Origin of the sequence: Klebsiella sp. RHBSTW-00215, from assembly GCF_014103785.1 — a bacterium.
GTDB lineage: Bacteria > Pseudomonadota > Gammaproteobacteria > Enterobacterales > Enterobacteriaceae > Klebsiella.
In genome coordinates this window covers 1-218,228 of record NZ_JABXQS010000002.1, presented here as the reverse complement: position 1 = coordinate 218,228, position 218,228 = coordinate 1, and the positions used below count along the sequence as shown (strand labels likewise).

Annotated in this window: 203 protein-coding genes and 37 pseudogenes; 145 read left to right on the top strand and 95 right to left on the bottom strand. The window is 51.7% G+C overall.

The annotated features are described in order from the left end of the window. Positions 1-751: 751 nt before the first annotated feature. From sopA to HV127_RS30475, 3 genes and pseudogenes are all read left to right on the top strand, one after another. Positions 752-1,918, top strand: coding sequence for a plasmid-partitioning protein SopA (sopA, locus tag HV127_RS30485; protein ID WP_004182032.1), 1,167 nt, complete (start codon positions 752-754; stop codon positions 1,916-1,918). Further along, entirely contained in the window at positions 1,918-2,889 is a 972-nt protein-coding gene (locus HV127_RS30480) for a ParB/RepB/Spo0J family plasmid partition protein (protein WP_004182039.1), read from the top strand. The genes sopA and HV127_RS30480 overlap by 1 nt, the downstream gene beginning before the upstream one ends. A gap of 1,042 nt (positions 2,890-3,931) precedes the next feature. After that, positions 3,932-5,051 (top strand): annotated as a pseudogene (locus HV127_RS30475) (IS3 family transposase). 774 nt (positions 5,052-5,825) lie between these two features. On the opposite strand, the pseudogene HV127_RS32075 reads toward HV127_RS30475, so the two are convergent. Both HV127_RS32075 and HV127_RS32070 read right to left on the bottom strand, forming a co-directional pair. Further along, positions 5,826-6,201, bottom strand: a pseudogene (locus tag HV127_RS32075) (IS1 family transposase). Positions 6,202-6,245: 44 nt separating this feature from the next. Beyond that, entirely contained in the window at positions 6,246-6,521 is a 276-nt protein-coding gene (locus HV127_RS32070; RefSeq protein WP_000179213.1) for an IS1-like element transposase, read from the bottom strand. Between the two features lie 967 nt (positions 6,522-7,488). Here HV127_RS32070 and HV127_RS30465 point away from each other — a divergent pair. Beyond that, on the top strand, positions 7,489-8,769 hold the full coding sequence (locus tag HV127_RS30465; protein ID WP_004182042.1) for a DUF262 domain-containing protein: 1,281 nt from the start codon (positions 7,489-7,491) through the stop codon (positions 8,767-8,769). Further along, on the top strand, positions 8,766-10,718 hold the full coding sequence (locus HV127_RS30460) for a DUF262 domain-containing protein (RefSeq protein WP_000037308.1): 1,953 nt from the start codon (positions 8,766-8,768) through the stop codon (positions 10,716-10,718). Before HV127_RS30465 ends, HV127_RS30460 begins: the two co-directional genes overlap by 4 nt. 244 nt (positions 10,719-10,962) lie before the next feature. On the opposite strand, the gene HV127_RS30455 is transcribed toward HV127_RS30460, so the two are convergent. Both HV127_RS30455 and umuC read right to left on the bottom strand, forming a co-directional pair. Next, positions 10,963-11,214 (bottom strand): hypothetical protein, encoded by a 252-nt coding sequence (locus tag HV127_RS30455; protein ID WP_004182043.1) that lies wholly within the window; start codon positions 11,212-11,214, stop codon positions 10,963-10,965. Positions 11,215-11,292: 78 nt separating this feature from the next. Next, positions 11,293-12,426 (bottom strand): annotated as a pseudogene (gene umuC, locus HV127_RS30450) (translesion error-prone DNA polymerase V subunit UmuC); the annotation flags it as partial. A gap of 70 nt (positions 12,427-12,496) precedes the next feature. On the opposite strand from umuC, the gene HV127_RS30445 reads away from it, so the two are divergent. Together HV127_RS30445 and HV127_RS31930 are read left to right on the top strand one after the other, a co-directional pair. Beyond that, a complete protein-coding gene (locus tag HV127_RS30445) occupies positions 12,497-13,504 on the top strand; it encodes a site-specific integrase (protein ID WP_008325196.1) in 1,008 nt (335 codons plus the stop codon). Beyond that, positions 13,488-15,698, top strand: a complete 2,211-nt coding sequence (locus HV127_RS31930; RefSeq protein WP_016243537.1) for a tyrosine-type recombinase/integrase — start codon at positions 13,488-13,490, stop codon at positions 15,696-15,698. Before HV127_RS30445 ends, HV127_RS31930 begins: the two co-directional genes overlap by 17 nt. 38 nt (positions 15,699-15,736) lie before the next feature. Here the strand turns inward: HV127_RS31930 and HV127_RS30435 are convergent, their stop codons facing one another. Next, the gene (locus HV127_RS30435; protein WP_008324215.1) at positions 15,737-16,255 is read right to left on the bottom strand and encodes a hypothetical protein; all 519 of its coding nucleotides are present in this window, start codon (positions 16,253-16,255) and stop codon (positions 15,737-15,739) included. 7 nt (positions 16,256-16,262) lie between these two features. Then, positions 16,263-17,123: a WYL domain-containing protein gene (locus tag HV127_RS30430; protein ID WP_008324213.1), complete on the bottom strand. Its 861-nt coding sequence runs from the start codon at positions 17,121-17,123 to the stop codon at positions 16,263-16,265. Positions 17,124-17,259: 136 nt separating this feature from the next. Here HV127_RS30430 and HV127_RS30425 point away from each other — a divergent pair, with 136 nt between their 5' ends. Further along, a complete protein-coding gene (locus tag HV127_RS30425) occupies positions 17,260-18,441 on the top strand; it encodes a hypothetical protein (RefSeq protein WP_008324210.1) in 1,182 nt (393 codons plus the stop codon). Beyond that, a complete protein-coding gene (locus HV127_RS30420; protein WP_023063206.1) occupies positions 18,438-20,666 on the top strand; it encodes a Mov34/MPN/PAD-1 family protein in 2,229 nt (742 codons plus the stop codon). Before HV127_RS30425 ends, HV127_RS30420 begins: the two co-directional genes overlap by 4 nt. 44 nt (positions 20,667-20,710) lie before the next feature. On the opposite strand, the pseudogene HV127_RS30415 reads toward HV127_RS30420, so the two are convergent. Further along, positions 20,711-20,839 (bottom strand): annotated as a pseudogene (locus HV127_RS30415) (DNA polymerase V subunit UmuC); the annotation flags it as partial. Then, positions 20,839-21,264: a translesion error-prone DNA polymerase V autoproteolytic subunit gene (gene umuD / locus HV127_RS30410; RefSeq protein ID WP_004182047.1), complete on the bottom strand. Its 426-nt coding sequence runs from the start codon at positions 21,262-21,264 to the stop codon at positions 20,839-20,841. The gene umuD and the pseudogene HV127_RS30415, both read right to left, overlap by 1 nt. 401 nt (positions 21,265-21,665) lie before the next feature. On the opposite strand from umuD, the gene ltrA reads away from it, so the two are divergent. The 28 genes from ltrA to HV127_RS30275 all read left to right on the top strand — a co-directional run bounded on the left by ltrA (position 21,666) and on the right by HV127_RS30275 (position 40,432). Next, positions 21,666-23,153, top strand: coding sequence for a group II intron reverse transcriptase/maturase (ltrA, locus tag HV127_RS30405; RefSeq protein WP_162934517.1), 1,488 nt, complete (start codon positions 21,666-21,668; stop codon positions 23,151-23,153). A gap of 233 nt (positions 23,154-23,386) precedes the next feature. Continuing rightward, the gene (locus HV127_RS30400) at positions 23,387-23,617 is read left to right on the top strand and encodes a hypothetical protein (RefSeq protein ID WP_004118481.1); all 231 of its coding nucleotides are present in this window, start codon (positions 23,387-23,389) and stop codon (positions 23,615-23,617) included. Positions 23,618-24,136: 519 nt separating this feature from the next. Further along, on the top strand, positions 24,137-24,562 hold the full coding sequence (locus HV127_RS30395; protein ID WP_004118478.1) for an antirestriction protein: 426 nt from the start codon (positions 24,137-24,139) through the stop codon (positions 24,560-24,562). A 236-nt stretch (positions 24,563-24,798) separates the two neighbouring features. After that, a complete protein-coding gene (locus HV127_RS30390) occupies positions 24,799-25,053 on the top strand; it encodes a DNA polymerase III subunit theta (protein WP_023157779.1) in 255 nt (84 codons plus the stop codon). 34 nt (positions 25,054-25,087) lie between these two features. After that, a complete protein-coding gene (locus HV127_RS30385) occupies positions 25,088-25,405 on the top strand; it encodes a hypothetical protein (RefSeq protein WP_004118473.1) in 318 nt (105 codons plus the stop codon). 726 nt (positions 25,406-26,131) lie between these two features. Continuing rightward, positions 26,132-26,359, top strand: coding sequence for a hypothetical protein (locus HV127_RS30380; protein ID WP_004182050.1), 228 nt, complete (start codon positions 26,132-26,134; stop codon positions 26,357-26,359). 91 nt (positions 26,360-26,450) lie between these two features. Next, on the top strand, positions 26,451-26,681 hold the full coding sequence (locus tag HV127_RS30375) for a hypothetical protein (RefSeq protein WP_001568051.1): 231 nt from the start codon (positions 26,451-26,453) through the stop codon (positions 26,679-26,681). A gap of 51 nt (positions 26,682-26,732) precedes the next feature. Further along, the gene (locus HV127_RS30370; protein ID WP_004182052.1) at positions 26,733-28,088 is read left to right on the top strand and encodes a DUF3560 domain-containing protein; all 1,356 of its coding nucleotides are present in this window, start codon (positions 26,733-26,735) and stop codon (positions 28,086-28,088) included. A gap of 47 nt (positions 28,089-28,135) precedes the next feature. Further along, complete coding sequence (locus HV127_RS30365) at positions 28,136-28,699, top strand: methyltransferase (protein ID WP_004182054.1); 564 nt, start codon at positions 28,136-28,138, stop codon at positions 28,697-28,699. A gap of 834 nt (positions 28,700-29,533) precedes the next feature. Next, entirely contained in the window at positions 29,534-30,076 is a 543-nt protein-coding gene (locus HV127_RS30360; protein WP_004182056.1) for a single-stranded DNA-binding protein, read from the top strand. Between the two features lie 48 nt (positions 30,077-30,124). Next, entirely contained in the window at positions 30,125-30,373 is a 249-nt protein-coding gene (locus HV127_RS30355; protein WP_004182058.1) for a DUF905 domain-containing protein, read from the top strand. A 69-nt stretch (positions 30,374-30,442) separates the two neighbouring features. Then, positions 30,443-32,500 (top strand): ParB/RepB/Spo0J family partition protein, encoded by a 2,058-nt coding sequence (locus tag HV127_RS30350; RefSeq protein ID WP_040224738.1) that lies wholly within the window; start codon positions 30,443-30,445, stop codon positions 32,498-32,500. Between the two features lie 44 nt (positions 32,501-32,544). Beyond that, positions 32,545-32,976 carry a conjugation system SOS inhibitor PsiB gene (gene psiB, locus HV127_RS30345; protein WP_013023806.1) on the top strand — a complete coding sequence of 144 codons (432 nt, stop codon included), beginning with the start codon at positions 32,545-32,547 and terminating at the stop codon, positions 32,974-32,976. Next, positions 32,973-33,701, top strand: coding sequence for a plasmid SOS inhibition protein A (locus HV127_RS30340; RefSeq protein ID WP_020323772.1), 729 nt, complete (start codon positions 32,973-32,975; stop codon positions 33,699-33,701). Before psiB ends, HV127_RS30340 begins: the two co-directional genes overlap by 4 nt. After that, positions 33,698-34,024 (top strand): hypothetical protein, encoded by a 327-nt coding sequence (locus tag HV127_RS30335; protein WP_004194231.1) that lies wholly within the window; start codon positions 33,698-33,700, stop codon positions 34,022-34,024. The genes HV127_RS30340 and HV127_RS30335 overlap by 4 nt, the downstream gene beginning before the upstream one ends. 55 nt (positions 34,025-34,079) lie before the next feature. After that, the gene (locus tag HV127_RS30330) at positions 34,080-34,454 is read left to right on the top strand and encodes a hypothetical protein (protein ID WP_004182064.1); all 375 of its coding nucleotides are present in this window, start codon (positions 34,080-34,082) and stop codon (positions 34,452-34,454) included. Between the two features lie 169 nt (positions 34,455-34,623). Then, positions 34,624-34,776 carry a DUF5431 family protein gene (locus tag HV127_RS31925; protein WP_223362239.1) on the top strand — a complete coding sequence of 51 codons (153 nt, stop codon included), beginning with the start codon at positions 34,624-34,626 and terminating at the stop codon, positions 34,774-34,776. Further along, entirely contained in the window at positions 34,721-34,843 is a 123-nt protein-coding gene (locus HV127_RS30325; RefSeq protein WP_085842394.1) for a Hok/Gef family protein, read from the top strand. The genes HV127_RS31925 and HV127_RS30325 overlap by 56 nt, the downstream gene beginning before the upstream one ends. A gap of 370 nt (positions 34,844-35,213) precedes the next feature. After that, positions 35,214-35,486, top strand: coding sequence for a hypothetical protein (locus HV127_RS30320; RefSeq protein ID WP_023317525.1), 273 nt, complete (start codon positions 35,214-35,216; stop codon positions 35,484-35,486). Beyond that, entirely contained in the window at positions 35,483-35,833 is a 351-nt protein-coding gene (locus HV127_RS30315; protein WP_004182068.1) for a hypothetical protein, read from the top strand. Before HV127_RS30320 ends, HV127_RS30315 begins: the two co-directional genes overlap by 4 nt. 635 nt (positions 35,834-36,468) lie before the next feature. After that, on the top strand, positions 36,469-36,825 hold the full coding sequence (locus HV127_RS30310; RefSeq protein ID WP_004152717.1) for a hypothetical protein: 357 nt from the start codon (positions 36,469-36,471) through the stop codon (positions 36,823-36,825). 60 nt (positions 36,826-36,885) lie between these two features. After that, complete coding sequence (locus HV127_RS30305; protein WP_004182070.1) at positions 36,886-37,098, top strand: hypothetical protein; 213 nt, start codon at positions 36,886-36,888, stop codon at positions 37,096-37,098. A 10-nt stretch (positions 37,099-37,108) separates the two neighbouring features. Then, entirely contained in the window at positions 37,109-37,333 is a 225-nt protein-coding gene (locus HV127_RS30300; protein WP_020325128.1) for a hypothetical protein, read from the top strand. An 80-nt stretch (positions 37,334-37,413) separates the two neighbouring features. After that, entirely contained in the window at positions 37,414-37,734 is a 321-nt protein-coding gene (locus HV127_RS30295; protein WP_004152720.1) for a type II toxin-antitoxin system RelE/ParE family toxin, read from the top strand. Further along, the gene (locus tag HV127_RS30290) at positions 37,724-38,002 is read left to right on the top strand and encodes a helix-turn-helix transcriptional regulator (RefSeq protein ID WP_004152721.1); all 279 of its coding nucleotides are present in this window, start codon (positions 37,724-37,726) and stop codon (positions 38,000-38,002) included. Before HV127_RS30295 ends, HV127_RS30290 begins: the two co-directional genes overlap by 11 nt. Beyond that, on the top strand, positions 38,003-38,416 hold the full coding sequence (locus tag HV127_RS30285; RefSeq protein WP_004182074.1) for a helix-turn-helix domain-containing protein: 414 nt from the start codon (positions 38,003-38,005) through the stop codon (positions 38,414-38,416). It abuts the gene before it with no gap. A gap of 832 nt (positions 38,417-39,248) precedes the next feature. Further along, entirely contained in the window at positions 39,249-40,070 is an 822-nt protein-coding gene (locus HV127_RS30280) for a DUF932 domain-containing protein (protein ID WP_004182076.1), read from the top strand. 32 nt (positions 40,071-40,102) lie between these two features. Further along, a complete protein-coding gene (locus tag HV127_RS30275; protein ID WP_011977736.1) occupies positions 40,103-40,432 on the top strand; it encodes a DUF5983 family protein in 330 nt (109 codons plus the stop codon). 32 nt (positions 40,433-40,464) lie between these two features. On the opposite strand, the gene HV127_RS30270 is transcribed toward HV127_RS30275, so the two are convergent. Then, positions 40,465-40,950, bottom strand: coding sequence for a transglycosylase SLT domain-containing protein (locus HV127_RS30270; protein WP_004178063.1), 486 nt, complete (start codon positions 40,948-40,950; stop codon positions 40,465-40,467). Positions 40,951-41,340: 390 nt separating this feature from the next. On the opposite strand from HV127_RS30270, the gene traM reads away from it, so the two are divergent. The 44 genes and pseudogenes from traM to HV127_RS30060 all read left to right on the top strand — a co-directional run bounded on the left by traM (position 41,341) and on the right by HV127_RS30060 (position 78,017). Continuing rightward, the gene (gene traM, locus HV127_RS30265) at positions 41,341-41,757 is read left to right on the top strand and encodes a conjugal transfer relaxosome DNA-binding protein TraM (protein WP_072145360.1); all 417 of its coding nucleotides are present in this window, start codon (positions 41,341-41,343) and stop codon (positions 41,755-41,757) included. Positions 41,758-41,956: 199 nt separating this feature from the next. Further along, complete coding sequence (locus tag HV127_RS30260) at positions 41,957-42,676, top strand: conjugal transfer protein TrbJ (protein ID WP_016831034.1); 720 nt, start codon at positions 41,957-41,959, stop codon at positions 42,674-42,676. Positions 42,677-42,808: 132 nt separating this feature from the next. Continuing rightward, positions 42,809-43,015 carry a TraY domain-containing protein gene (locus tag HV127_RS30255; RefSeq protein WP_171773970.1) on the top strand — a complete coding sequence of 69 codons (207 nt, stop codon included), beginning with the start codon at positions 42,809-42,811 and terminating at the stop codon, positions 43,013-43,015. 61 nt (positions 43,016-43,076) lie between these two features. Further along, positions 43,077-43,445, top strand: a complete 369-nt coding sequence (traA, locus tag HV127_RS30250; protein WP_004194426.1) for a type IV conjugative transfer system pilin TraA — start codon at positions 43,077-43,079, stop codon at positions 43,443-43,445. A gap of 13 nt (positions 43,446-43,458) precedes the next feature. Continuing rightward, the gene (gene traL / locus HV127_RS30245) at positions 43,459-43,764 is read left to right on the top strand and encodes a type IV conjugative transfer system protein TraL (RefSeq protein ID WP_004144424.1); all 306 of its coding nucleotides are present in this window, start codon (positions 43,459-43,461) and stop codon (positions 43,762-43,764) included. Between the two features lie 19 nt (positions 43,765-43,783). Further along, on the top strand, positions 43,784-44,350 hold the full coding sequence (traE, locus tag HV127_RS30240; RefSeq protein WP_016831035.1) for a type IV conjugative transfer system protein TraE: 567 nt from the start codon (positions 43,784-43,786) through the stop codon (positions 44,348-44,350). After that, positions 44,337-45,077, top strand: coding sequence for a type-F conjugative transfer system secretin TraK (gene traK, locus HV127_RS30235; RefSeq protein WP_014386193.1), 741 nt, complete (start codon positions 44,337-44,339; stop codon positions 45,075-45,077). The genes traE and traK overlap by 14 nt, the downstream gene beginning before the upstream one ends. After that, positions 45,077-46,501: an F-type conjugal transfer pilus assembly protein TraB gene (gene traB, locus HV127_RS30230; RefSeq protein ID WP_023158013.1), complete on the top strand. Its 1,425-nt coding sequence runs from the start codon at positions 45,077-45,079 to the stop codon at positions 46,499-46,501. Before traK ends, traB begins: the two co-directional genes overlap by 1 nt. Continuing rightward, a pseudogene (gene traP / locus HV127_RS30225) lies at positions 46,494-47,090 on the top strand (conjugal transfer pilus-stabilizing protein TraP). The gene traB and the pseudogene traP overlap by 8 nt, the downstream one beginning before the upstream one ends. Before the next feature lie 22 nt (positions 47,091-47,112). Next, on the top strand, positions 47,113-47,697 hold the full coding sequence (traV, locus tag HV127_RS30220) for a type IV conjugative transfer system lipoprotein TraV (protein WP_014386196.1): 585 nt from the start codon (positions 47,113-47,115) through the stop codon (positions 47,695-47,697). A 131-nt stretch (positions 47,698-47,828) separates the two neighbouring features. Beyond that, complete coding sequence (locus tag HV127_RS30215) at positions 47,829-48,239, top strand: hypothetical protein (protein WP_016831039.1); 411 nt, start codon at positions 47,829-47,831, stop codon at positions 48,237-48,239. 4 nt (positions 48,240-48,243) lie between these two features. Then, a pseudogene (locus tag HV127_RS30210) lies at positions 48,244-48,533 on the top strand (hypothetical protein). 23 nt (positions 48,534-48,556) lie between these two features. After that, entirely contained in the window at positions 48,557-48,775 is a 219-nt protein-coding gene (locus HV127_RS30205) for a hypothetical protein (protein WP_014386199.1), read from the top strand. After that, positions 48,776-49,087 carry a hypothetical protein gene (locus HV127_RS30200; protein ID WP_016831041.1) on the top strand — a complete coding sequence of 104 codons (312 nt, stop codon included), beginning with the start codon at positions 48,776-48,778 and terminating at the stop codon, positions 49,085-49,087. It abuts the gene before it with no gap. A gap of 66 nt (positions 49,088-49,153) precedes the next feature. After that, complete coding sequence (locus HV127_RS30195) at positions 49,154-49,558, top strand: hypothetical protein (protein ID WP_016831042.1); 405 nt, start codon at positions 49,154-49,156, stop codon at positions 49,556-49,558. 42 nt (positions 49,559-49,600) lie between these two features. Next, on the top strand, positions 49,601-49,990 hold the full coding sequence (locus HV127_RS30190; protein ID WP_023158009.1) for a hypothetical protein: 390 nt from the start codon (positions 49,601-49,603) through the stop codon (positions 49,988-49,990). Between the two features lie 7 nt (positions 49,991-49,997). Further along, positions 49,998-50,396 carry a hypothetical protein gene (locus HV127_RS30185; protein ID WP_023158008.1) on the top strand — a complete coding sequence of 133 codons (399 nt, stop codon included), beginning with the start codon at positions 49,998-50,000 and terminating at the stop codon, positions 50,394-50,396. 71 nt (positions 50,397-50,467) lie between these two features. Further along, complete coding sequence (traC, locus tag HV127_RS30180; RefSeq protein WP_023158007.1) at positions 50,468-53,107, top strand: type IV secretion system protein TraC; 2,640 nt, start codon at positions 50,468-50,470, stop codon at positions 53,105-53,107. Further along, on the top strand, positions 53,107-53,496 hold the full coding sequence (trbI, locus tag HV127_RS30175) for a type-F conjugative transfer system protein TrbI (RefSeq protein ID WP_004167468.1): 390 nt from the start codon (positions 53,107-53,109) through the stop codon (positions 53,494-53,496). Before traC ends, trbI begins: the two co-directional genes overlap by 1 nt. Continuing rightward, the gene (gene traW / locus HV127_RS30170) at positions 53,496-54,131 is read left to right on the top strand and encodes a type-F conjugative transfer system protein TraW (RefSeq protein WP_020325113.1); all 636 of its coding nucleotides are present in this window, start codon (positions 53,496-53,498) and stop codon (positions 54,129-54,131) included. Before trbI ends, traW begins: the two co-directional genes overlap by 1 nt. A 34-nt stretch (positions 54,132-54,165) precedes the next feature. Then, a complete protein-coding gene (locus HV127_RS30165; RefSeq protein ID WP_023158005.1) occupies positions 54,166-54,567 on the top strand; it encodes a hypothetical protein in 402 nt (133 codons plus the stop codon). Next, a complete protein-coding gene (gene traU, locus HV127_RS30160) occupies positions 54,564-55,553 on the top strand; it encodes a conjugal transfer pilus assembly protein TraU (protein ID WP_015632509.1) in 990 nt (329 codons plus the stop codon). Before HV127_RS30165 ends, traU begins: the two co-directional genes overlap by 4 nt. Before the next feature lie 20 nt (positions 55,554-55,573). Further along, a complete protein-coding gene (locus HV127_RS30155) occupies positions 55,574-55,750 on the top strand; it encodes a hypothetical protein (protein WP_162866177.1) in 177 nt (58 codons plus the stop codon). A gap of 78 nt (positions 55,751-55,828) precedes the next feature. Beyond that, positions 55,829-56,476, top strand: coding sequence for a type-F conjugative transfer system pilin assembly protein TrbC (trbC, locus tag HV127_RS30150; RefSeq protein WP_015632510.1), 648 nt, complete (start codon positions 55,829-55,831; stop codon positions 56,474-56,476). 58 nt (positions 56,477-56,534) lie between these two features. Beyond that, positions 56,535-58,490, top strand: coding sequence for a type-F conjugative transfer system mating-pair stabilization protein TraN (gene traN, locus HV127_RS30145; protein ID WP_015065533.1), 1,956 nt, complete (start codon positions 56,535-56,537; stop codon positions 58,488-58,490). A 31-nt stretch (positions 58,491-58,521) separates the two neighbouring features. Continuing rightward, positions 58,522-58,776, top strand: a complete 255-nt coding sequence (locus HV127_RS30140; RefSeq protein WP_015065558.1) for a conjugal transfer protein TrbE — start codon at positions 58,522-58,524, stop codon at positions 58,774-58,776. Further along, a complete protein-coding gene (locus tag HV127_RS30135; RefSeq protein ID WP_004152675.1) occupies positions 58,754-59,002 on the top strand; it encodes a hypothetical protein in 249 nt (82 codons plus the stop codon). Before HV127_RS30140 ends, HV127_RS30135 begins: the two co-directional genes overlap by 23 nt. Before the next feature lie 12 nt (positions 59,003-59,014). Then, positions 59,015-59,341 (top strand): hypothetical protein, encoded by a 327-nt coding sequence (locus tag HV127_RS30130; RefSeq protein WP_015065534.1) that lies wholly within the window; start codon positions 59,015-59,017, stop codon positions 59,339-59,341. Between the two features lie 20 nt (positions 59,342-59,361). Beyond that, positions 59,362-60,114 (top strand): type-F conjugative transfer system pilin assembly protein TraF, encoded by a 753-nt coding sequence (traF, locus tag HV127_RS30125; protein WP_015065535.1) that lies wholly within the window; start codon positions 59,362-59,364, stop codon positions 60,112-60,114. Between the two features lie 10 nt (positions 60,115-60,124). Next, positions 60,125-60,364, top strand: a complete 240-nt coding sequence (gene traQ / locus HV127_RS30120; RefSeq protein ID WP_023158003.1) for a type-F conjugative transfer system pilin chaperone TraQ — start codon at positions 60,125-60,127, stop codon at positions 60,362-60,364. Continuing rightward, positions 60,336-60,893, top strand: coding sequence for a type-F conjugative transfer system pilin assembly thiol-disulfide isomerase TrbB (gene trbB / locus HV127_RS30115; RefSeq protein ID WP_023158002.1), 558 nt, complete (start codon positions 60,336-60,338; stop codon positions 60,891-60,893). The genes traQ and trbB overlap by 29 nt, the downstream gene beginning before the upstream one ends. Before the next feature lie 45 nt (positions 60,894-60,938). Then, on the top strand, positions 60,939-61,382 hold the full coding sequence (trbF, locus tag HV127_RS30110; RefSeq protein ID WP_023158001.1) for an F-type conjugal transfer protein TrbF: 444 nt from the start codon (positions 60,939-60,941) through the stop codon (positions 61,380-61,382). Then, a complete protein-coding gene (gene traH / locus HV127_RS30105; RefSeq protein ID WP_023158000.1) occupies positions 61,360-62,739 on the top strand; it encodes a conjugal transfer pilus assembly protein TraH in 1,380 nt (459 codons plus the stop codon). The genes trbF and traH overlap by 23 nt, the downstream gene beginning before the upstream one ends. After that, on the top strand, positions 62,739-65,588 hold the full coding sequence (traG, locus tag HV127_RS30100; protein WP_023329044.1) for a conjugal transfer mating-pair stabilization protein TraG: 2,850 nt from the start codon (positions 62,739-62,741) through the stop codon (positions 65,586-65,588). Before traH ends, traG begins: the two co-directional genes overlap by 1 nt. A 5-nt stretch (positions 65,589-65,593) precedes the next feature. Next, a pseudogene (locus tag HV127_RS31920) lies at positions 65,594-65,824 on the top strand (conjugal transfer protein TraS); the annotation flags it as partial. 66 nt (positions 65,825-65,890) lie between these two features. Continuing rightward, positions 65,891-66,871, top strand: coding sequence for an IS5-like element ISKpn26 family transposase (locus tag HV127_RS30095; RefSeq protein ID WP_016156491.1), 981 nt, complete (start codon positions 65,891-65,893; stop codon positions 66,869-66,871). Continuing rightward, the gene (locus HV127_RS32125) at positions 66,853-67,062 is read left to right on the top strand and encodes a hypothetical protein (RefSeq protein WP_345944685.1); all 210 of its coding nucleotides are present in this window, start codon (positions 66,853-66,855) and stop codon (positions 67,060-67,062) included. Before HV127_RS30095 ends, HV127_RS32125 begins: the two co-directional genes overlap by 19 nt. Beyond that, positions 66,965-67,321, top strand: a complete 357-nt coding sequence (locus HV127_RS30090; protein ID WP_228727545.1) for a hypothetical protein — start codon at positions 66,965-66,967, stop codon at positions 67,319-67,321. The genes HV127_RS32125 and HV127_RS30090 overlap by 98 nt, the downstream gene beginning before the upstream one ends. Before the next feature lie 189 nt (positions 67,322-67,510). Next, a complete protein-coding gene (traT, locus tag HV127_RS30085) occupies positions 67,511-68,242 on the top strand; it encodes a conjugal transfer complement resistance protein TraT (protein ID WP_004152629.1) in 732 nt (243 codons plus the stop codon). Positions 68,243-68,599: 357 nt separating this feature from the next. Beyond that, positions 68,600-70,909, top strand: a complete 2,310-nt coding sequence (gene traD, locus HV127_RS30080; protein WP_023329042.1) for a type IV conjugative transfer system coupling protein TraD — start codon at positions 68,600-68,602, stop codon at positions 70,907-70,909. Beyond that, on the top strand, positions 70,909-76,167 hold the full coding sequence (traI, locus tag HV127_RS30075) for a conjugative transfer relaxase/helicase TraI (RefSeq protein WP_040224080.1): 5,259 nt from the start codon (positions 70,909-70,911) through the stop codon (positions 76,165-76,167). Before traD ends, traI begins: the two co-directional genes overlap by 1 nt. A gap of 89 nt (positions 76,168-76,256) precedes the next feature. Further along, the gene (gene traX, locus HV127_RS30070; protein ID WP_023317520.1) at positions 76,257-76,982 is read left to right on the top strand and encodes a type-F conjugative transfer system pilin acetylase TraX; all 726 of its coding nucleotides are present in this window, start codon (positions 76,257-76,259) and stop codon (positions 76,980-76,982) included. Positions 76,983-77,053: 71 nt separating this feature from the next. After that, a complete protein-coding gene (locus tag HV127_RS30065; RefSeq protein WP_023317519.1) occupies positions 77,054-77,650 on the top strand; it encodes a fertility inhibition protein FinO in 597 nt (198 codons plus the stop codon). 19 nt (positions 77,651-77,669) lie between these two features. Continuing rightward, positions 77,670-78,017 (top strand): DUF6404 family protein, encoded by a 348-nt coding sequence (locus HV127_RS30060; protein WP_023317518.1) that lies wholly within the window; start codon positions 77,670-77,672, stop codon positions 78,015-78,017. A 227-nt stretch (positions 78,018-78,244) separates the two neighbouring features. Here HV127_RS30060 and HV127_RS30055 read toward each other — a convergent pair whose 3' ends face one another. Continuing rightward, complete coding sequence (locus HV127_RS30055; RefSeq protein ID WP_023317517.1) at positions 78,245-78,790, bottom strand: hypothetical protein; 546 nt, start codon at positions 78,788-78,790, stop codon at positions 78,245-78,247. A gap of 114 nt (positions 78,791-78,904) precedes the next feature. On the opposite strand from HV127_RS30055, the pseudogene HV127_RS30050 reads away from it, so the two are divergent. From HV127_RS30050 to HV127_RS29985, 14 genes and pseudogenes are all read left to right on the top strand, one after another. Beyond that, positions 78,905-80,803: pseudogene (locus HV127_RS30050) on the top strand (S-type pyocin domain-containing protein). A gap of 1 nt (position 80,804) precedes the next feature. Beyond that, positions 80,805-80,915 (top strand): annotated as a pseudogene (locus HV127_RS30045) (bacteriocin immunity protein); the annotation flags it as partial. 63 nt (positions 80,916-80,978) lie between these two features. Then, a complete protein-coding gene (locus HV127_RS30040; protein ID WP_001067855.1) occupies positions 80,979-81,683 on the top strand; it encodes an IS6-like element IS26 family transposase in 705 nt (234 codons plus the stop codon). 125 nt (positions 81,684-81,808) lie between these two features. Beyond that, a complete protein-coding gene (locus tag HV127_RS30035) occupies positions 81,809-82,099 on the top strand; it encodes a nucleotidyltransferase (RefSeq protein WP_001247892.1) in 291 nt (96 codons plus the stop codon). Further along, the gene (locus HV127_RS30030; protein ID WP_001293886.1) at positions 82,096-82,497 is read left to right on the top strand and encodes a DUF86 domain-containing protein; all 402 of its coding nucleotides are present in this window, start codon (positions 82,096-82,098) and stop codon (positions 82,495-82,497) included. Before HV127_RS30035 ends, HV127_RS30030 begins: the two co-directional genes overlap by 4 nt. Continuing rightward, positions 82,487-82,843, top strand: coding sequence for a cupin domain-containing protein (locus tag HV127_RS30025; RefSeq protein WP_000215515.1), 357 nt, complete (start codon positions 82,487-82,489; stop codon positions 82,841-82,843). Before HV127_RS30030 ends, HV127_RS30025 begins: the two co-directional genes overlap by 11 nt. A 254-nt stretch (positions 82,844-83,097) precedes the next feature. Then, positions 83,098-83,424, top strand: a complete 327-nt coding sequence (locus tag HV127_RS30020) for a hypothetical protein (protein WP_003100858.1) — start codon at positions 83,098-83,100, stop codon at positions 83,422-83,424. Continuing rightward, positions 83,421-83,921 carry a hypothetical protein gene (locus HV127_RS30015; RefSeq protein ID WP_003100856.1) on the top strand — a complete coding sequence of 167 codons (501 nt, stop codon included), beginning with the start codon at positions 83,421-83,423 and terminating at the stop codon, positions 83,919-83,921. Before HV127_RS30020 ends, HV127_RS30015 begins: the two co-directional genes overlap by 4 nt. Continuing rightward, the gene (locus tag HV127_RS30010; protein ID WP_003100853.1) at positions 83,918-84,289 is read left to right on the top strand and encodes a hypothetical protein; all 372 of its coding nucleotides are present in this window, start codon (positions 83,918-83,920) and stop codon (positions 84,287-84,289) included. Before HV127_RS30015 ends, HV127_RS30010 begins: the two co-directional genes overlap by 4 nt. Continuing rightward, positions 84,283-84,840 (top strand): recombinase family protein, encoded by a 558-nt coding sequence (locus HV127_RS30005; protein ID WP_003100847.1) that lies wholly within the window; start codon positions 84,283-84,285, stop codon positions 84,838-84,840. The genes HV127_RS30010 and HV127_RS30005 overlap by 7 nt, the downstream gene beginning before the upstream one ends. A 36-nt stretch (positions 84,841-84,876) precedes the next feature. Then, on the top strand, positions 84,877-85,845 hold the full coding sequence (locus HV127_RS30000; RefSeq protein ID WP_032640602.1) for a magnesium and cobalt transport protein CorA: 969 nt from the start codon (positions 84,877-84,879) through the stop codon (positions 85,843-85,845). A gap of 91 nt (positions 85,846-85,936) precedes the next feature. Beyond that, the gene (locus tag HV127_RS29995) at positions 85,937-86,509 is read left to right on the top strand and encodes a hypothetical protein (RefSeq protein ID WP_004099040.1); all 573 of its coding nucleotides are present in this window, start codon (positions 85,937-85,939) and stop codon (positions 86,507-86,509) included. A gap of 87 nt (positions 86,510-86,596) precedes the next feature. Next, entirely contained in the window at positions 86,597-87,046 is a 450-nt protein-coding gene (locus tag HV127_RS29990) for a hypothetical protein (RefSeq protein ID WP_004099042.1), read from the top strand. A 106-nt stretch (positions 87,047-87,152) separates the two neighbouring features. Further along, complete coding sequence (locus HV127_RS29985; protein WP_004099044.1) at positions 87,153-87,554, top strand: RidA family protein; 402 nt, start codon at positions 87,153-87,155, stop codon at positions 87,552-87,554. Positions 87,555-87,584: 30 nt separating this feature from the next. Here HV127_RS29985 and HV127_RS29980 read toward each other — a convergent pair whose 3' ends face one another. The 9 genes from HV127_RS29980 to HV127_RS29940 form a co-directional block, all read right to left on the bottom strand. Further along, positions 87,585-88,856, bottom strand: coding sequence for an MFS transporter (locus HV127_RS29980; protein WP_004357638.1), 1,272 nt, complete (start codon positions 88,854-88,856; stop codon positions 87,585-87,587). After that, positions 88,844-89,356: a DM13 domain-containing protein gene (locus HV127_RS29975; protein ID WP_004357637.1), complete on the bottom strand. Its 513-nt coding sequence runs from the start codon at positions 89,354-89,356 to the stop codon at positions 88,844-88,846. Before HV127_RS29975 ends, HV127_RS29980 begins: the two co-directional genes overlap by 13 nt. A 3-nt stretch (positions 89,357-89,359) precedes the next feature. Then, positions 89,360-89,830 carry a hypothetical protein gene (locus HV127_RS29970; RefSeq protein ID WP_011191345.1) on the bottom strand — a complete coding sequence of 157 codons (471 nt, stop codon included), beginning with the start codon at positions 89,828-89,830 and terminating at the stop codon, positions 89,360-89,362. Positions 89,831-89,981: 151 nt separating this feature from the next. Next, complete coding sequence (locus HV127_RS29965; RefSeq protein ID WP_011191344.1) at positions 89,982-90,272, bottom strand: DUF1330 domain-containing protein; 291 nt, start codon at positions 90,270-90,272, stop codon at positions 89,982-89,984. Positions 90,273-90,334: 62 nt separating this feature from the next. Then, the gene (locus HV127_RS29960; protein WP_004357630.1) at positions 90,335-90,766 is read right to left on the bottom strand and encodes a heme-binding protein; all 432 of its coding nucleotides are present in this window, start codon (positions 90,764-90,766) and stop codon (positions 90,335-90,337) included. Between the two features lie 73 nt (positions 90,767-90,839). Continuing rightward, the gene (locus HV127_RS29955; protein WP_011191343.1) at positions 90,840-91,850 is read right to left on the bottom strand and encodes a zinc-binding alcohol dehydrogenase family protein; all 1,011 of its coding nucleotides are present in this window, start codon (positions 91,848-91,850) and stop codon (positions 90,840-90,842) included. A gap of 758 nt (positions 91,851-92,608) precedes the next feature. Continuing rightward, positions 92,609-93,613, bottom strand: a complete 1,005-nt coding sequence (locus HV127_RS29950) for an IS110-like element IS4321 family transposase (protein WP_000427620.1) — start codon at positions 93,611-93,613, stop codon at positions 92,609-92,611. A gap of 334 nt (positions 93,614-93,947) precedes the next feature. Beyond that, positions 93,948-94,970, bottom strand: coding sequence for an IS110 family transposase (locus HV127_RS29945; protein WP_182240922.1), 1,023 nt, complete (start codon positions 94,968-94,970; stop codon positions 93,948-93,950). Positions 94,971-95,149: 179 nt separating this feature from the next. Further along, on the bottom strand, positions 95,150-95,749 hold the full coding sequence (locus HV127_RS29940; protein WP_032736817.1) for a GNAT family N-acetyltransferase: 600 nt from the start codon (positions 95,747-95,749) through the stop codon (positions 95,150-95,152). Between the two features lie 265 nt (positions 95,750-96,014). Between HV127_RS29940 and HV127_RS29935 the strand changes: the two genes are divergently transcribed. The 8 genes and pseudogenes from HV127_RS29935 to HV127_RS29900 all read left to right on the top strand — a co-directional run bounded on the left by HV127_RS29935 (position 96,015) and on the right by HV127_RS29900 (position 103,714). Then, positions 96,015-97,019, top strand: coding sequence for an IS110-like element IS4321 family transposase (locus HV127_RS29935; RefSeq protein ID WP_000427620.1), 1,005 nt, complete (start codon positions 96,015-96,017; stop codon positions 97,017-97,019). Positions 97,020-97,675: 656 nt separating this feature from the next. Beyond that, on the top strand, positions 97,676-97,882 hold the full coding sequence (locus tag HV127_RS29930) for a hypothetical protein (protein WP_032736819.1): 207 nt from the start codon (positions 97,676-97,678) through the stop codon (positions 97,880-97,882). A 14-nt stretch (positions 97,883-97,896) separates the two neighbouring features. Then, the gene (locus HV127_RS29925) at positions 97,897-98,592 is read left to right on the top strand and encodes a nucleotidyl transferase AbiEii/AbiGii toxin family protein (protein ID WP_032736820.1); all 696 of its coding nucleotides are present in this window, start codon (positions 97,897-97,899) and stop codon (positions 98,590-98,592) included. Positions 98,593-99,021: 429 nt separating this feature from the next. After that, positions 99,022-99,267: pseudogene (locus HV127_RS29920) on the top strand (transposase); the annotation flags it as partial. 67 nt (positions 99,268-99,334) lie between these two features. Further along, positions 99,335-100,486 (top strand): IS30 family transposase, encoded by a 1,152-nt coding sequence (locus tag HV127_RS29915; protein WP_064562008.1) that lies wholly within the window; start codon positions 99,335-99,337, stop codon positions 100,484-100,486. Between the two features lie 9 nt (positions 100,487-100,495). After that, positions 100,496-101,053 (top strand): annotated as a pseudogene (locus HV127_RS29910) (IS3 family transposase); the annotation flags it as partial. A 289-nt stretch (positions 101,054-101,342) separates the two neighbouring features. Continuing rightward, complete coding sequence (locus HV127_RS29905) at positions 101,343-102,365, top strand: IS110 family transposase (protein WP_001572362.1); 1,023 nt, start codon at positions 101,343-101,345, stop codon at positions 102,363-102,365. A 371-nt stretch (positions 102,366-102,736) separates the two neighbouring features. After that, complete coding sequence (locus HV127_RS29900) at positions 102,737-103,714, top strand: Rpn family recombination-promoting nuclease/putative transposase (protein WP_004098871.1); 978 nt, start codon at positions 102,737-102,739, stop codon at positions 103,712-103,714. A 261-nt stretch (positions 103,715-103,975) separates the two neighbouring features. Here the strand turns inward: HV127_RS29900 and HV127_RS29895 are convergent, their stop codons facing one another. Together HV127_RS29895 and HV127_RS29890 are read right to left on the bottom strand one after the other, a co-directional pair. Further along, positions 103,976-104,254 carry a hypothetical protein gene (locus HV127_RS29895; RefSeq protein WP_004098869.1) on the bottom strand — a complete coding sequence of 93 codons (279 nt, stop codon included), beginning with the start codon at positions 104,252-104,254 and terminating at the stop codon, positions 103,976-103,978. 47 nt (positions 104,255-104,301) lie between these two features. Next, positions 104,302-105,033 carry an HNH endonuclease gene (locus tag HV127_RS29890; RefSeq protein ID WP_004098867.1) on the bottom strand — a complete coding sequence of 244 codons (732 nt, stop codon included), beginning with the start codon at positions 105,031-105,033 and terminating at the stop codon, positions 104,302-104,304. Positions 105,034-105,503: 470 nt separating this feature from the next. On the opposite strand from HV127_RS29890, the gene HV127_RS31915 reads away from it, so the two are divergent. After that, a complete protein-coding gene (locus HV127_RS31915) occupies positions 105,504-105,851 on the top strand; it encodes a hypothetical protein (RefSeq protein WP_228727540.1) in 348 nt (115 codons plus the stop codon). Positions 105,852-106,156: 305 nt separating this feature from the next. On the opposite strand, the pseudogene repA reads toward HV127_RS31915, so the two are convergent. Both repA and HV127_RS29870 read right to left on the bottom strand, forming a co-directional pair. Continuing rightward, positions 106,157-106,801, bottom strand: a pseudogene (gene repA, locus HV127_RS29875) (plasmid replication initiator RepA); the annotation flags it as partial. A 33-nt stretch (positions 106,802-106,834) separates the two neighbouring features. Then, positions 106,835-107,440: a recombinase family protein gene (locus HV127_RS29870; RefSeq protein WP_000509966.1), complete on the bottom strand. Its 606-nt coding sequence runs from the start codon at positions 107,438-107,440 to the stop codon at positions 106,835-106,837. Positions 107,441-107,534: 94 nt separating this feature from the next. Between HV127_RS29870 and HV127_RS29865 the strand changes: the two genes are divergently transcribed. The 8 genes from HV127_RS29865 (at position 107,535) to HV127_RS29830 (ending at position 114,508) form a co-directional block, all read left to right on the top strand. Then, on the top strand, positions 107,535-110,432 hold the full coding sequence (locus HV127_RS29865) for a Tn3-like element Tn5403 family transposase (protein ID WP_001553819.1): 2,898 nt from the start codon (positions 107,535-107,537) through the stop codon (positions 110,430-110,432). Between the two features lie 85 nt (positions 110,433-110,517). Next, positions 110,518-111,093: a hypothetical protein gene (locus HV127_RS29860; protein ID WP_004152103.1), complete on the top strand. Its 576-nt coding sequence runs from the start codon at positions 110,518-110,520 to the stop codon at positions 111,091-111,093. A 30-nt stretch (positions 111,094-111,123) separates the two neighbouring features. Further along, on the top strand, positions 111,124-111,618 hold the full coding sequence (locus HV127_RS29855) for a DNA-binding protein (RefSeq protein ID WP_004152104.1): 495 nt from the start codon (positions 111,124-111,126) through the stop codon (positions 111,616-111,618). Between the two features lie 43 nt (positions 111,619-111,661). After that, positions 111,662-112,030 carry a hypothetical protein gene (locus HV127_RS29850; protein WP_004152105.1) on the top strand — a complete coding sequence of 123 codons (369 nt, stop codon included), beginning with the start codon at positions 111,662-111,664 and terminating at the stop codon, positions 112,028-112,030. A gap of 33 nt (positions 112,031-112,063) precedes the next feature. Next, a complete protein-coding gene (locus HV127_RS29845; RefSeq protein WP_004152106.1) occupies positions 112,064-112,267 on the top strand; it encodes an HHA domain-containing protein in 204 nt (67 codons plus the stop codon). Between the two features lie 48 nt (positions 112,268-112,315). Continuing rightward, entirely contained in the window at positions 112,316-112,573 is a 258-nt protein-coding gene (locus HV127_RS29840) for a hypothetical protein (protein ID WP_004152107.1), read from the top strand. 75 nt (positions 112,574-112,648) lie between these two features. Beyond that, entirely contained in the window at positions 112,649-112,903 is a 255-nt protein-coding gene (locus tag HV127_RS29835; protein ID WP_004152108.1) for a hypothetical protein, read from the top strand. A 201-nt stretch (positions 112,904-113,104) separates the two neighbouring features. Next, positions 113,105-114,508 (top strand): ISNCY-like element ISKpn21 family transposase, encoded by a 1,404-nt coding sequence (locus HV127_RS29830; RefSeq protein ID WP_001567368.1) that lies wholly within the window; start codon positions 113,105-113,107, stop codon positions 114,506-114,508. A 28-nt stretch (positions 114,509-114,536) separates the two neighbouring features. On the opposite strand, the gene HV127_RS29825 is transcribed toward HV127_RS29830, so the two are convergent. Continuing rightward, positions 114,537-115,169: a hypothetical protein gene (locus HV127_RS29825; RefSeq protein ID WP_001567369.1), complete on the bottom strand. Its 633-nt coding sequence runs from the start codon at positions 115,167-115,169 to the stop codon at positions 114,537-114,539. A 217-nt stretch (positions 115,170-115,386) separates the two neighbouring features. On the opposite strand from HV127_RS29825, the gene HV127_RS29820 reads away from it, so the two are divergent. Both HV127_RS29820 and HV127_RS29815 read left to right on the top strand, forming a co-directional pair. Beyond that, positions 115,387-116,784 (top strand): ISNCY family transposase, encoded by a 1,398-nt coding sequence (locus HV127_RS29820; RefSeq protein WP_009653207.1) that lies wholly within the window; start codon positions 115,387-115,389, stop codon positions 116,782-116,784. A gap of 20 nt (positions 116,785-116,804) precedes the next feature. Next, a pseudogene (locus HV127_RS29815) lies at positions 116,805-116,996 on the top strand (hypothetical protein); the annotation flags it as partial. Positions 116,997-117,023: 27 nt separating this feature from the next. Here the strand turns inward: HV127_RS29815 and HV127_RS29810 are convergent. The 7 genes and pseudogenes from HV127_RS29810 to glgB all read right to left on the bottom strand — a co-directional run bounded on the left by HV127_RS29810 (position 117,024) and on the right by glgB (position 125,362). Further along, positions 117,024-117,302: a hypothetical protein gene (locus HV127_RS29810; RefSeq protein WP_004197671.1), complete on the bottom strand. Its 279-nt coding sequence runs from the start codon at positions 117,300-117,302 to the stop codon at positions 117,024-117,026. Positions 117,303-117,636: 334 nt separating this feature from the next. Then, entirely contained in the window at positions 117,637-118,203 is a 567-nt protein-coding gene (locus HV127_RS29805) for a LuxR C-terminal-related transcriptional regulator (protein ID WP_009653205.1), read from the bottom strand. A 124-nt stretch (positions 118,204-118,327) separates the two neighbouring features. Next, positions 118,328-118,780: pseudogene (locus HV127_RS29800) on the bottom strand (phosphoglucomutase, alpha-D-glucose phosphate-specific); the annotation flags it as partial. Next, a pseudogene (gene glgP / locus HV127_RS29795) lies at positions 118,741-120,216 on the bottom strand (glycogen/starch/alpha-glucan family phosphorylase); the annotation flags it as partial. The pseudogenes glgP and HV127_RS29800, both read right to left, overlap by 40 nt. A gap of 18 nt (positions 120,217-120,234) precedes the next feature. Beyond that, positions 120,235-121,668, bottom strand: a pseudogene (gene glgA, locus HV127_RS29790) (glycogen synthase GlgA). An 88-nt stretch (positions 121,669-121,756) separates the two neighbouring features. After that, positions 121,757-123,040: a glucose-1-phosphate adenylyltransferase gene (gene glgC / locus HV127_RS29785; RefSeq protein ID WP_004099051.1), complete on the bottom strand. Its 1,284-nt coding sequence runs from the start codon at positions 123,038-123,040 to the stop codon at positions 121,757-121,759. A gap of 129 nt (positions 123,041-123,169) precedes the next feature. Next, positions 123,170-125,362 (bottom strand): 1,4-alpha-glucan branching enzyme, encoded by a 2,193-nt coding sequence (gene glgB / locus HV127_RS29780; protein ID WP_004099052.1) that lies wholly within the window; start codon positions 125,360-125,362, stop codon positions 123,170-123,172. 464 nt (positions 125,363-125,826) lie between these two features. Between glgB and HV127_RS29775 the strand changes: the two genes are divergently transcribed. After that, the gene (locus HV127_RS29775; protein WP_001101446.1) at positions 125,827-126,852 is read left to right on the top strand and encodes an IS110 family transposase; all 1,026 of its coding nucleotides are present in this window, start codon (positions 125,827-125,829) and stop codon (positions 126,850-126,852) included. A gap of 318 nt (positions 126,853-127,170) precedes the next feature. Here HV127_RS29775 and HV127_RS29770 read toward each other — a convergent pair whose 3' ends face one another. Continuing rightward, entirely contained in the window at positions 127,171-128,139 is a 969-nt protein-coding gene (locus HV127_RS29770; protein ID WP_077266288.1) for an IS5 family transposase, read from the bottom strand. Positions 128,140-128,199: 60 nt separating this feature from the next. Between HV127_RS29770 and tolA the strand changes: the two genes are divergently transcribed. The 4 genes from tolA (at position 128,200) to HV127_RS29750 (ending at position 131,212) form a co-directional block, all read left to right on the top strand. Next, positions 128,200-128,634, top strand: coding sequence for a cell envelope integrity protein TolA (gene tolA / locus HV127_RS29765; RefSeq protein WP_042928448.1), 435 nt, complete (start codon positions 128,200-128,202; stop codon positions 128,632-128,634). Between the two features lie 238 nt (positions 128,635-128,872). After that, a complete protein-coding gene (locus tag HV127_RS29760) occupies positions 128,873-129,139 on the top strand; it encodes a DUF1778 domain-containing protein (RefSeq protein ID WP_003026799.1) in 267 nt (88 codons plus the stop codon). Next, positions 129,127-129,609 (top strand): GNAT family N-acetyltransferase, encoded by a 483-nt coding sequence (locus HV127_RS29755; RefSeq protein WP_009654334.1) that lies wholly within the window; start codon positions 129,127-129,129, stop codon positions 129,607-129,609. Before HV127_RS29760 ends, HV127_RS29755 begins: the two co-directional genes overlap by 13 nt. A gap of 199 nt (positions 129,610-129,808) precedes the next feature. After that, positions 129,809-131,212: an ISNCY-like element ISKpn21 family transposase gene (locus HV127_RS29750; RefSeq protein WP_001567368.1), complete on the top strand. Its 1,404-nt coding sequence runs from the start codon at positions 129,809-129,811 to the stop codon at positions 131,210-131,212. A gap of 28 nt (positions 131,213-131,240) precedes the next feature. Here HV127_RS29750 and HV127_RS29745 read toward each other — a convergent pair whose 3' ends face one another. The 3 genes and pseudogenes from HV127_RS29745 to HV127_RS29735 all read right to left on the bottom strand — a co-directional run. Further along, on the bottom strand, positions 131,241-131,873 hold the full coding sequence (locus HV127_RS29745) for a hypothetical protein (RefSeq protein WP_001567369.1): 633 nt from the start codon (positions 131,871-131,873) through the stop codon (positions 131,241-131,243). A gap of 778 nt (positions 131,874-132,651) precedes the next feature. Then, positions 132,652-133,656 carry an IS110-like element IS4321 family transposase gene (locus HV127_RS29740; protein ID WP_000427620.1) on the bottom strand — a complete coding sequence of 335 codons (1,005 nt, stop codon included), beginning with the start codon at positions 133,654-133,656 and terminating at the stop codon, positions 132,652-132,654. A gap of 78 nt (positions 133,657-133,734) precedes the next feature. Continuing rightward, positions 133,735-135,576 (bottom strand): annotated as a pseudogene (locus HV127_RS29735) (Tn3-like element ISPa38 family transposase); the annotation flags it as partial. A gap of 64 nt (positions 135,577-135,640) precedes the next feature. Here HV127_RS29735 and HV127_RS29730 point away from each other — a divergent pair. Then, a complete protein-coding gene (locus HV127_RS29730) occupies positions 135,641-136,345 on the top strand; it encodes an IS6-like element IS26 family transposase (RefSeq protein WP_001067855.1) in 705 nt (234 codons plus the stop codon). Positions 136,346-136,397: 52 nt separating this feature from the next. Here the strand turns inward: HV127_RS29730 and HV127_RS31910 are convergent. Further along, positions 136,398-136,502: pseudogene (locus HV127_RS31910) on the bottom strand (recombinase family protein); the annotation flags it as partial. Positions 136,503-136,661: 159 nt separating this feature from the next. Between HV127_RS31910 and HV127_RS29725 the strand changes: the two are divergent. After that, a pseudogene (locus tag HV127_RS29725) lies at positions 136,662-138,191 on the top strand (DUF4158 domain-containing protein); the annotation flags it as partial. 18 nt (positions 138,192-138,209) lie between these two features. Here the strand turns inward: HV127_RS29725 and HV127_RS29720 are convergent. Next, a protein-coding gene (locus tag HV127_RS29720; protein ID WP_087770335.1) for an IS3 family transposase occupies positions 138,210-139,357 on the bottom strand; the annotation gives its coding sequence in 2 pieces (ribosomal slippage) (positions 138,210-139,120 and positions 139,120-139,357; 1,149 coding nt in all). Positions 139,358-139,720: 363 nt separating this feature from the next. Beyond that, positions 139,721-140,701, bottom strand: a complete 981-nt coding sequence (locus tag HV127_RS29715) for an IS5-like element IS5 family transposase (RefSeq protein ID WP_042934497.1) — start codon at positions 140,699-140,701, stop codon at positions 139,721-139,723. Between the two features lie 68 nt (positions 140,702-140,769). Between HV127_RS29715 and HV127_RS29710 the strand changes: the two are divergent. From HV127_RS29710 to HV127_RS29700, 3 genes and pseudogenes are all read left to right on the top strand, one after another. Next, positions 140,770-142,107, top strand: a pseudogene (locus HV127_RS29710) (Tn3 family transposase); the annotation flags it as partial. Positions 142,108-142,332: 225 nt separating this feature from the next. Beyond that, positions 142,333-142,704 (top strand): hypothetical protein, encoded by a 372-nt coding sequence (locus HV127_RS29705; protein ID WP_004099020.1) that lies wholly within the window; start codon positions 142,333-142,335, stop codon positions 142,702-142,704. 317 nt (positions 142,705-143,021) lie between these two features. After that, positions 143,022-144,290 carry an IS4-like element ISApu1 family transposase gene (locus HV127_RS29700; protein WP_011191342.1) on the top strand — a complete coding sequence of 423 codons (1,269 nt, stop codon included), beginning with the start codon at positions 143,022-143,024 and terminating at the stop codon, positions 144,288-144,290. A 166-nt stretch (positions 144,291-144,456) separates the two neighbouring features. Here the strand turns inward: HV127_RS29700 and HV127_RS29695 are convergent. Further along, positions 144,457-145,224: pseudogene (locus HV127_RS29695) on the bottom strand (Tn3 family transposase); the annotation flags it as partial. A 391-nt stretch (positions 145,225-145,615) separates the two neighbouring features. Here HV127_RS29695 and HV127_RS29690 point away from each other — a divergent pair. After that, positions 145,616-146,176, top strand: a complete 561-nt coding sequence (locus HV127_RS29690) for a recombinase family protein (RefSeq protein WP_001161490.1) — start codon at positions 145,616-145,618, stop codon at positions 146,174-146,176. A 3-nt stretch (positions 146,177-146,179) separates the two neighbouring features. Beyond that, on the top strand, positions 146,180-149,146 hold the full coding sequence (locus HV127_RS29685; RefSeq protein ID WP_182240926.1) for a Tn3-like element TnAs1 family transposase: 2,967 nt from the start codon (positions 146,180-146,182) through the stop codon (positions 149,144-149,146). 32 nt (positions 149,147-149,178) lie between these two features. Here the strand turns inward: HV127_RS29685 and HV127_RS29680 are convergent. The 19 genes and pseudogenes from HV127_RS29680 to msrB (HV127_RS29580) form a co-directional block, all read right to left on the bottom strand. After that, a pseudogene (locus HV127_RS29680) lies at positions 149,179-149,478 on the bottom strand (ferritin-like domain-containing protein); the annotation flags it as partial. Between the two features lie 198 nt (positions 149,479-149,676). Next, entirely contained in the window at positions 149,677-149,943 is a 267-nt protein-coding gene (locus HV127_RS29675; RefSeq protein ID WP_018429638.1) for a hypothetical protein, read from the bottom strand. Positions 149,944-150,113: 170 nt separating this feature from the next. Continuing rightward, the gene (locus tag HV127_RS29670) at positions 150,114-150,395 is read right to left on the bottom strand and encodes a DUF427 domain-containing protein (RefSeq protein WP_046092728.1); all 282 of its coding nucleotides are present in this window, start codon (positions 150,393-150,395) and stop codon (positions 150,114-150,116) included. 69 nt (positions 150,396-150,464) lie between these two features. Then, the gene (locus HV127_RS29665) at positions 150,465-150,677 is read right to left on the bottom strand and encodes a glutaredoxin domain-containing protein (RefSeq protein ID WP_044059344.1); all 213 of its coding nucleotides are present in this window, start codon (positions 150,675-150,677) and stop codon (positions 150,465-150,467) included. 467 nt (positions 150,678-151,144) lie between these two features. Further along, a pseudogene (locus HV127_RS29655) lies at positions 151,145-151,621 on the bottom strand (transposase); the annotation flags it as partial. A 233-nt stretch (positions 151,622-151,854) separates the two neighbouring features. Beyond that, entirely contained in the window at positions 151,855-152,517 is a 663-nt protein-coding gene (locus HV127_RS29650; protein ID WP_001281573.1) for a peptide-methionine (S)-S-oxide reductase, read from the bottom strand. Positions 152,518-152,526: 9 nt separating this feature from the next. After that, positions 152,527-153,726 (bottom strand): annotated as a pseudogene (locus HV127_RS29645) (acetyl-CoA C-acetyltransferase); the annotation flags it as partial. Positions 153,727-153,749: 23 nt separating this feature from the next. Further along, a protein-coding gene (locus HV127_RS29640; RefSeq protein WP_088821966.1) for an IS3-like element ISAs22 family transposase occupies positions 153,750-154,837 on the bottom strand; the annotation gives its coding sequence in 2 pieces (ribosomal slippage) (positions 153,750-154,585 and positions 154,585-154,837; 1,089 coding nt in all). 162 nt (positions 154,838-154,999) lie between these two features. After that, entirely contained in the window at positions 155,000-155,308 is a 309-nt protein-coding gene (locus tag HV127_RS29635; RefSeq protein WP_002122973.1) for an antibiotic biosynthesis monooxygenase, read from the bottom strand. 50 nt (positions 155,309-155,358) lie between these two features. Beyond that, positions 155,359-155,604, bottom strand: a complete 246-nt coding sequence (locus HV127_RS29630; RefSeq protein WP_025467194.1) for a glutaredoxin family protein — start codon at positions 155,602-155,604, stop codon at positions 155,359-155,361. Between the two features lie 21 nt (positions 155,605-155,625). After that, positions 155,626-156,066 carry a peptide-methionine (R)-S-oxide reductase MsrB gene (gene msrB / locus HV127_RS29625; protein WP_000483554.1) on the bottom strand — a complete coding sequence of 147 codons (441 nt, stop codon included), beginning with the start codon at positions 156,064-156,066 and terminating at the stop codon, positions 155,626-155,628. Positions 156,067-156,418: 352 nt separating this feature from the next. Further along, a complete protein-coding gene (locus tag HV127_RS29615; protein WP_015344975.1) occupies positions 156,419-157,912 on the bottom strand; it encodes an IS91-like element ISVsa3 family transposase in 1,494 nt (497 codons plus the stop codon). Positions 157,913-158,023: 111 nt separating this feature from the next. After that, positions 158,024-158,965: pseudogene (gene guaA / locus HV127_RS29610) on the bottom strand (glutamine-hydrolyzing GMP synthase); the annotation flags it as partial. Between the two features lie 115 nt (positions 158,966-159,080). Then, complete coding sequence (locus tag HV127_RS29605; RefSeq protein ID WP_004099042.1) at positions 159,081-159,530, bottom strand: hypothetical protein; 450 nt, start codon at positions 159,528-159,530, stop codon at positions 159,081-159,083. Between the two features lie 87 nt (positions 159,531-159,617). Further along, positions 159,618-160,190 carry a hypothetical protein gene (locus tag HV127_RS29600; RefSeq protein ID WP_004099040.1) on the bottom strand — a complete coding sequence of 191 codons (573 nt, stop codon included), beginning with the start codon at positions 160,188-160,190 and terminating at the stop codon, positions 159,618-159,620. A gap of 91 nt (positions 160,191-160,281) precedes the next feature. Further along, positions 160,282-161,250, bottom strand: coding sequence for a magnesium and cobalt transport protein CorA (locus tag HV127_RS29595; RefSeq protein ID WP_018716208.1), 969 nt, complete (start codon positions 161,248-161,250; stop codon positions 160,282-160,284). Then, positions 161,247-161,952: pseudogene (locus HV127_RS29590) on the bottom strand (glutathione S-transferase N-terminal domain-containing protein). Before HV127_RS29590 ends, HV127_RS29595 begins: the two are co-directional and overlap by 4 nt. A gap of 132 nt (positions 161,953-162,084) precedes the next feature. Next, positions 162,085-162,624 carry a peptide-methionine (S)-S-oxide reductase MsrA gene (msrA, locus tag HV127_RS29585; RefSeq protein ID WP_004099036.1) on the bottom strand — a complete coding sequence of 180 codons (540 nt, stop codon included), beginning with the start codon at positions 162,622-162,624 and terminating at the stop codon, positions 162,085-162,087. Between the two features lies 1 nt (position 162,625). Continuing rightward, positions 162,626-163,069 carry a peptide-methionine (R)-S-oxide reductase MsrB gene (msrB, locus tag HV127_RS29580; protein ID WP_004099035.1) on the bottom strand — a complete coding sequence of 148 codons (444 nt, stop codon included), beginning with the start codon at positions 163,067-163,069 and terminating at the stop codon, positions 162,626-162,628. A 124-nt stretch (positions 163,070-163,193) separates the two neighbouring features. Between msrB (HV127_RS29580) and HV127_RS29575 the strand changes: the two are divergent. After that, a pseudogene (locus HV127_RS29575) lies at positions 163,194-164,202 on the top strand (IS630 family transposase). A gap of 36 nt (positions 164,203-164,238) precedes the next feature. Beyond that, positions 164,239-164,943 (top strand): IS6-like element IS26 family transposase, encoded by a 705-nt coding sequence (locus tag HV127_RS29570; RefSeq protein ID WP_104868948.1) that lies wholly within the window; start codon positions 164,239-164,241, stop codon positions 164,941-164,943. On the opposite strand, the pseudogene HV127_RS29565 reads toward HV127_RS29570, so the two are convergent. Beyond that, positions 164,889-165,371: pseudogene (locus tag HV127_RS29565) on the bottom strand (hypothetical protein); the annotation flags it as partial. The gene HV127_RS29570 and the pseudogene HV127_RS29565 sit on opposite strands and share 55 nt — an antisense overlap. Positions 165,372-165,422: 51 nt before the next feature. Between HV127_RS29565 and HV127_RS29560 the strand changes: the two are divergent. Further along, positions 165,423-166,543 (top strand): IS3 family transposase gene (locus HV127_RS29560; protein WP_112150724.1). Its coding sequence is split into 2 segments (ribosomal slippage): positions 165,423-165,681 and positions 165,681-166,543, totalling 1,122 coding nucleotides; the frame shifts between segments, so codons are not numbered across the junction. Positions 166,544-166,572: 29 nt separating this feature from the next. On the opposite strand, the pseudogene HV127_RS29555 reads toward HV127_RS29560, so the two are convergent. The 3 genes and pseudogenes from HV127_RS29555 to HV127_RS29545 form a co-directional block, all read right to left on the bottom strand. Then, a pseudogene (locus HV127_RS29555) lies at positions 166,573-167,118 on the bottom strand (site-specific integrase); the annotation flags it as partial. Positions 167,119-167,257: 139 nt separating this feature from the next. Continuing rightward, positions 167,258-168,131 (bottom strand): annotated as a pseudogene (locus HV127_RS29550) (IS5 family transposase). Positions 168,132-168,279: 148 nt separating this feature from the next. Then, positions 168,280-168,558 (bottom strand): hypothetical protein, encoded by a 279-nt coding sequence (locus HV127_RS29545; RefSeq protein ID WP_228727542.1) that lies wholly within the window; start codon positions 168,556-168,558, stop codon positions 168,280-168,282. Between the two features lie 1,014 nt (positions 168,559-169,572). Between HV127_RS29545 and HV127_RS29540 the strand changes: the two genes are divergently transcribed. Together HV127_RS29540 and HV127_RS29535 are read left to right on the top strand one after the other, a co-directional pair. Continuing rightward, positions 169,573-170,055, top strand: a complete 483-nt coding sequence (locus HV127_RS29540; protein WP_063942099.1) for an MgtC/SapB family protein — start codon at positions 169,573-169,575, stop codon at positions 170,053-170,055. A gap of 369 nt (positions 170,056-170,424) precedes the next feature. Then, positions 170,425-171,661, top strand: a pseudogene (locus HV127_RS29535) (IS110 family transposase). 112 nt (positions 171,662-171,773) lie between these two features. Here the strand turns inward: HV127_RS29535 and HV127_RS29530 are convergent. Beyond that, entirely contained in the window at positions 171,774-173,027 is a 1,254-nt protein-coding gene (locus HV127_RS29530) for a hypothetical protein (protein ID WP_181421922.1), read from the bottom strand. 370 nt (positions 173,028-173,397) lie between these two features. After that, positions 173,398-173,838 (bottom strand): annotated as a pseudogene (locus HV127_RS29525) (transposase); the annotation flags it as partial. An 815-nt stretch (positions 173,839-174,653) separates the two neighbouring features. On the opposite strand from HV127_RS29525, the gene HV127_RS29520 reads away from it, so the two are divergent. Continuing rightward, a complete protein-coding gene (locus tag HV127_RS29520; protein ID WP_162778893.1) occupies positions 174,654-174,824 on the top strand; it encodes a hypothetical protein in 171 nt (56 codons plus the stop codon). Here the strand turns inward: HV127_RS29520 and HV127_RS29515 are convergent. From HV127_RS29515 to HV127_RS29460, 11 genes and pseudogenes are all read right to left on the bottom strand, one after another. Continuing rightward, the gene (locus HV127_RS29515; protein WP_064172192.1) at positions 174,818-175,393 is read right to left on the bottom strand and encodes a hypothetical protein; all 576 of its coding nucleotides are present in this window, start codon (positions 175,391-175,393) and stop codon (positions 174,818-174,820) included. The genes HV127_RS29520 and HV127_RS29515 overlap by 7 nt on opposite strands. Positions 175,394-176,163: 770 nt before the next feature. After that, positions 176,164-176,535 carry a hypothetical protein gene (locus HV127_RS29505; RefSeq protein WP_064172193.1) on the bottom strand — a complete coding sequence of 124 codons (372 nt, stop codon included), beginning with the start codon at positions 176,533-176,535 and terminating at the stop codon, positions 176,164-176,166. Between the two features lie 42 nt (positions 176,536-176,577). Continuing rightward, complete coding sequence (locus tag HV127_RS29500) at positions 176,578-177,045, bottom strand: hypothetical protein (protein ID WP_064172194.1); 468 nt, start codon at positions 177,043-177,045, stop codon at positions 176,578-176,580. Continuing rightward, the gene (locus HV127_RS31905; RefSeq protein WP_228727541.1) at positions 177,045-177,197 is read right to left on the bottom strand and encodes a hypothetical protein; all 153 of its coding nucleotides are present in this window, start codon (positions 177,195-177,197) and stop codon (positions 177,045-177,047) included. Before HV127_RS31905 ends, HV127_RS29500 begins: the two co-directional genes overlap by 1 nt. 124 nt (positions 177,198-177,321) lie before the next feature. After that, complete coding sequence (locus HV127_RS29490; RefSeq protein WP_003100847.1) at positions 177,322-177,879, bottom strand: recombinase family protein; 558 nt, start codon at positions 177,877-177,879, stop codon at positions 177,322-177,324. Then, positions 177,873-178,244, bottom strand: a complete 372-nt coding sequence (locus tag HV127_RS29485) for a hypothetical protein (RefSeq protein WP_003100853.1) — start codon at positions 178,242-178,244, stop codon at positions 177,873-177,875. Before HV127_RS29485 ends, HV127_RS29490 begins: the two co-directional genes overlap by 7 nt. After that, positions 178,241-178,741 (bottom strand): hypothetical protein, encoded by a 501-nt coding sequence (locus HV127_RS29480; RefSeq protein WP_003100856.1) that lies wholly within the window; start codon positions 178,739-178,741, stop codon positions 178,241-178,243. The genes HV127_RS29485 and HV127_RS29480 overlap by 4 nt, the downstream gene beginning before the upstream one ends. Continuing rightward, complete coding sequence (locus HV127_RS29475) at positions 178,738-179,064, bottom strand: hypothetical protein (RefSeq protein ID WP_003100858.1); 327 nt, start codon at positions 179,062-179,064, stop codon at positions 178,738-178,740. Before HV127_RS29475 ends, HV127_RS29480 begins: the two co-directional genes overlap by 4 nt. A 254-nt stretch (positions 179,065-179,318) precedes the next feature. Then, on the bottom strand, positions 179,319-179,675 hold the full coding sequence (locus tag HV127_RS29470; protein WP_000215515.1) for a cupin domain-containing protein: 357 nt from the start codon (positions 179,673-179,675) through the stop codon (positions 179,319-179,321). Beyond that, positions 179,665-180,066: a DUF86 domain-containing protein gene (locus HV127_RS29465; protein ID WP_001293886.1), complete on the bottom strand. Its 402-nt coding sequence runs from the start codon at positions 180,064-180,066 to the stop codon at positions 179,665-179,667. The genes HV127_RS29470 and HV127_RS29465 overlap by 11 nt, the downstream gene beginning before the upstream one ends. Continuing rightward, a pseudogene (locus HV127_RS29460) lies at positions 180,063-180,209 on the bottom strand (nucleotidyltransferase); the annotation flags it as partial. The pseudogene HV127_RS29460 and the gene HV127_RS29465, both read right to left, overlap by 4 nt. Positions 180,210-180,302: 93 nt before the next feature. On the opposite strand from HV127_RS29460, the gene HV127_RS29455 reads away from it, so the two are divergent. Beyond that, entirely contained in the window at positions 180,303-181,007 is a 705-nt protein-coding gene (locus tag HV127_RS29455; RefSeq protein WP_001067855.1) for an IS6-like element IS26 family transposase, read from the top strand. A gap of 52 nt (positions 181,008-181,059) precedes the next feature. Here HV127_RS29455 and pcoS read toward each other — a convergent pair. From pcoS to pcoA, 6 genes and pseudogenes are all read right to left on the bottom strand, one after another. Continuing rightward, positions 181,060-182,130 (bottom strand): annotated as a pseudogene (pcoS, locus tag HV127_RS29450) (copper resistance membrane spanning protein PcoS); the annotation flags it as partial. Continuing rightward, positions 182,127-182,807 (bottom strand): copper response regulator transcription factor PcoR, encoded by a 681-nt coding sequence (gene pcoR, locus HV127_RS29445; protein ID WP_001188930.1) that lies wholly within the window; start codon positions 182,805-182,807, stop codon positions 182,127-182,129. The gene pcoR and the pseudogene pcoS, both read right to left, overlap by 4 nt. A 54-nt stretch (positions 182,808-182,861) precedes the next feature. Continuing rightward, on the bottom strand, positions 182,862-183,740 hold the full coding sequence (gene pcoD, locus HV127_RS29440; protein ID WP_080821469.1) for a copper resistance inner membrane protein PcoD: 879 nt from the start codon (positions 183,738-183,740) through the stop codon (positions 182,862-182,864). Between the two features lie 55 nt (positions 183,741-183,795). Further along, on the bottom strand, positions 183,796-184,176 hold the full coding sequence (gene pcoC, locus HV127_RS29435) for a copper resistance system metallochaperone PcoC (protein ID WP_000025662.1): 381 nt from the start codon (positions 184,174-184,176) through the stop codon (positions 183,796-183,798). 39 nt (positions 184,177-184,215) lie between these two features. Continuing rightward, positions 184,216-185,106, bottom strand: coding sequence for a copper resistance outer membrane transporter PcoB (pcoB, locus tag HV127_RS29430; RefSeq protein WP_001378118.1), 891 nt, complete (start codon positions 185,104-185,106; stop codon positions 184,216-184,218). A 5-nt stretch (positions 185,107-185,111) separates the two neighbouring features. Then, positions 185,112-186,929, bottom strand: a complete 1,818-nt coding sequence (gene pcoA / locus HV127_RS29425) for a multicopper oxidase PcoA (RefSeq protein ID WP_000925242.1) — start codon at positions 186,927-186,929, stop codon at positions 185,112-185,114. Positions 186,930-187,162: 233 nt separating this feature from the next. Here pcoA and HV127_RS29420 point away from each other — a divergent pair, with 233 nt between their 5' ends. Continuing rightward, on the top strand, positions 187,163-187,612 hold the full coding sequence (locus HV127_RS29420; RefSeq protein WP_001023257.1) for a copper resistance protein: 450 nt from the start codon (positions 187,163-187,165) through the stop codon (positions 187,610-187,612). A 288-nt stretch (positions 187,613-187,900) separates the two neighbouring features. After that, entirely contained in the window at positions 187,901-188,638 is a 738-nt protein-coding gene (locus tag HV127_RS29415) for a peptidoglycan DD-metalloendopeptidase family protein (protein ID WP_004182013.1), read from the top strand. 33 nt (positions 188,639-188,671) lie between these two features. Here HV127_RS29415 and HV127_RS29410 read toward each other — a convergent pair whose 3' ends face one another. From HV127_RS29410 to silC, 7 genes are all read right to left on the bottom strand, one after another. After that, positions 188,672-188,869: a DUF2933 domain-containing protein gene (locus HV127_RS29410; protein ID WP_000843497.1), complete on the bottom strand. Its 198-nt coding sequence runs from the start codon at positions 188,867-188,869 to the stop codon at positions 188,672-188,674. A 40-nt stretch (positions 188,870-188,909) separates the two neighbouring features. After that, positions 188,910-191,357, bottom strand: a complete 2,448-nt coding sequence (gene silP / locus HV127_RS29405) for an Ag(+)-translocating P-type ATPase SilP (protein ID WP_004098955.1) — start codon at positions 191,355-191,357, stop codon at positions 188,910-188,912. 126 nt (positions 191,358-191,483) lie between these two features. Then, on the bottom strand, positions 191,484-191,924 hold the full coding sequence (locus HV127_RS29400) for a DUF411 domain-containing protein (protein ID WP_000758228.1): 441 nt from the start codon (positions 191,922-191,924) through the stop codon (positions 191,484-191,486). 86 nt (positions 191,925-192,010) lie between these two features. Beyond that, a complete protein-coding gene (silA, locus tag HV127_RS29395; protein ID WP_004098958.1) occupies positions 192,011-195,157 on the bottom strand; it encodes a Cu(+)/Ag(+) efflux RND transporter permease subunit SilA in 3,147 nt (1,048 codons plus the stop codon). A gap of 10 nt (positions 195,158-195,167) precedes the next feature. Beyond that, a complete protein-coding gene (gene silB / locus HV127_RS29390; protein WP_004098959.1) occupies positions 195,168-196,460 on the bottom strand; it encodes a Cu(+)/Ag(+) efflux RND transporter periplasmic adaptor subunit SilB in 1,293 nt (430 codons plus the stop codon). Positions 196,461-196,573: 113 nt separating this feature from the next. Then, positions 196,574-196,927: a cation efflux system protein CusF gene (gene cusF / locus HV127_RS29385; RefSeq protein ID WP_001246153.1), complete on the bottom strand. Its 354-nt coding sequence runs from the start codon at positions 196,925-196,927 to the stop codon at positions 196,574-196,576. Positions 196,928-196,955: 28 nt separating this feature from the next. Continuing rightward, entirely contained in the window at positions 196,956-198,341 is a 1,386-nt protein-coding gene (gene silC, locus HV127_RS29380) for a Cu(+)/Ag(+) efflux RND transporter outer membrane channel SilC (protein ID WP_000475512.1), read from the bottom strand. Positions 198,342-198,530: 189 nt separating this feature from the next. Here silC and silR point away from each other — a divergent pair, with 189 nt between their 5' ends. The 3 genes from silR (at position 198,531) to silE (ending at position 201,361) form a co-directional block, all read left to right on the top strand. Continuing rightward, positions 198,531-199,211 (top strand): copper/silver response regulator transcription factor SilR, encoded by a 681-nt coding sequence (gene silR / locus HV127_RS29375; protein WP_001572351.1) that lies wholly within the window; start codon positions 198,531-198,533, stop codon positions 199,209-199,211. Beyond that, positions 199,204-200,679, top strand: a complete 1,476-nt coding sequence (gene silS / locus HV127_RS29370) for a copper/silver sensor histidine kinase SilS (protein WP_003032875.1) — start codon at positions 199,204-199,206, stop codon at positions 200,677-200,679. Before silR ends, silS begins: the two co-directional genes overlap by 8 nt. A gap of 250 nt (positions 200,680-200,929) precedes the next feature. Beyond that, the gene (silE, locus tag HV127_RS29365) at positions 200,930-201,361 is read left to right on the top strand and encodes a silver-binding protein SilE (RefSeq protein WP_004178091.1); all 432 of its coding nucleotides are present in this window, start codon (positions 200,930-200,932) and stop codon (positions 201,359-201,361) included. Between the two features lie 295 nt (positions 201,362-201,656). Here silE and HV127_RS29360 read toward each other — a convergent pair. Continuing rightward, positions 201,657-202,199: pseudogene (locus tag HV127_RS29360) on the bottom strand (ISL3-like element ISKpn25 family transposase); the annotation flags it as partial. 15 nt (positions 202,200-202,214) lie between these two features. Further along, positions 202,215-202,699, bottom strand: a pseudogene (locus HV127_RS29355) (IS1-like element IS1X2 family transposase); the annotation flags it as partial. 90 nt (positions 202,700-202,789) lie between these two features. Between HV127_RS29355 and HV127_RS29350 the strand changes: the two are divergent. The 4 genes from HV127_RS29350 to HV127_RS29335 all read left to right on the top strand — a co-directional run bounded on the left by HV127_RS29350 (position 202,790) and on the right by HV127_RS29335 (position 208,374). Then, positions 202,790-203,997, top strand: a protein-coding gene (locus tag HV127_RS29350) for an IS3 family transposase (RefSeq protein ID WP_085955172.1) whose coding sequence is annotated in 2 segments (ribosomal slippage) — positions 202,790-203,111 and positions 203,111-203,997 — 1,209 coding nt in all. Because the reading frame shifts where the segments join, the coding sequence is not laid out codon by codon here. A 190-nt stretch (positions 203,998-204,187) separates the two neighbouring features. After that, positions 204,188-204,885, top strand: a protein-coding gene (locus tag HV127_RS29345; RefSeq protein WP_223174975.1) for an IS1 family transposase whose coding sequence is annotated in 2 segments (ribosomal slippage) — positions 204,188-204,437 and positions 204,437-204,885 — 699 coding nt in all. Because the reading frame shifts where the segments join, the coding sequence is not laid out codon by codon here. Positions 204,886-205,036: 151 nt separating this feature from the next. Beyond that, positions 205,037-207,034: a choline BCCT transporter BetT gene (betT, locus tag HV127_RS29340; RefSeq protein WP_182240924.1), complete on the top strand. Its 1,998-nt coding sequence runs from the start codon at positions 205,037-205,039 to the stop codon at positions 207,032-207,034. A 62-nt stretch (positions 207,035-207,096) separates the two neighbouring features. Then, positions 207,097-208,374, top strand: coding sequence for a DUF2254 domain-containing protein (locus HV127_RS29335; RefSeq protein ID WP_004152070.1), 1,278 nt, complete (start codon positions 207,097-207,099; stop codon positions 208,372-208,374). Positions 208,375-209,356: 982 nt separating this feature from the next. Here HV127_RS29335 and HV127_RS31900 read toward each other — a convergent pair. Together HV127_RS31900 and HV127_RS31895 are read right to left on the bottom strand one after the other, a co-directional pair. Then, a complete protein-coding gene (locus HV127_RS31900; RefSeq protein WP_228727544.1) occupies positions 209,357-210,193 on the bottom strand; it encodes an EAL domain-containing protein in 837 nt (278 codons plus the stop codon). Between the two features lie 63 nt (positions 210,194-210,256). Next, positions 210,257-210,772 (bottom strand): annotated as a pseudogene (locus HV127_RS31895) (CSS-motif domain-containing protein); the annotation flags it as partial. Between the two features lie 640 nt (positions 210,773-211,412). Here HV127_RS31895 and HV127_RS29325 point away from each other — a divergent pair. Next, entirely contained in the window at positions 211,413-211,670 is a 258-nt protein-coding gene (locus HV127_RS29325) for a hypothetical protein (protein ID WP_004197688.1), read from the top strand. 672 nt (positions 211,671-212,342) lie between these two features. On the opposite strand, the gene HV127_RS29320 is transcribed toward HV127_RS29325, so the two are convergent. After that, positions 212,343-213,311 carry an IS5-like element IS903B family transposase gene (locus HV127_RS29320; RefSeq protein ID WP_068814619.1) on the bottom strand — a complete coding sequence of 323 codons (969 nt, stop codon included), beginning with the start codon at positions 213,309-213,311 and terminating at the stop codon, positions 212,343-212,345. A gap of 19 nt (positions 213,312-213,330) precedes the next feature. Here HV127_RS29320 and HV127_RS29315 point away from each other — a divergent pair, with 19 nt between their 5' ends. Then, positions 213,331-213,642 (top strand): EAL domain-containing protein, encoded by a 312-nt coding sequence (locus tag HV127_RS29315; protein ID WP_071527918.1) that lies wholly within the window; start codon positions 213,331-213,333, stop codon positions 213,640-213,642. A 26-nt stretch (positions 213,643-213,668) separates the two neighbouring features. On the opposite strand, the gene HV127_RS29310 is transcribed toward HV127_RS29315, so the two are convergent. Then, the gene (locus HV127_RS29310) at positions 213,669-214,616 is read right to left on the bottom strand and encodes a sensor domain-containing diguanylate cyclase (RefSeq protein ID WP_004182028.1); all 948 of its coding nucleotides are present in this window, start codon (positions 214,614-214,616) and stop codon (positions 213,669-213,671) included. 1,143 nt (positions 214,617-215,759) lie between these two features. Here HV127_RS29310 and HV127_RS29305 point away from each other — a divergent pair. Next, positions 215,760-216,500 carry a tyrosine-type recombinase/integrase gene (locus HV127_RS29305; protein WP_001515717.1) on the top strand — a complete coding sequence of 247 codons (741 nt, stop codon included), beginning with the start codon at positions 215,760-215,762 and terminating at the stop codon, positions 216,498-216,500. 717 nt (positions 216,501-217,217) lie between these two features. Here HV127_RS29305 and HV127_RS29300 read toward each other — a convergent pair. After that, positions 217,218-218,228 carry a RepB family plasmid replication initiator protein gene (locus tag HV127_RS29300; RefSeq protein ID WP_004182030.1) on the bottom strand — a complete coding sequence of 337 codons (1,011 nt, stop codon included), beginning with the start codon at positions 218,226-218,228 and terminating at the stop codon, positions 217,218-217,220.

The window sequence follows — 218,228 nt, the reverse complement described above, 5'->3', positions numbered from 1 at the left end:
CTTGATCCTCAACGGTTATCCACAAAAGGATGTAGTAATACGTATCGCAGTCAACGGATATACATACCTCTGTAAATACCGTTGCATATCACAGTATTAGATTATGCATATAACAGTCAACATTTTACATTCCGCAGTCGATCCAGACAGACGTTAAAGCCAGTTACAGCGCATGCTGGAGCGATCCGGGGATCTCTTTTGGATCTCACTATGATCTCCTTGGGATCAATTATTGGATCGAGACCATGAATAACCCAGATACAAGGCCGGAAGCGCCATACCAGATATCCAGAACCCTGGCCTGATTTTCCTGAATACGCTCTGGAAGATTGAGATCTACAGGTACAACAATGAAACATTGACTGCGGTATGCTGAGTCGTCTTTCCTCTTTCTCGACACAGATGCGGTAAGCATCATACCATAGTCAATATATTACATACCGCAGTCAATTTCATTATAACTGGCTTATCCAGAGCCATCTTTAGCAACCCGACGTACGTGCAATCTGTGAATTCTGTGATTTTCCGCTTCCTCGCCGCTTTCTCACTCCGTGAGATCGCTTACTGCGGCGAGCGGCAGTGATTAATATTGACTGCGGTATGTACTCTTTTGTAATCCCCTGCGTTCTTTGCATCACCCAATGCGGTTCACTTTGCACTTTTTCGTGCACTTTGCGTTTTTATTGTTGCTTTGCAATAAATTCCAAGATTTAATAAAATAATGCAAAGTGAAGATTAAAGGATGTTCAGTATGGGACTCATGGATACACTCAACCAGTGCATAAGTGCTGGTCATGAAATGACGAAAGCAATCGCCATTGCGCAGTTTAATGATGACAGTCCGGAAGCCCGGAAAATAACCCGGCGCTGGAGGATTGGTGAAGCAGCTGATTTAGTTGGCGTGTCATCTCAGGCTATCAGGGATGCCGAGAAAGCTGGCCGGCTGCCGCACCCTGATATGGAAACCCGTGGGAGAGTTGAGCAACGCGTTGGTTATACCATCGAGCAAATCAATCACATGCGGGATGTATTTGGTACACGACTGCGCCGTGCTGAAGATGCGTTTCCGCCGGTGATTGGTGTTGCTGCTCACAAAGGTGGTGTTTACAAAACCTCAGTATCCGTTCACCTGGCTCAGGATCTTGCTCTGAAAGGACTCCGTGTTCTGCTTGTTGAAGGCAATGACCCACAGGGAACTGCTTCTATGTATCACGGATGGGTGCCCGATCTTCATATTCATGCTGAGGACACTCTCCTGCCCTTTTATCTTGGGGAAAAGGATGACGCCAGCTACGCTATAAAGCCCACCTGCTGGCCTGGCCTTGATATCATCCCGTCCTGTCTGGCACTGCACCGCATTGAAACCGAGCTGATGGGGAAATTTGACGAAGGCAAATTACCTGCTGACCCGCACCTGATGCTCCGTCTGGCCATTGAAACTATCGCTCATGATTATGACGTGATAGTTATCGACAGTGCACCCAACCTTGGTATCGGTACGATAAATGTTGTATGCGCTGCTGATGTACTGATTGTCCCTACTCCGGCAGAGCTTTTCGACTACACCTCCGCACTGCAGTTTTTCGATATGCTGCGTGACCTGCTTAAGAACGTGGATCTTAAAGGCTTTGAGCCAGATGTCCGTATTCTGCTTACTAAATACAGTAATAATAACGGCTCGCAGTCCCCGTGGATGGAAGAACAAATTCGGGATGCCTGGGGAAGCATGGTCCTTAAAAATGTTGTGCGCGAAACGGATGAAGTCGGTAAAGGTCAGATCCGTATGAGAACCGTTTTTGAACAGGCTATTGATCAACGTTCTTCAACTGGCGCCTGGCGTAATGCCCTCTCTATATGGGAACCTGTTTGCAATGAGATTTTTGATCGTCTGATTAAACCACGCTGGGAGATTAGATAATGAAGCGTGCTCCTGTCATTCCAAGACATACCACACATACTCAATCGACTGAAGATACTTCATCACCGGCGCCAGCCGCACCTATGGTGGATTCATTAATTGCGCGCGTGGGTGCTATGGCCCGAGGTAATGCTATCTCTCTTCCGGTATGTGGACGGGAAGTAAAATTTACCCTTGAGGTGCTCCGGGGAGACTCTGTTGAGAGCGCTTCACGCGTATGGTCAGGCAATGAGCGCGATCAGGAACTACTTACCGAAGATGCTCTGGATGATCTCATTCCTTCATTTTTACTGACCGGTCAGCAGACTCCAGCTTTCGGCCGCCGGGTTTCTGATGTCATAGAAATTGCAGACGGCAGCCGTCGCCGTAAAGCCGCAATCCTGACGGAAAGTGATTATCGCGTTCTGGTTGGTGAACTGGACGATGAGCAGATGGCTGCATTGTCCCGACTGGGTAACGATTATCGGCCGACGAGTGCTTATGAACGTGGCCTGCGTTATACAAGCCGGCTGCAGAATGAGTTTGCAGGAAATATTTCTGCGCTTGCCGATGCGGAAAACATCTCTCGTAAGATCATTACCCGCTGTATTAATACGGCCAAACTGCCTAAATCCGTTGTTGCCCTGTTTGCACATCCTGGAGAACTGTCTGCCCGGTCAGGTGAAGCCCTTCAGAAGGCTTTTGCAGATAAAGAAGAATTACTGAAGCAGCAGGCTGAGACTCTCCACGATCAGAAGAAAGCGGGACTAATCTTTGAAGCTGAAGAGGTCATTAGTCTTTTAACATCCGTACTGAAACAATCTCCCTCTCCAAGGGTTAATCTGAGCTCACGTCATCAGTTTGCTCCAGGGGCAACAGCATTGTATAAGGGCGATAAAATGGTGCTTAATCTGGATAGGTCCCGCATTCCTGTGGAGTGTATAGAGAAAATAGAAGCCATTCTTAAGGAGCTTGAGAAACCAGGAGTCTGATGCGGACACGCTTTAGTCTACGGTTATCTCCCTTTACTTCATTTCCTTTCTCACAGGCCAGAAAACATAACTGGCCTAAATATTCTCTCTGAGACCACGGTCCCACCTGCATCGTCGGTCAGGTTATCTTTCTGGGACCACGGTCCCACCTGCGTCGTCGGTCAGCTTAGCTGCCTGGGACCACGGTCCCACCTGCGTCGTCGGTCAGGTTATCTTTCTGGGACCACGGTCCCACCTGCATCGTCGGTCAGGTTATCTTTCTGGGACCACGGTCCCACCTGCATCGTCGGTCAGCTTAGCTGCCTGGGACCACGGTCCCACCTGCATCGTCGGTCAGGTTATCTTTCTGGGACCACGGTCCCACCTGCGTCGTCGGTCAGCTTAGCTGCCTGGGACCACGGTCCCACCTGCATCATTGTTTAGGTTTCCAGCCTGGTACCACGGTCCCACCTGCATCGTTGGTCAGGTTATCAGCCTGGGACCATGGTTGCATTGATGTCAATGACGAACTGATTTTTGACATGATTGCATCACGAAGAGCGGAATAATCTTGCAGCAGAACTGAAATATCTGGCGATTGAATAGTAATGGATCGGGATTAGAGCCGAGTATACTGAGTACAATTTGTCAAATTTCGCAGTGTATTCGGTTTAATCTCCTCCAGTTTTTAAAGGTCAATTGCTGCCGCTACGCGCTGTTCAGACCTTCGTCCGGCAAGTAACCAATCCAGGCTATTTTCACAACCCAGGGTGAATAACATCATTCCGTCATCAGCATAGCCACATCATGCATTTCGTCACACTGTATGATCTGGGGATTTCAGAGACATTACTTATCACAGGTTATGCAGATGAATAAGACTCAATAGATTGTTTATCCACAGTGACGGGGATATACATGTGGGTAGCTTCTTGAAAGACTTATGATGTAAATCCAGCCTCTTGACTCTCACATTGCCAATATATAGCTCGTGACCTGCTCCCCGTTGATTAGTACACCCCGATGTTAGTAATGTCTTCATAAGCCACATGAGGACATCCCCATGAAGAAGCGTTTTTCCGACGAACAGATCATCAGTATTCTCCGCGAAGCCGAAGCTGGGGTACCCGCCCGTGAACTCTGCCGCAAGCATGCCATTTCCGATGCCACGTTTTACACCTGGCGTAAGAAGTATGGCGGTATGGAGGTGCCTGAAGTTAAGCGCCTGAAGTCGCTTGAGGAAGAGAACGCCAGACTCAAGAAGCTGCTTGCCGAAGCCATGCTGGATAAAGAGGCGCTTCAGGTGGCTCTTGGGCGAAAGTACTGACGACAGACCAGAAGCGGGAAGCCGTGATGCTGATGTGTGATGCGACCGGTATGTCGCAACGTCGTGCCTGCAGGCTTACAGGTTTATCCCTGTCGACCTGCCGCTATGAGGCTCACCGTCCGGCTGCTGATGCGCATTTATCAGGGCGCATCACTGAGCTGGCACTGGAGCGCAGGCGTTTTGGCTACCGTCGTATTTGGCAGTTGCTGCGCCGTGAAGGGCTTCATGTTAATCATAAGCGCGTGTACCGGCTTTATCACCTCAGTGGCCTGGGCGTAAAACGCAGAAGACGTCGTAAAGTGCTGGCAACAGAACGTCTGCCGCTGCTCCGTCCGGCGGCGCCCAATCTGACCTGGTCGATGGATTTCGTCATGGACGCACTTTCCACCGGTCGCAGGATCAAGTGTCTTACCTGCGTCGATGATTTCACAAAGGAATGCCTGACGGTCACTGTTGCCTTTGGGATTTCAGGCGTTCAGGTCTCGCGTATTCTGGACAGCATTGCACTGTTTCGAGGCTATCCGGCGACGATAAGAACTGACCAGGGGCCGGAGTTCACTTGCCGTGCACTGGATCAATGGGCCTTTGAGCATGGTGTTGAGTTGCGCTTAATCCAGCCGGGAAGCCAACGCAGAACGGATTTATTGAGAGCTTTAACGGACGATTTCGCGATGAATGCCTGAATGAGCACTGGTTCAGCGATATCGTTCACGCAAGGAAAATCATTAATGACTGGCGGCAGGATTATAACGAGTGTCGTCCACATTCAGCACTGAATTATCAGACGCCATCAGAGTTTGCAGCACGGTGGCGAAATGGAAAATGTGAAGGTAAACAAACCGACCTTACTAACTGACGGTTGTATCTAATCCTGGGGGCAGGTCACTCGACTAACTTCATAATGGCGCGCCAAAAATTAGTAAAAAATTACCATATGGCTGTCATTGAATTTGTGAAGGTGAGTACCATGCCGACATCGGCAAAGGTACAAAAGAGTAGTATTGTTCCAATGTTAGAGCTAAAGCATGTCTAAAGTAGCAATTGCTGGGATAATGCTAAGGCAGCATCGTTTCTTGTTTACTCATATAAGTGCGTGTAAGGAAGTGAATATATCAAGCCCGGGCCATGGCCCGGCAGGATATATTTGATTACATTGAAGTGCCCTGCAATCATATCTGACGCCACAACTTCCTCTATGGATTAAGCCCGAAGACTTTCTAATAGGCCTCTCTGCGAGGATGAAATTTGTCTACGGATGAGGGGACAGTACAACAAGCAAACAGGACCTCATATTACTGGCTGGAAGCCAAGCTTTCTTTTACCGGGTATTGAATTTTGTTTTACAGTATATGCAAGCGCTTTAACGGGATATCGTCCGCTTTGTGAAAAAAGCGGAAGTAGCTAATCACAGTTTGAGTGGAGCAACTGAATGAAGGTCCTGTTTGTTCTGCGTACCAGACACAATCACTCAGACAGTGGCTTATTTAAAATATGTTAATGAAACCTAAGCAAGAGAACTGAAATGGACAAATTGTTAAATATGCTGCGTTATAAGAGTGAGGGGTCTGATATTGACTTCAAATCTACCCAGTACCGCTTTAACAATGGTTCTGAGGGTAATGACTCCAACTTATTGATAGTGTTTTATGTTCAGATAATGCCCGATGACTTTGTCATGCAGCTCCACCGATTTTGAGAACGACAGCGACTTCCGTCCCAGCCGTGCCAGGTGCTGCCTCAGATTCAGGTTATGCCGCTCAATTCGCTGCGTATATCGCTTGCTGATTACGTGCAGCTTTCCCTTCAGGCGGGATTCATACAGCGGCCAGCCATCCGTCATCCATATCACCACGTCAAAGGGTGACAGCAGGCTCATAAAACGCCCCAGCGTCGGCATAGTGCGTTCACCGAATACGTGCGCAAACCGTCTTCCGGAGCCTGTCATACGCGTAAAACAGCCAGCGCTGGCGCGATTTAGCCCCGACATAGCCCCACTGTTCGTCCATTTCCGCGCAGACGATGACGTCACTGCCCGGCTGTATGCGCGAGGTTACCGACTGCGGCCTGAGTTTTTTAAGTGACGTAAAATCGTGTTGAGGCCAACGCCCATAATGCGGGCGGTTGCCCGGCATCCAACACCATTCATGGCCATATCAATGATTTTCTGGTGCGTACCGGGTTGAGAAGCGGTGTAAGTGAACTGCAGTTGCCATGTTTTACGGCAGTGAGAGCAGAGATAGCGCTGATGTCCGGCGGTGCTTTTGCCGTTACGCACCACCCCGTCAGTAGCTGAACAGGAGGGACAGCTGATAGAAACAGAAGCCACTGGAGCACCTCAAAAACACCATCATACACTAAATCAGTAAGTTGGCAGCATCACCGAAGATCGCGGGCGGAAACATCCAGATCACCGTCACCTCAGTTCGCAATGGAAACGTGAAATTCCAGCACGTTCAGGTGCATTATGAGCCGAACACGATCTATGGCCATGCAGACTTTACTGCGAACCTCTCTAAAGCCCAGCAAACGACGCTGCGGCAGCTCTATGACGGCTGCAACCCGCGCCCGAGGCGCGACCTACTGCGTGGTGGAGCCGATCGCCTGCAAGTCGGGGCGATGGAGTTTCAGTGCTCCCCTGAAGAGCTATTGTCGGGATTGATTGAAACGATCTACGCTATGCGAAACGCCCTACTACACGGCGAAGTAGACCCCGACCCGAGGGTACTGTCTTGCTATGAGCCAGCTTATCGGATCGTAATGCTGTTTCTAGGCTGCGTGAGATAAGCAGGAGATGTACCCTGTGTTCATATTTTTTAGATATGGCATTAGTCATGGCATTGATATTTTATTTGATATTTAATCTAAGTAAATTAATATGATATATAGGCAGTTGATAATAGAGTGGGAGTGAGGCTATTATTTAGCCTATTGTTTTATTTGATTTAGTGAGTGCCATTGATGATATGACTGCATTATCAATGGCATTTTTTATGGTTTAAGGCCGACGCTGAATCGAAGATATAGCAAATACCATGTGACCGTATCAGCAAATGCCATGGTATCGACAACCGGGTGCATTGCAGCGCTGTGCTGATGCCATCGATGCTCGCTTTGATCAGAACCGCTCTCTCGACCCTTGCCCCAGATCGTTAAATATGCGCCAGAGGAGCACCTCGTGATAGAAATTGTGAACAAGACAGCCGCCACTCGGAATCGAAGTATCCATATAGGTGAATAAAGTTTGCGGAAAATACGCTGAGAAAATAGAAAAGCGTCAATGAAGGGACATAGGAATGGCGATTAACGGAGAGAACGGTGTTAGTGCAGTCACCGTGGATGAACTACTCAAGCAAGGCCTTCGGATACCGAACTATCAACGCCCATACAGTTGGGATGTATCGACTGCTCTACAACTGGTGGATGATATCAGCGAAGCTCTTCGAGATACCGAACGAAAAGATATTCCCTATGTTTTGGGTGCAATCATTCTTCACGATGATGGTGAGTATCTCAATGTAGTCGACGGGCAGCAGCGCCTGCTGACTTTGCGAATGATTCTTGCGGCCTTAGATCCGATAAATCATCAAATTTCGATGTCTGGTAACAGCGACACTCCTGTCTCCCTAGTTTGGATAGAGCTTCAAAGGCGCCTGTCGCAGTTGGAAGATAAAAAAGAGTTTTTGGATTTTATCTGTCACAAATGTCAGTTGGTGCGTATTGTGACGGACGATATTGATGAGGCATTTCGTGTCTTTGATTCCCAGAACTATCGCGGCAAACCGCTTGCCCCTCACGACTTGCTCAAAGCACACCACCTGCGCGAAATGCACGATGAGTCCGCTGCTATGAAAGTGGCTGTCGTTGAGGCTTGGGAAGCCGTAAACGATGAGGATCTGGACAGGCTTTTTTCTACTTTTTTATACCGGATATCCAAGTGGTCACGAGGCGAAAGCTCGCTCGAATTTACTATTCGGGACATCGGCATGTTCAAGGGCATTTCATCACGATCCCACAGGTCATTTTCGCCAAATCTGCGATATCACCTTGCAGCACAAGCCGCTATGCCACTTCTAAGTGCATGGTCGGTATCCTCTACACATGATGCACGAAACGCCGGGCGCAGCCGCTTTCAGCTTGATGCCCCGATAATCGCAGGACGCTCATTTTTCGAGATGGTGACATTCATGCTTGACGAATTGAAGATACTGGAACAAGAGGTTATTGACAGAGGTTTCAAAAACTTTGGCCCATCTCAAAGTCGCTACCGCTACGTGTACGAATTGTTCATTGCCGCGCTGCTTTGCTATACAAACAAGTTTGGCGATGAAGATGTAGATGAAGTGCGAAATAGGTTATTCGCATGGGCATATGCCTTGCGGGTCGAGTTACTTCGTGTGCAATTTGTATCTGCTGACAACCGAGCGCGAGGTAAAAACGATGCAAATAAATCGCCTTTTGTTTTGCTACGTAATGCGATGACTGGAAGTGTTGTCCGCAAACTTCCAATAACAAGTAAGCCATACAGCGATAACCACGAAAAGGAACTCGTTGCTTTTATCAAGGGGCTGCAATGAGCAAGAAGGAGTTGAAACCTGAACTGTTAACAGTAGGCAAGTTATTCACTGACAATTATCTGATTCCTATTTATCAACGGAACTATGCTTGGCGGGCCGAACAGATTGAGCAACTTATTAGCGATATTCAAGACTCGGTGGTAGGGGGCCAGGACAACTATTTTCTTGGGAACCTTGTTGTAATCAAGCGGGGTAGAGAGGATGAGTTCGAGGTCATAGATGGACAACAACGACTTACAACCCTCTATCTGCTTCTTACCTTCCTGGAGCAAGACGGTGAGGGTGAGAAGCCGTCGGTTGGCCATGCAGGCCACTTGCAATATGAGTCGCGCGCACGGGCAACTGAGGCCCTGCTGCGAGTAGCACAGGAGGCGGCTAAGGAGCACGTTCGACCGCAGGGCTCCACGAGTAATGCAGATGCTGGCATTCATGAAGGCTACAGCATCATCAATCAGTTCTTCAAACAAAATGAAAACCTTAATCGCTCACGCGAAAAATTCTCCGATTTCTTGCTAACGAAGGTGACTGTCGTCCGTGCCTCGCTGCCACCCAATACCGACCTCAATCGCTACTTCGAGATCATGAACACTCGTGGGCAGCAACTCAAGCAGGTTGATATTGTTAAGGCTCGCCTGATGAGCAAACTGCCCAATCAATATGAACGCGAATGCTTTGCGTGGGTTTGGGATTCCTGTGCTGACATGGATTCTTATGTCCAGATGTCTCTGACCCGTGGTGACACAAGTTTGCGAAACAAAGTATTTGGTGATGAATGGTCCTGGCTGGAGGTGACCAGCTTCTCTTCGCTAATGGAAAGTCGTCCGCAATCCGGCATCAATTCATCAAGGCAATCCTCCGAAGGGGTATCGTTGTCCTTGGATGAGGCGTTGTCAAAATACGCTAAAGAGCTCGAGTCAAATTCCACTGAAGACGAGGGCAACGAGCGGTTTCGTTCGACTATTGAGTTTCCGGCCTTTCTGCTACACGTTCTAAGAATTATGAAAGGCGATGAGGTCGAAGACGAAGGCCTGCTTGACGACAAGCGCCTCATCAAGTCATTTGACGACGCCGTAAATAATGTACCCGATGCTAAAGCCGATTGGGTGCGTAGTTTTGCATTTATGCTTCTCAAGTGCCGCAACCTCTTCGATGGCTTCATCTTGAAGCGTCAATTCACGGCAAACATCGGTGACGATGGCGATTGGTCTCTCCAGCGACTGAAAAAAGGAGGCGGGGACAAGAAGCCAACCCCGACGTACATCCATGTTTTCTCGGCCAGCAATGGAAGCTTAGAGGAGGACGGGAGTGCTGACCCACATACCCGAGATGTATTGCTGCTTCAGTCCATGCTTCGGATTACCTACACTTCTCCGCGAACGATGCACTGGATTACCAAAGTTCTTCGCTGGCTCTCCGTTAAAGCCCCTCGAGACGTGAAACATGCGGATCTTGCCGATTTGTTGAAGGGATATGCCCGCAGCAAGGTTAAAGAGACATTCTCCTTTGAGAAAGATCAGCAACCACAAGGGTTTGGTATCAGCCGTATCGTCTTTTCGTATCTCGACTATCTTCTGTTGAGTGACTCCTCAAAACGAGATTTCAAATTTCAGTTCAGAACTTCCATTGAGCACTTCTATCCACAGCATCCTGACAAAGAACAGTCGGGCGCGGTTGTTTCAGGTTCTAGCCTTAACCTGCTTGGCAACCTCGCGCTCGTAAGCGTCAGCGCGAACTCAAAATTCAGCAATAGCCTCCCCAGAGCAAAGGCCGAAAACTTCAAGGATACAATTGAACTTCAAAGTCCCAAGCTCAAGAGAATGGCGGAAATCACCCGAAATACAAACTGGGACGATCAGCAGATAACAGCACATCATGAAGCGATGGTGACATTGCTTCGTGATGATGTAAGTCTGGTGGAGGCAAGCGGAAGATCCAACCCAGGGCGTTGACTTCTTTGAATAACTGCTTTTGGATGAATATCCTTTGTGGTGTGCAAGTTGTCAGTCTAAAAGCGTTTTGCGTCGGGCGACACGATCAGTACAGTCTCCAAGTTTTCTTACCATGGTATTTTGTATGGTATCGACATGCAGATATAATTCTATTTTATTGATTTTATAGTGTTTTAAGACAGCATTGATCATCGAGTGGGTAACATAGGCTTAATACATTCCTTGCTCCTCGCACCGGAGCACATCACAGATACTGATTGAGATCCACTTCACGCAGCGGCTGGTTTTGACGTTCTGTTATCATTTGCACTAGGTCTTTTTCGTCCAGCTCATCGAGCATTTGTTCATACAGAGCCGCGGGCACACAATAAAAAACAGGGCGGTTGCGGTCAATAATCGCGACCGGGTAGCCGCCGCCGGCACTGGCGGTGGCCACCGGATCGTTTTTAAGTTCGCTGATGCTGGCAGTCACATCACACAGAATGATATTTGTCATGGTCCCCCCCTGAGACAAGTCATCTGTATGATCGGTAAAGTAAGCTCTTGCGGCAAGTCCCGTCTGTCATTTCGACGGTCAGAAACGGGCAACCGGCAGCTCCTTCCAGCGGGTGGTATATGCCGGTGACAGCATCTCCCGTTTCATCTGCCAGTCCGGCGCAATACCCCGTCCGGCAAACCAGACTTTCCCGAGTCCGGAATGATTAATGCCGTCGAGTACCTTCATCAGCGCATCGCTGTGCGGCCGTGGCTGCACGTCATCGAACAGATTCAGCTGCGCGACGCCGTTCGGACTGAAATCATTGAGCATTATCCCCGCTTTTGCGTAGCGGTGGCCATCGAGCCAGATCCTGTCCAGAGACCTGACCGCAGCCGCGATAATGTCCCGGGTGTCACGGGTAGGGGTGTGCAGTTTTTCCGTGGCCACGTTACCGTAATACGGCTCATTAACCGCAAAAGGGGATGTCTTGATGAAGGTGCTGATATGCCGGCAGTACTGTCGCTCACCGCGCAACTTTTCCGCCGCGCGCTCGGCATACTGGCAGACGGCCTGGCGCATTTCTTCGTAGGTGGTGATCCGCTGCCCGAAGCTGCGACTGCAGACAATCTGCTGTTTCGGCGGCGGCGCTTCCTCCAGTGAAATGCAACTCTCGCCGTTCAGCTCACGTACCGTGCGCTCCAGCACTACGTTGAAGTTTTTCCGGATAAATGTAGGGTTCGTCAGCGACAGCTGTAGGGCGGTGGTGATCCCCATAACGTGCAGCTTTTTCGCTATCCGGTTCCCCACGCCCCAGATTTCTTCCACCGGCTGCAGGCTGAGTAATTTTGCCGTTCTGCGTGGATTATCGGGCGACAGCGCCAGCACCCCCCTGAATTGTGGCCATTCCTTTGACGCCCACTGCGCCGATTTGGCCAGTGTTTTTGTGGCGCCGAAGCCGACACCGATCGTCAGTCCGGTTCCACTGAGAACATGCCCACGCAGCTGCCTGCCAAAATCCTCCAGATCCATACAGTGGCCAATTCCCCGGGCATCCAGGAAACATTCGTCAATTGAGTATTGTTCGACGCGGGGCGACAGCTCTTCCAGCAGGGCGACCACACGGTTACTCAGGCTCGCGTAGAGCTCGTAGTTGCTGGAAAAAACGTACAATTTTTCAGGAAACTGCGCCTCTTTGAGCTGGAACCAGGGGGTTCCCATCTTTATACCCAGCAGTTTGGCTTATATGTTATTTGGAATTGACTATCCTTAGGTTGTGCTTTCTGACTCGGAAGGAAAGTGTATGCGTGCATCGTTGCTGGCATCTTTACCTTACATGATGGCTGAGCCTACAGCTTTTCGCTGGTTATGCTTACAGGAAAGTTTGCTGAAGGCGCCAAATACGGTTGAAGCTTATGCCCGTGGGATCGATGATTGGCTGCGTTTTTGTCGCCAGAATGATGTGAGCCCTACAGAAGCCAGCCGGGAGATCCTGGCTTTGTATGTTCGGCATCTTAATATCTCCCGCAATCTGGCGGCTGCCAGCCTTCGTCATCGACTCACTATCGTTCGATTATATTGTGACTACCTGCGAGAAGAAGGATTAATAGTACTGAACCCCGTTATGAGAGGCAGCTGGCATCCTGGCGGAGGTGGGCGCAGGGGGCTCATTCAGGCACAGCGACGCCTGCCATGGATACCGAGTGACCGTGACTGGGAAAACTTACTTATCGCAGCCCGCCAGACCACAATACGTAATCGTTTTATGCTATCTCTTGCGTACGACTGTGCCCTGCGCCGGGAAGAGTTGTGCTCCGTTGCTACCGGCGATATTGACCCTTCTCGTCGCTTGCTAACAGTTCGGGCTGAAACGACAAAAACTAAGCGAGGTCGGGTTGTGCCCTATTCTGTCGTAACCGGAGAGTTATATTTCCTCTGGTTAGCAGAACGGCGACAATTAAATACTTCCCGTGGCCCACTGTTTCTTTCTTATTCCTGTCGCAACAGAACTGCGCCAATAACCCGGTGGACCTGGTCCAAGATCGTAAGGTCGTTGGCAATGCAGGCGGGGCTACCCCAATTGAGTACGCATACCTTCAGACATCTATGTCTGACCGATCTCGCCAGAGCTGACTGGGATATTCATGAGATCGCTACGTTTGCCGGCCATCAGAGTATCCAGTCAACGTTACTTTATATCCATCTTAGTGCGCGTGATCTTACGGAAAAATTTAACGCAGGTATGGCGTCGATACATGAACATCGGTTACACCATTTAAAGGGGGACAATACGGATGGCAATGAAAACTGAATATGATGCGCCAGCCCCTTTTGACTACGAAGTATGGCAACCTGATCCTGACTGGGATTGTTCTCCCGAATTACAGCCGATTGAACGAGATACTTTGATAAAGCTGGCTCAGTATGTTGTTGGACGTCATAAACAAAACTGGTCGAACTGTGTAAGACAAAGGCTTTCTCGCCTGATAATTCCACTCAGAGCAGCATTAAAGTGGATGAATGCCGCATCCACAACAACCAATTCTGCAATTCATGACATCATTCTGGAAATGCACCGGCTGGAAAAAAACTACTGGTCATGGACCCAGGACGACTGGCTCGAAGTGCTGTGCAGCAGTGAAGAGGTATTTCGCAAAAAATATGGCAGCTGTGGTAATTGTCGACAGTATGTCCTCGCGATTGCTTGGTTACTGTGCGGATTTAATCGACTTGAGGCGGCTGGCTGCTTTTATCATTATCGGCTTTCTGTCAAAGTTTTTGGCCGCCCGGCGACAGAGGCGGCGGTAAACAAGCTTCAGGAGAACATGCAGCGCCTCGGCTTTGTCGCTGCTGACAATAACATTCGTAATGCGCTACTGCTGTCTATGCTTTGTCAGCGGCAGGTTGATCCTGAAAAATTGGAACTGGAAACACTTAAGCGAGTAATAACTTACGGGCCTGTTTATATGCGTCGCTCTGCGGCCACCTTGTCAAGGATATTTGCTGCGATGGGGCTGTTCCCAGCGGGCATTGACCATCGTATTCTTGAGCGCAGACGGCCTCACGGGGAATATCGTGCAACCAGTAACGTTCCGGAAGAATGGTTGCGATGGTGTGAACGCTGGCGTAAAACCGCTATTAAAGCACCATCATCTGAACTCAGTACATGGTACCGCATCCTGCAGTGTGGGCGCTGGCTGAAAGCCACTCACCCTGATATACATTCTCCTGCAGACTGGAGCCGGGACATCGCACTTGAATACGTAGCTGCAGTGTGTCAAATGAAAATAGGCCAGTGGTCTGAACCGCGCCATATGTATCAGAATCGAATAGGCCAGTTAATGACAGCCTCTGCACGGGCGGGGATTTTACAGGCTATCAGAGTTTTTTTTCGAGACCTTCAGGAATGGGGGCTTATTATCGTCCGATTTAATCCTGTCAGAACGTTCCGTTTACCCCGCGCTATCCGGGCCAGTATTGGCCCTGCACCAAGAGTCGTTGCTGATGATATATGGAGTAAACTTGTCTGGGCAGGGTTGAACCTGCAGGAGCAGGATCTGCATTATGGTGAACAACTTTACTATCGCTACCCATTTTCTATGGTTCGTGCATTATGTGTTCTCTGGCTGTTTGGTGGGTTGCGTCGTGATGAAATTTTGCGGATGCGAACAGGCTGTATACGCTGGCAAAATGATGAACATCAGGGCGGCTCTCGGATATGTTTGCTGGATGTCCCCGTGAACAAAACCAGCACGGCCTTCACCAAACCTGTTGATCCAATCGTAGGGGAATACATTGATTGCTGGGAAAAAGAACGAAATATACAACCAGACCAACTTGATTTAAAAACGGGTGAACTTGTCAGTTATCTTTTTATGCATAAAGCTGCTCGGATTAGCCAGAGTTATATTAATAAATCCTTAATTCCGATGCTTTGTCGGAAAGCTGGTGTTCCAAACAAAGATATCAGGGGAACTATCACTAGCCACAGAGCGCGGGCAACTATAGCCAGCCAGCTGTTTAATGCCAGGGAACCACTAGGATTATTTGAGTTACAGCGCTGGCTCGGACATTCCTCTCCCAGTTCGACACAGCATTATATCGATATCACACCGACAAAACTGGCAGGGTCTCTGTCTAAAGCAGGATACTTTGAGCGAAACCGTCGTATGGTTTCGGTGCTGATCGATCAGGATGCAATTTCGTCCGGACAAATGCAGAAAGGAGAACCATGGCGATATTATGACCTTGGGCACGGATTGTGTAGTTATGACTTTTTTGAACAGTGCCCACACCGTATGGCTTGTGCAAAATGTTCGTTCTACCTGCCTAAATCATCATCAGAAGCGCAATATATAGAGGGGCGTCAGAATTTACTCAAAATGATGCAGGAGATCCCGTTGACGGATGATGAACAGGCAGCAGTAAATAATGATATTGGTGCGATAGACAAATTATTAGAGAAATTAAAAAACATTGAAACACCAGACAAGCAAAGAAGATAAAATAGCGAAAAATATCCCGGTTAATTTGAATACCCATGTTATTCTTTTTTATCTAAGTCTTTTACCTCATGATTAGTTGCACTTCTTGTTTTTTCAATCCCCCACACGGCCTTTGCAACTTCCTCAATTTTCGCGACAAACTTATCGACATTAAAGCCTGCAATAAACGCCAATGCAAAGAAACCCATTTCACTGGACCCTGCATTGGAGCTAGATTCCAGAACTAACAATCCTGCTTTAAGAAATAAGTAACTGATTGCACCTGCAATTGTACTGGTAAGTGGGCGGATGAAATACCATACATGCCAATCTGGATCCCATTGTTTTCTAATGCATTTATTGATGTAAATTGCACGAAAACAATATAAACAACCACCAATATAGGCAATGGCACCACACATCAGTGGCACCCTTAATGGTGCGTAAGGTGCAGGCAACCACCCCAGAGACATAGCCCCAATAGCGTATGTTGCCAGACATAACAGAATAAAAAGGTAGGTAATTATTATCGCAATCATCCATTCCTTATTGTTTTTATTAATACCAGTTACATTCATGTTAACTTTATCCTATAGAATCTTCAGGTTTTTCTATTCTTAGCATGATGATTTGCTGCTTATCATCTATTGAAGAATCGATTTTCACATCCAAATTTAACCGACGGTTAAGATAATATAATTGTGCTTTACGTATCCGAATTTTCGCCTCGCCATGTACCATTTGGTAATCATGCTCAATAGATAGCCGTCTATTCGTATCGTAGTTAGGGTTTGGACCTATCACCACATCAATAAATGTATTCCAGTCAACATCTTGTGGAATTGATGTCGGTGGGGAAACAAATTCAATAATATTAAAGAATCTGCCAAGGACAAAATCTTTAAACATTGCAGATTTAAAACAATAGGCGCGAATATGCCACCGATGACCATCATGTGCAAATGCAGTTGGGTATAACATACGAACCGCTGGTTCATTAGTCATCGAACGATAATCAACAACCAAAGCCTGTTCTCTTTGCATGGCCCGGATTAAATCAATCAATATTTCAGGTTGTACTTTCCTAGCCGGAAGAGGAAGGCTGGCAACCGGAGGGGCCCATCCAATGAAACTATCACAAGGATCCACTATTCCATTTTCTCGCCCTAATAGTTCATTCAGGTAATGATTACTGTCAAAACTTGAAAAAACAGGTTTGAAATCTGGAGTAGTTACATAAGCCTTCTGAGTTCGATCATACACCATGTTTCTTGGTGCAATCTCTTGATATTTAGCCAAATCTAACGAAGCCTGCGGCACTGAAATTCTGAAAAATGTAGTGATATCTGCACGGTTAAGTCGACCTTCCCACAGTAGGCGAAAATCGATGAATTCAAGTCGTCTCTCTTGGCCCCAATGACCAGTTCGCACCATTTTATCAATCATTTATCAATCATTTCCTGTGCTTACAATTTGAGTCTAAAAAATATACGCATAGTTACTAGACTCGAATAATTACTAGATGTATCTTAGCAACAGATGTTCTTAACCTCAATCTTTCGTATCCCTGAAGGAGATGTCGATGGCAGCAAAAGTTACTTTTTTCCAGGTCGGCAACGGTGATATGACACTGGTGCGTTTGGCTGATACCCAGGGTACATCCATTCTGACTGATGTACATATCCGTTCTGCTGCTGATGACCCCAAAGATGACACACCTGATGTTGCCTCGGCGCTACGTAACAGATTGAAGTACGATAATAACGATCGCCCTTTTGTTGACGTCTTTATGCTGAGTCATCCGGATCAGGACCATTGTGGGGGTCTACGTAAACATTTCTGGCTGGGCCGTCCTGAAGACTATCCAGATGACCATCTGAAACGTTCAGAAAAACGCATAATCATCCGAGAGTTGTGGTCATCACCATTGATTTTTCGACGTCGTTCGAAAAATCACACACTTTGCGAAGATGCTCAGGCATTTAATACGGAAGCTCGGCGCCGTGTAAAATACTGGCGGGAACATGGTTACGCATTTAGCGGTAATCGCATTCTTATCATGGGTGAAGATATTAACGGTAAAACGGATGATCTGAGTGCCATTCTTATTAAAGCTGGAGATACATTCACCAGAATTGACGGGCAAGTTTCAGACGTTTTCTCTGCACAGCTTCTGGCACCTGCACCACATGAAGATGATGAAAATCTGGAAGAAGCCCTTTCTAAAAATGAATCCAGTATCATTATGAATATGAAAATACTGCCTTCCGCATATTCTCGTAATCCTATGCACTTTTTACTCGGTGGGGATGCAGAAGTTCTCATCTGGGAGCGATTATGGAATCGTTACAAAAGCAATCCTGAGGTGCTGGAGTATGATCTTCTCCTCACACCACATCATTGTTCGTGGCATTCACTTTCCTATTATAGCTGGTCACAATGGGGAGAAGATGCTCTGGTTTGCGATGCGGCCCGTAATGCTTTAGGGCAAGCGCGTTCTGGAGCGACAATAGTTTCCAGCAGCAAACAGATACTTGATGACGATTATGATCCTCCGTGTATTCGAGCTAAACGTGAGTACGATGATATTCTGGATAATGTTGATGGTTGGTTCAGTTGCACGGGCGACCTTAAAGATAAAACTGTTCTTGAGTTTGAAGTGGCACGAGATGGGAAATTGATTCCCGCTATTGTTGGTGCAGTTTCTGCTGCGACAAGCGCTGCTACGGCAGCCGCACCCCGGGCAGGTGTAATAAACCAATGATCGAATATTTCGAATTGGGTAAACGCCTCGATTCATCGGGGCGTGATAGCCTATATCCGCAAACAATCTCATTGCTTACAGCATGCGAACAGCATCCCTATATAACTGTTCGAGAATTACGTTTATCTGAGCAAAACAATGACCGCTCGGAATACCTAGTCATTGATGTTGCTGATGGTACAGTAACTTCTGGCAATAAGGCTGGCATTCGTCGTAAAGAACGATTAGCTATTGAGATAAACCCTAAGTTCACTATCCCGATCCTAGTTCATGCATTGCGTAAAGATTTTCCTGTTTTATCTCATCAACATGCAGGTGTACCAGACTCTCCAAAAATTCTTTGCCTTTATGATGTATCTTGGAGCGCCGTCGAACGCAACTGGACACCTGAAAGATTTATTGAGCGAATATTTTGGTGGCTCAGAGAATCAGCTGAACAACGTTTGCATCGAGAAGACCAACCTCTTGAGCAACTTTTTTATATGAGCCCCTATCAACTTATTTTACCAGCGAATTATCTTGATTATAATCATGCCGCAGCTCATAAACTCAGCCTCCAGATGGTCAGCAATGGTAAGCCGATAATTTTAAGGGCTGTACCTGAACATTCTAATCAGGGCATCAGACCATTTCGCTTATTAACCATTGCCGTCCCACCAGTTGAAGCCTCATTAGTTGCTTCATATCCTGACAATCTGAAAAAACTGGAAGAGCAGCTTCAATCCTGGGGAAGTGAACTTCTCCAGCCACTCGCTGATGCTGTTTATGATGCTATACCTGATACAGGTCTTCGCCCTAGCTCTGGTGAAAAGGAAGGTTTGCTAATTCTGCTATGGGTTCCTCGTTTAAGGGATGGTAAAACAGAACGTACTGATGTTATGGGCTATATCGTGGAACGCTCACTCTACGAACTTGCCAGCGTATTAGACATACTTGCCCCTAGGAATGAGCGGGGAATACAGCACCGTTTCCGACTACTTGGTGGCGTAAGAGGTACACAATGGCAACAATTACCACTGTTACCTGTCGAAATACGTTCGGCTATGAATGCTGCACGAGCAAGAGACATTTCTGCTGTTGATTCTGATAATGCATCTTTCTATGGTGTTCTGGCTGGCGTTGGGGCTCTTGGCGGCACATTAGCTGATATCTGGATACGAATCGGCTGGGGACACTGGACATTTATCGATCCTGACAAACTCCTTCCACATAATCTGCCCCGCCATATTGGGGTTGATGATCATATTGGATACCCTAAAACTGATATTCTTCGGCACCTCGCAGGTAGTATTTATCCACATGAACCTCTCCCCGGAGCGATCAATAAAAGTATTCTTGATGACGATCATGATATTGCCAGAGCTGTGAATGAGGCTCACTTAGTTGTGGATGTCAGTACCACCTTTGAGGTGCCTAGGACCCTAGCGTTAAAAGATGATATACCCAGAACAGTTAGTCTGTTTCTGACACCATCAGGCAAGGCCAGCGTGATGTTAATAGAGGATACAGACAGACAGTGCCGAATTGATGCAATTGAGGGGCAATACTACCGGGCAATTTTGAGCAGCGAGTGGGGAAACACTCACCTACAGCACAATTATGGTGATCGTTGGGTCGGTGGTGGATGTCGGGATATTTCTGTACGTATGTCTAACGAATGTATTCACGTTCATGCTGGTATCCTGTCGCGCCAACTACGGCAGACCGTCCTTAAGGATGATGCTCGATTATGTATCTGGGTGTCTGATGAAAATTCAGGTGCAGTGAGCGCTCATGAAATTGAGCTTTACCCTGTGGTATCTGTAATTGCTGGCGAATGGATTGTTAGATACGATCAAGGCTTAGAACAAAAACTGAGACACACCCGTTTACAGGCCCTACCGAATGAAACCGGGGGCGCTATTGTGGGCATAACTGATTTTAAGAACAAGACTATTATTCTGGTTGATGTGCTCCCAGAACCTATCGACAGTAAATCCTCACCAGCCTTCTTTGTCCGAGGAGAAGAGGGACAAAAGGAAGCATTAGAACGGGTTCAGCAGCTGACCGCTCGTGTTGTCGATTATGTTGGTGAATGGCACTCCCATCCTCAAGGATTTTCAGCGAAAGCCAGTAATGAAGATGATAATTTAATCAAAAAGTTACATCAAAAAATGAGTGTGGAAGGTTTACCTGCTGTGATGCTGATTGTTGCGGAAAACGATATCAATATTATAGTCAGATGAAGTTCGCTTCATCTGCATCACAGTGTTACTTGCAATTCCACATAATCAGCACTCCGGGCAATAACGCAGCCATCGTTGTTACTGAGAACGACGACAGGTTTGCCGCGCAAATCCGGCCTGAAAACCTTCTCGCAACTGGCGTAGAAGGAGTTGACGTCAGCCAGGGCGAACATCAGTCTGCCCTCCGGGTTTTATGAATGAAGGCTGTCACCACGCCGAAAATTTGCAGCGTTTCCGGATCCGGGTACAGGGAAGGGAAGTCCGGGTTCATCGCCTGCAGGGCTGGCCGCGGCGTCAGAAGCAGGCGTTTTACCGTAAATTCACCCTCAATTTCCGCGATAACAATATCCCCGTGCCGCGGCTGTTCTGCTTTATCCACGACCAACAGATCGCCGGAATAGAGGCCAATATCAGTCATTGAGTTGCCAATCGCCCTGACAAAATAGGTGGAGTGGCGCCGGTGAATGCAGTACTCATTCAGATCCAGTTCAGACTCAGTGTAGTCTGCTGCCGGTGACGGAAAACCCGCAGGGCATCGCTCTGTGAACAAAGGAATTTTTACTATGCTGGCTTCTGATACTGCAGGAATGAACTTCATCGTTTTTTCCCTCGCTTAAGGCTGTATATATATACAGTGTGCGCCGGGAGACCGGTAAAGATCAAGGGGTGAAAGTCCCCGACCATTGAAGGACCAGCAATCCACAGGGTCCCCGAGTCATGCGTTGTATACCGTGAGGTATGGGGCGAAGCGTTGACAGGGGTGTTGACAGGCCAGCCATTGAGCCACGAAATGTATATTAAATTCCCGGGTGCCGACGTTGTACTGTTTACGGAAGGCAACATCATAGGGTGCGTTACTGCGAGTGCCATATGGACCCGGCGGGGTCTGAGACCCTGGCATGTCAATACGATCTTTACGCGGGAACCGGGAGATCTCCCCTCTGACCATCTGCCAGTGCCGGAGATGGCCCGCACCGGGAAGGCGAGGAGCCGAAGCCGGTGATGTACGGAGAGGAGAAGTCGGACTCGCTCATAGTAGCTGCGAATCTGGCGAACAATCCGCAAGGAGCGGAGTCAGTGGAGCGAAGGAGCGGGGCCAAGGGAAACGCGGAACAGCCACACATGCGCCGGACGCAGAGCCGGGAAAGTATGTCACAGAGGCTGTCACGCGTGCGGGAAGCTGCGAAGCAGCGGAAGAAAGAACGGTTTACCGCATTGTTCCACCTCCTGACAGCAGAGGCACTGGAGAACGCATTCCTCTCCCTGAGCAGGAAAGCGGCTGCCGGAGTTGATGGTGTCAGGTGGAAGGACTACGCCGAAAACCTGAAGGTCAACATAGCAGATCTGCACCGGAGGCTTCATCAGGGTAGTTACAGGGCTCAGCCCGGCAGGCGGCACTACATCCCGAAAGCGGATGGAAAACAGCGCCCGCTCGGCATCGCCTCACTGGAGGACAAAATCGTCCAGTATGCGCTGGTTAAGATCCTGAATGCAGTCTACGAAAATGACTTTATGGGGTTTTCATACGGGTTCAGACCCGGGCGAAGCCAGCACAATGCGCTGGACGCACTGGCCACAGGGCTGGTTCGGACCAATGTAAACTGGGTACTGGATGCCGATATCAGTCAGTTCTTCGACAAGGTAAGCCATGAATGGCTAATCAGGTTCATAGAACACAGAATCGGCGACCAGAGGGTAATCAGGCTCATACGAAAGTGGCTCACAGCCGGGACCTCAGAGGAAGGAGAATGGCGGGCATCGGAGGAAGGCACCCCACAGGGTGCGGTTATCTCGCCGCTGCTGGCAAACATCTACCTCCACTATGTCTTCGATCTGTGGGCGCATCAGTGGCGACGCCGCCATGCCACAGGCAATGTGGTCATGGTCAGATACGCAGATGACATAGTCATCGGGTTCGACAAGCGAATCGACGCTCAATGCTTTCGTATAGCCATGCAGCGCAGACTGAAGGAGTTCGGACTCACGGTACATCCGAAGAAAACCCGACTGACGGAGTTCGGCCGCTTCGCAGCCGAAAACCGCGCCAGCAGGGGAAAAGGTAAACCAGAAACGTTCAACTTCCTCGGGTTCACGCATATCAGTGGGAAAGATCGTAGTGGCAGGTTCATGCTGATACGAAAGACACGCCGGGACAGGATGACGGCGACACTGAAAGCGATCAAGGACGGACTACGAAAGCGCTGGCATTACTCAATCCCCGAACAGGGAAAATGGCTCAGGAGAGTGGTTCAGGGATATCTGAACTACCACTCAGTCCCGGGCAACTATCCCATGATGCGGAAGTTCAGGATATACGTAACAGACCTCTGGCGACGGGCGCTGAGGCGCAGGAGCCAGCAGGATGATACGACATGGACGAAAGCAAACAGACTGGCAGCCGTATGGCTGCCGAAGGTTCGGGTTCTGCATCCATGGCCTGTGGAGCGGTTCACCGCCAGACACCCAAGGCAGGAGCCCGGTGCGTGAATAGCGCACGCCGGGATCTGTGCGGGGGGTACCCGGTAACGGGTATCCCTACCGCGACATTATTTTGCGGAGGCCGTTTTTTTTCAAGTCATCTTGTTGCCGTTGTCTGTAACCATTTGCTGTTCCTGCAAAAACAGGGAAATTTCAGAAGGATCGCTGCCAGTCCGGAGAATCGTTATCTAATAAAATGTAATATACTGACGTACAGTGCATTTATTCTGAGTGGAGTGATTATGAATACGGGTTTAAGGCAGGTTCTGCGATATGCAGGCGTCCCGGTTGACGCCGCTGAACCGGTGCGCCGGCAATTCGGTAGCCGCCTGATTTTAATCGTGACGGTTGCTCTTCTTCCGCTGTTGATTGTTGACGTCCCTCAGTGGCTATTTGTGCTCTCTCAGATTATCTGGGGAAGCGGTATGTACATTGGTATCTCCGTGGCCAGTGATAAACCAGATCGCCGATAAGCTCAGAACGAGAGGTCTCCCGGGCCGCCTGGTGACGGGCAGCTGATAAACTGGCGCCATGCCATCAACACCGGATAAGGACGTCGCCGGCTTGTCTTTGCCGCCGGCTCCGCTTTGTCCGGCCCCCTCCCTCCGGTCTGCGGCCTTTATACGCAGCCATCGCGTCGCGATGCCAGCTTCTGCTTTTCTCCCTGCGCTCGTAAACCGCGACAGGGGACCTCATGTTGTATCTCCTGCATCGCTTCGGGTAGTGCCGTGCCTTCACTTTAGCCCGGCCGCTGCAGATGCAAGGGTTCGCTGGCGCCGCCATCCTCGCCCGGTCGCAGTTTTTTTAGGAAGCTCGCCGTTCTTCCCGTCGTTTTCTCGCTCAGGTTCGCTCTAAAACCGTCCAGACCAGCTTCGTGCTTTATCTGCGCTGCGGCCTCCGGTGTCGCCCTTGCATCTTCCGCTTTCCGCCGGGCTGTCGTGTCGGCACGGCACAACCCGGTGCCGCAATCTTATGAACCTGTGGAGGTTGCTATGTATCATGCCCGTCAAACCATGCTGAATGTAGAGGAGTCCGACCGTCTCTCGTTCCTGCCGGATCTGTTTGGTAACGATTTTCTGGCCGGAGAGATGCAGGTCTATGCGCTCGCTGAGAAACACATCACCGATTACTGCGGAGGCTTCTGGCATTTCATCCGTATTCCGGAGGGCGGCGGCTACATGATGCCTGACGGTGACCGTTTCCATCTGACTAACCCGGATAACTGGTTTGATCGGTCCGTCAGCGCGGATGCGGCCGGAGTTATCATTACGGCGCTGGCGATCAACCGCCGTATCTGGCTGCACCATGAACGCGGTGATGCTGCCCTGACACGCCACCTGATGCTGCGGGAATCGCAGCTGTGGAATTTCATTGACTCTCATGACGAATGCGCTGCTATTTACGCGGCTCTGGACTGATACTATATCGGGGCGCCCGACGCCCCGTTTAAGGTCAGAGACGGCACGATCTGTGAGGAGCTTACCCGGCTTCGCAGATCGGTGCGGCCGCGCGAAAATCCTGGCAGGCTTCGCCTGCCAGTGAGGCGGTTCGCCACACCTGCGGCGCTGCGTACTGGCCTCACCTCAACAGGTCGCCAGTTAAGGATTAAGAGCGTAATATCTGCGTACCTTTTCTTCTTTTGCTGATTTTGCGTATGTCGCAGTGGAATATTGCCTCTTTTTCAAAGGAGGAGCAGGACAAAGTTGCCGTCGATAGGGTGGCTGCTGATGTTGCCTGGCAGGAGCGCATGAACAAGCCCGTCATGCCGGAACTTGTTGAACGGGAACAGCCTGAACACCTGCGCGAATATTTCCATGAACGGTTCCGCGTACATCGACTGAACAGTCAGCAGCTGCCGCGCGCAAATGCACCCGAATATAATAAACCGGGCGATGATCAGCAGAATTGATTTTCTTACTCAGTGTGTCCAGGGAGGGTAATCTGTGCGTATGTCTCTGATGTTTGCTGCCGTGACGCTTTTAACCGGTATTAACCTGTTTTTTATTCCGTTTCAGCCTGTTCCGGCTCTGTGGGGGGCTATCCTGGCCGTTGCTTTTGTTCTGATTAATGTCGTGGCGGATAAGCTGCGCCTCTGGAGTGGTATTGCGTGGATTATCGTTGCCGGCATCATCATAACGCTGATGCTGAAGGGGAAAGAGCCGGGTGACGAATTTCGTGTCCTGATCACCGTTTTCGCTTTCCTGGCTTCAATCTGGTATAGCGTTGCGCAGTTCAGGAAGGAAAATAAGCTCCGTTCCTGACGCCCCGTCTGGTATGCCGCCGGTTTATCATGGCTTCTTTCCGGCGGCATGAAAAACATATTCTCTCCAGCCTGCATCTTTACGTTTCCGGCTTGCTCCCTGCTGTCTGTCTGCTTTCTCTTCTTCTTCCTGCTGTGATGTCTCTTTTTAACCCTTAAAGGCTTTAAAAGCACACCCGCACTGGACACCTTCGGCTCCCGGCCAGCTGCGCTGTCCAGTCGTCGAGCCACACTCCGCTAACCGCGAAAAGACGCGGTAAACTCCGCCGAACCCGCTACGCGGTTTCGGGCCTGGCGGCTAGTGTCTGATGTCTGAAGTCAAGGTCAACGGCAGCGCTTGCTGCGACCGTTCCGGCCGCGCCGCTTTCACCGTGCCGGCGATAAAGCTGCCGGCACTCTGCAGGGCAACGCCGTTTCGCGCCCGCGCTCTTCGTCGTTGCGGCGGGTGCCTGCTCCTTCCCCCTGGCGCCGTATCACCCGTTTGAGTCCATTCGCCGGGGCTGAGACAAGCACAGTCGCCATCATCCGTCCAGGGTAAATGGCACGCGGTAAACCGCGCCCTGGACAGCTGCCGTCGCCCGTGCTCGTTTACGCCCTTGCGGCGAACGGCTCTCAAACGGGTGAAGTTAATACCAGGGGGCAGGTTCAGCAGGTCCCCGCACAAAGTCAAAACCGCGGCCCCGGCAACTCAACGGGTGATGTTCTTTAAAAATCGGGAAAAAGAAAAATGCAGGATCCTTCATTGCGAACGTATCGGATCGCATTTCTGGGAAGCAATGCCAGCGGCAATCTGCCGATGTTTACCCGGGTGCAGGCCACGACCGGAAAACGGGCGATAAAAGCGTTTATTGAACGCTGTGAACCCGTCAAAGGCTGGTTTCTGGGCGCACCGGAAGACATTACCGATCAGGTTCAGAAGGAGGAAGAAGAGGCGGGAAGCAAACCGCAGGTATGAAAAAAGCAGGGTAAACCCTGCTTCTCCCACGCCGTAAAAATCGCACGAACGGTTTTTCCGGCTTCGTTAACTACCATAAGGAGTCAACTTTATGATCGTTTCTATTTTTTCACCTTCCGCAGGCGCTGTAAAGCCCCGTCGTCATTCGCGCATTCTGCGCGCAGATATCACCGCACCGGAGATTGATCCCGCTCTCAGAGCTTTCGGGCGTCATATCGCCAGAAGTCACCGCAAAGGGCGCGGTGTCCACATCCCCGCGATGAAAAATACCGCCCTCGGGCAGGTACTCCGCACGCTGGAACTGAAACGCGCATTTAACTGATGAGGTGAGCCGCCCCGCGAGGGGCGGCAACTGCAGGAAGGAGAAAACACAATGACACCGACTACCGCACAGATCATGACGGAAAATACCGTCAGCCAGACTTACCGGGCAACCTATTCACCCGATGATAATAAATTGCGACTTTACGCATCATTACGGCTCGATGAAGAAACGTATTCCCTGATCAACAAAGCAGGCTTTCGCTGGGCGCCCAAACAGAAACTCTTTGTGGCGCCAGCCTGGACGCCGGGGCGGGAGGATGTCCTGCTTTCGCTCGCCGGTGATATCGAGGACGAGGACAGCACCCTGTTTGATCGCCAGGAGCAGCGCGCCGGGCGGTTCAGTGACTACAGTGACCGGCGGGCGGTTGAATCGGAGCAGGCGCTTGCGCATGTTGATTCGCTGGCATCGGCTGTCCCGCTGGGACAGCCGATCCTGGTAGGCCACCACAGCGAGCGCCGCGCGCGCCGGCATGCGCAGAAAATTGAGAGCGGCATGAAACGTGCCGTGATGCTGTTCGAGCGTGCGGAATACTGGGAACAGCGCGCGCAGGCCTCTCTGCGGCACGCAAAATACAAGGAGCGTCCGGATGTGCGTTACCGCCGTATCAAAAAAATCGAGGCGGAATTACGCAAGTCCCAAAAGCACATTGCCCGGTCTGAAAAGTATATGACGATGTGGCGTGCGCAGACGCTCGATCTGAAAATGGCGTTACTGGTCAGTAATTATGATCATATTCATGCCTGCTTCACGCTCGACAAATACCCCCGCCCGGCAGAGAAAAGCCAGTATGAGGGCTCGATGTCTCTCCATTCTGCCCTGTCGGAGGAGATCATTACTTTTGAACAGGCGCGTGATATTGCGATCCGCTGTCATGAGCGCACGATTAACCACCAACAGCGCTGGGTTAATCATTACCAGAACCGCCTGGCCTACGAACGCGCGATGCTCAATGAAAACGGTGGCGTTGTCACCCGAACACAGGAATTTGAACCAGGCGGGCAGGTACTGAGCCGGGGAGAATGGTTAACCATTCTCCGGGTTAACCGGAGTAAGGGGGAGGTGAGTTCAGTCGAAACGCCCGGTTATCGCTTTCTGGGCTACAGCGGCACGATGAAACTCACGCCCGACCGTATCACGGACTACAAAGCCCCGACAGCGGAGGAAGCCAGCGACGCGAAGAAAGCGGCGAAGCGCCCACCGATCGTCAATTATCCGGGGGAAGGGTTCCGGGAAATGACAAAAGCCGAGTGGGCGAAATTACCCGCTGATTATAAAGGCGTGCGGGGTGCTGCAGAAACCGAAACACACGGCGCCTACCGCTTCCGCCGGTGCATGACGCACGGTTGTACGCTCGTGAATGTGTATATCACAGACATGAAAACCGTTGAAATTCCGAAAAAATAGCAGGAAGGCTCCCCGGCATCTTGCCGGGGAGGTCAGGGAGTACATTCATGCATCATGACCTTAAACACCGTATTCAGGCGATGCGGGTCAAACTGGAAGGGCGCGCCCCTGTCGCTGAAATTCGGGGTAGCTCGCAACTTTTTGTCACCCCCTCCCCGGAATGTCGCCGGTTAGTTGAGCTGGCTGATGTCCGGGAAACCGATCGCATTCTGGAACCCAGTGCCGGAACGGGCGCCATACTGCAGGCGATCAGGGATGCAGTCCCCCGGGCGAAGTGTGACGCCGTGGAGCTGCACGCCGGGTTAGCCCGTCACCTGCAGGCTCATTTCCCGGAGGTCCGGATCTGGTGCGGAGATTTTCTCGAATATCATCCGGAGCGCCGGTATACACGAATTATCATGAATCCGCCGTTTAATCGCGGTGATGATATCCGGCATATCCGGCGGGCATTAACTCTGCTTGAGCCTGGCGGGATTCTGACGGGCATATGTCTGGACGGGCCGCGTCAGCAAAAGGCGCTGGAGTCCCTGGCGGACGTCTGGGAGCCGTTGCCACGGGGAACATTCACGTATACCCAGGTAGCGACCGCCATTCTCAGAATAACCGTCTGATGACACGTTAAGCCGGCGGGGCACCTGTCCCCGTCTGGCCGCGCCTCGAAAGACCGCGCGCCTGCGGCGCCGGGAAAACCGGGCCGCGCTGACGCGCCGCCCGCATTTCCTTTCCGCGTCTTCCCTGTTTGCTGCCTGCTGTTTGCCTGCTTCCTCTCCTTCTCCCTGCTGTGATGCCTCTTTTTAAACCTTAAAGGCTTTAAAAGCATACCCACACTGGACACCTTCGGCTCCCGGCCAGCTGCGCTGTCCGGTCGTCGAGCCACACTCCGCCAGGGCAGCTGCTTCGCACCCGCCGGGCTCCGCCGAACCCGCTACGCGCTTTCGGGCCTGACGGCTAGTGTCTGATGTCTGAGGTCAAAGTCAACGGCAGCGCTTGCTGCGGCCGTTCCGGCCGCGCCGCTTTCACCGTGCCGGCGAAGGACTGCCGGCACTCTGCGGGGCAACGCCGTTTCGCGCCCGCGCTCTTCGTCGTTGCGGCGGGTGCCTGCTCCTTTCCCCTGGTACCCGTATCACCCGTTTGAGTCCATTCGCCGGGGCTGAGACAAGCACAACCCGTCTTGCTGTCCAGGGGACGGCAGAGCCTTTCGCAATAAATTTTTCCCGGCCATTCCGCTGCGCTTCATTAGACCGAAAAAAATTTCCCGCTCACCCCCGGACATCTGCACCGGGCCGTGCTCGTTTACGCCCTTGCGGCGAACGGCTCTCAAACGGGTGAAGGTTATATCCAGGGGGCAGGTTCAGCAGGTCCCCGTACAAAGTCAAAACCTCGGCCCCGGCAACTCAACGGGTGATGGTTTTAAAAGGCAAAACAACGGATTAAGGAGATTCATCATGGCAGCACGTGGCGTTAACAAAGTCATTCTGGTTGGACATCTGGGACAGGACCCGGAAGTGCGTTACATGCCCAACGGGGGCGCAGTGGCCAATCTGACGCTGGCCACGTCTGAAACATGGCGTGACAAGCAGACGGGAGAGATGCGCGAAAACACCGAGTGGCACCGTGTTGTCATGTTCGGCAAGCTCGCGGAAGTGGCGGGCGAATACCTGCGTAAAGGCGCACAGGTCTACATCGAGGGCCAGCTGCGCACCCGCAACTGGCAGGACGATGCCGGAGTCACGCGCTACGTCACCGAGGTGCTGGTCGGGCAGAACGGCACCATGCAGATGCTCGGCGGCCGCCGTGAATCCGGAGTGCCTGAGAGCGCCGCGCAGCCGCAGAATCCTGCCACCCCGGCACAACCTGCTCAGGCCGCAGCCAAATCCCCGAAAGCGAAGGGCGGTAAGAAAGGCCGTCAGGATGCCGCCCCGTCTCAGCAACCGCCTCAGCCTCTCCCGGATGATTTCCCACCAATGGATGATGACGCGCCCTTTTAAACCACGATGAAGACGCCCCGTTCAGGCGGGGCAGAAAAGGAGAAACACATGGACCATAACGTTTTGTCCCCGCTTGAATCCCTGCCGGATGGCACGTTTACCCGCGAGCAGGCTCAGGTTGTCGCAGCGCAGTATCAGAATGTGGCGATTGAAGATGATCAGGGGACCCATTTTCGCCTTGTCGTCCGTCATCAGGATGACGGCAGCATGATCTGGCGCGTCTGGAATTTTGAACCGGGCGGCGAGGACATGATGAACCGCTACATCCGGGACTACGGAGTACGCAAAACGAAGTAAGCAGTAAGAAGAAGGCCGGACAGGTGGGCTGTCCGGCAGACATTCATCAATAGCTAAGAGGTATCAATTATGTCTGCAACAGAGTCTAAGGTAAAAACTGCACCGAAAACCAGCAAAAAAACGCTTAAGTCTGCCGAAGCTGAGGCGCTTAAAGTGGCTCTCGATGCCGCACAGGTCGAGTATGTCCCGGTGACGGCACTGGTGAAGTCTCCCCTGAACGTCAGGACCATTCCCTATCCGGCGGAGAAAGTCTGTTCAATGGCAGATTCCATTGAAGCCATTGGCCTGTTGCAGAATCTGGTCGTGCATAACCTCCCGGATGGTCGCTGTGGTGTGGCTGCCGGTGGTCGTCGCCTGAAAGCGCTGCAGCTCCTGCAGAGTGAAAACCGTATCGATGCCGGATATCAGGTGATGGTGAAAAAGGTACCTGATGAACTGGCTGTTGCGGCATCAATGGCAGAAAACGAACAGCAGATGGCAATGCATCCGTCTGAACAGATCGCCGGGTTCCGCACACTGGCAGAGCAGGGGAAAACCCCCGCGCAGATTGGCGATTTGCTGGGGTTCGGTACGCGTCATGTTCAGCGCATGTTGAAACTGACCGAACTGGCTCCCGAAATTCTGGCGGCGCTGGCGAAGGATGAAATCACCACCGAACACTGCCAGGCACTGGCGCTCGAAAGCGATCAGAAACGCCAGGTGGAAGTGCTGGAATCCGCCCGCAAACGGTCCTGGAATAATGAAGTATCAGTTTCCTCGATCCGTAGCCTCATTACCTCAGAAGAGGTTTCCACAAACGGCGACAAATTCCGCTTTGTGGGAGAGGCCGCATTCAGTCCGGATGAAATCCGGGTTGATCTCTTCAGCAGCGAAAACGGCGGCTATGTCAAAAGTGCATCGCTCGATACCGCCCTGCTGGAAAAACTGCAGAACATCGCGGAGCACCTCCGCGAAGCGGAAGGCTGGTCATGGTGTGATGGTCGTCTTGACCCGATTTCACACTACGGGAAGGACACTAAAATCTGGCGCCTGCATGCTGTCCCACCTGTGGAATATACCGAAGCCGAATCAGAACGTCTTGCGGAACTGGAAGCTCTGGAAGCTAAGTATGAAGACGAGAACCCCGGCGTGAATGATGACGTCTTGGCCGGGGCTCTGGAAGCTGTCTGGGAAGAACAGCAGACCATCGCGCACCGGGCAAAACACCGGGCATGGACGGATGAAATGAAGCAATCTGCCGGAGTGGTGGTTTCCTGGACTGGCCAGGAGGTGAAAGTACAGCGCGGTGTGGTGCTGTGCGCCGATGAAAAAATGGAGGAGAAGGATGCATCCACCGATCAGGCCCCTGAAAAAGTCGATCCGCTGGACGCCGTCAGTGTCCCGTTGCTGACCCGCCTTTCTTCTGAACGCACACTGGCGGTTCAGGCGGCCCTGTTGCAGCAGCCGCAGAAAGCCGTCGCGCTGATGGTCTGGAAAATGTGTAACTCGGTTTTCCATACCACAACGTCCGTCAAAGAGCCGTTCTGCATTAGCGTGAGTGTGTCGCATTACGCGCTGACCCGTGAAGCACCTGACGGTGAAAACAGCGTTGCGTTTCAGGCCATCCAGTCAGAAAAAGAACGTCTTGAAGCCCTGCTGCCGGAAAACTGGCGAAAGGATATGACCACCTTCTTTACGCTCGATGGCGCAACCCTGATGGCACTGATGGCTTTCTGCACCGCCTGTTCCATAGATGGTGTACAGGGCAAGGATGAATTTGGTCGTAAACACCAGAGTTCGCTGGATGGGGTGGAAAACGCCATTCAGTTTGACCTTCGTGACTGGTGGAAACCGACGGCTGATAACCTTTTCTCGCACATGAAGCTGCCACACATTGTACAGGCACTCTCTCAGACCGGACTGGCTGGCGCAGCACAGGACGCCGCGAAGATGAAGAAAAAGGATGCCGCTGAACATGCAGAGCACTTCCTCTCAAAAATCCGTTGGGTTCCGGAATGGATGACCAGTGCTGACAACCAGAAACAGCTTGCCGCAAAGTCTGAACTCAGTCTGGCAACAAGTCAGAGCGATACCGACGCTGATGCCGGCGACGTCACCGACCATAACAACCCGGCCTGCGCCGCCTGATAACGGAGACGCCGCCCTGCGGGGCGGCGATAAGGAGACTGAAAATGAAAACGGTACTGACTCTGGATGTCCTGAAAACCATGTCTTCTGATGAGCTGGAAGACTACCGCGCCGCCGGTGAAGACTTTCGCCGGGAGCTGAGTCACGCTGTCATGCGCGATCTGACCTCACCGTCCGGCTGGTCCGTGAATGCCGAATACCGGTGCGAATTTGGCGGCTTCTTTCCTGTCCAGATCCGTTTTACCCCCCCTCATGGTCACTTTGATGTGGCGGTATGCAGTCCGGGGGAGCTGAATCCTCGCTGGATAGTGGTCTTTGTTACCCGTGACGGTCAGCCGTTCTCTGTCGTTCGCGTGATGGATGCATTCAACCCTGAACTCATCACCCATACTCTGGATCTCATCGAGTGTCTTGACGCCGGTGGCTACTCGTTTGCCAGCATCATCAGCACGCTGTCACAGGAGGGCGCACAATGATCCCGTCATCCAGTGCTCTTGTATCCCTGAAACCAGCCCGTCAGGCAGCGCTGCAGGCCATCATGACGGTGGAAGAGGCTCGCCAGCGCGGCGCACGTCTGCCATCGATGCCACACGTCCGGACATTCCTGCGCCTGCTGACAGGCTGTAGCCGGATTAACAGTGACGTTGCCCGCCGTATTCCTGGCCTTCACCGTGATCCAAAAGACCGCCTTTCCAGCCTGAAACAGGTGGAAGAGGCGCTGGATATGCTTATCTCCAGCCACGGGGAATACTGTCCGCTGCCGCTGACAATGGATGTGCAGGCTGAACTTTTTCCGGAAGTCCTTCATACCCGAACAGTACGAAGGCTAAAACGTCAGGACTTTGCCTTCACCCGAAAAATGCGCCGTGAAGCCCGTCAGGTCGAGCAGTCCTGGTTACTGCGTCAGAACCTGCTGGGACAGGCTGTCACAGAACTGAATTTTCAGTCACCGGAAACCGTCTGCACCTGGTACACCCGGTGGAGCGACGAGTTTGACGCGGCAGAGCTTGCAGCACCGTTCTGGCGCTGGCAGTCGCGATTCGAATCGCTGAAGGAACTTGACTGGCTTCGCATCAGCGGTGAGCCGCTGTATGCAGTGATGTACGAAATTCCGTTTATTGTCCGGGAAACACCTGAGCATATTCGTGTTGCTGAACGCTGGCAGGTGCCAAATAAGCTGGCTGATCGGAGTGGTGTATGAAGTGGCGCTATTCTCTGCGCTGGAAACTGCCGCACAGGCCCTGCCCGGGTCCACAGGAACTGATTTCCGTTGTCGTGGAGGCAGGGCAGGCGGCACCTGAAGAGGTGATGTCACGCTGGGTGGCTGGCTCAGGTTACGCTGTATGCGTGGATTTTCTCGGCCAGAAACAGATCCAACGCTGGAGCGATGAACGGAAAGCAGCGGTGAGAAGGCGCAACATGCAGGCACGTATTAATCGTGTTGCCCCTTTGTTTGCCGACGAGTTAATCGAGCGTGAACTGGCTGCGCGTCCGGAGTATTTCAATGGCAAGTCCGCCCGATGAATAAGTACAATGCTGTCTGACAACTCAGATGGCCAAATACAAGGAAAGCAGAACTATGAGGTACTGGTTGCTCGTTATCTTAATGAACGTGCTGTTCTGGTTGATCGTGAAGCATGTTGCTCCGGAATGGTATGGTTCCCCTGGTTATTATGCAGGCCAAATCATCTGCACACTAATAGCTGCGGTCATCACATGGCGTGATCCGCCTGACTGGTTAGATGGAATCCTGCTCGGCGTAATAAAATTCGGCGTTCTGATTGCCGGGATTATATTCTTTGTCTGGGGCATCGGGTACAAGCTGGCATTCTGGGGGCAACATGATCCTAATACCATATATGCAAGTGCAAACGATGTTATTTTGCCTAATCTTGCGCTGGGCACGGGCGTCTTGATCGCGGGATGGGTATACATTAGATATTTAAAGCGCTAAGCAGCATAAAGCGTGGATATACCTGGTAAGAAATAGCACCGGCCCGGTATAATCGACGTGGCGCTTGAGGCTTTTTGCCTCATGACGTGAAGGTGGTTTGTTACCGTGTTGTGTGGCAGAAAGCAGAAAGCCCCGTAGTTAATTTTCATTAACCCACGAGGCCCACTGAATGTCTAGTCAACACCAGTATGGCCTCTTACCGTGCAATTTGCAAGGAGGAGTAAACCATGAAACTACCGCGAAACGCCCTGGTCTGGTGCGTATTAATCGTCTGTTTAACGCTCTTGATATTCACATGCCTGACCCGGAACCGCTTATGTGAAGTCCGGCTAAAGGACGGGAACAGGGAGGTCGCGGCAAGCCTGGCTTACGAATCCAACGGTAAGTAGCAACCTGGAGGCGGGGAATACCCCGCCTTTTCAGGGCTGCGTTGGTCTGACATGCCTGAAGCGCCTTTATGAAGGGGGTGCCGGTTCGCCGGTAGCCCCTTTTTCCTGCTTACAGGAAAAAAAAACCGCACGGCAGGCGGGCAAAATGCTTTCACCTACCTTCCTGATAAATCAGTCGCTCGGTCTGTCAGGTGATACCGCAGTTCATTCCTTGAATGATCCAGTGTTTTTTGCCTGCTATTTTAGCAGGCTTTTTTTTGTTGATTATGTATGACATCTGTCATACAGTTGATTGTGTAATGAACAGCAATTTTTCCACTTAACTCAGTGAGGCGAAGCGCAGTCGCGGGTGAGCCAAAGGAGAGCCAGCATGAACTTCACGATAAAATCCCGTAAAACCGGCGAAATTTTCAGTTTTTACGCACCCGAGAGTGGCGGTTATGTCCACCTGGAGTCCCCGGGACACTCTGGTAACACAGGTGCTCAGATTTGCTGTGGTGGAGGGTTCATGGGGAGTACGCTTTCCTGTGGCGCTTCTGAGGACGATCTGGCCAGTGTTGCCCGTAAATGGTACCGACAGTTCGTGAGGGAGCGGCGCAAATTCTTAATTATGTCGGGCCAGTATTCTGAGGATAACCCATGAAAAAAGAAATCTCCCGCAACCCCTCTTTCACGCCTTCGCCTAAGCTGCGAGCACATCTGAACTCCCACAGGGAAGGGGTGACTGAAAGGCTGAATAATATCTTTGATCGCTATGCGCATCTGGTTCGGGTCTGTGCCCTTCCTCTCGATGACGACGAAACACAGGTTCTGCTTAATGTGCTGAGTGGCTCCGTTGTGGAACCCGCCTTTATTGAATATCTGGCTCAGGAAATTCGGGACTCGGATGATTATCTGGAAGGGATACCCGCAGCTAAATCACTGTACGAAAAGTGTCAGTCAGCGACCTATCCGCAATTGCTGGCCACCGTCGAACGTCTGGAACGATAAGAAAGGCATAACAACACTGGACCCCTTCGGCTCCTGGCCAGCTGCGCTGTCCAGTCGTCGAGCCACACTCCGCCAGGGCAGCTGCTGCGCACCTGCCGGGCTCCGCCGAACCCGCTACGCGCTTTCGGGCCTGACGGCTAGTGTCTGATGTCTGAGGTCAAAGTCAACGGCAGCGCTTGCTGCGGCCGTTCCGGCCGCGCCGCTTTCACCGTGCCGGCGAAGGACTGCCGGCACTCTGCGGGGCAACGCCGTTTCGCGCCCGCGCTCTTCGTCGTTGCGGCGGGTGCCTGCTCCTTTCCCCTGGTACCCGTATCACCCGTTTGAGTCCATTCGCCGGGGCTGAGACAAGCACAACCCGTCTTGCTGTCCAGGGGACGGCAGAGCCTTTCGCAATAAATTTTTCCCGGCCATTCCGCTGCGCTTCATTAGACCGAAAAAAATTTCCCGCTCACCCCCGGACATCTGCACCGGGCCGTGCTCGTTTACGCCCTCGCGGCGAACGGCTCTCAAACGGGTGAAGGTTATATCCAGGGGGCAGGTTCAGCAGGTCCCCGCACAAAGTCAAAACCGCGGCCCCGGCAACTCAACGGGTGATGGTTTTAAAAGGCAGAAAAACAGACAAAGGAGAAAGCTGGATGAGCACACAAAACGTCAACGAAAAACCCTCCACCAAAGAAAGCACAACCCTCCGGACTGACGGTTTTGTGCGCAACATTCATTCCCGAAACCCGTTCGATGTTATCCGCGCCGATGTAGTGCTTGAACGTATCGAGAAAAAGGCTGGTCGGAGCTGCGGGATGCATTACGAGCTGTATCAGGCCCATCTGCTGGGTGGTGCGCTGGATTATCTGGATGCGCTGCCGTTGAAAGACCGTCCGGTGTTAATGGGCGCTGCGGCAAAGCGCGGCTATCTGCTGACGCTAGCCGAAGAGGAACGCGCGCTGGAAGCACGGGATGTACTGATGAGTGAACTGGCGGCAAACGACTGCTGAGAAATAAACACGGATGGCGGCGTATCGCTGCCATCCCTTAAAGACCAGAGGTAACGCAAAATGAAAGTATACGGCCATCAACACTCATCAGAGGCTTTCTTCCGGGAAAATTCCCCATCCTGTTTTGAACCAAAAGCGGAAAAGGTGATCGCTTTTCATGGAAAGGATGCCAGTTACGCCTATAACGTGCTGGCCGATCTGAAAGCAGCAGGTGCTTCATATACGCGCCGGAATATCATCGCCGATATGTTCCGCCGTCTGGGTGTGAAATGAGGTCTGGGCAATGGAACACGTGAAAGGAAAAATCCAGCAGGGGGCAGGGAACGCCTATTTTGCAGGGATGCAGTGGCGCGGTATTACACTTGGACACGCCGATGCTGCAGCGCTTAATCAGTTTGATATCGATATCAGCAAAGCTCAGGCACTCGAAGCACGCACCTGGTTGCTTCAGAACAAAGCAGAATTCATCGCTCTGATCCTAGGCATTGAAGTTGTAAAGGTCGGGTAGTGAGAAGCCAGCTAACTTAGCTCTTGAGCTAAGTTAGCTTTTGAGCTAATGTGTGCACATACGGACTAGAGATTACATTCATGTTCACAGTCATCTTTCATGATGAGGCTGAAAAAGAGTTTACGGCTCTGCCTGCTGCCATTCGTGCAAAAATGGCCAGGCTACTCATGAAGCTGGAAGCAAACCCTCGCCAGCTACGCGAGCCAGATACCAAGCCGCTTGGAAACGGCCTTTTCGAAATACGTACAATGGGGGCAGATATCGCCCGCGGAATCTGGGTATATCAGAGTGGTGAACGTATTTTTCTACTTCGGATCTTTATCAAAAAATCGCCAAAAACGCCCCCGGCAGAAATAGATCAGGCACTTCGCAGACTGGAGGAAATGCAGAATGAAATATAAAACCCTTAGCCAGGTTCATACCGAAGCAATGAACGATCATGAGTACAGCGCGGCATTCGAGGCAGAAGAAGCCTCGGAGCTACTTCGGGAAACCTTAGCAACATGGAGAAAAGAAGCGGGTTTGACGTCGGCACAGGTTGCAGAACGTATGGGCATCAAAGCGCCTACTATCTCACGTATGGAGAAGAACGCTTCGCGAATGAGTATTCAGACGCTGGTTCGGTACGCCAGAGCCTGCGGTGTTAACTTTAAAATTCAGCAGGTTTGAATGATTAGCGATGCCAATAAAGCGGTGAATGACCTGGCGAGTATTGTCCCTCTGCTGGGTGGCAGTTCGTCCCGCAAAGATTACGAAGAGGCACGTAAACTCGTTGAATATCTTCTGGAACATGATCCGGACAGCCCGCTGGTTGATATGCTGACTGCCCGCATCGATGCCTGGGAAGATAACGCGGTGGAATTTGAAGAATTTAATACGCGCTTCGAAGCAGGCAAAAACGGTGTATCGTTGCTGCGGGTTCTTATGCAGCAATACGGGCTTTCTCAGTCCGATTTCGAAAACGAGATAGGTAATAAATCGCTCGTCAGCCGGATCCTCAGTGGTGAACGCAGTCTGACCTTTGATCACATGCGGGCGCTGGCAAATCGATTTCAAATCCCGGTCTCGATGTTTGTTGACTGATTCGGGAACAGAGCAGGCGAAGGGGGCATCGGTCCCCGTCTGGCCGCGCCTCGAAAGACCGCGCGCCTGCGGCGCCGGGAAAACCGGGCCGCGCTGACGCGCCGCCCGCATTTCCTTTCCGCGTCTTCCCTGTTTGCTGCCTGCTGTTTGCCTGCTTCCTCTCCTTCTCCCTGCTGTGATGCCTCTTTTTAAACCTTAAAGGCTTTAAAAGCATACCCACACTGGACACCTTCGGCTCCCGGCCAGCTGCGCTGTCCGGTCGTCGAGCCACACTCCGCCAGGGCAGCTGCTTCGCACCCGCCGGGCTCCGCCGAACCCGCTACGCGCTTTCGGGCCTGACGGCTAGTGTCTGATGTCTGAGGTCAAAGTCAACGGCAGCGCTTGCTGCGGCCGTTCCGGCCGCGCCGCTTTCACCGTGCCGGCGAAGGACTGCCGGCACTCTGCGGGGCAACGCCGTTTCGCGCCCGCGCTCTTCGTCGTTGCGGCGGGTGCCTGCTCCTTTCCCCTGGTACCCGTATCACCCGTTTGAGTCCATTCGCCGGGGCTGAGACAAGCACAACCCGTCTTGCTGTCCAGGGGACGGCAGAGCCTTTCGCAATAAATTTTTCCCGGCCATTCCGCTGCGCTTCATTAGACCGAAAAAAATTTCCCGCTCACCCCCGGACATCTGCACCGGGCCGTGCTCGTTTACGCCCTTGCGGCGAACGGCTCTCAAACGGGTGAAGGTTATATCCAGGGGCAGGTTCAGCAGGTCCCCGCACAAAGTCAAAACCGCGGCCCCGGCAACTCAACGGGTGATGGTTAAAAAATTAAACAGGTGAAGGAGAATAATATGCGTTTAGCATCCCGATTTGGACTTACTCATTCCATTCGTCAGGAACGCCCACTGACTAACGATGAATTGGTCAAGGTTGTACCTTCTGTGTTTTCAGAAGAAAAGCATAATTCACGTAGTGATCGCTATACCTATATTCCAACCATTACACTGCTGGATAAATTACGTGAAGAAGGTTTCCAGCCATTTTTTGCCTGTCAGTCACGAGTAAGGGATGAGGATAAACGGGGGCATACTAAGCATATGGTAAGACTTCGCCGTGAAGGGGCCAATAAAGGAACAGAAGTACCCGAAATCATTCTTCTTAACTCGCATGATGGATCGTCTAGTTATCAAATGATCCCGGGTATGTTCCGTTTTGTATGCACAAATGGCCTTGTGTGCGGTACGTCGTTTGGTGAGATTCGTGTACCTCATAAAGGTGATATTGTGGGAAGGGTTATCGAAGGTGCTTACGAAGTTTTGGGAATTTTCGATAAAATAACTGAAGGCGTTGATGTCATGAAGTCTATTACCTTAACCAAGGAAGAACAGCGTCTGTTTGGACAAGCTGCATTAACCTACCGATATGAAGATGAAAATAAATCTCCGGTCAGTATTGAACAGATAATTCATCCGCGCCGTTATGAAGATAAAAAAGATGACATCTGGACTACATATCAAAGGGTCCAGGAAAATCTGATTAAAGGCGGTTTGCCTGGCCGAACTGAAAAAGGGAAAAGAACAACAACCCGGCCAGTAAAAGCAATTGATGGTGATGTCAAACTCAATAAGGCATTGTGGTTAATTGCGGAGAAATTCCGCACTCTTAAAGGCTAATTATAAGCGCCGGGCAGCTGTCCGGCGTTTTGATGGTGGGAATACTTATGTTTGAATTTAAAGCTGTCTGTATCAGTATTTCACATATGGAAGAAGGTGATATCAGAGTTCTTCAGGTGCTTTCATCAACAACCAATTATCTAACTTGCGATAGTTACTTAGAGTGGATACATGATACACCTTATGGTTGTGTTATAAGGATGTATGATTTCAAACGCCATCTTCTGGCGCTAAAAAGAGGTGGGGTGTCAAAATTTTTACGCAAAAATCTCATACTAATGCACCGGGAGGGCGGGTATCTGCTTTTTCATTTTGATAGTGATGCCGATTATTATCCAGGTATAGATGCCGTAGATTTTTAAGAAATTCAAGCCTTCTTATATCAGAAGGCTTTTTAGTTCATGGCGATTTTCTGATCTTTAGAAGAAGTTCGTTTGCTTGCTTTGATAGCCGTGTAGTAGTAATGGATCTTCTTCGCATACTCGTAACGTCTTGCTGCCTGGCGCGGGGTCTTTTTGAAGCCTGCATTGTATGCCCCGACTGCATCCCACGAAACGCCCCACTTTTTAAACGCCTGAGCCAGATAATAGGCTCCGGTGTAGATGTTAAGACAAGCATCGCTAAGAAGATGATCCGGTTTTATTCCATATCGCGACAGTTCGTTGAAATGCTGCGAGTCAATTTGCATCAAGCCTGATCCATAACCCGTAACAGGATTACGACCAATCGCATCAATTTTAAATCGTGATTCTTGCCATGATATAGCACGCAGGAGATCCGGATCAATTTTGTAATCCCTGCCAGCCATATCAAAGCAGTCTGCTGCCATTGATGACAATGGTATTAAAGACAGGATGATACCAAACGCTGCTCCCTTCATGAATTCCCCTCCGTGCCAAATCCCGGAATAACCTTAACCCATCCAAGACCGAGACTCAACATATATGCACTCCTCACCACAAAATGACCACACACTACGCAAAATTAAAATTTTGCAGATTTCACTTTAGCTTCAGTGGCTTAACTGTAGTTATATTACATTATGTTATTTTTCTTTATATATATGTGAGTTGCCGGCGAGTCAGTAGTAAGTCGTCGGTAAGTCTATAGCGACTCGTTTATGACTCACTCTTTTATAATCATATATTTAAAGCGACTTAACTCTAGACTTAAGTCGCCATGTGACTCGTAATGCAACTTTCTTAGACTCTAGACTTAAGTTTAGAGTTGTAAAGAAGGTAAACTCGCGTTATCTTCTCGCCATAATAACTTGCTTGATGCTGTTTTTAATAAAGGAACCGATATGGCCAGGGTACAAGCTTATGCTAGTGATGAAGTTGCAGAGAAAATTAATGCAATAGTGGAAAAGCGAAGGGCTGAAGGGGCAAAGGAAAAGGATGTCAGTTTTTCAAGTGTCGCTTCGATGCTCCTTGAATTAGGGCTTAGGGTTTATGAGGCTCAAATGGAAAGAAAAGATTCAGGGTTTAACCAAACTGAGTTTAATAAGATTTTGCTTGAGAATGTCATGAAGACTCAGTTTACCGTATCCAAACTTTTGGCTATTGGCTCTCTAAGCCCTCATGTTACAGGTGATGAACGATTCGAGTTCCGCAGCATGGTGAGTAACATTCGAGAAGATGCAAAAGATGTTATTTCTCACTTCTTCCCCGAGCAGGAAGAAGAGTAAGAACTGGTGTGTGTTTATGGTGGTTTGTAATTAATTCAGTAGTAAAAAAAGAATAATGATCTAGCTTTAAAAAGTGACATGGAAGAATAAGGAATATAGAATACTTACAGGGTTGTAATAAAATTTGTTGAAGCGTTGACGTCCGGGGCTAGTCCCCCCGAACGTCAACTATCCATAGTGTCCTTTCCAGGAGGCGCCTATGTGTGCGAAGGATCGTAGTCATATTGCTGTGCGCAGTCAAACAGATTCCATTCATTCTATGCGCGAGATGCTTAATATTTCATCTTGCCCTGCTTTTATTCGTGATTCCCGGGGCGAAGTAATTCACACCAGCCCAACCTTTGACAAAATTTTCTTAACATCTGGTGGAACTGGAGCATTTGATACACCCAGAGCACCTGGAAGCTGGTTTCTGGATCTCTCCCTGGAGATCAAACTGGAACTGATGCAGTCAGAACTGAAATCGTTTTCAGAAGGTTCTGCTGTACTTGTTAAAAATATTTGGTTGGCAGGTTCACTTTGGACTGTTTTTATTGAAACGTTCTCGATTAATGAAGATACATACAGTAAATGGGTTTTTATAAATGAAGATGAACCGATGCCTCATCCTTCAATGGAATACAATGACTTTTCTATAAAGATGCAAAGATATATCGAAAGAATTCAGCGTTCAGCAAAGTCTGACTGGGCTATCTTTAATCTGTATGCGGTTGGGTTTTCTCATGCATCTATTTCGAAGATTACAGGTGTTGGGGTGCAAACCTCAAAAAATACAGTTAGTAAAATAAAAAAGGAACTGAGCTTTGATAATCGTGACTATATCATAATGTCATCGATCTATACTCTAAGTTATGGAAAGTTTATATCGAATGTGGTTTCGATATTAAACGATGGTGTTAATTTTTTGTTAAATCAATAGTACCGTCGGTACTTTTGATTTGTGAAAATAATTTACTCAAGATTTCTCCTTAGTTTGTTTACTTTTAAATCCTCCAATGTAAGATTTATTAAAGGTTGGTAATCTTACTTTGGAGGTCGATTGGAAAGAGCGATTAGGAGCAACGCACGACCTGCGCCTGGAAAAAATGTGCTTTTAAAATTAGATGAAGAAACTAATCGTCGACTCATCAAAGCAAAAGACAGAAGCAGAAGAAGTAAAACAGCTGAAGCTTATTTGAGACTGAAAGATCATCTAGAACGTTTTCCGGACTTTTATAACTCGGAACTAGCCGTACCAGGAGGTGAAAAGGAAGAGTGATTTAACATCATAGTCAAAAATCTGTTTTATATATCAACCATTCTTTTTAAAGGAAATAAATATGAATGCTGTATTAAGTGTTCAGGGCTCTGCTGTCTCTGAAAAAACCAAACCGTCTTTTATGTCCCGCGTTTTCAATAAAAAGAAAGCCCTGAAAGTCGCTAAAGTTGCGCTGCCGGTTGCTGCTGTGGCGGCGTTCTTCCCGGATGCTGCGATGGCCACCACCACGGCAACCGACCTGATGAAGTCCGGGGATGCGACCGTTAAAGGCACGTTTGGTAAGCAATCCAGCGTAGTCAAATGGGTTGTTCTGGCAGAAGTCGTCGCCGGTGGCATCATGTACATGATGACCAAAAACGTGAAGTTCCTGTTTGGCTTCGCGATTATTTCCACCTTTATAACCATCGGTATGTCGGTCGCCGGTTACTGACAGGAAGCACGTGATGACGGGAGACGAATTAAAGCGATACCGTTTCCCGGAAACACTGACTAACCAGTCCCGCTGGTTTGGCTTATATCTCGATGAACTTATCCCGGCCGTGATTTGTCTCGGCTGGGGTTTCTGGACCAGCAAGTTCATTTTTGGCATAGCTTCAGCGGTACTGGTTTTCTGGGGTATCAAGAAACTGAAAAAAGGGCGGGGCAGTTCCTGGCTACGCGACCTGATTTACTGGTATCTGCCAACCTCCCTTCTTAAAGGTTTCTTTCATGATGTTCCGGACTCCTGTTTCCGGCAGTGGATTAAATAAATCAACGGGGAAATAACATATGGAACATGGTGCCAGACAAAATACCACCCGCGTTATCGCTGTGGGATTTATCAGTCTGGGGACACTCCTGACCCTCAGTCTTGCAACCAATATTATCCAAGGCATAAATAATTACCGTCTGCAGACGGAACAGAAAGTGGCGGTGACACCGATGTTATTCCGTGCACCCTTTGCGGTGTCTCAGAACCAGGCTGACGCCTCTTATATTGAGCAGCTGGGCCTGTCCTTTGTTGCCCTGCGTCTGAATGTCACGCCGGAAACGGTTGATGCCCAGCATCAGCAGCTACTCCGGTATGTATTACCTGCCTCGCAGAACAGCCTCAAGGTCCATCTGGCTGAAGATGCGAAACGCATTAAAGACAATAACGTTAATTCCACCTTTTATATGACGTCGATGCGTGCCTGGCCGGCAGAGAACCGCGTGGATATCCGGGGTGAGCTGAAAACGTGGATTGGGGATTCCAAACCCTACAGTGAAATTAAAAGTTATGTCATTCAGTTCAGTCGTGTCGATGGTGTCAGCTGGCTGGCGCGTTTTGGAGAAATAAATAATGAAAAAAATTAACCCGTTATTTATTTCAGGCTGTCTGCTGTTGGTCGCCCCTGCGATGTCCGCGACCCTCAGCGGTACGCTGGAGCCGACAGTGGTTCCCCTGACCAATGGCGGTCAGGCAAATATTGCCGTGAGTAACACCGATCCGAATCTGTTCACAGTACCTGGCGATCGCATCACGGCGATAAACAGCCTGGACGGCGGCCTGACAAATCAGGAGCAGACCGACAGCGGCGGCGCCATTCTGGCGACCGTCAGTAAAAAACCATTCACCTTCATTGTGGAAACCGAACGCGGGCTGAACTTCTCCATTCGTGCCGTGCCCCGTGCGGGCTCAGGCCGGACAATTCAGCTGGTCAGCGAGCTGGCGGGTACCCCCGGTCCGGCAAAAGCCTGGGAAGAGTCGAACCCCTATGAATCGTTACTGGTTTCGCTGAATCGCGCCGTGCGTCAGGGCAGCGTACCCGGTGAGTATCAGTCTGTCCCCGTCACTTCTGAAGTACTGCAGGTGCCGGCTGGTCTGCGCGCCACTGCCGATCGGGTCTGGGTCGGTCATCACCTGAAAGTTGTCCGTTACAGTCTGGACAATGTCTCCCTGTCGGCCCGTATGGTGCGTGAAAGCGATTTCTGGCAGCCCGGAACACGTGCCGTCATGTTCAGTACCCCGGCGGGCCTGCTGACTGCCGGTGGTCGCATGCAGATCTGGGTCACGACGTCAGATGAAGGAGTGAAGCGCTGATGGCCAACTTCAACACGCTGATCAAACGTAAGCAATATATCTGGCTGGGACTCATTCTGGCGGGCGGCGCGGCAGCCGTCGGAGGCGGGCTGTATCTGTCAGATCTGAACATGAGCTCTGATGAGGAAGCCCCGGCTCAGGGCGAACCCGCACCGGATATGACCGGGGTGGTCGACAGCAGCTTCAACAGTAAGGTGGAGCAGCACGCGACAACAGAAATGCAGGCGACTGCCGCTGATCTCAACAAGCGTTTTGACTCCCTGCAGGGGGAAGTGGACCTACTGAGTAAGGCGCGAACCGCTGACCAGATACGTATCGACAAGCTCAGCAGTGACAATGAAGCCATGCAGAATCAGCTGAAGGCGCTGGGCGTGAAACCGGCTGTCTCTGGTGGCGAGCCCGCGCCGACTCCTCCGTCACCGCCACCCGGTCCGGAAGGGGAGCCGCAGCCAGCCAGTTATCCGCCGCAAACCGGCGCCGCGGTACCGCCTCCGACGGCATTCTATCCGGGGAATGGTATGACACCGCCGCCGCAGGTCAGCTACCAGTCTGTACCGGTACCAAACCAGATACAGCGTAAAACGTTCAGTTACGACAAAGGAAAAAAAACGAAGTCATTGCCGTACATTCCGTCGGGGAGCTTTGCAAAAAGTATGCTTATCGAGGGGGCAGATGCCAACGCGTCTGTTACCGGGAATGAATCAACTGTACCGATGCAGTTGCGTATCACCGGTCGCGTGGAAATGCCAAACAGCAAAACCTACGACCTGACAGGGTGTTTTGTGGGCCTTGAGGCCTGGGGAGATGTCTCCAGCGAACGCGCCATTGTCCGTACCCGCAATATCAGCTGTATCAAAGGTGATAAAACCATCGATCAGCCCATTAACGGCCACGTTTCCTTTATGGGGAAAAACGGGGTTAAGGGAGAGGTGGTGATGCGTAACGGAAAAATCCTCGGCTGGGCATGGGGGGCCGGTTTTGTTGACGGGATTGGTCAGGGCATGGAACGGGCTTCACAGCCGGCTGTTGGCCTGGGGGCAACCGCAACTGTTGGCGCCGGTGACGTTCTGAAAATGGGGGTCGGCGGTGGTGCATCTAAAGCTGCGCAGACGCTGAGCGAGTACTACATCAAAAGGGCCGAGCAGTATCACCCGATCATTCCGATTGGTGCCGGCAACGAAGTGACCGTCGTGTTCCAGGATGGATTCCAGCTGAAAACGATTGAAGAACTGGAAGCGGAAAAGAACGGGCAACAGCAGGCTCAGAATCAGGAGGCGGAGCCGGCACCGCAGGCTGATGCACATCATCAGTCAGGCGGCGGTATGAACGGATTCAATACTGACGAGATGCTGAAGAAGCTGGGCAAACTTGATCCGCGTGAGTTCTCTCCGGGCGCAGCGCCGCAGGGGGAAAATAATGGCTAAGTCTCTCATTACTGCTGTTCTGTCAGCACTGCGCTGGGCTCACTGGCTGGTTAAGTGTGCGGTGGTGTATCCGCTGGCCATGATGATGTTACTGGTTGTTCTGGTGTTCCTGACGGGACCGTACACGTTCGGCCAGACGCTGGTGAAAACCGTAGAGTCTGTGCAGCAGTAGGGATATGTCATTCAGGACTGCACGGGGCCGAAAGAACTTAATGGTGATGCGGTGAACGCTCCACTGCCTCCGGTTTTACAGGAAGACTGCACCACCGTCAGTACGGATGCGGCAGGGTATGCAGCATATATCGACCAGAGCTATACGCATAATATTCTCTGGCTCTGGCTGCTGATGGCGGTGGTGTTTACCGGGATCGCTGTGGTTTTCCGTCGGACTCCTGTCCGCAGGGTGATCATACGGAAAAACGGTGTTGTCGTCGGAGAGGCTGGTTCGGGTTCTTCAGGGCTGATTCTAGCCCGATCTGATGTCAGCCAGATTAAGCGTGTTTACTATGAAATGAGTCCGGATGAAGGGGATAAATTTGTTCGGGCGATTAAGGAAAATACCCAAATCAGGATGAACCTGAAGAAATAACCGATAAATAGCGAGAAATATCATGAAGGAATTAATGCTGTTAATTCCTCTGGGCAGCGCTTTGCTCTTAACCGGGTGTGCGGGCACAGAGACCGAATTTCAATGTAATGCCACGACGTCGGATACCTGTATGACGATGGAGCAGGCAAATGAAAAAGCGAAGCTGAAGGAGGTACGCAGTGATGCAAAGCCGGCTGCGGCCGGGTTGCCACAACTGGCTGAGGGTAATTTCAGAACCACGTCAGTTAATTCGTTCCCGTTGCCGCCTCAACCCAACCTGAACCGGGCCAGAGTGGCAGCGGAGAGAGAACGAGCACGTGCAGTGTACCTAAATAATCCAACGGCAAAGAATGAGGCAATATATTTCGAAACCGAGAAAAGGCTCCAGTCTTTGCCGGTAGTGAAAATGTCTTTACCAGTAGTGGCGTCAACGTTTACGTCACCGTCAACACCGCCAGGTAATTATCCCCGGCCATTAAGAAAAGGGGAGGAGACAACGTCATTGTGGATAGCGCCGTATGTGGATTCAGATGATGTATATCACCAGCCGGCAACGGTTCTTTTTGTCGTAAAACCATCGGCGTGGGGACAGCCTCGCCTTAATTGATTCACAGCGCCATTGCTGGCGCTGCAGTAGTGTTCCATTTCTGAATTATAACGAGTGCCCTCTGCGTTGAAAGGGATGGGCGGTAGCGTGTGAAATGAACGTCGATAACGAAAAATGAAAGAATTTGAAAAATGACTGACTCAATGAAATATCTATGGCTGCTTTTGCGCGAAGATTCGTCATATATTTTTATGTTGATTCTTATTGTTGGTTCTGCCGTAATCGTGTCTTCCTTTTTTCAGAGAGTAATCACATCCTGGTGGGGTAAAACCCTCAGTGTGATACTGTGTATGGTGAGTATGATTACTACAGCAACAGGAGTTCTTGATCCTGAGTCAACATATAAACAAATTATAAACAGGAAAGAAAATATCATTTATACGCTTAGAAATTGCAGAGTCTCCGCATTTGAAGCGCAGCAGGCAGGGTTTCTGGCTAAAGCAAAAGATGCCTGGTCTTGCCCGGATGGCGTAACACGGTATATGGATGTGAGATACAGAGATAAGGCAGAGATTAATAAACTTAGTACGGAAGGTAAGTAACGTTATGGATGAATTATTCAAATGGACGATGGCGCTGGTGTTTTTATTGACAGGTTATCGCCTGCTTTTTTCTAGTGACAGTAATACAGTGCCCGAAGTTCTTTCTCATCACTGGAAAAATGACTGCCGGTTGCTTGAGACTAATATTGATAAAGGGTTTTCTCTCCAGCGCAAAATAGACTTCAGTGTGGTGATGTTATTGAAAATGTCAGCAAGGCTGATTATGACAGAGCGATAAGGGGCGATAAGCAAACAACTATCGCAGAGGCAATGAAAGAAATATTCATTCGTTAATATATAAACAGAGGCAATAAAGTATGCATGCCTTTATTTTTCTGGTGCTGATGACGCCGAGTAGTGGTGGTGGAATTTGGGATATTACTCCCATGCCTAATACAGATGTCTGCATAAAAATGCTACGGGTACTCGAAGCACGTGGTGGCAGAGGTTACGGAAGTAATACAGGAGAGTGCATTGAAATTAAAACCCGCGAGCCTTTGAGCAGCGTGATAGAAACATTGAGTGAGGGTGGGTAAATGGCTGAATACCAGTTAAGTTTTGATGGTTTTGTTCGACTTTTTTTTGCAATGGCAATCATTATCTGCGGTTACGGCTATGTAATTATTGGTGTTTTTATAAGAGATACGCTTGCCTATATTTTAATGTTGTTTGGGCTTACAGGTCTCAGTGCTTTATTTTCTTTAATGGTATTCATGGATAAAAATATGTGGGCCGGTTCTCCTGATTTGACGCTATCAGTAATAACGGGATTTTTTTCAGCCACAGTGATCTTTTATATGTTTTATGTCTTGATTTATTACTTTGATCGGATGGGGGCGGGTGAATAGTAAGACCGGTGGTCAGTGTTAACAATCTCACGTTATTTGAAAGTATGCAGCATAAGGAATAAGAAAGTGAAAGCGTACTATATACTTGGACATAACGTTGCATGGCTTAACGGTATATGCCTGATTCTTTTTGTTATTGGTTTGGTCGGTGCGCTGGCAATGGTTGCCATCCCTGAAAAATTCAATCTTCGAGTTAACAGAGGCGATACATTCATATACTGTGCGCTTATAGCGGTGGTTGGGTTTTCCGGGATGTTCGTTATCTCCATTCACTCATTTTCGATGGATGAACTTGAAGCAGGTAGACACTGGAAAGATGACTGCCGGACACTTGAGGTAAACATGCCGACAGGCGCTTTTACCAGCCCTGTTAATAAACTGGACTGTGATGGCATCATCATTAATGTGCCTGGTGGGCAGTATTATTCCTATATCCATCAGTGGGAATTATATAAAGCTAACTCAAAATGAAATGCTGATTAATAAACTGGATTGACCGGTAGGGATGGAACAATGGAAAGACAACAAGAAATTGAAGAGCGCTCTCGGGATTTAATAAGAAAGGCCGATGAAAAAGAAAGGCAAGAATTGAAACGTTTTGATCTGCTATATGGTATTTTTTGGGTTCTTCTTTTTTTTGCTTCAGCTGGATGTTTTTTTGTTCAGTATGAAGATTTTCGCGATATGCAGCCCGCCACTCCAGAACAACTGCAAAGTATTATTCATGATGCGCCTTGTGCGGGTGAGGCTTTTCGGATGGCTCTTCAAACTAATAATGTGACTTCGTCAGCGACATTAACTTTTGGTGACGCAAAAAAGATGGCATCAGAATGCAAGGATAAAAAAGAGATTAAAGCAGTACGTGAAAAACAACTTAACGCACTGAACGATATGAGCAAATAATCAGGGGATGGATATGATGCTGTTTCTTCGAAAGTATGGATTTTTGTTTACCCCTCCAGTCTACTGGCTCATCTATCTGGGAGCCAGACTGACTTACAATGGACTGGCAGGAGACTTTTCTGCTGATTTCCTTCAGGGTATTCGACATGAAGGCGTCTATATTATCTGTAGTTTGTGTGTATTTTATTTTTTCTGCTTAGAGGTGGAAGTTGGTGATGGCGAATTCTCAGCGAACATTCTGTTCCTGATTGTTTTCTTTCATGTGGTTTTATTATTTATCACTCTGCTTATTTGTTTGTGGCAAGGGGAGGTGTTGTTGGATTCGATCTTTATGGGTCAGATTATCGCCTCCATGTGTTTATTGTTTTTCATTCCTGTGCTTTCCATTATAAGGAGGAGTTTCTAGTGCGGCTGTGAATATTCTTCTTGCCATTTATTACCCTTGTTATTTTGAAATGCTCTTAAAGGAACGCCTGCATGAGTAATAACATCATCGATGCCGTCACCCAGACTGTGAATTCACTGGTATCAGCACTGAAGCTGCCCGACGAATCTGCAAAAGCCAATGACACGCTGGGCAGCATGAATTTCCCCCAGTTCAGCCGTATTCTGCCCTATAAGGATTATGATTCCGCGACCGGTCTGTTTATTAATAACAAAACCGTCGGTTTTATGTTTGAGGCGCGTCCTTTACCCGGTGCGGATAAAAGTATCGTCGCCACACTGGAGCATTTACTGCGCAGCAAACTTCCCCGGGGCGTCCCGGTCAGTTTTCATCTGGTCTCCAGCAAACTGGTCGGCAATGATATCGACTACGGTCTGCGTGAATTCCGCTGGAGTGGTAAACAGGCTAAAAAGTTTAACGCCATTACCCGCGCCTACTATCTCCGGGCGGCGGAAACACAATTTCCCCTGCCGGACAATCTGGATTTGCCCCTGACGCTGCGTAACTACCGCGTGTACATCTCCTGCTGCGTGCCCCGGAAGAAGAACTCCGCCACGCAAATTGTGGAGATGGAGAACCAGATAAAAATCCTGCGGGCGTCACTGGGCGGGGCTTACATTCCGACGCGTATCCTTGATGCGGCCGGGCTGGTCGAACTGATGCGTGAGCTGATTAACCCGGACCCGCACGAGATGTACCGCGTACCGTATAAGCTGGACCCCTATCAGGATCTGAACTATCAGTGTGTCGATGACAGCTTTGATATGAAGGTCACGGCCGGTCATCTGAAAATTGGCCGCCTGGGGCGCGACGGGAAAGAGTGCGTGACCCGGGTGACGAGCTACCATCTGGAGAAAGATCCGGAAATGGCCTTCCTCTGGTCCAATGCGGACAACTACGCCAACCTGCTGAACCCGGAGCTCTCCATCTCCTGCCCCTTTGTCATCACGCTGACGCTGATGGTGGAGGACCAGGTGAAGACCCAGAACGAAGCCAACCTGAAATTCATGGACGTGGAGAAGAAAAGCAAAACCTCCTACGCGAAGTACTTTCCGAACGTGATAAAGGAAATGCAGGAGTGGGGCGATATCCGCCAGCGACTGGCGACCAACCAGACCTCCCTGGTGTCCTACTTCTTTAATATCACCACGTATACCGCCGATAACGCAGAGGCCTCTCTCGCTACCGAGCAGCAGGTGCTCAACAGTTACCGTAAGGGTGGCTTCCAGCTTATCCCGGCCCGCTACCATCACCTGCGTAATTTTCTGGCCATGATGCCGTTCAAATGCGGCGAAGGCCTGTTCAAAGAGCTGCAGGCGGCAGGCGTGGTGAAGCGGGCTGAGACGTTCCAGGTGGCCAACCTCCTGCCGATCGTCGCTGACAGCCCGCTGGCGCCGGCGGGACTCCTGGCCCCCACCTACCGAAATCAGCTGGCGTTCATCGACCTGTTCTACGAGGGAATGAACAATACCAATTTCAACATGGCAGTCTGCGGGACGTCCGGGGCGGGTAAAACCGGTCTGATTCAGCCCCTCATTCGCAGTGTGCTCGACTCCGGCGGGTTTGCCTGGGTGTTCGACATGGGCGATGGCTATAAGTCCCTGTGTGAAAACATGGGGGGCGTATACCTCAATGGCGATACCCTCAAGTTTAACCCGTTCGCCAACGTGCTGGATGATGCTCACTTCGACATGTCAGCAGAACGTATACGCGATCAGATGTCGGTGATGGCCAGTCCGAACGGCAACCTCGATGAAGTCCATGAAGGTCTGCTTCTGCAGGCAGTTCAGGCGGCCTGGTTAAGCAAGCGTAATCATGCACGCGTTGATGACGTAGTGCAGTTTTTACAGGACGCGAAGGACAGCGATGAATATGCTGATTCCCCGACAATCCGGGGCCGTCTGGACGAGATGATAATCCTGCTCGATCAGTACACGGTGAATGGGATCTACGGGGACTATTTCAACTCAGATAAACCAACACTTCACGATGACGCCCGGATGGTGGTACTGGAGCTCGGTGGTCTGGAGTCGAGGCCCTCTCTGCTTATCGCGGTGATGTTCTCATTGATTATTTACATCGAGAACAGGATGTATCAGTCACCGCGTGGCCTGAAAAAACTGAACGTCATCGATGAGGGCTGGAAGCTCCTTGATTTCAAGAATGGAAAAGTGGGGCAGTTTATCGAGAAAGGCTACCGTACCGCGCGTCGACATACCGGCGCATACATCACCATCACGCAAAATATCGTCGACTTCGACTCCCCGACCGCCTCCAGCGCCGCACGTGCAGCGTGGGGGAACTCATCGTACAAGGCCATTCTGAAACAGTCAGCGAAGGAATTTGCCAAGTATAACCAGCTGTACCCGGATCAGTTCAGCAAGCTGGAGAAAGACATGATTAACGGCTTCGGCTCGGCAAAAGAGCAGTGGTTCTCCTCCTTTATGCTGCAGGTGGAAGCGAACTGCTCCTGGCACCGCCTGTTCGTTGACCCGCTCAGCCGGGCGATGTACTCCTCCAAAGGCCCGGATTTTGAGTACATGCAAGCGCGCCGGCAGGAGGGGGTCGATATCCACGATGCGGTATACGGACTGGCGTGCCGCAACTTTAAAGACGAAATGGCAGAGCTTGAATCCCGAATACCGGTGAATGACATGGAGGATAAACAGTGATGAAAAACAACACCGAACAACCGGTCAGTACGACCTCTCATACCTTTCGCCGGATACCTGTCATCGTTGCTCTCGTGCTTTTCGCCCTGGCAACCAGCGCGTTTCTCTCACGCGTGGTTCTGGAGTACTCCACGCCGCGGGTGGTGGCTTTTGATATGAAGAAGACGCTCGACAGCTTTATGGACAGTGTGAGTCAGAAGCAGCTGACAGAGGCGCAGTCCAAAGCGCTCTCTGATCGGTTTAACGACGCGCTGGAGAAGAGTCTGGCGGAGTATCAGCAGCAGCATCATGTGGTCATTCTGGTTTCACCTGCCGTGGTTCAGGGCGCGCCTGATGTGACCCGCAACATCCAGCACGACATTGCCCGCCGGATGAAAGGAGAACAGTAATGATACGACTGAAAGACTGTCTGCTCGCCGCCTGCCTGTTATCGCCGCTGACTCAGGCGGCTGATCTCGGTACCTGGGGGGATTTATGGCCCGTCCGTGAGCAGGACATGCTGCAGCTCATCACGCAGCGTCTGCAGTCGCTGCAATCCTCTGGCCAGTGGGACCAGACGATGGACGCGTTTAAGCAGCGGGTTATCGAGAACAGTCAGCGTCCGGCGCCGGTGGAAGGCATTAAGCGTGCGGAGAAATACGAGCAGCGCTGGTTTGATCCCAGCATCCGACTGACCGAAGACCTGAAGGACAATGAGGGGCGGGTGTTTGCCCGCAAGGGCGAAGTGGTAAACCCGCTTAAAACCGTACCGTTTGTCCAGACCCTGTACTTCATCAATGGTGACGATGCCGACCAGCTGGCCTGGATGAAGCGTCAGGTGCCGGAAACCCTGATGAGCAAAATTATCCTGGTGCGTGGCAGTATCCCGGACACCTCCGCAGCGCTGGACAGCCGGATCTATTTCGACCAGAACGGTGTACTGAGCAAGCGATTTGGCCTGACGGCGGTCCCGGCGCGGATCACGCCGGCGCCCTCCGGTGAACGGCTGAATATTGAGACCTTCCCGCCCGTCCCGCACCCCTGATCTGGGGCTGCGTTTTATTCAAAAGAGGTAACCGATGCCGATGATACTGGCCTTAATAATCCTGCTCACGATGCTCTTGCTGACGCTAATGTGGTCCACCATCCGTAAGCAGGAGAATGTCATACGGGAACTCAGTACAAGAGAAAGCTGGCTGGAGAGAGAGGTTGAGCGTCTCAGGACCGATAACGAGAAGCTGTACCGCTGGCTGAGATACAACAGTGAAAAGGTTATCGATGAAATGACTTGTGAACTCGATGCACTGTCCGCCGTTCGCCAGACGAACAGGGATTCATACCGTCGCCAGCTTTACCTCTTCGACTGCCTGTCCCTGATGGTGTGGGCCGGGATGGAGGGCGCCGAAGACTCTACACGGGAAAAGGTCCGCAATAAAATCGATGCCCTCCGTCTTGTTCTCAGGGAGAAAACTGACGAATGAAAGCCATGTTTTTTTTAATCTGCATCGCGTTCTCAACGTTCAGTGGCCGCGCCGCCGCAGACCCCTCCTGTGAGGGCCGGTTTGTTAACCCGATCACCGATGTGTGCTGGCGCTGCATCTTCCCTCTGTCGCTCGGCAGCGTGCAGGTTGGTAAAGGCGACCTGCCTGATACCAGCAATCCCGGCAGTCCCCTGCAGCTGTGTCCGGCTCCGCCACCGCTTTTTGTTCGTCCCGGACTGGCCATCGGGTACTGGGAGCCGATGGCCATGACGGACGTTAGCCGTTCGCCTGGCTGTATGGTCAATCTGGGGGGCTTCAGTATCAATCTCGGCAAGACCGGCATGGGGACCGCGAGAAAGGACGACAAGCAGGTGAACGGCGCCTTCTATCACGTTCATTGGTACAAGTACCCGCTGACGTACTGGCTGAACATCATCACTTCGGCAGGCTGTCTGGAAGGCGGAGACATGGATATAGCCTATCTGTCCGAGATTGACCCGACCTGGGTGGACAGCAGCCTCACCACCATTCTGAATCCGGAAGCGATCCTGTTTGCCAACCCCATCGCGCAGGGCGCCTGCGCAGCGGATGCGCTGGCCAGTGCATTCCATATGCCTCTGGATGTCCTCTTCTGGTGTGGTGGAAGCCATGGCTCACTTTACCCGTTTAACGGCCAGGTCAGTAATGAGTCCAGCCCGCTGCAGTCGTCGGTACTGGTCAGTGAGCGTATGGCCTTCAAGCTCCACCGGCAGGGACAAATTATGGAGAGTATCGGGAAGGACAAGGCAGTCTGTTACGAATATCCCTCCCCGATCATCCCGAAAGAACGCTGGCGCTATCAGATGGTGAACATGTATCCGGACAGTGGTCAGTGCCATCCGCTTGGACGCAGCGTGATGCGCTGGGAGGCCGGCAAAAATCCGCCCAACACCCGCAAGAACTATGGCTACCTGATGTGGCGTAAACGTAACTGCGTATTTTTGTAAGTCAGACAGGAAAAGGATAAATGATGGAAAAAGAACAGAATCAATGTTGCCAGCAACCCCTCCTGCATCAGGATGTATCTCCCACTACATCCCGGGTCACTTTCAGCACGGATAAAAAGGTACTAACGGCAGAGCAATACAGAGACTGGCAATACATTGGCGCAACCCTCAGAGAAAAAATGCAGTCGAATAACTGAATATGTGATGCAGGGCTATGCATTTGTCATGACCTGTAGCAATAGCCAGGCACATAACTCTCTCTAATTGAGGTAATTATGAATAAAGGAATCACCGGGCTGGCCTGGGGGCTGAGTCTGCTCTGCACTACGGCGTCAGCCGCTGACAATATTAATACTCCCGGGGACCAGCAGTGGCTGAAACAGCAGGAGAACCTCAGCGAACAGCTGCGCCAGCATCCGGATAAACAGCTGCAGCAGGAGCTTGAGGCGCAAATCAGCCGCAATCCTCTGCCCAAATCAGACCGCCAGTTTATCGATAATCTGGTCAGCCAGCAGAAAGCGGCGAATCAGGAAAAGCCGGCAGAAGGAGCGCTGTACTTTGTCTCCTTCTCGATACCTGAAGAGGGGCTGAAGCGGATGCTGCACGAAACCCGGCAGTACGGCATTCCGGCGACACTGCGTGGGCTCGTCAATAACGACATGAGGACCACCACTGACGCGGTGCTGCAGCTGGTGAAGGATGGCGTGACCGACGGCGTGCAGATTGACCCGACACTATACACACAGTACGGCATCCGGAGTGTGCCGTCTCTGGTGGTACGGTGTCAGGCCGGGTATGACGTGGTACGTGGTAACATTCACGTCAAACAGGCGCTGGAGAAAGTGGCACAGACCGGTGACTGCGCACAGCTGGCCCGGCAAATACTTGATGCGCACTCGAATGCCGCCGGGAGCCAGCCATGAAAGACAGACCGTACTTCATAGCGTTACCGGAAATGGTGAGGGATGAGGGAGGGTGGAAATGAAGACGGTTATTTCCGTGCTGACCGCGCATTTTTTAGTCCTGAGCGCCTTTATCTGGCTGGCATCTCCCGCCTGCGCTGACAGTGGAAGTGACTATAAAGCTGGTTCGGATTTTGCGAAACAGGTGCAGGGCAATGGTCTGAACTCACTGAAAAATTTCAGTGGTGAGCAAAACCTGCCGGGGTATACCGCCAACCCGAATCAGACAAAATACTACGGCGGCGTCACTGCCAGCGGAGACAGCTCTCTGAAAAGCGATTCAGCCCTGGAGTTCAGCCAGGGGGACACAGGCAAAGCGGTTACGGAGTCGTTCACAAACCGGCCACCGGATCAGATATCTCAGGATGCGCCGTTTATTCAGGCCGCAAAGGATACAGAATCCCGTGCCGACAGCATTGTCGGCGATACCGGACAGTCCTGTACCGCCCAGGTTGTGAACCGCAGCGAGTTCACAAACCATACCTGCGAACGTGATCTGCAGGTGGAAAATTTTTGCACACGGGAAGCGACCCTGAAGGATAACGCCACCACGCAGAAAGTTAACCGAACCTATCAGCAGGTGGTGACGCTGAATTATGCCCGGAGTACCCGGCAATGGAGTGGCAACCTGACGATCCCGACCAATGGTCGTCTGCTGAATGCCTCGGTGGATGGTGAGCCTCTGGTGATCCCCTGGATTGAAGAATGCGATTCCGAAGGGAAGGTGCGGGATAGCTGCAAGAGTGCAGTGAGTGAAAGCCTGACCCTCTTTGAACGAACGTTCCCCATTGATGTGATCAGCTGGCCACGTTCAGAATCGATGTGTTCAGGCGGTCAGAACACGCATTGTACGAAATATACCTATGACGGGAAGGGGAAGATTCATCAGTCGTTTGGTGTGGACAAAGCGGCCACTGCTGGGCAGAACTTTTCAGTAAGCAAAACATCACGGACCGTATCATCGGCCAGCCAGAAACCCGTACAGGTCACGGTCACCCTGGTGATGGAAGAAACCGAAACCGTCTATGCACCTGAAGTCGTCTGGGTTGAAAGCTGTCCGTTCAGTAAGGATGAAGGAAAAAAAACGGGCGAGGAATGTATCAGCCCGGGAGGAACGCGAACCATCACCCTCGGAGGCAGGGATTACTCGTTCACGGAGGCCTGCTGGAAATATAAGGATACCTGGCTCACGCAACCGGCGGACAACGGCTCCTGTGAAAGCCTGATGAAAAATACGGCTTGTACTCTGTCATCCCGCCAGTGCGCCTTCTCCAGCGAGGAAGGCACGTGCCTGCATGAATATGCAACGTATTCCTGCGAAACCAGGACGAGTGGCAAACAAATGATCTGCGGCGGTGATGTCTTCTGCCTTGATGGTGAATGTGACAAAGCCACGTCCGGGAAGAGCAACGACTTTGGGCAGGCGGTGTCTGAGCTGGCGGCACTGGCTGCCGCGGGGAAGGACATCGCGGCACTGAACGGGGTGGATGTCCGGGCCTTCACCGGAAAAGCGAAGTTCTGTAAGAAGTTTGCTGCGGGCTTCAGTAACTGCTGCAAAGACAGCGGCTGGGGCCAGGATGTGGGGCTGGCACGCTGCAGCAGCGAGGAAAAGGCGCTGGCAAAAGCGAAAAAAGACAAGCTGACGGTCAGTATCGGGGAATTCTGCTCTAAAAAGGTTCTGGGGATTTGCCTGGAGAAAAAAAGGAGCTATTGCCAGTTCGACTCAAAACTGGCGCAGATCGTTCAGCAGCAGGGAAGAAACGGTCAGCTGCATATCGGTTTTGGCGGAGCCAGCAGTCCTGACTGTCGGGGGATTACGGTTGAAGAGCTCCAGAGGATCGACTTTAACATGCTTGATTTCACCAACTTTATGGACGACCTGATGAAAAATCAAAAAATACCGGAAAACGATGTTCTCACCAATAAGACCAAAGAACGAATTAAGGAAATCATGAGTCAGCAATCCGCGCAATAAACCATGCTGCCTAATAAAGAGACCGATAATCATGAAAATTAATTTTCACAAACAGCCTGCCATTGATTTTGTCCTGAGATTAACACTGACAGTAATCATTATTTCTCCGGTGATTTATTTCTCCTGGGATGCAGTCAAAGGGACGTCGGGAAGTGATTATGTCGAAAGTGTGGTCTTTATTCTTATGGCTGGGTTTGCCATGTCTGTGTGTTATTTGTTTTTCTCAGCCCTGGAGAAAGTTATAAATGCAAGGAAAAGCAAAGATGAATCGATATATCACGATTGAGAAATTTATAGACATTCTGAATGAAGAGAATTTACCCCAGGAGCATCATGTTATGGTGCTGGCTGTTCTTGCGGATATCTCTCTGCATACAGACAGGTTCCTGATTAACTCGTCCGAACTGGTTCAGATGGCCGCTCAGTACTCACCTGCTTTCCAGAAACTGCCAGCGGACCGGCAGGCTTTTATATCTTCAGTACTGAGCATGCCGCTATTCCTTATTATGTGACCAGGAGAGTCAATGGAAGAGAAAAAAGCATACGGGCTGGTCATGGTGTTTGTCGGGGTGTTTGTCTTTCTCCTGGTCAGCATTATGTCGTACAGCCTGTGGCGGGACAGGCAGGTTAACGCATTTATGACAACCAACCGGGCCTGGGGGATCCAGTGCGACACTGTTTCTCAGACCGCGTGGGTGGTCAGGGACGGGGAGCGGGTGGACCTTCAGATAAATCATCTGCCTCTGTACTGCAGCGGTTACCGCTTTGAAGCCCGTGATGATGCAGGAAAGGTACAGCGCCAGCTCGATAAATACAGTGTCTATCAGCATCTGTCACGCCAGTCGCAATAATTCATAAAAGGGTATTTGTCATGCGAACAATACATGCCGCCATGCTGGCGGGGTGCCTTTACTGCGCCCTGATGCCGGCTTTCGCCAAAGATGCGGGCTGGCAGTGGTACAACGAGAAACTGAAGCCCCGTGATGAGGAAAGGCCAGCCGCACCAGCGGCACCACCGCCGCAAATGGATATTCTGGAGAAACTCGCCACACTCCAGGCGGCCACCAAACGGTCGCTGTACGAAGCCATTCTGTATCCATCGTCTGAAAACTTCGTGAAGTACTTCCGGCTGCAGAACTACTGGACGCAGCAGGCAAGTTTGTTCTCGATGAGTGCGAAGAAAGCGATGCTGGAAAACCCGGAACTCGATTACAACCTGCAGTACAGCCACTACAACGGCACGGTAAAAAACCAGCTCGCCGCCGACTATGCCGAACAGCGTCAGGCTATCTCCACCCTCGCACAGCACTACGGCGTGATGTTCTTCTACCGGGGGCGCGAAGCGATCGATGGCCAGCTGGTCCAGGTGATTAAAAACTTCCGCGAAACCTATGGCCTGAGCGTCATACCGGTGTCGGTTGACGGCGTGATTAACCCCATGCTGCCCGACAGCCGGACGGACCAGGGCCAGGCTGAGCAGCTTGGCGTGAAGTTCTTCCCCGCGATGATGCTGGTTAACCCGAAAAGTGGCCAGGTGAAGCCTCTCAGTTACGGCTTTATCAGTCAGGACGACCTGGCGAAACAGTTCCTCTATGTCTCCAGCGACTTTAAACCGAATTTCTAAGGAGTGTGTCATGCGAAAGATTCGTTTTCCGGATTTAGATATCACCGGGATGTGGGTGCTGGCCGTGGGCGTGTTTTTCCACCTGATAGCCCGGCTTGTCAGAAAGCAGCCTGAGCTGGCCGTCCAGGCCGGGGAAATCTTCGGGCTGGGAATGGTGGTGTTCGGGGGATACCGCATTCTTAACGCCCTCATTGCTGAAGCCGAAAAAGAGGAGAAAGCCTGTGAAAAGCATCCTGAAGAACATCGCTAAGACGCCGCTGGCGGCGCTGGCTCTTTCCCTTGCTCTGGCCGGACTGGCACAGGCGGGAACGTTCGATGAGGTGAAGTCGCTCTGGGATCCGCGGGGAATCTCCGGTACTGAAACGGCTTCCCCGCAGAGCGACACTCCCCAGGTGGAGAGCGGGGCATCTCAGCCACGCTGGTTACGACTCAGCAACGGAAAGCAGGTGGACCTGCGCGACTGGAAAGTGGTGCTGTTCATGCAGGGACACTGTCCATACTGTCATAAATTTGACCCGGTGCTGAAGCAGCTGGCCGGACAGTATGGCTTCTCCGTGTTCTCTTACACCATTGACGGACAGGGTGATGACGCGTTTCCTGAAGCGCTGCCGGCGCCTCCTGACGTGATGCAGACCTTTTTCCCCAATATCCCGGTGGCCACCCCGACCACGTTTCTGGTCAACGTGAACACGCTGGCAGCGTACCCGATCCTGCAGGGCGCCACGGATGCACAGGGCTTTATGGCCAGAGTGGATACGGTATTTCAGATGATGCACTGAGTCTCTGTTATATCCGGTCTTAGCAAGTGATTAAGGAAAATAGCCATGAACAAATATATACGTTCGACGGGACTGTATGCGTTTTTATTTCCAGCCAGTTTAAAAGCACCCGGGCAGACAGCAGCAGAAAAAATAGAACAACTGAAGCCGGAATTTGTCCACCGGGAAAGGCGTATGGAAATCTATCTGGAATTATTCATTGTGTTTCTGACTGCAGGTGCCCTGCTGTTATGGATAATGAGATTTTTATTTAATCTCTGCGTGGCTGACTGGATAGCCAGCGGTGACCTGCGAGTAAAAGACCTGTGGAATATTATGATGTACGCCATCCCTTATGCGCTGATGGCTGTCGGGATGGGGTTCTTTGTTGCCGGAGTGACATTAGCAATCCTCAATTTTTTCAGTCATCACCTGAAAATCCTTTTTATTCTGAGAAATAACAGAGTTAAAAATAATGCTGTGCGTAATGGAGGACAGGATGCGAATTAAACTTCTGTCACTCTTCTGCGGTGCCGCGCTTGGCCTGTCATTTAGTGCCGCCGCCGACGTGAATGGCGACATGAACCAATTCTTCAATAAGCTTGGCTTTGCGTCCAATACCAGCCAGCCGCAGGTCTGGCAGGGACAGGCGGCGGGTTACGCCTCCGGCGGTTCGCTGTATGCCAGAACGCAGGTGAAAACGATCCAGCTGGTCAGCATGACCCTGCCGGATATTAACGCCGGCTGCGGCGGCATCGATGCGTACCTGGGGTCGTTCTCATTTATCAACAGCGAGCAGCTGCAGCGCTTCGGCAAACAAATTATGTCCAACGCCGCGGGCTACTTCTTTGACCTTGCCCTGCAGACCACGGTTCCGGAGATCAAAACTGCCAAAGACTTCCTGCAGAAGATGGCCAGCGACATCAACAGCATGAACCTCAGCTCCTGCCAGGCCGCTCAGGGCATTGTGGGCGGTCTGTTCCCCCGCAACCAGGTGGCGCAGCAAAAGGTCTGCCAGGACATCGCCGGTGAGAGCAACATTTTTGCGGACTGGGCGGCTTCCCGTCAGGGCTGTTCGGTGGGGGGGCAGATGGACAAAGTGCAGGATAAAGCCAGCGATAAGGACAAGGAGCGTGTAATGAAGAACATCAACATTATGTGGGATGCCCTGTCCAAAAACCGGCTCTTTGACGGCAATAAGGAGCTGAAAGAGTTTGTGATGACCCTGACCGGGACGCTGATTTTTGGTGAGAACAGTGAGATCACCCCGTTGCCGGCACGCACCACTGACCAGGATCTGATTAAAGCCATGATGGAGGGCGGCACGGCTAAAATCTATCACTGCAATGATTCGGATAAGTGTCTTAAGGTCGTTGCTGATGCCACCGTGACCATCACCTCCAGTAAGGCGCTGAAAAGCCAGATTTCCGCTTTGTTAAGCAGTATCCAGAATAAAGCGGTGGCTGATGAAAAACTGACGGATCAGGAGAAAGGGTTTATCTCCAGCACCACCATTCCGGTGTTCAAATACCTGGTCGACCCGCAGATGCTCGGTGTGTCTAACTCACTTATTTACCAGCTGACGGACTATATCGGCTACGACATCCTGCTGCAGTACATTCAGGAACTTATCCAGCAGGCCCGGGCGATGATCTCAACCGGTAATTATCCCCAGTCGACAATGGATATGATCATGGAAAACCTCAACCAGGCGAGTGTCCAGATTGCCGCTTTCCAGTCCCGCGTTCAGGTTCAGCAGGACGCCTTGCTCGTGGTGGACAGACAAATGAGTTACATGCGCCAGCAGGTCTCTGCCCGCATGATGACCCGCTACCAGAATAACTATCATTTTGGGGGGAATCAGTAATGCTTGAGGTATATGCCATTGCAGGCGGTGACTGGTTACGGGGCAACCTGAACGCGATTGCGGCGTTTATGGAGACCGGCACATGGTCGACCATAGAAAAGATGTGTATCGCCATCTCGGTACTCATTGTGGCGGGGAACTGGGTAAAAAAACACAACGTGATGGACCTTTTGGGCTGGGTCTTTTCCCTCACCCTGGTCTCTATGCTGGTTGTCATTCGCACCCCTGTGCAGATCATCGATTACAGTAACGTTGCGCAGGTCTATGAAGTCGATAATGTACCTATTGGTCTGGCCATTCCGGCGTCGCTGACAACGCGGGTAGGAAACGCGCTTATCCAGAGTTATGAGATGGTCTTCGCGCTGCCGGACAGTGTCACGTACAGTAAAACGGGGATGTTATTTGGCAGTAATCTGGTCGCGAAAAGTACGGATTTTTTGTCACAAAATCCTCAGATTACGACGCTGTTTTCCGATTACGTACAAAACTGTGTGATGGGCGATATTTTCCTCAATCATAAGTACTCTTTTGAGGAATTACTGAATTCACCTGATCCGTATACCCTGATTTTTGCAAACCCGAGTCCACTGCGTGGCGTGTTTGACAAAAACAACCAGTTCCAGACATGCGAGGAGGCCTCACGGGATCTGAAATCGGCTCTCGCGCTGGATACTCAGACAGGCGGTAAAACCTGGAACTACTATGTTCGTCAGCTGTTTGGCGGCAAACCTAATCCCGATCTGCTTTTCAGCCAGATGATTGGCGACAGCTACAATTACTTCTACAGCTCGGGACAGAGCGCCGGGCAGATTATCCGCCAGAACGTCACGATGAACGCCCTGCGCAGTGGGATCCAGAGTTATGCGGCCCGCAGCGGGGACACCGCCAGTCTGGTCAATATGGCTAACACATCATCCCTTGAAAAGCAGCGGCTGGCACAGGCCACAATGGGGCACCAGGCGCTTCGCACACTTCCGCTGATGCAGACCGTTATCATGGGGATAATGATTGGGATGTTCCCGATCATGGTGATGGCCGCCATGTTTAATATGATGACTCTGCAGGTGCTAAAGGGGTATGTGTTTGCGCTTATCTGGCTGCAGACGTGGCCATTACTGTTCGCCATCCTGAACAGCGCAATGGCCTACTATGCGAAGCAAAATGGCGTCCCAGTCGTTCTCTCTGAGTTGTCGCAGGTTCAGCTCAAAAACTCGGATATTGCGACCACCGCGGGCTATATTGCCGTGATGATACCGCCTTTGTCGTGGGGGATCGTGAAGAGCATGGGAGCAGCCTTCTCCAGTGCCTACAGCCATTTTTCTTCATCGGGGCTCAGTGCAACATCGCAGGCTGCCTCCGGCGTGGTGGACGGCAATTACTCTTTCGCCAACATGCAGATGGAGAACGTCAGCGGCTACAGCTGGGGTACCAACAGTACAACCAGTTTCGGACAGATGTCACGGCAGCTGGCGAATGGGGGCATGAGCACGCAGACGAGGGATGGATCGATGGTCTGGGACAGTGGTGGTGCAATGTCAAAACTGCCGGTGGATATCAACGTCGGTCGTCAGATAGCCAGTGCGCAGCAACAGATGGCCCGTGAGGCTGATGTCCAGGCCGAAAGCGCGCTGCATGGCTATAACAGCAGCGTGACAAGTGCCTGGAATAGTCTGCAGCAATTTGGCACCAATAAAGGGAACAGCGCCTCAACAACGACCGGAGCTGATACTACCGATTCTTCGCAGGACTCGATGGCCAGAAGCAAGATGTGGAATGCGGTTGTTGCTAATGCGAAAGCCAACAACATCAGTAATGAGGAGTCTTTCCAGCAGTTGATGGATGATTCAGCTAAAAGTACGCAGGGCGTTGATTTATACGGATCTGGTAAGTGGAGTTCAGGGGATCAGCTGTTTGGTAAGCTAGGTAAATGGGGAACTGGGTTATCTGCTGAGGCCGGAGTTAAAGGCAGTGCGGGTTGGACCCACAGCTCGGGTAACACAGATAATGTTGGCACTTCCGGTCGTGAATCGAATGACAGCCGACATGATACCAGTAGTCAGGCGGCCAAAGACTTTAAGGAAGCATCCGATTACTTTACCAGCCGCAAAACCACCACATCGGGCAACATTACCGATAATAATGCCAGCTCGCGTGTTGACCAGTTTGCCGCGTCACTCTCCAGTGCCAAAAACAGCTATGACCAGTATACAAGCAGCCGGACACGCAGCCATGAGTACAGTGAGATGGCGTCACGCACAGAGAGCATGACTGGCCAGATGAACGAAAACCTGACTCAGCAGTTTGCGAACTTTGTTCAGCATCGTGCTCCACAGGATGCCGAGGCCATTCTGACCAATACCAGTTCTCCTGAAATTGCGGCGCAGCGTGAAGCCCTGGCGCGTGAATTCGTCAAAGAGCAGGTAGAACCCAGGGTTGATGCTGCGTATCAACAGGGTCGTGAAAGCATTGGACAGAATATGGCTGGGGTGTCAGGTGGTGGTGACAATGGATCGGTAATGGCCGACTACCGACAAAATTCTGGTCGTATCGATGCTATGACGCAAGATGCGGGTATTAAGGATAATGTGGATCAGAAAGTTGGTGGGATGATTACAGAGAATAAACAACAGCAGCAGGAAACCCGCGAAAACATACAACGGCAAGGCGCAGAGGTGAAAAATGAGAATACTGAAATGGAAAAGGACCATAAAACAAAAGCAAATGAGTTTAAAGGTGATTATAATGAAAGAAAGAGTAAGGTGAAATCTTTACCAGGAGCTGACTCGCCTACTGAGTTAGAGGCAAAAGCGGCGAAAATTCAAAAGGATTATCTTGATGGTAAAAGGTAAAAATGATGATTACGAACAAACTACTTATTGAGGAAGTGGAGGAGCTGAAAAATCTACTTTCACAAGGGAAGGCTGAAATTCCATCTTTTTGGGAGTGCCTTTGGCCTGGCGTAGTGTTAGTTGCATGGAATATGCTTTGCGCTGTAATTAGTGTGGATGCTGTTTATTTGACCGGAAAGTATATATTTCATGTTTTGGTTTTTCCTGTCGGGGTCAGTATCATTATGCTCCTAGGGAAGGTGCGAACAAGTTCCTGATATGAGATCATCATATTCATCCGGAGCGCATCCCAGAGGGACATCATGAGCCATCAACTCACCTTCGCCGATAGTGAATTCAGCACTAAGCGCCGTCAGACCCGAAAAGAGATTTTCCTCTCCCGCATGGAGCAGATTCTGCCATGGCAGAATATGACCGCTGTCATCGAGCCGTTTTATCCCAAGGCGGGCAATGGCCGACGGCCCTATCCGCTGGAGACCATGCTGCGTATTCACTGCATGCAGCATTGGTACAACCTGAGCGACGGTGCCATGGAAGATGCCCTGTACGAAATCGCCTCCATGCGCCTGTTTGCCCGATTATCCCTGGATAGCGCCCTGCCGGATCGCACCACCATCATGAATTTCCGCCACCTGCTCGAGCAGCATCAACTGGCCCGTCAATTGTTCAAGACCATCAATCGCTGGCTGGCCGAAGCAGGCGTCATGATGACCCAAGGCACTTTGGTGGATGCCACCATCATTGAGGCACCCAGCTCGACCAGGAACAAAGAGCAGCAACGCGATCCGGAGATGCATCAGACCAAGAAAGGCAATCAGTGGCACTTTGGCATGAAGGCCCACATTGGTGTCGATGCCAAGAGTGGCCTGACCCACAGCCTGGTCACCACCGCGGCCAACGAGCATGACCTCAATCAGCTGGGTAATCTGCTTCATGGAGAGGAGCAATTTGTCTCAGCCGATGCCGGCTACCAAGGAGCGCCACAGCGCGAGGAGCTGGCCGAGGTGGATGTGGACTGGCTGATCGCCGAGCGTCCCGGCAGGGTAAAAACCTTGAAGCAGCATCCGCGCAAGAACAAAACGGCCATCAACATCGAATACATGAAAGCCAGCATCCGTGCCAGGGTGGAGCACCCGTTTCGCATCATCAAGCGGCAGTTCGGCTTCGTGAAAGCCAGATACAAGGGGCTGCTGAAAAACGATAACCAACTGGCGATGTTATTCACCCTGGCCAACCTGTTTCGGGTGGACCAAATGATACGTCAGTGGGAGAGATCTCAGTAAAAACCGGAAATAACGCCAGAAATGGTGGAAAAAATAGCCTAAATAGGCTGATTCGATGTGTTTGCGGGAAAAAAATCGGCCCAGATCCGCGAAATTTTAATCAGCGAGTCAGCTTGGGAAGAAATGACCTGCTTATTCGCACCTTCCCTAGGTATTGCCAGTTCACGCTCTCTCTTTTTGTCAGTCCCTAAAAACTTTAGAGAAAAATCGAATATATATCGCTTTTTTTCTAAGAAGGTTTCGATTTATGCTGTTGTGTACATGGCAGTGATTATGTTATTAGCTATTTGTAATAGAGTGGTTTATGACACGCCATTTTCTTTTGCATTTATGGTTATTTTAACGTCTGTTTTTTTTGGTTTTGTCATGAATCTGGATTTTGGACGCTATCAGCTATCATTGCTCACCTCTGCAATAAACTCTTTCCGAGCGGAAAAGTTGGGGGGGTAATCATCCAGAAGCGACCTATCAATTATGGTGGTTTATTAACAGACTAAAAATTTCTTTTGGTTATTATTATCTGTCTAGGTTGTTATTGGTTTTTACATCTCGCTTAAAATTCGTATATAGTGAATGCGCATTCCGAAATCATAAGAGAATGTGTATTTACTCGTATTGATTATGTCACAAGGATTCAGGATGAAGCTTAATAAAGTCATGGCTGTGATGGTCGTCAGCTCTGCGCTGGTGTTATCTGGATGTAGTGCAATGGGAACCGCCATTAAAAAGAGAAATCTGGAAGTAAAAACCCAGATGAGCGAAACAATCTGGCTGGAACCTTCAAATAATAAGACGGTTTATCTGCAAATCAAAAATACCTCCGATAAGGATATGAGTGGCCTGCAGGCAAAAATTGCCAGCGCCGTCACTTCAAAGGGATATCAGGTCGTCAGTAACCCGGATACGGCGGGCTACTGGATCCAGGCGAACGTGCTTAAGGCCGATAAAATGGACCTTCGTGAGTCTCAGGGCTGGTTAAGCCGGGGTTATGAGGGCGCTGTGACTGGCGCCGCTTTAGGGGCAGGGATTACCGCTTACAACTCCAGTTCTGCGGGAGCAACCCTGGGGGTAGGACTTGCAGCCGGTCTGGTGGGGATGGCGGCTGATGCGATGGTGGAAGATGTGAACTACACCATGATCACCGATGTTCAGATCGCGGAAAGAACCAAAACTCAGGTTCAGACTGATAACGTGGCCGTATTACGTCAGGGAACATCCGGCGCAAAAGTGCAGACAAGTACTGAAACGGGTAATCAGCACAAATACCAGACTCGCGTCGTCTCTAACGCTAATAAAGTTAACCTCAAGTTCCCTGAAGCCCAGCCTGTTCTTGAAGACCAGCTGGCAAAATCGATCGCTAATATTCTGTAAGCTTTCTATTCCACGGCCCGGTCCCCGGGCCATACTGGCATCACCTTTCTGGTGTGTCAGAATTCATTCGTCAAATAATCTATGAATTCCAGATCTGAACGGTGAACAGTTGCGCAATTTATTTGTGCATCTGTGAGGCGTTGCCGCCTTCGGCGGAATCTTTTCGTCTTTATTTGATCAGAGGTTATTTATGGCAATATCTGAACCTGTCATGTCTCTTGAAACACATAAACTGATGCCTGGCGATATTTATCCACACCCTGCTATGGGGGGCTTATTCCCTGCAACCCCGTGAGGTCTGTTTTCGCTGATTAATTTGTCCTTCCGACCCTAATAATTTACTGACGGATTAGTGCCATGAGTTTCAATGCCAAAGATATGACGCAGGGCGGTCAGATCGCCAATATGCGCTTTCGCATGTTTGGTCAGATTGCCAATATTATTTTCTACGTGCTGTTTATTTTATTCTGGGTACTGTGCGGGCTGATGCTGATGTATAGGCTTAGCTGGCAAACCTTTGTGAACGGCTGCGTATACTGGTGGTGTACGACGCTGGGTCCGATGCGCGATATTATTCGTTCCCAGCCGGTATACACCATTCAGTATTACGGCCAGTCGCTGGAATATACCTCAGAACAAATCCTGGCCGATAAATATACTATCTGGTGCGGAGAGCAGCTGTGGACCAGTTTCGTCTTTGCTGCCGTGGTTTCTCTTGTTATCTGTATCGTGACGTTCTTCATCGCCAGCTGGGTGCTGGGCCGCCAGGGGAAACAGCAGAGTGAGGATGAGAATACCGGCGGGCGCCAGCTTTCCGATAAGCCCAAAGAAGTGGCCCGCCAGATGAAGCGTGATGGTATGGCCTCCGATATTAAAATTGGCGATCTGCCTATTCTTAAAAACTCCGAAATCCAGAACTTCTGCCTCCACGGTACCGTAGGCTCCGGTAAATCAGAAGTGATCCGCCGGCTACTGAACTACGTGCGTGCACGTGGCGATATGGCCATCATTTATGATCGCTCCTGTGAGTTCGTCAAAAGCTATTACGACCCGTCACTGGATAAAATCCTCAACCCGCTGGACTCGCGCTGCGCGGCCTGGGATTTGTGGAAAGAGTGCCTGACGCTGCCGGACTTCGACAACATCTCCAACACCCTTATCCCGATGGGTACCAAAGAAGACCCGTTCTGGCAGGGCTCCGGTCGCACTATCTTTGCCGAAGGCGCGTATCTGATGCGCGAAGACGACGATCGCAGCTACGAGAAGCTGGTCGATACCATGCTGTCCATTAAAATCGACAAGCTGCGCGCCTATCTGCAGAACACGCCGGCAGCGAATCTGGTTGAAGAGAAAATTGAGAAAACCGCCATCTCCATTCGTGCCGTGCTGACCAACTACGTTAAGGCTATTCGCTACCTGCAGGGCATCGAGAAGAACGGGGAGCCGTTCACTATTCGGGACTGGATGCGCGGTGTCCGTGAGGACAGACCCAATGGCTGGCTGTTTATCTCCTCCAACGCTGACACCCATGCTTCCCTGAAGCCGGTTATCTCGATGTGGCTGTCAATTGCCATCCGCGGCCTGCTGGCGATGGGTGAGAACCGTAACCGGCGCGTGTGGATATTCGCCGACGAGCTCCCCACGCTGCACAAGCTGCCTGACCTGGTCGAAATCCTCCCTGAGGCGCGTAAATTTGGTGGTTGTTATGTGTTCGGTATTCAGTCCTATGCCCAGCTGGAAGATATCTATGGCGTCAAGCCTGCCGCCACGCTCTTTGACGTAATGAATACCCGGGCCTTCTTCCGTTCACCCAGCAGGGAGATCGCGGAGTTTGCTGCCGGTGAAATTGGCGAGAAGGAAATCCTCAAAGCCAGCGAGCAGTACTCTTACGGTGCTGACCCGGTGCGTGATGGTGTATCGACCGGGAAAGAAAAAGAGCGGGAAACCCTGGTCAGTTACTCCGATATTCAGACGCTGCCGGACCTGTCCTGTTACGTCACGCTGCCCGGACCGTATCCGGCCGTGAAGCTGGCCCTCAAATACAAGCCGCGTCCGAAAATTGCCGAGGGATTTATTCAGCGCCGACTCGATACGCGTGTTGACGCCCGCCTCAGTGCGCTGCTTGAAGCGCGTGAATCTGAAGGCAGTCTTGCCAGGACGCTTTTTATGCCGGATGCGCCGGCATCCGGGCCCGCGGATACAAACAGTCACGCCGGTGAACAACCTGAGCCGATCAGTCAGCCTGCGCCAGCAGACATGACAGTATCTCCGGCACCGGTAAAAGCGCCGCCGACAACAAAGAGTCCGGCAGCGGAACCTTCCGTCAGAGCAACGGAGCCTCCCGTCCTGCGGGTCACGACCGTACCGTTGATCAAACCAAAAGCAGCCGCAGCGGCCACTGCTGCCTCAACAGCATCCTCTGCCGGTGCCCCTGCAGCAGCTGCAGGCGGGACAGAACAGGAACTGGCGCAGCAGTCCGCAGAGCAGGGGCAGGACATGCTTCCGGCCGGCATGAACGAGGACGGTGTGATTGAAGATATGCAGGCGTATGACGCCTGGGCAGATGAGCAGACACAGCGGGATATGCAGCGGCGTGAGGAAGTCAATATCAACCACAGCCACCGCCACGATGAGCAGGATGATGTCGAGATTGGGGGGAACTTCTGATGCTTAGTTTCAGCCAGGTTAAATCAGCTGGCAGTGCCGGTAATTACTATACGGACAAGGATAATTACTACGTTATCGGGAGTATGGACGAGCGCTGGCAGGGTAAAGGCGCGGAAGCGCTTGGTCTTGAAGGAAAGGTGGACAAGCAGGTCTTCACGGAGCTTCTGCAGGGAAAACTACCTGATGGCAGCGACCTGACCCGGATACAGGATGGCGTGAATAAACACCGGCCCGGTTACGATCTGACCTTCTCGGCCCCCAAAAGTGTATCGATGCTGGCTATGCTGGGCGGCGATAAGCGTCTTATCGATGCTCATAATCGCGCGGTGACAGTGGCTCTTAACCAGGTGGAGTCCCTTGCCTCCACACGGGTAAAGAGAGATGGCGTTTCTGAAACGGTCCTGACCGGGAATCTGATTATTGCCCGCTTTAACCACGATACATCGCGCGCTCAGGACCCACAGATACACACGCACAGCGTGGTTATCAATGCGACACAGAACGGCGATAAATGGCAGACGCTGGCCAGCGATACCGTCGGTAAAACCGGGTTTTCCGAAACCATACTGGCCAACCGCATCGCATTCGGAAAGATATACCAGAACTCTCTCAGGGCCGATGTTGAGTCTATGGGTTACAAGACAGTGGATGCGGGTAAGAATGGCATGTGGGAGATGGAGGGCGTGCCGGTTGAGTCGTTTTCCACGCGCAGTCAGGAGCTCCGGGAGGCTGCAGGACCCGATGCCTCCCTGAAGTCCCGGGATGTGGCCGCGCTCGATACCCGCAAGTCGAAAGAAGCCATCGATCCGGCAGAGAAGATGGTGGAGTGGATGAACACGCTGAAGGAGACCGGGTTTGACATCCGGGGGTACCGTGAGGCCGCCGATGCGCGGGCCGCAGAGCTGGCCCGTGCACCTGCCGCGCCGGTGAACACTGACGGTCCGGATATCACGGATGTGGTGACGAAAGCGATTGCCGGTCTCAGCGACCGCAAGGTGCAGTTCACGTATGCCGACCTGCTGGCACGCACGGTCGGCCAGCTGGAGGCGAAGGACGGTGTCTTTGAGCTGGCGAGAAAGGGCATCGATGCCGCCATTGAACGGGAGCAGCTTATCCCTCTCGATCGCGAGAAAGGCCTGTTCACCTCAAACATCCACGTTCTCGATGAACTCGCCGTCAAAGCCCTGAGTCAGGAGGTGCAGCGCCAGAATCATGTCTCTGTCACGCCCGATGCGTCTGTGGTGCGCCAGGTCCCTTTCAGCGATGCCGTCAGCGTGCTGGCGCAGGATCGCCCGGTCATAGGTATCGTTTCCGGTCAGGGCGGTGCAACCGGCCAGCGGGAGCGGGTGGCCGAGTTAACCCTGATGGCCCGGGAGCAGGGGCGTGACGTCCATATCCTGGCGGCCGATAACCGTTCACGAGATTTTCTCGCCGGTGATGTGCGTCTGGCCGGGGAAACGGTGACCGGTAAATCCGCCCTGCAGGACGGGACGGCGTTTATTCCGGGCGGAACACTCATCGTGGATCAGGCGGAGAAGCTGAGCCTGAAGGAAACGATTTCCCTGCTTGATGGCGCGATGCGCCATAACGTGCAGGTCCTGCTCTCCGACAGCGGGAAGCGCAGCGGGACCGGCAGCGCGCTGACGGTGCTGAAGGACAGCGGCGTGAATACGTATCGCTGGCAGGGTGGCCATCAGACCACCGCCGACATCATCAGTGAACCGGATAAAGGAGCACGCTACAGCCGGCTGGCACAGGAGTTTGCCGTCAGCGTGCGTGAAGGGCAGGAAAGCGTGGCCCAAATCAGCGGGACGCGTGAACAGAGCGTACTCAACGGCCTCATCCGAGACTCCCTCAGACAGGAGGGGGTGCTGGGTGAGAAAGACACGACCATTACAGCCCTGACGCCGGTGTGGCTGGACAGCAAAAGCCGGGGCGTGCGGGATTATTACCGGGAGGGGATGGTGATGGAACGCTGGGATCCGGAGACCCGGACGCACGATCGCTTTGTCATTGACCGGGTGACCGCGAGCAGCAATATGCTGACCCTGAAAGACCGGGAAGGGGACCGTCTTGATCTGAAGGTTTCCGCGGTCGACAGCCAGTGGACGCTGTTCCGGGCAGATACACTGCCGGTGGCAGAGGGGGAACGTCTGGCGGTGCTCGGGAAGATACCGGACACACGCCTTAAGGGCGGGGAGAGCGTCACAGTGATGAACGTGGAGGACGGGCAGCTGACGGTACAGCGGCCGGGGCAGAAAACCACGCAGACCCTGGCCGTGGGTGCGGGCGTGTTTGACGGTATTAAAGTCGGCCACGGCTGGGTGGAAAGTCCCGGCAGGTCGGTTAGCGAGACGGCAACGGTCTTTGCGTCGGTGACGCAGCGTGAGCTGGATAACGCCACCCTCAACCAGCTGGCACAGAGCGGAAGTCACCTCCGGTTGTACTCGGCGCAGGATGCGGCGCGCACGACGGAGAAGCTGTCGCGGCATACCGCGTTTAGCGTGGTCTCAGAGCAGCTGAAGTCCCGATCCGGCGAGACGGATCTGGATGCGGCCATTGCGCAGCAGAAGGCCGGGCTGCATACCCCGGCAGAACAGGCCATTCACCTGGCCATCCCGCTGCTTGAGAGCCAGGACCTGACCTTCTCCCGGCCCCAGCTGCTGGCGACGGCAATGGAAACCGGGGGCGGGAAGGTTTCGATGGCGGACATCGACACGACCATCCAGGCACAAATCAGGTCGGGGCAGTTGCTGAATGTACCGGTGGCACCCGGGCGTGGCAATGACCTGCTGATATCCCGTCAGGCCTGGGACGCCGAGAAAAGCATCCTGACCCGGGTGCTGGAAGGTAAAGACGCGGTGGCCCCCCTGATGGACCGCGTGCCGGACAGTCTGATGACGGAACTGACCGCCGGACAGCGGGCGGCGACCCGGATGATTCTGGAGAGCACGGACCGGTTCACGGTGGTTCAGGGGTATGCCGGGGTGGGGAAAACCACCCAGTTCCGGGCAGTCATGAGTGCCATCAGTCTGCTGCCGGAAGAGACCCGCCCGCGCGTCATCGGTCTGGCGCCGACGCATCGCGCGGTCGGGGAAATGCAGAGTGCCGGCGTGGATGCGCGCACGACGGCGTCGTTCCTCCACGACACGCAGCTGCTGCAGCGCAATGGGCAGACACCCGATTTCAGCAACACCCTGTTCCTGCTCGACGAGAGCTCGATGGTGGGGCTGGCCGATATGGCAAAAGCCCACTCCCTCATCGCCGCCGGCGGTGGACGGGCGGTGCCCAGCGGGGATACCGACCAGCTGCCGCCCATCGCGTCGGGCCAGCCGTTCAGGCTGACGCAGCAGCGCAGCGCCGCCGACGTTGCCATCATGAAAGAGATTGTGCGCCAGGTACCTGAGCTGCGACCGGCGGTCTACAGCCTGATTGAGCGGGATGTGCACCGCGCCCTGACCACCATTGAGCAGGTCACGCCGGAGCAGGTGCCGAGAAAAGAAGGCGCCTGGGCGCCGGGCAGTTCTGTGGTGGAATTCACACAGAAGCAGGAAAAGGAGATAGAAAAGGCACTGAGCGAGGGGAAAACCCTGCCGGAAGGTCAGCCCGCGACGCTCTACGAGGCGCTGGTGAAGGACTATACCGGACGGACCCCGGAGGCACAGTCGCAGACGCTGGTGATCACCCATCTGAATAAGGACCGGCGGGCGCTGAACAGTCTGATCCATGACGCACGGCGGGAGAACGGGGAAACCGGCAAAGAGGAAATCACCCTGCCGGTGCTGGTCACGAGTAACATCCGTGACGGTGAACTGCGCAAACTGTCGACCTGGACGGCTCACAAGGAGGCGGTGGCGCTGGTTGATAACGTATACCACCGTATCAGCAAAGTGGATAAGGATAATCAGCTGATCACCCTGACAGACAGTGAAGGAAAGGAGCGATTTATCTCACCCCGGGAGGCATCGGCAGAAGGCGTCACGCTCTATCGTCAGGAAAAGATCACCGTGTCTCAGGGGGACCGAATGCGCTTCAGCAAAAGTGACCCGGAGCGCGGCTATGTGGCCAACAGTATCTGGGAAGTGCAGTCTGTTTCGGGTGACAGTGTCACGCTGTCTGATGGCAAAATCACCCGTACGCTGACCCCGAAGGCGGAGCAGGCACAGCAGCATATCGACCTCGCCTACGCCATCACCGCCCACGGCGCCCAGGGGGCCAGCGAGCCGTATGCCATCGCGCTGGAAGGGGTGGCCGGTGGCCGGGAACAGATGGCCAGCTTTGAGTCTGCCTATGTGGCTTTATCCCGCATGAAACAGCATGTTCAGGTCTACACCGACAACCGTGAGGGCTGGATAAAGGCCATCAAGAATTCACCTGAGAAAGCGACGGCGCACGATATTCTTGAACCCCGTAACGACCGGGCGGTGAAAACAGCCGATCTGCTGTTCGGGCGGGCAAGGCCACTGGATGAAACCGCCGCGGGCCGGGCAGCCCTGCAGCAGTCCGGTCTGGCACAGGGAAGTTCACCAGGAAAATTCATTTCTCCGGGGAAAAAGTACCCTCAGCCGCATGTGGCGCTGCCGGCATTTGATAAAAACGGGAAAGCCGCCGGTATCTGGCTCAGCCCGCTGACCGATCGGGACGGACGGCTGGAGGCTATCGGCGGAGAGGGACGAATTATGGGCAATGAAGACGCCCGGTTCGTGGCGCTGCAGAACAGCCGCAACGGAGAAAGCCTGCTGGCCGGGAATATGGGGGAGGGCGTCAGAATGGCCCGCGACAATCCCGATACCGGGGTGGTGGTGCGGCTGGCCGGTGATGACCGCCCCTGGAACCCCGGGGCCATGACCGGCGGGCGGGTATGGGCTGATCCGGCGCCGGTGGGTCCGGTACCGCAGGCCGGGGCTGACATTATCCTCCCGCCAGAGGTTCTGGCGCAGCGGGCGGCAGAAGAACAGCAGCGCCGCGAAATGGAAAAACAGGCGGAACAGACTGCCCGGGAAGTGGCCGGGGAGGCGCGTAAAGCCGGCGAGCCGGCGGACCGGGTGAAAGAGGTTATCGGGGACGTCATTCGCGGACTGGAGCGTGACCGGCCGGGTACGGAGAAAACGACGCTACCGGATGATCCTCAGTTCCGGCGCCAGGAGGCGGCGATTCAGCAGGTGGCCTCAGAAACTCTGCAGCGTGAGCGTTTGCAGGCTGTGGAGCGGGACATGGTGCGTGACCTGAACCGCGAGAAAACCCTCGGGGGCGACTGACGCGCCTGCGGCTTGTCTGCCCCGGCAGGGCCTCCGGTTAACACCGGACACCCTGCCGGGGTGCGGAAAAAAGAGAGAAGGATACAGAGATGACAGCACACACAATGGGTTTCAGAGCCGCTGACCGCTGGCTGCAGGCATTACTGACCTGGACACCGGGTCAGACGGATATGATTAAAACGGTGGCCCTGGTCCTGATGGTCACCGACCATGCCGGGTTACTGCTGGCACACAATAACGAGATAATGCGGCTTCTGGGACGGGGCTGTTTTCCGCTGTTCGGTCTGGCATGGGGAATGAATCTGGCACGGCACGCGGAAATACGCCAGTCGCAGCTCAACAGCCTGTGGGTCTGGGCGCTGGTTGCCCAGGTGTCGTTTATGCTCATCGGGTACCCGTGGTATACCGGGAATATTCTGTTTGCCTTTGCCGTCACGGGCCAGGTCCTGCGGTGGGTCAGCCAGCCGTCCTGGTATTACACCCTCCCGGCGGCTGGACTGCTGGTCGCCTGGATACCCCTGTCAACCGCCAGCTACGGCATGGCCGGAGTGGGTATGCTCACCGCCAGCTGGCTGCTTTGTCGCGCACAGCATGCACCGGAACGGCTGGGATACGGTGTGCTGTGGGCCCTCATGGTGTTGCTGATGAATATGAATGACGTGAGTGAATCAGTGGCCGGGCTGGCGATTGCGCTGCTGACGCTGATGGTGTGCTCATCTGCCGGAGAGCGTGTGAAACGCTTCTGGCCGCGGCAGTTCTTCGTGATGTTCTATGCGGTGCACCTGGCGGTACTGGGTATTGTCGTCTCAATGTGAAACCAAGAGCAGGAAAGGGCGATGTCGTTCAGGTATAGTAGCTCTTATTAGCTGAACGATAGGCAATTGTTATGGCAGAAGAAAAACGCCCTGTACTGAGCCTGAAACGAAAACCGGCGGAGAACAGTACGACCCCCGCAGAGGCGACCCCTGCTCCTGGTGTGGTGCGCCGTAAGAAGGTCGTGGTGGTCTCGTCCCCGCCGGCCTGGAAGGCAAAGAAAGCGAAACTTGAGAAGGTTAAACAAGTGGCCGAAGCCGCCGCGCGCAACACTGCGCCGGCGCCGGTTAAAGCGGTAAAGACGCCACCTCCGGTGCGTTATCTTCGCCTGCTGCCGCCGGAACAGGCCATTATGACGCTGAAGGCTTTCTGGCCACAGCTGTTCGACGGAAACTCCCCCCGTCTGCTGGTAACGGGCATGCGCGAACAGCTGTTTGCCGATATTGTGAAGCGCGACCTGCCGCTGTCGCATAAACAGGTGATCAAGTGCCTGAAGAGTCTGACCCGGTCTGCGGGCTATCTGTCCCGGATGAAGGTGGGGGCCTCCCGCTATGATCTGCAGGGGAATGCCGTCGCGACCGTCACCGCAGAGGAAGCGCAGTACGCCAGTGAGCGCATGATGAAAGAACTCCTGCGAACGGAGCGTATGCGGAGCCAGTCTGCTGACTGAATACAATCGGGGAGAGGAAATGGATTTTGAAGCGCGGAAACAAAAGGCGCTGGCGATAATGGCCAGCCGTAAGATGTGGAAAAGCAATTATGCACCGCTTCTGATACGCCTGCTGTGGCGGCTGGGGATAAAGATTCCCCCTCTGCCGTTTGCTCCGCTCTGGCAGGTTTTTGGCGTGATGACAGCCTCTTTCTCCGTCGGATACGGGCTGTGGATGTACTGGATGGTGTGGCGGGCCCAGGGGATGTCCCCCCTGTTCGCTTGTAAAATCAGTCTTATCGCCGGCGTGTTATTTGGCCTGACGATGGCGTTGTTTCATCTGTGGCGCCGAAAGGTGAATAAATTACCTGACTGGAAAGATTTATAACGGAATCAGAAGAACGCCGGAAACAGGACTTACCCTGGCTGAATGGCATGAATTTTCGCGCTATGCACTTGCGTGCATACTCATGCATGCCGTAAAAACAGAGCCTGCGCGTTTCTGGCGGGTTTTCGGGTGGTTTGTTGCCTGTTTTACCGGTTTTCCGTCAGAAACGCCCTGAGGCCGTTTTAGCGGTGCGTACAATTAAGGGATTATGGTAAATGGTGACTTGGTTAATCATAAACATCCTGGGGGATGGCATACACCAGCTGGATATCCGGTGCATCGTTGAGCCATCGACCTGATTTTTTCATCAGGTAGCCACCAATTTCTTCGGTAGTCAGCCGAGCATGAAACAATGCTTCATCATTGAACCAGCAGTCAGGGTGATAGATGAGATCCAGTGGGTTTGCCCTGAAATTAATCTCCAGTAACTGGAGTGCATAGCTGTGGTCAGATGCACTACCTTCTGCTTTGCGTATAAAGTTGATAACGTCGTTCAGTTCTGTCCATGTAAAGTCATCAAGGTATTTTTCCTGATTAAGCGCCATCCTGGTGAAATCTAGTGCACTTGTCCAGGATGAAAAATCACGAAAATCAGAGAACCCGCAGGGCATGACGACCTGTGCATTCCAGTCTGCCATCATCTGTTTTAGTTCTTCATTGTTTTCGTCCATCCCGTTATCGATGTGATCGAGAATGCCATTCAGCTGACTGACCAGTTCTTTCATCTGTTTACGGGTGACCCGTGCGGGTTTCATTCGCTCAGGTAATGGCATCAGAAATACTCTCTTTTTTATCGTGCACTCGGGGGAACTAAGTAATCTATCGGGCTATGAATCAGAGCTCAAATCGTTTTTTTTTCTTTCTGATGATCCGCATTCAGCGCTTTTGTGGCTGTAGGCCCATCAGAAGCAGAAAAAGCTGCACGAGCGGAGAAGGTAGCTAAGGAAAAACAGCAAGCAGAAGAGGCTGCAAAAGCATTCGCAGCGAAAACAGCAGCGGCATCCGCCGCTGCGGAAAAAGAACGTCAGAATGCGATTTCTGCTGCGGCTGCTGCAGGTCAACATCAAACTGTTCCTGATGCGCGTAATAATCTGAATCAGGCGACTGCTGAAGCATCACGCCTGAAAACAGTGGCAGATAATGCCCTTAATACAGCGAAGAATAAGCGAAAGGAAGCTATCGATGCCGTACCAGTAGCAACTCAGGCTGAGAAAAAATATCAGGATCTGCAGCAAAGCATTAAAGGCCTCACGCTGAATAATAACGGCCAATACGGTACCCAAAAATGGGAGGTTATCAGTTCGAATAAAGAGCATGACCACTGGGGATACCGGTTCTATCCATCTGGGATCACAAAAGCTCAGGTTGATGCAGCGCAGAATGATGCGGTGAACAAACGAAATGCTGCCTCCAGTCTTGCCAGCCAGGCAACGGCCGCTGAGCAGGCCAGTCTGCAGGCATCAGCTGCCTATAATGCTGCAGAAACGCGCCGTCAGGCTGCCCAGGTTGCATTAGCGTCCGCAGAACAAGCCGCCGCTGCGGCAGAAAAAAACGACAGGCTGATGCAGCAGCGAAAGCCGCTGAGGAGGCCAGAACCATTGCCGAAAAAGCAAAAGCGCTGCTGGCCCGTCGTACAGCCGCAGATAAACTGAAATCTTCAGAGATTCAGGCTGTCAGGGGTATCCCGGCTACAGCGGCACCTTTTGCTATTCCTCTGACCTGGTCAACTGCGTCACGTGGAGGTTTTACTCTGTCGGCTGATGCTGCGGCCAGCCTGGGAGCTTTCATCAGCGAGGCTCTGGCGACGTTACGTGTCGCTGTGGTGGCTAACCCGGTAGCATTAACCATTGCCGGTCTTGTGTTATCGAAATCAGTTGGCGTCGGTAGTGATATGGTGCCCGGTCGGGATATCAGTTCGATGATGCCTGGCGATGCGTTTAGTCTGCCTGATACCGCGGCATTGAATAAAGCAGCAGATCAGAAAACATCTGTCAGTATGCCGGTTCGTGGCCGTCTGGTTATGAATGATAGCGGCATTCTGGATGTTCAGCTGGTCAAAACCAATACTGCCGGTGCCGTGAAGGTCGCTCGTGCTGTACTGGATAAGGAAACCGGCTACTGGGGCTATACTCTTCCCGCTGTCGCAGATGTTCCGGCGCAAACTATTTTTGTCAGCCCGGCTGACGCACCTGGTGCAAACGGACCACTGACGCTAAGCGGGCCGGTACCACTACCGGAGCGTATTCTGCATACCGGTGATCAGATTTCGGCGCCACAGGCTACAGATAAAACCGTGACGCCGGTAGCGGATGACCTCGATTTTGAAGATATTATTCTGGTGTTTCCACCGGAGTCCGGCCTAAAACCGCTGTATATGATGTACCGTAGCCCTCGTAACATGCCCGGTACAGTAAGCGGCAAAGGGCAGAACGTTGGCAATAACTGGATGGGGGGGGGCCAGTACCGGGGATGGTGCTCCTGTTCCTTCCCAGATTGCGGATAAATTACGCGGGAAGACTTTCGGTAGTTTTGATTCTTTCCGTCGGGCGTTCTGGAAAGCGGTTGCTGACGATTCTGCACTAAGCAAGCAATTTAGTGAAGCTGATATTAATCAGATGAAAGCTGGAAGGGCACCTACTGCGGACTTTTTAGAATCAGTAGGGAAACGTGTTAAAATTGAATTACACCACGAAAAAGAAATATCTCAAGGAGGGGCTGTTATGGATGTCGATAACATTAAGGCGCTAACACCTAAAAATCATATTGAGACACATAAAGGAAAATAAAATGGCTGGTAATAAAATTTCAGATTTTACGGAAGAAGAATTTACTGCTTTTGTTAGTAAAATAATCGCTGCTGATTTTCAAACTGACAAAGAGAACGATGATGCTATTTATGGCACTGTTGCAAATAGTCGGTGGTGATAAACTTATCATCCCCTTTTGCTGATGGAGCTGCACATGAACCCATTCAAAGGCCGGCATTTTCAGCGTGACATCATTCTGTGGGCCGTACGCTGGTACTGCAAATACGGCATCAGTTACCGTGAGCTGCAGGAGATGCTGGCTGAACGCGGAGTGAATGTCGATCACTCCACGATTTACCGCTGGGTTCAGCGTTATGCGCCTGAAATGGAAAAACGGCTGCGCTGGTACTGGCGTAACCCTTCCGATCTTTGCCCGTGGCACATGGATGAAACCTACGTGAAGGTCAATGGCCGCTGGGCGTATCTGTACCGGGCCGTCGACAGCCGGGGCCGCACTGTCGATTTTTATCTCTCCTCCCGTCGTAACAGCAAAGCTGCATACCGGTTTCTGGGTAAAATCCTCAACAACGTGAAGAAGTGGCAGATCCCGCGATTCATCAACACGGATAAAGCGCCCGCCTATGGTCGCGCGCTTGCTCTGCTCAAACGCGAAGGCCGGTGCCCGTCTGACGTTGAACACCGACAGATTAAGTACCGGAACAACGTGATTGAATGCGATCATGGCAAACTGAAACGGATAATCGGCGCCACGCTGGGATTTAAATCCATGAAGACGGCTTACGCCACCATCAAAGGTATTGAGGTGATGCGTGCACTACGCAAAGGCCAGGCCTCAGCATTTTATTATGGTGATCCCCTGGGCGAAATGCGCCTGGTAAGCAGAGTTTTTGAAATGTAAGGCCTTTGAATAAGACAAAAGGCTGCCTCATCGCTAACTTTGCAACAGTGCCCTCGAAAATAGTTCTTGAAATTCTATTCTTGATTGCATATCATCTCAACGAGTTTCGATAAGAAAGGATGCGCATGCGACCGTCTGTTGTGCTTGACATGAAGCGAAGCGCAGTGCGTGAAGCGGTAGGCCGCTTTCGCGCCGCGAACCCGCGCGTCTTCGGCTCGGTGCTGCATGGCACCGACCGGGATGGCAGCGACCTCGACCTGTTGGTCGATGCGCTGCCCGGTGCCACGTTGTTGGACTTGGGCGATTTGGAAGAAGAACTGAAATCGCTGCTCGGCGTTGACGTCGATCTGCTGACTCCCGGCGACCTGCCGCCGAAGTTCCGGGCCAAGGTGCTCGCGGAGGCGCAACCGATATGAGCGAGAACCGCCTGCCCGATTACCTCGACCACATTCAGCAGGCCGCAACCGATGCGCGCAGCTTCGTGGAAGGGATGGCCAAGGACGACTTCTTGGCCGACAAGCGCACCCAGCAGGCCGTCATCATGAGCCTGATCGTCATCGGCGAGGCGGCCACAAAGGTGATGGATGGCTACGTCGAGTTCACCCAGGCGCATGCCGACGTGCCGTGGCGCAGCATGCGCAATATGCGTAATCGCATGGCTCACGGCTATTTCGACATCAACCTCGATGTGGTGTGGGAGACGGTACAGGAATGGCTGCCGGCGTTGCTCCAGCAATTGCCCGCCGTGCGTCAGGATGCCGACGATGAAGACCGTAACGACAACTGTGAAAGAGGGATCTCCGATGACTGTTGAATCGAGAATATTTTCTGTAGCCGAGTATGTTCAGCCGTCCGAAGGCGAGCCTATTCGTTCCGTTGTGCTTGAAACCCGAGACTCAATTATCGTGGTTTGGCATGTCCATCCCGGGCAGGAAATTGCGGCTCACATTCATCCTCACGGCCAAGACACGTGGACTGTTTTGTCGGGAATGGCTGATTACTTTCAGGGCAATGGGATTGTTCGTGCCCTCAGGGAAGGTGAGATAGCCGTGGCAAGACCGGGCCAAGTGCACGGGGCGCGAAATACAGGTACCGAGCCATTTGTGTTAGTCTCGGTTGTGGCATCAGCCAATGCCGGTTTCGTATTGGCTGAGCGATAGAGCCCAATCTCTGGAGTTGGTCCAATGAGCGGTCGGGGAGATAGGTAACAGACATGCAGCGGACACGGCTGCTAAACCAGGTCGCAAACCTCCTTGCGTCGCAGCGTGCCGCAAGCGACGCGATCAATCGAATGGGGTCGGCATGAGACTGAACACCATCCAGTTCCCGACCGCGTAGCCGCCTGTCCTGCCGATCAGGTCTTGACCATCGACGCCTGGGATCAGTCCTGAATGTTCTTGGAGACCACTACGTTATGAGCCGCAGCCGCCGCAAAACACCCATCGTCGGGCACACGACCTGCGGCAGCGAGCGCGAGGACAAGAAGCTCTGGCATCAGCGCTGGCGCACCCGTGAGCGCACGGCGCTGACCAGCGCGTCGCCCGAAGCCCTGAGCGCCCATCTGCCCCTGCTGGAAAACCAGGCCAGCAGCGTCTGGTCGATGGGCAAGGATGGCCGCTCCTACTGGCCCGTCAAGCGCCAGGCCGCCACGGCGGATCGCATCGCCAATCACAAGGGACGCAACCCGCAAGAACGCGCCTCCCTGAAAAAGCGCCTGCTGCGCAAGTGGATGAGCAAATGAAGCTCTCCTTCCATCAGCACATTGCGCTGTTCTGGATGATCGGTGCTCCGGGCGTCTTCGCGCCCGTGATCGAGAACGCCAAGCGGCCCGATGCCGGCGCCGTCATGGCGTGGGGTGTCGCGATCGTGGCGGTGATGATCCTCTTCACCCCTTTGCTGCTGCGCTGTCCACCATTCCGGCGCTGGTATGGCCGGACGGATGCGCTGTCGGAGCGGCAGCGCCAGGCGCTTGCCGAGCGCGGCCTGCGCCGCTACTACCAGACCGCTTTCGATGACGGCTACGTGCCCCGCGTGATGCCCTACGTGTGGCGCATCATCTGGACGGTCGGCGGGTTGATGGCTGTGACCGCCGTACTGCCTACCAACACCGGACGGCCAGCCTTCGATGCCTTGGTGGTCTTCTCGACCTGGTATCCGATAGGCGTGATGCTGCTGGTTTTCGCGTCGAGGCCCCTTGGCCGGTTGATTCGCCAAAGAGCACAGGAGCGGCGGAAATGAGCACGTCAACCATCGAGGCGCTGGCCAGCGCCTGGGCAAGGATTGCCGAGGAAGCGGAATTCCCCGCTGACTACGAGGGGACTGCCACACCACAAGCGCATCGGGCTAGCGAAGCTATTCAGGAGCAGATTCGGGAGCGCATCGTCGCCACCAACGACATGCGGCTGTTCAGCCTGCTGCACCTGCTGGGTCAGGCGTCGCTGCGCATGGAGCAAGCGCTGTGGCCGGAGGATTACGAGCGGATGACGCGCGAGGTTGAGGAAGCCCTGCGGCAAGCCACCGACGCCAACGCCAGATCGTACACCCACGAAGAAGTGATGCAGGCGATGCAGGAACGCATCGACCGGGCGCGAGACAAGCCATGTTGATTGGCTATGCGCGCGTCTCGACGCAGGATCAGAACCTGGAGCTGCAACGCGAAGCCTTGAGCAAGGCCGGATGTAAAAAGGTCTTCGAGGACAAGGTGAGTGGCACGCGGGCAGACCGGCCTGGCTTGGCCAAGACGCTCGAAATGCTGCGCGAAGGCGATACTTTGGTCGTCTGGAAGCTCGACCGGCTGGGCCGGTCGGTCAAGCAACTGGTCGATCTGGTCGGCGATCTGCACAAGCACGGTGTCCAGTTCAGGAGCCTCACCGACTCCATCGACACCGGCACACCATCCGGGCGGTTCTTCTTCCACGTCATGGCGAGCCTTGCCGAAATGGAGCGCGAGCTGACCGTCGAGCGCACCCGCGCCGGGCTGGAAGTCGCCAAGCAGCTCGGCCGCAAAGGCGGCCGCAAGCCGAAGATGACCGACAGCAAGATCGAGTCGGCCAAGAAGCTGCTGGCCAGCGGGGTGCCGCCCAAGGACGTGGCCAAGAACCTCGGCGTGTCCATTCCGACGCTGTACCGCTGGGTGCCAGCCTCCACGCACGCTTAGCGTGCTTTATTTTCCGTTTTCTGAGACGACCCCTGCATGACCATTATCGCCGCATATTATTACAACGAAGGTAAGCGAGTCCGTGAAATCAGGCTCGATGAGCACGTCGAACTAAACGAGAATCGCTCGGGCTTCTGCTGGATCGCGCTTAGCGAGCCCACCGCAGACGAACTCAGCGCGATCCAGACGACGTATAACCTCCATCCTTTGGCGATCGACAACGCCATGCACCCGCTGTGCCCGCCCAAGCTCGAGGTCTACAACGATGAGTTGTACGTCGTCGCCCAGACCGCCGAGCTGGTCGGCGACCGGATCAGCTACGGCAAGATGGCGATCTTCACCGGTCACAATCACCTTATCACCGTGCGGCACGGCAATGCCGGAGCGCTGGGCAAACTTCGGGAGCAACTCGAGGCATCGCCGACGCAGTTCGGCAAGGGTGTCGACTATGTGCTGCACGCGATCTTGCACCGAGTGGTCGACCAGTATCTGCCCATCTTCGAAATGATCGAGGACGACGTCCTGGCGATGGAGCGACGGTCGCTGCACGATTTCCTCGAGCCAGAAGAGGTGGCGCGAATCTTCGAACTAAGGTCCGAACTCACGCGGTTCCAGCGCACGCTCGGGGCTATGGCCGAGCTGGTGCGAAAGCTCGTTCGCGGCCACTTTCCCTGCATCAGCGCCGAAATGACACCATATTTCCACGACGTCGCGGACCATGTCCACCGCGTGCAGTCCATGGTCGACGGCCTCCTGCTTGTCCTGTCCACGGTCTTCGAGGCCAGCAGCCTTCTGGAAGCGCAAAGGATCGGTGTGGTCACTCGCCAGCTCGCGGCCTGGGCGGCGATCTTGGCGGTCCCGACGGCGATCGCCGGAATATATGGCATGAACTTCAAGCACATGCCGGAACTGGACACGCCATATGGCTACTTCGTCGTGCTCGGAGTGATAGCGGTGTTCTGCCTTCTCCTATTCATGCGCTTCAAGAAGGCCAAGTGGCTATGAGTAACGCACTTCGCGAGCTTCTCCGTCCGCCGAGTCACAGCGCGCTTTGTGCGCGAGCGTGTCCAATCCAGTTCAAGATGAAGGTGCTTCCATGACCTCCCAGGTGACCGACGTTCTAGAAGCAGTCCAGTCATTCATCGCCAAAGGCTATGACCGCGAATACCGCGTCAAGGACGGCAATCTCGTCGATCTCGAACTAGGGTCAACCCTCGATGCATGCAGCATTCGCGTCGATGCGGCGTTGCGCCTCGAGAGCGGGGACGACGGCGAAGATGCCTCCAACATCTACGCGATCACCGATCCGGCGACAGAGCATAAAGGCCTGTTGATCGACGCCTTCGACGTGTTCCACGAAATCTGCCCCCGCGACTTGTCCGAGCGCCTTGTGGCGCATCGGGAAACAGCACCGGCAGGTGACCAGGACGCGCCGAGCAAGCACGGACTACGGAAAGTCTACAAGAGCGAGTTTCACAGCGATCCCGAGCGTTACGTTCTGCGCGAGGGCTTTCCAGACTTCCCGCCATGCCCTTTCGGCCAATCCTTCAGCATCCTCGGCTTCGATACCGCCGAGCAGGAATATGTCTGGCTCGTCACGAGCATCATTCGAGATCCTCGGCTGATCAGGGTTCCATACCAGGGCGAAGACGTCATCAGCGACGAATAGCGGTGTCGCTTAGCCGGAAAGGCTGGCCTTCCTGGCCCACACATCTGCAGGCTGAACTTTAAGAACATCGAAAATTAGGAGGTGATTATGGACTGGAACAAGGACCACATACGAGAAACTATGCTCTTGCTGGAGACAGCAGCGTTGCACAGCGCTCGCGAAAACTACCTGGACTATGTCTCTACCGCTCGGCTCGATCGGAGCGAACCGATCGAAAACGACGAACTAGCTCAGGCCGAGGTCGCGAGCGACTTCGCTGAAGCGCTCGATGACACGCTCCATGACTACGCCAATAAACTCGAAAAGCTCAGGACGATCGATTTCGGCCCCAAGTTGGCCGTCAACGAAGGCGCTGTCGTCAAGCTGTCCGGCCGCCACTTTGTGATCGCGGTGTCAACGAGCAAGTTTACCTGTCAGGGGCGTGAGCTCATGGGCATTTCCACGATGGCGCCGATCTTCGAAGCGATCGAGGGTGCCCGAGCCGGGGAGACCGTGCAGTTCAACGGCCGGGACCTCACCGTAGAAGACGTGGAATAAAGCCCTCCACCGCAGCCGGCGCGCTAGTGCCGAACGCCCTGCATCTCTTTCTGCATGCATACGGTCACTTGCAGCCGCGTTGACCTGGCTCATCAAAGGCAAACTCATGACAACACCTTCATTCTTCATCACCCCCGGATACGGGACGCGCCTGCATGACGCGCTTCATTATTCTCAGGCAATGCGCATTGGTGACCGCGTGGAGATCTCCGGACAGGGCGGATGGAACGACGATCTCGTCATTCCGGAGTCGATTGAGGAAGAGATCGAGCAGGCGTTCAAGAACGTGGAACGGACGCTCGCGACCGCCGGAGCACGCTGGCCGCATGTGGTCCACGTCAATTCCTATCACGTCGGTGGATTCCCTCCCGTGATCAACGAAACAATGGCCAAGCTGTATCGCCACTACATGCCCGACCGCGCTCCAATCTGGACGCAGTTGGGAATCGAAGCGCTGGGGCTTCCAACCATGCGTATCGAAATTCGCGTAACAGCTATCATCGCCTGACCCCGCGGTTCGTGCAGGCGCCGTGCCGCGCTAATCCCGCACGCCCTGCGCCCGCTTCTCCATGCATATCATCGTATCGAGAGATCCGGTTATCATCGGCGTGCTCGGAGAACGGGGGGCCGCCTTGGCCTGGTTGGCGCGCCTCGGCTGCCTGCGGGCGATGGCCAGCACTGCCAGGAGCGTGAGCAACGCCGCCGCATAAAGGAACAGGCCGCCAGGGCCGACGATATTCATTGCAGCTGCTCCTATTAGGGGGCCAGCGGCTGTCCCGATCCCGTTGAGCAACAGAAGCCCGCGCGCGGTGCCGAGTAGCCGACCGGCCGGAAGATCGTCGTTTGCGACGGCGAGACACAACGAATAAATCGGGATGCCAAAGCCGCCGAACAGCGCACCTGCCGCAAGGAGCAGCGGCAGAGGCGCTTCCACCGCCAACGCTACGCCGATGGCAGACGCTGCGGACGCCAGCGCCGCACCGGCGATGACAAGATTCCGGGGCACTCGATCCGAAAGCCAACCGAGTGGCCAATGGAAGGCGAGCGTTCCACCAAGAACCGCAGCCATGAAGGCGGAGATACCGCCCACATCGAGGCCGATGCTCTGGGCGAAGTTCGCGCCCATGCCCCAGAAACCACCGATAGCCAGGCCGGCCAGGAAAGCGCCAGCCGCAGCGAGAGGTGATACGAGGACGAGGTCCCTGAACGCGACCCATTCCTGTTCCACCTGGGCCGGCGGATGACTGGGCAGCAAGGTGATCGGAACCACCGCCGCTGATATCAGCAGCGACACGATGAGGAACAATGTCACGTCGGCGGGCGGTGCGATGTTGAGTAACGCCTGCCCGATTGCCCATGAGCCCATAGAGACAACTCCGAATATCGACAGGAGCTGCCCGCGTGTGGATGGCAATGCGTGGGCGTTGAGCCAACTCTCCGTTGCGAGGATCATGCCCGCGTAGGCGAAGCCGGTAATCAGGCGAAGCGGCATCCAGGCGATCGGCTCCACGAACGCCACATGGAGAAGGGCGGTCATCGAGGCAATGGCCGCGAAGCCGGCGAAGGTTCTGACATGTCCCACGGAGACGATGATCGGTGGCAACACGAGCGCGCCGATCGTGAAACCCGCGAAATAGAAGGACATCATCGCGCTGATCGCGCCGGTCGAGAACCCCTTATGGCCGGCTCTCACGATCAGGAGCGTGCTCAGCAGGCCATTGCCCAGCAGCAGAGCGGCGACGCTCAGCAGCAGCGCCGCCACCGGCGCGAGAACGAGGCCGCGCTTGCCCGCCGACCTCATGGTATCCATCGCCGGGCTCGTTCTCGGGCCTGACTTGAGGGTTGATACTCTGCCGCACTGATGAACTGGTCGAATGCTTCGCACCAGATGACGACCGTGTTGTAGTCACGGACATCGATGCCGGCAGGCACCTCGACGATGAAGCCGTTGAACGTCTTCACATCGCCCACGCGGACTGATCTGTCCTTGATTAGGAGAAAGGCCTCCTTCGTGTCGACGAAACGTGGTGCGAGGTAGAGCTTGTAGTCGGGACCAGGGGCGAGGCGCCCGATATGGGCGATACGGTCGCGCGAGACCCGGATCTCGCCTTCCCCCCAGTGAAGCAGGTCGCTGCCTTTGAGATCGCGGGCCAGACGCCCTGCGTAGAGCGTCTCGGCTGAGATGGTCCGCAAGGCCGCCGCGTCCGGGGCCTGGGGGGCGGTCAGGATCGGCAGCGTGTAGACACCGCCCGCGAAGCCCATGGCGAGCATCGCGAGATGGGTGGCAATCAGGATGACCCAGCGCCGCATCGGTTACACCAGCTCCAGTCCCTTCACGAGCTGATCGGCGTCGAGATGGAAGTCCGAGAATACGATGCGGCCGCCAGCGTCCATCACGGAGAACCAGGGCGTTCCCCGCGTGCGGTAGTCCTCCATGAAGGTGGGAAGCGTCGCGCCGGCAGGTGGCTCGTCCTGACCGAACGCGACAGGAAGCGCATACTTGAGCTGGTTCACGCGCAGCTTCTCGAAGGTGTTCTCATCCGCTCCTTCGAAGACGGTCTGGATCACCGCGAAGCCCACGCCCTTGGCGCTCAATGCACCATGCAACCTTTGTAGCGTCGGAAATCCATGCAAATGGCAGCCACGGCACCAGTGCTGGAAGGCGAAGAGGACTTTCGGGCCGGTGCCGAGATCCGACAGCTTGAGCGGCGCGATGCTTTCTCCATCCGCGCCAATCCATCTCTGCACCCGCAGCTCGGGGGCTTGTCGTTCGTCGACGCTCATCTGATCCTCCAATTCCGATGCAGAAGTCCGATGAGTGGTCGCGTGTGGCGATGGCACGCGAACCTCACCGCCTTGATCCCCTACAGGTTGTAGGATGCGAGTTCGCCGACCGATACCTCGTGGCCAGCCCCGCCGTTCTTCCGTCGGTGTGTCACCGCCGCCCCTCAATGACAAAGGCGCGATAGCGGGAACCGGCAAAACGGTGCGCAGCGATGGTTTGGTAGGCGGGGCTATGATACCAATCACGGGCGGCCTGCATCGTCGGGAACCGCAAAATTACGGCCCCTTCGACGGGCGGCCCCTCCAAATGCTCCATCGCGCCATAAGCGGCGAGAAAGGTTACGTCGTGGCCATCGAACGATGGGCCGACGCCTGCAGAATAGGTTGCGAGTTCTTCCGGATCGGTGGTTTCTTCGCGGGTGAAGACGACGAACGCTTCCATCTTAAAGTCTTTCATAAGGTCGCATCTGCAGGCCACCGCCGCTGGCGATGGCCTTAAAGTCGTCAGGCTGGCAGCTCGAACCCGATTTTCGTGAGTGCCTCGACGCACGCATCCTGATCCTGCTGATAGTTGCCTCCGGAGATGCCGATCCCGCCGATCAACTTCCCGTCTTCCAGGATCGGATAGCCTCCGCCGACAGCGACCATCCGGGGGCGATAGGCCAGCGGCGCCACTTTTGGATCGTTCGAAACATAGTCGTTCCAGACATGGGTGGGGTACCCAAACGAGGCGGAACTCCAAGCCTTGTCGATGGCAACATCGACGGTGAGAAACGGCGCGTCATCAGTGCGCTCGAACGCGCGCAGGTTACCGGTGGCGTCGACGACGGCGACCGCAGCCGGGATGCCGATTGTACGTGCCGCGGCGATCGCCGCGTCGATGAGGGCGACGGCGGTTTCGCGGTTGATCGAGGCGGTGGCAATGGATTTCGTCATGAAATTTCCTTCGCCGTGGCGTAATCCGTCCGGCGTTCTTGAGGTTAGAAAAGACGTTCGGCGGTGGCAGTCATCAGAAGCCTTCGAGGACAATCTTGCCTCTTGCCGCGCCACTTTCGATCAGTGCGTGCACCGTCTTCAGATTGGCGGCATTAATTGGCGACAATTTTTCGGTTAGCGTCGTGCGAATTTTGCCGTCGTCCACCAGCACCGCCAGCGAATTGAGGATCTTGCCCTGCTCATCCATGTCGGGCGTGCCGTAGAGCGACCGTGTGAACATCAGCTCGTGGTGGATCGACACTGCCTTGCGCTTGAACAGCATGACGTCGAGCGCCTTGGGATCGTCGATGAATCCGAACCGTCCTTGCGGGGCGATCAGTTCGGCGATGTCGGATGCATGCTGCTCGGTATGCGTGGTCGAGAACACGAAAGCGGGAGCGCCGATGTTGAGCTCGGCAATCTGTGGCGCGAGCGGCCGAGAGTGGTCGATGACATGATGAGCCCCAAGCCCTTTAACCCACTCCTGGGTTTCCGGCCGAGAGGCGGTGGAGATGACGATGAGATCCGTGCGCTGTCGAGCGATCTGGATGGCGATCGACCCGACCCCACCCGCACCACCGATGATGAGGATCGCCGCCGCCCCGGGAACGGGCTTCGTCACGTCCAGGCGATCGAACATGGCTTCCCAGGCCGTCAACGTCGTGAGTGGCAGCGCCGCCGCTTCCGCCCAGTCGAGCGACGCGGGTTTACGACCGACGATCCGGGCGTCGACGAGATGGAACTCCGCATTGGTGCCAGGCCTTATGAGCGATCCGGCATAATAGACCTCGTCGCCTACCGCGAACTGCGTCACGTCGGGGCCGACCTCTTGCACGATCCCGGCCGCATCCCATCCCAGCACTTTCCAATCGCCATCAGCGGGCGGCGTGCTGCTGCGGATTTTGTAGTCGACCGGGTTGACCGAGACAGCCTTCACCTCAACCAGGATATCGCCTCCTTCAGCGACAGGCCGAGGCAGATCAATGTCGACCAGAGAGGCGTCCTCGGCGATGGGTCCCGGAACCTTGTAACCAACGGCTTTCATCGGTGTCTCCAGCTTGCTGTATCCTGAAGTCTTATCGATCAGATCGAAATTTCTTCCGAAATATACTCAGGATTTAAAGATTTCGCGTGTCAGACTATGAAGGTATGCGCGCAACATATCCAATAGCGGTACGACATAGTTTCCATACCTCGGAGCCGGATTCAGAAGTTTATCGAAAATAGCGGTTTATTGCTGTTCGGCGGGTGAGCATCCGGATGGAGGCGATAAGCGCCCAAGCGGTTGAGGAGTCGACCTCTCAGCGGTCGCGTTGGCAGGGGCGATCTCGCCCGCCGGTCTCACACCAACGTTGGCAAGCGACGGCGTCCGCTCGAAATCCGCTGACGGGGATACGCCTGCAATGCCGATTCGAAGCTATCGAAACTATAGCTACAGGGTATTGGGAAATCATACTGGACTGACGCTATAGTCTTCACGCATAACCACGACTCAAAATGGTCCAACACTTTTCTCTACGCTAATAGGGGTCGGCTTGGAAAACGGAATCTATGGTCACTCCCGTTTTTGCAACACCGATTTTGACGATAAATTGGCTTGCTTGAATCTATCCGGCGTCTGAATGGGATTTTATTCCCGCGCCTCGATGAGTTCCGCGCCTGATGAACCTCCAGAAAATATACGGCTTCAATGAGCCTTTCCGTTTTACAGGTTCCTCAACAGGCCGGTGGGCCGTTAGTATCATCAATATCAGTATTCGCAAAACCAGATCAGTGATTCTTTAAACCGGTGTATTTCTTCCGTTATGCTACATAAGTTTGCTGTCGTGCCGTTAGGGCCCAGGCTATTCTGGCCAGCTTGTTTGCCAGAGCACAAGTGACGACAAAGTTGCTTTTCCTACACAGTAGATCCCTGACCCAATCGGCCAATTTGCCAGACTGGTGTTCCAGTTTTTGTATGAATACCCTGGCACATTGAACCAACAAAGTTCGGATCTTTTTGTTACCTCGCTTACTAATTCCCAGCAATGTCGTCCGACCTCCCGTGCTGTACTGTCGAGGCACTAGCCCTGTTGCCGCCGCAAAGTCACGACTGCTGGCGTACTGCTTCCCGTCGCCAATCTCAGTTGAAATAGTACTCGCTGTCAGTGTTCCGACGCAGGGAATGCTCAGCAAGCGCTGTCCAATCTCATCTTCGTCCAACTTTCGTTTCAACTGGGATTCCAAATCTTTAATCTGCTCAACAAGATAGTGATAATGCTGTTGTAATTTCAGCAATAACTGGCTGAGGTATAGAGGCAAACTATTGTCCTCAAGAAGGGTACTCAGTCGGCTAATAACGGCAGCTCCTCGTGGAACGCTGATGCCAAATTCCAGCAGAAAAGCATGCATCTGATTGGTTGTTTTTACCTTATCCTGAACCAAGGATTCACGGACACGATGCAGCGCACGCATTGCCTGCTGAGATTCAGTTCTGGGCTGTACAAAACGCATAGACGGACGCGATGCAGCTTCACAAATAGCTTCGGCGTCGACAAAGTCGTTTTTGTTACTTTTAACGAATGGACGGACAAATTGTGGTGATATCAGCTTAGGAAAATGCCCCAACTCTTCCAACTTGCGTGCCATAAAGTGAGAGCCACCACAGGCTTCCATTGCGATGGTTGTAGCGGGGCATGTCGCCAAAAATTCGATTAACTTTGGCCGTGTAAATTTTTTACGGTAAACAGCCTTGCCGCGACGATCTTGGCAATGAATATGGAAAGAGTTTTTACCCAGATCGATACCAATGAGCGCAATGTTTTCCATGATAGTTCTCCGAATGAAAGCCTATCCTCAGCATAGTACCGGGAAGGAGGGAGTGACCATCTCATTAATTATCCTACTATAAGGGCTTCCCCGAACAGTCAACGCCGGTTTTTAATTTCTGGCTGTTCATCAATGAAAGGCAAGGGATGAGACTGCACTACTATAAACGGTCACGCTGAATCGCTATTGATTCGGACCCTGATGAAAGACGCTCGTGAGATCCTCCTTCGTTAATCGGATAGTGATATCCAGTAGGATATGCAGATACTTCTCACGGGGGTCTAACCCTTTACCATCAACGAGTTACAGTTCAGTTACTACTCAGTTTAATTTTTCACGTTGTTGAATACAGTCTGAAGTCATCGCCGTAATGTAATGATGCCCAGCACAACCTCGCATTCTTGGCGGCGATTGCAACGACAGCACGCCAGTATCCCCGCCTACCAATCAACGAGCAGACCCAACGGCTAAACGAGTCCGTTCTATTCTCTGCCCCTACCATAACAGAACGGGCTCCCTGGACCAGCAGGGTTCGCAGGTAGGCATCACCCGCTTTTGTTATCCTGCCAAGCTTTGATTTTCCGCCACTACTGTATTGTGATGGCGTTAGCCCCAACCAGGCTGCCAGTTGGCGCCCGTTCTTAAAATCATGGGCATTGCCAATACTGGCGACCAGCGCACTCGCCGTTGTGGGCCCAATACCTTTCAGTTCCATTAACTGCTGGCTGCGATGATCTGTTTTGGCAACACGAGATAACACCCTGTCATATTCGGCGATTTTCTCTTCAATATTAGTGACATGTGCTAATAGATCATCAATGCACAGCCTGACCTGTACTGGCAGAGTTTCCTTCTGGTCAGAAACAGCATGACGCAGAGCATCAGTGCTTTGTGGGGCAATAACCCCGAATTCAGATACCAACCCCCGAAGACGGTTATACGTCGCTGTTCTTTCCTGAATAAATCCCTGTCTTGTCCTATGTAAGCATTGCATTGCCTGCTGGCTTTCGTCTTTGACGGGTACAAAGCGCATGTGCGGCCGCTGCACAGACTCACAAATAGCTATTGCATCAGCTGCATCATTTTTCCCGGTCTTACCCGCCATGCGATAGGGTGAGACAAATTTCGGTGCCATCAACCGGACATCATGGCCATACTGCCTGAATAATCTTGCCCAATAGTGGGCACCCGAGCAGGCTTCCATTCCAATGACACAGGGAGGTAAACCAGCGATGAGTTCAGAAAGTGCTGCACGCGACACCTTGGGTTTAACCAGAACTGCTTTACCATTTTGGTCAACGCAGTGAACAGCAAACACATTTTTAGCAAGATCGATACCGACAGTGGTGATGGTCATAACGAATCCCTCTGGGTCAATGTTTATCCCATGATTGCATGAAAGTTAACCAGGCGCATATCCAGGGGAAGTCCCTTCCATTCGTTAAGATGAGCAAACAACCGAGTTGTCTTTGGTGTCAGTTTGGAAAGTGTATGTAAGACGAACGGCCACCTGATCGGCGGCCTAATCTGGAGAATTTAATCTTTGCAGGCTACTACAGCGTTAATGATGTTTTGAACATCGCTGTTGTTAAGCATAAAGACCGGCAATCCCTCACTAGCATCTTTGCTACTCATGACGCAAAGCCCCGCATACATGCCGCGTGTACGGTCAAAATCACTGCTATCTGGGGCGAAAAAATCCCCCTTGTTAACCATCCCAGCAGCTTCGTAAAATGGTACTAATTCAGAAGAGCATAACAAGCCCATTTCATAGGGTTGAGAGAGAAGCGCCTCGAGCATTTGGCTACCGATACCATGCCCACGATACTGCTCATGTACATAGATTTTATGGCAGTAGCGTATCAGTGAGGCTTTTGGATGCCCGAAAATCAAAGCATACCCATAAAACTCACCCTCATTCGCTGCCCCCATAACTTGCAGGTGTCCAGCCTGATAGCATTCCTCAAGCACTCCCACGACGTACTTTTTTGCAACCTCCATTTGAGCTTCTGTAGCCATAAACATCAAAGCTGATAGCTCAGAAGAAAAAATAAGGTCTTGCAGGATGCCACCTGCTTCACTATCAAAAATTTCGGGTAGGTACGGTGCAATTTCTAATGCTGCGGAATCGGTCATTTTTACAGCCCCTGTTGTTATGGTTTAAGCAAATTAATCATACCAGCGAAGCAGAAAACTTTACCCGTCATTTCAAAGTCATCGGGGTCAATATGCGGGATCTTAACCCTCGGTTTCGGAAACAAAAACCCCTAGCCCCGCCATTCGGCAGTCAACCAGAAGCATTCTGGTTAAAAAGCAGCCTTAGCGTGGTTTATTTAATGAGATGGTCACTCCCTCCTTCCCGGTACTATGCTGAGGATAGGCTTTCATTCGGAGAACTATCATGGAAAACATTGCGCTCATTGGTATCGATCTGGGTAAAAACTCTTTCCATATTCATTGCCAAGATCGTCGCGGCAAGGCTGTTTACCGTAAAAAATTTACACGGCCAAAGTTAATCGAATTTTTGGCGACATGCCCCGCTACAACCATCGCAATGGAAGCCTGTGGTGGCTCTCACTTTATGGCACGCAAGTTGGAAGAGTTGGGGCATTTTCCTAAGCTGATATCACCACAATTTGTCCGTCCATTCGTTAAAAGTAACAAAAACGACTTTGTCGACGCCGAAGCTATTTGTGAAGCTGCATCGCGTCCGTCTATGCGTTTTGTACAGCCCAGAACTGAATCTCAGCAGGCAATGCGTGCGCTGCATCGTGTCCGTGAATCCTTGGTTCAGGATAAGGTAAAAACAACCAATCAGATGCATGCTTTTCTGCTGGAATTTGGCATCAGCGTTCCACGAGGAGCTGCCGTTATTAGCCGACTGAGTACCCTTCTTGAGGACAATAGTTTGCCTCTATACCTCAGCCAGTTATTGCTGAAATTACAACAGCATTATCACTATCTTGTTGAGCAGATTAAAGATTTGGAATCCCAGTTGAAACGAAAGTTGGACGAAGATGAGATTGGACAGCGCTTGCTGAGCATTCCCTGCGTCGGAACACTGACAGCGAGTACTATTTCAACTGAGATTGGCGACGGGAAGCAGTACGCCAGCAGTCGTGACTTTGCGGCGGCAACAGGGCTAGTGCCTCGACAGTACAGCACGGGAGGTCGGACGACATTGCTGGGAATTAGTAAGCGAGGTAACAAAAAGATCCGAACTTTGTTGGTTCAATGTGCCAGGGTATTCATACAAAAACTGGAACACCAGTCTGGCAAATTGGCCGATTGGGTCAGGGATCTACTGTGTAGGAAAAGCAACTTTGTCGTCACTTGTGCTCTGGCAAACAAGCTGGCCAGAATAGCCTGGGCCCTAACGGCACGACAGCAAACTTATGTAGCATAACGGAAGAAATACACCGGTTTAAAGAATCACTGATCTGGTTTTGCGAATACTGATATTGATGATACTAACGGCCCACCGGCCTGTTGAGGAACCTGTAAAACGGAAAGGCTCATTGAAGCCGTATATTTTCTGGAGGTTCATCAGGCGCGGAACTCATCGAGGCGCGGGAATAAAATCCCATTCAGACGCCGGATAGATTCAAGCAAGCCAATTTATCGTCAAAATCGGTGTTGCAAAAACGGGAGTGACCATAGATTCCGTTTTCCAAGCGGACCCCTAAACGTACAATAATTCTCTATATCCAAACTGACCCCAATAATTTCAATCTCCAAACTTGTCTATGCAGTGCTACGCAAAAAATCCGTTACTTTCCCCCTACCCTTCCCTCCGATTTCACGTAGTACACATATGCTGTTAAGAGATTCAAAAATATTGATGTTTTAATGTTGTGTAGTAAAATATGTAACCTAATGAAAATTATAGAAACATTAAAGCGCCGGTGGCACACATCAGGAGATGGCCAACACATCAGCGTGTGGTAATCACAACAATATAATTGAATGATAATTGCAGGAATAGCACTTTTTGACACGAAACTGGTTGTGGCATTTGCTATAACCTCGTAACTATGTCTGTAGACTGCAATAGGTGACTTTATGGGTGAAATTATTCGAGGCAACTATCCTGAACTGGATAAAGTGCTGTGGGATTTTCACACTCAGAAAATTCCCGCAATGTTGGCTTTTCGTATGTACGAAGAGCGTTGGAATTTTGTTGATGAAAAACATATAGGTCAAAATGAACGCCAGTTGATTGATGCCTTAACTGATTTTTACGGTAACGGTGTCTTTATGGCTGCATAAGGATTCATTCTGTAGTGAACGAATATAAGATTAAGCATCATAAACTAATCAGGTCGGTATTGAATAATTTCAATGCCGACTTTTTTTTTGCTAACTCTATTTATTTCGGAGGGGGAACTCGTATTGCCCTTGAAATAGATGAGTATAGAGAATCGATCGATGTTGATTTTTTGTGCCCTGATAAATCATCTTATCGAGCCGTACGGGAACAAGTTACATCCAACTCACTTGGCAACTTAGTAAAACAAGACTTCCAGTATGCCAGAGAAATAATGTTTGATAGATATGGAGTTCGCACCTTCATAAAAGAACAGGACGCAACGATAAAGCTTGAGATAGTTAGTTTCGATAACTACGATTTAGTAGCTGATACGCGCAAGTTGTTCCCTATTCCTTTCATAGATCAAGAAAGCTGTTTTTATACTAAATTATTAGCAAATTCAGATAGATGTATGCATGGGCAGTGTAAGGATATTTTTGATATTTTGGCTATGTATGATGCGTGGGGAGGCATACCACAAAGCGCAATTACAAAGGCCGAAAAACATTATGGTTCTTCTGTTTTAAGCGATCTAATCCGCTCGCTTAAAGATATACAAACCAATAGTGCTCATTATTATGAGCTTGCCGATGCTATGTTAATTCAACATGATTTTGCTCAAAAACTCATTGGTGATGTTGCTCCACAGGTACTAGCAAATCTATCTTAAAATGGTGGAGGCTAAAGATGCTAGCCTCCATTAACAGCACCTATCTACGCTTCGAGGCTGACACTTCATCAGCTTCTAATTGCTCTCTGTGTAGATAATCCCCTGCAATTGGAGGTGGAGTTACCAGTTTCGGACGGCCAGTTTCAACATCACGCACTGTAACCAGCCCAACAATTTCCCCGTCATGAGTCAGCGCCCATGCCGCCAATTGGTAAACGGTACTCTTGGTTGAACAACCTTCGACATTATCATGCCGGAAATACCAGTCCGTTGACGGCATTATCTGCTTATAGCGTGTTGCTGGCTCACTGACAGGTTTGATAGCCGCAGGGCTTTCTTCTAGTGCTAACTTTAAAATCAACCTTGTGAATCGCCATGGGTTTAACAGACACCTCAGAGTCATTTAAGATGGCTTAAAGAGAGGTGCCCATGAGCGGTAAGCGTTATCCCGAAGAGTTTAAAACTGAAGCAGTCAAACAGGTTGTTGATCGCGGTTATTCTGTTGCCAGCGTTGCAACACGTCTCGATATCACCACCCACAGCCTTTATGCCTGGATAAAGAAGTACGGTCCGGATTCTTCCACTAATAAAGAACAGTCAGATGCTCAGGCCGAGATCCGCCGTCTCCAGAAAGAGCTGAAACGGGTTACCGACGAACGGGACATATTAAAAAAAGCCGCTGTAGATTCAATTGGTCAACGCAACAGTCATGTGAAAACATGGGGTTGCGGAGGATTTTTGAATGAGACGGACATTTACAGCAAAGGAAAAAGCATCTGTTTTTGAACTGTGGAAGAACGGAACAGGCTTCAGTGAAATAGCTAATATCCTGGGTTCGAAACCAGGAACAATCTTCACTATGTTAAGAGATACTGGCGGCATAAAACCCAATGAGCGCAAGCGGGCTGTAGCTCACCTGACGCTGTCTGAGCGCGAGGAAATACGAGCCGGTTTGTCAGCCAAAATGAGCATTCGTGCGATAGCTACTGCGCTAAATCGTAGTCCTTCGACGATCTCACGTGAAGTTCAGCGTAATCGAGGTAGGCGCTATTACAAAGCTGTTGATGCTAATAACCGGGCCAACAGGATGGCGAAAAGACCAAAACCGTGCTTACTGGATCAGAATTTACCGTTGCGAGAGCTTGTTCTGGAAAAGCTGGAGATGAAGTGGTCTCCTGAGCAAATATCAGGATGGTTAAGGCGAACGAAGCCGCGTCAAAAAACACTGCGAATATCACCTGAGACAATTTATAAAACGCTGTACTTTCGTAGCCGTGAAGCGCTACACCACCTGAATGTACAGCATCTGCGCCGGTCGCATAGCCTTCGTCATGGCAGACGCCATACCCGCAAAGGTGAAAGAGGTACGATCAACATAGTGAACGGAACGCCAATTCACGAACGCTCCCGGCATATCGATAACAGACGCTCTCTGGGGCACTGGGAAGGCGATTTAGTATCAGGCACAAAAAACTCGCATATAGCCACACTTGTAGACCGAAAATCACGTTATACGATCATTCTTAGACTCAGGGGCAAAGATTCTTTCTCAGTGAATCAGGCTCTTACCGACAAATTCCTGAGCTTGCCGCCTGAACTCCGGCAATCACTGACATGGGACAGAGGAATGGAGCTGGCCAGGCATCTGGAATTTACTGGCAGCACCGGAGTTAAAGTTTACTTCTGCGATCCTCAGAGTCCCTGGCAGCGGGGAACAAACGAGAACACTAATGGGCTAATTAGACAGTACTTTCCCAAAAAGACATGCCTTGCCCAATATACTCAACATGAGCTGGATCAGGTTGCAGCTCAGCTAAACAACAGACCAAGAAAGACGCTGAAGTTCAAAACACCGAAAGAGATAATTGAAAGGGGTGTTGCGTTGACAGATTGAATCTACAGCGGCGTACTTCGCAAAGCTGTCCGACTGAGGTACGCCTTTATCCGTGACAACTCCTGTTGCTGGCCTGTTCGCCTGCTCTGTCGGGTGCTGGATGTTCATCCCAGTGGTTTTTACGCCTGGCTTCAGCAGCCGCATTCACAACGCCATCAGGCAGACCTGAGACTGACAGGACAGATTAAACAGTTCTGGCTGGAATCGGGATGCGTCTATGGTTATCGCAAAATCCATCTGGATCTGCGGGACAGCGGGCAACAGTGCGGAGTGAACCGGGTCTGGCGACTGATGAAACGTGTCGGGATAAAGGCTCAGGTCGGATACCGGAGCCCGCGGGCACGTAAAGGCGAGGCCAGTATCGTGTCGCCCAACAGGCTCCAGCGACAGTTCAATCCGGATGCTCCGGATGAGCGTTGGGTAACGGACATAACCTACATCAGGACCCACGAAGGCTGGCTGTATCTTGCCGTTGTTGTTGATCTGTTCTCACGCAAAATTATCGGCTGGTCCATGCAATCCCGGATGACAAAGGACATTGTCCTGAACGGGGTCAGTTTGGAGATCGGAAATTTTTGTACGTTAAGCGCATTATTTAACCAATCTTGGTTCGTAAGGGGTTGATTTTGCGTCAGTGGCTATCGCTTTTAAGTTGTCGCTCTTGCAGTATCGCATTTAGGTTATCCGATTAAGGTCAAACCTCTGAAAATGCCGTATAGCGCGGGAGTACACCCTATTGCTATAGGTAAGTCTGTTCAAAAAACAGGCTTACCGAATGGAAGGGACTTCCCCTGGATATGCGCCTGATTAACTCTTGTGCAATCATGGGGTAAACATAGCCCCGGAGGGATTCGTTATGACCATCACGACTGTCGGTATCGATCTTGCTAAAAATGTGTTCGCTGTTCACTGCGTTGACCAACACGGTAAAACTGTTCTGGTTAAACCCAAAGTATCGCGTGCTGCCCTTCCTGAGCTGATTGCCAGTTTACCTCCCTGTGTTATCGGGATGGAGGCATGCTCCGGGGCTCACTACTGGGCAAGGTTGTTTCGGCAATATGGTCATGAACCACGGCTGATGGCTGCTAAATTTGTATCTCCTTACCGCATGGCCGGTAAATCAGGCAAAAATGATGCAGCTGATGCTCAGGCTATCTGTGAAGCAGTTCGTCGCCCGCATATGCGGTTTGTACCAGTGAAGGATGAGAGCCAGCAGGCGATGCAATGCCTACACCGTATCAGACAGGGTTTTATCGAAGAGAAAACAGCAACATATAACCGATTGAGAGGTTTGATATCGGAATTCGGTGTCATCGCCCCACAAAGTACAGATGCCCTGCGTCACATGGTTTCTGAGCAGAAGAGTTCTTTGCCACTTCAGGTTCAACAATGTGTTAATGACCTGCTGGAACACATTGATCGTATTGAAGATAATATTACTGAATATGACCGGATTTTGTCCCGCATGGCAAAAACAGATCACCGCAGCCAGCGATTGATGGAACTGAAAGGGATTGGTCCCACAACGGCCTGTGCGCTGGTCGCCAGTATCGGTAATGCACACGATTTTAAAAATGGGCGACAACTGGCAGCCTGGCTGGGACTAACGCCATCGCAGTACAGCAGTGGTGGGAAATCAAAGCTTGGCAGGATAACTAAAGCTGGCGATTCGTATCTGCGAACGCTACTGGTTCAGGGGGCTCGTTCGGTTCTGATTGGTGCCGAGAAAAGGACTGATTTATTCAGTCGTTGGGTCTGTTCACTGGTCGATCGCAGAGGATACTGGCGTGCCGTTGTAGCCATCGCCGCCAAAAACGCAAGGCTGTGCTGGGCATCATTGCATTACGGTGATGATTTCAGGCTGTACTCAGCCAGCTAAAGCACGAAACAAAATAACCATCTGACCTGCAATTCGTTGATGATAAAGGGTTAGACCCCGTGAGGCCTATCTGGCTATTGTACAGGATATACGTATCCGCTTAACGAACAAGAACCTCACGCGCGTCTTTCATCAGGGTCCGAATCGATGACGATTCATCATGGCCGTTTATAGTACCGCAGTCTCTCCCCTTTATTTTTACTGAAGAGCAGACAGAAACCATAAACACCGGCGTTGACACGCCGGGGAAGCCCTTATAGTACAATAATTCTCTATATCCAAACTGACCCCTATATCATCATCTGACTGGCCATTATGTGCTGCTCCTGCCTGTGATAGCATATCCGGGTCATTTTTCAGAGCCAGGGCTGATGAAGAAGAAAAACAGCACACCCACTCCTCACGATGCGACATTCCGGCAGTTCCTGACGCAACCCGATATTGCCCGGGATTTCATGGAATTGCATCTCCCGGCAGAACTGCAGGCCATCTGTGACCTCAGCACGCTGAAACTCGAATCCGGCTCGTTCGTTGAGGATGACCTCCGCCAGTATTTCAGCGACGTCCTCTACAGCCTGAAAACCACCGCCGGGGATGGCTACGTTCACGTGCTCATTGAGCATCAGTCCTCACCCGACAAACATATGGCGTTTCGCCTGATACGTTACGCGGTGGCCGCCATGCAGCGCCATCTGGAAGCGGGCCATAAGAAGCTCCCCCTGGTGATACCGGTCCTGTTCTATACCGGTAAACGCAGTCCGTATCCGTACTCTACCCGCTGGCTGGATGAGTTTGACGACCCAGCGCTGGCAGGCACACTCTACAGCAACGCTTTCCCGCTGGTTGATGTGACCGTTATTCCGGATGATGACATCGCTGGCCATCGCAGCATGGCCGCCCTGACGCTGCTTCAGAAACATATTCATCAGCGCGACCTCGCTGAACTGGTTGACCGTCTGGCGCCCATTTTGCTGGCCGGATACCTGTCTTCATCCCAGGTCATATCACTGGTAAACTATATAGTCCAGGCAGGCGAGACAGCCGACGCCGAAACCTTTGTTCGCGAACTGGCACAGCGTGTGCCGCAACACGGAGACGCACTTATGACCATCGCACAACAGCTCGAGCAGAAAGGTATTGAGAAGGGTATCCAGCAGGGTATTGAGCAGGGTATTGAGCAGGGCATCCAGTTGGGTGAAAAACGGGGTATTGAAAAAGGCCGTTCAGAAGGTGAGCGCGAAGCGACTCTGAAAATTGCCCGTACCATGCTGCAGAACGGCATTGACCGCAGTACCGTGATGAAAATGACCGGTCTGACGGAAGACGACCTGGCGCAGATCCGCCACTAACCATTCTTTCCTGGCACTCCCTGTCTGGCCATCAGCGTAAACGGGCAGGGCAGGGAGACAACCATTCAGACCTAGTCTGAACAGGTTTGTGCGAAAAAAAGCCAGCCTGAAGGGCGCTGGCCAGACACAATTGTAGTCCGTCAAAGGGAAATCCCCGGAGTGTGGGACAGACACAATGCATCCGGTAAGAAGACTGTAGTCTTGGACTGCAGGAATGCCACTGCTGAAATAAAAGAATTATTTCAGCACCCCAGCCACTCATCACATGGACCCGGCTCTCAGCTTCCAGGTTGCCCCACCAAAACAGGTCACCCCGACCATCTGCTCCCAGGTATCCTTCTGCTCCAGCAGCTTCTCCAGCGCATGAAAGTCCGCATGGCTGAGTACAATATCTTCCCGGTCGCCGGGAGACTCCAGAATATACCCCTCAGGTATCCGCGTGGCCGATTCAGCAGCCTGTCGTGAGGATATGCGGTAAAAGGTTTTGATGCATCCTCCGCGAGTGAGGGCATCGAGGAGGATATGTTCGGCAACGCGCATGCAGGGCTCCGGTTAACAGTATTTCGTGTCTGTAAGAATGCCGGCATTCAGCCGGCGGGCCTCATCATGGCGCGAAGTTCTTCAACGGACAACGGCTTTGCCTCATTGCCCCGATGAATCATGGCGTGGCAGTTCGGGCACAACGGGACCAGCTCGTTTACCGGGTCAATCTGATAGTCAGCCCCGAGCGTTCTCAGCGGCCGGATATGATGAACGTGGATGAATCCTTTCCCGTGCTCGCCCCAGGTTTTCTCAAAATCGAATCCGCAGCACTGACAGACAGCACCATGATGTGCAATACAGGCCCGCCGGGCGGCCGGGTCGCGTTCGTATGCATTAACGGTGATGGTTTTTGTAGCACCCTCACTGTAACTGCCGGCAACGGACAGTTCCTCAGGGTACGGACTGGCCGTGAAGTCGGCGTACCAGACGGCGCCCTCTTTTCTCAGAAAGCGTTTTTCCAGCCGGCGCTCAAAATCCTGAATGACCGCGACGTCCGGCGCATCCGGACTGGTGGCCTGCACCATGTTGAAGGTGTACAGGTCGTATCCCCCGAGGATGTAGCCGATATGCTCAACCGCCTGGGTGTAGCCGGGATTCTTTCTGAGTCTGGCGTTGTACTCCCATTCTTCCCGCAGGATGACAGCGCGCTCCTGGTCGCGCTCAACGTCCCATGCCCCGAAGATGACCAGCTGGTCGTCATGATTAATAAAAGACCAGCTCCAGGTCCAGTTACGACAGTTGGCGCCCCGGCTCTGAATAAATTGTTTGCGGTTCATTCTCTGCTCTGTTTCCGTTCAGCTCCGGGCACGTATTTTACATGCATAAGTCTGATATCCCGACTCTGGCGTCAAATAATTCATGGTTCTGAACAGAAAAAGCGAATGAGATAGAAGAAAATGTCACCGATTTTTTAACAGAAAACCAACAATGGCTTTCTGACATTACCCTGTTGGCCTCTCAGTCCTGCTTGAACACGCTTCACGCTCAGGGTATGCCGGGGACGGTTTTAAGATGCGCGTGAGCGCATGGGAGGCGCTATGCGCCGGAGACCCCCGCAGCGAAGCGAGGACGAAAAAAGCATTACGGCTTCAGCCGTAATAATCCCCCACCCTGCTAAGCCCAACCAAATCCGCTGAAAACGATTCAGAAGCTGCTGTGCGCGGTCGGAGTGGTCACGACAAGGCGATAGCCGCAGTCGGGGCGTATCTCCGCGTTAGCGGGCCGTAAGGGCCGCTTACGAGCGTGTATGCCAGAACTCAAAGCAACACTACCTGCAGCAACCACTAAATCTAGTTACAACATCCGTCATTTTAAAGCGATGCATTACCCCGGCCGCTGGCCGGGGTGGGGCGGCGCTTTTCAGTGGTGGGGAGGGGCTCCTGGCTGGCAAACCGGCGCCGGTTTTATGATGGATTTCCTTTTGAATGCTGTAACTAATTTAATTCTCCGGCCGGGGCCCGTCGCGAAGCGATGGGAGCTCTCACTGGTGTTACCGAACCGGCGCGACCGTCAGGTCGCTGCAAGGGCGGCCATTCTCAGGAGCCTGTCCACAGGGCAGGCGATGAACAGGTTATGTGTTTACAGGATTTATTAAAGGATCTTTAAAAGAGGTACAGAGCTGGTGTTTAAAAGGAACCACGCGCCTTGAAAGTCCGACGGCATGTGCTTTGTGCGTATCACGGTTGTAGCCTAATGAAATACTCCCTTGCAGTTATATGTGGATAACAGAAATCGGCCGTCAGAAGTGACGCCGGCGATAACATTTAAGGCCACGTTGACGCCAGGAAGACCGGAATTATGGTGAGGAATGCAGGCCTGAAGATAAGATAATACGTAGTAGCAGGGCAACAGGCGAGCGAAAGCCTCCGGCGCCGGCCGGATTTTTTAAGGAAGGTAATGTTATATGGGCACAGTGGCCAGTCGCGTGTAGTTGTTCCCGCGCGACAGCAGCATGCGCTCCTGCACACGGCGCTCAACCTCACGCTTCAGCGCTTCTTTATCTCCCCTGAAGCGTCCGGTGGCGTATTCGCGGGTCAGTTGCTGACGCACGCGCGTCTCGATGTCATGACGCTGCCGTGATGCATCCCGCCGTGCAGTATCCCGCTTCCGGCCGTGAGATTTACGCTCAGCCTGATAGCAGCGAAAACGCTCACGCACGAACCGCCACGCTTTTGCGATCAGCTCGTCCATCTCCAGCGGTTTCAGTTTCTGCTTTTTGCGCTGCAGGTTTTCCCACTCCACACGGCTGCGGCGCGCGGCCACCACAGCCACCTCAGAAACGTCAAGCGCGGAAAACAGAGCCGGGGTGAAGGTGATATCGGTCGGGATGTTACAGCCGATCTGCGGGTCATATTCCGTCTGATAGGTGATGAGCCCCAGCTCCGCCAGAAACTTCAGCGCCCGGGTGGCACGGCTGACTGACAGGTTGCCGCTCCTGGACTCGGTGGCCAGTCCACACTCGATGGCCATATTGGTAATCGAGCGCTGCACGCGATTGGCCAGTGGATCATAGTGAAAACACATTGCCTGCAGTAGCGCGTCAATGGGGTCGGTTCCGGCTGAGGGCGAAATGACACCCTAAGCGTTAGCTCTGTGTCGTTGCACGATGTCAGCGACGGTATTCTTGCTGATACCGAGCTCGCGTGCGATCCAGCGATAGCTGCGTCCCTCGGCCCTCATCGCAACCACCTTAGGCAAAAGTCGGTCTGATTTTGGTCGCACTCCGGCCTGACGACCAAGCCTCTTACCACGTGCCTTCGCAACAGCAAGGCCTGACTTGACCCGCTCGCTGATGAGATCCCGCTCAAACTCCGCAATGCCGGAAAGAAACGTCGCCAGCATTCGTCCATACGGCGACGAAAGATCGAACGCCATTCCATTCATGGCTATCACGGAAACCTTCCAGTTCTCCAGTTCACGTAGCGTATTGAGCAGATCGAGCGTCGAGCGCCCCCACCGGGAAAGCTCAGTGACCAGGATTGCATCAATTTGTCTGGACTGGGCAAGCGCCAGGACTTTCTTTCGCTCGGCCCGGTCGAGTTTAGTTCCTGAACCTGTTTCCTTAAATATTCCCACCACGTCGTAGCCGGCACGGCCGGCGAAGGCTCGCAGATCAAATTCCTGGCGTTCACAAGACTGATCCGCTGTTGAAACCCGGCAGTAAATGGCGGCACGATGTCCCAATTGAACCCTCCTGGATTTTTGTATCGGAACGCCCTGATTTATATGGGCTGGCTGTTGTCCAAAACAGACTATACTTCAAAAGGGACGAATTTGTATGTCACGACGCCATATTTTCACCGAACGGCAGCGAGCAGCGCTGTTCGATCTGCCCACGGACGAACTGTCGCTACTGAAGTTCTACACGCTGGGCGATGATGACCTGGAAAACATTAGGCAGCGCCGCAGACCGGAAAACAGGATTGGCTTTGCCCTGCAACTTTGTGCCTTACGATATCCGGGCCGTGCACTGGCTCCTGGTGAGATGATCCCGCGTGAAGTCCTTTCCTTCGTCGGTGCTCAGCTTGGAGTTCCGGCTGATGCGCTTCTCACTTATGCCACACGGCGCCAAACCCGTCAGCAGCACATGGACACGCTGCGCGAAATTTACGGCTACAAGACCTTCACGGGCCGTGGTGCCCGTGATCTGCGGGAGTGGACTTTCGGCCAGGCCGAAGATGCCAGATCAAACGAGGATCTTGCTCATCGTTTTATTGTGCGGTGTCGGGAAACTTCCACCATTCTGCCCGCAGTATCGACAATCGAGCGCTTGTGCGCGGATGCTCTGGTCGCCGCTGAGCGGCGGATTGAAACGCGGATTGCGGAAAATTTAACAGCGGATGTTCGCGATCACCTGGACAAACTTCTGAGTGAAATGCTCGCCGGCAATATCAGTCGTTTCATCTGGCTTCGCAACTTCGAGGTTGGTAACAACTCGGCTGCTGCTAACCGTTTGCTCGACAGGCTCGAATTTCTGCGTACCCTGAATATCAATCATAGTGCTTTGGCCAGCATACCTGCCCATCGCATTGCCCGGCTGCGTCGGCAGGGTGAACGCTACTTCACCGACGGTTTGCGTGACATCACTTCGGACCGCCGCTGGGCGATCCTTGCCGTCTGTGTTGTGGAGTGGGAAGCGGCGATTGCTGATGCCATAGTCGAAACCCATGACAGGATCGTAGGAAAAACCTGGCGGGAAGCGAAGCGCCAGCATGACGAAACAATTTCCGGCTCTAAAGCCACACTCACGGATACGATCCGTACCTTCACCGCGCTGGGAGCTTCGTTGCTTGAGGCCCGCAGTGACGGAACCCCGCTGGAGATGGCTGTCGCCAGTTCGGTTGCATGGGACCGGCTCGCTCAACTGGTAGCGACAGGGACTCAACTCAGCAACACGCTAGCCGATGAGCCTCTTGCATATGTCGGGCAGGGATACCATCGCTTTCGTCGTTATGCGCCCCGCATGTTGCGCTGTCTGAAGCTCGAAGCCGCGCCGGTCGCCGGACCATTGGTAGCAGCAGCTTTGTCGATCGGAGAGATGAAAGGTGTTGCATCGCCAGAAAGGCGTTTCCTGCGGCCCAGCTCCAAATGGAACCGTCATTTACGAGCTCAGGAAAAAGGAGATACCCGTCTTTGGGAAGTGGCGGTACTCTTTCACCTCCGGGATGCTTTTCGTTCCGGAGATGTCTGGCTCGCTCATTCGCGCCGCTATGGTGACCTCAAGCAGGTACTGGTGCCGATGATCGCGGCGCAGGAAAATGCAAAACTGGCCGTGCCTTCCAACCCACAGGATTGGCTGGCAGACAGAAAGGCGCGACTCACGATCGCTCTTAAGCGGCTGGCCCGGGCTGCCCGTAACGGCACTATTCCGCACGGTAGCATAGAAGATGGAACGTTGCGGATCGACAGGTTGACAGCAGACGTGCCGGATGGTGCCGAGGCACTCATACTGGATCTGTATCGCCGAATGCCGTCCGTTCGGATTACCGACATGCTGCTTGAAGTTGATGCAGCCCTTGGTTTCACAGATGCGTTTACCCATCTGAGAACCGGGGCTCCATGTCGCGACCGGATCGGTCTGCTCAACGTCCTGCTCGCTGAAGGGCTCAATCTGGGCCTGCGTAAGATGGCGGAAGCTACAAACACGCATGATTACTGGCAGCTCTCACGCCTTGCCCGCTGGCATGTTGAAAGCGAAGCCATGAACCAGGCATTGGCAATTGTGGTGGCCGCGCAGGGTAAACTGCCGATGTCACGCGTCTGGGGGATGGGCACGTCAGCATCGAGCGATGGTCAGTTTTTCCCGACAGCGCGGCATGGCGAAGCCATGAACATGGTCAATGCCAAATATGGTTCTGTTCCCGGCCTCAAAGCGTATACTCACGTAAGCGACCAGTTCGCGCCATTCGCTTGTCAGTCGATCCCGGCGACCGTGAGCGAGGCACCGTATATTCTCGATGGACTACTGATGAACGAGGTCGGTCGCCATGTTCGCGAACAGTATGCCGATACAGCAGGATTCACCGACCATTTGTTCGGAGCCAGTAGCCTGCTCGGCTACAATCTCGTTCTGCGAATCAGGGATCTGCCATCGAAGCGGTTGTACGTATTTAATCCCGATACGACCCCCAGGGAGTTACGCAAGTTGGTAGGTGGAAAAGCCCGGGAGGATCTTATCGTTGCGAACTGGCCTGATATTTTCCGTTGTGCCGCGACGATGACCGCTGGCAAAATCAGGCCCAGCCAACTCCTGCGCAAGCTCGCTTCTTACCCACGACAAAACAACCTTGCAGTTGCGCTTCGTGAAGTTGGTCGTATTGAACGGACCCTTTTCATTATTGAGTGGATCCTGGATACGGACATGCAGCGGCGTGCTCAGATCGGTCTTAACAAGGGAGAGGCCCACCATGCGCTCAAAAATGCGCTCCGTATCGGGAGGCAGGGGGAAATTCGCGATCGCACGACAGAGGGGCAGCACTACCGAATCGCTGGGCTCAATTTATTGACTGCGGTGATCATTTACTGGAATACCGTCCATCTTGGTCATGCCGTCACGGAGCGGCGGAACGAAGGGTTGGATGTTCCCCCTGAATTTCTTCCCCACATATCCCCATTGGGCTGGGCGCACATTCTACTGACTGGCGAATATCTTTGGCCCAAGGAACCGAAAGCTTAGGGTGTCATTTCGCCCTCAGCCGGAACCGACCCCATCTGCGCCTCACCGGAATGCTCCTGCGCGCTCCCACAGCAGAACAACGTTCATGGCAGCAGTAACAACCTCCCGCAGGCCGTCGCCGCTGCAGCGACGGGTACTGATTGTGCTGGCCGCCCTCGATGCGAAACGTCCGGGGCCGGTGGCGACGCGGGATATCGAGCGGGTGCTGGAGCAGGGCGGGGACGCCCCGGTGTACGGACCGAACCTGCGCGCCTCCTGCCGGCGCATGGAAGCCGCGGGCTGGCTGCGCACCCTGCGCGCGCCGAACCTGCAGCTGGCCGTCGAGCTGACGGAGGCCGGTCGCGGCATTGCAGAACCGCTCTTCCAGGCAGAACGCGAGGCTGAAACGGCACGACAACGACTGACCGACGTCCGGCGTCTGCCGTTACGCCAGACGGCTGCCGGTGACGCGGTGGAGCTGCAGCTGGGTGACGGCCATTACACCATCAGGGAAGCGGCCTACGTGATCCGTCTGGACGGTACCACCTGCCTGCAGCTGACGGATGCCGGCGGCATACGCCGGATAAAAGAGGGCGATCCCCTGCAGGTGGCCAGCTGGTATCAGGCCTGTTTTGATGCAGGCCTGCCGGTCATCGTTCAGGTGAATGAGAGCCGGGACTGATCGCCACCACACAAGGAACAGGAGCATAAAATGAAAGTCACTGAACCCGGACTGAATACGCTGATCGATAACCTGAACACCCTGATTTGTGAGGACAGCCTGCTCACGCGCCAGGAGCGTGAAACCCTGGTGCGGGCCGTGGCGGCCATCGGCGCCATGAAAGCACGCGTCAGCATGAAAAAAGGCGAAGCGCCGACCGTTGCCAGACGGGAAAAAAGGGAGAAAAAAGACCGCCAGCCTGATCCGCGTTTTCCGCGAGCCGGTCATCCCTGGCAGGAAGACGAAAAAACCTTACTGAGTGATGCGCTTGAACCGGTCCCGGATGAAGAGATCGGTACGCATCTTTTCTGGCTTTCCGAGAAACTGGGCAGAACGCCTTTCAGTGTTGCTTTCCAGATCGCGGCAATCAGGGAGCTGCAGGACGGCTGGGAGGAGCAGTTCAGGGAGATTTCGGATAAAATTCGCTTGTCCGGCCTGAGCATCAGTGATTATCTGAAGCAGAACGGCACGGGCCATAACGCCTGAAGAAATTTGCGTTACAGAAAAATTATATAACTGAGGGGCAGTGATGAAAACAGCGATATGGGTGGTGGTGTATTTCACGATGTGTTTTCTGCTTTTCACAGGCTGGATTTTCGCCTTTGCGCAGTATGCGCCCTATAACGGGCAGGAACACGCGTTTTCTCTGACGTATCTGCTTAATTTATTTTTTCTTCATGTAGTGATGGTACCTTACTACGAGTTTTTTCAGACTGAAATATACAGCAATGTATTAATGAGTCTGGCAGATGAATCCGGTCAGATGATACGTTTTCATCACGTGGTACCTGTTCTAGGGATATATAGTCTGTCCGCACTCTTAACTTTTGTAGGTTACATCATATATGCAAAATGGTTCACTCATAACCGGCTGAAAGGAAATCTTCTTCCAAAATGAAATTACCGGGACACCTCAGGATATAAAAAACCAATGACGAAACAGGAATGGATTTTAAGACTACGCCGCTGTACATCTAAGGAAACTCTGGAAAGGATAATAGAAAAAAATAAATATTCCCTGACGGATGACGAACTTGAGCACTTTAATGCCGCAGTGGATCACCGGCTGGCGGAAATGGCAATGGGGAAGTTTTATGATAAAATTCCTGCAGGCGTCTGGAAATATGTTAAATAAAACAGCCAGCATCAGTCTGTTCGCAGTTATCTCACCTGGAGCGCAATCATGAATATGATATTTGAACTGATTGGATTGTTACTTGTAGTCGGATGCGCATTCTTCACCACTTTTTTCTTAGCCGCAGTAGCAGGCACTATGGTAGTTATTTTTGGGTGGGGAATTTCTATTGTCACCCCGAAGTTGGTTACCTGTACTAATGATTGCATCACTACTGTTTTTGATGCCAAACCCTTTGGCTGGCTTCTGATTGTGTTTTCATTAACCATGATGTTCTTTATTATCAGAGGTATGATTAAACGTTAGATTGCCTTTAGTGTGTAGTTAAATCATCATCATAACAGCGTTAATCTGAAACTGATATTGCCGGAGGGGATCATCATGACGGGAAGAGGCATTAACACAGTACGTATCGGCGATGAAGTGAAGCACATCACCGAGCTCGATGCACTAACACTCATGCATGAATGGTCAAAGCTTAAAAAAGAAAATGCAGACCTGTATGACTATAACGGTCAGGTTAACCGGGGGTGGCGCGGCTTTATTCTTCGCATGATGGGTATCCATTTGCCTGATAACGACCGTGTTCGTCTTCAGGGCATTAATGCCAGAAAAGACTCCATCTATCCAGAATGAAGCCACGCCTGCAGCGATAATGAGCTGACTATTGCAGAAGATCAGCCATCATCTTTCATTAAATGTATGATATTTAACATAAAACGCATTAAGCGAAGTTACAGTGTAATGGCTCAATAGTAATGTCCGCCTGTGGCTCAATTCAGATGTCCGCGCTATGGTAAGCTTCACTGGTCCGTTTAAACTACCGGGAGGCATATCATGAGCGCAGAAAGCTCAGGAGTGTTTACTTTGAAAGAGATCAACCGGATCAAGATTATACAGGACGTCATTGAACGTCGCATCACAACGCGCCGTGCGGCCGAGCACCTCGGTATCAGCGACAGGCAATGCCGCAGACTTCTTGCCCGTTACCGTGAAGGCGGACCGCTTGGTATGGCCAGCAGACGATGTGGCATGCGTGGTAACCGCCAGTTGCCACCCGGGCTCGCAGATCAGGCTCTGGAACTGATCAAGACGCGTTATGCTGATTTCGGTCCGACTCTGGCGCGTGAAAAGCTCGAAGAACTCCACGGACTGTTTCTTGGCAAAGAAACTGTCCGGCGCATCATGGTGCGGGCTGGCTTATGGGTTCCCCGTAAACAACGTGCCGCAAGGATCCCTCAACCACGGTACCGGCGTCCGTGTACTGGTGAGCTGATACAAATAGATGGCTGTGATCACGACTGGTTTGAAGGCCGTGGCCCGGCCTGCACCGCGCTGGTCTATGTTGATGATGCAACCAGCAAACTGATGGAACTGTTGTTTGTTAAATCGGAGTCCACGTTTTCTTACTTCGAAGCCACGCGGCGCTATATCGATAAGCATGGTAAACCGCTGGCACTGTACAGCGATAAAGCCGGTGTTTTTCGTGTTAACAATAAACACGCCACAGGCGGAGACGGGCATACTCAGTTTGGGCGAGCCATGCATGAACTGAACATCCAGACTATCTGTGCAGAAACCAGTCCCGCCAAAGGGCGTGTAGAACGAGCTCACCTCACTTTACAGGATCGTCTGGTCAAAGAGCTGCGGTTACAGGGCATTTGTTCAATGGAGGCTGCAAATGACTTCGCTGAGGCCTATATGGCTGACTATAACCGCCGTTTTGGCAAAGTACCGCGACATGATTTTGACGTACACCGTGCTGTAGAACATGATGAGGACCTGGGGCTTATTTTCACTGTTCGTGAAAAACGTAAAGTCTCAAAATCGTTGACGATACAATATGATAAAATGTTGTACCTGATTGAAGACAGCGAACTGAGTCGCCGTGCAATAGGTAAATATATCGATGTGTATCACTATCCTGATGGCAGAAAAGAGCTGCGCCTGAACGGTACGCTACTTCCCTACTCTACCTACGACCGACTGTCAGAAATCGACCAGGGCGCGATTGTCGATAACAAGCGTCTTGGCCGAACCCTGGAGTTTATCAGTCTGGTGCAGAGCAAGCGGGATAACACGCGCTCTCAGTCAATTCCCGCTGGAGATGGCCCTTCCCGACGACGGCCAAAGCAGGAAGGGAAGAAATCCCAGCGCTCACTGGATAATGATGACATGCTCGAAGCACTCAAACAGCTTCAGTCACGTTCAGAGGACATTTTTGGTAAAAGAGCCCGCTGATGGTACTCACTGGCCGGACAGTGGTTGCTCACCAGTTGATATTGTCCGGCCAGACCCATGATGTATTATTCATTTCGTTCAGCATCTTTATGTCCTGCTTTTCACGGGCATACTTACCCCATAATGAATGAAAAGAACGAACAATACTGATTAACTGCTTTTTTCTTTGCTCCGGAGATAGGCTGATAAAATAGCAGCACCTGCTGTCAATATTATCCTCAATGAAATTAAAATCAGAGTCTGATGCATATTTTACTGTTAGCATAATATCATTCGACGTTGTTCTCTCAGACTCTGTTAATGCTGATTCTATCAGGTATTCAAAGGCATACATGACAGACAGCTGGTTTTTGTCTGTCTGAATATAACCCATTGAGTTTCTGAGTATTGAGGACTGTACCAGGACCAGAGGCCATAAAAGCTCAACACCATAAAGCTTATATGTATCATGTTGATCATACTGATGTTGCTCAACACGACGATTACCTTCCCGTGCTTTACGAATATCATAGGCAAGGGATAACATAAATCCGTCTTTAACTTTAATCAGTGGGCTTTCATCCACGATGTAATGAATGAGTTCATGTAATTCATTCAGGGCTTCTGAATCTCCCCACAGTATAAAACCTGCATTGTTCGGCGTTAACTCGTATCGAAGCATGGGCTCAATCATCCTGTTGTTTCAGTCGGAGGAAAGTCTATCAGTAAAGAGAATGAGAGATCAAAGTGGTCATTTTAATTGAGCTGGATAACGGACATTTCAATTGAGCCTTGACATACAGTGTAACAGCTAAATTGAGATGTCCGTCTCTGACCAAATAGACATGTCCGCGCTACAGTCTCGCCACCGCGATCGCTGCTTTCAAAGGATGAGACTCATGACGGCATACGGAACGGAGTTTTTCTCGATGAACGATGTAAACCGACTCAGGATCCTGCAGGACGTTATCGACCGGCGTCTTACCACGCGTCTTGCAGCAACCCGACTTGAGATCTCTGACAGGCACTGCCGCCGGCTACTCGAGCGCTATCGTGAACACGGACCGCTATCGCGGGTTAACCGCCGACGTGGTCAGCCTAGTAACCGACAGTTGATGCCTGGCCTCGCTGAGCGTGCGCTGCGCATCATTCGCGAACGTTACGCCGACTTTGGCCCGACATTGGCCTGCGAGAAGCTTGCTGAGATTCATGACCTTTATCTTGCTAAAGAGACTGTACGTAAGCTTATGACCCGGGATGGTTTATGGATCCCTCGTAAGTTACGGCCACCTCGTGTGCATCAGCCACGCCCACGTCGGGCCTGCACCGGCGAACTCATCCAGATTGATGGCAGTGAACATCGCTGGTTCGAGGACCGTGGTCCGGCCTGCACGCTGCTCGTTTACGTTGATGATGCAACAAGTCGGTTGATGCAGCTTCTGTTCGTCAGTTCGGAGTCCACGTTCACCTATTTTGAAGCCACCCGGGGATATCTGGAGCGCTACGGTAAGCCTCTGGCATTCTACAGCGACAAAGCCAGCGTCTTCAGGATCAACAACAAGCAGGCCACCGGCGGAGATGGCCAGACTCAGTTTGGTCGTGCCATGAACGAGCTGAATATCACTGGTATCTGTGCCAACACCAGTTCAGCCAAGGGGCGTGTTGAACGGGCTCATCTGACATTACAGGACCGCCTGGTCAAGGAACTGCGGCTCCGCGGTATCAGCACACCTGAGGCTGCAAACGCCTTTGCTGATGAGTTCATGGAAGATTACAACCGTCGGTTTGCAAAGCCGCCACGTCACGATTTTGACGTACATCGCCAGCTGGATAATGGCGAAAACCTGCAGGCGACATTCACCTGGCGCGAGCAGCGTAAGGTCTCGAAAAACCTGACATTACAGTATGATAAAAAGCTTTATCTGCTTGAAGATAATGAAGAAAACCGGCGTTTTCAGGGGAAGTACATCGAGGTATGGCAATACCCGGATGGTGACATTGAGCTCCGGGCCAGCGGCACTTCCCTGCCCTTTACCACTTACGACCGACTGGGAGAACTGGACCAGGGCGCCATCATCGACAACAAGCGTCTGGGACGTGCCCTGGAAATGATAAAGCTGGTTCAGGACAAACGGGACAACACCCGCTCACAGGCCCTGCCATCACTGGACGGCCAGACCTCACGCAGAAAGAAACAACCCGGCAAGAAATCACAACGAAGTCTGGACCATAACGACATGCTGGAAGCCCTGCAGCAACTTCAGACCCGGAGTAAAGACATCTTCGGCAAAGGCTGAAACATAACCTACATGCGGACATTTCAATTTAGATTGATGTTCAGGATAAACGCGATAACAACCGTTCACAGGCGATCCCTGCCGGTGATGGCTCTTTGCGGCGGCGCAGAAAACCAACAGAGAAATAATCGCAGCGCTCACTGAACGGCGACGACATGTTAGATGCGTTGAAGACATTGCAGTCACGTTCTGAGAAAAGTTCCAATGTTTAACGAGCGATTAAAAAATATATTAAATCATTATTCTCTCATTTCTCTGTTGCAATACTGACCTCCCAGGGCCTGTGTAATTCTGTCACCAAATAGTATCGTCAGACTACGATCATAGTAAATGGTTTCACCAGTGATAGATTCATGCTTTAATATTATCCCATAGCCATATCTTTCAAGCATATTCATACCCACCCTTGCCAAATTGTAAGAATAATTTATTCCCCAAATGGAACCATTTCTTCCTTCAAAAAACTCCGCTCTGTAATATCTTTTTAGAAATTCATAGTGTGCGTCTTCACTAAACATACCCCCTCCCGCTACAGAATTTACATAACAGTTTTTTATAATAAAAAGATGAAATGCATAAATATATATCCCGTTTTTCCTCTGCCGCCCACCATTCACAGATAGAGGATATAATCCTATATTATTTATTGTATGCTTAAATCATTTGATGACTATAGTTTCATATATTTTCATCATGTTAGCACCCATGATGTATGTTTATTTTTTCTGAAGCATACCAATAATCAAACCCCGTTCAACATAACAACATAAAATAATTTATAACAAATTTAGTTGAAACTTAATATATGAAATAGTGACTTTCCATAAGCAGATCATTAGTTTATAGGGCATCCTAACGATGCAGGCTCCTCCTGGCAAAACTGTCGATGATGAGATTTTTTTTGCGGTATATTCCACTTATTTTGGTGGTATTCAGTTTATGCAAAACAATACCGACAAAAGACTGAACCGTTTTTTTGGAGATCAGCAGGCTACGGGAAATTTCATCTATCGAATAACCATTTAAAATCATATTGATAACATGTGTTTCTCTTTTGGTAAATGACAACTTGTCCCTCTTCAGATTGATCCCCATTTTTTTAAACGCCTGCCTCATCATGAGATATTCATTACCGCTTAATTCAGTGTCAATGCATACCGCTTCACGCCCTGTCCCGCTCATTCCTGACGCCGGTTTTAATAAAAAGATAAGATTGACCGGTGAAATGTGTAGGTACTTGAGACGTTCGACATCGCCGGTGTTCAGCTCTGACTCCACAATCACCACATCGCTGTTGCTGAAGGCAATATCGCTGACCCGTGAAAACACAACCCTGTTGACGGAGAGGCTGTTGTCGCTGAACATACATTTCAGACCTACAAGCATGAAATTATTATTGGTAATAACATAGATATTCATATAGTCCCCGCAGCAATACCTTTTGCGAAGCGTCCCGTTCCTTATGTTCTGACAAAGTGGTGCCTGTATTGGTGTCGCCGGGTAACTATGACGTACTCCGGCTCAGCGGAGTACGTCAACTGCTCTACTGGTGCGCCGCTAGCACGCTATTCACGATTTCCACCGCTTCTTTCTCGATCTGCTTGCGATGTGCTTCCCCGAGGAAGCTCTCGCAGTAGATCTTGTAAGCGTCTTCCGTACCTGACGGTCGGGCGGCGAACCAGCCGTTGTCGGTCATCACTTTCAAGCCACCAATCGATGCGCCGTTGCCCGGCGCGGCGGTCAGACGCGCAGTGATCGGGTCACCCGCCAGCTGACTGGCCCTGACCATTTCCGGCGACAGCTTCGACAGCACCGCTTTCTGTGCGGAAGTGGCCGAAGCCTGCAGCCGGTTATAGCTCGGCGCGCCGAAGCGGGCGGCCAGTTCGTCGTAGTGCTCCTGCGGGTTTTTACCGGTGACGGCGGTGATTTCCGCCGCCAGCAGGCACATGATGATCCCGTCTTTGTCGGTCGACCACGGCGTTCCGTCAAAACGCAGGAGTTAGCGGCAGCCAGCCAGCGGCGCGGCGTGACGCCGTTAGTCACGTTGGTGAAGCGGCGCGGAAAGATTCTGGCGAAATCGGCAAACAGCGACTCCACCATCAGCCGGGAGTGCAGTTCCGACACGCCGTTCACCTTGTGACTGACCACCACCGCCAGCCAGGCCATCCGTACGCGACGGTCGTTGGATTCATCGATAATCGAGGTCCGGCTCAGCAACGCAATATCATCGGGATAGTGCTCCTGCATGGTTTTCAGAAAATAGTCATTAATCTCGAAAATAATCTGCAAATGGCGCGGCAGGATTTTCCCCAGCATCTCGACCGGCCAGGTCTCCAGCGCCTCGCTCATCAGGGTATGGTTGGTGTAGGAGAAGACCTGACAGGTCACCCCGAAAGCGTCATCCCAGCTGAAGCGGTGTTCGTCAATCAGCAGACGCATCAGCTCCGGGATCGACAGCACCGGATGGGTGTCGTTGAGGTGGATAGCAATTTTATCTGCCAGGTTGTCATAGGTTTGATACAACTGGTAATGGCGAAAAAGAATATCCTGCACCGTCGCCGAAACGAGGAAATATTCCTGACGCAGGCGCAGCTCGCGCCCGGAGTAGGTCGAGTCGTCCGGATACAGTACCCGGGAGACGTTTTCGGAATGGTTTTTATCTTCTACCGCCGCGAAGTAATCTCCCTGATTAAATTTACCGAGGTTAATCTCGCTGCTGGCCTGGGCGCTCCACAAGCGCAGGGTGTTGGTGGCATCGGTTTCATAACCCGGGATAATCTGATCGTAGGCCACCGCGATGATCTCTTCGGTTTCCAGCCAGCGCGAGTTTTTCCCCTCATGCTGAATGCGCCCGCCAAAGCGCACGGTATAGCGGGTTTTATGGCGCTCGAATTCCCAGGGGTTACCGTACTCCAGCCAGTAGTCCGGTGACTCCATCTGCCGGCCGTCGATGATGTTTTGCTTGAACATGCCGTAGTCGTAGCGGATGCCGTAACCGCGTCCTGGCAGCCCCAGCGTGGCCAGGGAGTCGAGAAAACAGGCTGCCAGACGACCGAGACCGCCGTTGCCCAGGCCCGGGTCATTCTCTTCGTCAATCAGCTCTTCCAGATCCAGACCCATCCCGGCCAGCGCTGTTTTCACATCCTCATAGATGCCCAGCGACAGTAAGGCATTCGAGAGGGTACGGCCGATGAGAAACTCCATCGACAGATAATATACCTGGCGCGCCTGCTGCGAGATCCGCGCCCGATGCGCCCGCAACCAGCGCTCAACCAGCCGATCGCGCACGGCGAACAGCGTAGCATTGAGCCATTCATGCTTATTGGCAAGTGAAGGGTCTTTACCGAGAATAAACATGAGCTTATAAGCGATAGCATGCTGCAGCGCTTCTTCATTCAGCCTGGGTGAAATATAACTTATGCGTGGTTCCATTTTTCTTATCCGTAGCAATTAAATAATACGCTGATACAACAGGTGGAAAGACTTTGCGGCACTTTGCCAGCTAAAATCCATGCTCATCGCCTGCCGCTGCACGTAACGCCACAGCGAGGGACGCGACCACAGGACACTGGCCCGGTGGATAGCATGTAATAACGATTCCGTCTCGCTGTCGGTAAACACAAATCCGGTCGCGAGCCCGTCAACAAGGTTTTCGAGCGAACAGTCGGCGACGGTATCCGCCAGTCCGCCGGTACGGCGAACCAGCGGTAATGTGCCGTAGCGCAGACCATAAAGCTGGGTCAGACCGCAGGGTTCAAAACGGCTGGGCACCAGGATGACGTCGGCGCCGCCAATCATCTGATGCGACAGCGCCTCGTCGTAGCCGATCCGGATACTCACCTGCCCGGGGTATTGCGCCTCGGCGGTCAGAAAACGGGCCTGCAAATCCGGGTCCCCGGATCCCAGCAGCGCCAGCTGCCCTCCCTTAGATATAATTCCCGGCAGCGCGCCAAACAGAAGATCCAGCCCCTTCTGGCTGGTCAGCCGGCTCACAACGGTGAACAGCAGCGCCCGATCGTCCGCCTTCAGCCCCAGCGACGTCTGCAGCTGCTGCTTGTTCTTCGCTTTCTCCGCCAGTGAATTCTGGTCGTAAGGCGCTGCCAGCAGCGGATCGCGGCGCGGATCCCAGATATTTTTGTCAACCCCGTTCAGGATCCCCGACAGTCGCCCTTCCCGCTGACGTTGCCGCAGCAGCTCTTCCAGACCAAACGCGTACTGTGGTTCGGTAATTTCACGGGCATATGTCGGGCTGACGGTGGTGATATGGTCAGCGAAATAGAGACCCGCCTAAAGGAAGGAGATTTGCCCATTAAACTCCACCCCGTGCATCTGGAAGAACGACCACGGTAACGCGATCTCCGCCATATGCCGGGCCTGAAACAACCCCTGATAGGCAATGTTGTGCACCGTAAACACCGATTTGGCCGGGTTGCCGCGGGTGGCCAGATAAGCCGGGGTGAGACCCGCGTGCCAGTCATGGGCGTGGACGATTTCAGGACGCCAGAACGGGTCAAGACCACCGGCAAGCTCGGCCCCGACCCAGCTCAGCAACGCGAAACGCAGGACGTTATCAGGATAATCCTGCATCTGCTGGTTATGATAAGGATTACCCGTCCGGTCATAGAGATGCGGGGCATCAATCAGATAGATGCCCACACCGTTAAAATGGCCAAACAGCAGCGTCATCCGCCCGGCGAATGTCTCCCTGCTGGCCACCACCTGCGGATCCTGAACCCCGTTGCGGATCGCCGGAAACCCAGGCAGCAGCACGCGGGTATCCAGCCCCTCGGCAATTTGCGCCGCCGGGAGCGCGCCGGTGACGTCGGCCAGTCCGCCCGTTTTTAACAGCGGGAACATCTCTGCTCCTACATGTAAAACTTGCATGTATGCTCCTTATTATTCAGCCACAGAGACGACCCGCGACAGGGCAATATTTTCTCTGCCGCCGGACACGCTTTTTCCGCAAATGGGCTCATACCTCAAGTTTGTCCAGCATTTCTTTGGTAACCAGAACGATGCCTTCTTCCGAACGATAAAAGCGTCGCGCATCCTCAACGGCATTTTCGCCAATCACCGTCCCCTCCGGAATAACGCATCCCCGGTCGATCACGCAGCGTCTTATCCTGCAGGAGCGACCGACCCAGACGCCCGGTAATAAAACCGACGAATCAATATTACAGAACGAGTTAATCCGAACTCTGGAAAATAGAACCGACTGCACCACCACCGAGCCAGAAATAATACAGCCGCCGGAGACCAGAGAATTCATGGTCATGCCATGACTGCCGGAACGGTCCTGAACAAATTTGGCGCTGGGCAGCGATTCGACATAGGTACGGATAGGCCAGTTACGGTCATAAACGTCCAGCTCTGGCACTACTGAGGCTAAATCCAGATTCGCTTTCCAGTACGCCTCCAGGGTTCCGACATCGCGCCAGTATGGCTCGGCATTATTATCCGACTGAACGCAGGAGCGCGGGAACGGATGCGCATACGCTTCACCTGCCGCCGTTATCCTGGGAATAATATCTTTGCCAAAATCATGGGTGGAGTGTTCATCCCGATCGTCGTCTTCCAGCAGCTGGTAGAGATATTCCGCATCAAACACATAAATGCCCATACTGGCAAGCGAGCGGGTTTCATCGCCAGGAATGGTGGGCGGATTAGCCGGTTTTTCAACAAATTCAATGATTTTGTCATTCTCATCCACGGCCATGACGCCAAAAGCGCTTGCCTCTTCAACCGGGACCGGCAGGCAGGCCACGGTACAGCGCGCCCCTTTTTCAACGTGATCGAGCAGCATCCGCGAATAATCTTGTTTATAGATATGGTCCCCGGCCAGAATAACGACATATTCCGCATCATAGCGGCGGATAATATCCAGATTCTGGGTCACGGCATCCGCCGTCCCCCGATACCAGTTCTCACCATGCACCCGCTGCTGCGCCGGTAATAAATCCACGAACTCATTCATTTCTTCGTTAAAGAATGCCCAGCCGCGTTGAATATGCTGCACCAGTGAATGGGACTGATATTGTGTAATGACCCCGATACGTCTTATTCCGGAGTTAATACAATTCGATAAAGCAAAATCAATAATTCTGAATTTACCGCCGAAATGCACCGCAGGTTTTGCGCGAATAGTGGTCAGGTCTTTTAATCGTGTGCCACGTCCGCCGGCGAGGATCAGGGCCACGGATTTAAGCGGTAACTGGCGCGACAGCATTAAGTTGTCAGTATATTCAAGTTTACTCATAATAATGTCCTGCCATTAAATAAAAGCCATAAAAGAAAATAATGAAGAAAAAGCCTCACTCTTCTGCAAAATAATTCAGAAGTGATCACCTCCGGTAATAAGTCAGCTGCAATAAATCAGCTGCGCGTTTTATTGCCCTGCAGATTCCCGTACCAGCCAGATTGTCGCCAGCGGCGGCAGAGTCACCGACAGCGAATGCTCCCGACCGTGGCTGGCGATCGCCTCGCTTGCCACGCAGCCGCCGTTGCCGGTGTTGCTCCCGTGGTAGTGCATCGAGTCGGTGTTCAGCTCTTCACGCCAGCGCCCCGGCTGGTTAATCCCGAAGCGATAGCCGTGACGCGGTACTGGCGTGAAGTTGCTCGCCACGATTATCTCGTTCCCGGCTTTATCGCGACGGACAAAGATAAACACCGACCGTTCGTGGTCATCCACAACAAGCCATTCAAAGCCGTAGGGGTCAAAATCCAGTTCGTGCAGTGCCTTATGGTGGCGATAGGTATGGTTCAGATCGCGCACCAGACGCTGCACCCCGTGATGCCAGTTGTCGCCCCCTTCCAGCAGATGCCAGTCGAGGCTGGCGTCGTGGTTCCACTCCCGCCCCTGGGCAAACTCGTTGCCCATAAACAGCAGCTTTTTACCGGGGAAGGCAAACAGCCAGCCGTAGTAGGCGCGCAGGTTGGCGAACTTCTGCCAGGCATCGCCAGGCATCCGGTCAAGAATCGATTTTTTGCCGTGAACCACTTCATCGTGTGACAGCGGCAACACGAAGTTTTCGGTGTAGTTGTAGAGCATCCCGAAGGTCATCTTGTCGTGATGATAACGACGATAGATGGGATCGAGCTGCATATAGTCGAGGGTGTCATGCATCCAGCCGAGGTTCCATTTGAACCAGAAGCCAAGACCGCCCGTAGAAGACGGTCGTGTAACCCCGGCGAAGTCGGTGGACTCCTCCGCCATCGTGACCGCTCCCGGCGTCTGCTCACCGAGCACACGGTTGGTATTGCGCAGAAATTCAATCGCTTCGAGGTTTTCCCGGCCGCCGTACTCATTGGGCACCCACTCCCCCTCTTTGCGGCTGTAGTCGCGGTAGATCATTGACGCAACCGCATCCACGCGCAGGGCGTCGATCCCGAAGCGTTCAATCCAGTACAGCGCGTTCCCGACCAGAAAGTTGCTGACTTCACGGCGACCGTAGTTGTAGATCAGCGTATTCCAGTCCTGGTGATAACCTTCTCGCGGGTCGCTGTGTTCATACAACGCGGTGCCGTCGAACGATGCCAGCGCAAAGTCATCCGACGGGAAGTGGCCCGGCACCCAGTCGAGGATCACGTTCAGACCCGCGGCATGGGCAGCATTCAGGAAGTAGCGGAAGTCTTCACGGGTACCAAAACGGCGGGTCGGCGCGTACAGCCCGGTGGGCTGATAGCCCCAGCTGCCGTCGAACGGATGTTCGTTTACCGGCAGCAGCTCCAGATGGGTGAAGCCCATCCACTTCGCGTAAGGCACCAGCTGGTCCGCCAGCTCGCGGTAGCTGAGCCAGAAATGGTTATCGGCGTGGCGGCGCCACGAGCCAAGGTGCACTTCATAAATCGAAATCGGTGCATCAAACTGGTTGGCCTGCTGACGGGACTGTGGCTGTTCGACCTTTTCCGGCATGCCGCAGATAAGCGACGCGCTTTCCGGGCGCATCTGTGCCTCAAAGGCATACGGGTCGGATTTCACCCGCAGGTGGCCGTGGGCGTCAATCAGCTCGAACTTATACAGCTGGCCGTTATGCGCGCCGGGGACAAACAGCTCCCAGATGCCGGACTCTTTGCGCAGACGCATCGGGTGGCGGCGGCCGTCCCAGTAGTTGAACTGTCCGACCACCGACACACGACGGGCGTTCGGCGCCCAGACGGAAAAACGCGTCCCGGTGACGCCGTCCATGGTGTCGGCATGGGCTCCCAGCGTCTCGTAGGGCCGCAGATGAGTCCCTTCAGCGAGCAGCCAGGCATCAAGCTCCTGCAGCAGCGGGCCAAAGCGATAGGGGTCGTCAATCAGGTTTTGCTGACCGTGCCAGGTGACGGCCAGCTGGTAACGAAAAGGATTTTTCCGGCGCGGCAGAACGCCGCTAAAGAACCCGCGTGTGTCGAGGCATTCGAGTTTACCGACTTTGCGCCCGGTTTTCGGTTCAATCACCCATACATCGGTGGCATCGGGTAATAATGCGCGCACTTCCAGACCCGCATCGGTTGAGTGCATGCCAAGCACGGAAAATGGATCGGAACAATGACCTGCGAGAAGTGCGGAGATCGCACTTTTTTCATTATAATCAGACATGGCAGTCACCCTACTATCATCCTGCGGAAAGAATTAAAACGCCTCTTCCTGCTTTATTGATCCGGTAATATTCCGCTGCATGCTACGCATCGAAATATCAACACGTTATTCCAGAGCCTTAAGACATGTCGGTTGTCCACAAATAGAGAGTGATTAACCTCCTGAGAAGTGAGTTAAATGCGCTGTACGACTTCTGTATTATCTGTCTTCAGAATAATTACTCCTGATTTTCTTTCTGTGAGTAAACACTCATTTCTATATTAATGGGGAAACTAATTTTTATTTCGTCACGAATGATGAGTTTCCTTCTGCTGAATTCGTCAGATCGTATATAAAAAAAGGCTTTGTTGAATAAATCGAACTTTTGCTGAGTTGAAGGGCTTTGTTAATGGAATGGTCGCCTCCCATCTCTTGTGCCACAGTGGGACGATAAATCGTCACTCATTGAACGGAGCGCTGCTATCATGAACGTTAAAACTATTGGAATCGATTTGGCAAAAAACGTTTTCCAGATCCATGGGGTTGACGAGCACGGAAAACGGTTGTTCAACAAACAACTCAGACGGGCACAAATGGCCTCCTTTTTTGCCAACATCCCACCCTGTTTGATCGGCATGGAGGCCTGTGCATCTGCTCATTTCTGGGCCAATAAACTGATATCGATGGGCCATAATGTCAAACTGATGGCCCCTCAGTTCGTCAAACCCTATGTTAAAACCAATAAGCATGATGCTGCAGACGCTGAAGCTATTTGTGAAGCCGTCACTCGACCTAACATGCGGTTCGTGCCGGTCAAAACCGCTGAGCAGCAAGCCGTATTGGCACTTCACCGGAGTCGTCAGAGCTTCATCAAACAGCGAACCGCACAAGCCAATCAAATCAGGGGGTTATTGGCCGAATTTGGCATTGTCGTCCCCCGAGGTATCCAGCAGCTACAGCGACGATTACCTGAGCTCGTGGAAGATGCGGATAACCCGTTACCCGTCCTGTTTCGTACACAGCTGAGTCTACTACAGCACCACATGGCGTACCTGTTCGATGTCATCGCTACACTCGACAAGCAGATTGAGCAGTGCTATCGGCAAAATGCTCTCTGCCAGCGTATCGGCAAGATCCCTGGTATTGGCCCTGTTACCGCCAGCGCGCTGATTGCGACCATTGGTAAAGCCAACAATTTCGAGAATGGCCGACAACTGGCTGCCTGGCTCGGATTGGTTCCACGTCAGCACTCCAGTGGGGGTAAACAAGTCCTGCTCGGGATAAGCAAGCGAGGTGATACCTATTTGAGGACCTTGCTTATCCATGGTGCCAGGGCGGTATTGCAGTCGGCCAAACATAAACAGGATGCCGTATCGAGCTGGGCTAACCAGCTAATGGCGCGCCGGAATAACAACATTGCCTCGGTAGCATTGGCTAACAAGAATGCGCGGACTGTGTGGGCGCTCCTGGCCAAAGAGCGGGAGTATTGTGCACCAATAATAAGCGCTTAAGTTGCTTAATCAGTAAGACAGAAACAACACCACCGATTGCCCAGGCAAGCATGAAGTGATGGCAAGACAGGTCAGACCGCGATGGGGAAAACCCGGTTTATTCAAGGCTCCTGAAAGAGCGCTTTGTTGATAGAGGCCTCCATCAGCGTATTCCATCAGGGACAGAGGTATTTTACATCACCTCGGCAAAGTCCGGATCTATGGCTGCAATCGATGACCAGTAAAGCCACCACAACATATTTAGCTTGGCAAACAGGAGGCGACCATCTATGAATAAATCAGATTTCGGGTAAGTCTCCCCCGTAGCGGGTTGTGTTTTCAGGCAATACGCACGCTTTCAGGCATACCTGCTTTCGTCATTTTGTTCAGCGCTCGTACCAGGGCCATAGCCTCCGCAACCTGACCATCGTAGTCACGCAGCGTCAGTGAACCCCCGAACAGCTGTTTTACCCGGTACATCGCCGTTTCCGCTATCGAGCGACGGTTGTAATCTGTTGTCCATTTCCACCGCGCATTACTCCCGGTCATTCGCTGATTAGCCACTGCACGGTTACGGTCTGCATATTCACCGGGCCAGTAACCCGCACCTTTTCGGGGAGGGATAAGCGCGCTGATTTTCTTACGCCGCAGTTCATCGTGACAGAGCCGGGTGTCGTAAGCGCCGTCTGCCGATGCTGCCCTGATTTTTCTGTGAGTCTGCCGGATAAGACCCGGGAAGGCTTCTGAGTCCGTCACATTGTTCAGCGACAGGTCAGCGCAGATGATTTCATGTGTTTTACTGTCAACGGCGAGATGCAGCTTACGCCAGATACGGCGGCGTTCCTGGCCATGCTTTTTGACTTTCCATTCGCCTTCACCAAAGACCTTCAGCCCGGTGGAATCAATCACCATATGCGCGATTTCACCTCGGGTGAACGTTTTGAAACTGACATTAACCGACTTTGCTCGCTTGCTGACACTGGTGTAATCCGGGCAACGCAACGGAACATTCATCAGTGTAAAAATGGAATCAATAAAACCCTGTGCAGCCCGCAGGGTCAACCTGAACACGCGTTTAATGACCAGAACGGTGGTGATGGCGAGATCAGAATAGCGCTGAGGTCTTCCCCGTGATGAAGGCGTTGCCGACTCATACCAGGCCTGAATAGCTTCATCATCCAGCCAGAAAGTTATGGAGCCACGGTTGATGAGGGCTTTATTGTAGGTGGGCCAGTTGGTGATTTTGAACTTTTGCTTTGCCACGGAACGGTCTGCGTTGTCGGGAAGATGCGTGATATGATCCTTCAACTCAGTAAAAGTTCGATTTATTCAACAAAGCCACCTGGAGATGAAAACAGGAGTTTTAACATGTATTTAAGAGTGTTGTCAGCGCCCATACTCACCCTTTTTCTACTTATAACTGCCTGTTCAAACCATACTCAAAAAACAAACGTCAGGGTTATGCCCGACAGCGATAAATCTGCGGAAGTTGATGATCTTTTAGGTGGCCTACGATCTCCAACAGTTCCCCCGGAGCATTCAAAAATACTCGGATATGCGACACAAATAAGGAATGCCATTGTTGCCGAAATGTATGAACCCGATGCGCATAAAGGACAAACCTGCTCTATCCGTATCTCTCTTCAGCCTGATGGTTCAGTGAACAGTGCGACAGCAAAAGAGGGTGATGCAAAATTGTGTAAAGCAGCCATTTCAGCGATTACACGAGCAAAAATACCCGCCGCACCAGATGACGAAACATATCAGAGGGTCAAAAATGCCGATCTTGATTTCAGACTATAGAAATGAAGTTTGAGATGGCTTTTGCTGAAAAGACCTTGGGGGCCACATTCCGTGTTTTCACCTTAATGGTGGGATTGTTGAGGATACACTTTAATGTTGCTTCCAGTCTTGCTGTTATGTTTCAACCTGTTGATATTTAATATAAAACTCATTTTCGGCACTTTGAGGTGCATAGCATTTGCTATACGTTCGTGTTGTGTTATGCTTGTATAGCAATCGCTATACAAAAGAGGTGTGTATGAAATCAGATGTTCAACTCAACCTAAGAGCTAAAGAGTCTCAGAGGGCACTCATCGATGCCGCTGCAGAAATCCTTCATAAATCGCGAACCGACTTCATTCTTGAGATGGCCTGCAAGGCTGCGGAGAACGTGATCCTTGATCGCCGTGTTTTCAATTTTAACGACGAACAGTATGCAGAGTTCATCGATATGCTCGATGCACCAGTCGAGGATGAGCCCGCCATTAATAAACTACTGGCAAGGAAACCTCAGTGGGATGTATAACAGCGCCCGAGCCGTTATCCAGCGCCCATCAACTGGCAGAGTTCGTCAGTGGAGAAACGGTACTCGATGAATGGCTAAAACAGAGAGGTTTAAAAAATCAGGCTCTTGGCGCTGCCCGAACGTTCGTTGTTTGCAAGACGGGTACGAAGCAAGTAGCTGGTTTTTACTCTCTGGCCACCGGTAGCGTTAACCATACGGAAGCGACAGGTAGTCTTCGGCGTAACATGCCAGATCCTATACCGGTGATTATACTCGCTCGCCTGGCGGTAGATATCTCATTGCACGTAAAAGGGGTTGGCGCCGATTTACTTCACGATGCGGTTCTACGCTGTTATCGCGTAGCTGAGAATATTGGCGTTCGTGCGATAATGGTTCACGCGCTTACTGAAGAAGCCAAAGGCTTCTATGTTCACCATGGATTTAAGGCATCACAAACTCATGAGCGGACTCTGTTCCTTAAACTTCCATGACTGGTTACTGGAGTGGGGAAGTGACTGACACCGACGTAACATATTGATTATCATATCATTTATTTCAACATTTAACATAATCTTTGTTAAGCGCACTAAGGTTGTAATGGCTCAATAGTAATGTCCGCCTGTGGCTCAATTCAGATGTCCGCGCTATGGTAAGCTTCACTGGTCCGTTTAAACTACCGGGAGGCATATCATGAGCGCAGAAAGCTCAGGAGTGTTTACTTTGAAAGAGATCAACCGGATCAAGATTATACAGGACGTCATTGAACGTCGCATCACAACGCGCCGTGCGGCCGAGCACCTCGGTATCAGCGACAGGCAATGCCGCAGACTTCTTGCCCGTTACCGTGAAGGCGGACCGCTTGGTATGGCCAGCAGACGATGTGGCATGCGTGGTAACCGCCAGTTGCCACCCGGGCTCGCAGATCAGGCTCTGGAACTGATCAAGACGCGTTATGCTGATTTCGGTCCGACTCTGGCGCGTGAAAAGCTCGAAGAACTCCACGGACTGTTTCTTGGCAAAGAAACTGTCCGGCGCATCATGGTGCGGGCTGGCTTATGGGTTCCCCGTAAACAACGTGCCGCAAGGATCCCTCAACCACGGTACCGGCGTCCGTGTACTGGTGAGCTGATACAAATAGATGGCTGTGATCACGACTGGTTTGAAGGCCGTGGCCCGGCCTGCACCGCGCTGGTCTATGTTGATGATGCAACCAGCAAACTGATGGAACTGTTGTTTGTTAAATCGGAGTCCACGTTTTCTTACTTCGAAGCCACGCGGCGCTATATCGATAAGCATGGTAAACCGCTGGCACTGTACAGCGATAAAGCCGGTGTTTTTCGTGTTAACAATAAACACGCCACAGGCGGAGACGGGCATACTCAGTTTGGGCGAGCCATGCATGAACTGAACATCCAGACTATCTGTGCAGAAACCAGTCCCGCCAAAGGGCGTGTAGAACGAGCTCACCTCACTTTACAGGATCGTCTGGTCAAAGAGCTGCGGTTACAGGGCATTTGTTCAATGGAGGCTGCAAATGACTTCGCTGAGGCCTATATGGCTGACTATAACCGCCGTTTTGGCAAAGTACCGCGACATGATTTTGACGTACACCGTGCTGTAGAACATGATGAGGACCTGGGGCTTATTTTCACTGTTCGTGAAAAACGTAAAGTCTCAAAATCGTTGACGATACAATATGATAAAATGTTGTACCTGATTGAAGACAGCGAACTGAGTCGCCGTGCAATAGGTAAATATATCGATGTGTATCACTATCCTGATGGCAGAAAAGAGCTGCGCCTGAACGGTACGCTACTTCCCTACTCTACCTACGACCGACTGTCAGAAATCGACCAGGGCGCGATTGTCGATAACAAGCGTCTTGGCCGAACCCTGGAGTTTATCAGTCTGGTGCAGAGCAAGCGGGATAACACGCGCTCTCAGTCAATTCCCGCTGGAGATGGCCCTTCCCGACGACGGCCAAAGCAGGAAGGGAAGAAATCCCAGCGCTCACTGGATAATGATGACATGCTCGAAGCACTCAAACAGCTTCAGTCACGTTCAGAGGACATTTTTGGTAAAAGAGCCCGCTGATGGTACTCACTGGCCGGACAGTGGTTGCTCACCAGTTGATATTGTCCGGCCAGACCCATGATGTATTATTCATTTCGTTCAGCATCTTTATGTCCTGCTTTTCACGGGCATACTTACCCCATAATGAATGAAAAGAACGAACAATACTGATTAACTGCTTTTTTCTTTGCTCCGGAGATAGGCTGATAAAATAGCAGCACCTGCTGTCAATATTATCCTCAATGAAATTAAAATCAGAGTCTGATGCATATTTTACTGTTAGCATAATATCATTCGACGTTGTTCTCTCAGACTCTGTTAATGCTGATTCTATCAGGTATTCAAAGGCATACATGACAGACAGCTGGTTTTTGTCTGTCTGAATATAACCCATTGAGTTTCTGAGTATTGAGGACTGTACCAGGACCAGAGGCCATAAAAGCTCAACACCATAAAGCTTATATGTATCATGTTGATCATACTGATGTTGCTCAACACGACGATTACCTTCCCGTGCTTTACGAATATCATAGGCAAGGGATAACATAAATCCGTCTTTAACTTTAATCAGTGGGCTTTCATCCACGATGTAATGAATGAGTTCATGTAATTCATTCAGGGCTTCTGAATCTCCCCACAGTATAAAACCTGCATTGTTCGGCGTTAACTCGTATCGAAGCATGGGCTCAATCATCCTGTTGTTTCAGTCGGAGGAAAGTCTATCAGTAAAGAGAATGAGAGATCAAAGTGGTCATTTTAATTGAGCTGGATAACGGACATTTCAATTGAGCCTTGACAAATGCTGTAGTAGCTAAATTGAGATTTCCGCACTTCCTTGACCAAATAGACATGTCCGCGCTACAGTCTCACCACACAGCGATCACTGTTTTCAAAGGGGTAGCTCGGAGGCCATCTTTGGTAAAAGGTGAACTTGATGCAAATTAGAAAGGAAATCACTGACCAGTGGCGATGTGTGCGCTATGTTGGAGTCATTGCAATCATGTCCTGAGAGGAGTTATGGGAAATGCAATTAACTTCAATGATATTATATACAAAGAAAAACGTCGGGAAGCCGAGGGAAATTTCGGTTGTCGCAAACCACGAACCACTTTGCGGTTAAATATCAATAAACTGGCGAGAGTAGAGTAAAAAATGAAAGATAAAAATTTCCGTAGATCTATTAGGGGTCGTCTCAGAAAACGGAATCTATGGTCACTCCCGTTTTTGCAACACCGATTTTGACGATAAATTGGCTTGCTTGAATCTATCCGGCGTCTGAATGGGATTTTATTCCCGCGCCTCGATGAGTTCCGCGCCTGATGAACCTCCAGAAAATATACGGCTTCAATGAGCCTTTCCGTTTTACAGGTTCCTCAACAGGCCGGTGGGCCGTTAGTATCATCAATATCAGTATTCGCAAAACCAGATCAGTGATTCTTTAAACCGGTGTATTTCTTCCGTTATGCTACATAAGTTTGCTGTCGTGCCGTTAGGGCCCAGGCTATTCTGGCCAGCTTGTTTGCCAGAGCACAAGTGACGACAAAGTTGCTTTTCCTACACAGTAGATCCCTGACCCAATCGGCCAATTTGCCAGACTGGTGTTCCAGTTTTTGTATGAATACCCTGGCACATTGAACCAACAAAGTTCGGATCTTTTTGTTACCTCGCTTACTAATTCCCAGCAATGTCGTCCGACCTCCCGTGCTGTACTGTCGAGGCACTAGCCCTGTTGCCGCCGCAAAGTCACGACTGCTGGCGTACTGCTTCCCGTCGCCAATCTCAGTTGAAATAGTACTCGCTGTCAGTGTTCCGACGCAGGGAATGCTCAGCAAGCGCTGTCCAATCTCATCTTCGTCCAACTTTCGTTTCAACTGGGATTCCAAATCTTTAATCTGCTCAACAAGATAGTGATAATGCTGTTGTAATTTCAGCAATAACTGGCTGAGGTATAGAGGCAAACTATTGTCCTCAAGAAGGGTACTCAGTCGGCTAATAACGGCAGCTCCTCGTGGAACGCTGATGCCAAATTCCAGCAGAAAAGCATGCATCTGATTGGTTGTTTTTACCTTATCCTGAACCAAGGATTCACGGACACGATGCAGCGCACGCATTGCCTGCTGAGATTCAGTTCTGGGCTGTACAAAACGCATAGACGGACGCGATGCAGCTTCACAAATAGCTTCGGCGTCGACAAAGTCGTTTTTGTTACTTTTAACGAATGGACGGACAAATTGTGGTGATATCAGCTTAGGAAAATGCCCCAACTCTTCCAACTTGCGTGCCATAAAGTGAGAGCCACCACAGGCTTCCATTGCGATGGTTGTAGCGGGGCATGTCGCCAAAAATTCGATTAACTTTGGCCGTGTAAATTTTTTACGGTAAACAGCCTTGCCGCGACGATCTTGGCAATGAATATGGAAAGAGTTTTTACCCAGATCGATACCAATGAGCGCAATGTTTTCCATGATAGTTCTCCGAATGAAAGCCTATCCTCAGCATAGTACCGGGAAGGAGGGAGTGACCATCTCATTAAATAAAGCACGCTAAGCCGGTTGCAGCGGCCGTAGCGGCCTGAACTTGCCCGCGCCGATCTTGGCGCTGCTGCGCCAGAGGTAATCGCCGGTCAGGTTGATGTGCTCCCAGCCGAGCGGCGACAGGTACTGCAACAGGCCGTCATCGACGGCTTGACCGTGGCCACGCAAGGCGTTCGCGGCCCGCTCCAGATAGACCGTGTTCCATAGCACGATGGCCGCCGTCACCAGGTTGAGGCCGCTGGCCCGGTAGCGCTGCTGCTCGAAGCTGCGGTCGCGGATTTCCCCCAGGCGGTTGAAGAACACGGCGCGGGCCAGCGCGTTGCGCGCCTCGCCTTTGTTCAGCCCGGCATGCACGCGGCGGCGCAGCTCGACGCTTTGCAGCCAGTCCAGGATGAACAGTGTGCGCTCGATGCGTCCCAGCTCACGCAGGGCGACGGCCAGGCCGTTCTGGCGCGGGTAGCTGCCAAGCTTCCTGAGCATCAGCGAGGCCGTCGCCGTGCCCTGCTTGATCGAGGTGGCCATCCGCAGGATTTCATCCCAATGGGCGCGGACGTGCTTGATGTTGAGCGTGCCGCCGATCATCGGTTTCAACGCCTCGTAGGTGGCATCGCCCTTCGGGATGTAGAGCTTGGTGTCGCCCAGGTCACGAATGCGCGGGGCGAAGCGGAAGCCCAGCAGGTGCATCAACGCGAAGACGTGGTCCGTGAACCCTGCCGTGTCGGTGTAGTGCTCCTCGATCCGCAGGTCGGATTCGTGATACAGCAGGCCGTCGAGCACGTAGGTCGAGTCGCGCACGCCGACGTTCACGACCTTGGTGTGGAACGGCGCGTACTGGTCGGAGATATGGGTGTAGAACGTCCGCCCTGGGCTGCTGCCGTATTTCGGATTGATGTGGCCGGTGCTCTCGGCCTTGCTGCCGGTGCGGAAGTTCTGGCCGTCCGACGATGACGTGGTGCCGTCGCCCCAATGCCCGGCGAAGGGATGTCGGAACTGCGCGTTGACCAGCTCGGCCAGTGCCGCCCCGTAGGTTTCGTCGCGGATGTGCCAGGCTTGCAGCCAGGCCAGCTTGGCGTAGGTCGTGCCGGGGCACGATTCCGCCATCTTGGTCAGGCCCAGGTTGATCGCGTCGGCGAGGATCGTGGTCAGCAACAGGTTTTTGTCCTTGGCCAGGTCGCCTGACTTCAGGTGGGCGAAGTGCCGGGTGAAGCCCGTCCATTCGTCTACCTCCAGCAGCAATTCGGTGATCTTGACGTGCGGTAGGATCATCGCCGTCTGGTCGATCAGGGCCTGTGCGGTATCGGGCACCGCCGCATCGAGCGGCGTGATCTTCAGGCCCGACTCCGTGATGATGGCGTCCGGCAGCTCGTTGGCCAGCGCCATGCGGTTGACGGTGGCGAGCTGCGTTTCCAGCAGCGTCAGCCGGTCATGCAGGTACTGGTCGCAATCGGTGGCCACGGCCAGCGGCAATTCGCTGGCCTGCTTGAGGCTGGCGAATTTCGCGGGCGGCACCAGGTAGTCCTCGAAGTCCTTGAACTGGCGCGAGCCTTGCACCCAGATGTCGCCGGAGCGCAGCGCGTTCTTCAGCTCCGACAGCGCGCACAGTTCGTAGTAGCGCCGGTCGATGCCGGTGTCGGTCATCACCAGCTTCTGCCAGCGCGGCTTGATGAACTCGGTCGGCGCGTCGGTGGGCACCTTGCGGGCGTTGTCGCTGTTCATGCTGCGCAGCACCTCGATGGCGTCGAGTACGTCCTTGGCGGCGGGCGCGGCCCGCAACTTGAGCACGTCGAGAAATTCCGGCGCGTAGCGGCGCAGCGTGGCGTAGCTCTCGCCGATGCGGTGCAGGAAATCGAAGGGCACTGTTGCAAATAGTCGGTGGTGATAAACTTATCATCCCCTTTTGCTGATGGAGCTGCACATGAACCCATTCAAAGGCCGGCATTTTCAGCGTGACATCATTCTGTGGGCCGTACGCTGGTACTGCAAATACGGCATCAGTTACCGTGAGCTGCAGGAGATGCTGGCTGAACGCGGAGTGAATGTCGATCACTCCACGATTTACCGCTGGGTTCAGCGTTATGCGCCTGAAATGGAAAAACGGCTGCGCTGGTACTGGCGTAACCCTTCCGATCTTTGCCCGTGGCACATGGATGAAACCTACGTGAAGGTCAATGGCCGCTGGGCGTATCTGTACCGGGCCGTCGACAGCCGGGGCCGCACTGTCGATTTTTATCTCTCCTCCCGTCGTAACAGCAAAGCTGCATACCGGTTTCTGGGTAAAATCCTCAACAACGTGAAGAAGTGGCAGATCCCGCGATTCATCAACACGGATAAAGCGCCCGCCTATGGTCGCGCGCTTGCTCTGCTCAAACGCGAAGGCCGGTGCCCGTCTGACGTTGAACACCGACAGATTAAGTACCGGAACAACGTGATTGAATGCGATCATGGCAAACTGAAACGGATAATCGGCGCCACGCTGGGATTTAAATCCATGAAGACGGCTTACGCCACCATCAAAGGTATTGAGGTGATGCGTGCACTACGCAAAGGCCAGGCCTCAGCATTTTATTATGGTGATCCCCTGGGCGAAATGCGCCTGGTAAGCAGAGTTTTTGAAATGTAAGGCCTTTGAATAAGACAAAAGGCTGCCTCATCGCTAACTTTGCAACAGTGCCAGTAAAAATCCGGTCATCTCTGACACCGACAGATTTCAGTTCCGTGATCTGTACCGTCAGTTTCTGATGGCTGGTTGATACTCTTGCATATCCCAGTAATGCCATATTGGTCTCACAAATCGATATTGATACTGCGTAGTATCATAAAGTATAAATCGCGATTTTTGATACTCATGTTTGACGTCGTTTTGAGCGGTCTCAAAACTTATAACATTTGAGATAGTTAAAAATAGACCTAAGTCATAGTTACGCAAGGAGTGCTGGATGCCTATCGATTTTTTGACTGAAGAGCAGAAGCAAAATTATGGGCGTTATGCGGCAGAGCCGAACGAGGTACAACTTTCCCGTTATTTTATTCTGGATGAAAATGACCTGATATTCATCGCACAAAGGCGCGGGGACCAAAACCGTCTTGGTATAGCCCTTCAACTAACATCCGTCCGATTTTTAGGAGCGTTCCTGCCTGATTTGGCTCTGGTTCCGCACAATGTACAAACCTTTGTTGCCACGCAGCTTTCAATCAGTCGGACTGATATTCTGGCTGAATACGCAAAACGAGAACCAACCCGCTGGGAGCATTATGCTCAAATCAAAAAATATTATCACTATCATGAGTTCGGGGAGTTTCCGTGGACATTCAGATTGAACCGGTTGCTGTATACCCGAGCCTGGATTAGCAATGAACGCCCCAGCCTGATGTTCGATTTCGCCACCGCATGGCTGGTACAGCATAAAATTTTATTACCAGGAACCACAACACTCTCCAGAGTGATCACCGAAATCCGCGAACGAGCAGCAAACCGTCTTTGGCAAAGATTACTGGCATTGCCCAATGATGAACAGAAACGACAACTGGATGAATTACTGAGCTTTAGTGAAGGTCAGAGAGTATCCATGTTCGAGCAACTGAAAAAAGGTCCTGTGACAGTCAGTAGTCCTGCATTTAACGATGCACTTGATCGTTATAACAAATTGCACCAACTGGGTTTTCAGCAACTTGATTTTACAGGCCTTCCACCGGCTCAGCTAAAAAGTCTTGCTCGCTATGCCAATGTAACCTCGGTAAAAAAGATAGTTCGTATCCCCATGAAGAAACGTACAGCGATACTTATTGCCTTTGTTAAATCATTGGAGGTCATTGCGCTGGATGAAGCCATCGATGTTTTGGATATGCTAATCACTAATATTGCGGGAGAGGCTAAAAAAGCAGGGCAAAAGAAGCGGTTGAGGACGTTGAAGGATTTGGACCGCTCTTCGTTGATACTGGCAAAAGCCTGTGCACTCCTGCTGGATGAGGTAACTGATGATTCCCACCTCCGAAAATCAATTTTTTCCTGCATTTCCAAAGAAAGACTGGCTGAGTCGGTAAAAATGGTCAATGAGTTGGCCCGACCGGCAGACAATAATTTCCAAGATGAAATGATTGAACAATATGGGCGCGTTCGCCGTTTTCTACCCAGAGTTCTTCGGGAATTAACTTTTCTGGCCGCCCCGGCGGGAGAACATACTCTGGCAGCTTTTAACTATTTATCGTCGCTAGGCGCTTCAAGAAAGCACATCCTTGACGATGCTCCAAAAAATATTATTACCGGCCCCTGGAAGCGTTTGGTTTTTGACGAAGAAGGCCGAGTAAGACGGCCTGGCTATTCACTATGTCTACTTGAGCGGTTTCAGGATGCATTAAGGCGGCGGGATATTTATCTTGAGAATAGCGATCGTTGGGGAGATCCACGGTCAAAGCTATTACAAGGGACAGAATGGCAAGCTCAACGCGTCTCTGTCTGTCGAGCATTATGAATCGCCACGGATAATCTAGACACTTCCGAGCCGTTGATAATACTGGTTTTCATATTCTGTCGGTGACATCTGATCGCTAGAACCATGCCGACGCTTACTGTTATAAAACATTTCGATGTAATCAAAAATATCGCTGCGGGCTTCTTCCCGCGTTCCGTAGATCTTTTTCTTTATCCGTTCGCGTTTCAACAACTGGAAAAAGCTTTCTGCAACCGCATTATCATGGCAGTTACCGCGACGGCTCATGCTGCCCTCCAGGCCGTGTGATTTCAGGAACGACTGCCACTCATGGCTTGTGTACTGACTGCCCTGATCCGAATGAACCAGCACCTGTTTTTGGGGATTACGCCGCCATACAGCCATCAGCAGTGCGTTCAGGACAATGTCCTTTGTCATCCGGGATTGCATGGACCAGCCGATAATTTTGCGTGAGAACAGATCAACAACCACGGCAAGATACAGCCAGCCTTCGTGGGTCCTGATGTAGGTTATGTCCGTTACCCAACGCTCATCCGGAGCATCCGGGTTGAACTGTCGCTGGAGCCTGTTGGGCGACACGATACTGGCCTCGCCTTTACGTGCCCGCGGGCTCCGGTATCCGACCTGAGCCTTTATCCCGACACGTTTCATCAGTCGCCAGACTCTGTTCACTCCGCACTGTTGCCCGCTGTCCCGCAGATCCAGATGGATTTTGCGATAACCATAGACGCATCCCGATTCCAGCCAGAACTGTTTAATCTGTCCTGTCAGTCTCAGGTCTGCCTGATGGCGTTGTGAATGCGGCTGCTGAAGCCAGGCGTAAAAACCACTGGGATGAACATCCAGCACCCGACAGAGCAGGCGAACAGGCCAGCAACAGGTGTTGTCACGGATAAAGGCGTACCTCAGTCGGACAGCTTTGCGAAGTACGCCGCGGCTTTTTTTAATATGTCCCGTTCGTCGGTAACCCGCTTCAGCTCTTTCTGGAGACGGCGGATCTCGGCCTGAGCATCTGACTCTTCTTTATTAGTGGAAGAATCCGGACCGTACTTCTTTATCCAGGCGTAAAGGCTGTGGGTGGTGATATCGAGACGTGTTGCAACGCTGGCAACAGAATAACCGCGATCAACAACCTGTTTGACTGCTTCAATTTTAAACTCTTCGGGATAACGCTTACCGCTCATGGGCACCTCTCTTTAAGCCATCTTAAATGACTCTGAGGTGTCTGTTAAACCCGTGGCGATTCATTAGGCCACCCTGTCAATGCTCAGCAGGCAACAGAAAAGCTTGCTCAGCAGTTAGATTTTGCCTGGAAAGCGGTAGCTGATAGCTTTGATGATAATGCGTCAGTCCATATCGAATACGGGGGGAAACATCCTACGTTGACTATCAGCAGCCTAGGGAAGGTGCGAATAAGCGGGGAAATTCTTCTCGGCTGACTCAGTCATTTCATTTCTTCATGTTTGAGCCGATTTTTTCTCCCGTAAATGCCTTGAATCAGCCTATTTAGACCGTTTCTTCGCCATTTAAGGCGTTATCCCCAGTTTTTAGTGAGATCTCTCCCACTGACGTATCATTTGGTCCGCCCGAAACAGGTTGGCCAGCGTGAATAACATCGCCAGTTGGTTATCGTTTTTCAGCAACCCCTTGTATCTGGCTTTCACGAAGCCGAACTGTCGCTTGATGATGCGAAATGGGTGCTCCACCTTGGCCCGGATGCTGGCTTTCATGTATTCGATGTTGATGGCCGTTTTGTTCTTGCGTGGATGCTGTTTCAAGGTTCTTACCTTGCCGGGGCGCTCGGCGATCAGCCAGTCCACATCCACCTCGGCCAGCTCCTCGCGCTGTGGCGCCCCTTGGTAGCCGGCATCGGCTGAGACAAATTGCTCCTCTCCATGCAGCAGATTACCCAGCTGATTGAGGTCATGCTCGTTGGCCGCGGTGGTGACTAGGCTGTGGGTCAGGCCACTCTTGGCATCGACACCAATGTGGGCCTTCATGCCAAAGTGCCACTGATTGCCTTTCTTGGTCTGATGCATCTCCGGATCGCGTTGCTGCTCTTTGTTCTTGGTCGAGCTGGGTGCCTCAATGATGGTGGCATCGACCAAGGTGCCTTGAGTCATCATGACGCCTGCTTCGGCCAGCCAGCGATTGATGGTCTTGAACAATTGGCGGGCCAGTTGATGCTGCTCCAGCAGGTGGCGGAAATTCATGATGGTGGTGCGGTCAGGCAAGGCGCTATCCAGGGATAACCGGGCAAACCGACGCATGGAGGCGATTTCGTACAGAGCATCTTCCATCGCGCCATCGCTCAGGTTGTACCAATGCTGCATGCAGTGAATGCGTAGCATGGTTTCCAGCGGATAAGGTCGCCGGCCATTACCAGCCTTGGGGTAAAACGGCTCGATGACTTCCACCATGTTTTGCCATGGCAGAATCTGCTCCATACGGGACAAGAAAATCTCTTTTCTGGTCTGACGGCGCTTACTGCTGAATTCACTGTCGGCGAAGGTAAGTTGATGACTCATGATGAACCCTGTTCCATGGCTCCAGATGACAAACATGATCTCATATCAGGGACTTGTTCGCACCTTCCCTAGAGAAACTGGATGAATCACCAAGTCTGATAGCTCTCAACAGACAAGTCAGAGGTCTTTTACCTTTGGTGGATCTGACTGAGCTCTTACTGGAAATCAATGCCCATACAGGATTTGCCGAAGAATTTACTCATGTCAGCGAGTCTAATGCGCGAGCGAAAGATCTGCATATCAGCATTTGTGCTGTATTACTGGCAGAAGCCTGCAACATTGGCTTTGAACCATTAATTAAGCACAATATTCCATCATTAACCCGGCATCGTCTTAGTTGGGTGAAACAAAATTATTTTCGGTCAGAAACCCTTATCAAAGCGAATGCTCGCCTGGTTGATTACCAGGCTACGCTCAGTCTCGCTCAGCGATGGGGTGGTGGAGAGGTCGCATCTGCTGATGGTATGCGTTTTGTTACGCCAGTAAAAACGATTAACGCCGGACCCAATAGAAAATACTTTGGCTCTGATCGTGGAATTACCTGGTACAACTTTATCTCCGATCAGTTTTCTGGTTTTCACGGCATTGTTGTCCCAGGTACGTTGAGAGACTCAATCTTTGTTCTGGAGGGTTTACTTGAACAGCAAACGGGGTTAAATCCACAGGAAATTATGACTGATACAGCAGGTGCCAGTGATTTGATATTCGGTCTGTTCTGGTTGTTGGGATACCAGTTTTCCCCACGTCTGGCGGATGCCGGAGATGCCGTTTTCTGGCGAGTGGATAAAAATGCGAATTACGGCCCTCTCGATGAATTGGCCCGTGGTTGCATCAATCTAGCACTGATTGAGGCTAACTGGGACGATATGATGCGGATTGCGGGTTCTCTTAAATTGGGAACTGTACAAGCATCAGAGCTAATCCGTAGTTTATTGAAGAGCACGCGCCCGTCTAGTTTGGCGCAGGCCATCATTGAAGCTGGGCGAATAAATAAAACGCTATACCTGCTGAATTATATTGATGATGAAGATTATCGTCGCCGAATACTAACGCAACTAAACCGGGGTGAAGGGAGACACAGTGTGGCTCGCGCCATTTGCCATGGTCAACGTGGTGAAATCAGAAAACGCTATCGCGAAGGGCAAGAGGATCAACTTGGATCATTGGGACTGGTAACAAATACTGTTGTTTTATGGAATACGCTGTATATGCAGGAAGCCCTTGGACATATTAATACAGATAGCCAGCCTACTGAAATTAACGAAGAAGATATATCCAGATTATCACCGCTGATGCACGGTCATATCAATATGTTAGGGCATTACTCATTCACCTTGTCTGAAAACGTGATGAATGGTGAATTAAGGCCTTTAAATCAACATGTTAATGAATATGTAGACTCTTAGCGTAGGTTTTCGCCCCATTGGACCTCAAACCCCTTGCTTGAGGTACTGGGTTGCATTGATAATAGTCATGGCTTCGGGCGTGTCGGTTTTTTTTTGCGATTAAATCAGATCACAAACGAAGCCTTTTTTCTATCTATTTCAATTGGTTGTAGCTAAAGATCCTGTACATGACAGGTCACTGCAGCGGCCAAACTGTTGCCACATCTCAGTTCAGGAGGAAACGCAATGACTCAGGAAAGGATCCAGACCCGCTACCCACTCGGCGGCCCCTTCGCCACCCAGGCTGAGCTGGAGCAGGCCATCACCCAGGCCATAACGACCCACAGACAAGATTTCTTCCCTCTGCTGGAACGGCTGGTGGACGTGGGGGACACCCGGGTCAACCTCAGTCAGGAGAACCCGCTGCGGGTGCTCAGCATCGAACTCGCTGACGGCCGTGAAGGAGTGGCCCATATCAACTACGAGTCCAACTTCGCCGAGAGCTGCCTGATTATCAACGAATACGACCAGCACCAGACCAGCCTGGCCTTTCGCCTCGACGGGGATGCACTTATCTTCGACGTCGAACTGCCGATCGCGTGGAATTTCAATAACTGAAGATTCAGCGGTGTAATGCCGCCTGGTTGCTACACCCGGTCAGCCAGCTCCCCTCACCCTAACCCTCTCCCAAAGGGAGAGGGGATCAGCCCGTGCCAACCTCCAGCCGTGGTAGTCACTCCATACTCTGCTGTTATTTCAGGCGCCTGTAATCTTCCCCATATGGCTGTCATCTGAATAGCAATATCCAGCATATAGCCACCATAACCCTCACTCATGTACAGGATCTTTAGCGGCAACCAATTGAAATAGATATAAAAAAGGCTTCGTTTGTGATCTGATTTTATCGCCAAACAAAATCAACACGCGCGAAGCCTATGACTATTATCAACGCTAATTACTATCTGGAGCAACTCTTGGCTCCCGCCGCACTCGAGCGCATTGCTCGGCTCTGCAAGTTTTGTCTGCGTCAGCGTGCCATTACCCCAGCCATGCTCGTACCTGCACTGCTGCGGGCCATGGGAGGCGACCAGGTCAATGACATTGCCGGTTTACACCGCCATTTCAATGCCTTGCAACTGGTAAACACCCATCAGGTTTCTTACAAACCGTTTCACAATCAGCTGCGCAAAGAGAGCTTTGCCCTGTTTATGAAAGCCCTGGTCGAGCGGGCCATCGCCTTGCGTATCGACCATCAACTCAAAGCAGCCTCCCTCGGCGCGTTCAAGCAGGTGTTACTGCACGATGGCACCTCCTTTGCGGTGCATCGGCGCCTTGCTGCTGATTTTCCCGGCCGGTTCAAGACCATCAGTCCGGCAGCTATCGAGTGCCATATGACCATGTCACTGTCGGAGCAGAGCCCGTTGTGCATGAGTGTGTCTGCCGATACCGCAGGGGAACGGCAATTTCTGCCTGAAGCCCACACGCTGACCAACTGCCTGCTGCTGGCTGACGCAGGTTACATTGACAGGGCTTGGTTTGAGCAGGTGAACGACGCTGGCGGATTTTATCTGGTGCGCGGCACGAAAAGCCTGAACCCCAAGATAATCCAAGCCTGGCGCGGTGATGGACGGGAAGTACCCAAGCTGGCGGGACTATCTCTGAGAGAGGCCGGACGGCGACGCTGTCGGGCCGAGGTACTGGATATGGTGGTGAAGTCCGGCCAGGTCGAGTACCGGTTGATCCGGCGCTGGTTTGCTGAGGAAAAGCGGTTCTGTCTGTGGATGACGAACCTACCGCGAGCAGCATGGTCAGCAGAGCAGGTGATGAGCCTGTATCGCTGCCGTTGGCAGGTGGAGTTGTTATTTAAAGAGTGGAAATCGCACAACCGGCTCAAGGGGTTTGTGACGGGCGAGAAAGCGATTGCCGAGGGGTTGGTGTGGACGAGCCTGCTGTCGCTGGTGATGAAGAGACGGGTCGCGCAGAGTGTGATGAGTGGGGCGCTATCGATGCTGAAAGCGTCGAAGAACAGTGCGACGTGGTGGCTACCGCTATTGGAAGCAGTGGCCCATAGGGCGCTGACAGAAATAAGGGAAAGATTGGAATGGGCTGCCGATTATTTGGCCAAGAACGCCTGCCGAACCAAGCAGAGAAAGTCGATACAGAACAGGACCTTGGAAGGCGTTTTAAATGGACTCGCCGCTTAAGGTCCTGTACATGAACCGGCGATTACGTCTGGCGGCAGAGCCGCAGACTGGAAGACGGGAAGTTTCGGCCCTTACGGATGCCCGGAAAACCTTAGCGTACGATTTTTTCCGAATTCTGCGGGCTCCCCTATTAGGGGTTCGGGGTCCAATGATGTAAAAAACCACGCTAAGGGTTTAATTCATTGTTTGTATTGAAATTTAATGGTCTTAACTCGCCATTCAGAATATCTTCTGGTAACGAAAACGTATAATGCCCCAGCATATTTATATGGCCATGTATCAGCGGCGACAATCTTGCCAGGTGCTCCTCCTCAGGAGTTTCCCCCGATTTGCGAAGATGTGACAACGCCTCCTGCATGTAAAGTGTATTCCACAGCACAACCGCATTGGTCACCAGGCCCAGAGCACCCAGTTGATCTTCCTGACCTTCACGGTAGCGTTTTCTAATCTCACCACGTTGTCCGTAGCAAATGGCTCGAGCCACTGCATGGCGTCCTTCTCCCCGGTTGAGCTGAGTGAGTATCCGACGCCGGTAATCCTCATCATCGATATAGTTGAGAAGATACAAAGTCTTGTTGACCCGGCCCACTTCCATAATCGCCTGAGCCAGACCAGATGGTCGGCTACTTCTCAACAGTGAACGAATAAGCTCTGATGCATGGATGGTCCCAAGCTTCAGTGAACCCGCCATTCGCATCATTTCATCCCATTGGGATTCTATTTTTGAAAGTTCAACACATCCCCGAGCCAGCTCATTCAGGGCACCATAATGGGCCATTTTATCTGCCCGCCAGAATATCGCCCCACCTGCATCGGCCAGACGAGGGGAAAACTGGTAGCCCAGTAGCCAGAACAGGCCAAAAATGATATCGCTGGATCCTGCCGTGTCCGTCATAATTTCTACCGGATTCAGCCCGGTCTGCTGCTCCAGAAGGGGGAACCGCAGAATTCGGAAAAAATCGTACGCTAAGCTAAGGAAGGTCTGAAAAAGCCCCCGCTCGAGAAATGCATCCCAGCAACCATGCGGGTTACAGAGCGGTGATTTCGCGAAACATGGGCTTTTTCAGACCTTCCTTAGCGTTACGATAAAGCTAGCATGGAAACGATAGGTGCAAGCAAGTTAAGGGTTGCATCGCGCATGTCAATCTAGGCTATACCCTAACTTGATGTCAGGCAGGGCCGCGCCGCTTCGTCAGAATAGAGTCTGCTTTCCCATTTTTTGACACATGCCCGCGAAGGTTATAGATTTCAGCCTGACAGAAATGGGCTTTGAGGCACAACGGAACAGAAAGTGCACTTAAGCCGCCTTCAACCAAGGAGACATCGTGCAGGGGCACCGCATCGGCTACGTCCGGGTCAGCAGCTTTGACCAGAACCCGGAACGCCAGCTGGAACAAACCCAGGTGAGCAAGGTGTTCACCGACAAGGCATCGGGCAAGGACACCCAGCGCCCCCAGCTCGAAGCGCTGCTGAGCTTCGTCCGCGAAGGCGATACAGTGGTGGTGCACAGCATGGATCGGCTGGCCCGCAACCTCGATGACCTGCGTCGCTTGGTACAGAAGCTGACTCAGCGCGGCGTGCGCATCGAGTTCCTGAAGGAGGGCCTGGTGTTCACTGGCGAGGACTCGCCGATGGCCAACCTGATGCTGTCGGTGATGGGGGCCTTCGCTGAGTTCGAGCGCGCCCTGATCCGCGAGCGGCAGCGTGAGGGCATCGCCTTGGCCAAGCAGCGTGGCGCGTACCGGGGCCGCAAGAAAGCCCTGTCCGATGAGCAGGCTGCTACCCTGCGGCAGCGAGCGACGGCCGGCGAGCCCAAGGCGCAGCTTGCCCGCGAGTTCAACATCAGCCGGGAAACCCTCTACCAGTACCTCCGCACGGACGACTGACACATGCCGCGTCGCTTGATCCTCTCGGCCACGGAGCGGGACACCCAGCTTGCGCTGCCGGAAAGCCAGGATGACCTGATCCGCTACTACACCTTCAACGACTCCGACCTGTCGCTGATCCGCCAGCGACGCGGCGACGCCAACCGCCTCGGCTTCGCCGTGCAGCTCTGCCTGCTGCGCTACCCCGGTTACGCGCTGGGAACCGACAGCGAGCTGCCCGAGCCGGTCATCCTGTGGGTGGCGAAGCAAGTCCAGGCCGAGCCGGCGAGCTGGGCAAAGTACGGCGAGCGCGACGTGACCCGTCGCGAGCATGCCCAGGAACTGCGCACCTACCTGCAACTGGCCCCGTTCGGCCTGTCCGACTTCCGCGCCCTGGTGCGCGAGCTAACCGAGCTGGCCCAGCAGACCGACAAAGGCTTGCTGCTGGCCGGTCAGGCCCTGGAGAGCCTACGGCAGAAACGACGCATCCTGCCGGCGCTGAGCGTGATTGACCGGGCCTGCTCGGAAGCCATTGCGCGAGCCAATCGGCGGGTCTACCGCGCCCTGGTCGAACCACTCACGGACTCGCATCGGGCCAAGCTGGACGAGCTGTTGAAGCTCAAGGCCGGCAGCAGCATCACCTGGTTGACCTGGCTGCGCCAGGCACCGCTGAAACCCAACTCTCGGCACATGCTGGAACACATCGAGCGGCTGAAGACATTTCAGTTGGTGGACTTGCCCGAAGGCCTGGGCCGGCACATCCACCAGAACCGCCTGCTCAAGCTGGCCCGCGAGGGTGGGCAGATGACGCCCAAAGACCTCGGTAAGTTCGAGCCGCAGCGCCGCTACGCGACCCTGGCCGCCGTGGTGCTGGAGAGCACCGCGACCGTGATCGATGAGCTGGTCGATCTGCATGACCGCATCCTGGTCAAGCTGTTCAGCGGCGCGAAGCACAAGCATCAGCAGCAGTTCCAGAAGCAGGGCAAGGCGATCAACGACAAGGTGCGCCTGTACTCCAGGATCGGCCAGGCGCTGCTGGAAGCGAAGGAAAGCGGCAGCGACCCCTATGCCGCCATCGAGGCGGTGATTCCCTGGGACGAGTTCACCGAGAGCGTCAGCGAGGCCGAGCTGCTGGCCCGGCCGGAAGGCTTCGACCACCTGCACCTGGTCGGCGAGAACTTCGCCACCCTGCGCCGTTACACGCCGGCCTTGCTGGAGGTGCTGGAACTGCGCGCCGCGCCGGCCGCGCAAGGCGTGCTGGCAGCCGTGCAGACCCTGCGTGAGATGAACGCCGACAACCTGCGCAAGGTGCCGGCCGATGCACCCACGGCCTTCATCAAGCCGCGCTGGAAGCCGCTGGTGATCACCCCGGAAGGCCTCGACCGGAAATTCTACGAAATCTGCGCCCTGTCCGAGCTGAAGAACGCCCTGCGCTCCGGCGACATCTGGGTCAAGGGCTCGCGGCAGTTCCGCGACTTCGACGACTACCTGCTGCCGGCCGAGAAGTTCGCCGCACTCAAGCGCGAGCAGGCCCTGCCCCTGGCGATCAACCCGAACAGCGACCAGTACCTGGAAGAGCGTTTGCAGCTGCTGGACGAGCAGTTGGCCACCGTCACCCGCCTGGCCAAGGACAACGAGCTGCCCGATGCCATCCTCACCGAGTCAGGGCTGAAAATCACCCCGCTGGATGCGGCGGTGCCGGATCGGGCGCAGGCGCTGATCGACCAAACCAGCCAGTTACTGCCGCGCATCAAGATCACCGAACTGCTGATGGACGTGGACGACTGGACGGGCTTCAGCCGCCACTTCACCCACTTGAAGGACGGGGCCGAGGCCAAAGACAGGACGTTGCTGCTGTCCGCAATCCTCGGTGATGCGATCAACCTCGGGCTGACCAAGATGGCCGAGTCGAGCCCCGGCCTGACCTACGCCAAGCTGTCCTGGCTGCAAGCCTGGCACATCCGCGACGAAACCTATTCGGCGGCCTTGGCCGAGCTGGTCAACCACCAGTATCGCCACGCCTTTGCCGCCCACTGGGGCGACGGCACGACCTCATCCTCCGATGGCCAGCGCTTCCGCGCGGGTGGCCGGGGCGAGAGCACCGGGCACGTCAACCCGAAGTACGGTAGCGAGCCGGGACGGCTGTTCTATACCCATATCTCCGACCAGTACGCGCCGTTCAGCACCCGCGTGGTGAATGTCGGCGTCCGCGATTCCACCTATGTGCTCGACGGCCTGCTGTACCACGAGTCCGACCTGCGGATCGAGGAGCACTACACCGACACGGCCGGCTTCACCGATCACGTCTTTGCCCTGATGCACCTGCTAGGCTTCCGCTTCGCGCCGCGCATCCGCGACCTCGGCGAAACCAAGCTGTACGTGCCGCAGGGCGTGCAAGCCTACCCGACGTTGCGCCCGCTGATCGGCGGCACCCTGAACATCAAGCACGTGCGTGCCCACTGGGACGACATCCTGCGCCTGGCCAGCTCGATCAAGCAGGGCACCGTCACCGCCTCGCTGATGCTGCGCAAGCTCGGCAGCTACCCGCGCCAGAACGGACTGGCCGTGGCCCTGCGCGAGCTGGGCCGGATCGAGCGCACGCTGTTCATCCTGGACTGGCTGCAAAGTGTTGAACTGCGCCGCCGCGTGCATGCCGGCCTGAACAAAGGTGAGGCGCGCAACTCGCTGGCCAGGGCGGTGTTCTTCAACCGCCTTGGGGAAATCAGGGATCGGAGCTTCGAGCAGCAGCGCTACCGGGCCAGCGGCCTCAACCTGGTGACGGCGGCTATCGTGCTGTGGAACACGGTGTACCTGGAACGCGCCACCCAGGGGTTGGTCGAGGCCGGCAAGCCGGTGGACGGCGAGCTGCTGCAATTCCTGTCGCCGCTGGGCTGGGAGCACATCAACCTAACCGGCGATTACGTCTGGCGGCAGAGCCGCAGACTGGAAGACGGGAAGTTTCGGCCCTTACGGATGCCCGGAAAACCTTAGCGTACGATTTTTTCCGAATTCTGCGGGCTCCCCTCCTTGATCGTCTGGTGGCGCGCGATATCGCCGATCGATCGAATGGTGGTGTTGCCCGTCTTTCGGGCGCGCTCGGCGATCGCATCGGTGACGGCGAGGATCTCTGCGGCCTGCTCATCAAGAAGCAGGTGATAGTCCCTGAAGTAGGGTCCGGAGACGTGCCAGTGGAAATTTTTTGTCTTCAGGTAAATCGCGTAGCTGTTCGCCAGAATGATCTTCAGAGCGTCGGCGACAGTCATCGCCGCGCATTCGTCAAGATCAGAAGGTGTCGGAAGGGCGGAGGCATTGTTGTTCGTCATCGCTTAGACTTTCTCAATCTGGCTACACGGGATCCAGCACCGATTCCCCCACGGATGGCGATGTATAGAAGATGAATTCATTGCCAGACGAAGTCCAATGGCCGGTGGCTATAGTTTTGATACCTTTGAGCGACATGCGCAGTCTTGGGGGGCCGGGCGTCGCAGGCGGACCGGTCGGCCGGGACCTCCACCTGCCCGTCAGGGGGCCGGTCGGAAATCCAGCACGAACGCGACGACCTTTTCGGCGGACATCTCGCACGGCTTCAGCAATGTTCTATCTGATGTAACGCGATAGAGGTTGAAGCTGACAATGTCGGTCCCGGCCAACTCCCTGGCGAACAGGCTGTTGCGACGTCCGTCACCGGATCGCCGGACAGTCACGCCGAAACGCCGGCCTTCGTAGGCGCCTTCGCTGTATCCCTCGGGAAGCTGCGCGAAGGCGGCATCGAACTCGGCATGCTCCATCTCAATCCAGTCGTCTTGATTCGACAGAAGCCCAAGGGTCCGAGGCCCTCGGCGCCAGTCCGCGGAGAAGGTCCGGGGCGGAGCCCTGTAGCCGACGCGGCCTGGGATGGGCGGAAAAGCCGTCCCGCGGGCGCTTGCACATGGCGCTGAGGCCGCCACCTGTCCGCCTGCTACGCAACCTCCACGCCTTTCCAGAAGGCGATATGATCCCGGATGCCCTCGGCGCCTGGCGTCGGATCTGGATAGGTCCAGGCTGCGTTCACGTTGAGCGCGTCTCCCACACGCACATGGAAGTAGCGCGCGGTGCCCTTGATCGGGCAGACGGACGTGTGCGGGCTCATCTCAAGCAGGCCAAAATCGACTGCCGACGGTGGGAAGTAGTGGTTTCCCTCGACGACGACCGTCTCGTTGCTTGTGGCGATGGTGGCGTCATTCCAGATAGCTGAGACCAACGGACTCTCCTTTCGTATTCATCAACCGGCACGGGGCTTGCGGGCTGTCTGCCCCAAGGCCGCACCCCCTCAGATGGCGGGCGGCGTGCGCCCCAGGAGTTTGTCGAGTTCGCCTCTGACATCGAGCTCGAAAAGCTCGTCGGAGCCACCGACATGCGTGCCGTTGATGAAGATCTGCGGCACGGTGTTTCGACCCGACGCTTCCGTCATGGCCTGCCGGTGAACCGGATCCGCCTCGATATCGAGTTCCTTCCATTGCACGCCCTTCTCCTCGAGGAGCATCTTCGCCCGGCGGCAGAACGGGCATCAGTTCGTGATGTACAGCAGCACATCAGTTGTCATATCGCGTCTCCGACAGTTGGAAGCGGATCGCTGTCATGGCGTTGATCTACCGTCAGCCGCGTTCGAGGAGGGCGACTGTGCCTTGACCGCCGTCGGCGCAGATGCTGACGATTGCGCGCGATCCGGGCGGCATGGCCCAAAGTTCCTTTACCGCCTGGCTGAGGTCGCGCGCACGTATAGGAAGAATAAACGCCCTTTTCACCCAAGTCCAACAGCTTTGGACCGCAGTTGACTCTTTCGACACCCCTGCGATGCAACCCAATCCGGCTGACGGGGAGCCAGCAACGCTGAAAATTTACCCTCCTCTTTCCCACTAGCGGCTCCTTTTCCGACAACCAGCACGGCGGATCCCTGCCGCGGCGCTGTGAACGCAGCATTTTGATTGGTATCGTTGGCCTTCAGGCTCGTCAGTCAAACAGACCCAGGAGCAGCTCAGCCGGTGGCGCCCGGCTTTCGGGTAACGCCCTGGTCCCGCTGGTTTCGGCTTTGTGCTTCAGGTGATCAAGGATCTGCTTGATCACTATAGGGTCTTCAATGCAGGCGATGACTTTCATGGCGCCGCCGCAGCCGCTGCAGGTCTCGATGTCGATATTGAAAACACGCTTGAGCCGTTGCGCCCATGTCATCGACGCTCGCCGTTGTGCTGGTGTTGCCGGTTCATCAGCCACCCTGACCTTGTTGCCCCTGCCCCGTTTTGCCGGCGTGACCAACGCCCGGTGCCGACTGTTGGGTGCGAACACCCCGTGGAAGCGGGTTAGGTTGACTCTGGGCTTCGGTACCAGGGCGGCCAGCCTTGCAATGAAATCCAATGGTTCGAAAATGACGTGCGTGGTGCCGTCCCGGTACGGCGTCTTGAGCTGGTAGCGCACGTTGCCGCCTCGTGTTCGCCACACTGTAAGAGATCTGTTCATGCTGCGCTGATCTCAAGACCTCATAAAAACTGAGGTCTTGCTTCGGTCGATAAGCTGGTCTGATATTGGCATTATTTATTCCTTTCAAATACATGGGTAATGCGACTTACACAGATTTTTTATGCTCTCTTGGACTCCATGTGAAGGAGATCGTCACATTCTTTACATATAGAAAATAGAGTTCTTTAGCCAGCTGCAATTTCAGATTAACCGATTCGGTAAGCTTTCTGCATTTCCGGAGACAACTTTTTTAGCCAGCTTGAGAGACTGAAGCCTTTTCTATCGGTACTATTTAATTTAGTAAAATACAGATGTTCATCCCAGCGAGGACCGAAATCTACTTCTGCAAGACTTACAAGCTGTTTGTTTCTGCGAAGACGATGCTTTTGATGGTAATCTTCGGCGGGCCAAAAATAACCATTTTGTTCTCCGGCCTCAATCACCTCGGGAGATTTCTCCTTTCCAATCGCTTGAATCAGTTCTTCAGCTACTTGTTTTTGCTCCAGATCAAAAACAAAAAGTATCTGGCGATACTGGCCCTGCTTTCTACCATGAACAGACCATGATTCAAAACTTCCAAGAAGTTCCCTGTAGCTGATTTGGTCTTTATCGTAGATCACTCTGACGACTTCGGCGTGTCCGTTGATGTTGCGGTAACTCGGATCCAGAGTTGATGCTCCAGCGTAGCCAACACGTGTTTGCACTACTCCCTGCGTCCCTCCAAAATTAGAATCCGGTCCCCAAAAGCAACCCATGCCGAAAACCGTTTGACTAAGCTTCCCGATTTTCAATGCTTCTTCGATTGCTTCAGGGGTTGCAAATTCATAGCTTTCAACACCGTCTTCTTTATTCATTTTTAGATCCGACATATTTTTCTCCTAACTTTCAAGAATTGTAGCCACTCCCATTCCTCCCGCCGTGCAAACGACGATAAGGCCACGTTTTCCAGGACCAGCTGAGTGCAGTATCTTTGCTAAAACTCCGACGATCTTAGCGCCAGTAGCCGCAAACGGATGCCCAAGGGCAATGCTACTTCCACGGACATTTAGCTTCGAGCGGTCAATTTTTCCGAGAGGCTCTGATCGTCCCAAACGTGTTTTGCAGTATTCAGCAGACTCCCACGCCTTCATCGTGCAGAGCACTTGTCCAGCGAACGCCTCGTGAATTTCGTAAAAATCAAAATCCTGAAGCTTTAAGCCGTTTCGCTTCAATAATTCACTGACCGCCACAGTTGGAGCCATGAGCAAACCTTCGCCAGCGACGTAATCCACGGCAGAAGTATGAGAATCCACAATCTTGGCCAACAGCGGCCAATTATTCTTTTTAGCCTCTTCTTCGGAAGCCAAAAGAACGGTGGACGAGCCATCCGTGAGTGAACTCGAGTTGCCTGCCGTCAGAGTTCCTTTTTCGGATCGATCAAATGCTGGCTTTAGCTTTGCCAACTTCTCTAAAGTCGTATCGCCACGCATGATTCCATCCGTACTTTTTCCTAAAAATGGAAAAACGAGATCGGCATAAAAGCCGTCTTTGTACGCTTTCGCGGCGTTCAGATGGCTTGCCAGAGCCAGCTCGTCTTGCTCTTGCCGGGAAATTTTCCATTCTTTGACCATCAACTCACAATGTTCACCCATTGACTTCCCTGTTCGCGGTTCAACGACGGCGGGTGGCACGGGTTTTAAATCGCTCGGCCTAAAGCTCAAAAAGATTCTTAGTTTCTCGCCGAGTGTTCTGGCCGAATTCAATGCAACGAGCTTCTGCGAGAACGAACGAGTCACCATAATTGGCAAGTCGCTATTGCTATCCACGCCGCCCGCAATACCGCTCTCGATTTGGTAGCTGGATATTTTGTGTGCGATCTGAATCGTAGTTTCTAAACTGGTACCGCAAGCCCGCTGCACGTTATATGCTGGCGTATTCGGATGTAAGCCAGAAGCCTGAACAACTTCACGCGCAAAGTTCCAGTTGGCCGAACTTTGCATGAGTGCACCCAGAGCCACGTCACCCACGACTTTGCCCTTTAAGTTATATCTTTCGACTAAACTTTTCAGGCTAGCGGTCATAAGGTAATCCCCCCATTTTTTGGAGCACTCAAAAGTAGAGGTCATGCGGCCTGTGCCAAGCGCTGTTTCGGCGTGTAGCCGCCCAGCGCCATATTGGGCCGCTCATGGTTATAAACCCACAGCCAGTTCGTGGCAAATTCCTGTAACTCATTCAGTGACTCAAACAGGTAATGGCCCAACCAGTCGTAACGCACAGTGCGGTTAAATCGCTCTATGTAGGCATTCTGCTGCGGGTTGCCTGGCTGGATATACCTCAGCGCAATCCTCTTCTGCTGCGCCCATTGCTTGAGCTCTTCGCTGATGTATTCCGGACCATTATCACAGCGGATTGCGGCTGGTTTGCCCCGCCACTCGATGACCTGCTCCAGCACCCGTTTGACTCGCGAGGCAGGCAAGGAAAAATCCACCTCGATGCACAGTGCTTCGCGATTGAAGTCATCGATCACATTAAACAACCGCACCGAACGACCATCGCTGAGCTGGTCATGCATAAAGTCCATCGACCAACAGTGATTCGGTTGGTCAGGGACTGCCAACGGCTCCGGCTTGGCCCGCACTAGCCGCTTCTTGGGTTTTATCCGCAGATTGAGCTCTAGCGCCCGATAGATCCGGTAGACCCGCTTGTGGTTCCAGCCAAAGCCTTTGACGTTACGCAGGTACAGGAAGCACAGTCCGAAACCCCAGTTGCGCTGGTTGGCGGTGAGGCGCAGCAGCCAGTCGGCAATCTCCTGGTTTTCATCAGCCAGCACGGGCTGATAACGGTAGCAACCCTCGCTCACCTTGAACACCTGGCAAGCCAGACGGATAGAAATGGCGTAATGAGCCACAGCCTTGGTCGCCATCTCCCTGCGGGCAGATGGCGTCACCACTTTTTTGCCATCGCCTCGGAGATGATCTCAGCCTTTAGGCGCTCCTCGGCATACATCTTCTTAAGGCGACGATTTTCCTCTTCCAGCTCTTTGAGGCGCGCCATGAGAGAGGCATCCATGCCACCGAATTTGGAGCGCCACTTGTAGAAGGTGGCGGAGCTGATGCCATGCTCACGGCAGAGCTCAGGGACGGGTGAACCAGACTCGGCCTGCTTGAGGATGGCGATGATCTGTGCATCGCTAAAGCGTGATGTTTTCATGTAGAACCTCCTGCGTTCAAGATACGAGAAAATTCTACTTATGAGCACCTCAGTTTTTCGGGGGGATTACCATAAGCTCTGGCGTGGTGACATCTCGATAGGCAGTCATTGATTTCATAAATGGAATACGGACGCCACCTACGACATAAGTAGTTCTCGTTTTCATAATTTCACCTCCGGCTTTGTGTGCCGTTCAAAAACTTCTCCGACCTTCACGTCGTACGATTCAAAAATGTAGTCTTTGCCAAGCATCTTGGCTTTTTTGTGTTCGGGATGCTTATCCCAAGCATCGAAAGCTTCTCTGGTAAGGAACTCGACAATTAGAACATCTTCACCGTTAGGAGAAGAAAACCGCTCATGGCTTCCGTAACCAGGAATGGCTTCGACAAGCGCGGACATCTCGGCGTATCTTCTTTCAAACTCCCCACCGTGCTCCTTGGCAACACGACTGCGGAAAACTGCTATAATCATTGATCTGACTCCTTACTAAGCTAATTACAATCCTCAAAAAAAAGATCTCGTTATTTCATCGAAGCTTCCAACCACTTGTCGAGATCCTTGAACTTGGGGTTTCTCAGCTTCTTTGTCCCAACCAGTATTGTCGGGAAATTTAACTTTCCAGTAGTATAAAGGGATCGCAGTTCATCAGCTGCCGCGTCGTCTTCGTGAACATCTAAAAAATCAAACTCGATTCCTTTTTCTTTCAAGTACGACTGGTAAATCTTGGTTTTGTGGCAGTCCTTATGACCGAACAGCTTAATCCCCACGACCCCCTCCATTTTCTAAAATTACTCTACAAACTTCAACGACTCCGAGTTGATGCAGAATCGAGCCCCAGAGGGCTCAGGACCATCTGGAAAAACGTGCCCTAAGTGGGCTTCGCACACATTGCATAGCACTTCGATTCTTCGTCCGTAAGTCGTGTCCAGTTCATATTGAATTACGTTGTCGGCGACGGGCTCAGAAAAACTCGGCCAACCTGTTCCCGAATCAAACTTAACGTTCGAATCAAACAGTTCAGTGTCGCAGCCCGCGCAGGCATACCGTCCTGCCTCATAAAATGAACAGAGTTCCCCAGTGTGAGGGCGCTCGGTGCCTTTCTTCCGCATGACATTAAATTGAGCGGGCGTCAGAATTTTTTTCCACTCTTCCTCGCTCTTTTCTACTTTTCTAGGAGGAGCGGGAGTGCCGTTATCGAGATAGTTGTTAATGCTTTCCCAGTTGAACATAAATTTGCTCCTTTATTTTTGGGTTTGTTCTTTAGCTATCAATCCACGCGAAGAAGTCAGTCGCGCTACCAATGAATTTTCCATCCACAAAAACTTGCGGAACAGTTTGAAGGTTGGACGTATAGGAAGAATAAACGCCCTTTTCACCCAAGTCCAACAGCTTTGGACCGCAGTTGACTCTTTCGACACCCCTGCGATGCAACCCAATCCGGCTGACGGGGAGCCAGCAACGCTGAAAATTTACCCTCCTCTTTCCCACTAGCGGCTCCTTTTCCGACAACCAGCACGGCGGATCCCTGCCGCGGCGCTGTGAACGCAGCATTTTGATTGGTATCGTTGGCCTTCAGGCTCGTCAGTCAAACAGACCCAGGAGCAGCTCAGCCGGTGGCGCCCGGCTTTCGGGTAACGCCCTGGTCCCGCTGGTTTCGGCTTTGTGCTTCAGGTGATCAAGGATCTGCTTGATCACTATAGGGTCTTCAATGCAGGCGATGACTTTCATGGCGCCGCCGCAGCCGCTGCAGGTCTCGATGTCGATATTGAAAACACGCTTGAGCCGTTGCGCCCATGTCATCGACGCTCGCCGTTGTGCTGGTGTTGCCGGTTCATCAGCCACCCTGACCTTGTTGCCCCTGCCCCGTTTTGCCGGCGTGACCAACGCCCGGTGCCGACTGTTGGGTGCGAACACCCCGTGGAAGCGGGTTAGGTTGACTCTGGGCTTCGGTACCAGGGCGGCCAGCCTTGCAATGAAATCCAATGGTTCGAAAATGACGTGCGTGGTGCCGTCCCGGTACGGCGTCTTGAGCTGGTAGCGCACGTTGCCGCCTCGTGTTAACGACAGCCGCTTCTCGGATACCGCCGGGCGGCTGATGTACCGGCACAGCCGTTCGAGCTTCTTGCGTTCATCGGCCCTGGCCGCCACGCCGGCGTGCAGGCTGAACCCGGCTACCTTGCCAATCCCGTCACCGAACGGATCACCACTGGTCGGCAGAGTTTGCAAAGTGAACACCTTTCGCCCCGCCTGTGAACCGACAGCGATACGGTAAGTGATCGAGTGCCCCAGCAGGGGTGTCATCGGGTCGTCATCCACCGCATCCGAGGCCAGATAGCTGTTTTCGACATCCCGTTCCAGCAGGCCTTGCCGTTCCAGATAGCGACCCACCCGGTGGGCGATGGTGTGCGTCAGCTGGGTGAGCTCTGGGCTGGTCGGCGCCTTGACCCAGCGGAAACGCGCTGAGCCGTGGGATTGCTCGACATACACACCGTCGAGAAACAGCATGTGGAAGTGAACATTCAGATTGAGCGCCGATCCAAAACGCTGGATCAGGGTGACCGCGCCCGTCTTGGCCACTTGGTGGGTATGGCCCGCTTTCTTGACCAGGTGCGTGGCAATGACGCGGTAAACGATGCCCAGCACCCACCCCATGATCTCGGGCCGGCTGGCAAACAGGAAACGCAGCTGAAACGGGAAACTCAACACCCACTGACGCATGGGTTGTTCAGGCAGTACTTCATCAACCAGCAAGGCGGCACTTTCGGCCATCCGCCGCGCCCCACAGCTCGGGCAGAAACCGCGACGCTTACAGCTGAAAGCGACCAGGTGCTCGGCGTGGCAAGACTCGCAGCGAACCCGTAGAAAGCCATGCTCCAGCCGCCCGCATTGGAGAAATTCTTCAAATTCCCGTTGCACATAGCCCGGCAATTCCTTTCCCTGCTCTGCCATAAGCGCAGCGAATGCCGGGTAATACTCGTCAACGATCTGATAGAGAAGGGTTTGCTCGGGTCGGTGGCTCTGGTAACGACCAGTATCCCGATCCCGGCTGGCCGTCCTGGCCGCCACATGAGGCATGTTCCGCGTCCTTGCAATACTGTGTTTACATACAGTCTATCGCTTAGCGGAAAGTTCTTTTACCCTCAGCCGAAATGCCTGCCGTTGCTAGACATTGCCAGCCAGTGCCCGTCACTCCCACTCAATGGTTGCCGGTGGCTTCGAAGAAATATCATAGGTTACCCGCGAAATCCCCGGGATTTCATTGATGATGCGGCTAGAAACCGTTTCTAAAAACTCATACGGCAAGTGTGCCCAGCGCGCTGTCATAAAATCGATAGTTTCTACTGCGCGCAATGCCACCACATACTCATAGCGGCGGGCATCGCCCACTACACCCACCGACTTCACCGGCAGGAACACAGCAAAGGCTTGGCTGGTTTTGTGATACAGGTCTGCGGCATACAGCTCTTCGATAAAGATGGCATCAGCCAAGCGCAACGTGTCGGCATATTCTTTTTTTACTTCACCAAGAATACGCACACCTAAACCGGGGCCAGGGAAGGGGTGGCGATAGACCATATCGTAAGGCAGGCCTAACTCCATACCGATCTTGCGCACCTCATCTTTAAACAGCTCGCGCAGCGGCTCCACCAGCTTGAGCGTCATATTTTCTTTTAGGCCGCCGACATTGTGGTGCGACTTGATCACCTGCGCCTTACCGGTTTTGCTACCGGCAGACTCAATCACATCTGGATAGATGGTGCCTTGTGCCAACCACTTGGCTTGCTTGTGCTTGCTCGCTTCTTCTTCAAAAATATCGATAAATGCATTACCGATAATTTTGCGCTTTTTCTCTGGGTCCGCTTCGCCAGCGAGACGTGATAAGAACTTTTCTTCGGCATCAACACGAATAACTTTGACGCCCATGTTTTTGGCGAACATCTCCATGACCTGATCGCCTTCACCTTGGCGCAACAAACCAGTATCAACAAACACGCAGACCAGCTTTTTACCAATCGCACGATGCAAAAGTGCGGCGGTAACAGAGGAGTCAACGCCACCGGACAAACCAAGGATGACTTCCTCATCGCCCACCTGCGCACGAATTTTAGCAACGGCGTCGTCAATGATGCTCTCTGGTGGTTTGCCTTTGATGAGCCAGGTCAACGCGGCTGCAAGTGACCGTATGCATGCAGAAAGAGATGCAGGGCGTTCGGCACTAGCGCGCCGGCTGCGGTGGAGGGCTTTATTCCACGTCTTCTACGGTGAGGTCCCGGCCGTTGAACTGCACGGTCTCCCCGGCTCGGGCACCCTCGATCGCTTCGAAGATCGGCGCCATCGTGGAAATGCCCATGAGCTCACGCCCCTGACAGGTAAACTTGCTCGTTGACACCGCGATCACAAAGTGGCGGCCGGACAGCTTGACGACAGCGCCTTCGTTGACGGCCAACTTGGGGCCGAAATCGATCGTCCTGAGCTTTTCGAGTTTATTGGCGTAGTCATGGAGCGTGTCATCGAGCGCTTCAGCGAAGTCGCTCGCGACCTCGGCCTGAGCTAGTTCGTCGTTTTCGATCGGTTCGCTCCGATCGAGCCGAGCGGTAGAGACATAGTCCAGGTAGTTTTCGCGAGCGCTGTGCAACGCTGCTGTCTCCAGCAAGAGCATAGTTTCTCGTATGTGGTCCTTGTTCCAGTCCATAATCACCTCCTAATTTTCGATGTTCTTAAAGTTCAGCCTGCAGATGTGTGGGCCAGGAAGGCCAGCCTTTCCGGCTAAGCGACACCGCTATTCGTCGCTGATGACGTCTTCGCCCTGGTATGGAACCCTGATCAGCCGAGGATCTCGAATGATGCTCGTGACGAGCCAGACATATTCCTGCTCGGCGGTATCGAAGCCGAGGATGCTGAAGGATTGGCCGAAAGGGCATGGCGGGAAGTCTGGAAAGCCCTCGCGCAGAACGTAACGCTCGGGATCGCTGTGAAACTCGCTCTTGTAGACTTTCCGTAGTCCGTGCTTGCTCGGCGCGTCCTGGTCACCTGCCGGTGCTGTTTCCCGATGCGCCACAAGGCGCTCGGACAAGTCGCGGGGGCAGATTTCGTGGAACACGTCGAAGGCGTCGATCAACAGGCCTTTATGCTCTGTCGCCGGATCGGTGATCGCGTAGATGTTGGAGGCATCTTCGCCGTCGTCCCCGCTCTCGAGGCGCAACGCCGCATCGACGCGAATGCTGCATGCATCGAGGGTTGACCCTAGTTCGAGATCGACGAGATTGCCGTCCTTGACGCGGTATTCGCGGTCATAGCCTTTGGCGATGAATGACTGGACTGCTTCTAGAACGTCGGTCACCTGGGAGGTCATGGAAGCACCTTCATCTTGAACTGGATTGGACACGCTCGCGCACAAAGCGCGCTGTGACTCGGCGGACGGAGAAGCTCGCGAAGTGCGTTACTCATAGCCACTTGGCCTTCTTGAAGCGCATGAATAGGAGAAGGCAGAACACCGCTATCACTCCGAGCACGACGAAGTAGCCATATGGCGTGTCCAGTTCCGGCATGTGCTTGAAGTTCATGCCATATATTCCGGCGATCGCCGTCGGGACCGCCAAGATCGCCGCCCAGGCCGCGAGCTGGCGAGTGACCACACCGATCCTTTGCGCTTCCAGAAGGCTGCTGGCCTCGAAGACCGTGGACAGGACAAGCAGGAGGCCGTCGACCATGGACTGCACGCGGTGGACATGGTCCGCGACGTCGTGGAAATATGGTGTCATTTCGGCGCTGAGGCAGGGAAAGTGGCCGCGAACGAGCTTTCGCACCAGCTCGGCCATAGCCCCGAGCGTGCGCTTGAACCGCGTGAGTTCGGACCTTAGTTCGAAGATTCGCGCCACCTCTTCTGGCCCGAGGAAATCGTGCAGCGACCGTCGCTCCATCGCCAGGACGTCGTCCTCGATCATTTCGAAGATGGGCAGATACTGGTCGACCACTCGGTGCAAGATCGCGTGCAGCACATAGTCGACACCCTTGCCGAACTGCGTCGGCGATGCCTCGAGTTGCTCCCGAAGTTTGCCCAGCGCTCCGGCATTGCCGTGCCGCACGGTGATAAGGTGATTGTGACCGGTGAAGATCGCCATCTTGCCGTAGCTGATCCGGTCGCCGACCAGCTCGGCGGTCTGGGCGACGACGTACAACTCATCGTTGTAGACCTCGAGCTTGGGCGGGCACAGCGGGTGCATGGCGTTGTCGATCGCCAAAGGATGGAGGTTATACGTCGTCTGGATCGCGCTGAGTTCGTCTGCGGTGGGCTCGCTAAGCGCGATCCAGCAGAAGCCCGAGCGATTCTCGTTTAGTTCGACGTGCTCATCGAGCCTGATTTCACGGACTCGCTTACCTTCGTTGTAATAATATGCGGCGATAATGGTCATGCAGGCCTCGCAGGAATTCGCAGGCCACGCTGTACAGCCGGTCGCGCCAGCCCGCGTTCGAGCCATGCCTGCACGTTCGAATAGCTGCTTAGGCCGAGGATGTCGCCCGCTGCGTAGAATTCGACCAGCGCATTCACCCAGCCAAACGTCGCAATGTCCGCGATCGAGTAATCATCGACAATCCATTCGCGGCCCTCCAGCCGGTGATCCAGGACCCCGAGAAGACGCCTGGATTCATCAACAAAGCGCTGCCGAGGTCGCTTGTCCTCATAGTCCTTGCCGGCAAATCGCAGGAAAAAGCCTAGCTGTCCGAAGGTCGGCCCAACGCCCGACACCTGAAAGAACACCCAGGCCAGAGTCTCGTACCGCTGGGCGGGTGTTGTTGAGATGAGCTGCCCCGTCTTGTCGGCCAGATAGATGAGGATCGCACCGGTTTCCCATATGCCAATGGGCTGGCCGTCAGGGCCAGCCGGATCGATGATCGCGGGTATGCGGCCGTTGGGATTCAACGACACGAACGCTGGGATCCTTCGACTCGTTGTTCGAGATGTCGACGAAGTGGGGCTCATACGGCAGGCCAGTCTCCTCCAGCATCATCGAGACCTTGACGCCGTTGGGCGTGGGGGCCGCGTATAGTTGCAAGCGATCCGGATAAGATGCTGGCCAGCGCTGCGTGATGGGAAAGGAGGAGAGGTCTGTCATATCTGGATCCTGGCACTGCGACGGCGGCTGAATGGAATGATCTGCTTCAAGGCCGGGTTCGACGACCGCGTCGATTGACGCGGTCGTCGGAGGTTGCGAACCGGATCGGCGCGGCACTAACGGCAGCGAAGCCTATTCCGCTGCAGCCCCGGCCGCAGGGCTCACATCGCCGGCCTCATGCCGCTTTGGAAGAACCCAGTCGGGACGGACGAAGTGGCAGGTGTAGCCGCCCGGCCGCTTCTCCAGATAATCCTGGTGATCGGGCTCGGCCTCCCAGAACTCGCCGACCGGCTGGACCTCGGTCACCACTTTGCCATCCCACAGCCCCGAGGCATCCACATCGGCGATCGTATCCTCGGCGACGCGCTTCTGCTCCTCGTCGACATAATAGATGCCCGACCGGTAGGAGAGCCCACGATCATTGCCCTGGCGGTTCAGCGTCGTCGGATCGTGGATCTGGAAGAAGAATTCCAGGATGTGCCGGTAGCTCGTCACTGTCGGGTCGAAGACAATCTCGATCCCCTCGGCATGCGTGCCGTGATTACGATACGTGGCGTTCGGAATATCGCCGCCCGTGTAACCCACACGGGTCGAGATGATGCCGGGCCGCTTGCGGATCAGATCCTGCATGCCCCAGAAACATCCTCCTGCGAGAACAGCGCGCTGATGCATGTTAAGCCTCCTCTACTTGATCGAGATATTCACCGTATCCCTCGGACTCCATCTCGTCGCGCGGGATGAAGCGAAGGGACGCAGAGTTGATGCAGTAGCGCAGACCGCCGCGGTCGGAAGGACCGTCCGGGAAAACGTGGCCCAGATGGCTGTCGGCGTGTACCGACCTGACCTCCGTCCGGACCATGCCGTGTGCACTGTCCCGCACCTCGTTCACGTTTGCCGGAACGATCGGCTTGGTGAAGCTGGGCCAGCCAGTACCCGAATCGAACTTGTCCGTTGAAGCGAACAGCGGCTCTCCCGACACTATGTCGACGTAGATGCCAGGCTCCTTGTTGTCGTTGTGCTCACCCGTGAAGGGCCTTTCGGTCCCCGAATCCTGGGTAATCCGGCGTTGCTCGGGGGTCAGGCGGTCAACTGCTGCCTGTGACTTCTCAAACTTCATGATAGTCTCCAATAATTAATCTAAATAGATGCGCGGAATAGTAGATCACTGAAAGGGAACTCAGCCCGGATTGTGCGATCTGATCAATCGCCAAACCAACCAAAACCACCAACCGGACTGAGCGATGCCGATCATAGCACCAATACCCCGTGGCGAACGACGCCTGATGCAGAAAGCTATTCATAAAACGCGCGATAAAAATCATGCCCGCAGACTCACGGCCATGCTGATGCTTCATCGGGGTGAACGGGTCAGCGATGTTGCCAGAACTCTCTGTTGTGCTCGTTCATCCGTTGGTCGCTGGATTAACTGGTTTACGCACTCAGGTATTGAAGGCCTGAAATCCTTACCCGCAGGGCGCTCCCGACGCTGGCCTTTTGAACATATCTGCACCCTGTTACGTGAGCTGATAAAGCATTCTCCCGGCGATTTTGGTTATCAACGTTCACGCTGGAGCACCGAATTACTGGCATTAAAAATCAATGAGATAACCGGTTGCCAGTTACATGCAGGAACCGTTCGCCGCTGGTTGCCATCTGCGGGGCTTGTATGGCGCAGGGCCGCGCCAACTCTGCGTATCCGTGACCCACATAAAGATGAAAAGATGGCGGTAATCCACAAAGCGCTGGATGAATGCAGCGCAGAGCATCCGGTATTTTATGAAGATGAAGTGGATATCCACCTTAATCCTAAAATCGGTGCGGGACTGGCAGTTGCGCGGACAGCAGAAACGGGTAGTGACGCCGGGGCAGAACGAAAAATACTATCTGGCCGGCGCACTGCACAGTGGCACGGGTAAAGTCAGCTACGTGGGCGGCAACAGCAAAAGTTCAGCGCTGTTTATCGCTCTGCTGAAGCACCTGAAAGCCACTTACCGGCGGGCGAAAACAATCACGCTGATCGTTGATAACTACATTATCCATAAAAGCCGCGAAACACAGCGCTGGTTGAAAGCAAATCCCAAGTTCAGGGTAATTTACCAGCCGGTTTACTCGCCGTGGGTGAATCATGTGGAACGGCTATGGCAGGCACTTCATGACACGATAACCCGTAATCATCAGTGCCGCTCAATGTGGCAGTTACTGAAAAAGGGGCACTGTTGCAAAGGCACTGTTGCAAATAGTCGGTGGTGATAAACTTATCATCCCCTTTTGCTGATGGAGCTGCACATGAACCCATTCAAAGGCCGGCATTTTCAGCGTGACATCATTCTGTGGGCCGTACGCTGGTACTGCAAATACGGCATCAGTTACCGTGAGCTGCAGGAGATGCTGGCTGAACGCGGAGTGAATGTCGATCACTCCACGATTTACCGCTGGGTTCAGCGTTATGCGCCTGAAATGGAAAAACGGCTGCGCTGGTACTGGCGTAACCCTTCCGATCTTTGCCCGTGGCACATGGATGAAACCTACGTGAAGGTCAATGGCCGCTGGGCGTATCTGTACCGGGCCGTCGACAGCCGGGGCCGCACTGTCGATTTTTATCTCTCCTCCCGTCGTAACAGCAAAGCTGCATACCGGTTTCTGGGTAAAATCCTCAACAACGTGAAGAAGTGGCAGATCCCGCGATTCATCAACACGGATAAAGCGCCCGCCTATGGTCGCGCGCTTGCTCTGCTCAAACGCGAAGGCCGGTGCCAGTCTGACGTTGAACACCGACAGATTAAGTACCGGAACAACGTGATTGAATGCGATCATGGCAAACTGAAACGGATAATCGGCGCCACGCTGGGATTTAAATCCATGAAGACGGCTTACGCCACCATCAAAGGTATTGAGGTGATGCGTGCACTACGCAAAGGCCAGGGCTCAGCATTTTATTATGGTGATCCCCTGGGCGAAATGCGCCTGGTAAGCAGAGTTTTTGAAATGTAAGGCCTTTGAATAAGACAAAAGGCTGCCTCATCGCTAACTTTGCAACAGTGCCTTTTGCCTTTCTGTAGTGCAATAATGATTCTAGGAAACTGCGATCCTTGAGCTTTATGTAGGGTTATTGCATAACCCAACTCCATGCAATCGAGCACGGATTGTGTGACCTCAACTTTATCCCCCGTATCCAGCGTTACTACACCATAACTTTCACCTGATGAGTCAATGCTGGTAAGCGTACCAAGAGAGCCGTTTTGAATGCCTTTATCATAGTGGTTTTGCGTAAATAGAATCGCATCATTCAATCTGAGGTTTTGAAAGAATCTCTCACCGTGCATTTCAAACTCAAGCCTTCTACCGCTTGGGTTAACAGCCTCTTGGGTCAGTTTATTAATTTCAGCAACGAGTGCCTTGTGACCTGCTCCCAGTTGATTAGTACACCCCGATGTTAGTAATGTCTTCATAAGCCACATGAGGACATCCCCATGAAGAAGCGTTTTTCCGACCAACAGATCATCAGTATTCTCCGCGAGGCTGAAGCCGGGGTATCCGCCCGTGAACTCTGCCGCAAGCACGCCATTTCCGATGCCACGTTTTACACCTGGCGTAAGAAGTATGGCGGTATGGAGGTGCCTGAGGTTAAGCGCCTGAAGTCGCTTGAGGAAGAGAACGCCAGACTCAAGAAGCTGCTTGCCGAAGCCATGCTGGATAAAGAGGCGCTTCAGGTGGCTCTTGGGCGAAAGTACTGACGACAGACCAGAAGCGGGAAGCCGTGATGTTGATATGTGATGCGACCGGTCTGTCGCAACGTCGTGCCTGCAGGCTCACGGGTTTATCCCTGTCGACCTGCCGCTATGAGGCTCAGCGCCCGGCTGCAGATGCGCATTTATCGGGGCGCATCACTGAGCTGGCACTGGAGCGCAGGCGTTTTGGCTACCGTCGCATCTGGCAGTTGCTGCGCCGTGAAGGGCTGCATGTTAATCATAAGCGCGTGTACAGGCTTTATCACCTCAGTGGCCTGGGCGTAAAACGCAGAAGACGTCGTAAAGGGCTGGCAACAGAACGTCTGCCGCTGCTCCGTCCGGCGGCGCCCAATCTGACCTGGTCGATGGATTTCGTCATGGACGCATTGGCCACCGGTCGCAGGATCAAGTGCCTTACCTGCGTAGACGACTTCACGAAGGAATGCCTGACGGTCACTGTTGCCTTTGGGATTTCAGGCGTGCAGGTCACGCGTATTCTGGACAGCATTGCGCTGTTTCGCGGCTATCCGGCGACGATAAGAACGGATCAGGGCCCGGAATTTACCTGCCGCGCACTCGATCAATGGGCCTTTGAGCATGGCGTGGAGCTGCGACTTATCCAGCCCGGCAAGCCGACACAGAACGGATTTATTGAGAGTTTTAACGGACGCTTTCGCGATGAATGCCTGAATGAACACTGGTTCAGTGACGTCAGTCATGCCAGGAAAACCATCAGTGAATGGCGTCAGGATTATAATGAGTGCCGCCCGCACTCCGCGCTGAATTATCAGACGCCGTCTGAATTTGCGGCGGCCTGGAGAAAGGGTAATTCTGATAGTGAAGGATCCGACATTACTAAGTGAGCGTTGTATCTAATCCTGGGGGCAGGTCATTCGTTGTAAATTCGAACTATCGCTTTTTCAGGGTCATACGGATCTTCAAGTACATCAGTCACCCACAGCATAATAGCTTCGCTTTCACGCAAACCGCCACCGTGCATCAAGAGCAGCATAAGCTTATCTCTCAACGCAACTCGTGGATCTTTTGCTCCGCCAATACCATCTTTATAGAATGATTCCCAATGCTTATCTGGGAATGCTAAAGCATCGTCTTCGGCTTTCGTCAATGGAGTACGTCCTTTCATTGTGCGAGCTTTACGGATGGTTTTGTTAACGGTTTTATCTTCAATATGTCCAAGGAAGTCATTTTGGTTTTTTCGATACCAAGCAGCGTAATTAAGGCGTTGCTCATGAGGTGTGGCATCTCGCAAAGGGTTCATTGGCTCTGCGCCATGCTTGTTAGCCAGCCAATCAGTAAATGCCGTTAATCGATGAATATGTTTATTGACGTTATCAGTTGAGCTTGGCACCCAGTACAAGCCAGAGGGATCTAAACCATCTTCACCGATGGTGCCTGTGTAAAGACGCTTAGGGAAGGTGCGAATAAGCGGGGAAATTCTTCTCGGCTGACTCAGTCATTTCATTTCTTCATGTTTGAGCCGATTTTTTCTCCCGTAAATGCCTTGAATCAGCCTATTTAGACCGTTTCTTCGCCATTTAAGGCGTTATCCCCAGTTTTTAGTGAGATCTCTCCCACTGACGTATCATTTGGTCCGCCCGAAACAGGTTGGCCAGCGTGAATAACATCGCCAGTTGGTTATCGTTTTTCAGCAACCCCTTGTATCTGGCTTTCACGAAGCCGAACTGTCGCTTGATGATGCGAAATGGGTGCTCCACCTTGGCCCGGATGCTGGCTTTCATGTATTCGATGTTGATGGCCGTTTTGTTCTTGCGTGGATGCTGTTTCAAGGTTCTTACCTTGCCGGGGCGCTCGGCGATCAGCCAGTCCACATCCACCTCGGCCAGCTCCTCGCGCTGTGGCGCCCCTTGGTAGCCGGCATCGGCTGAGACAAATTGCTCCTCTCCATGCAGCAGATTACCCAGCTGATTGAGGTCATGCTCGTTGGCCGCGGTGGTGACTAGGCTGTGGGTCAGGCCACTCTTGGCATCGACACCAATGTGGGCCTTCATGCCAAAGTGCCACTGATTGCCTTTCTTGGTCTGATGCATCTCCGGATCGCGTTGCTGCTCTTTTGTTCTTGGTCGAGCTGGGTGCCTCAATGATGGTGGCATCGACCAAGGTGCCTTGAGTCATCATGACGCCTGCTTCGGCCAGCCAGCGATTGATGGTCTTGAACAATTGGCGGGCCAGTTGATGCTGCTCCAGCAGGTGGCGGAAATTCATGATGGTGGTGCGGTCAGGCAAGGCGCTATCCAGGGATAACCGGGCAAACCGACGCATGGAGGCGATTTCGTACAGAGCATCTTCCATCGCGCCATCGCTCAGGTTGTACCAATGCTGCATGCAGTGAATGCGTAGCATGGTTTCCAGCGGATAAGGTCGCCGGCCATTACCAGCCTTGGGGTAAAACGGCTCGATGACTTCCACCATGTTTTGCCATGGCAGAATCTGCTCCATACGGGACAAGAAAATCTCTTTTCTGGTCTGACGGCGCTTACTGCTGAATTCACTGTCGGCGAAGGTAAGTTGATGACTCATGATGAACCCTGTTCCATGGCTCCAGATGACAAACATGATCTCATATCAGGGACTTGTTCGCACCTTCCTTAGCAAAGGTTTGGAATAGCATTTTAGGATCTTCAAATAATCCTTTGTTGGCTTCCATGTAATCCAAGAGCAAAGAAGTGGCTTGTATAAAACCATTCATTAAAGCATTACTAGCACCATCAGCTTCCATCTTTAGCAAGTAATCGGTAACTGAACCAACTTCACCTTGTTCGGTGATCAAGATGGGGAGCTGACTTTTAATGCCAGTATTATCTTCTACGATAGTTGCTTTGACTTTAACCGATGACAAGGTTCATTCCTTTATACACGTTAAACATACAATACACTATAATTCTAAAGAGTTTATTGTCAAATAAAAAGGCAGATTTCTCTGCCTTAATACACAATATACATAGTTCAAGGTACTATATATAACCGAAGGAGTATATAGTAAAAACAGTGTCTATTCGCGTGTGAGTGAGTGACAGGGCTTTACATATAACGTCAGCGGCTTTCATTTCAAACGTACATACTGTGTATAATGGTATGTACGTTTTTTATTTGCGCCGAGTCCTTCGGCGGTAACCATTCATCCATGAATTTTTGTTCAGTGTTTAATTGCACCTTGTGAGTGCGACTTGTTCCAACAAGTCGGGAGAGATAGGAGTTACGTCATTGGTTTAGCAGGACGGGGATAGTTATTTGCGGCAAGTACAGAGTTGTCGCCGCATCCATGCGGCTTTGACAGTTCAGTTGTTCACTCATTGATTCACCTTCTTGATTAATTGCACTTAATTTACCACCACATTGCAACCGCTCCTTACCACGTGTTGCAAATTAATCGCACCACAACTTTCACGGAAAGTACCACTTCGTCGGATCTCGGCTTTGTGCCAAAAACGGACATTGACTTTGGCTGTTACTGAATTGCAGGTTTTAGTTAATCCACGAATAAATCTCCCAAACACCTGCACTATCCATCAACAGTATAAGCTGATTTAACGTTTAGTATTTCTTATTAAGTTTTTAACCACGGTCTTGCGGGCGCGAAACCGCTAGAGCGCTTACTTAGCGAAATGATGTACGCTTGGAAGCAATTGATTTAGCGTGGATTAAAGGTTAACTTCTTCTGAGTAAAATTCATAAAAGAAGGCAATAGCATTTGCGTCTTGCTGGTTCTTTGAGTAAAGGATAAAAGCTATGCTGGTGATAGGTATTACGAGCATAGGTGCGCAAGGCGCCCCAAACTTTGCGTTAGGTTCGGCCTTGTGAAGAGCCTAGATGAAGTACCGAAAAACGAGAAGTGACAACGAGGACGATGGAAATGTGGCAAGAGATATGGAATACAGTGCTATCGGAATTTTCCGATGTCCCGGATGCGGAGCAAGTTACACGTATCACACTGCGTCTTCTCGTTGCTGCAACCCTTGGAGGCCTATTGGGATACGAGCGGGAGCAGCAAGGCAAGAGTGCGGGGGTGCGAACACACATGATGGTTGCCATAGGGGCGGCACTGTTCGTCCTCATTCCCCAACAAGCAGGGGCATCAAGCGCAGATCTGAGTCGGATATTGCAAGGTCTGATTGCAGGTGTCGGGTTTCTTGGCACCGGAGCCATCATTATGGGAAATAGAGAAGTAGAGACTCGGGGGCTGACGACGGCGGCAAGTATATGGGTAACAGCGGCAATCGGCGTCGCTGCAGGAATGGGACGGGAAACGACCGCCGTCTTGAGCACTCTTATAGCTTTACTCATCCTTTCTGTAGTTCCTTGGATTTACCGGACTAAAAACCAAAATAAAGAGTGATGCGCAAGAACAAAATTTGCCGTCTAACAATTAGCTATCCTTTCAGTCGCTTCGAGCCGCAGGTAAACTCAAGCGTTATTTCTGCTTTTCGCTCTTAGTTGCCGTTAGAGACTTTCAGTCTGGCGGCTCAGTGCCAAATATAGTCATTCACACCCTGAGAGTTACACTTTTAAGTGATTCAGGGTATGCGCTTACTGGTTACGAATATTGTGCCAGAATCATGTGGTTTGATGATTGCCGCTTTGCTTTCGAGCCAGTAAGTGCTCCACGTTCGCTAACGAATACTCAGGGCATGCAGAAAAACTGCTGACTATATTTCTTTCGAAGAGCGTGGAATGCATACCAATCCTCGATTTAAAGGAGCTGGTGATGACTGCGATTAATCAGTTTGCTGCTCATGTTGGTCTGGACTGGGCGGATAAAAAACACGATGTCTGCGTTCAGTTTAAAAACGGCAAGCGCATATTCCAGGTGGTTGAACACACTCCGGAAGCACTTGATATCTGGCTCAACGAGTTGCACCAAAAGGTGAAAGGCAGGATCGCTATCGCCCTTGAGCTGAAGAAAGGCCCGGTGGTGTATGCTCTCCAGAAGTACCCATTTGTCACTGTTTTTCCTGTGCACGCGTTGTCACTGGCCCGCTATCGGCAGACCTTCTGGCCAAGCGGTGCTAAGGATGATCCACAGGATGCTGAGTTAGCATTAGAGCTAATGCTACGCTATCCCCAAAAGATAAAAGCCATAGAACCCGACAATGGCAATATCCGATTACTTCAACAGTTAGTTGAGCAGCGTCGACTGCTGGTTGAGGACAAACGCCGCTTTGTGAATCGACTCATCAATACGCTAAAACAGTATTATCCTCAGCCCCTGGAGTGGTTCTCACATCGGGGTAGCTTACTGTTGTGTGAGCTGATTATCCGGTGGCCCAGTCTGCAACAACTGAAACGAGCCAGGCGCGACACGATTCGCAACTTTCTGAATGCCAAAGGGCCGCGCAATGGCCCTTACCGAGCAACGTGTTGCGAATATTGATAACGCGATCCCATTGACGACAGACCTGAGTGTTATAGAGGCTAATGCTTTGATGGCAACAGCACTGGCGACACAAATTAAAGTCGTGAGTGAAATCATCAAAACCTATGACGAACGAATCGAAACGCTGTTTGACACATTGCCAGATGCTGGGCTGTTCAAATCACTTCCGGGCATGGGGCCGTGTATGGGCCCACGTATGCTTGCTGCACTTGGTGATAACCGTGATCGGTTTAACAGCGCTGAAGAAATTCAAAACTATGCAGGTATTGCACCGGTGACCGAACGAAGTGGCCAGAAATCATGGGTTCACTGGCGATGGCAATGTGCCAAGTTCGTCAGGCAGACCTTTGTTGAATGGGCTGCCAAGACGGTTAATTCATCATACTGGGCCAAACTTTATTACCAGAGACAGCGAGAAAAAGGGAAATCGCATCAATCAGCAATCCGGGCTCTGGCGTTTAAATGGATAAGGATCATTTACCGCTGCTGGAAGACCAGAACCCGCTACGACGAAGCTAAATATTTGCTGACACTGGAAGCGCGAAAGTCGCCCTTACTGAAGCCATAAAAAGCTTGTCGAATGTCTCAGGGCGTGAAGCGGACGTTTAAATACAGAGTTGATAATGATAGCTATGCAATATTCAAATTAAGGCCTTAGCATATATTGATATATATCGAGTCTAAGAATTTTTATTCAATCCAAAATCATGAACTTTTAGCTTTAATTTTTCAACTAAGTCTTCGTCGCGCACACCAAACATTAAATTAGACCAATCTCCGGTAATGGCGCAAATCTTCTCATAGTGTTCTTGATTGGCAGGTATATTCATCGTAAGACGCCACTCGATAAACTCGTTATTATTAGAGGCGCATGTTAGTTTTTTAATATAGCTCTTCATACCCATTTCCAGTCCTGAACGTGTTAGTGTATTATCTCTCATACATATCTTGTGCTCAAGGCATGCAGACTCAATGCTCGCCAATCTAAAAGCATGTGATGGGTAATTAGCATTTTGACTATCATTCATCATAGGGCGTTTAAAACTCAACGCCCAAAAAAATGAAGCCACGACATATATGCATATACCGAGATTTATACTGCTCAGCGTGCCAGCATCAACGCCTTCATATTCTGAATCGGGAAAAAAGCATTCCTGTAATTCTAAAAGCATGAATTGAAATGCATAAGAATCTGCGATAATTTCACGAGCGTGTGCATCAAGTTTTTTTGCTTCATCCGCTTCATCCGCTTCATCCGCTTCATCCGCTTCATCCGCTTCATCTACTGCTTCTACTGCTTCTACTGCTTCTACTGCTTCTACTGCTTCTACTGCTTCTACTGCTTCTACTGCTTCAGTATCTCCAACAGCCTTATGAATGAAAATGATGTGATCGATGAATGAGGGATTTTCTTTAGCATCATCATTTCGCCTATCCCCATGTAAATTATGAATATGTCCTATTTCATGCAAAACAAGAAATACAAACATTGCTTCCACTAACATATCAAATGCTTTTCTATGTGTTTGATCATGAATCCACCAATATTGATCATTCGCCCACTCGAATTCACCCCCATTTACCCATAGATGCACATTGTCGCGCCAAGGTTCGTAAAACATTTCATTAGGTTCATTCTGGCGACGCTCTGCTCCTAACATCATGGCTGAAGTACGAAAGATTAGTTCCAACATACCTTTGTAAACTAATACGCACTGATGTTTATGAATAGCACCTGCCTGAGCTTGAAAACTATCAATTAAGTAAAAACACGAATAAATGCCTACATATTTAAGGCACAAGTTCTTCCCAATGAAATCTAATTGCTGGTACAGGTAGTCTTCTTCAAATGAGAAGTCAAAAAAATTTTCGCCAGTCCTTGAAAAGATGTTTTGTTGAATATATTCCTCTACCGAACTTTTATGATTTTGCATTGGCAGTGTCCTTAATCACGAATATTGAGCATGATTTCTTACACTTCATCTCAATGTGTAAGTAAAATCATAAACAGCACTACATAACTAAATAGTTGGTCATAATACAGCAACCTTTTTAAAGCTATGTTTTCCTTTTGGCAACAGACTGACCCTTTTCATAATGTGACGAGCCTACTGTATACAGTTTTCACATTGTCTGGCAATGGTAATTTCGGGTTATGGCTGTCATGCAGCGCCTGCCACCGACGTTCAATATGGTCATATAACTTTCAGTTAAGGCCGTCTAATGTCCGCTCCTCGCTCATAACGGACTGCGCTCACTTATTGCAGTGAGCGTTACCTTGTGTTTAATGCCAGCCTGGTATAGTCAGGTTGGCAGTACTTGTTTCAGACTTTCGTCATTAAAAACGGTTCCGGTCTTCAGGACACCATAACACCAGTGCACCAGTTTCCGCATCAGCGCGCCAATGGCCACCATTTTAGGTTTACCCCGCAGGCACATCTCATCGTAAATATTACGCATTCGCTTATTGTAGATTTTTCCGCACAGGGCGGACATGTAAAGCTTCGCTCTCAACTGAGGAGGGCCGATTTTCGACATCCGCGGCCGGCGCCGGACCGATGTGCCTGAGCGTTTCTCGATCAGCACCACGCCCAGAAAGGCGGCAGCCTGCTCAGCCGATACAAAGTTATGGCTGCGAAGCACGACCAGCATATGCATCCCTAGCTGGGGACCAACCGATTTAATTGAGGTCAGCAGTGTATAATCACGCCTCAGTGCAGGGCTGGCTTTGATATGTGCTTTTACCGTCATAAAGCATGCAAAGATCCAGGGTGTTTTTACTTACGTCAATGCCGACTGGAAACATGGTCAAACTCCTCTCACATAAACCGTCACGCCTGTTCGCCTTGTACATACGGAGTCGAGCTCCCGGTAACCGTTCAACCTGATGTGCTGGCGTGAAAGGTGAAGCGGAGGGCCATATGCTGCAAATCAAGGATCAGCGGTGCCGACTTTTCTGACCTTAAGGGAAGGGGGCGGCTCACTCTGCTTCAGTGGTGGTAGCTAATCACCACAAACTGTTAGATACAAGGGAGGGGGGCGGTGAGGCAGAACCTGTCAAAACAGCAGCCGGCTGCGCCGGGCGACGGCGCCATTTGCCACAGTACTCCATTCAACTTCAGCTGGCGCCTCCATGCCGCTGACGCGGCATTCAGAAGCTTCCCAATGCTGCAGGTTTTAACATCTGCTTTATGTCAGAAGCGGATGGTTCAGAAGCCAGCAGTTTCCAATAACAGATGTAGTATCGAACCGGATACTCATGTTTTTCAACTCCCCATCTCCGGTTCAAAAGACGACAAACAATTTTCATGGGGTTACAGGGATTTCTAAATTTGCAACACATAATCTTTAGGGAATCTTTGGCTGATCATTTCAATAAAACCATTAAAAACAATATGTTAATTATGTTTCAAGACAAGTTAGAACATAGATAACACTCAACCTTTAGTTGAATATCCGCAACACCCGGCTTATTATGTAAGCACGTGGTTTGCAATCGATGGTAGCAGGAATACCGGCTCAGCTTAAAGCAAACGTCGGTTGATGGGGGGAAGAGACTGATGAAAACATTTAAAGATATGACACCAATGCAGCGCATAGCTGTTCTGCGTAAGGCCGGAGTAACAGTATTTCCAAAGCTCTCTCAAGACGAAAAGAGAGGAGTGATGTATGTTGAAAACGAACCCAGCGTATCAGCACAGAAGAGAGAGTATAAGTTAGCTCTCTATTGATCGGTTGGTGGGGATACAACCTCATCAACCGGTACGCTCATCTTCGTAACTTCCCCTTTCTGCCCAAAAGTAAACGACACATTACCTTTCATACTTTTCCTGTACCGTTCAATGATATCCGGGGCTGGCTCACACACAGTTAGAACATCGCGCCCCATAACCAGCCCTAAAATGGCACTGTACGTAATAGATGCTGGAATCATGAAACCTTTGAGTGATGCGCAACGAATATCACGCTGTACAAACTGTAGCTCAACCTCAGTGGCTTGTAATTTTCCAGAAAATAGCCCGCCAAATATACCATTGCTGGAAACAGCAATAACAAACTTTTCAGGGGAATATTTGGACTTATGATAGATTTCTTCCCAAGACCAGCCACCATATCCATCCTTTTGTTCAGAGGTATCAGGCCAGGACTCAGCGCCGCCTAAATGCTGCACAGCACACACATCAAAATCAATAGATGGCAAAGAAATACCGGGTAGAAGTCCTGTCATCTCTTGAGAGTAAGCTGCAAAAGCCAAAGGGCCAATTTTTGAAAGTATACTATTAAACTCAAGCTTGTTCATGTCGCACCACGAAGCAACACAATGGAAGAAGGCATTATAACACGAGAAAAAAGGCTGAGAGAGACTGGGTAACATACTATCGACGGCAGCAGGGAAAAGGCCGTGCTATCCATCATGTAGTCGAATGCGTTTTCTGAATCACAGAATCGCAGGTGCATCAGGTGACGGTGGCATCAAGCGTGGCTGATAAATCTGGGGTTGCCGGCGGGAATGAGGACGCCAGAGACCGTCGGCGGTCATCCTGTTGCGGGCGGTTTCGACGGAGAGCTGGATATGATGGCGTTCGGCCTGTTTTTCCGTTGCGAGCGTCGGACTAAAATTTGGATAGTAGCACCGGATTAAATCCAGGGCTTTACAGCGTGTTTCTTCATCGATCCAGCTGTTTGCAGGACGTCCACGGCGGGAAGATGCAAATGCGGTTGCGCCATCTGTCCGGTATAGACGCACAAGACGCTGCACCTGACGAACACTAAGCTTAAGTATGTCTGCTGCGTCGCGCTGAAGCAAAGCCCGGTCAAATACTCGCTAAATGATACCAAGCCGGAAAAGTTCTTTGCCTTTCATAGTCACCAACATAAGATCGCGGTCCTGTGCTGAGCAAAATGAAGGTTTAGCGTACACGACGCGTGTGAATTGTGCTGAGACAACAATAACGCTTTGTGCTGACACTGCATGTCAAGGCTCAGTAGAAATGTCCATATATTGAAAAGGCCGCTGCGAGAATGCCTCCCGCAGCAGCCTCTTTAGCATAACGTCATTGTGCGAACTAATTACAATTTATTTGTAATCAGCATTTTTTCTGTCGCGATACCGCCACTGATAAAACCAGATTGGAGCAACCATTTTTGTAATGCATTCACATCTTGGAACAGTGCTTCGATACCACTTGATTTTGACAGGTAAGCAGCAAGGTTTCTTTCTGTACTTTCAAATGGGTCATCAGTTTCTTTATTAGCGTTATCATTTATAAATATGTATTTGTTATCTTCATCTTTTTGTATTGATGCATCATCAATAATAAGACTAATGTGCTCATTTATTGCATTAAGAGCTTCAAATTGAACCGTATAAGGAAAGTTTTTTATATAGTGATTTCTGATTATTTCATATATACCACGGTGGTTATAAATTTGATTCTTCATTTCGAACTCCTTACTAATTAATGTTATTTAAAATTTTGTAAGTCAATATGTTACATGAACAACGCATTCATTCCCATCTTGAAAGTCGTCATCCCATATTAGCCTTACAGTAAACTTACTTGCTCTACCTAACTCCCCTGATGCAATCAGATCAACTGATTGATGTGTAACAAGATATTCAAATGGGAATTTACTTTCAACGTCACTCATTGAAACTGGTGAGTTATTGTCTGGGAATTCGATTCTTACGTTTTTCGCTGGGCTTTTACCTTTATTAAATACTTTAAGTTTATATTTATTATTTCCAATGTTGACTATATTTGCACTTACATCAGCTTTTTTAGAGCTTTCCAGCTCATTTGCTTCTTTAGTAAGCTGAAGGTTTGTTAACTTTTCTTGCGCTTCAATTAATGCCTTTTGTCTTTCATTGAACTTGATGGTTTTTATTGTTGCATATATTGAGAGAAGAAATGCTAAACCACCAAACACATCACCCAGAGATACTGTCATTATTTAATCCTTATATTCTTATTACCTTTGAAGGTTTTTTTTAATTTATCAGAAAGATCTTTTATTAATTTTTTCTCTAGATCTTTTTGTATCTCATTAACATGAGAATGAATATTTTCGCCATTCTCTTCTATTAGACGGTTCATTGTCATTTCTCTACCGCATCTAGCACAGCGAACTTGCTCAATGTCTCGGTTATTTAGTAGTGTGGTAGTACCGCAAGTAGGACACTGTAAGCTAATAGGGGTCGTCTCAGAAAACGGAAAATAAAGCACGCTAAGCGTGCGTGGAGGCTGGCACCCAGCGGTACAGCGTCGGAATGGACACGCCGAGGTTCTTGGCCACGTCCTTGGGCGGCACCCCGCTGGCCAGCAGCTTCTTGGCCGACTCGATCTTGCTGTCGGTCATCTTCGGCTTGCGGCCGCCTTTGCGGCCGAGCTGCTTGGCGACTTCCAGCCCGGCGCGGGTGCGCTCGACGGTCAGCTCGCGCTCCATTTCGGCAAGGCTCGCCATGACGTGGAAGAAGAACCGCCCGGATGGTGTGCCGGTGTCGATGGAGTCGGTGAGGCTCCTGAACTGGACACCGTGCTTGTGCAGATCGCCGACCAGATCGACCAGTTGCTTGACCGACCGGCCCAGCCGGTCGAGCTTCCAGACGACCAAAGTATCGCCTTCGCGCAGCATTTCGAGCGTCTTGGCCAAGCCAGGCCGGTCTGCCCGCGTGCCACTCACCTTGTCCTCGAAGACCTTTTTACATCCGGCCTTGCTCAAGGCTTCGCGTTGCAGCTCCAGGTTCTGATCCTGCGTCGAGACGCGCGCATAGCCAATCAACATGGCTTGTCTCGCGCCCGGTCGATGCGTTCCTGCATCGCCTGCATCACTTCTTCGTGGGTGTACGATCTGGCGTTGGCGTCGGTGGCTTGCCGCAGGGCTTCCTCAACCTCGCGCGTCATCCGCTCGTAATCCTCCGGCCACAGCGCTTGCTCCATGCGCAGCGACGCCTGACCCAGCAGGTGCAGCAGGCTGAACAGCCGCATGTCGTTGGTGGCGACGATGCGCTCCCGAATCTGCTCCTGAATAGCTTCGCTAGCCCGATGCGCTTGTGGTGTGGCAGTCCCCTCGTAGTCAGCGGGGAATTCCGCTTCCTCGGCAATCCTTGCCCAGGCGCTGGCCAGCGCCTCGATGGTTGACGTGCTCATTTCCGCCGCTCCTGTGCTCTTTGGCGAATCAACCGGCCAAGGGGCCTCGACGCGAAAACCAGCAGCATCACGCCTATCGGATACCAGGTCGAGAAGACCACCAAGGCATCGAAGGCTGGCCGTCCGGTGTTGGTAGGCAGTACGGCGGTCACAGCCATCAACCCGCCGACCGTCCAGATGATGCGCCACACGTAGGGCATCACGCGGGGCACGTAGCCGTCATCGAAAGCGGTCTGGTAGTAGCGGCGCAGGCCGCGCTCGGCAAGCGCCTGGCGCTGCCGCTCCGACAGCGCATCCGTCCGGCCATACCAGCGCCGGAATGGTGGACAGCGCAGCAGCAAAGGGGTGAAGAGGATCATCACCGCCACGATCGCGACACCCCACGCCATGACGGCGCCGGCATCGGGCCGCTTGGCGTTCTCGATCACGGGCGCGAAGACGCCCGGAGCACCGATCATCCAGAACAGCGCAATGTGCTGATGGAAGGAGAGCTTCATTTGCTCATCCACTTGCGCAGCAGGCGCTTTTTCAGGGAGGCGCGTTCTTGCGGGTTGCGTCCCTTGTGATTGGCGATGCGATCCGCCGTGGCGGCCTGGCGCTTGACGGGCCAGTAGGAGCGGCCATCCTTGCCCATCGACCAGACGCTGCTGGCCTGGTTTTCCAGCAGGGGCAGATGGGCGCTCAGGGCTTCGGGCGACGCGCTGGTCAGCGCCGTGCGCTCACGGGTGCGCCAGCGCTGATGCCAGAGCTTCTTGTCCTCGCGCTCGCTGCCGCAGGTCGTGTGCCCGACGATGGGTGTTTTGCGGCGGCTGCGGCTCATAACGTAGTGGTCTCCAAGAACATTCAGGACTGATCCCAGGCGTCGATGGTCAAGACCTGATCGGCAGGACAGGCGGCTACGCGGTCGGGAACTGGATGGTGTTCAGTCTCATGCCGACCCCATTCGATTGATCGCGTCGCTTGCGGCACGCTGCGACGCAAGGAGGTTTGCGACCTGGTTTAGCAGCCGTGTCCGCTGCATGTCTGTTACCTATCTCCCCGACCGCTCATTGGACCAACTCCAGAGATTGGGCTCTATCGCTCAGCCAATACGAAACCGGCATTGGCTGATGCCACAACCGAGACTAACACAAATGGCTCGGTACCTGTATTTCGCGCCCCGTGCACTTGGCCCGGTCTTGCCACGGCTATCTCACCTTCCCTGAGGGCACGAACAATCCCATTGCCCTGAAAGTAATCAGCCATTCCCGACAAAACAGTCCACGTGTCTTGGCCGTGAGGATGAATGTGAGCCGCAATTTCCTGCCCGGGATGGACATGCCAAACCACGATAATTGAGTCTCGGGTTTCAAGCACAACGGAACGAATAGGCTCGCCTTCGGACGGCTGAACATACTCGGCTACAGAAAATATTCTCGATTCAACAGTCATCGGAGATCCCTCTTTCACAGTTGTCGTTACGGTCTTCATCGTCGGCATCCTGACGCACGGCGGGCAATTGCTGGAGCAACGCCGGCAGCCATTCCTGTACCGTCTCCCACACCACATCGAGGTTGATGTCGAAATAGCCGTGAGCCATGCGATTACGCATATTGCGCATGCTGCGCCACGGCACGTCGGCATGCGCCTGGGTGAACTCGACGTAGCCATCCATCACCTTTGTGGCCGCCTCGCCGATGACGATCAGGCTCATGATGACGGCCTGCTGGGTGCGCTTGTCGGCCAAGAAGTCGTCCTTGGCCATCCCTTCCACGAAGCTGCGCGCATCGGTTGCGGCCTGCTGAATGTGGTCGAGGTAATCGGGCAGGCGGTTCTCGCTCATATCGGTTGCGCCTCCGCGAGCACCTTGGCCCGGAACTTCGGCGGCAGGTCGCCGGGAGTCAGCAGATCGACGTCAACGCCGAGCAGCGATTTCAGTTCTTCTTCCAAATCGCCCAAGTCCAACAACGTGGCACCGGGCAGGGCACTGTTGCAAATAGTCGGTGGTGATAAACTGGCACTGTTGCAAATAGTCGGTGGTGATAAACTTATCATCCCCTTTTGCTGATGGAGCTGCACATGAACCCATTCAAAGGCCGGCATTTTCAGCGTGACATCATTCTGTGGGCCGTACGCTGGTACTGCAAATACGGCATCAGTTACCGTGAGCTGCAGGAGATGCTGGCTGAACGCGGAGTGAATGTCGATCACTCCACGATTTACCGCTGGGTTCAGCGTTATGCGCCTGAAATGGAAAAACGGCTGCGCTGGTACTGGCGTAACCCTTCCGATCTTTGCCCGTGGCACATGGATGAAACCTACGTGAAGGTCAATGGCCGCTGGGCGTATCTGTACCGGGCCGTCGACAGCCGGGGCCGCACTGTCGATTTTTATCTCTCCTCCCGTCGTAACAGCAAAGCTGCATACCGGTTTCTGGGTAAAATCCTCAACAACGTGAAGAAGTGGCAGATCCCGCGATTCATCAACACGGATAAAGCGCCCGCCTATGGTCGCGCGCTTGCTCTGCTCAAACGCGAAGGCCGGTGCCCGTCTGACGTTGAACACCGACAGATTAAGTACCGGAACAACGTGATTGAATGCGATCATGGCAAACTGAAACGGATAATCGGCGCCACGCTGGGATTTAAATCCATGAAGACGGCTTACGCCACCATCAAAGGTATTGAGGTGATGCGTGCACTACGCAAAGGCCAGGCCTCAGCATTTTATTATGGTGATCCCCTGGGCGAAATGCGCCTGGTAAGCAGAGTTTTTGAAATGTAAGGCCTTTGAATAAGACAAAAGGCTGCCTCATCGCTAACTTTGCAACAGTGCCGTCTCCGGCAACAACGCCCTCTCCTTCAACCGTGATTGTCTTTCCTGTTTCGTCTGCCAGGGGCTCGAACAACTCACGTAATTCATTCAGTTCGGCTGCCAGATCCACATCATGTTTATCCAGCCGCAGCAGACCATGCTCTGAACGTGCCAGAAAAAGCATGTCACTGGTCATTCGTGACAACCTTTTCAGTTCTTCCAGGTTAGCGAATAAAATTTCGCGGTAATGCGAAACATCCCTTTCCTTAGCCAGTGCAAACTGCGTCTGCATCATCAGATTACTGACTGGTGTGCGCAGCTCATGCGCGATGTCAGACGAGAAATCTGACAGTTTCCGGAATGCCCCCTCCAGGCGATCAAACATATTATTGAACTCCTGCATGGTCTCAGAGATTTCCGGCGGAGCCAGATCGGGATTTAGACGCTGATCCAGGCTGTGTACGGTCATGGAGGAAGCCAGACTGGTCATTTCCCGTAGCGGTTTCAGACCAATACGTGTGGTCAGCCAGCCCAGAAAAACAGAAATAAAGACCAGACCGATATTGAACCAGAACAGCCAGGTACTGAGTTTGTCCATAAACAGGGTGTGATACCCAGTATCCGTGGCAACCGTAATGATGACATGTTTGCTTTTACCCTGTTCCGGCGTCACGGCAACCCGCCGCGAGATACTGCGGTACACGGTGTTATTTTCTTCCGTCTGGATCATATAGTCGAGAATATCACCCGACTTATTAAGCAGGACCGCTGGAACAACAGAATTTTTGGCATAGAGTTCAACAATTTTTTCATTTTCCATGTTTTTTATAGAAATGAATAAGCCATTGTGCCCCACCATCGCATCGTTTATTTTTTCTGATAATGACTTAATATCCGTTTTGTTCCTGAACGTCTCTGTTTTAAGAAACTCTTCGGTGAGCTGAAGTTTACCTGTCAGAAAATCGCGGTCCTGATTATCGAAATAGCCATTCAGGGTGCTAATCAGGATAAAACTTGATAACCACCATACCGTAAGCATCACCGCAGAAAAAATCAGGCTCAGGCGTGTGGTCAGGGAAATTTTGAACCTCACTCTTCTCTGATCTCCAGGACATATCCGGCACCGCGAACGGTATGGATCAGTTTTGGCTCAAAGTCATCATCAATTTTACTTCTCAGACGTCTCACGGCGACATCAATCACATTCGTATCACTGTCAAAATTCATGTTCCAGACCAGGGACGAGATAAGACTCCTGGGTAACACTTCTCCGGTGCGTTGCAGCAGCAACTCAAGCAGAACGTATTCTTTACCGGTGAGATGGATCTTCTTCCCCGAACGGATCACGGTCCGGCGCACCATATCAACGGTCATATCGGCGATGGTGCAGACTGTTGCGGCCTGCGAGCGTGCCCGGCGCAGTAGGGTTCTTACACGTGCAACCAGCTCCGTAAAATCAAAGGGCTTAATCAGGTAGTCATCTGCGCCAAGCTCCAGTCCTTTCACTTTGTCCCGCACGTTGTCCTTTGCGGTTAAAAACAGGACCGGTTCTTCGTGCCCGGACTCCCTCAGTGCGCTGATGATTTGCCACCCGTCGAGGAAAGGCAGCATCACGTCCAGTATTATCAAATCATACTGTCCCTTCGACGCGGCCCCGAGACCATCGCGGCCATTATTAAAGAGATCGGCCTGATAGCCTTCCTCAACCAGTCCCTGCTGCAGGTAACGACCTGTTTTTTGTTCGTCTTCAACGATTAAAATACGCTGCATGGTCAACTCGCTGATATGAAAGTAAAAATCTCACGCATGAGCTTTGGCTGTCCCCTAGCTGATCTGAGACGGAGCAAGCATTCCAAGCCACGCTACGGCGCCCAGAATGATAATCGCAACAACGAATTCTGTCAGGATGCTGTTTCGCATCAGGGCAACGCTGCGATCATAATTCCCTTCCCTGACCATAACTTCAAGCCGGGGACCCAGGTGAAACCGGTTTGCTGCAGCCAGAAGAAGCATCAGAACAAACAGAGCCGTCTTGGCAAGCAATATCCTCCCCCAGGAACTGTTGAATAAGGGAGTTAAGTTACCCTCAGCAATATACAGATAGTTGACCAGCGCACTCAGGATCAGGGCTACAACAATCACCGTTCCTGCCGTGGCAAATTTTGCCAGGGAGTCAGATATCACAATGACGCTCTGTGCATTATGCTCGTTTCTGCGCATCAGCAGGATAGCAAATGCAACCAGAGCACCTGTCCAGGCACCTGCAGCGCCGAGATGGGTCAGATCGCTCAGTAAATGGAGATAGTAATGCAGACCGTCATGCATAACGGCGTGTCCTCCCCAGGCAAGTGTAGCCAGCGCCACGCCCCCACTCATCGTCATCAGCAGGCAGGACAATACTCTCTTATTAGTGTAAAGGAACAAAGCACCGAGTGTGGTAAACAGGGCACAGAGTCTGACAATCCAGCTAATACCCACATCAGTTTCTTCTATCACCATCTCGATAACATGGATGGATAATTCTCTGAGGTCAGTTACTCCACTCATGGCATTAGATACCAGGAGCATATTAATGCCAGTAAGAATGATGCCTGTAACAACAGCAAAGGTTATAAACGACCTGAAATTAGTCAGGTTATAGGTTTCATGTCTGACACCGCTTATTCCATATATCTGAAAAAATGGCAATCCAAATATTACCATCAAATCCAGATAAAGAAGAAAACGAATAACAATCATAATCAGGTCGTTCATAATATTACTTCACTGTAAAGGTGTAATTACCGGTAATAGGGTGCGTATCTGAAGAAACCGCGCGCCAGTCAACACGATAAGTGCCAGCGGGTAAAGGCTCTCGCGGAATAATGACCATCGATTTAGGGTCAGCGCCTGGCGCCACTTTTGCCGCGACCGGCATCGGAGAATGTGATGACATGCCTTTCATACCCGTCATCGTTAATTTTGCACCTGAGAATTTCACGGTCAGATTTTCCGAGAAATTAAGCTGAATCTTTTCCGGGGCCGCTACGGCTGAATCAGCCTGTGGCACAGAGCTTTTTAATTCCGGATGGGCCATAGCAGAGAAAGCAACGCCCATAACGAGGCCACCTGTAAGAATGGCTTTATTTAAAATCGACATTTTATTTACCTGTTTAGTTGAGTGTTTTATATCAGTGCGTTAAAACCAGATTCTGGCTCCCGCCAGGAATACTACCTGATGGTCTTTCTCACCTTCTCTTTTCGCCATATCGGATGTTTTCCCGTAAAGTTGATTCCAGGAAACGCCTATATAGGGTGCAAACTCACGGCGTATTTCATAGCGCAGCCGGAGCCCCAGCTCTGTGTCAGTCAGTCCCCTGCCGCGACCCCGCGATTCATCATCCTGACTGTAGAAATTCACCTCATAGGATGGCTGGAGTATGAGCCGGTTAGTCAGTAAAACGTCGTATTCTCCTCCCAGACGAAGGGCTGCTTTTCCGCCATTACTGACAAAACCCGTAATTTCAGACTCAAAATTATAGAGTGCCAGCCCCTGAAAACCGACAGCAGCCCAGGTCCGGGCAGAAGCAGGTCTGAAATCCTGCCTGACACCCGCAACCAAATCCCACCATGGGCCAACCGCATGTCCCCAGAGTAACTGCGCTTCAGCCGCCTCCGTTTCCCCATTGCTTCGTTCACCTTCACTCTTTAGCCAAATCCGATCTGTGTCGCCTCCAATCCAGCTGTTAACACTCCAGCTGAAATTGTTGGTGTTATCCGACCGTTGCCATTCCAGTTGATCCAGCAGAACCAGATAATTAATCGCACTGTCGTGAATCGCATGCCCCTGTAAATTGCCGAATGCAGCCTTCCGGTCGGCATCGGTAACAGGCGGAATTGGCGTTCTGCTCTCAGTTACAATGGGCTCCATTGACGTCATCTCAGTGAAATTCTCATCTGCTGGCATCTGCATGGCAGACATGTCGTGCCCGGCGTGGGGATCTGCAGAGACGGAGCCCGCCGCAATAGAAAGCTGTGAGGTAAACAAACCGGCGACCAGAACAGGTATGGCCTTCAAATTTCTCTTCATTCGCATCATTCCTCCACCCGGACTTCACGAAACATTCCCATTTCCATGTGATAGAGCAAATGGCAGTGATACGCCCAGCGGCCAAGCGCATCTGCTGTCACTCTGTAACTGCGTTTTGTACCAGGGGGAACATCTATTGTGTGTTTACGAACCATGAAATTACCGTTTTCATCTTCCAGATCGCTCCACATACCATGCAGGTGAATGGGGTGAGTCATCATGGTATCGTTGATCAGCGTGATCCTGAGCCGCTCACCGTATTTCAGCAGCACCGGTGCGGCATCTGAAAACTTGATTCCGTTAAATGACCAGGCAAACTTTTCCATGTGGCCGGTTAAATGCAGTTCTATGGTACGGCCAGGTTCACGTCCGTCAGGATCCTCAAAGCGGCTTTTCAAATCCGCGTACGTGAGAACCTTTCTTCCGTTATTTCGAAGACCAATACCCGGATCATTTAATTTCGGAGAGACGCTCATCGCCTGCATATCAACCAGTGGGTTATCCGTTTCTGACGCAGGATGACTTTGCATACCCGGCATTCCGGCCATCCGGGAATGATCCATACCGGCCATGCTGCTGTGATCCATGGGCGCGGAGGATGTCCCGCTATCCGGAAGGTCAGCACCGTCCATAGACATCATCTCTCCGCTGTTATCCATGCCTCCCATCTGGCTGTGGTCCATTCCTGCCATATCATGTCCCATTCCCCCCATACCCATATCTTCCATGGTCAACAGAGGACGGGGATCGAGGGGGGGAACGGCAGCACTTAACCCTTCTCTCGTGGCCAGTGTCCCTCGAGCGTAACCGGTCCTGTCCATGGATTGTGCGAAGATGGTATAGGCCTCACCCTGAGGCTCCACAATGACATCATAGGTTTCGGCAACGGCAATCCTGAATTCGTCAACGGTAACCGGGTTTACATACTGGCCATCTGCAGCCACGACCGTCATTTTCAGCCCGGGGATACGGATATCGAAATAGGTCATTGCCGAGCCGTTGATAAACCGTAAGCGTATCTTTTCACCGGGACGGAACAGTCCGGTCCAGTTTTTCAGCGGGGCCTGCCCGTTCATGAGATAGGTGTAGGTGTAGCCACTGACATCCGCGAGGTCAGTCGGATTCATTTTCATTTCAGCCCACATTTTCCGATCGGCAATGGTGGCTGACAGCCCCCTGGTATTCACGTCGCGGAAAAAAGAGCCAACGGTTGGTTTATTGAAATTGTAGTAATCCGACTGTTTTTTTAATTTTTTCAGCAGGCTGTGAGGATTTTCATCGGTCCAGTCAGACAACATGACCACATGCTCACGATCGTAAGCAAACGGTTCTGGCTCCCTGGCATCGATGATAATGGCACCGTATACCCCCTCCTGTTCCTGCAGACCGGAATGGCTGTGGTACCAGTAAGTCCCGTTCTGCTTAACCTTAAAGGTGTAAACGTAGGTATCATCAGGCTCTATGCCCATAAAACTCAGCCCCGGAACACCATCCATATTGGCCGGAAGAATAATGCCGTGCCAGTGAATGGACGTCTGTTCATTAAGACGGTTTTTGACCTTCAGGGTAATGGTGTCACCTTCTTTCCAGCGAAGAACGGGCCCCGGCAGGCCTCCATTGATTGTTTTGGCCTGACGCTCACTGCCCGTGATATTGACGGCCGTTTCACCAATGGTCAGGTCAAACTGAGTACCCTGCAGGGATGCGGCAACTGGCAGGCTCAGACTGGAACGCGCATTGAAACTCCATACGCCAAGACTTCCGGCTACGCCAGAGAGGGTTAACCCCTTCAGGAAAGTTCGTCGAGACGTTTTCAACAGCATGCGCATTCCCTTATTTAAAGTATGGTTACTGACAGAATTCGAGAACCGATTTAAATTAAATTACTGGTTCATCCACTTACAATGAAATGAATCTAGCACACCTTAAGAAACAAATTCATTACAATCGTGTAATGTACGTGGCTGTATTACATTTACGTCATCTTCTCCACAGGTTGATTTTTTTATATATGATCATAAGGACATCTTTTATGTACCTCAGAAGGTAATTACACATGAATATATTAATCACGACCACTGCGTTTACAGCTTTATTTTGTGGGGCAGCTTTTGCTCAGTCCAGTGATATTGCCCATGAAGCACATCGATTTGTTAATAATGCCTCAGCCGTCAGTCATGTGAACTCCTCGACGCATGAAAACTTACCGGACAGGGTTAATAAAAACAACACGCCCTCATTCTCTGAAATGAATGAACATGAAAGGGCCATTGTTGCTCATTCATTTATGAACAACAGCGCGTCCTATGCGCATCAGAAAATGATTGAGGAACATAAAAAAATGCTGTCCGGCAGTGATGCAAATTCAAAGACCTCGTCTTCTTCTTTTAACGAACTGAATGCCGGAGAAAAAGCCGCTCTCGTGCATGAGCAGGTCAATAATGCCGGTGCGGAAGCACATCAGACGCAGGCAAGAAAGCTTCGCGGGCTGTATTCGACCAGGTAACTGCAGGCGGGTTAGTGCTTAGCGTCAGGTGCGCAGCAGGGCTTTACTGACGGGTTACGTAGCAGGACATGAGCCCCATATTGCTCTGCCGTAACCTGTTTCAGTCCCGTTAATCATCACCGTCGGGCTGGTCATACAGTTCCCAGAGCTTCAGGAGCAAACGGGAAACAAGATATGTTACAAAAATGACGACCATCAACGGTGCTCCCGATTAACTGACAGATGACACGCCTCCTGAAAACCCCTAGCATACGCCGCAGTGTTCATGCTAACGGCGAATTCCAGTAAATGTATTCTACCGATGTCGTAAAAGAAAATGCCTACCTTTCAGCCACCCGCTCGGGGCTGGAATCGAACGAGATCGCTACTCTTCAGCGCTCCTTGCCTTCCCGGTTTAATCTGCGGCATTTGAAAAAAAATGAATCATTAAAACTCGTACTGCAAAAGAAAGCGGGAAAATCACGTGTCGTGGCCTATAAATTTACGTCCGGTTCATTTAATTACACGGCGTATCGTATATCAGATAAAAAGTTCTATAACCTTTCCGATACTTCCGGGAAAGGCAGTCTCGATTATCCGTTACCGGCCACAGCAAGACTCAGTTCGCCTTTCAATCCTGCAAGACTTAACCCGGTATCGGGAAAAGTGAGTCCCCATAATGGCATTGATTATTCCATGCCCATGAACACGAAAATAGTCAGCGTCATCGACGGAAAAATCACCCGGGCCGAATACAACAGTACCATGGGATATTTTGTTGAAGTAACGGGAAAAGCCGGTGTTAAAACTCGCTATCTCCACCTCAATAAAATACTCGTTACTAAAGGGGCCAGGGTTACCCGGGGAGACGCTATTGCGTTATCCGGTAACAGCGGACGTTCATCCGGTCCTCATCTGCATTACGAGCTGGTCATCAATAACAATCCTGTTAACTCACTGGCGTTCCGGGCAGCGGCACCCGCTGATAACAAACTTGAACAGCATGCCTTTGCGCATGCCAGAGACTACGAACGATACCTGGAATGATAACGGGGCCGCGACGCGGCCCCGTCTGCCGGATTAATTTTTTTTATCGTTTTCACTTCCTTGATGTTGATGATCTCCATGCCCTCCGTGGCCGTGGAAAAGATGCATTAGCGGGCAGACCAGCAATAACAGATATGGCCAGTAACCTGCCACATGTGACCAGTGTTCGCGCAGGAGGGCAAATGCCGCAATCGCGGCGACAGCAATAAGCGCATAGGTGGTACTTTTCATACCGGACTCCTTCTGTTAGTAACAGACCCTTCATTCAGGGTTATTTCCCGAGCCTGACACTTTTCAGACGCAACGCATTTGCAATGACGCTAACGGAGGAAAGGGCCATAGCCGCCGCCGCAATAACTGGCGACAGCAGTATTCCATACACAGGATAAAGCAGACCTGCAGCTACAGGCACCCCAAGAGCATTGTAGATAAACGCAAAAAACAGATTCTGCCGGATATTTTTCATGGTGATTTCTGACAGATGACGGGCCCTGTTGAGTATCATCAAATCGCCTTTGAGAAGGGTAACGCCAGCACTTTCTATTGCCACATCTGTACCCGTTCCCATGGCTATACCCACGTCAGCCGCTGCCAGCGCCGGGGCATCATTCACACCGTCTCCGGCCATCGCAACCACATGGCCAGACGCTTTCAGTCGGGTTATCACTGCTTTTTTGCCATCCGGCAGAATCCCGGCTTCAACCTCATCTATTCCCAGTTTCCGTGCGACTGCTTCAGCAGTAAGCTGGTTATCCCCGGTGAGCATAACAATGCGGATCCCCGCCTGACGCAAAGCTTTAAGCGCATCCGGCGTGGTTGCTTTCACGGGATCCGAGATAGCTATCAGGCCTGCAAGGTTCCCGTCTGTGGCCACATAGATAACGGTAGCGCCTTCCATCCGCAACGTATCCGCAACGGCCTTTTGATTATCAATAACGATACTGTTTTCCTGCATAGCCAGTTCATTACCAATAACAACCCGTTGACCTTCGACATCGCCTGAGACACCTTTCCCCGACGGGGCATTGAAATTACTGACGGCAGGTATCACGATCCCCTTTTCATGCGCGGCTCTGACAACAGCCATACCCAACGGATGCTGCGAACCTTTTTCCACTGCAGCTGTTACACGTAAAAGAGATATTTCCCCACCCGGACTGAGACTGATAATCCCTGTCACCGTAGGCGAACCTTCCGTGAGCGTGCCTGTTTTGTCGACAACCAGCGTGTCCACTTTTTCAAGACGCTCAAGGGCTTCGGCATTCTTGATTAACACCCCGGCCTGGGCGCCTTTGCCCACCCCCACCATTATCGACATCGGCGTGGCCAGTCCCAGCGCGCAGGGACAGGCAATAATCAGGACCGACACAGCCGCAATGAGACCGTGCGCCATCCTGGGCTCGGGCCCCCAGACAGACCAGATCAAGAAAGCAACAACCGCGATAAGTATCACCAGAGGAACAAACCAGCCTGAAACGCTGTCTGCCATTCTCTGGATGGGGGCACGCGAACGCTGTGCATCAGCGACCATCTGAACAATTCGTGAGAGCATCGTTTCATCACCGACTTTCTCTGCACGGATGATAAGACTACCTGTCTGATTAATCGTCCCCCCAATGACAGGGTCACCCTTCGTTTTGGTAACCGGCATAGACTCCCCGGTCACCATCGATTCATCAACGGTTGTTTTGCCTTCGATCACGATACCGTCGACCGGAATACTCTCTCCAGGTCTGATGCGGAGCTTATCGCCAGGCAGGACATCTTCCGCATTAATATCCGTTTCATGACCGTCATGATCCAGCCGTCTGGCGGTTTTGGGGGCAAGGTTCAGAAGCGCAGTAATGGCGCCTGAGGTTTGTTCCCGTGCCCGCAGCTCAAGAACCTGTCCCAGCAGAACAAGCACCGTAATAACTGCTGCGGCTTCAAAATAAACGGCCACCAGGCCATCCATGTTTCTGAACGATGCAGGAAACCAGGAGGGGAAGACGGTTGCAATGACGCTGTAAACCCAGGCTACGCCGGTCCCCATTGCAACAAGGGTAAACATATTCAGGGAGCGGTTACGTAACGACATTCCGGCCCGGGCGAAGAATGGCCAGCCACACCACAACACGACAGGGGAGGCCAGAAGCAACTGCAGCCATGTGTTGTACTGTGGCGGTACTGTATTCCTCAAGTCGGGAAACAGATGAGATCCCATTTCGAGTACCAGAACCGGAAACGCCAGCAACAACCCCAGCCAGAAGCGTCTTGTCATGTCGTGAAGTTCATCACTCGGCCCCGTGGATGCCGTAGCTACGAGCGGCTCCAGTGCCATTCCACAGACAGGACAGCTTCCGGGACCACTGCGGCGTATCTCCGGGTGCATCGGACATGTCCACACACCTTCAGAATTCTCTTTTTCCGCCTGGTTGTGAGGCTGTTTTATCTGATCAGGGCTGACTTCGTGATGATCGTGGTGATGGTGATGGGAATGTTCACTGGCATCTTCGGTAAGATAACGATCGGGATGGGCTTTAAATTTACTCTCACAGCTGGCGGAGCAGAAATAAAGTTGGTGGTCCTGGTATCGAATGCTGCTGTGCGCCCTGTCGGGCAGGATGGCCATCCCGCACACGGGATCTCTCACCTTATGCAATACGTGGCCCTCGTCCGGGGATAATGTCTGCTCAGAAGCAGTCTGGTTGTTGTGTTGCACTGCATTGTCATTTTTCACAGTAACTCTCCTTATGCATACCGAAGCATCTTCTGTCTTCAGGGTATGTCATGGATGCGATTACCACGAATATCGCCGGCACAGGAGTGCCTGCTACCGGCGTCCCGTTATCAGCCGTTCCGCTGACTATTCGATTCGCTGGAAGACTTTTTTACTTCCATCCGGTGAGAATGCGATAACATCGTAAGCCTCTTTTCGGGCTCCCATCTCCATTCCAGGACTTCCTGCTGGCATACCGGGGGTGGCGAGACCGTATATACCCGAACCAGACTGCATTGCCTTATGTATCGTTGTCGCAGGCACATGGCCTTCAATGATCAAATTACCGGCAACCGCGGTATGACAACTTCGTAGTCCTGCAGGAATAGCATGCTTTTCTTTCAGGGCTGACAGCGCCTGATCATTCATGACGTGAGTTCGTACTTCAAACCCGTCTTTTTCCATCGCTTTGCCCCACAGGGAACAACAGCCACAGTTTTCAGATTTGTACATATCAATCACTTTTTCACTCGCCATCGCGGGTAGTGAAAGGCCGAGAGCCAGCGCCATTAGAACCACTTTTTTCATACTCACCTCTGTATATTATCGATATAAACCCTGACGTCAGGGTGAATCAGTAAAGAAGGACACCCACAGGGGGTGCCCTTTCAGGTTCAGGACACGCTTTTTTTATGTCTGCGCAGCCAGATTAATTTGTAGGCGGCAGGAATAATGAACAGGGACAGCAGCGGAGCCGTGATCATCCCACCAATCATGGGTGCCGCGATACGGCTCATGACTTCTGAACCTGCACCGGTTCCCCAGAGTATTGGCAGCAGACCCGCAATGATCACCGCCACGGTCATGGCTTTCGGCCGGACACGCAGTACGGCACCATGATAGAGGGCTTCATCAAGGCCTTCCGGTGTGAACGTCTCTTTACGGGACAATTCCGGGTGCGCTTCAATGGCATGACGCAGATACATCAGCATGACCACGCCAAACTCTGCTGCCACCCCGGCCAGGGCGATAAACCCGGTTCCGGTCGCCACTGACATATGGAAGCCCTGCCAGTACAGGAACCATATCCCGCCAACCAGGGCAAACGGCAGGCTCATCAGAATAAGTAAGGCCTCATCAGCCCGGCGGAATGCCAGATATAACAGGATGAAGATGATCATCACCGTCATCGGTACCATCAGTTTTAATTTCTTATTGGCGTGCTCGAGTAATTCAAACTGTCCTGAGAATGCCACACTGGTCCCCGGTCTCAGTTTCACTTTCTCACTGATGGCCGTCTTAATATCGTTCACCACCGACACCATGTCCCTGCCGCGGGCATCAACATAAATCCAGCTGGCTGGCCGGGCATTTTCGGTTTTCAGCATGGTTGGTCCGGAAACGACCTTAATATCGGCAACATCGCCCAGCGTAATTTGCTGCTTCATTGGGGTCAGGATTGGCATCTCTCTCAACGCCTGCGGACTGTTACGGTAATCCTGCGGATAGCGAATGTTAATAGGGTACCGGGCCACGCCTTCAACCGTCTCACCCACCATAGCCCCACCGATTGCTGAAGAGACGAACAGCTGGACGTCGCCCACAGTCATCCCGTACCGGGAAGCTTTCTCCCGGTTGATATCGATATCGATGTAGCGCCCGCCCTCAAGTCGCTCAGCCAGGACAGACACCACGCCAGGCACGGTTTTGGCTACCGCCTCGATACTCTGCGCCGTCGCGTCGATATCGGACAGAACAGTCCCGGACACTTTGATACCTATCGGGCTTTTGATCCCGGTTGAGAGCATATCAATACGGTTACGGATAGGCGGCACCCAGAGGTTTGCCAGACCCGGTAAACGGACTGTCCTGTCGAGTTCATCAATAATCTTGTCAATTGTCATGCCGGGACGCCACTGATCCTCAGGTTTGAGCTGGATCGTGGTTTCCACCATTTCGAGCGGCGCGGAATCCGTTGCGGTCTCTGCTTTACCGGTCTTGCCAAATACAGAAGCCACTTCAGGAACGCTTTTGATTAACTTGTCTGTTGTCTGCAGGAGCGCTGCAGCTTCTGCCGGAGAGACGCCAGGCAAGGTCGACGGCATATACAGCAGATCGCCCTCGTTAATCTTCGGCAGAAATTCACCGCCCACCTGACTCAGTGGCCAGATAACCGTGAAAATGGACAAGGCCGCAACCAGCAGGGTTGTTTTTGGCCAGTGGAGGACCCGCAGCAGCAAAGGATGATACGCTTTGATCAGCACCCGGTTCAGGGGGTTACTTGTCTCGGCAGGAATTTTCCCCCGGATCCAGAATCCCATCAGAATAGGAATGACGATGATGGCCAGTGCGGCCGCTCCCGCCATGGAGTACGTTTTCGTGAATGCCAGCGGGCCAAACAGACGACCTTCCTGCCCTTCCAGGGTAAAGATAGGAATAAAGGACAGGGTGATGATCAGCAGGCTAATGAACAACGCGGGTCCCACTTCCACGGAGGCGTCGGTAATCACCTTCCAGCGGGTGGCGTTGTCAATCTGCTCACCCGGATGCTGATGATCCCACTCCTCAAGCCGTTTGTGCGCATTTTCAATCATCACAATGGCGGCATCCACCATCGCACCGACGGCAATCGCTATCCCTCCCAGCGACATGATATTGGCGTTCAGTCCCTGGAAGTGCATGACGATAAAGGCGATACACAGGCCAAGTGGCAGAGAAATAATCGCCACCAGGGCAGAACGGACATGCCAGAGGAACAGTGCGCAAACGACAGCAACAACGATAAACTCTTCAAGAAGCTTGTAACTGAGGTTATCAATCGCCCGGTCGATTAACTGGCTGCGATCGTAGGTGGTCACGATTTCAACGCCTTCCGGCAGGCTGGCCTTCAGCGTCTCCAGTTTATCCCTCACTGCCGTGATAACGTCGCGCGCATTTTTACCCGACCGCAGGATCACCACGCCGCCAGCGACTTCTCCCTGGCCGTTCAGCTCGGCAATACCACGCCTCATTTCGGGCCCGGTCTGCACGCGGGCAACATCCCGCAGATAAACCGGCACGCCGTTCTCACCTGTTTTCAGGACGATGTTATTAAAATCATCAATGCTCTGAAGATAACCGCTGGCACGGACCATATACTCCGCTTCGGCCATTTCAACGGATGAGCCACCGGCCTCCTGGTTAGACGATTCAAGTGCCTGTTTCACTTCGGGCAGGCTGATACCGTACTGGGACAGTTTTACCGGATTGACCTGAATCTGGTACTGTTTCACCACGCCGCCAACCGAAGCGACCTCAGCCACGTTCGGGATGGTTTTCAGCTCAAATTTCAGGAACCAGTCCTGCAGAGAGCGCAGTTCTGAAAGGTCGTGTTTTCCGTTGCGATCGACAAGGGCATATTCAAAAATCCAGCCCACACCCGTGGCATCAGGACCGATTTCAGAACTCACACCGGCAGGCAGTTTTCCCTGAACCTGATTCAGATATTCCAGCACGCGGGAACGGGCCCAGTACAGATCGGTGCCGTCTTCAAAAATGACATACACATACGAATCCCCGAACTGTGAAAAACCACGCACGGTTTTTGCGCCAGGTACGGACAGCATGGTGGTGGTAAGTGGATAGGTGACCTGGTTTTCTACAATCTGCGGGGCCTGGCCGGGATAGCTGGTTTTGATAATGACCTGTACATCTGACAGGTCAGGCAAGGCATCGACCGGCGTGTTAATAATCGTCCATGTACCCCAGATGCTGAGAAACAGGGCCCCCATCATGACCAGGAAACGGTTGGCGACAGAGCGCCGGATAATCCATTCAATCATCGTCGTCTCCTCAGTGCCCTGAATGCATATTTACAGGCTGGTCAGACATTGCTGGCATACTGCTTTCTGTTTTTTCAGGGTGGCGCATACGTTCCAGCGCGCCCGTAATATTGGCTTCGGAGTCAATGAGGAACAGGCCACTGACCACCACGGTATCGCCTTCATTCAGGCCGGAACCGATGCCGGACTGTTGCTGTGATTCATGCAGAACGTGGATCTGTTTCGGCACAAACTTGCCTTCATCATCAACAGTAATCACGCGCTGTTCTTTGCCGGTATCGATAACGGCCTGGCTTGGTATCAGCAGCATCTCCTGGCTCTTGGTATTCAGTTTCAGATAGGCATTCATGCCCGGCTTGAGAAACTCATCCTTATTAGAAACCTGGAGACGGACCTGAAGCGTACGGGTTGTCTGATCCACGCTGGGAAGAATGTTCCATTTTTCGACATGGAATGTTTTATCCGGATAAGCCGGTACCGAAATTTCAAACTGCGACGTATCTTTCAGCAGATATGCGATAGATTCTGGCACTGCAGCGCTGATCCAGACCGGGTCCATCCCCTGAATCTGAGCCACTACTTTATCTTTCGAAATATTCATGCCGGTGCGCAGGTCAAACGCAGTAATGACACCATCAATAGGTGCTTTAATGGTAAAACGGGTCTGGATTGTGCGGGTTGAACGCAGCCTTTGAATATCCTCTTCCGGCATACCAGCCAGACGAAGTCGCTCCAGAACCCCTTTTATCTGGGTTGACGTACCGCCTGTACCGGATAACAGCAGGAACTCACTTTGTGCCTCAACCCATTCAGGAATGGTGATATCGATAAGCGGAGTGCCTTTCTTCACATGATCGCCAATCGTCAGGGGATACACTTTTTCGACGAAACCGTCAGAGCGCGCCTGCACAATGACAAACTGATACTCGTTGTAACTGACATTAGCCGGGATTGTCTGGGAATAATTCAGCATTCCTCGCGTGACTTTTTGCGTTTTTAATCCCAGATTCTGAACCTGCGTTGGATCGATACGGATCCCGCCACTGCTTTTATCGCCACTTTCATCAGCATATTTCGGCACCAGGTCCATATCCATAAAGGGAGATTTTCCGGGTTTATCAAATTTGGTATCCGGTTTCATCGGGTCATACCAGAAAAGTACCTTTCGCTCCGGTGCCTTTTGTTCGGTTTGTACTGTTTTTTGTGATGAGTTTACATACTGCCAGGCAGTAACCGATATCAGCCCCCCTGCTATGAGGCTGCTGATAATTATTGCAGCATATTTTATCTTTAAAGAAGCCATACAATTTCTCGCTGAAAAATCAAAACACCTGGCATATGCGCCCGATCATTCATTCACAGTAATCCCTTAATGAATGTTCAGGCGCACTGGATGTATTCGCTCCGGACTGATAATCAGGATTGCGTAACGTTAATGCTTTTGAGTAAGGAGATATTGCCCTGCTGAATAAACGAGAAATCGACATGGTTGCCGGTTTTCAGGGCATTGATAGCGTCGTCTGCATTAACAAAAGTGAAGCGCATGGTCATTGCAGGCCAGCCCACAGCAGGGATTGCTTCGTGCGAAATGGTAATCTTTTTACTATTCATATCAATGTCTTTAACGACACCGGTGCCCTTGATAACCTGCTGTACCGAAGCATCACTGGCAGCATTCATATCGCCATGCTGGTGTGTTTCAGCATGAAGACCGGCAGAAAACATGACAGAGAAGGCACCAAATAAAACGGCTTTAAGTGAATTACGCATTTTTAATTTCCTGATTAATTAAATAAATTTACTCTACCCAACCGCCACCCAGCGCGGTAAACAGATTAATTTCGTTAACCTGTCGGGAATAGGTAAGATCGAGAATGGTTTGCTGCGTAGCGAAGAGGGAACGTTCTGCATCCAGCACTTCGATGTAACTGACAGCACCACTTGCATATAATCCTCTGGCACGCTGGAGAGTTATCTGAAGTGAATCAAGATAACGCTGCTGTGACTCAAGTTGCTGGCTAAGACTGTCGCGCAGCGCAAGCGTGTCGGAAACATCCTTAAAGGCTGACTGAATTTTTTGTTCGTAATTAACCACCGATTGTTGCTGGCGAATTTCAGCCAGCTTCAGATTGGCTTTATTCCTGCCAGCATTAAAAATAGGAATTTCAATTTTAGGGATAAAATTCCACATTCCACTTCCTGACGTAAACAGGCTTGACAGCTCCGTACTGCTTGCGGAAAGACCACTGGTCAGGGTAATGGAGGGGAAAAAGGCCGCTCGCGCTGCGCCAATATTGGCATCAGCCGCTTTCAGCTGATATTCCGCTTCCATAATATCCGGTCGCTGCAGCAAAATTTGTGAAGATAGATTTGGTGGCAATTTTACTGGTGCGATCTCCCCGCCTTTCATCCCTTTTTCTGACGGAAGTGCGCGGTACGTTCCCAGCACCAGTTGCAGGGCATTGTTTGCCTGAGCCAGATCGCCTTCTCGTTTGGCTATTTCGGCGCGGGTACTTTCGATTTGTCCTCTCGCCTGTTCAAGTGCCAGAACGTTCGTACTCCCGGTCACGAGCTGTTGCTCAACGAAAGCATAGGACTGTTCATAATTTTTCAGCGTTTCCCGCGCAATACGGAGTTGTTCGTACGCCAGTTGCTGGCTGAAATAGCTCTGTGAAACGTTGGAGACCAGCAGGATGTGTACGGCACGACGGGCTTCTTCGCTGGCAAAGTAGTTCTGGCGATCAGCCTCACTCATGTTCTTAAGTTTGCCAAAAAAATCGAGCTCATAGCTGAGCTCCAGACCCGCGTCGTACTCCTGTGTGGTCGGCTTGTCACCTTTCAGACCACCGTTGTATGTGATCCCGGATGAGGCATTCAGTTGGGGATAACGATCTGCATCCGTGACGTTGAACTGGGCCCGGGCCTCTTCAACCTTCAGGGCAGCCATTCTCAAATCACGGTTATTATTCAGGGCTTCACCGATCAGCCTGCTGACCTGGGGATCGACAAAAAAGTTTCGCCAGCCCGTATCCTGATAGCTGTTTACCGCAGGCGTCAGACTGTTTTTAGACAATGAAAACTGCTGGGGAACCGGAGCTGGCGGACGCTGATATTCAGGTGCCAGAGAAACACAACCAGCCAGGATGAATATGGTACTGATGCTGAGTAATTTTAATTTGAACATAACGCTTCTCGTACAGGCAGACCTGGTAAATGGTTCAAACGAAATCCAGAGTATTGATAGGGATACTTTACCGAACGCTCTCTGTTTGCCGGGTGACAGGATAATGACAATGTTGTCATTTTTGCTGTAATCCGTTGATAACGATCGTGGGCGCAATAAAATGACATTAGCAGCCAGCCGGGGAGCATGATGAAAATATTAATCGTTGAAGACGAAATTAAAACAGGTGAATATCTCAGCAAGGGGCTGACAGAGGCGGGGTTCGTCGTGGATCACGCTGATAATGGTCTGACCGGATATCATCTTGCCATGACAGCCGAGTATGATTTAGTCATCCTGGATATCATGCTGCCTGATGTAAACGGCTGGGATATCATCCGTATGCTGCGCAGTGCCGGAAAGGGGATGCCGGTATTACTGCTGACGGCCCTTGGCACGATTGAACACAGGGTCAAAGGACTTGAGCTGGGTGCGGACGATTATCTGGTGAAGCCCTTTGCGTTTGCTGAACTGCTCGCCCGGGTAAGAACCCTCCTCAGGCGGGGAAACACGATGATCACGGAAAGCCAGCTTAAAGTGGCTGACCTCTCGGTTGATCTCGTATCCAGAAAAGTCAGCCGCGCCGGGAACCGCATTGTGCTCACCAGTAAAGAGTTCAGCTTGCTGGAATTCTTCATTCGCCATCAGGGAGAAGTTCTTCCCCGCTCCCTGATTGCCTCTCAGGTCTGGGACATGAATTTTGACAGCGACACTAACGCGATTGATGTCGCAGTAAAGCGACTCCGCGCTAAAATAGACAACGATTACGGGACAAAACTGATCCAGACAGTGCGGGGCGTGGGCTACATGCTGGAGATCCCGGATGCATAGCAAACCGTCCAGACGACCTTTCTCACTCGCTCTGCGGCTGACCTTTTTTATCAGCCTGTCCACAATACTGGCGTTTATCGCCTTCACCTGGTTTATGCTGCATTCTGTTGAAAAGCATTTTGCCGAGCAGGATGTCAGCGATCTGCAACAAATCAGCACCACACTGAGCCGTATACTCCAGTCCCCGGCAGATCCGGATGAAAAAAAAGTAAGCAAAATAAAGGAATCAATTGCCAGCTACCGCAACGTTGCCCTTTTGCTCCTCAATCCCAGGGGTGAAGTGCTCTTTAGCTCAGCTCAGGGGGCGGCACTACGCCCGGCAGTGAATTCAGCAGATTTTAGCGAGCACAGCCGCGCACGGGATGTCTTTCTCTGGACGGTGGAGGATCCTGCGGGACCGATGGATACCGGGTCCGAAATGAAGATGGAAACATACAGGATTATCGCCTCCTCTGGTCAGGCGATATTTCAGGGCAAACAGCAGAACTATGTCATGCTGACTGGCCTATCCATTAATTTCCATCTCCATTACCTCGATGCGCTGAAAAAGAACCTGATTGCGATTGCCGTCGTGATAAGCCTGTTGATTGTTCTGATCATTCGAATCGCTGTCCGTCAGGGGCACCTGCCCCTTCGTAATGTCAGCAATGCCATTAAAAACATCACCTCCGAGAATCTTGATGCGCGACTGGAACCGACACGCGTTCCCATTGAGCTGGAGCAACTGGTTATCTCGTTCAATCATATGATTGGAAAGATTGAGGATGTCTTTACCCGCCAGGCCAATTTCTCTGCCGATATCGCGCATGAGATCAGAACGCCCATCACCAATCTGGTGACGCAGACTGAAATCGCACTGAGTCAGGATCGAACACAGAGGGAACTTGAGGATGTCCTCTATTCCAGTCTTGAAGAGTATAACCGGATGACCAAAATGGTCAGCGATATGCTGTTCCTGGCACAGGCAGATAATAATCAGCTGATACCTGACAGGGTCATGTTTGACCTCAGAGCGGAAGTCATGAAAGTCTTCGAGTTTTTCGAAGCCTGGGCCGAAGAACGCAATATCACGCTCAAATTTAACGGGATGCCCTGCCTGGTTGAGGGAGATCCACAAATGTTCAGAAGGGCGATCAATAATCTGTTATCCAATGCCCTGCGTTATACCCCGGAGGGACAGGCAATCACCGTCTCAATAAGAGAGCAGGAGAGCTTTTTTGACCTTGTGATTGAAAATCCGGGGAAACCGATCCCTGAAGAACATTTATCAAGGCTGTTTGACCGTTTTTATCGGGTGGATCCATCCAGACAACGAAAAGGAGAAGGCAGCGGCATCGGCCTTGCGATTGTGAAGTCAATCGTGGAAGCACATCACGGAAGAGTGCAGGTGGAATCAGACGTACGCTCCACGCGTTTTATCTTATCCGTGCCCAGACTGGAGAAAATGATCCCGGAAACCCAATGCTGAAAATAAAGATGTAAATGACAAAGATGTCATTAGCCTGTCATGCAGCAAACAGAAGCCATTCGATATAATTAGTGCAACTTATCAGGAAGGCTGGATTGCTTCATCAATACCCGGCGTCAGAGTACGCCAGGAAATGAATATCCAGCCCTCTTCCGGAGAAATAAACGCTGCCGAACTTGTTTCAGTTATGGAACTGAAAACACCGGTTGTACTTCCCCGGACATCACTAATTCAGAAATGGAGAGTTATCATGAAAAATATCGTATTAGCATCTTTGCTGGGCTTTGGTTTAATTTCATCGGCCTGGGCCACTGAAACCGTGAATATCCATGATCGCGTCAACAATGCACAGGCTCCTGCTCACCAGATGCAGTCTGCTGAGGCTCCTGTCGGGATCCAGGGGACTGCTCCTCGTATGACCGGTATGGACCAGCATGAACAGGCCATTATTGCTCATGAAACCATGACGAACGGCTCGGCGGATGCTCACCAGAAAATGGTGGAAAGTCATCAGAAGATGATGGGAAATAACACGGTATCCACGACCGTCCCGTCAACGTCTTACGCGGCGATGAATGAGCATGAAAGAGCAGCGGTTGCTCATGAATTCATGAATAACGGGCAATCCGGCCCACATCAGGCCATGGCCGAAGCGCACCGCCGCATGATCAATGCAGGCTGAATGCGACGGTAGTATCCGTGCTGTTACCTTTTCCCTGATAGATTTTCCTGAAACAACGTTGCTACATTTTTGCCCCCCGTCAGGGGGCTTTTTTGTCTGACTCAGCTACACTTAACCGGTACCTGTCTGAAAGGAATTATTATATGGGCTATTTGCATTCTAGGGTTGGAATTCATCCATTCTAACCCTTGATTCTTAGTCGGACAAAAAGCTGCTTCTGGTTGGATTTTTCTGTTTTTCACCACCCTGCGAAAATCTAACATTGGTTGGATTCTCAGACGCGCCCTCTCTCGCGTTAATCCAACTCTCCACCTTCTGCCTGCTTCAACAATGTCGGAATGTGCGGTCCATACTCGACCTTGCCTCGTCCTGCTCGAATACCACTGCCAACCTTGCGGGCTTCTTTGGAGTACAACGTCTTTGCACGGATGATCTCATAGCTATAACCCCGACCTAACCGGTTGGACATCTTGATCAAACCGTTGAGCCCTTCGGTATAGCCATTGGTGAGTGAGAACGGCGCATCCCAGTAGGCAAAGATGTCGTCGTAATGGTTGTGTACCGTTTTTACCAGTTTTTTGAAAGGCTCCATGCCATAAGGCGGCAGGCTGTTCTTCCAAGCCTCAAAGGCGTTCTGAGCACTCTGCTTGTCGGGTTCGTCGTAGATGCAGAAGAAGGCTTCCTTGAAGTCATAGGCCATGGCAAGTGCTGGGATCGCCTGCTTTACAACCTCCAGCGCCTTTTGCTCTGCGGGCGTCAGGTTGCCGGGTCGCTTCAGGGTAAGCCAGCGAATGGACTTTTTGACGTAAATGCGATCTTCTTTGCTTAACTGTGCCTGGGTAATGACCCCAACTTACTGATAGTGTTTTATGTTCAGATAATGCCCGATGACCTTGTCATGCAGCTCCACCGATTTTGAGAACGACAGTGACTTCCGTCCCAGCCTTGCCAGATGTTGTCGCAGATTCAGGTTATGTCGCTCAATGCGCTGAGTGTAACGCTTGCTGTTAACGTGCAGCTTTCCCTTCAGGCGTGATTCATACAGCGGCCAGCCATCCGTCATCCATACCACGACCTCAAAGGCCGACAGCAGGCTCAGAAGACGCTCCAGTGTGGCCAGAGTGCGTTCACCGAAGACGTGCGCCACAACCGTCCTCCGTATCCTGTCATACGCGTAAAACAGCCAGCGCTGACGTGATTTAGCACCGACGTAGCCCCACTGTTCGTCCATTTCAGCGCAGACAATCACATCACTGCCCGGTTGTATGCGCGAGGTTACCGACTGCGGCCTGAGTTTTTTAAGTGACGTAAAACCGTGTTGAGGCCAACGCCCATAATGATGTAGCCCCCTGAAACACCGGACAGTAGCTGTATCTCCAGATAAGAGATAGGCTTGAATATATGTCTAACACTAACGCCAATTTTGAGATGACCGGGATCCTGTTAGGGCAAGAAGCCCGTAAACGTAAAACTCCTCAGGAGAAGATCGCCATTATCCAGCAGACGATGGAGCCGGGCATGAATGTCTCCCATGTCGCCCGCCTGCATGGTATCCAGCCCAGCCTGCTGTTTAAGTGGAAGAAGCAATATCAGGAAGGCAGCCTCACCGCCGTTGCGGCCGGAGAGGAAGTCGTTCCTGCTTCTGAGCTTACTGCTGCTCTGAAGCAGGTCCGGGAACTTCAGCGCCTTCTGGGCAAGAAGACGATGGAAGTTGAGATCCTGAAAGAAGCCGTGGAGTACGGCCAGTCGCGAAAATGGATAGCGCACGCGCCCTTGTTGCCAAAGGACGGGGAATAGCCCTGGTCAGCCGCACCATGGGCGTGTCGCGTGCGCAGCTGTCACTGCGGATTAACCGTTCTGCCGACTGGCAGGACAAGCGCTGTAACCGGCGTAATGACGAAGCAGACGAAGAAATACTGTCGGCTATCCTCGACATCATCAGCGATATGCCGAGTTATGGTTATCGACGCGTGTGGGGCATCCTGCGCAAGCAACGTCGCACAGAGGGACAGCCACCTGTGAACGCCAAACGGCTTTACAGGATAATGAGCGAGCATAACCTGTTGTTGTTGCATGACAAACCAGAGCGACCGAAGCGTGAACATAAGGGCAAGATAGCGGTGGCAGAAAGCGATATGCGCTGGTGTTCAGATGGCTTCGAGTTCGGCTGCGACAACGGCGAAAAACTGCGGGTAACGTTCGCGCTGGACTGCTGCGACCGTGAGGCCATAGACTGGGCAGCAAGCACGGGAGGCTATGACAGTTCAACCGTGCAGGATGTGATGCTGAGGTCGGTGGAAAAGCGCTTCGGCGACAGGTTGCCCGATACAGCGGTGCAGTGGCTGACGGACAACGGTTCAGCGTATACCGCGTATGAAACGTGGAGGTTCGCGAGAGAGCTGAATCTGGAGCCCTGCACAACAGCGGTGAGCAGCCCGCAGAGTAATGGCATGGCCGAACGGTTCGTGAAAACGATGAAAGAAGACTATATCGCGTTCATGCCAAAACCGGATGTGAGAACAGCACTGCGAAACCTTGCAGTAGCGTTCACGCATTACAATGAAAACCACCCGCACAGCGCGCTGGGATATCACTCCCCGAGGGAATACCGGCGGCAGCGGACATCGTTAACTTAAGATACAAAAGCTGTTCGGAGATGGAGGGTCAAGATCACTAGACTGGCCCCCTGAATCTCCAGACAACCAATATCACTTAAATAAGTGATAGTCTTAATACTAGTTTTTAGACCAGTCATTGGAGAACAGATGATTGGTAATGCTGCCAACTTACTGATTTAGTGTATGATGGTGATTTTAAGGTGCTTGCGTGGCTTCCATTTCCATCAGATGTCCTTCCTGCTCCGCTACTGAAGGCGTGGTGCGTAACGGCAAAAGCACTGCCGGACATCAGCGCTATCTCTGCTCTCATTGCCGTAAAACATGGCAACTACAGTTCACTTACACCGCCTCTCAGCCCGGTACGCACCAGAAAATCATTGATATGGCCATGAATGGCGTCGGATGTCGCGCCAGTGCACGCATTATGGGCGTTGGCCTCAACACGGTTTTACGTCACTTAAAAAACTCAGGCCGCAGTCGGTAACCTCGCGCATACAACCGGGCAGTGATGTGATTGTCTGCGCTGAAATGGACGAACAGTGGGGCTACGTCGGTGCTAAATCACGTCAGCGCTGGCTGTTTTACGCGTATGACAGGATACGGAGGACGGTTGTGGCGCACGTCTTCGGTGAACGCACTCTGGCCACACTGGAGCGTCTTCTGAGCCTGCTGTCGGCCTTTGAGGTCGTGGTATGGATGACGGATGGCTGGCCGCTGTATGAATCCCGCCTGAAGGGAAAGCTGCACGTTATCAGCAAGCGTTACACTCAGCGCATTGAGCGACATAACCTGAATCTGCGACAACATCTGGCAAGGCTGGGACGGAAGTCACTGTCGTTCTCAAAATCGGTGGAGCTGTATGACAAGGTCATCGGGCATTATCTGAACATAAAACACTATCAGTAAGTTGGAGTCATTACCGAATATCGGATGATTTGTATCGGAACTCATTACACCATGCGTTCCGATTAACGCCGCATAGCCAGTTGAACTTTGCTACTCTGTGAAAGGTAGTACCGTCTATCCAGTGCGGATTTAATTAATGGAATAAATGATTATGAGTGATAATGATACAATCCCGAAGAAGTCTACAAGCCAGATTAACAAAGCGGTATTCTTTACATCTGCTTTGCTAATTTTCCTTCTTGTCGCCTTTGCCGCCGTATTCCCGGATGTCGCCGACAAAAATTTTAAACTACTACAGCAACAAATCTTCACGAATGCCAGCTGGTTCTACATCCTTGCTGTGGCCCTGATTTTACTAAGTGTCACGTTCCTTGGACTCTCACGCTACGGTGATATCAAGCTGGGCCCGGACCATGCGCAGCCTGATTTCAGCTACCATTCCTGGTTTGCGATGCTTTTTTCGGCAGGGATGGGGATCGGCCTGATGTTCTTTGGCGTTGCCGAACCTGTAATGCATTATCTTTCGCCTCCCGTTGGCACGCCAGAAACCGTTGCGGCAGCCAAGGAAGCAATGCGTCTGACCTTCTTCCACTGGGGACTGCACGCATGGGCAATTTATGCCATTGTGGCGCTGATTCTGGCGTTCTTCAGTTACCGTCACGGTCTGCCGTTAACCCTGCGCTCCGCACTCTATCCCATTATCGGCGATCGCATATACGGGCCTGTAGGTCATGCGGTTGATATTTTCGCTGTTATCGGCACGGTCTTTGGCGTTGCGACCTCGCTGGGTTATGGTGTTTTGCAGGTGAATGCCGGTTTGAACCATCTTTTCGGGGTGCCCATCAATGAAACGGTGCAGGTTATTCTGATCGTGGTCATCACGGGGTTAGCGACGATTTCAGTGGTGTCCGGCCTGGATAAGGGAATACGTATCCTGTCTGAGCTCAATCTGGGTCTGGCGTTGTTGCTCCTGGCGCTGGTCCTGTGTCTGGGACCAACCGTGCTTCTGCTGAAGTCATTTGTGGAAAATACGGGCGGTTATCTTTCGGAACTGGTGAGTAAAACGTTCAACCTTTACGCGTATGAGCCTAAGTCGAGCAACTGGCTGGGGGGCTGGACATTACTGTACTGGGGATGGTGGCTTTCATGGTCGCCGTTTGTGGGGATGTTCATCGCACGGGTCTCCCGCGGGCGAACCATTCGCGAGTTTGTCACCGGCGTGCTGTTTGTTCCCGCGGGTTTTACGCTAATGTGGATGACAGTGTTTGGTAACAGCGCGATCTATCTCATTATGAACCAGGGGGCCACAGACCTCGCCAATACTGTTCAGCAGGATGTGGCGCTGGCCCTGTTTAATTTCCTGGAGCATTTCCCGTTCTCTTCCGTGCTGTCATTCATCGCAATGGCGATGGTCATCGTCTTCTTTGTCACGTCTGCTGACTCGGGGGCAATGGTAGTTGATACTCTGGCAACAGGTGGAGTGGCAAACACACCCGTCTGGCAGCGAATATTTTGGGCCTCGCTCATGGGCATTGTCGCAATTGCGCTTCTCCTTGCCGGAGGGCTAAGTGCGCTGCAAACAGTGACAATAGCGAGTGCATTGCCTTTCTCAGTGATCTTACTGATATCCATATACGGACTTTTAAAAGCTTTGCGCCGGGATTTGACCAAGCGTGAAAGCCTGAGCATGGCGACAATTGCTCCTACGGCTGCACGTAACCCAATTCCCTGGCAGAGAAGGTTACGCAATATCGCGTATCTGCCGAAGCGATCTCTTGTGAAACGTTTTATGGACGACGTCATCCAGCCCGCCATGACGCTGGTTCAGGAAGAGCTGAACAAGCAGGGGACGATAAGCCACATCAGTGACGCAGTCGAGGATCGTATTCGTCTTGAAGTCGATTTGGGTAACGAGCTGAATTTTATATATGAAGTGAGGCTTCGCGGGTATAGCTCACCGACCTTCGCGCTCGCCGCGATGGATAATAATGAGCAGCAGACTGAACAACATAGATATTATCGCGCTGAGGTATATCTCAAAGAAGGCGGTCAAAATTATGATGTGATGGGCTGGAACCAGGAGCAGCTGATTAATGACATACTGGACCAGTACGAAAAACATCTGCACTTCCTGCACCTCGTTCGTTAATAGCAACATGCCGTCCTGGGGGCGGCAATTATTTATCCCGGCCGCAATATGAGGAATGCAGAATGATTTCACGCTGGAAATGGATTCTGAAGCAGACAGTTAAAAAGCTATGGTTCAGGGCAACGTTATTCGCCATTGTCGCGATAATAACGGCCCTTTTATCAATTCTTTTTAAATCAATGATACCTGAGTCGGTTTCCGTGAAGGTTGGTGCGGAAGCAGTCGATAACATTCTGAACATACTGGCATCGAGTATGCTGGCAGTGACCACTTTTTCGTTGAGTATCATGGTCACAGCCTACGGTTCAGCCACTACTAATGTGACTCCCAGAGCTACGCGTTTAGTTGTTGAAGACGTAACCACACAAAATGTACTGGCCACCTTCATCGGTTCTTTTCTCTTCAGTCTGGTAGGGATTATTGCCCTCAGTATGGGAGCTTATGGAGAAAGGGGGAGAGTCATTTTATTCATTGTCACACTGGTTGTCATTGCCTTAATCCTCATCACATTGCTTCGCTGGATACAGCATTTGACCTCTCTGGGAAGGGTAGGTGAGACAACGGCAAAAGTAGAACAGGCGGCCATCGAAACATTTATTGCGAGAGCAAGAAATCCCTGTCTCGGCGGATATCCATGGCTTGAGAACAATGAACAGCCGAAAGGAACGGTTGCAGTTTATCCGAAGAAGATTGGCTATGTTGAATATATTAATATGGTGAAACTTAGCAAGCTGCTGACCAATGATCCCCGTCATGTATACCTCGTGGCGCAGCCAGGCAGTTTCATCCATCCATCCATGCCCGTTTTGTACCTGAGTCAAGGCCAGGAGTCATCAATCAGCGCCGATTTACTTGAGACGATTATTGTCTCGGATGTACGTTCATTTGCTCAGGATCCCCGATTTTGTCTTAGCGTCATGGCCGAAATAGCCTGCCGGGCACTTTCCCCCGCAGTGAACGATCCTGGAACCGCCATTGATGTCATTGGCAGAGGTGTTCGTATACTTTCCACTTACGCGCAGAATAAATCTGATGAAATAGAAGTGAAATATCCTTCAGTTCATGTTGCACCACTTCAGAATAACGATCTACTGGAAGACTTTTTCTCACCTGTCGCGCGCGATGGTGCCGGTATGAGGGAGATACAGATAAGAGTCCTTAAAGGACTGTCTATGCTGAGTAAGGGTTGGCCTGGGATATTTTCTGAGGCCGCGCATAATTTAGCATTTGAAACATTAGAGCATGCAATACGTGCTGACCATATAGATTCTGACAGATGTCTAATAAAATCAATTTATTATAATTTATTTAGTGGTGAAGACTCTAATAAAAAACCATAGTTGTGGGGAAAGTAATTAGGCCGCAGGAAAGATAATGGCAAAAAAAATTCCGAGAATGGGCGTCAGTTTTGTGGCATATGCGGGCGTGTTAATTGCGAGATGTATTAACCTATGGAGAGCAGTTCCATCTATACTCCTGTCAGCCCATGCTGGAAATATTGTTATCACTAGTCCTATCACGGAAAAGTTAATTGTATATTCTAACCCTACGCAGTATTCCGCTTAATGGCTTGCTTCTTTGTGTCTTTTCCCAACAGTATCCGACAATAAAAAGTACGTGAAGTAAACCCAACAAAATAACGCTGTACTGTATGGTCAGTCAATGTATTAGATTAACAGCTTTCGGGTATTTTTCTAGTGCTTTGAAAAAAGGAATATCAGACATTTGAAGGAATTCAGGATGTCAACACCAGTTGCTTTAGAGAAAAATGGAAACGGCTTCCTATTCACTAGATGCAATAGATAGCGGTCCTCGTTATCTGCTGAAGCAAATATTGGAATTGCATTCAACCCTCAACGACTTCTGATTTTCAAGACAGTGTCTACTTGTACATAACACATATCTGCAGCACTGTGCTGAATTAGGGCCAGATGGCACTCCAGCCCCCTGAGGTAGGGACACATCTTCAAAGATTCCAGGTTTTTTCTACTACTTTCATCAATGCCATCTCTGGAAGGCGCTGAGTAGTTATCCGCAGCAACCAGCAGAGTTATGTTGCAGACGAATAATGCTGTCTACCGGATACTGGCAGCCCCGACTCCTCTGTACTATGAGACAAAGCTCGCTCATCTCAGTAAATATTACATTCGCTGTTCCGTGTTTTGCATCAAATCACATCCTGGTTTCTCTGTTATTTAAGCAGTTCAGAACGACTTTTCAGTAACGCTTTCCCCTGCGCCAGCAGCAGGTGATTACACTGCCCTTCAATTTCTACCAGCTGATCGGCAAGCAATTGCTGAGTGTTTGCGCTGAAAGTGCCGGTCAGTTCAATTCCCGGATGGTAAGTTTTCTCGCTTCTTCCAGCGGAAGCGCTCTGGAGTAATACCAGCCCTGAGCATAACTCTGTGGCCAGAACGTCTTCAGATAGTTCACCTGCTCCTGAGTCTCTACACCCTCAAACACAATCTTATCTGCAATGGAGCGGAACATCTCATGCAGTCCGGGAAGAAGATCATATCGTAAAGATTCAGTACCAATAGCACTAGTTAGCGATTTGTCTATTTTTATTTCATCTACATCAAGCGCAGTTACCAGATTAAGATTAGAATATCCTGTCCCAAAGTCATCGATGGCAAACCTGACACCATGATTTTTATATTTATCAATGTGAATTTTCGTACCTTCAAAATCCCCTCCTTGACGCTCCGTAATTTCAAGAAGGATTGTTTTATATGGGATGTTATATTCAGAAATTAATCCTAGTAGTTTATCCCTGAATTTTTCTGAATCAAGATCGCTTGGATTAATGTTTACGCTCAAAAATATTTCATTCTGAATAGCAGTATGGATAAATTCTCGGATAGCATGGTTAATGACGAATAAAGTCACATCCTCCTGCAACCCTTCCCTTTCAGAAAGCGGTATAAATACTTCAGGGCTAATATTCCCGAGTCTTTCATCTTTCCATCTGAGCAAGGCCTCAAATCCGCAGATCTGTCCGTCTTCAATTCTGTAAATAGGTTGATAGACCAGCGACAGGGCTTCATTTTTCAAAGCCTTTACAAACCTTGCAGATAGTGAACTATTGAGTTCTGCTCTGTTCATAATGATAATATAAATCATTAAACCGGAAAGTAGTGACACTGTTACTAATAACATTTGTATGCTCCAGTGCTCTGAAAATATCCCCGTAAAATACCCACCTCCTGCAACACAGAGATCATAATGTAGGCTACATGCCCTAAACACTCTAAACCTTAGTGGAACGCTATCATGCCGATCAAGAAGAGGAGCATCAGGTCCTATATTGAAGTAATGCCTGTCATGCTTACTATTTCCGACAACAGCGCTAAAGTTTTTTGAATACATATCAGTTTCGAATCGTCTGAAGACAAATGGTGATAGGGTCACCATAATACCTTCAGAAATATATCCATTGACGGATATATCATCCATAAGCTTAATACCAAAAAGCCACACTCCTTCCCGCGAAGTCCATTTTTTATCAAAATGTTCCAGACTTAAGGTGGGACGTAAACTCCCCCACAGAGCACTACAGGCTAATTCTCCTTTTATGATGTAGCCAACATCTTTAATCAACGGATAGGGCCATACTACAACCCGAAGATGTAGGATATTTTCATTAGTACATGGACTGTCTCCTATATTCAAATGTGACTTTGCAGCAGTCTTGACAGATTCAGTCTGAACCAGGAGCGATTCAGAGCGAACAAGCACATCGGAAGTATAGTCTTTAATTTTATCCCGAAAAATCAGGTAAGATACGCTCTCAGATAATACAAAAAAAATATACCAGCTGAAAGAATCGATAAAGAGAGGACTGATAGATTATGTATCCACTTTCCAGGGCTAATCAAACGTTCCAGCTTACGACTAACCATGCAGATCTCCCCTCAAATTGAAAAGATATAAAGCTATATTTTCGCCAACTTCACTGACCGATTAGCTGGCACTGAACATACTATTCCAGTATACCTATTCTTGCCTTACTCATCCCGGGTATGAATCAAATAATGTGACATGGTTCGGATAGATACTGGTTATGATTTACAGAGATAATTCATGCGTTATTAATAGCCTCGTGAAGGCTCCAGATGCATGGTGCAACTTTTAAGCGATGCATGTAATGCGGTTTTTTACCCACTAGTATAGAACGAATATTCATTTCTTGCTGGGCGATCGCACACTAAGGTGTACACCAAAATAAAGACACTCTTTTTTGAAAAAAAAAGAGTAAAATGTTGTGTGACATCGGCATTACAAAACGAAAATTCATGTTATAATCGGGTTATTATTGATAATGTTACGCATTGCAACGTGTAACCGGATATCTGCATTTGGGTGAAGATAGCTTAAGATGGATAAAAAATATGATTTTTCGCTCAGTTATGAAGCCTTAACACGGGTATGTGAAAATGCAATATGTGAACATATTCGCAGAGCAGGTTCTCTGGAAGGGTTAGGTTTCGCACTTGAATATACAAAGGCCTATGCTATCCTGGAAGTATGGTCTCTGCTGGCAGCTGCTGGCGATACATTTCCAGCTCTCATTGAGAAAGACAGAATATATCTGTTGCAACTAATTTCCGGGAAAAATAATATAGAGCTACATTAAATCATAAATTATTTGGCAGAACATCTCCGTTTTTACTTAACGCCCGCCGGAATCACTGACGTGAGGAAAATGAAATTTGTTGTGCAATAATAATTCTGATTATTCTGGTCAGTCGGATTGGCCGTAGAGTTTCAGTATTCTTGTGCGATGACAAGGCGGGATAACTACCGTCATCGCGCCCTGTCTGGAATCAATGACTTCAGTTTTAGATATAAAGAAAAAACAATATACACATTAGATAAAAGTGAGAAAAACTCGTCCTGTATAACATCAGGTAGAGTAAAGCATTTATCATTAACTTACTGAAGACGGAATAACTACATTTATACCCGAAAGCTATTCTCTTTGAATCTACTTTAGATTTCTATTATTTCTGATTGCCATAGGCTTTTTTACAGTACCCTGTGATTTCCTTGACTTCACTTTATATTTTATTATCATCCCATATAATAAAACCAGCGAAATAGACAAAACAACATACAATAACATAAAAATACCTGTGTTAACAATTAAAAAAGGAGATTAGGTCGAGTCCGTGAGTGATTTTAACATATACGCGAATTGATACAACTCATATGTGCTAGCCAGTTTCATCTTTTTCTTTATTTCTTTTATAGGCTTTGTTGAATAAATCAGATTTCGGGTAAGTCTCCCCCGTAGCGGGTTGTGTTTTCAGGCAATACGCACGCTTTCAGGCATACCTGCTTTCGTCATTTTGTTCAGCGCTCGTACCAGGGCCATAGCCTCCGCAACCTGACCATCGTAGTCACGCAGCGTCAGTGAACCCCCGAACAGCTGTTTTACCCGGTACATCGCCGTTTCCGCTATCGAGCGACGGTTGTAATCTGTTGTCCATTTCCACCGCGCATTACTCCCGGTCATTTGCTGATTAGCCACTGCACGGTTACGGTCTGCATATTCACCGGGCCAGTAACCCGCACCTTTTCGGGGTGGGATAAGCGCGCTGATTTTCTTACGCCGCAGTTCATCGTGACAGAGCCGGGTGTCGTAAGCGCCGTCTGCCGATGCTGCCCTGATTTTTCTGTGAGTCTGCCGGATAAGACCCGGGAAGGCTTCTGAGTCCGTCACATTGTTCAGCGACAGGTCAGCGCAGATGATTTCATGTGTTTTACTGTCAACGGCGAGATGCAGCTTACGCCAGATACGGCGGCGTTCCTGGCCATGCTTTTTGACTTTCCACTCGCCTTCACCGAAGACCTTCAGCCCGGTGGAATCAATTACCAGGTGTGCGATTTCACCCCGGGTGGGCGTTTTGAAACTGACATTAACCGACTTTGCCTGCCTGCTGACACAGCTGTAATCCGGGCAGCGTAGCGGAACGTTCATCAGAGAAAAAATGGAATCAATAAAGCCCTGCGCAGCGCGCAGGGTCAGCCTGAATACGCGTTTAATGACCAGCACAGTCGTGATGGCAAGGTCAGAATAGCGCTGAGGTCTGCCTCGTGAAGAAGGTGTTGCTGACTCATACCAGGCCTGAATAGCTTCATCATCCAGCCAGAAAGTTATGGAGCCACGGTTGATGAGGGCTTTATTGTAGGTGGGCCAGTTGGTGATTTTGAACTTTTGCTTTGCCACGGAACGGTCTGCGTTGTCGGGAAGATACGTGATCTGATCCTTCAACTCAGCAAAAGTTCGATTTATTCAACAAAGCCATTTTGGGACTGGATATTCCTCTCTCAACTATCTAAGAGAATTTCCATTTGATGCGATTAAGTTAGACAGAACATTCATTAGTGGTATTGCCCACGTTGCACGGGACTTATCTATTGTAAGAAGCATAGTGTCTCTTGGAAAAGCTTTCAGTTTAGGTATAGTCGCAGAAGGTGTGGAAAATAATGAACAGTTTGAATTGCTAAAAAATATGAATTGCGATGAATTTCAAGGTTATTATTATTCGAAGCCTTTGTCAGGTGATCAACTGATTGATTTTTTGAGGGGCCAAAAAAAATAGGGCTGTATGTCCTATTTTTTCATATACTATCGTTTTCCCTTTTTAATTTCATACATTCTTTCGTCTGCATCCTGCATGATAGCAGAGCATTCAGTATGAATTTCCTCATCATATTCAATAATCCCTGCAGAAAAATCTATGTTGTATTTTTTTTGAGAATTAAGATTGTAGCTGGTAATCCCGGCCCTCAATTTATGAAGGAATTCTTCTGCTTCTTTATAGGTTGACTCGGGTAATAGAACACCAAATTCATCACCTCCTAATCTTGCAACAACGCTTTTTGAACTACTAAGATCTTCCAGCATATCTGCAAAATTGCAAAGTACTTCATTACCTTCTGAATGACCGAAGTTATCATTGATTGGTTTAAAATTATCGAGATCTATGATCAGAACACAGAATGTTTTTTTCTTTTTTTTGGCTTTTCTTAACGATTCATCCGTCATTAGGGCGAAAGAACGCCGGTTACATATACCTGTCAAAGGATCAGTAGTTGCTTCGTTTATTATTCTAAACTCATCCTCTACGATTTCTGCTAAATCTTTAAGCAATAAGAAGTCATCTCTGGTTAATACTCTTGGTTCTGTATCAATAATACATATTGTTCCAGCTATCTCACCATCTGGCAGTCTTACGGGATGCCCTGCATAAAACCGGATATAAGGATCATTTTTAACTAATTTATTTTCTTTGAATCTTGGATCAAGGCTTGCATCGGGCACTATTAATGGTTCACTAAGATCTACTGCTATTGTACAAAATGAATCACTTCTATCTGTCTCTTTTATCTTCAGCCCATAACATGACTTAAACCATTGCCTGTCTCTATCAATTAATGAAACAAGTGCTATTGGTACATCAAAGAGTTTGGTGGCAATCCTCGTCAATCTGTCAAATCGTTCTTCATATTTTGTATCAAGGATCCCCATAGAATATAATGATAATAACCTGTTCTCTTCTTTATGGTTTGTCATAATTTTCATCTTGAGTGGTTATTGCAGGGTAGTGTTGGTTATCGCTATCTTATCAGAATTGTCCTGGAACTCAATAATCCCAATATCTCATAATCATATAAAACTTAACAAGTTTCCAATAAATCATGATGAATAGTGAACTGTTACATCTAATCATCTGTGACCTGAAGCGCTCATTATACACTTCCATGTATTCAGAATGCATAATGATTTGTATATTAAAAATCGCCATAACTTACAATGACTTATTTTTTGTGGCACAATTAAAGCGCATCTGTTCAAATAAATGTAAAGACATTAATGCTTGATCTTCATGGTTTCTTATGAAAACCAGTGGCTGAAGAAACGTATGGCAGTTCTGAATCTGAACAAGACGAGACGGCATGAAAGGTTCAAGAAAATTGTCCAGGAAGGTACATAGTTTCCTTATCCAATATTTTCTACTGAGGGTATATTGTATCAGCTTAAGACAGGAACTGTTGATACAGAACAGAAAAGTTCAACACAGCCTGAATCTGCGCGACGCTAAATTTTTTCCTTCTGGCGAACCAACAAACAGCCCGTTTATAGAGAGATTCTGCAGACGACAAAAGGATTAATCCCTGAAATTGCACTGAATTGTCACCTGAAGATGTGCAGGACAAGCCAGATTACTCTTACAAGGGATACCATCGTAATTTAGCAAAAACACCTAAGACCTAAACGACAGCTAAGTACATAGTGCCGGACGGATCATGATTTTTTATTTAACTTACGGACTTCATTTTTCAGCAATTATCTTTTCTCTTCTGTTGTAAACTTATGAAAGCGTTACGCGAAATCCCGCAAGGTTACAGGGGTGTACCAGGCCGGAAATCGCGTAGCGCTCTCTTCTCTTCTGTTTCCTGCCTAACATGTACATCCTGGCATTACTCCAATTCTCCCAAAAACCGTAAAACAGCCATCAACCCGCGTCATTACTGGCTTCATGGAGGATCTGAGCAGAAAAAGGATCCTTTACGTATTTGGTTTTACCCGCAATAATGCGGGATAAGACAACAAAAGGATCCGCGCGCTGCGATTTATTGTCATGGCAGGATCGGCCCGTCAGGTGCAAAATACCTGTATCCATAAACAGTGCGTGCGCTACGTGAAAAATAACTCATGAACAGCATCATTCCCCTGCAGAATTCACCAGAACGCGTCTCCCTGCTGCCGATCGCCCCGGGCGTTGATTTTGCGACCGCGGTGGCACTCCGGCGGATGGCCACCTCAACAGGTGCCACGCCGGCTTACCTCCTGGCGCCGGAAGTGAGCGCCCTCCTCTGGTATATGCCTGACCAGCGTCACCACATGTTGTTCGCCACCATGTGGAATACCGGGATCCGTATCGGTGAAGCCCGGACGCTCACCCCGGAATCGTTCGACCTGGATGGTCTGCGCCCGTTTGTTAGGGTGCTGTCGGAGAAAGTGCGCGCGCGGCGCGGGCGGCCACCAAAAGATGAAGTGCGACTGGTGCCGCTGACGGATGCCAGTTTTGTGCGTCAGATGGAAAGCTGGATGGTCACCACCCGCCCCCGCCGGCGTGAGCCGTTATGGCCGGTCACGGATGAGACAATGCGCAACTGGCTGAAACAGGCGGTGAAGCGGGCTGAAGCTGACGGCGTGCATTTTTCGATCCCCGTGACGCCGCATACTTTCCGTCACAGCTATATTATGCACATGCTTTATCACCGGCAGCCCAGGAAGGTCATCCAGGCACTGGCCGGGCATAAGGATCCGCGCTCGATGGAAGTCTATACCCGGGTATTTGCGCTGGACATGGCTGCCACCCTGGCCGTTCCCTTTACCGGTGACGGTCGCGATGCCGCGGAGATCCTTCGCTCCCTGCCCCCGGCCGGCTGAGATTGGCACGCCTGGCATGACGTCCTGTATTCCGCTAATACGGAATACAGGAGCAGAGCGCATTCAGCCCCCTCCCTGCTCCAGCACACCAGTCCATCATGCTGATGACTGAACCGCCGTGGTCTTACCCGGTGACCTGCAATCCTGCAGGCATCAACATACCGCAGACAAGACAGGGCACAATGCAGGCATTCTGGCCGTGCATCCCACGGTGCGTTATTTCCTGAAAGCTCAGCGAATCATCCCGTTAACTGCGACAGTCATTGACCATCTGTGGCCCACATTTTTCTGCCATCCGGCTCCCGTTTCCTGATCGCATTTAGCAGCGTGAAGCTGGCGCCGGGTTATACAAACAGCTGCAGTCTCATCCTGCCGGGCTAAATCTGCAGTACACAGGGGAACGGATACCATCAGGTAACATGACCGTCTCAGCATCCGATTGAGATCTTCGTAAGGGGTATAGAGCTTTACTGAAAAATTGACTGTGGCATGTTATCACCCATGAAATAGTGAACAGACCAGGGAATACCCCCGTTAAACCCGCATGCCGTAGTCAATATCTGCGTATCAAGACCCGAAATCACATATTACAGTCAATATTGTTCGATCCGGGCAGACATGATAGAGAATAAATATTGACTGCGGTATGCGTGATGCATATCACAGTCAATGGAATGTCCTTAGCGGCATACGGCAGTCATGATATGCATATCGCAGTCAATTTTCTGGCTTCATCGCTGAGAGGGCTTCAGCCAGTTTAAGAGGATCGATGCCCGCAGCCTTCAGCGCCTTAATGACTTCGTCATAATTTTGCTCTGGCGCCTTCTCTTCTTCCTCATTGCGCGGAACCTTCACAGGGCCACTGATGAGTTTGGGGTTGCGATAATGCACGCTGAAATAGGTGGCTCGGCCACGTTTAAACTCGGTGTAATCCAGATAACCAATATCCCGCAGCTGCTCCATCGCCTTACGCACCGTGTGGTTCTGCGTATAGACATTTGAGGTGAGATTCAGCCGCTCACGCATCCGTTTCATGGAAATAGGTGCAGGATTCTGGGGAAGACTTTCGATGTAGGTATAAAGCGCCTGGGCTGATTCCTTGCGCTGCAGGGCGTCAATGGCTTTCAGCCGCAGCAGTACCCTTCTGTCCATGTGGTAAAGCTCAAACAGCTTAGGTTCAGCCTTGATCTCAACGATATCCTCGTTGATGTCATAATAGGCTGACTGCACCAGATGGGTGGTCCATCCTTTGGTCTCGCTCTGGAACTTCAACGTAACCGAGGCGAGTTTAAACAGGGAATTACTGATGCGATCGCGCATTTTTTTGTTTGAACGACGGGAGTCAAATCCGCACATCTTAACGAATTCGACGAACGACAGTTCCAGGGTGTCACTTTTTACCCCATACTCCGACATGGAGCGAATTATCCCCAGCCAGACTTTAAAATCCGTGTCCATATCAAGACGCGAACCGGTGATCTTAACGTCAGTGTACCCTTCGCTTTTGGCAATGGACAGCTGTACAAGCTCCTCAGTCGCGTCTGTAACGTTTTTCCGGTTCGCCTTGCTCTTCCCTGTTGATTTCAGAGTTGGGACGAAGAGACCGAGTCTCATGAGCGCTACTGGCTGCACGGTACTGGTGCTGTTGACATCCAGCTTAACAACTTCGCCGGTTGTCTTATCAACTTCCTGAAGGTTCAGAAGTAAGCTGTTATTTTCGCTCGTCAT

What these genes read in the sequence shown, in the direction of transcription:
- sopA (WP_004182032.1), top strand. Translation starts at nt 752, where the DNA reads ATGGGACTCATGGATACACTCAACCAGTGCATAAGTGCTGGTCATGAA.
- HV127_RS30480 (WP_004182039.1), top strand. Translation starts at nt 1,918, where the DNA reads ATGAAGCGTGCTCCTGTCATTCCAAGACATACCACACATACTCAATCG.
- HV127_RS30465 (WP_004182042.1), top strand. Translation starts at nt 7,489, where the DNA reads ATGGCGATTAACGGAGAGAACGGTGTTAGTGCAGTCACCGTGGATGAA.
- HV127_RS30460 (WP_000037308.1), top strand. Translation starts at nt 8,766, where the DNA reads ATGAGCAAGAAGGAGTTGAAACCTGAACTGTTAACAGTAGGCAAGTTA.
- HV127_RS30455 (WP_004182043.1), bottom strand. Translation starts at nt 11,214, where the DNA reads ATGACAAATATCATTCTGTGTGATGTGACTGCCAGCATCAGCGAACTT.
- HV127_RS30445 (WP_008325196.1), top strand. Translation starts at nt 12,497, where the DNA reads ATGCGTGCATCGTTGCTGGCATCTTTACCTTACATGATGGCTGAGCCT.
- HV127_RS31930 (WP_016243537.1), top strand. Translation starts at nt 13,488, where the DNA reads ATGGCAATGAAAACTGAATATGATGCGCCAGCCCCTTTTGACTACGAA.
- HV127_RS30435 (WP_008324215.1), bottom strand. Translation starts at nt 16,255, where the DNA reads ATGAATGTAACTGGTATTAATAAAAACAATAAGGAATGGATGATTGCG.
- HV127_RS30430 (WP_008324213.1), bottom strand. Translation starts at nt 17,123, where the DNA reads ATGATTGATAAAATGGTGCGAACTGGTCATTGGGGCCAAGAGAGACGA.
- HV127_RS30425 (WP_008324210.1), top strand. Translation starts at nt 17,260, where the DNA reads ATGGCAGCAAAAGTTACTTTTTTCCAGGTCGGCAACGGTGATATGACA.
- HV127_RS30420 (WP_023063206.1), top strand. Translation starts at nt 18,438, where the DNA reads ATGATCGAATATTTCGAATTGGGTAAACGCCTCGATTCATCGGGGCGT.
- umuD (WP_004182047.1), bottom strand. Translation starts at nt 21,264, where the DNA reads ATGAAGTTCATTCCTGCAGTATCAGAAGCCAGCATAGTAAAAATTCCT.
- HV127_RS30400 (WP_004118481.1), top strand. Translation starts at nt 23,387, where the DNA reads ATGAATACGGGTTTAAGGCAGGTTCTGCGATATGCAGGCGTCCCGGTT.
- HV127_RS30395 (WP_004118478.1), top strand. Translation starts at nt 24,137, where the DNA reads ATGTATCATGCCCGTCAAACCATGCTGAATGTAGAGGAGTCCGACCGT.
- HV127_RS30390 (WP_023157779.1), top strand. Translation starts at nt 24,799, where the DNA reads ATGTCGCAGTGGAATATTGCCTCTTTTTCAAAGGAGGAGCAGGACAAA.
- HV127_RS30380 (WP_004182050.1), top strand. Translation starts at nt 26,132, where the DNA reads ATGCAGGATCCTTCATTGCGAACGTATCGGATCGCATTTCTGGGAAGC.
- HV127_RS30375 (WP_001568051.1), top strand. Translation starts at nt 26,451, where the DNA reads ATGATCGTTTCTATTTTTTCACCTTCCGCAGGCGCTGTAAAGCCCCGT.
- HV127_RS30370 (WP_004182052.1), top strand. Translation starts at nt 26,733, where the DNA reads ATGACACCGACTACCGCACAGATCATGACGGAAAATACCGTCAGCCAG.
- HV127_RS30365 (WP_004182054.1), top strand. Translation starts at nt 28,136, where the DNA reads ATGCATCATGACCTTAAACACCGTATTCAGGCGATGCGGGTCAAACTG.
- HV127_RS30360 (WP_004182056.1), top strand. Translation starts at nt 29,534, where the DNA reads ATGGCAGCACGTGGCGTTAACAAAGTCATTCTGGTTGGACATCTGGGA.
- HV127_RS30355 (WP_004182058.1), top strand. Translation starts at nt 30,125, where the DNA reads ATGGACCATAACGTTTTGTCCCCGCTTGAATCCCTGCCGGATGGCACG.
- HV127_RS30350 (WP_040224738.1), top strand. Translation starts at nt 30,443, where the DNA reads ATGTCTGCAACAGAGTCTAAGGTAAAAACTGCACCGAAAACCAGCAAA.
- psiB (WP_013023806.1), top strand. Translation starts at nt 32,545, where the DNA reads ATGAAAACGGTACTGACTCTGGATGTCCTGAAAACCATGTCTTCTGAT.
- HV127_RS30340 (WP_020323772.1), top strand. Translation starts at nt 32,973, where the DNA reads ATGATCCCGTCATCCAGTGCTCTTGTATCCCTGAAACCAGCCCGTCAG.
- HV127_RS30335 (WP_004194231.1), top strand. Translation starts at nt 33,698, where the DNA reads ATGAAGTGGCGCTATTCTCTGCGCTGGAAACTGCCGCACAGGCCCTGC.
- HV127_RS30330 (WP_004182064.1), top strand. Translation starts at nt 34,080, where the DNA reads ATGAGGTACTGGTTGCTCGTTATCTTAATGAACGTGCTGTTCTGGTTG.
- HV127_RS31925 (WP_223362239.1), top strand. Translation starts at nt 34,624, where the DNA reads ATGTCTAGTCAACACCAGTATGGCCTCTTACCGTGCAATTTGCAAGGA.
- HV127_RS30320 (WP_023317525.1), top strand. Translation starts at nt 35,214, where the DNA reads ATGAACTTCACGATAAAATCCCGTAAAACCGGCGAAATTTTCAGTTTT.
- HV127_RS30315 (WP_004182068.1), top strand. Translation starts at nt 35,483, where the DNA reads ATGAAAAAAGAAATCTCCCGCAACCCCTCTTTCACGCCTTCGCCTAAG.
- HV127_RS30310 (WP_004152717.1), top strand. Translation starts at nt 36,469, where the DNA reads ATGAGCACACAAAACGTCAACGAAAAACCCTCCACCAAAGAAAGCACA.
- HV127_RS30305 (WP_004182070.1), top strand. Translation starts at nt 36,886, where the DNA reads ATGAAAGTATACGGCCATCAACACTCATCAGAGGCTTTCTTCCGGGAA.
- HV127_RS30300 (WP_020325128.1), top strand. Translation starts at nt 37,109, where the DNA reads ATGGAACACGTGAAAGGAAAAATCCAGCAGGGGGCAGGGAACGCCTAT.
- HV127_RS30295 (WP_004152720.1), top strand. Translation starts at nt 37,414, where the DNA reads ATGTTCACAGTCATCTTTCATGATGAGGCTGAAAAAGAGTTTACGGCT.
- HV127_RS30290 (WP_004152721.1), top strand. Translation starts at nt 37,724, where the DNA reads ATGAAATATAAAACCCTTAGCCAGGTTCATACCGAAGCAATGAACGAT.
- HV127_RS30285 (WP_004182074.1), top strand. Translation starts at nt 38,003, where the DNA reads ATGATTAGCGATGCCAATAAAGCGGTGAATGACCTGGCGAGTATTGTC.
- HV127_RS30280 (WP_004182076.1), top strand. Translation starts at nt 39,249, where the DNA reads ATGCGTTTAGCATCCCGATTTGGACTTACTCATTCCATTCGTCAGGAA.
- HV127_RS30275 (WP_011977736.1), top strand. Translation starts at nt 40,103, where the DNA reads ATGGTGGGAATACTTATGTTTGAATTTAAAGCTGTCTGTATCAGTATT.
- HV127_RS30270 (WP_004178063.1), bottom strand. Translation starts at nt 40,950, where the DNA reads ATGAAGGGAGCAGCGTTTGGTATCATCCTGTCTTTAATACCATTGTCA.
- HV127_RS30260 (WP_016831034.1), top strand. Translation starts at nt 41,957, where the DNA reads ATGTGTGCGAAGGATCGTAGTCATATTGCTGTGCGCAGTCAAACAGAT.
- traA (WP_004194426.1), top strand. Translation starts at nt 43,077, where the DNA reads ATGAATGCTGTATTAAGTGTTCAGGGCTCTGCTGTCTCTGAAAAAACC.
- traL (WP_004144424.1), top strand. Translation starts at nt 43,459, where the DNA reads ATGACGGGAGACGAATTAAAGCGATACCGTTTCCCGGAAACACTGACT.
- traE (WP_016831035.1), top strand. Translation starts at nt 43,784, where the DNA reads ATGGAACATGGTGCCAGACAAAATACCACCCGCGTTATCGCTGTGGGA.
- traK (WP_014386193.1), top strand. Translation starts at nt 44,337, where the DNA reads ATGAAAAAAATTAACCCGTTATTTATTTCAGGCTGTCTGCTGTTGGTC.
- traB (WP_023158013.1), top strand. Translation starts at nt 45,077, where the DNA reads ATGGCCAACTTCAACACGCTGATCAAACGTAAGCAATATATCTGGCTG.
- traV (WP_014386196.1), top strand. Translation starts at nt 47,113, where the DNA reads ATGAAGGAATTAATGCTGTTAATTCCTCTGGGCAGCGCTTTGCTCTTA.
- HV127_RS30215 (WP_016831039.1), top strand. Translation starts at nt 47,829, where the DNA reads ATGACTGACTCAATGAAATATCTATGGCTGCTTTTGCGCGAAGATTCG.
- HV127_RS30205 (WP_014386199.1), top strand. Translation starts at nt 48,557, where the DNA reads ATGCATGCCTTTATTTTTCTGGTGCTGATGACGCCGAGTAGTGGTGGT.
- HV127_RS30200 (WP_016831041.1), top strand. Translation starts at nt 48,776, where the DNA reads ATGGCTGAATACCAGTTAAGTTTTGATGGTTTTGTTCGACTTTTTTTT.
- HV127_RS30190 (WP_023158009.1), top strand. Translation starts at nt 49,601, where the DNA reads ATGGAAAGACAACAAGAAATTGAAGAGCGCTCTCGGGATTTAATAAGA.
- HV127_RS30185 (WP_023158008.1), top strand. Translation starts at nt 49,998, where the DNA reads ATGGATATGATGCTGTTTCTTCGAAAGTATGGATTTTTGTTTACCCCT.
- traC (WP_023158007.1), top strand. Translation starts at nt 50,468, where the DNA reads ATGAGTAATAACATCATCGATGCCGTCACCCAGACTGTGAATTCACTG.
- trbI (WP_004167468.1), top strand. Translation starts at nt 53,107, where the DNA reads ATGAAAAACAACACCGAACAACCGGTCAGTACGACCTCTCATACCTTT.
- traW (WP_020325113.1), top strand. Translation starts at nt 53,496, where the DNA reads ATGATACGACTGAAAGACTGTCTGCTCGCCGCCTGCCTGTTATCGCCG.
- HV127_RS30165 (WP_023158005.1), top strand. Translation starts at nt 54,166, where the DNA reads ATGCCGATGATACTGGCCTTAATAATCCTGCTCACGATGCTCTTGCTG.
- traU (WP_015632509.1), top strand. Translation starts at nt 54,564, where the DNA reads ATGAAAGCCATGTTTTTTTTAATCTGCATCGCGTTCTCAACGTTCAGT.
- HV127_RS30155 (WP_162866177.1), top strand. Translation starts at nt 55,574, where the DNA reads ATGATGGAAAAAGAACAGAATCAATGTTGCCAGCAACCCCTCCTGCAT.
- trbC (WP_015632510.1), top strand. Translation starts at nt 55,829, where the DNA reads ATGAATAAAGGAATCACCGGGCTGGCCTGGGGGCTGAGTCTGCTCTGC.
- traN (WP_015065533.1), top strand. Translation starts at nt 56,535, where the DNA reads ATGAAGACGGTTATTTCCGTGCTGACCGCGCATTTTTTAGTCCTGAGC.
- HV127_RS30140 (WP_015065558.1), top strand. Translation starts at nt 58,522, where the DNA reads ATGAAAATTAATTTTCACAAACAGCCTGCCATTGATTTTGTCCTGAGA.
- HV127_RS30135 (WP_004152675.1), top strand. Translation starts at nt 58,754, where the DNA reads ATGAATCGATATATCACGATTGAGAAATTTATAGACATTCTGAATGAA.
- HV127_RS30130 (WP_015065534.1), top strand. Translation starts at nt 59,015, where the DNA reads ATGGAAGAGAAAAAAGCATACGGGCTGGTCATGGTGTTTGTCGGGGTG.
- traF (WP_015065535.1), top strand. Translation starts at nt 59,362, where the DNA reads ATGCGAACAATACATGCCGCCATGCTGGCGGGGTGCCTTTACTGCGCC.
- traQ (WP_023158003.1), top strand. Translation starts at nt 60,125, where the DNA reads ATGCGAAAGATTCGTTTTCCGGATTTAGATATCACCGGGATGTGGGTG.
- trbF (WP_023158001.1), top strand. Translation starts at nt 60,939, where the DNA reads ATGAACAAATATATACGTTCGACGGGACTGTATGCGTTTTTATTTCCA.
- traH (WP_023158000.1), top strand. Translation starts at nt 61,360, where the DNA reads ATGGAGGACAGGATGCGAATTAAACTTCTGTCACTCTTCTGCGGTGCC.
- traG (WP_023329044.1), top strand. Translation starts at nt 62,739, where the DNA reads ATGCTTGAGGTATATGCCATTGCAGGCGGTGACTGGTTACGGGGCAAC.
- HV127_RS30095 (WP_016156491.1), top strand. Translation starts at nt 65,891, where the DNA reads ATGAGCCATCAACTCACCTTCGCCGATAGTGAATTCAGCACTAAGCGC.
- traT (WP_004152629.1), top strand. Translation starts at nt 67,511, where the DNA reads ATGAAGCTTAATAAAGTCATGGCTGTGATGGTCGTCAGCTCTGCGCTG.
- traD (WP_023329042.1), top strand. Translation starts at nt 68,600, where the DNA reads ATGAGTTTCAATGCCAAAGATATGACGCAGGGCGGTCAGATCGCCAAT.
- traI (WP_040224080.1), top strand. Translation starts at nt 70,909, where the DNA reads ATGCTTAGTTTCAGCCAGGTTAAATCAGCTGGCAGTGCCGGTAATTAC.
- traX (WP_023317520.1), top strand. Translation starts at nt 76,257, where the DNA reads ATGACAGCACACACAATGGGTTTCAGAGCCGCTGACCGCTGGCTGCAG.
- HV127_RS30065 (WP_023317519.1), top strand. Translation starts at nt 77,054, where the DNA reads ATGGCAGAAGAAAAACGCCCTGTACTGAGCCTGAAACGAAAACCGGCG.
- HV127_RS30060 (WP_023317518.1), top strand. Translation starts at nt 77,670, where the DNA reads ATGGATTTTGAAGCGCGGAAACAAAAGGCGCTGGCGATAATGGCCAGC.
- HV127_RS30055 (WP_023317517.1), bottom strand. Translation starts at nt 78,790, where the DNA reads ATGCCATTACCTGAGCGAATGAAACCCGCACGGGTCACCCGTAAACAG.
- HV127_RS30040 (WP_001067855.1), top strand. Translation starts at nt 80,979, where the DNA reads ATGAACCCATTCAAAGGCCGGCATTTTCAGCGTGACATCATTCTGTGG.
- HV127_RS30035 (WP_001247892.1), top strand. Translation starts at nt 81,809, where the DNA reads ATGCGACCGTCTGTTGTGCTTGACATGAAGCGAAGCGCAGTGCGTGAA.
- HV127_RS30030 (WP_001293886.1), top strand. Translation starts at nt 82,096, where the DNA reads ATGAGCGAGAACCGCCTGCCCGATTACCTCGACCACATTCAGCAGGCC.
- HV127_RS30025 (WP_000215515.1), top strand. Translation starts at nt 82,487, where the DNA reads ATGACTGTTGAATCGAGAATATTTTCTGTAGCCGAGTATGTTCAGCCG.
- HV127_RS30020 (WP_003100858.1), top strand. Translation starts at nt 83,098, where the DNA reads ATGAGCCGCAGCCGCCGCAAAACACCCATCGTCGGGCACACGACCTGC.
- HV127_RS30015 (WP_003100856.1), top strand. Translation starts at nt 83,421, where the DNA reads ATGAAGCTCTCCTTCCATCAGCACATTGCGCTGTTCTGGATGATCGGT.
- HV127_RS30010 (WP_003100853.1), top strand. Translation starts at nt 83,918, where the DNA reads ATGAGCACGTCAACCATCGAGGCGCTGGCCAGCGCCTGGGCAAGGATT.
- HV127_RS30005 (WP_003100847.1), top strand. Translation starts at nt 84,283, where the DNA reads ATGTTGATTGGCTATGCGCGCGTCTCGACGCAGGATCAGAACCTGGAG.
- HV127_RS30000 (WP_032640602.1), top strand. Translation starts at nt 84,877, where the DNA reads ATGACCATTATCGCCGCATATTATTACAACGAAGGTAAGCGAGTCCGT.
- HV127_RS29995 (WP_004099040.1), top strand. Translation starts at nt 85,937, where the DNA reads ATGACCTCCCAGGTGACCGACGTTCTAGAAGCAGTCCAGTCATTCATC.
- HV127_RS29990 (WP_004099042.1), top strand. Translation starts at nt 86,597, where the DNA reads ATGGACTGGAACAAGGACCACATACGAGAAACTATGCTCTTGCTGGAG.
- HV127_RS29985 (WP_004099044.1), top strand. Translation starts at nt 87,153, where the DNA reads ATGACAACACCTTCATTCTTCATCACCCCCGGATACGGGACGCGCCTG.
- HV127_RS29980 (WP_004357638.1), bottom strand. Translation starts at nt 88,856, where the DNA reads ATGGATACCATGAGGTCGGCGGGCAAGCGCGGCCTCGTTCTCGCGCCG.
- HV127_RS29975 (WP_004357637.1), bottom strand. Translation starts at nt 89,356, where the DNA reads ATGCGGCGCTGGGTCATCCTGATTGCCACCCATCTCGCGATGCTCGCC.
- HV127_RS29970 (WP_011191345.1), bottom strand. Translation starts at nt 89,830, where the DNA reads ATGAGCGTCGACGAACGACAAGCCCCCGAGCTGCGGGTGCAGAGATGG.
- HV127_RS29965 (WP_011191344.1), bottom strand. Translation starts at nt 90,272, where the DNA reads ATGGAAGCGTTCGTCGTCTTCACCCGCGAAGAAACCACCGATCCGGAA.
- HV127_RS29960 (WP_004357630.1), bottom strand. Translation starts at nt 90,766, where the DNA reads ATGACGAAATCCATTGCCACCGCCTCGATCAACCGCGAAACCGCCGTC.
- HV127_RS29955 (WP_011191343.1), bottom strand. Translation starts at nt 91,850, where the DNA reads ATGAAAGCCGTTGGTTACAAGGTTCCGGGACCCATCGCCGAGGACGCC.
- HV127_RS29950 (WP_000427620.1), bottom strand. Translation starts at nt 93,613, where the DNA reads ATGGAAAACATTGCGCTCATTGGTATCGATCTGGGTAAAAACTCTTTC.
- HV127_RS29945 (WP_182240922.1), bottom strand. Translation starts at nt 94,970, where the DNA reads ATGACCATCACCACTGTCGGTATCGATCTTGCTAAAAATGTGTTTGCT.
- HV127_RS29940 (WP_032736817.1), bottom strand. Translation starts at nt 95,749, where the DNA reads ATGACCGATTCCGCAGCATTAGAAATTGCACCGTACCTACCCGAAATT.
- HV127_RS29935 (WP_000427620.1), top strand. Translation starts at nt 96,015, where the DNA reads ATGGAAAACATTGCGCTCATTGGTATCGATCTGGGTAAAAACTCTTTC.
- HV127_RS29930 (WP_032736819.1), top strand. Translation starts at nt 97,676, where the DNA reads ATGGGTGAAATTATTCGAGGCAACTATCCTGAACTGGATAAAGTGCTG.
- HV127_RS29915 (WP_064562008.1), top strand. Translation starts at nt 99,335, where the DNA reads ATGAGACGGACATTTACAGCAAAGGAAAAAGCATCTGTTTTTGAACTG.
- HV127_RS29905 (WP_001572362.1), top strand. Translation starts at nt 101,343, where the DNA reads ATGACCATCACGACTGTCGGTATCGATCTTGCTAAAAATGTGTTCGCT.
- HV127_RS29900 (WP_004098871.1), top strand. Translation starts at nt 102,737, where the DNA reads ATGAAGAAGAAAAACAGCACACCCACTCCTCACGATGCGACATTCCGG.
- HV127_RS29895 (WP_004098869.1), bottom strand. Translation starts at nt 104,254, where the DNA reads ATGCGCGTTGCCGAACATATCCTCCTCGATGCCCTCACTCGCGGAGGA.
- HV127_RS29890 (WP_004098867.1), bottom strand. Translation starts at nt 105,033, where the DNA reads ATGAACCGCAAACAATTTATTCAGAGCCGGGGCGCCAACTGTCGTAAC.
- HV127_RS31915 (WP_228727540.1), top strand. Translation starts at nt 105,504, where the DNA reads ATGCCAGAACTCAAAGCAACACTACCTGCAGCAACCACTAAATCTAGT.
- HV127_RS29865 (WP_001553819.1), top strand. Translation starts at nt 107,535, where the DNA reads ATGTCACGACGCCATATTTTCACCGAACGGCAGCGAGCAGCGCTGTTC.
- HV127_RS29860 (WP_004152103.1), top strand. Translation starts at nt 110,518, where the DNA reads ATGGCAGCAGTAACAACCTCCCGCAGGCCGTCGCCGCTGCAGCGACGG.
- HV127_RS29855 (WP_004152104.1), top strand. Translation starts at nt 111,124, where the DNA reads ATGAAAGTCACTGAACCCGGACTGAATACGCTGATCGATAACCTGAAC.
- HV127_RS29850 (WP_004152105.1), top strand. Translation starts at nt 111,662, where the DNA reads ATGAAAACAGCGATATGGGTGGTGGTGTATTTCACGATGTGTTTTCTG.
- HV127_RS29845 (WP_004152106.1), top strand. Translation starts at nt 112,064, where the DNA reads ATGACGAAACAGGAATGGATTTTAAGACTACGCCGCTGTACATCTAAG.
- HV127_RS29840 (WP_004152107.1), top strand. Translation starts at nt 112,316, where the DNA reads ATGAATATGATATTTGAACTGATTGGATTGTTACTTGTAGTCGGATGC.
- HV127_RS29835 (WP_004152108.1), top strand. Translation starts at nt 112,649, where the DNA reads ATGACGGGAAGAGGCATTAACACAGTACGTATCGGCGATGAAGTGAAG.
- HV127_RS29830 (WP_001567368.1), top strand. Translation starts at nt 113,105, where the DNA reads ATGAGCGCAGAAAGCTCAGGAGTGTTTACTTTGAAAGAGATCAACCGG.
- HV127_RS29825 (WP_001567369.1), bottom strand. Translation starts at nt 115,169, where the DNA reads ATGCTTCGATACGAGTTAACGCCGAACAATGCAGGTTTTATACTGTGG.
- HV127_RS29820 (WP_009653207.1), top strand. Translation starts at nt 115,387, where the DNA reads ATGACGGCATACGGAACGGAGTTTTTCTCGATGAACGATGTAAACCGA.
- HV127_RS29810 (WP_004197671.1), bottom strand. Translation starts at nt 117,302, where the DNA reads ATGTTTAGTGAAGACGCACACTATGAATTTCTAAAAAGATATTACAGA.
- HV127_RS29805 (WP_009653205.1), bottom strand. Translation starts at nt 118,203, where the DNA reads ATGAATATCTATGTTATTACCAATAATAATTTCATGCTTGTAGGTCTG.
- glgC (WP_004099051.1), bottom strand. Translation starts at nt 123,040, where the DNA reads ATGAGTAAACTTGAATATACTGACAACTTAATGCTGTCGCGCCAGTTA.
- glgB (WP_004099052.1), bottom strand. Translation starts at nt 125,362, where the DNA reads ATGTCTGATTATAATGAAAAAAGTGCGATCTCCGCACTTCTCGCAGGT.
- HV127_RS29775 (WP_001101446.1), top strand. Translation starts at nt 125,827, where the DNA reads ATGAACGTTAAAACTATTGGAATCGATTTGGCAAAAAACGTTTTCCAG.
- tolA (WP_042928448.1), top strand. Translation starts at nt 128,200, where the DNA reads ATGTATTTAAGAGTGTTGTCAGCGCCCATACTCACCCTTTTTCTACTT.
- HV127_RS29760 (WP_003026799.1), top strand. Translation starts at nt 128,873, where the DNA reads ATGAAATCAGATGTTCAACTCAACCTAAGAGCTAAAGAGTCTCAGAGG.
- HV127_RS29750 (WP_001567368.1), top strand. Translation starts at nt 129,809, where the DNA reads ATGAGCGCAGAAAGCTCAGGAGTGTTTACTTTGAAAGAGATCAACCGG.
- HV127_RS29745 (WP_001567369.1), bottom strand. Translation starts at nt 131,873, where the DNA reads ATGCTTCGATACGAGTTAACGCCGAACAATGCAGGTTTTATACTGTGG.
- HV127_RS29740 (WP_000427620.1), bottom strand. Translation starts at nt 133,656, where the DNA reads ATGGAAAACATTGCGCTCATTGGTATCGATCTGGGTAAAAACTCTTTC.
- HV127_RS29730 (WP_001067855.1), top strand. Translation starts at nt 135,641, where the DNA reads ATGAACCCATTCAAAGGCCGGCATTTTCAGCGTGACATCATTCTGTGG.
- HV127_RS29715 (WP_042934497.1), bottom strand. Translation starts at nt 140,701, where the DNA reads ATGAGTCATCAACTTACCTTCGCCGACAGTGAATTCAGCAGTAAGCGC.
- HV127_RS29705 (WP_004099020.1), top strand. Translation starts at nt 142,333, where the DNA reads ATGACTCAGGAAAGGATCCAGACCCGCTACCCACTCGGCGGCCCCTTC.
- HV127_RS29700 (WP_011191342.1), top strand. Translation starts at nt 143,022, where the DNA reads ATGACTATTATCAACGCTAATTACTATCTGGAGCAACTCTTGGCTCCC.
- HV127_RS29685 (WP_182240926.1), top strand. Translation starts at nt 146,180, where the DNA reads ATGCCGCGTCGCTTGATCCTCTCGGCCACGGAGCGGGACACCCAGCTT.
- HV127_RS29675 (WP_018429638.1), bottom strand. Translation starts at nt 149,943, where the DNA reads ATGGAGCATGCCGAGTTCGATGCCGCCTTCGCGCAGCTTCCCGAGGGA.
- HV127_RS29665 (WP_044059344.1), bottom strand. Translation starts at nt 150,677, where the DNA reads ATGCTCCTCGAGGAGAAGGGCGTGCAATGGAAGGAACTCGATATCGAG.
- HV127_RS29650 (WP_001281573.1), bottom strand. Translation starts at nt 152,517, where the DNA reads ATGTCGGATCTAAAAATGAATAAAGAAGACGGTGTTGAAAGCTATGAA.
- HV127_RS29635 (WP_002122973.1), bottom strand. Translation starts at nt 155,308, where the DNA reads ATGATTATAGCAGTTTTCCGCAGTCGTGTTGCCAAGGAGCACGGTGGG.
- msrB (WP_000483554.1), bottom strand. Translation starts at nt 156,066, where the DNA reads ATGTTCAACTGGGAAAGCATTAACAACTATCTCGATAACGGCACTCCC.
- HV127_RS29615 (WP_015344975.1), bottom strand. Translation starts at nt 157,912, where the DNA reads ATGCCTCATGTGGCGGCCAGGACGGCCAGCCGGGATCGGGATACTGGT.
- HV127_RS29605 (WP_004099042.1), bottom strand. Translation starts at nt 159,530, where the DNA reads ATGGACTGGAACAAGGACCACATACGAGAAACTATGCTCTTGCTGGAG.
- HV127_RS29600 (WP_004099040.1), bottom strand. Translation starts at nt 160,190, where the DNA reads ATGACCTCCCAGGTGACCGACGTTCTAGAAGCAGTCCAGTCATTCATC.
- HV127_RS29595 (WP_018716208.1), bottom strand. Translation starts at nt 161,250, where the DNA reads ATGACCATTATCGCCGCATATTATTACAACGAAGGTAAGCGAGTCCGT.
- msrA (WP_004099036.1), bottom strand. Translation starts at nt 162,624, where the DNA reads ATGCATCAGCGCGCTGTTCTCGCAGGAGGATGTTTCTGGGGCATGCAG.
- msrB (WP_004099035.1), bottom strand. Translation starts at nt 163,069, where the DNA reads ATGAAGTTTGAGAAGTCACAGGCAGCAGTTGACCGCCTGACCCCCGAG.
- HV127_RS29570 (WP_104868948.1), top strand. Translation starts at nt 164,239, where the DNA reads ATGAACCCATTCAAAGGCCGGCATTTTCAGCGTGACATCATTCTGTGG.
- HV127_RS29540 (WP_063942099.1), top strand. Translation starts at nt 169,573, where the DNA reads ATGTGGCAAGAGATATGGAATACAGTGCTATCGGAATTTTCCGATGTC.
- HV127_RS29530 (WP_181421922.1), bottom strand. Translation starts at nt 173,027, where the DNA reads ATGCAAAATCATAAAAGTTCGGTAGAGGAATATATTCAACAAAACATC.
- HV127_RS29520 (WP_162778893.1), top strand. Translation starts at nt 174,654, where the DNA reads ATGAAAACATTTAAAGATATGACACCAATGCAGCGCATAGCTGTTCTG.
- HV127_RS29515 (WP_064172192.1), bottom strand. Translation starts at nt 175,393, where the DNA reads ATGAACAAGCTTGAGTTTAATAGTATACTTTCAAAAATTGGCCCTTTG.
- HV127_RS29505 (WP_064172193.1), bottom strand. Translation starts at nt 176,535, where the DNA reads ATGAAGAATCAAATTTATAACCACCGTGGTATATATGAAATAATCAGA.
- HV127_RS29500 (WP_064172194.1), bottom strand. Translation starts at nt 177,045, where the DNA reads ATGACAGTATCTCTGGGTGATGTGTTTGGTGGTTTAGCATTTCTTCTC.
- HV127_RS31905 (WP_228727541.1), bottom strand. Translation starts at nt 177,197, where the DNA reads ATGACAATGAACCGTCTAATAGAAGAGAATGGCGAAAATATTCATTCT.
- HV127_RS29490 (WP_003100847.1), bottom strand. Translation starts at nt 177,879, where the DNA reads ATGTTGATTGGCTATGCGCGCGTCTCGACGCAGGATCAGAACCTGGAG.
- HV127_RS29485 (WP_003100853.1), bottom strand. Translation starts at nt 178,244, where the DNA reads ATGAGCACGTCAACCATCGAGGCGCTGGCCAGCGCCTGGGCAAGGATT.
- HV127_RS29480 (WP_003100856.1), bottom strand. Translation starts at nt 178,741, where the DNA reads ATGAAGCTCTCCTTCCATCAGCACATTGCGCTGTTCTGGATGATCGGT.
- HV127_RS29475 (WP_003100858.1), bottom strand. Translation starts at nt 179,064, where the DNA reads ATGAGCCGCAGCCGCCGCAAAACACCCATCGTCGGGCACACGACCTGC.
- HV127_RS29470 (WP_000215515.1), bottom strand. Translation starts at nt 179,675, where the DNA reads ATGACTGTTGAATCGAGAATATTTTCTGTAGCCGAGTATGTTCAGCCG.
- HV127_RS29465 (WP_001293886.1), bottom strand. Translation starts at nt 180,066, where the DNA reads ATGAGCGAGAACCGCCTGCCCGATTACCTCGACCACATTCAGCAGGCC.
- HV127_RS29455 (WP_001067855.1), top strand. Translation starts at nt 180,303, where the DNA reads ATGAACCCATTCAAAGGCCGGCATTTTCAGCGTGACATCATTCTGTGG.
- pcoR (WP_001188930.1), bottom strand. Translation starts at nt 182,807, where the DNA reads ATGCAGCGTATTTTAATCGTTGAAGACGAACAAAAAACAGGTCGTTAC.
- pcoD (WP_080821469.1), bottom strand. Translation starts at nt 183,740, where the DNA reads ATGGTAATATTTGGATTGCCATTTTTTCAGATATATGGAATAAGCGGT.
- pcoC (WP_000025662.1), bottom strand. Translation starts at nt 184,176, where the DNA reads ATGTCGATTTTAAATAAAGCCATTCTTACAGGTGGCCTCGTTATGGGC.
- pcoB (WP_001378118.1), bottom strand. Translation starts at nt 185,106, where the DNA reads ATGAAGAGAAATTTGAAGGCCATACCTGTTCTGGTCGCCGGTTTGTTT.
- pcoA (WP_000925242.1), bottom strand. Translation starts at nt 186,929, where the DNA reads ATGCTGTTGAAAACGTCTCGACGAACTTTCCTGAAGGGGTTAACCCTC.
- HV127_RS29420 (WP_001023257.1), top strand. Translation starts at nt 187,163, where the DNA reads ATGAATATATTAATCACGACCACTGCGTTTACAGCTTTATTTTGTGGG.
- HV127_RS29415 (WP_004182013.1), top strand. Translation starts at nt 187,901, where the DNA reads ATGTATTCTACCGATGTCGTAAAAGAAAATGCCTACCTTTCAGCCACC.
- HV127_RS29410 (WP_000843497.1), bottom strand. Translation starts at nt 188,869, where the DNA reads ATGAAAAGTACCACCTATGCGCTTATTGCTGTCGCCGCGATTGCGGCA.
- HV127_RS29400 (WP_000758228.1), bottom strand. Translation starts at nt 191,924, where the DNA reads ATGAAAAAAGTGGTTCTAATGGCGCTGGCTCTCGGCCTTTCACTACCC.
- silA (WP_004098958.1), bottom strand. Translation starts at nt 195,157, where the DNA reads ATGATTGAATGGATTATCCGGCGCTCTGTCGCCAACCGTTTCCTGGTC.
- silB (WP_004098959.1), bottom strand. Translation starts at nt 196,460, where the DNA reads ATGGCTTCTTTAAAGATAAAATATGCTGCAATAATTATCAGCAGCCTC.
- cusF (WP_001246153.1), bottom strand. Translation starts at nt 196,927, where the DNA reads ATGCGTAATTCACTTAAAGCCGTTTTATTTGGTGCCTTCTCTGTCATG.
- silC (WP_000475512.1), bottom strand. Translation starts at nt 198,341, where the DNA reads ATGTTCAAATTAAAATTACTCAGCATCAGTACCATATTCATCCTGGCT.
- silR (WP_001572351.1), top strand. Translation starts at nt 198,531, where the DNA reads ATGAAAATATTAATCGTTGAAGACGAAATTAAAACAGGTGAATATCTC.
- silS (WP_003032875.1), top strand. Translation starts at nt 199,204, where the DNA reads ATGCATAGCAAACCGTCCAGACGACCTTTCTCACTCGCTCTGCGGCTG.
- silE (WP_004178091.1), top strand. Translation starts at nt 200,930, where the DNA reads ATGAAAAATATCGTATTAGCATCTTTGCTGGGCTTTGGTTTAATTTCA.
- betT (WP_182240924.1), top strand. Translation starts at nt 205,037, where the DNA reads ATGAGTGATAATGATACAATCCCGAAGAAGTCTACAAGCCAGATTAAC.
- HV127_RS29335 (WP_004152070.1), top strand. Translation starts at nt 207,097, where the DNA reads ATGATTTCACGCTGGAAATGGATTCTGAAGCAGACAGTTAAAAAGCTA.
- HV127_RS31900 (WP_228727544.1), bottom strand. Translation starts at nt 210,193, where the DNA reads ATGTTATTAGTAACAGTGTCACTACTTTCCGGTTTAATGATTTATATT.
- HV127_RS29325 (WP_004197688.1), top strand. Translation starts at nt 211,413, where the DNA reads ATGGATAAAAAATATGATTTTTCGCTCAGTTATGAAGCCTTAACACGG.
- HV127_RS29310 (WP_004182028.1), bottom strand. Translation starts at nt 214,616, where the DNA reads ATGACAAACCATAAAGAAGAGAACAGGTTATTATCATTATATTCTATG.
- HV127_RS29305 (WP_001515717.1), top strand. Translation starts at nt 215,760, where the DNA reads ATGAACAGCATCATTCCCCTGCAGAATTCACCAGAACGCGTCTCCCTG.
- HV127_RS29300 (WP_004182030.1), bottom strand. Translation starts at nt 218,228, where the DNA reads ATGACGAGCGAAAATAACAGCTTACTTCTGAACCTTCAGGAAGTTGAT.